General features: G+C 53.5%; 161 protein-coding genes and 4 pseudogenes. 114 read left to right on the plus strand and 51 right to left on the minus strand.

What is annotated here, in order from left to right; translation table 11 throughout:
• Nucleotides 1-315 precede the first annotated feature (315 nt).
• A complete protein-coding gene (locus PAE68_RS05130) occupies nt 316-1,209 on the plus strand; it encodes a hypothetical protein (RefSeq protein ID WP_281884746.1) in 894 nt (297 codons plus the stop codon).
• A gap of 47 nt (nt 1,210-1,256) precedes the next feature.
• On the opposite strand, the gene PAE68_RS05135 is transcribed toward PAE68_RS05130, so the two are convergent.
• Nucleotides 1,257-1,490 (minus strand): hypothetical protein, encoded by a 234-nt coding sequence (locus PAE68_RS05135; protein WP_281884748.1) that lies wholly within the window; start codon nt 1,488-1,490, stop codon nt 1,257-1,259.
• A gap of 131 nt (nt 1,491-1,621) precedes the next feature.
• Between PAE68_RS05135 and PAE68_RS05140 the strand changes: the two genes are divergently transcribed.
• The 5 genes from PAE68_RS05140 (at nt 1,622) to PAE68_RS05160 (ending at nt 4,741) form a co-directional block, all read left to right on the plus strand.
• Nucleotides 1,622-1,759, plus strand: coding sequence for a hypothetical protein (locus PAE68_RS05140; RefSeq protein WP_281884750.1), 138 nt, complete (start codon nt 1,622-1,624; stop codon nt 1,757-1,759).
• Entirely contained in the window at nt 1,756-2,613 is an 858-nt protein-coding gene (locus tag PAE68_RS05145; RefSeq protein ID WP_281884752.1) for a stalk domain-containing protein, read from the plus strand. Before PAE68_RS05140 ends, PAE68_RS05145 begins: the two co-directional genes overlap by 4 nt.
• 148 nt (nt 2,614-2,761) lie before the next feature.
• A complete protein-coding gene (locus PAE68_RS05150; protein WP_281884754.1) occupies nt 2,762-3,586 on the plus strand; it encodes a transposase in 825 nt (274 codons plus the stop codon).
• A 31-nt stretch (nt 3,587-3,617) separates the two neighbouring features.
• Nucleotides 3,618-4,202: a hypothetical protein gene (locus PAE68_RS05155; protein ID WP_281884756.1), complete on the plus strand. Its 585-nt coding sequence runs from the start codon at nt 3,618-3,620 to the stop codon at nt 4,200-4,202.
• A 125-nt stretch (nt 4,203-4,327) separates the two neighbouring features.
• On the plus strand, nt 4,328-4,741 hold the full coding sequence (locus PAE68_RS05160; RefSeq protein ID WP_281884758.1) for a hypothetical protein: 414 nt from the start codon (nt 4,328-4,330) through the stop codon (nt 4,739-4,741).
• Nucleotides 4,742-4,935: 194 nt separating this feature from the next.
• Here the strand turns inward: PAE68_RS05160 and PAE68_RS05165 are convergent, their stop codons facing one another.
• The 4 genes from PAE68_RS05165 to PAE68_RS05180 all read right to left on the minus strand — a co-directional run bounded on the left by PAE68_RS05165 (nt 4,936) and on the right by PAE68_RS05180 (nt 9,338).
• A complete protein-coding gene (locus PAE68_RS05165; protein ID WP_281884760.1) occupies nt 4,936-6,396 on the minus strand; it encodes an MDR family MFS transporter in 1,461 nt (486 codons plus the stop codon).
• 79 nt (nt 6,397-6,475) lie between these two features.
• Nucleotides 6,476-6,988: an RrF2 family transcriptional regulator gene (locus tag PAE68_RS05170; RefSeq protein WP_281884761.1), complete on the minus strand. Its 513-nt coding sequence runs from the start codon at nt 6,986-6,988 to the stop codon at nt 6,476-6,478.
• A 189-nt stretch (nt 6,989-7,177) separates the two neighbouring features.
• Complete coding sequence (locus PAE68_RS05175) at nt 7,178-8,035, minus strand: WYL domain-containing protein (protein ID WP_281884763.1); 858 nt, start codon at nt 8,033-8,035, stop codon at nt 7,178-7,180.
• Nucleotides 8,022-9,338 (minus strand): helix-turn-helix transcriptional regulator, encoded by a 1,317-nt coding sequence (locus PAE68_RS05180; protein ID WP_281884765.1) that lies wholly within the window; start codon nt 9,336-9,338, stop codon nt 8,022-8,024. Before PAE68_RS05180 ends, PAE68_RS05175 begins: the two co-directional genes overlap by 14 nt.
• A gap of 601 nt (nt 9,339-9,939) precedes the next feature.
• On the opposite strand from PAE68_RS05180, the gene PAE68_RS05185 reads away from it, so the two are divergent.
• Nucleotides 9,940-11,055, plus strand: a complete 1,116-nt coding sequence (locus PAE68_RS05185) for a slipin family protein (protein WP_281890902.1) — start codon at nt 9,940-9,942, stop codon at nt 11,053-11,055.
• A 207-nt stretch (nt 11,056-11,262) separates the two neighbouring features.
• Here the strand turns inward: PAE68_RS05185 and PAE68_RS05190 are convergent, their stop codons facing one another.
• On the minus strand, nt 11,263-12,291 hold the full coding sequence (locus PAE68_RS05190) for a DUF4885 family protein (protein ID WP_281884767.1): 1,029 nt from the start codon (nt 12,289-12,291) through the stop codon (nt 11,263-11,265).
• Between the two features lie 218 nt (nt 12,292-12,509).
• Between PAE68_RS05190 and PAE68_RS05195 the strand changes: the two genes are divergently transcribed.
• From PAE68_RS05195 to PAE68_RS05205, 3 genes and pseudogenes are all read left to right on the plus strand, one after another.
• Nucleotides 12,510-13,370, plus strand: coding sequence for a hypothetical protein (locus PAE68_RS05195; protein WP_281884769.1), 861 nt, complete (start codon nt 12,510-12,512; stop codon nt 13,368-13,370).
• Between the two features lie 156 nt (nt 13,371-13,526).
• Nucleotides 13,527-13,715 (plus strand): annotated as a pseudogene (locus PAE68_RS05200) (glycoside hydrolase family 11 protein); the annotation flags it as partial.
• A 222-nt stretch (nt 13,716-13,937) separates the two neighbouring features.
• Nucleotides 13,938-14,442 (plus strand): annotated as a pseudogene (locus PAE68_RS05205) (SUMF1/EgtB/PvdO family nonheme iron enzyme).
• A 40-nt stretch (nt 14,443-14,482) separates the two neighbouring features.
• On the opposite strand, the gene hxlB reads toward PAE68_RS05205, so the two are convergent.
• The 3 genes from hxlB to PAE68_RS05220 all read right to left on the minus strand — a co-directional run bounded on the left by hxlB (nt 14,483) and on the right by PAE68_RS05220 (nt 16,161).
• Nucleotides 14,483-15,034, minus strand: a complete 552-nt coding sequence (hxlB, locus tag PAE68_RS05210; RefSeq protein WP_281884771.1) for a 6-phospho-3-hexuloisomerase — start codon at nt 15,032-15,034, stop codon at nt 14,483-14,485.
• The gene (gene hxlA, locus PAE68_RS05215; protein WP_281884773.1) at nt 15,034-15,675 is read right to left on the minus strand and encodes a 3-hexulose-6-phosphate synthase; all 642 of its coding nucleotides are present in this window, start codon (nt 15,673-15,675) and stop codon (nt 15,034-15,036) included. The genes hxlB and hxlA overlap by 1 nt, the downstream gene beginning before the upstream one ends.
• A gap of 129 nt (nt 15,676-15,804) precedes the next feature.
• Nucleotides 15,805-16,161, minus strand: coding sequence for a winged helix-turn-helix transcriptional regulator (locus PAE68_RS05220; protein ID WP_281884775.1), 357 nt, complete (start codon nt 16,159-16,161; stop codon nt 15,805-15,807).
• 121 nt (nt 16,162-16,282) lie between these two features.
• Here PAE68_RS05220 and PAE68_RS05225 point away from each other — a divergent pair, with 121 nt between their 5' ends.
• Nucleotides 16,283-16,480, plus strand: a complete 198-nt coding sequence (locus PAE68_RS05225) for a hypothetical protein (protein WP_281884777.1) — start codon at nt 16,283-16,285, stop codon at nt 16,478-16,480.
• 114 nt (nt 16,481-16,594) lie between these two features.
• On the opposite strand, the gene cntE is transcribed toward PAE68_RS05225, so the two are convergent.
• The 4 genes from cntE to PAE68_RS05245 form a co-directional block, all read right to left on the minus strand.
• Nucleotides 16,595-17,809, minus strand: a complete 1,215-nt coding sequence (gene cntE, locus PAE68_RS05230) for a staphylopine family metallophore export MFS transporter CntE (RefSeq protein WP_281890904.1) — start codon at nt 17,807-17,809, stop codon at nt 16,595-16,597.
• A 91-nt stretch (nt 17,810-17,900) separates the two neighbouring features.
• Complete coding sequence (locus PAE68_RS05235) at nt 17,901-19,214, minus strand: opine metallophore biosynthesis dehydrogenase (protein ID WP_281884780.1); 1,314 nt, start codon at nt 19,212-19,214, stop codon at nt 17,901-17,903.
• Nucleotides 19,215-19,261: 47 nt separating this feature from the next.
• Nucleotides 19,262-20,122 (minus strand): class I SAM-dependent methyltransferase, encoded by an 861-nt coding sequence (locus PAE68_RS05240; protein WP_281884782.1) that lies wholly within the window; start codon nt 20,120-20,122, stop codon nt 19,262-19,264.
• 147 nt (nt 20,123-20,269) lie between these two features.
• Nucleotides 20,270-20,809, minus strand: a complete 540-nt coding sequence (locus PAE68_RS05245; RefSeq protein WP_281884784.1) for a tubby C-terminal domain-like protein — start codon at nt 20,807-20,809, stop codon at nt 20,270-20,272.
• A 249-nt stretch (nt 20,810-21,058) separates the two neighbouring features.
• Here PAE68_RS05245 and PAE68_RS05250 point away from each other — a divergent pair, with 249 nt between their 5' ends.
• Nucleotides 21,059-21,763 carry an ABC transporter ATP-binding protein gene (locus PAE68_RS05250; protein WP_281884786.1) on the plus strand — a complete coding sequence of 235 codons (705 nt, stop codon included), beginning with the start codon at nt 21,059-21,061 and terminating at the stop codon, nt 21,761-21,763.
• Between the two features lie 32 nt (nt 21,764-21,795).
• On the plus strand, nt 21,796-24,087 hold the full coding sequence (locus PAE68_RS05255) for an ABC transporter permease (protein WP_281890906.1): 2,292 nt from the start codon (nt 21,796-21,798) through the stop codon (nt 24,085-24,087).
• A gap of 70 nt (nt 24,088-24,157) precedes the next feature.
• Here the strand turns inward: PAE68_RS05255 and PAE68_RS05260 are convergent, their stop codons facing one another.
• A complete protein-coding gene (locus PAE68_RS05260) occupies nt 24,158-25,165 on the minus strand; it encodes a S8 family peptidase (protein ID WP_281884788.1) in 1,008 nt (335 codons plus the stop codon).
• Nucleotides 25,166-25,187: 22 nt separating this feature from the next.
• Nucleotides 25,188-26,126 carry an endonuclease gene (locus tag PAE68_RS05265; RefSeq protein ID WP_281884791.1) on the minus strand — a complete coding sequence of 313 codons (939 nt, stop codon included), beginning with the start codon at nt 26,124-26,126 and terminating at the stop codon, nt 25,188-25,190.
• Nucleotides 26,127-26,335: 209 nt separating this feature from the next.
• On the opposite strand from PAE68_RS05265, the gene PAE68_RS05270 reads away from it, so the two are divergent.
• From PAE68_RS05270 to PAE68_RS05285, 4 genes are all read left to right on the plus strand, one after another.
• Nucleotides 26,336-26,740, plus strand: a complete 405-nt coding sequence (locus tag PAE68_RS05270) for a hypothetical protein (RefSeq protein ID WP_281884793.1) — start codon at nt 26,336-26,338, stop codon at nt 26,738-26,740.
• A gap of 78 nt (nt 26,741-26,818) precedes the next feature.
• Nucleotides 26,819-27,148 carry a nucleoside triphosphate pyrophosphohydrolase gene (locus PAE68_RS05275; protein ID WP_281884795.1) on the plus strand — a complete coding sequence of 110 codons (330 nt, stop codon included), beginning with the start codon at nt 26,819-26,821 and terminating at the stop codon, nt 27,146-27,148.
• A complete protein-coding gene (locus PAE68_RS05280) occupies nt 27,129-29,579 on the plus strand; it encodes a DEAD/DEAH box helicase family protein (RefSeq protein ID WP_281884797.1) in 2,451 nt (816 codons plus the stop codon). Before PAE68_RS05275 ends, PAE68_RS05280 begins: the two co-directional genes overlap by 20 nt.
• A 48-nt stretch (nt 29,580-29,627) precedes the next feature.
• On the plus strand, nt 29,628-32,786 hold the full coding sequence (locus PAE68_RS05285; protein ID WP_281884800.1) for a DEAD/DEAH box helicase: 3,159 nt from the start codon (nt 29,628-29,630) through the stop codon (nt 32,784-32,786).
• A gap of 79 nt (nt 32,787-32,865) precedes the next feature.
• On the opposite strand, the gene mutT is transcribed toward PAE68_RS05285, so the two are convergent.
• Nucleotides 32,866-33,267, minus strand: a complete 402-nt coding sequence (mutT, locus tag PAE68_RS05290; RefSeq protein ID WP_281884802.1) for an 8-oxo-dGTP diphosphatase MutT — start codon at nt 33,265-33,267, stop codon at nt 32,866-32,868.
• 44 nt (nt 33,268-33,311) lie between these two features.
• On the opposite strand from mutT, the gene PAE68_RS05295 reads away from it, so the two are divergent.
• Complete coding sequence (locus tag PAE68_RS05295; protein ID WP_281890908.1) at nt 33,312-34,148, plus strand: Rpn family recombination-promoting nuclease/putative transposase; 837 nt, start codon at nt 33,312-33,314, stop codon at nt 34,146-34,148.
• A 176-nt stretch (nt 34,149-34,324) separates the two neighbouring features.
• On the opposite strand, the gene PAE68_RS05300 is transcribed toward PAE68_RS05295, so the two are convergent.
• Entirely contained in the window at nt 34,325-35,593 is a 1,269-nt protein-coding gene (locus PAE68_RS05300; protein ID WP_281884804.1) for a molybdopterin-dependent oxidoreductase, read from the minus strand.
• The gene (locus tag PAE68_RS05305) at nt 35,590-36,174 is read right to left on the minus strand and encodes a DM13 domain-containing protein (protein WP_281884806.1); all 585 of its coding nucleotides are present in this window, start codon (nt 36,172-36,174) and stop codon (nt 35,590-35,592) included. The genes PAE68_RS05300 and PAE68_RS05305 overlap by 4 nt, the downstream gene beginning before the upstream one ends.
• A gap of 141 nt (nt 36,175-36,315) precedes the next feature.
• Between PAE68_RS05305 and PAE68_RS05310 the strand changes: the two genes are divergently transcribed.
• Nucleotides 36,316-36,681: a Uma2 family endonuclease gene (locus tag PAE68_RS05310; protein ID WP_281890910.1), complete on the plus strand. Its 366-nt coding sequence runs from the start codon at nt 36,316-36,318 to the stop codon at nt 36,679-36,681.
• 215 nt (nt 36,682-36,896) lie between these two features.
• On the plus strand, nt 36,897-37,040 hold the full coding sequence (locus PAE68_RS05315) for a hypothetical protein (protein ID WP_281884808.1): 144 nt from the start codon (nt 36,897-36,899) through the stop codon (nt 37,038-37,040).
• A gap of 4 nt (nt 37,041-37,044) precedes the next feature.
• Here PAE68_RS05315 and PAE68_RS05320 read toward each other — a convergent pair whose 3' ends face one another.
• Nucleotides 37,045-37,677, minus strand: a complete 633-nt coding sequence (locus PAE68_RS05320; protein ID WP_281884810.1) for a hypothetical protein — start codon at nt 37,675-37,677, stop codon at nt 37,045-37,047.
• 371 nt (nt 37,678-38,048) lie between these two features.
• Between PAE68_RS05320 and PAE68_RS05325 the strand changes: the two genes are divergently transcribed.
• On the plus strand, nt 38,049-38,843 hold the full coding sequence (locus PAE68_RS05325; protein WP_281884812.1) for a DUF817 domain-containing protein: 795 nt from the start codon (nt 38,049-38,051) through the stop codon (nt 38,841-38,843).
• Between the two features lie 277 nt (nt 38,844-39,120).
• Here PAE68_RS05325 and PAE68_RS05330 read toward each other — a convergent pair whose 3' ends face one another.
• Both PAE68_RS05330 and PAE68_RS05335 read right to left on the minus strand, forming a co-directional pair.
• Nucleotides 39,121-40,152 (minus strand): GGDEF domain-containing protein, encoded by a 1,032-nt coding sequence (locus tag PAE68_RS05330; protein WP_281884814.1) that lies wholly within the window; start codon nt 40,150-40,152, stop codon nt 39,121-39,123.
• A 162-nt stretch (nt 40,153-40,314) separates the two neighbouring features.
• Nucleotides 40,315-40,473 carry a hypothetical protein gene (locus PAE68_RS05335; RefSeq protein ID WP_281884816.1) on the minus strand — a complete coding sequence of 53 codons (159 nt, stop codon included), beginning with the start codon at nt 40,471-40,473 and terminating at the stop codon, nt 40,315-40,317.
• Between the two features lie 259 nt (nt 40,474-40,732).
• Here PAE68_RS05335 and rocD point away from each other — a divergent pair, with 259 nt between their 5' ends.
• The 10 genes from rocD to PAE68_RS05385 all read left to right on the plus strand — a co-directional run bounded on the left by rocD (nt 40,733) and on the right by PAE68_RS05385 (nt 61,261).
• Nucleotides 40,733-41,932 carry an ornithine--oxo-acid transaminase gene (gene rocD / locus PAE68_RS05340; protein ID WP_281884818.1) on the plus strand — a complete coding sequence of 400 codons (1,200 nt, stop codon included), beginning with the start codon at nt 40,733-40,735 and terminating at the stop codon, nt 41,930-41,932.
• 50 nt (nt 41,933-41,982) lie between these two features.
• Nucleotides 41,983-42,897 carry an arginase gene (rocF, locus tag PAE68_RS05345; protein ID WP_281884820.1) on the plus strand — a complete coding sequence of 305 codons (915 nt, stop codon included), beginning with the start codon at nt 41,983-41,985 and terminating at the stop codon, nt 42,895-42,897.
• Between the two features lie 135 nt (nt 42,898-43,032).
• A complete protein-coding gene (locus tag PAE68_RS05350) occupies nt 43,033-43,131 on the plus strand; it encodes a YjcZ family sporulation protein (RefSeq protein ID WP_281884822.1) in 99 nt (32 codons plus the stop codon).
• A 226-nt stretch (nt 43,132-43,357) separates the two neighbouring features.
• Nucleotides 43,358-47,293 (plus strand): fibronectin type III domain-containing protein, encoded by a 3,936-nt coding sequence (locus PAE68_RS05355; protein ID WP_281884824.1) that lies wholly within the window; start codon nt 43,358-43,360, stop codon nt 47,291-47,293.
• Between the two features lie 53 nt (nt 47,294-47,346).
• Nucleotides 47,347-49,362, plus strand: coding sequence for a CBM96 family carbohydrate-binding protein (locus PAE68_RS05360; protein ID WP_281884826.1), 2,016 nt, complete (start codon nt 47,347-47,349; stop codon nt 49,360-49,362).
• Nucleotides 49,363-49,376: 14 nt separating this feature from the next.
• Nucleotides 49,377-51,296, plus strand: a complete 1,920-nt coding sequence (locus tag PAE68_RS05365; RefSeq protein ID WP_281884828.1) for an S-layer homology domain-containing protein — start codon at nt 49,377-49,379, stop codon at nt 51,294-51,296.
• A 29-nt stretch (nt 51,297-51,325) separates the two neighbouring features.
• Complete coding sequence (locus PAE68_RS05370; protein WP_281884832.1) at nt 51,326-53,434, plus strand: chondroitinase-B domain-containing protein; 2,109 nt, start codon at nt 51,326-51,328, stop codon at nt 53,432-53,434.
• Nucleotides 53,435-53,671: 237 nt separating this feature from the next.
• Nucleotides 53,672-58,918: a chondroitinase-B domain-containing protein gene (locus PAE68_RS05375; RefSeq protein ID WP_281884835.1), complete on the plus strand. Its 5,247-nt coding sequence runs from the start codon at nt 53,672-53,674 to the stop codon at nt 58,916-58,918.
• Nucleotides 58,919-59,032: 114 nt separating this feature from the next.
• Complete coding sequence (locus PAE68_RS05380) at nt 59,033-60,154, plus strand: type I phosphomannose isomerase catalytic subunit (protein WP_281884839.1); 1,122 nt, start codon at nt 59,033-59,035, stop codon at nt 60,152-60,154.
• Between the two features lie 135 nt (nt 60,155-60,289).
• Nucleotides 60,290-61,261, plus strand: a complete 972-nt coding sequence (locus PAE68_RS05385) for a hypothetical protein (protein WP_281884842.1) — start codon at nt 60,290-60,292, stop codon at nt 61,259-61,261.
• Nucleotides 61,262-61,363: 102 nt separating this feature from the next.
• On the opposite strand, the gene PAE68_RS05390 is transcribed toward PAE68_RS05385, so the two are convergent.
• From PAE68_RS05390 to PAE68_RS05410, 5 genes are all read right to left on the minus strand, one after another.
• Nucleotides 61,364-62,005, minus strand: a complete 642-nt coding sequence (locus tag PAE68_RS05390; RefSeq protein WP_281884846.1) for an ABC transporter ATP-binding protein — start codon at nt 62,003-62,005, stop codon at nt 61,364-61,366.
• Between the two features lie 2,464 nt (nt 62,006-64,469).
• Nucleotides 64,470-64,868 carry a hypothetical protein gene (locus PAE68_RS05395; protein ID WP_281884849.1) on the minus strand — a complete coding sequence of 133 codons (399 nt, stop codon included), beginning with the start codon at nt 64,866-64,868 and terminating at the stop codon, nt 64,470-64,472.
• Nucleotides 64,869-65,114: 246 nt separating this feature from the next.
• Entirely contained in the window at nt 65,115-66,149 is a 1,035-nt protein-coding gene (locus PAE68_RS05400) for a DUF5050 domain-containing protein (protein ID WP_281884852.1), read from the minus strand.
• Nucleotides 66,150-66,324: 175 nt separating this feature from the next.
• Nucleotides 66,325-67,461 (minus strand): electron transfer flavoprotein subunit alpha/FixB family protein, encoded by a 1,137-nt coding sequence (locus PAE68_RS05405; protein WP_281884855.1) that lies wholly within the window; start codon nt 67,459-67,461, stop codon nt 66,325-66,327.
• A gap of 33 nt (nt 67,462-67,494) precedes the next feature.
• Nucleotides 67,495-68,256, minus strand: coding sequence for an electron transfer flavoprotein subunit beta/FixA family protein (locus tag PAE68_RS05410; protein ID WP_281884858.1), 762 nt, complete (start codon nt 68,254-68,256; stop codon nt 67,495-67,497).
• A 252-nt stretch (nt 68,257-68,508) separates the two neighbouring features.
• Here PAE68_RS05410 and PAE68_RS05415 point away from each other — a divergent pair, with 252 nt between their 5' ends.
• The 15 genes from PAE68_RS05415 to PAE68_RS05485 all read left to right on the plus strand — a co-directional run bounded on the left by PAE68_RS05415 (nt 68,509) and on the right by PAE68_RS05485 (nt 90,631).
• Nucleotides 68,509-70,794, plus strand: a complete 2,286-nt coding sequence (locus PAE68_RS05415; protein ID WP_281884861.1) for a (Fe-S)-binding protein — start codon at nt 68,509-68,511, stop codon at nt 70,792-70,794.
• A gap of 133 nt (nt 70,795-70,927) precedes the next feature.
• The gene (locus tag PAE68_RS05420; protein ID WP_281884863.1) at nt 70,928-73,333 is read left to right on the plus strand and encodes a 3-hydroxyacyl-CoA dehydrogenase/enoyl-CoA hydratase family protein; all 2,406 of its coding nucleotides are present in this window, start codon (nt 70,928-70,930) and stop codon (nt 73,331-73,333) included.
• A 72-nt stretch (nt 73,334-73,405) separates the two neighbouring features.
• Complete coding sequence (locus tag PAE68_RS05425; protein WP_281884866.1) at nt 73,406-74,599, plus strand: acetyl-CoA C-acyltransferase; 1,194 nt, start codon at nt 73,406-73,408, stop codon at nt 74,597-74,599.
• A gap of 187 nt (nt 74,600-74,786) precedes the next feature.
• Nucleotides 74,787-76,556 (plus strand): acyl-CoA dehydrogenase family protein, encoded by a 1,770-nt coding sequence (locus PAE68_RS05430; protein WP_281884868.1) that lies wholly within the window; start codon nt 74,787-74,789, stop codon nt 76,554-76,556.
• 105 nt (nt 76,557-76,661) lie between these two features.
• A complete protein-coding gene (locus tag PAE68_RS05435) occupies nt 76,662-78,467 on the plus strand; it encodes a long-chain-fatty-acid--CoA ligase (protein ID WP_281884870.1) in 1,806 nt (601 codons plus the stop codon).
• A gap of 97 nt (nt 78,468-78,564) precedes the next feature.
• Nucleotides 78,565-78,987: a PaaI family thioesterase gene (locus tag PAE68_RS05440; protein ID WP_281884872.1), complete on the plus strand. Its 423-nt coding sequence runs from the start codon at nt 78,565-78,567 to the stop codon at nt 78,985-78,987.
• A gap of 307 nt (nt 78,988-79,294) precedes the next feature.
• Nucleotides 79,295-80,212 carry a helix-turn-helix transcriptional regulator gene (locus PAE68_RS05445; RefSeq protein ID WP_281884874.1) on the plus strand — a complete coding sequence of 306 codons (918 nt, stop codon included), beginning with the start codon at nt 79,295-79,297 and terminating at the stop codon, nt 80,210-80,212.
• A 6-nt stretch (nt 80,213-80,218) separates the two neighbouring features.
• The gene (locus PAE68_RS05450) at nt 80,219-81,550 is read left to right on the plus strand and encodes a dynamin family protein (protein ID WP_281884876.1); all 1,332 of its coding nucleotides are present in this window, start codon (nt 80,219-80,221) and stop codon (nt 81,548-81,550) included.
• Nucleotides 81,547-83,847, plus strand: a complete 2,301-nt coding sequence (locus PAE68_RS05455; protein WP_281884878.1) for a dynamin family protein — start codon at nt 81,547-81,549, stop codon at nt 83,845-83,847. The genes PAE68_RS05450 and PAE68_RS05455 overlap by 4 nt, the downstream gene beginning before the upstream one ends.
• A 13-nt stretch (nt 83,848-83,860) precedes the next feature.
• Complete coding sequence (locus tag PAE68_RS05460) at nt 83,861-84,457, plus strand: hypothetical protein (protein WP_281884880.1); 597 nt, start codon at nt 83,861-83,863, stop codon at nt 84,455-84,457.
• 4 nt (nt 84,458-84,461) lie between these two features.
• Nucleotides 84,462-87,788: an ATP-binding protein gene (locus tag PAE68_RS05465; protein ID WP_281884882.1), complete on the plus strand. Its 3,327-nt coding sequence runs from the start codon at nt 84,462-84,464 to the stop codon at nt 87,786-87,788.
• Nucleotides 87,785-88,393, plus strand: coding sequence for an HNH endonuclease (locus tag PAE68_RS05470; protein ID WP_281884885.1), 609 nt, complete (start codon nt 87,785-87,787; stop codon nt 88,391-88,393). Before PAE68_RS05465 ends, PAE68_RS05470 begins: the two co-directional genes overlap by 4 nt.
• The gene (locus tag PAE68_RS05475) at nt 88,393-88,770 is read left to right on the plus strand and encodes a hypothetical protein (RefSeq protein WP_281884887.1); all 378 of its coding nucleotides are present in this window, start codon (nt 88,393-88,395) and stop codon (nt 88,768-88,770) included. Before PAE68_RS05470 ends, PAE68_RS05475 begins: the two co-directional genes overlap by 1 nt.
• Nucleotides 88,771-88,918: 148 nt before the next feature.
• On the plus strand, nt 88,919-89,275 hold the full coding sequence (locus PAE68_RS05480) for a nucleotide excision repair endonuclease (RefSeq protein ID WP_281884889.1): 357 nt from the start codon (nt 88,919-88,921) through the stop codon (nt 89,273-89,275).
• Nucleotides 89,276-89,665: 390 nt separating this feature from the next.
• Complete coding sequence (locus PAE68_RS05485) at nt 89,666-90,631, plus strand: DMT family transporter (protein ID WP_281884891.1); 966 nt, start codon at nt 89,666-89,668, stop codon at nt 90,629-90,631.
• A gap of 213 nt (nt 90,632-90,844) precedes the next feature.
• Here the strand turns inward: PAE68_RS05485 and PAE68_RS05490 are convergent, their stop codons facing one another.
• Both PAE68_RS05490 and PAE68_RS05495 read right to left on the minus strand, forming a co-directional pair.
• Nucleotides 90,845-91,099 carry a DUF6953 family protein gene (locus tag PAE68_RS05490; protein ID WP_281884893.1) on the minus strand — a complete coding sequence of 85 codons (255 nt, stop codon included), beginning with the start codon at nt 91,097-91,099 and terminating at the stop codon, nt 90,845-90,847.
• Nucleotides 91,100-91,254: 155 nt separating this feature from the next.
• Nucleotides 91,255-92,010 (minus strand): hypothetical protein, encoded by a 756-nt coding sequence (locus PAE68_RS05495; RefSeq protein ID WP_281884895.1) that lies wholly within the window; start codon nt 92,008-92,010, stop codon nt 91,255-91,257.
• 389 nt (nt 92,011-92,399) lie between these two features.
• Between PAE68_RS05495 and PAE68_RS05500 the strand changes: the two genes are divergently transcribed.
• The 3 genes from PAE68_RS05500 to PAE68_RS05510 all read left to right on the plus strand — a co-directional run bounded on the left by PAE68_RS05500 (nt 92,400) and on the right by PAE68_RS05510 (nt 100,100).
• Nucleotides 92,400-95,951: a PD-(D/E)XK nuclease family protein gene (locus PAE68_RS05500; RefSeq protein ID WP_281884897.1), complete on the plus strand. Its 3,552-nt coding sequence runs from the start codon at nt 92,400-92,402 to the stop codon at nt 95,949-95,951.
• Entirely contained in the window at nt 95,944-99,492 is a 3,549-nt protein-coding gene (locus PAE68_RS05505) for a UvrD-helicase domain-containing protein (RefSeq protein WP_281884899.1), read from the plus strand. The genes PAE68_RS05500 and PAE68_RS05505 overlap by 8 nt, the downstream gene beginning before the upstream one ends.
• A gap of 191 nt (nt 99,493-99,683) precedes the next feature.
• The gene (locus PAE68_RS05510) at nt 99,684-100,100 is read left to right on the plus strand and encodes a zinc ribbon domain-containing protein (protein ID WP_281884901.1); all 417 of its coding nucleotides are present in this window, start codon (nt 99,684-99,686) and stop codon (nt 100,098-100,100) included.
• 69 nt (nt 100,101-100,169) lie between these two features.
• Here PAE68_RS05510 and PAE68_RS05515 read toward each other — a convergent pair whose 3' ends face one another.
• Nucleotides 100,170-101,285: an IS4 family transposase gene (locus PAE68_RS05515; protein WP_281884902.1), complete on the minus strand. Its 1,116-nt coding sequence runs from the start codon at nt 101,283-101,285 to the stop codon at nt 100,170-100,172.
• Between the two features lie 79 nt (nt 101,286-101,364).
• Nucleotides 101,365-101,547, minus strand: coding sequence for a hypothetical protein (locus PAE68_RS05520; protein ID WP_309299353.1), 183 nt, complete (start codon nt 101,545-101,547; stop codon nt 101,365-101,367).
• 451 nt (nt 101,548-101,998) lie between these two features.
• Between PAE68_RS05520 and PAE68_RS05525 the strand changes: the two genes are divergently transcribed.
• Nucleotides 101,999-103,390: a DUF5050 domain-containing protein gene (locus PAE68_RS05525; protein ID WP_281890914.1), complete on the plus strand. Its 1,392-nt coding sequence runs from the start codon at nt 101,999-102,001 to the stop codon at nt 103,388-103,390.
• Between the two features lie 80 nt (nt 103,391-103,470).
• On the opposite strand, the gene PAE68_RS05530 is transcribed toward PAE68_RS05525, so the two are convergent.
• Nucleotides 103,471-104,118: a hypothetical protein gene (locus PAE68_RS05530; protein WP_281884904.1), complete on the minus strand. Its 648-nt coding sequence runs from the start codon at nt 104,116-104,118 to the stop codon at nt 103,471-103,473.
• A 419-nt stretch (nt 104,119-104,537) separates the two neighbouring features.
• Here PAE68_RS05530 and PAE68_RS05535 point away from each other — a divergent pair, with 419 nt between their 5' ends.
• A complete protein-coding gene (locus PAE68_RS05535) occupies nt 104,538-106,100 on the plus strand; it encodes an IS3 family transposase (protein WP_281884906.1) in 1,563 nt (520 codons plus the stop codon).
• A gap of 105 nt (nt 106,101-106,205) precedes the next feature.
• Here the strand turns inward: PAE68_RS05535 and PAE68_RS05540 are convergent, their stop codons facing one another.
• Both PAE68_RS05540 and PAE68_RS05545 read right to left on the minus strand, forming a co-directional pair.
• Entirely contained in the window at nt 106,206-106,643 is a 438-nt protein-coding gene (locus tag PAE68_RS05540) for a transposase (RefSeq protein WP_397378218.1), read from the minus strand.
• Nucleotides 106,644-107,037: 394 nt separating this feature from the next.
• Complete coding sequence (locus PAE68_RS05545) at nt 107,038-107,706, minus strand: 3'-5' exonuclease (protein WP_281884908.1); 669 nt, start codon at nt 107,704-107,706, stop codon at nt 107,038-107,040.
• A 225-nt stretch (nt 107,707-107,931) separates the two neighbouring features.
• On the opposite strand from PAE68_RS05545, the gene PAE68_RS05550 reads away from it, so the two are divergent.
• From PAE68_RS05550 to PAE68_RS05600, 11 genes are all read left to right on the plus strand, one after another.
• A complete protein-coding gene (locus PAE68_RS05550; protein WP_281884910.1) occupies nt 107,932-109,908 on the plus strand; it encodes a 3'-5' exonuclease in 1,977 nt (658 codons plus the stop codon).
• Between the two features lie 22 nt (nt 109,909-109,930).
• Nucleotides 109,931-110,209 carry a hypothetical protein gene (locus PAE68_RS05555; RefSeq protein ID WP_281884912.1) on the plus strand — a complete coding sequence of 93 codons (279 nt, stop codon included), beginning with the start codon at nt 109,931-109,933 and terminating at the stop codon, nt 110,207-110,209.
• 30 nt (nt 110,210-110,239) lie between these two features.
• Nucleotides 110,240-110,752, plus strand: coding sequence for a hypothetical protein (locus PAE68_RS05560; protein WP_281884914.1), 513 nt, complete (start codon nt 110,240-110,242; stop codon nt 110,750-110,752).
• Between the two features lie 114 nt (nt 110,753-110,866).
• The gene (locus tag PAE68_RS05565; RefSeq protein ID WP_281884916.1) at nt 110,867-111,421 is read left to right on the plus strand and encodes a biotin transporter BioY; all 555 of its coding nucleotides are present in this window, start codon (nt 110,867-110,869) and stop codon (nt 111,419-111,421) included.
• Between the two features lie 108 nt (nt 111,422-111,529).
• The gene (locus tag PAE68_RS05570) at nt 111,530-112,495 is read left to right on the plus strand and encodes an ATP-binding cassette domain-containing protein (protein WP_281884918.1); all 966 of its coding nucleotides are present in this window, start codon (nt 111,530-111,532) and stop codon (nt 112,493-112,495) included.
• Nucleotides 112,471-113,343, plus strand: a complete 873-nt coding sequence (locus PAE68_RS05575; RefSeq protein WP_281884921.1) for an ATP-binding cassette domain-containing protein — start codon at nt 112,471-112,473, stop codon at nt 113,341-113,343. The genes PAE68_RS05570 and PAE68_RS05575 overlap by 25 nt, the downstream gene beginning before the upstream one ends.
• Nucleotides 113,340-114,137, plus strand: a complete 798-nt coding sequence (locus PAE68_RS05580) for an energy-coupling factor transporter transmembrane component T family protein (protein ID WP_281884923.1) — start codon at nt 113,340-113,342, stop codon at nt 114,135-114,137. Before PAE68_RS05575 ends, PAE68_RS05580 begins: the two co-directional genes overlap by 4 nt.
• Nucleotides 114,138-114,375: 238 nt before the next feature.
• Nucleotides 114,376-115,689, plus strand: a complete 1,314-nt coding sequence (locus PAE68_RS05585; protein WP_281884926.1) for a methyl-accepting chemotaxis protein — start codon at nt 114,376-114,378, stop codon at nt 115,687-115,689.
• A 61-nt stretch (nt 115,690-115,750) separates the two neighbouring features.
• On the plus strand, nt 115,751-116,308 hold the full coding sequence (locus PAE68_RS05590) for a DICT sensory domain-containing protein (RefSeq protein WP_281884928.1): 558 nt from the start codon (nt 115,751-115,753) through the stop codon (nt 116,306-116,308).
• Nucleotides 116,309-116,334: 26 nt separating this feature from the next.
• The gene (locus PAE68_RS05595) at nt 116,335-117,273 is read left to right on the plus strand and encodes a DMT family transporter (RefSeq protein ID WP_281884930.1); all 939 of its coding nucleotides are present in this window, start codon (nt 116,335-116,337) and stop codon (nt 117,271-117,273) included.
• Nucleotides 117,274-117,599: 326 nt separating this feature from the next.
• A complete protein-coding gene (locus PAE68_RS05600; RefSeq protein WP_281884932.1) occupies nt 117,600-118,826 on the plus strand; it encodes an RtcB family protein in 1,227 nt (408 codons plus the stop codon).
• A 60-nt stretch (nt 118,827-118,886) separates the two neighbouring features.
• On the opposite strand, the gene PAE68_RS05605 is transcribed toward PAE68_RS05600, so the two are convergent.
• On the minus strand, nt 118,887-119,108 hold the full coding sequence (locus PAE68_RS05605) for a DUF2905 domain-containing protein (RefSeq protein WP_281884934.1): 222 nt from the start codon (nt 119,106-119,108) through the stop codon (nt 118,887-118,889).
• A 244-nt stretch (nt 119,109-119,352) separates the two neighbouring features.
• Between PAE68_RS05605 and PAE68_RS22765 the strand changes: the two genes are divergently transcribed.
• From PAE68_RS22765 to PAE68_RS05665, 13 genes and pseudogenes are all read left to right on the plus strand, one after another.
• On the plus strand, nt 119,353-119,580 hold the full coding sequence (locus PAE68_RS22765; protein ID WP_397379395.1) for an SMI1/KNR4 family protein: 228 nt from the start codon (nt 119,353-119,355) through the stop codon (nt 119,578-119,580).
• Nucleotides 119,581-119,672: 92 nt separating this feature from the next.
• Nucleotides 119,673-120,815 (plus strand): IS4 family transposase, encoded by a 1,143-nt coding sequence (locus tag PAE68_RS05610; protein WP_281884162.1) that lies wholly within the window; start codon nt 119,673-119,675, stop codon nt 120,813-120,815.
• Nucleotides 120,816-121,092: 277 nt separating this feature from the next.
• Entirely contained in the window at nt 121,093-121,275 is a 183-nt protein-coding gene (locus PAE68_RS05615) for a hypothetical protein (RefSeq protein WP_281884936.1), read from the plus strand.
• A gap of 300 nt (nt 121,276-121,575) precedes the next feature.
• Nucleotides 121,576-121,683, plus strand: coding sequence for a stalk domain-containing protein (locus PAE68_RS22770; protein ID WP_397378225.1), 108 nt, complete (start codon nt 121,576-121,578; stop codon nt 121,681-121,683).
• 48 nt (nt 121,684-121,731) lie between these two features.
• A complete protein-coding gene (locus PAE68_RS05625; protein WP_281884938.1) occupies nt 121,732-122,772 on the plus strand; it encodes a hypothetical protein in 1,041 nt (346 codons plus the stop codon).
• Between the two features lie 95 nt (nt 122,773-122,867).
• Nucleotides 122,868-125,012 carry an ATP-binding cassette domain-containing protein gene (locus PAE68_RS05630; protein WP_281884941.1) on the plus strand — a complete coding sequence of 715 codons (2,145 nt, stop codon included), beginning with the start codon at nt 122,868-122,870 and terminating at the stop codon, nt 125,010-125,012.
• Nucleotides 125,012-125,575 carry a hypothetical protein gene (locus PAE68_RS05635; RefSeq protein WP_281884943.1) on the plus strand — a complete coding sequence of 188 codons (564 nt, stop codon included), beginning with the start codon at nt 125,012-125,014 and terminating at the stop codon, nt 125,573-125,575. Before PAE68_RS05630 ends, PAE68_RS05635 begins: the two co-directional genes overlap by 1 nt.
• Before the next feature lie 359 nt (nt 125,576-125,934).
• Nucleotides 125,935-126,447, plus strand: a complete 513-nt coding sequence (locus PAE68_RS05640; protein ID WP_281884945.1) for a hypothetical protein — start codon at nt 125,935-125,937, stop codon at nt 126,445-126,447.
• 128 nt (nt 126,448-126,575) lie between these two features.
• Nucleotides 126,576-127,640 (plus strand): Delta(5) desaturase DesA, encoded by a 1,065-nt coding sequence (gene desA, locus PAE68_RS05645; protein ID WP_281884947.1) that lies wholly within the window; start codon nt 126,576-126,578, stop codon nt 127,638-127,640.
• A gap of 71 nt (nt 127,641-127,711) precedes the next feature.
• A complete protein-coding gene (locus PAE68_RS05650) occupies nt 127,712-128,848 on the plus strand; it encodes a sensor histidine kinase (RefSeq protein WP_281884950.1) in 1,137 nt (378 codons plus the stop codon).
• Nucleotides 128,845-129,447, plus strand: coding sequence for a response regulator transcription factor (locus PAE68_RS05655; RefSeq protein WP_281884952.1), 603 nt, complete (start codon nt 128,845-128,847; stop codon nt 129,445-129,447). The genes PAE68_RS05650 and PAE68_RS05655 overlap by 4 nt, the downstream gene beginning before the upstream one ends.
• 159 nt (nt 129,448-129,606) lie before the next feature.
• Nucleotides 129,607-130,116 (plus strand): annotated as a pseudogene (locus PAE68_RS05660) (Rpn family recombination-promoting nuclease/putative transposase); the annotation flags it as partial.
• Between the two features lie 73 nt (nt 130,117-130,189).
• Nucleotides 130,190-130,981 (plus strand): TIM barrel protein, encoded by a 792-nt coding sequence (locus tag PAE68_RS05665; RefSeq protein WP_281884953.1) that lies wholly within the window; start codon nt 130,190-130,192, stop codon nt 130,979-130,981.
• A gap of 200 nt (nt 130,982-131,181) precedes the next feature.
• Here PAE68_RS05665 and PAE68_RS05670 read toward each other — a convergent pair whose 3' ends face one another.
• Nucleotides 131,182-132,003: a peptidoglycan-binding domain-containing protein gene (locus PAE68_RS05670; protein ID WP_281884954.1), complete on the minus strand. Its 822-nt coding sequence runs from the start codon at nt 132,001-132,003 to the stop codon at nt 131,182-131,184.
• Between the two features lie 339 nt (nt 132,004-132,342).
• Here PAE68_RS05670 and PAE68_RS05675 point away from each other — a divergent pair, with 339 nt between their 5' ends.
• From PAE68_RS05675 to PAE68_RS05695, 5 genes are all read left to right on the plus strand, one after another.
• Entirely contained in the window at nt 132,343-133,479 is a 1,137-nt protein-coding gene (locus PAE68_RS05675; protein ID WP_281884955.1) for a YecA family protein, read from the plus strand.
• A 74-nt stretch (nt 133,480-133,553) separates the two neighbouring features.
• Nucleotides 133,554-134,459 carry an SDR family oxidoreductase gene (locus PAE68_RS05680; RefSeq protein ID WP_281884956.1) on the plus strand — a complete coding sequence of 302 codons (906 nt, stop codon included), beginning with the start codon at nt 133,554-133,556 and terminating at the stop codon, nt 134,457-134,459.
• 174 nt (nt 134,460-134,633) lie between these two features.
• Nucleotides 134,634-135,377 (plus strand): futalosine hydrolase, encoded by a 744-nt coding sequence (locus PAE68_RS05685; RefSeq protein WP_397378232.1) that lies wholly within the window; start codon nt 134,634-134,636, stop codon nt 135,375-135,377.
• On the plus strand, nt 135,374-136,210 hold the full coding sequence (locus PAE68_RS05690) for a 1,4-dihydroxy-6-naphtoate synthase (RefSeq protein WP_281884957.1): 837 nt from the start codon (nt 135,374-135,376) through the stop codon (nt 136,208-136,210). The genes PAE68_RS05685 and PAE68_RS05690 overlap by 4 nt, the downstream gene beginning before the upstream one ends.
• A 33-nt stretch (nt 136,211-136,243) precedes the next feature.
• Complete coding sequence (locus PAE68_RS05695; protein ID WP_281884958.1) at nt 136,244-136,708, plus strand: RidA family protein; 465 nt, start codon at nt 136,244-136,246, stop codon at nt 136,706-136,708.
• A 113-nt stretch (nt 136,709-136,821) separates the two neighbouring features.
• Here the strand turns inward: PAE68_RS05695 and PAE68_RS05700 are convergent, their stop codons facing one another.
• Together PAE68_RS05700 and PAE68_RS05705 are read right to left on the minus strand one after the other, a co-directional pair.
• The gene (locus PAE68_RS05700; RefSeq protein WP_281884959.1) at nt 136,822-140,070 is read right to left on the minus strand and encodes an ATP-binding protein; all 3,249 of its coding nucleotides are present in this window, start codon (nt 140,068-140,070) and stop codon (nt 136,822-136,824) included.
• On the minus strand, nt 140,067-140,729 hold the full coding sequence (locus PAE68_RS05705) for a response regulator transcription factor (RefSeq protein WP_281884960.1): 663 nt from the start codon (nt 140,727-140,729) through the stop codon (nt 140,067-140,069). The genes PAE68_RS05700 and PAE68_RS05705 overlap by 4 nt, the downstream gene beginning before the upstream one ends.
• 223 nt (nt 140,730-140,952) lie before the next feature.
• On the opposite strand from PAE68_RS05705, the gene PAE68_RS05710 reads away from it, so the two are divergent.
• The 4 genes from PAE68_RS05710 (at nt 140,953) to PAE68_RS05725 (ending at nt 147,319) form a co-directional block, all read left to right on the plus strand.
• Complete coding sequence (locus tag PAE68_RS05710; protein ID WP_281884962.1) at nt 140,953-144,618, plus strand: glycoside hydrolase family 44 protein; 3,666 nt, start codon at nt 140,953-140,955, stop codon at nt 144,616-144,618.
• A gap of 147 nt (nt 144,619-144,765) precedes the next feature.
• Complete coding sequence (locus PAE68_RS05715) at nt 144,766-145,164, plus strand: RrF2 family transcriptional regulator (protein ID WP_281884964.1); 399 nt, start codon at nt 144,766-144,768, stop codon at nt 145,162-145,164.
• Between the two features lie 88 nt (nt 145,165-145,252).
• Nucleotides 145,253-146,167: an NAD(P)/FAD-dependent oxidoreductase gene (locus PAE68_RS05720; RefSeq protein ID WP_281884966.1), complete on the plus strand. Its 915-nt coding sequence runs from the start codon at nt 145,253-145,255 to the stop codon at nt 146,165-146,167.
• Between the two features lie 171 nt (nt 146,168-146,338).
• Nucleotides 146,339-147,319, plus strand: coding sequence for a Gfo/Idh/MocA family protein (locus PAE68_RS05725; protein ID WP_281884968.1), 981 nt, complete (start codon nt 146,339-146,341; stop codon nt 147,317-147,319).
• A gap of 117 nt (nt 147,320-147,436) precedes the next feature.
• On the opposite strand, the gene trxB is transcribed toward PAE68_RS05725, so the two are convergent.
• Nucleotides 147,437-148,390 (minus strand): thioredoxin-disulfide reductase, encoded by a 954-nt coding sequence (gene trxB / locus PAE68_RS05730; RefSeq protein ID WP_281884970.1) that lies wholly within the window; start codon nt 148,388-148,390, stop codon nt 147,437-147,439.
• A gap of 281 nt (nt 148,391-148,671) precedes the next feature.
• On the opposite strand from trxB, the gene PAE68_RS05735 reads away from it, so the two are divergent.
• The 16 genes from PAE68_RS05735 (at nt 148,672) to PAE68_RS05810 (ending at nt 167,233) form a co-directional block, all read left to right on the plus strand.
• Nucleotides 148,672-150,327, plus strand: coding sequence for a response regulator (locus PAE68_RS05735; protein ID WP_281884972.1), 1,656 nt, complete (start codon nt 148,672-148,674; stop codon nt 150,325-150,327).
• Nucleotides 150,324-152,144 carry a cache domain-containing sensor histidine kinase gene (locus PAE68_RS05740; RefSeq protein WP_281884974.1) on the plus strand — a complete coding sequence of 607 codons (1,821 nt, stop codon included), beginning with the start codon at nt 150,324-150,326 and terminating at the stop codon, nt 152,142-152,144. Before PAE68_RS05735 ends, PAE68_RS05740 begins: the two co-directional genes overlap by 4 nt.
• Nucleotides 152,135-153,193, plus strand: a complete 1,059-nt coding sequence (locus PAE68_RS05745) for a substrate-binding domain-containing protein (protein WP_281884976.1) — start codon at nt 152,135-152,137, stop codon at nt 153,191-153,193. The genes PAE68_RS05740 and PAE68_RS05745 overlap by 10 nt, the downstream gene beginning before the upstream one ends.
• A 236-nt stretch (nt 153,194-153,429) precedes the next feature.
• Entirely contained in the window at nt 153,430-153,498 is a 69-nt protein-coding gene (locus PAE68_RS05750; protein ID WP_281890919.1) for a putative holin-like toxin, read from the plus strand.
• A gap of 756 nt (nt 153,499-154,254) precedes the next feature.
• Entirely contained in the window at nt 154,255-155,307 is a 1,053-nt protein-coding gene (locus PAE68_RS05755) for a galactose ABC transporter substrate-binding protein (RefSeq protein ID WP_281884978.1), read from the plus strand.
• A 127-nt stretch (nt 155,308-155,434) separates the two neighbouring features.
• Nucleotides 155,435-156,952, plus strand: coding sequence for a sugar ABC transporter ATP-binding protein (locus PAE68_RS05760; RefSeq protein WP_281884980.1), 1,518 nt, complete (start codon nt 155,435-155,437; stop codon nt 156,950-156,952).
• A 16-nt stretch (nt 156,953-156,968) separates the two neighbouring features.
• A complete protein-coding gene (gene mglC / locus PAE68_RS05765; protein WP_281884982.1) occupies nt 156,969-157,979 on the plus strand; it encodes a galactose/methyl galactoside ABC transporter permease MglC in 1,011 nt (336 codons plus the stop codon).
• Nucleotides 157,980-158,192: 213 nt separating this feature from the next.
• The gene (locus tag PAE68_RS05770) at nt 158,193-159,005 is read left to right on the plus strand and encodes a LuxR C-terminal-related transcriptional regulator (RefSeq protein WP_281884984.1); all 813 of its coding nucleotides are present in this window, start codon (nt 158,193-158,195) and stop codon (nt 159,003-159,005) included.
• A 104-nt stretch (nt 159,006-159,109) separates the two neighbouring features.
• Entirely contained in the window at nt 159,110-159,748 is a 639-nt protein-coding gene (locus PAE68_RS05775) for an O-methyltransferase (protein WP_281884986.1), read from the plus strand.
• A gap of 44 nt (nt 159,749-159,792) precedes the next feature.
• A complete protein-coding gene (locus PAE68_RS05780) occupies nt 159,793-160,680 on the plus strand; it encodes a sugar phosphate isomerase/epimerase family protein (RefSeq protein ID WP_281884988.1) in 888 nt (295 codons plus the stop codon).
• Nucleotides 160,673-161,371 carry a cupin domain-containing protein gene (locus tag PAE68_RS05785; RefSeq protein WP_281884990.1) on the plus strand — a complete coding sequence of 233 codons (699 nt, stop codon included), beginning with the start codon at nt 160,673-160,675 and terminating at the stop codon, nt 161,369-161,371. The genes PAE68_RS05780 and PAE68_RS05785 overlap by 8 nt, the downstream gene beginning before the upstream one ends.
• A gap of 11 nt (nt 161,372-161,382) precedes the next feature.
• Entirely contained in the window at nt 161,383-162,531 is a 1,149-nt protein-coding gene (locus PAE68_RS05790) for an FAD-dependent monooxygenase (RefSeq protein WP_281884992.1), read from the plus strand.
• On the plus strand, nt 162,531-164,279 hold the full coding sequence (locus PAE68_RS05795) for an FAD-dependent oxidoreductase (RefSeq protein ID WP_281884994.1): 1,749 nt from the start codon (nt 162,531-162,533) through the stop codon (nt 164,277-164,279). The genes PAE68_RS05790 and PAE68_RS05795 overlap by 1 nt, the downstream gene beginning before the upstream one ends.
• The gene (locus tag PAE68_RS05800; protein WP_281884996.1) at nt 164,276-165,493 is read left to right on the plus strand and encodes an MFS transporter; all 1,218 of its coding nucleotides are present in this window, start codon (nt 164,276-164,278) and stop codon (nt 165,491-165,493) included. The genes PAE68_RS05795 and PAE68_RS05800 overlap by 4 nt, the downstream gene beginning before the upstream one ends.
• 253 nt (nt 165,494-165,746) lie before the next feature.
• Nucleotides 165,747-166,139: a GntR family transcriptional regulator gene (locus PAE68_RS05805; protein WP_281884998.1), complete on the plus strand. Its 393-nt coding sequence runs from the start codon at nt 165,747-165,749 to the stop codon at nt 166,137-166,139.
• Between the two features lie 5 nt (nt 166,140-166,144).
• On the plus strand, nt 166,145-167,233 hold the full coding sequence (locus tag PAE68_RS05810; RefSeq protein ID WP_281885000.1) for a DUF1648 domain-containing protein: 1,089 nt from the start codon (nt 166,145-166,147) through the stop codon (nt 167,231-167,233).
• 100 nt (nt 167,234-167,333) lie between these two features.
• Here PAE68_RS05810 and PAE68_RS05815 read toward each other — a convergent pair whose 3' ends face one another.
• Entirely contained in the window at nt 167,334-168,296 is a 963-nt protein-coding gene (locus PAE68_RS05815; protein WP_281885002.1) for a M15 family metallopeptidase, read from the minus strand.
• Nucleotides 168,297-168,413: 117 nt separating this feature from the next.
• On the opposite strand from PAE68_RS05815, the gene PAE68_RS05820 reads away from it, so the two are divergent.
• Entirely contained in the window at nt 168,414-169,163 is a 750-nt protein-coding gene (locus PAE68_RS05820; RefSeq protein WP_281885004.1) for a DNA alkylation repair protein, read from the plus strand.
• 51 nt (nt 169,164-169,214) lie between these two features.
• On the opposite strand, the gene nfsA is transcribed toward PAE68_RS05820, so the two are convergent.
• Entirely contained in the window at nt 169,215-169,952 is a 738-nt protein-coding gene (gene nfsA, locus PAE68_RS05825) for an oxygen-insensitive NADPH nitroreductase (RefSeq protein ID WP_281885006.1), read from the minus strand.
• A 172-nt stretch (nt 169,953-170,124) separates the two neighbouring features.
• Between nfsA and queF the strand changes: the two genes are divergently transcribed.
• Nucleotides 170,125-170,619 (plus strand): preQ(1) synthase, encoded by a 495-nt coding sequence (gene queF / locus PAE68_RS05830; RefSeq protein WP_281885008.1) that lies wholly within the window; start codon nt 170,125-170,127, stop codon nt 170,617-170,619.
• 140 nt (nt 170,620-170,759) lie between these two features.
• The gene (locus PAE68_RS05835) at nt 170,760-171,587 is read left to right on the plus strand and encodes a DUF2935 domain-containing protein (protein ID WP_281885010.1); all 828 of its coding nucleotides are present in this window, start codon (nt 170,760-170,762) and stop codon (nt 171,585-171,587) included.
• Between the two features lie 14 nt (nt 171,588-171,601).
• Here PAE68_RS05835 and PAE68_RS05840 read toward each other — a convergent pair whose 3' ends face one another.
• Nucleotides 171,602-172,465, minus strand: a complete 864-nt coding sequence (locus tag PAE68_RS05840) for a polysaccharide deacetylase family protein (RefSeq protein WP_281885012.1) — start codon at nt 172,463-172,465, stop codon at nt 171,602-171,604.
• Nucleotides 172,466-172,666: 201 nt separating this feature from the next.
• Nucleotides 172,667-173,140 carry a ribonuclease H-like YkuK family protein gene (locus PAE68_RS05845; protein WP_281890921.1) on the minus strand — a complete coding sequence of 158 codons (474 nt, stop codon included), beginning with the start codon at nt 173,138-173,140 and terminating at the stop codon, nt 172,667-172,669.
• A gap of 224 nt (nt 173,141-173,364) precedes the next feature.
• Here PAE68_RS05845 and PAE68_RS05850 point away from each other — a divergent pair, with 224 nt between their 5' ends.
• From PAE68_RS05850 to PAE68_RS05875, 6 genes are all read left to right on the plus strand, one after another.
• On the plus strand, nt 173,365-173,496 hold the full coding sequence (locus tag PAE68_RS05850; protein ID WP_281885015.1) for a hypothetical protein: 132 nt from the start codon (nt 173,365-173,367) through the stop codon (nt 173,494-173,496).
• A 162-nt stretch (nt 173,497-173,658) separates the two neighbouring features.
• Nucleotides 173,659-174,531 carry a sulfite exporter TauE/SafE family protein gene (locus tag PAE68_RS05855; RefSeq protein WP_281885016.1) on the plus strand — a complete coding sequence of 291 codons (873 nt, stop codon included), beginning with the start codon at nt 173,659-173,661 and terminating at the stop codon, nt 174,529-174,531.
• Nucleotides 174,532-174,621: 90 nt separating this feature from the next.
• Nucleotides 174,622-175,125: an SH3 domain-containing protein gene (locus PAE68_RS05860; protein WP_281885019.1), complete on the plus strand. Its 504-nt coding sequence runs from the start codon at nt 174,622-174,624 to the stop codon at nt 175,123-175,125.
• Nucleotides 175,122-175,871 carry an AIM24 family protein gene (locus PAE68_RS05865; protein WP_281885021.1) on the plus strand — a complete coding sequence of 250 codons (750 nt, stop codon included), beginning with the start codon at nt 175,122-175,124 and terminating at the stop codon, nt 175,869-175,871. Before PAE68_RS05860 ends, PAE68_RS05865 begins: the two co-directional genes overlap by 4 nt.
• A 150-nt stretch (nt 175,872-176,021) precedes the next feature.
• Nucleotides 176,022-177,905, plus strand: coding sequence for an MHYT domain-containing protein (locus PAE68_RS05870; protein WP_281885023.1), 1,884 nt, complete (start codon nt 176,022-176,024; stop codon nt 177,903-177,905).
• A gap of 44 nt (nt 177,906-177,949) precedes the next feature.
• Nucleotides 177,950-178,837, plus strand: coding sequence for a metal-dependent hydrolase (locus PAE68_RS05875; RefSeq protein ID WP_281885025.1), 888 nt, complete (start codon nt 177,950-177,952; stop codon nt 178,835-178,837).
• 91 nt (nt 178,838-178,928) lie between these two features.
• Here PAE68_RS05875 and PAE68_RS05880 read toward each other — a convergent pair whose 3' ends face one another.
• Nucleotides 178,929-180,425 carry a CAP-associated domain-containing protein gene (locus tag PAE68_RS05880; protein WP_281885027.1) on the minus strand — a complete coding sequence of 499 codons (1,497 nt, stop codon included), beginning with the start codon at nt 180,423-180,425 and terminating at the stop codon, nt 178,929-178,931.
• A gap of 1,121 nt (nt 180,426-181,546) precedes the next feature.
• On the opposite strand from PAE68_RS05880, the gene PAE68_RS05885 reads away from it, so the two are divergent.
• The gene (locus PAE68_RS05885; protein ID WP_281885029.1) at nt 181,547-181,858 is read left to right on the plus strand and encodes a hypothetical protein; all 312 of its coding nucleotides are present in this window, start codon (nt 181,547-181,549) and stop codon (nt 181,856-181,858) included.
• Between the two features lie 17 nt (nt 181,859-181,875).
• On the opposite strand, the pseudogene PAE68_RS22775 reads toward PAE68_RS05885, so the two are convergent.
• Nucleotides 181,876-182,271: pseudogene (locus PAE68_RS22775) on the minus strand (IS4 family transposase); the annotation flags it as partial.
• Between the two features lie 92 nt (nt 182,272-182,363).
• On the minus strand, nt 182,364-182,501 hold the full coding sequence (locus tag PAE68_RS05895; protein ID WP_281885031.1) for a hypothetical protein: 138 nt from the start codon (nt 182,499-182,501) through the stop codon (nt 182,364-182,366).
• A 128-nt stretch (nt 182,502-182,629) separates the two neighbouring features.
• Between PAE68_RS05895 and PAE68_RS05900 the strand changes: the two genes are divergently transcribed.
• Nucleotides 182,630-183,019, plus strand: coding sequence for a hypothetical protein (locus PAE68_RS05900; RefSeq protein WP_281885033.1), 390 nt, complete (start codon nt 182,630-182,632; stop codon nt 183,017-183,019).
• A gap of 135 nt (nt 183,020-183,154) precedes the next feature.
• Here the strand turns inward: PAE68_RS05900 and PAE68_RS05905 are convergent, their stop codons facing one another.
• From PAE68_RS05905 to PAE68_RS05920, 4 genes are all read right to left on the minus strand, one after another.
• Entirely contained in the window at nt 183,155-184,144 is a 990-nt protein-coding gene (locus PAE68_RS05905; protein ID WP_281885035.1) for an ABC transporter permease, read from the minus strand.
• Nucleotides 184,141-185,655 (minus strand): sugar ABC transporter ATP-binding protein, encoded by a 1,515-nt coding sequence (locus PAE68_RS05910; protein ID WP_281885037.1) that lies wholly within the window; start codon nt 185,653-185,655, stop codon nt 184,141-184,143. Before PAE68_RS05910 ends, PAE68_RS05905 begins: the two co-directional genes overlap by 4 nt.
• 88 nt (nt 185,656-185,743) lie before the next feature.
• Nucleotides 185,744-186,826 carry a sugar ABC transporter substrate-binding protein gene (locus tag PAE68_RS05915; protein WP_281885039.1) on the minus strand — a complete coding sequence of 361 codons (1,083 nt, stop codon included), beginning with the start codon at nt 186,824-186,826 and terminating at the stop codon, nt 185,744-185,746.
• Between the two features lie 293 nt (nt 186,827-187,119).
• Nucleotides 187,120-187,278 (minus strand): hypothetical protein, encoded by a 159-nt coding sequence (locus PAE68_RS05920; protein ID WP_281885041.1) that lies wholly within the window; start codon nt 187,276-187,278, stop codon nt 187,120-187,122.
• 201 nt (nt 187,279-187,479) lie between these two features.
• Here PAE68_RS05920 and PAE68_RS05925 point away from each other — a divergent pair, with 201 nt between their 5' ends.
• From PAE68_RS05925 to PAE68_RS05935, 3 genes are all read left to right on the plus strand, one after another.
• On the plus strand, nt 187,480-188,385 hold the full coding sequence (locus PAE68_RS05925) for a protease complex subunit PrcB family protein (RefSeq protein ID WP_281885043.1): 906 nt from the start codon (nt 187,480-187,482) through the stop codon (nt 188,383-188,385).
• A gap of 27 nt (nt 188,386-188,412) precedes the next feature.
• Entirely contained in the window at nt 188,413-189,228 is an 816-nt protein-coding gene (locus tag PAE68_RS05930) for an alpha/beta fold hydrolase (protein ID WP_281885045.1), read from the plus strand.
• A gap of 63 nt (nt 189,229-189,291) precedes the next feature.
• The gene (locus tag PAE68_RS05935) at nt 189,292-189,729 is read left to right on the plus strand and encodes a thiol-disulfide oxidoreductase DCC family protein (protein WP_281885047.1); all 438 of its coding nucleotides are present in this window, start codon (nt 189,292-189,294) and stop codon (nt 189,727-189,729) included.
• A gap of 69 nt (nt 189,730-189,798) precedes the next feature.
• Here the strand turns inward: PAE68_RS05935 and PAE68_RS05940 are convergent, their stop codons facing one another.
• Together PAE68_RS05940 and PAE68_RS05945 are read right to left on the minus strand one after the other, a co-directional pair.
• Nucleotides 189,799-191,049: an ABC transporter permease gene (locus PAE68_RS05940; RefSeq protein ID WP_281885049.1), complete on the minus strand. Its 1,251-nt coding sequence runs from the start codon at nt 191,047-191,049 to the stop codon at nt 189,799-189,801.
• Nucleotides 191,046-191,795 carry an ABC transporter ATP-binding protein gene (locus PAE68_RS05945; RefSeq protein ID WP_281885051.1) on the minus strand — a complete coding sequence of 250 codons (750 nt, stop codon included), beginning with the start codon at nt 191,793-191,795 and terminating at the stop codon, nt 191,046-191,048. Before PAE68_RS05945 ends, PAE68_RS05940 begins: the two co-directional genes overlap by 4 nt.
• Between the last annotated feature and the right edge of the window lie 363 nt (nt 191,796-192,158).

Below are 192,158 nucleotides of genomic sequence, written 5' to 3' on the forward strand. Positions count from 1 at the left end.
AGATCCATTGCTCGTGCTATTATTGCAGGGAAAAGACGAGGGAGATAGGTTTTCCGAAAACTGAGATTGTAAAAATGACACGGATCGATGACCTGGATGTTATGGACTAGTGGATTCCGGATGAAGGATGGTTCTTGAGGAGAATAGAGTATCTGTCTTAGAGCGGTCAACCTATATGGCAGTGGGTTGAACGCTTTTTTTCATATGTTATTCTCCAAGCCCAAATTCAGTCTGTATGCCACACGGAGCATTTAAAGTATGTGATTGGAGAGCTGATACAATGAAGATCGAAATAGGCGAATCATTACTATTATCATGGCTGAGGCATATGAAGGAGTGCCAGCTTGTTCAGTTGAATTGGAAGCCTTTAAATCGGTCGATCAGCTTCTCGGTCAAGCGGAGATTGATGTCGTTGGGATTAGCTACGGAGACCAGACTCCCCATGTATACGGTATAGATGTCGCTTTGCACGAGGCGGGACTTCAATATGGATCGAAGGACGAGACGGTCGCAAGGGTCATCAAAAAGCTTCTTAGAACGGCGATGTGCCTCCATGGGTACTTTGGATTTGAATCGGGAACGGTTATCTTCACATCACCGAAAATTAATTCTGCAGTATATGTAGATCTGATGAGATGCATGGATGATATGAGGCACGTACTTGCTAGATCGGGCATGCCGTATGAGGTTCGCGTAATAGGGAATGAAGATTTTGCGGATATCGTACTCGATCCGGTCATGAGCGTTCTTGATGAAGTGGCGGATACCTCTGAGCTGTTTATGCGCAGCATGCAAATGTACAATCTGTTCTCTGCAAGGGAATCTCGTCATGCCGCGGCGCCAAGGACAAGAATGATTAGAGCAATTCTAGAATCAGCGCTCAATGAGCCGGCCAACATAGACGTTCTCAAGGAAATGAAAATCGGGGCCATCGTTAGAACCATACTGAGAAGAATGCTAGAAGAAGGTAAAGTACCTAAAGAAGAGATTGAGAGATTGCAGAGTAAGCAGTATTCAAGGGAGACGTTCCATATTCAATATCCGCTCCTTCTCAAGAGAACTCTGACTGATGGAAGAAGTCCGCTAAGGTACTATTCGGCACCATTGCGGATATATGGAGAAGAGTATTATTTCTGCTCGGAGTGGTATGAAGTACCAGCAAATAATGATCGGCCCTATTTAATGAAGTGGCTGGGATTACACATGTGATATGGATCAATGGGGGGGGGGCAGTAAATATCCGGAGTGGTTGTGGATCACTTTCCCCAGCCCTCCCGTGACTCCTGAATATGGTCTAACAATTCTTGTGCTTCCCCGGGCTTCAGAATTCCAGCCACACTTAAAATGTCATCGACTGAGTAATCATCAAAGCCCTCGATAGTTTCCGCTTCAAGATCTATGACAAGCTTCTTGGTGGAAATATTGTTCTCAGATAAAAACTTCCTCAGGTCTTGTGCGATATGAGGATGGAGTTTGCGTACCATTGACATGGAGAACAGCTCCTTTATCACTTTACTTATAATCAATTATACCCGATAGAGGCAGGAATGGATACGGACACGGCACACAGAACGAGCTATGTTGAAGACTTTCACCCACACCTAACAAGGAGCTGACCTCATTGAACAAAGCATTCCTTCTAATCGTATTCACCATCTGCCTATTCGCATTCACTAACGGAACAACGTACGCCGAGGAAGCAAGTATCCATGACCCCGTCACGAATCCGGATGCGGCCTTGGAATTAGCAAGCTCGTGAACTTAAGGACGTTAAGTATCCAGCATTCCCAGATCGATGATCTGGAATTTATTCGACCGCTAGATCAGCTTAGAGAGCTGATGCTGACCCATACTGAGATCCAGGACATCCGTCCGATCTCGCATAAGCCGCATCTATTCTTAGTGCTGTTAAATAACAACCAAGTTAAGGACATCTCACCCTTGTCGACGTTGAAGCAGCTGACCTATCTACTCCTGGATCATAACAAGGTCCAAGATTTGCAGCCATTATCTTCACTGTATCAACTCAGTCAACTGGAGGTCGCCTTCAATCAGATCGAGACGCTTAAGCCGATACAGCATCTACAAGAGCTGTCTGTACTGAATGTGAATGATAACCGAATCCGCGATATGTCGGTTCTACGTCAATTACCAGATTTGAGCACAATTACGGTTCGCAATAATCCGTTAGACCAAGCCTCCATCGATATCATCGCTTCATTGAAGAAAACAACATCGATCAGAGTGGATGCGGATGCAATCTCTGTTCATATGAACGGTCAGTATCGCTACTTCCCAGTATCGCCGCTAATCATGAACGGGAGCACGGTTGTTCCGATGAGGACGATCTTTGAGGAGCTGGGCGCACGTATTGAATGGAACGAAGAGACGAGAACGGTAACTGCTACCGACGGGGACAGGGAGATTCAGATCGTGATCGGGACGAAGCAGGCCTTCATCGATGGGGAGGAAGTCGCCCTGCCGACGGAGGCTGTAATCATCAACGATACGACGATGGTGCCGGTCCGATTCGTGAGCGAAGCATTAGGGGCGAAGGTCGTATGGGAAGAGGCTGTGAAGACGATTCACATTACGAAATATTCATCACATTAGAATAACTTGACAGTGAAAAGTTCTCGATAGAAAAATAACCCAACCTAGCGATTTTACGGTATCCTTAAGGTCTCACTCTAAAAGGATAGAATCGCTGGATGGGTTATAGACACCAGTCTAACCCATTTGCGGGCGATTGACCAGACCTATGCTCCCATACATCGATAAAATCATAAATGAATTTCGTTCCTGCTTCTCCAGGCAAGCCGCCTTTCACTGGTTTGTCATTACGGTGATCGGCCTGATGGTGCGCTCCGACCAGTTAGGGGTGACCTCCATTGTACGAGACCTTACGCTGCATCCGCGCTGCTACGAGACGCTGATCCATTTCTTTCGTTCTTCGGCCTGGTCGCTGGAATCCCTTCGATTAACTTGGCTCCAAGTCGTCCGCAAGGCGGCTCCTTTGATGACCGTTGGTGATCGCGTAGTCCTGGTGGGCGATGGCATGAAGCAGTCCAAGGAAGGCCGTCGAATGCCCGGCGTGAAGAAAATGCATCAGGAATCAGAAAATTCGTCCAAAGGTGAATATATCTTTGGCCATCTCTTTGGAGCCGTCGGTGTGTTGGTCGGAGCGTCGGCCAAATGGTTCTGCTTGCCCCTCTTTATGAATTTGCAAGACGGCGTGAAAACGATTTGGAACTGGGGAGCGTCCGCTCCAGCCGAGCCGAAATCAGATTCCCATGTGGTGCAAATGATCGGGCAGGGCTTTGCCGCCGCGAAGGTGCTTGGTGACGCCTTGTTCCTGCTGGATCGCTATTTTCTGTCCGTTCCGGCGCTGATCCGGTGGAAGCAGGAGCAGGCTGCGAGCGGAGTCCGACTGGACCTCATCACGAAGGCCAAAGTCAACACCACAGCCTATGAATTCCCCGCTGCCAAAAACCAGGCCGGGGCCGTCCGCCGAAGAAAGGTGCGAAAGTCAAGCTCAAGGAGCTTTTTCAAACCCGGGCAGCATCGTTTCAAACGGCCGAGGTGATGCTGTATGGCAAGGAAGAAACGGTTTCCTTTTGTGCCTGGACCTGTTGTGGGGGCAAAAGCTGTATCAGCCTTTGCGATTTGTCCTGGTGCTGCGTGGAGACCAGACCTCTATTTTGGTGAGTACGGACCTGACGCTTGCCGGCCCCGAGATCATTTCCTTGTACGGATACCGGTTCAAGATCGAATGTACGTTTCGGGAAATGAAACAAGTCATCGGCGCCTTCGGCTATCGCTTCTGGAGCAAATCCATGCCGAAGCTCAAGCGGTATCTACGCAAGACCGAGAGCCATCCACTGGAACAAGTAAAGAACGAACAGGATCAAAAGCGAATACGACAAACACTTGAAGCCATCGAAGGATTCGTCATGTGCAGTTGCATCGCAACCGGCTTAATTCAGATGGTCGCGTTGACGTTTTCGGCGCGTACGCCGGGCTTGTTCTCGCGCTATTTGCGAACACCATCGAAAGCCATCGTCTCTGAGGCTACCGTGGCGGTTTATTTGCGCAGATCCATTTTTCGCATGGTTGCCCAGCACCCGGATTTACCCATAACCGAAATAATTCGTTCCAAGCAGGAAAAAAACACGAACAACGTGGATTTGCTGGCTTCTTAAGCGTTAGAACTTTTCACTGTCCAGAGAATAAGATGGTATACTGATGGTAATAAGGAATGGAGTGAGATGCACATGTTCGAGCTGCTGGATCCGCGAGTTGATGTGATCTTTAAGAGGTGCTGACGATGAAGGAGCCAATGCTGAAAAAGGCGATGGATACGCTCGAGTTTCTGAGTCAGAATGAGGCAGCCCGAATGGCATATGATGCCCGAATGAAGGCGCTCAGTGATGAGAAGTCGCGGATCGAAGGAGCGATGGAGGCTGGGAGAGCTGCTGGAATAGCTGCTGGAATAGCTGCTGGAAAAGCTGAAGGAAAAGCTGAAACAGCGGTCAAAATGCTGGAGCTCGGCATCGATGTCGAAACGATCTCAAAGGCCACTGGATTTTCCGTCGAGGAGATCAAGGCTATGCGTCCTCGTAATCCGAACATCTATCCAGATCGTGTGTTCAAGCACATGGCCGGAGAGGTGATGCTGTTCGACCGAATTACGGTACTGTATGGCAATCCGAAGTGCGCCCCTCCCGTGCCAGTCTACTGACCGGCATGCATGCGTGGCAGCTGGAGGAGGCCTGCAATCACTTCGGACTATTCTCCAGTCGATTCGCGGTGTACCCGGACCTGCTCGAGCAAGCAGGCTGAAAAAAGGTATCTTCACAGTCGTCAATTGATGACCGTGAAGATACCTTTTTTACATCTGGGTGAGCGTCAACGAGCTGACATGGCCTCCATTCGTTACAGAATTTCTCGTTGAGTAGCCTCGTAACCGAGAGCTTGCTCCTGCTCGGGCGCCTTACCCTTGCGGAGGAACAGACCGAGGAACAGCGCAACCGATGCAGCGATCACACCGAACCAGAACGCATCGTTAATGCCGGCGGCCAGAGCCTTTGTCATTTCGATCGCCGATTGTGGATCACTCACTGTACTCAAGTATTGCTTCTGCCCGCGTGACATTATACTAATATAGAGGGCAATTCCGATTGCGCCAGATACTTGCTGCAATGTATTCAAGATCGCTGTCCCGTGTGGATGCAGATGACGAGGCAGCTCGTTAAGCCCTGCGGTCTGTATAGGCATCATCACAAGTGCGATACCTACCATGAGTGTGATGTGCGCCGCAATGAGAAGGCCGGTCGAGGTCGTTTCGCCGAATCGGGTAAATAGCCACAAGGAGATGACAGCTAGGGTCAGACCGGGGATGACTAGCACGCGAGGTCCGAATTGATCAAAGAGCTTGCCTGAAATGGGAGCCATAAGTCCGTTCAAGATTCCTCCAGGCAGCAGCACCAAGCCTGACTTGAAGGCTGTCATCATCAGCACACCCTGCATAAACATCGGAAGCATGATCGCCGATGAGAAGAACGTCATCAGCAGTACGAACATCAATACGGATGCGAGTGCAAAGGTGGGATAGCGGAACGCGCGCATATCCATGACAGGCTCCTCAAGCACCAACTGCCGCCATATAAATAACACGAGAGCAACACCACCTGCGACGATCATCCAGATGACGAACGGCTCCGCCCAGCCCTTCTCCCCAGCACTGCTGAAGCCATAGACGATTCCGCCAAAGCCGATAGTTGACATAAGGATGGACAGAATGTCTACTCGCGGTCTGGTTACTTCCGACACGTTCCTCAGAACAGCGGCCCCTACCACAATGGAGAGCAGGGCAAGGGGCAGTACGAGATAGAACAACCAGCGCCAGGACAGCGCATCCACAATCAAGCCTGACAGCGTAGGACCGATCGCCGGCGCGAACATGACAACGAGGCCTAGCATCCCCATTGCACCTCCCCTTTTGTCTGGCGGGTAGATGGTCATAATAATGTTCATGATGAGCGGAAGCAGCATCCCGGTGCCAGCCGCTTGTAGAATCCGTCCTGCTAGCAGCAGCCCGAATACCGGCGATACCGCTGAAATAAGCGTGCCGACGAAAAACAGACTCATAGCTGTCAGAAACATTTGCCGGGTCGTGAACCATTGCTGTAAGACAGCCGTCACGGGAACAAGCACGCCAACGACAAGTAAATAGGCGGTTGTGAGCCACTGAACCTTCGTGGCAGATGCGCCGAAGGCTTCCATTAATGCAGGGAAGGCATTTCCCATTAACGTTTCGTTCAAAGCGGCAACAAACATGCCGACGATGAGTGCGACCATAATGGGGCCGCGTTTTAAGCTGGTTAAATCGATCATATCGTTCTCCTCCAATAGTAAGTGTCTAATATAATAAATATAGATCTATTATATCCACAATTAGAGCGCAAGAAGTGCATTACTTCTTGTCTGTCTCACTGTCTTCTGCCTCACGGTCTGTCTCACGACTGCAGCGCTTGAAGGTCTCATCCAGTACAGACTGGAGCGTGTGCTCTCGTAAATATTGATGCAGCTGCTGCTCCGCACCGAACATGACCTTCTCAACGAGACAATCCTTCTTGTCCGAACGCTTCTGTTCTTGCGGCTCAGCTGCCTGACCGGCCAATAGCTGATGCTGCTGCGAGCTCGAATTCGAGCATTCGAACAGCTGTTGTCTTCCTTCAATCACTTGAATCACATCCAGAAACGAAATCTCGTCAGCGGGTCTGGCAAGCTCATAGCCGCCATTCACTCCTGGCACAGCACGCACAAGTCCGTCCTGTCTGAGCTTAGACATGATTTTGGACAAATAGCTTTCGGATACACCAAGCGCTCCGGACAATTCCTTGATCCCGACATTGTGGCAGCGCTGTGAAAGTCCTAAATGAATTAATGCGTGCAGAGCGTAATCGGTGCTTTTGGAGAACTGCACAGGGCCTCCTCCCTTCAATGAATAAAAAATATTATTATAGATCTTTAATATCCATAATAGATGATCCAGTAACAAAATGCAAGGATGATCTTCAATGAACTCCACCTTATGCTAGCGGACATTCAGTGAGTGGGCTATATGCACTCGCCGATAGGGCGAAAGCAGGGAGGAGGCATGAGTTCGTCCACCCTACGAGGACAACTCCGCCTCCTCCTTCACCACCCCATATCGCTCCAGTGCCTTCCCCGACGTCTCCAGCATGCGCCGCTTCAAGAAGTCACCTTCGACCACCCGCACCCTCATCCCAAGAAAACGAAGCTTGGACAGCAGATACTCCCGCTCACTCTCCTGCATAACGACGCGGACGCGATACAGGTCCGTCTCCTCCTCGTATTCCACCGTCTTCTCAAAGCTCGAGAAGGCGTACAGGATGCGCGACAGCTCCGCGTTATAAGCGCGAACAATCTCAATGACCGCCTCGCTTCGCTGCGAGTGCAGCAGCTGTTCGATCTCCTGCCTCACACGCTCGGCCTTAGAGGGCTCAATCGATTCAGGCGTGACCGTACGAATCATACTTAGCCTGGTGCTCATGAAGGCGTGCGCAGGACGCTGACGACTCGAGTGCTGATCATCGCCATCCATGCGATACCACAGCAGGTACCACTCCCGCTTCACCATCGAATACTCCAGCTTATACGGCAAGCCCGCATGCTCGCTGTTCACTCGTCCGCTCTTCGTTTCGTATGTGATACGGATGCCTGTGTTATTCATCAAGTGCCTGCGCAATGAGCGCAGGAGCGGGTGGTACACCTGCTTCTCCTGCGAGCGGGCTTTCTCCGTCAAGTGACCGGACAGGTCCATGACCTCATCCGTCTCGAGCAGCGAGCGCAGCTTCGCTAGCGTATCCGTCGTGAACGCCTCGTCCGCCGCGGGATGCGCGAGCATCGTCTTCAGCCACGCCCGCTCGTGAGAGGTGACCATGAAGGTGCCGGAGTCGCCCAGCCGGGAGAGGATCTGGTAGTTGAATATTTTCTCAAATAAATTCATAGTACGACTGCAGCTCCTTCCATTCCGCAATGAATTCGTCGCGTAGCTGCACCGGCTCCAGCACCTCGCAGCTCGATCCGAAGCTCCGCAGCCACGGCTTGATCTCCGTCGTCCCGTTCACGGTAATCTCGAATACGAACGAGACCTCATCCTCCTGTACAATATTGCCCCATTGCCCCTGCTGCAGGACGCGTTCTCGGATGAAGCTCGGCTCTGGGCCTTCCGGATGATAGAAGCGGGCACGCACCGTCACCGATCGTCCGGTATCGACCAGCCAGCTGAATCGGATATGGTCAGCGAGCTTGCTCCGCTTCTGCTCCAGCCACGCCATATCTACCGCTTCATCCTCATCGATCTCGAGCTGCGTCATGCCCTCCATGCGGTACTTCCGAATGCCCTCCCGACCATGCGACAGCAAGTACCATCGGCCATATTGATGATCGTACACGATCTGAAGCGGAAGCGTCGTGTGGGCTTTTCCCCCCGGCTCGCGCTCGAACAATGGATTCGTATTCTGGGACGAGTAGCTTCGGTCGGACTTCGGGGAGAAGTAGAGGAAGCGTACCTTCCTGCCGCAGCGGATCGCATGGAGGAGTGTGAATAGATGAGCCTCATCGAGAATCCGTGAATGATAATGATATTTATATAGCATAGCCTCCAGCGACTGCGGCTCGACTCCCTTGCGCAGCAGCAGCTTCTTCAGGCCGTCGCGCAGCAGGTAGCCTTGTACGGAAGGAACCTGCGTGTTCGCCATTACATCGACATAGTCATACAGATCGAGCAGTTCCTCCTGGGATAAGTCTCGAACCAGATCGTCCTGGATGCGATACCGATATGGGCGAGGTCCCGCTTCCCGCTGAATGACGCCGACCTGCTCCAAGTACTTCAGATCCGAGCGGATCGTCTTCTCATCAGGCAGAGGAAGCTCGGGAGGCAGACTGCCGCAGCATCGGTCGAGCAGCTCCATCACCGTCGAGGGCTGTTCATGCATCGCCGCTAGCAGCAGCGAGATGCGCTGGCTCTCGGATTCCTTCACAGACTTCGCGCGATACAGGAACAGCAAGAGCGGGTCGGTGGAGTCGTAATACCGATAGCGGATCGTCTCGGATAGCTCCTTGCTACGCTCCTCGGGCAGCTGCTGGTGGATGGAGCTCACGATGTCCTTGAGCCGACGGATCGTCTTGTCGAAGGTATGGACGGAGATGCCGAGACGCTCTGCGAACTGCTGTCGATTGAAGGCACCGCTCGTCAGCGCTAGCATACGCAGGAATTGAATTTCTTTATCGAAGCTTTCCTTAGCCAATACGTATCCCCCGTTCAGAGTAAGCATCTTCTACCATTGTAGCAGGGCGCGGAATTGGATGAAATGGAAAAGTTTCGTACGTGTCGCCATACTTCCGCCATGTTCGAATACGCCATCATGAGCGATGATAGACCCTGTAACACATTGGTTCTTAGGCGGACGGTCGTAGCGAGGCGTGGATATCGGTGATCCCGCAGTGCCGCATCGATTCGATGACGGTATCCTGTACGCTCGGACCGATAAGAATCCTCCATAGGGGTTCAATTCCCCGATCGCCTGCTAAGCGAAATTGGTCATATGCTCGAGCGTAAGCTCGAACAAGAGAGTAAGAGTATGTAAAGGGCCAACGAATCTCAGAATCCCGGGCGGCTAGTGTGAGCGCACTGCAGTCTGGCTATGCAATCCGTGGATACCGATCGAGCGCATGCTTCAGGAGTCGTCCAGGATCGAAGAGGAGGAGGGCTGGCCGCAGTCGGGTCAGCTTCATCCGAATCGGATGTCTTGGCGCAGCTCCAGCAGCACGCAGGTCTTAAGCGCGATTCCGCCAAGGCTGCAGCTGGGCTTCTCAGATGATGGTCGAACAATGAAAGGGGTACACCATATGTTTACTACAGTAACGATCCAAGCCGACCAACGCGGCCTGCTCTTCCATAAAGGAAGCTATGTGAGAACGCTTCAACCCGGAGCTTACCGCTATATCAAATGGTCCCAGCACACCGTAGTCGTGATGAATGTGACGAAGCCGTTCGTCGTCGAAGGCAAGGACGTGCAGCTGTTCCTGCACGATGTAGACCTGAGGCGCGAGCTCGACCTCGTCCGGGTAGCGGACCACGAGTACGTGCTGCACTACGAGGACGGCCAATTCGTACAGCTATTGAAGCCAGGTGTCTACGCGTACTGGAACGTGCTGAGGAAGCATACGTTCGTGCATCTCGACATCCGTAAGCCGGAGCTGCCTCCCGAGGTTGACCGTTCGATCGTACCGAAGCTGGCGGTCTATGTGCAGAGCTGTGAGATTGCGAGTCACGAGACGGGCTTCCTGTTCTACGATCATGTGCTGCAGCGCGAGCTGTCTCCGGGCAAGTACTATTATTGGAAGAGCTCGGTCTCGATTATGGTCAAGACGATCGATCTCAGACAGCAGCAGATGGACCTGATCGGTCAGGAGATGATGACGGAGGACAAGGTGACGCTGCGACTGAATTTTGTATGCCAATACAAGATCGTCGAGCCGCTGCGGGTGCTGGAGCGCAAGTCGTTCGATGAGCAGATCCATATTCAGCTGCAGCTTATGCTTCGGGAATATGTGGGCACGCTGAAGCTAGACGACCTGTTGAAGCGCAAGGAGGATATCGCCCAGTTCGTGCTGTCCCGCATGCGTGAGAAGGGGGGCGAGCTCGGCGTGCAGTTCCTGAACGCGGGGGTGAAGGACGTCATCCTGCCGGGGGAGATGAAGGACATATTGAACACCGTCCTGCTCGCGGAGAAGAAGGCTCAAGCGAATCTGATCACGCGCCGCGAGGAGACGGCCTCCACCCGGAGCCTGCTCAATACGGCGAAGCTGATGGATGAGAATGAGACGCTGTTCCGATTGAAGGAGCTCGAGTTTCTGGAGAAAATATGCGAGAAGATCGGCTCCATCTCGGTGACGGGCGGGGGAGACCTGCTCGCGCGGCTAGGCTCACTCCTCGGGGAGAGGAAGGCGGCAGATAAGTAGGAGCGGGTAGCGGGGCAGTGGGTTTGGGTTGGATCGCGAGTTTTTCATGGGAAAAAGACATCTCCCTTAACAGCAAGGATTACATATGGCTCGAACGTTCAGGCACGAGGATTCACCACCCTAGAAGAAGCAAGAAGAAGCCGTAGGAGCATCCGACGGCTTCTTCTGCTCGGACTAGATTAGATGTACGAACCACGCTGGCCTTATTCAGCTGACACCCAGCTGTTCCTTTAACTCGTCGATCCAGCTCGTTCGCCCTGTGCCATAATTCAAGCTCTGCCCGATGTCATATAGAGAGCCGTTCTCATAGTTCACGGACAGAATGAGGTCGGGTATAGCATCGAAGCCTCTTCTTGCAAGTGAATCCAGGATCGGTCCATAATAGGCGGCGGCATGGGCAGCATCTTGTTTCGAAGTATACGGATGATTGCCGTACGATTTTACGAAAATGTCAAAAATATCGCTTCCATCCTCCGTAACGAACTTTCCATTAACAACGGACAAATCTTTAAGGTGATAGCCGGTAACCGTCTGAATGTTGCGAACGAGGTTGAATTTCTCATACTTCTCCTGTGTAAATTGCTCTGAATCTGGCGCGCGACTTCCTATAATATGGAAAAATAACTCCTTGGAATTCCGACCGGAATTTAGTACTAGCTCCAATTGACTGCGAAGGTCTTCATCCTCCGTCCCGCTGACCATAAGCCGATAGTTATTGGGATCAATAGTGAACGTCAGCTTCACACCATCAGGTATGTGAACGCTGTTCTTGTCCAGTAGCTGCTTCAGCTGCCCATTCACTTGTTGCCGATTGTAAGCCTTATCTATCTCAGACTCTACGATCACGTTGATGGGTCGTTCTTCACGTAAGATGTAATCCCCCATGTCGTATGTGTTTAACTTGCCGTGCTTGAGATATGCAAATTCATTACTGGCGGCAATACGTCTTTCTTGCTCGGTCATGTTCTTCTTGAAGAAGGGAGATAGTGGATTCTGGTATTTATCCGCTATATGATTAGCCGGATTCGAGAAGCTCATATTTTGCTGATTCATCCTTTGGTAGTGCTCATCCATTTTTTGCGTTATTCGGTCCTGATCGCTGTAGCGCTTGTTACGACTTTGAACGACCGTATCGTTAGTAGATTCTGTGCGAGCGGAGGGACCTGGTTGTTTTGATAATGAGGTGCTGCTTACATGTAGTGAGGCGAAAGATGAGTGGGTGGATGGAATCGTCATATCATGCTCCTCCTTGAATATAGAACTAACAATATCCAACGTTTAAGGTTAATATCGGAAAATAACACCCTAGAATGAAGGGGGTAAGAAAGTATCCTTTAGCAGCAAACTTCGACAAAGGTTAACTAGTAAAATAGGTATCGAAGCATTTTAAATATATTCCATATATGTGTATGATTTGAATAAATACGATTAATAGTTAATAGGAGGAATTGATTATGGTGCATGTATGGAAGCAACGATTTCTGTCGGTGTTCGTACTGTTGATGACAGTAGTGATCACTTTATCATCGGCTACACCTGCGCTGGCAAGCATTACAGGTAACAATACCTTTGGAACAGCCTACAACATGGGATATTGGAAGACAAGCACCTCAGATGTCAACATCTTGCCAGCGGGCATTGCGGAAGCCTATTTCAAATTTACAGCGAATGCCGGGGAGCGTGTCTATGCGAAGAGCACTTATAACACTAACTATACAGGGATGACAATAGAGGTGCTTAATAGTAGCGGGATGCAAGTAAGTTATGGAACGACAGTTATTAATCCGGACTCGTTACCGTTCATTTACGCTAACGCTAATGCGACTTCCAACTCTCAAACATTCTATATACGAGTCTCGAGAGGGAGCTATGACGGAGACATGTATTTTACTGTATCCGTGCTTGATCGAATCAAGTCGGGTAGCGGAACATTTAGCTTTACGGGGAAAGCAGTGAATAGTGGAAACTCGGGGTTAAACCCGTCGGGTGTAGATTCATCCGTCATCTCCATGGACCTGACGAATAATACGTCCATTCCTCGCAATGCAATCGTGAAGTCTGTGACGACATCTGGTTCGCAATCGCCAAGCCAAGGGAATGTGACGCATAAGATCATGCCGAACCAAACCATGGTGTGGTATACTTCCACGGTTAGCAGTTCCTCAAGTGGTTCCTACACGATTAATGTTGCAAATGGACTACACGTAGCTAAAATGTGGAGCTTTAAGTATAATGCTAAAGCAACAGCATCATCCACCATGTCGAATGTGAAAGCAACCTTCAATTACGAGTATGATGTGACGGATCAATTCTAACGCTTTCCGCCCTCCCTCTTATCAGGTAGGGCGGTTTTTATTGTTATGCGACAAAATAGGGCAGGTCACAATCAACAAATAAACAATTTCGGGAAAACCCTTTAAATTGTCAAGTTGTTGTGTATGCGCTTATATTCTGTAGTTTACCTGTAGTCCAATACGGGTAACTTCGTCGTCGGTAAGAACTGGAACAACGATACACCGAACCGTGTAGATAATTACAACGCAGGCGTCTGGGCTCCGCAAGGGAACGGCTACTTGACGTTCAACGGCTGGACGCGCAACTCGCTCATCGAATATTACATCGTAGACAACTGGGGGACGTATCGTCCGACGGACACGCACGGTCAACCTGCAGCGACGAGTAAGAACGACCAGACTCATATCGACTCCCATTTTGTACACGTTAAAGGCGGGGCATTCACGAATAAAAACTTGAGCTACTATCCAAACAACGTTACGGTCGCGAGCTTCTACATCGGTAAGTATGAGGTTACGCAGCAGGAATGAATGGACGTGATGGGCAGCAATCCGTCCACCTTCAAGGGCGACAAGCTGCCTGTCGAGATGGTGAGCTGGTATGACGTGATCGAATATTGCAACAAGCGAAGCCTGAAGGAAGGCTTGCAGCCGTATTACACCATCAATAAGACGCAGAAAGATCCCGTGAACCAAAACGAGAATGACTCGAGCAAGTGGATCGTCACGGTTGATGAAGACGCGAACGGCAACCGGCTGCCGACCGACTCCGAATGGGAGTATGCGGAACGCGGGGGAGCAATATTTGACCGGAGACTGGATGTGGCCGAAGCTGGAGAATAACAAGAACCGAACGAAGTCGGTCGGACTCCAGAAGCCGAATGAGCTCGGGTTGTACGATATGTCCGGCAACGTGCGGGAATGGTGCTCGGATTGGTACAACGGCGACGACTATCCGACAGGAATGCTCCGGGTCGTGAAGGGTGGCGGCTGGATTGGCGACGTCAGCAACAACGTCGTGTCGTTCCGGGGCAAGTTCGATCCGAACGGCTTCGGTCCGGATCAAGGCTTCCGCTTGGTGCGAGGGGAGTGAGGAGCTTCGCGGGTCTCGCGAAGCTCCTCTACTTCACAAGCTACTCCAAATTAGCATGACGACTCATCATATCCTGTGCATGAACGGATCTTAGCTCCATGATTCGCAGGACGACAGCGTCGAGGAACAGCAGCAACGCTTGCTCGAACAGCGAGCCCATCGGCTGGATGGAAGGGCTGTCCAGCTGCTCCTTAGACGCTCCAGGCAGCACGACGGTCGTGCCCGCTAACGAGCCGATCGTAGAGTGGGGCGCGGTGGTGATCGCTGCGACGTCAGCCTGCAAGCTGTGCGCCCGCTGCGCGATTGGAATTAAGCTGCGGGTCTCGCCGGAGCCTGTCGCAATGAGCAGCAGGTCGCCTTCGCGTAGGGCGGGCGTGACCGCTTCGCCGACGACGTAGGCGCATAGGCCCAGATGCACGAGGCGCATCGCGAAGGAGCGCGCCATGAGGCCGGAGCGACCGGCCCCCGCTACATAGATGCTGCGGGCATCGAGCAGCTGCGCGATGAGCGCCTCCGCCTCGGCATCCGATACGGCCTCCGTGAGCCGAGTCAGCTCGCTCTGAATGTGGGTAAGATAGGCGACCGTCGGCATTATACCGCGCAGCCTTCTTGAATGAGCTGCTGCATCTGGGCGGCTACGGCTGCCCTGTCCGCTGCCCCTGTAATGCCGCCGCCGACGATGATGAGATCCGGCGCGCACTTGATGACATCAGGCAGCGTCTCCAGCTTGATGCCACCAGCGACCGCTGTCTTCGCGTGTCGGACGACGCGCTTGATTGTCTGGAGGTCGTCGAAGGAGTTCCTCCCGACCGCCTGCAGGTCATAGCCAGTATGGACGCATATGTAGTCGACGCCGAACGCGTCGAGCTCACGGGCGCGTTGCTCTATATGTTTCACCCCGATCATATCGACGAGAATGGATGCTCCCCGCTTCCTTGCTTCCTCGACCGCCCCTTGGATCGTGACATCCTCGGCAACACCCAATATTGTGACGATGTCTGCACCCGCCTCGGACGCCTTCATCACCTCGTAGCCCGCTGCATCCATCACCTTCAGATCGGCCAGCACCTGCAGATGAGGGAAGGCCGCCTTGATCTCCTTCACAGCGCGCAAGCCCTCGTTAATGACAACCGGCGTGCCGATCTCGACAATGTCAATGTACGCCTCTACCTCTGCCACGACCTCCTTAGCCTCGGGAATATTAACAAGATCGAGCGCTAATTGAAGCTTCATACCAAGATCACTCCTTAGAATTAGTGGTTCAACGTTCCACTTTATTCTAAATCCAAGTATATTATTGGGGAAGTACGCACAATTTAGGAACATAGTACCTCGCAGGGAACTACCCCGTGGCGCGAGAGCTTAGTCGATCGTTGAGGTGCTGTCCGATGCCTTGGGGCTGGAGCCAGACTCCATATGCTGGGTGCCCCACCTCGCCATCACCTCGAGCACTCCCTTGAGGGAACGGCCGTATTCCGTCATCGTATATTCAACCTTCGGCGGCACCTGCGGGTACACGTCCCGATGAATGATGCCGTCCTGCTCGAGCTCTCTCAGCTGCTGAGTGAGCATTTTGTGCGTAATCGCCGGCATCTCCCGCCGCAACTCGCCGAACCGCATCGCACCGTCCGTCAGCAGGCACAGAATGACCGGCTTCCACTTGCCGCCGATGACCTTCAGCGTAGTCTCGACCGCACTCTTGAATTGTTGATCGCCCAATCTACATGCTCCTTACGTCGGTAATCGTCATACATAGGTGTCTTGCCTGACGAATGTTGCACAGACAAGCTCGCACTTATTGAATCCAGTATACACTGCGCTGGAGCGGGCTGTCATACCGATGAGAGGTACGAGATTGTGTATTCTGTCCATTGCCGCTTTCTTCATCTGCTGGTGGTTGTTTAGACGCTTCGACCCACCTGAAGCGAGCATCGAGGTGGGGCAGAGGGCGGAAGTGCTCCGGCTCCGTCACGCGGGCTGGCTCGTTCCCCTTGTATTGTCCGTCGTCGTATTCTTCTTGAAGCTCCTATTCTTGTAATGTGAAAAAAAGACGCCTCCGCCGCTGCTGCACAGAACAGCAGTTCGGTAGGCGTCTTTCTTTCTCACAGCGATATACGTTGCTCCCCGCCTCGTTACCGCCACAACTCGGCAGTCACCCTGCCTCAGCAGTACGCTGACGGCCCTGAATGGCGAACACCGTCATGCTGACCGCGACTATCGCGCATATCATGTACATCACCGAGTACGACGACATGTCTGCGATCGGTCCCATAATAACCCCACCCAGCGAAGAGCCGAGGTCGGCTGTCGCGATGAACAGGCCGAGCAGCACATTGCGGTTGTCCTTAGGCAGGACGAACGTCAAGTACGTCGTCAGCGTCGGATACAGCAGCGCTTGTGCGGCTCCCATCATGATGGCGCCGATATAGAGGAAGCCCACTCCTCCCCAGATGGAGACGCTGACGGCTTGTGCGGCTGCAGCAATCGTCAGCACAATCATGATGATGTAGCCCGTATGCCACTTGCCGTCTGAGGGAATCCGCTTCCGGAGGAGGAAGCGCGCCGCCACGACCGTCGCCGCCTGGAGCATTAAGTAAATGCCGGCATTCCCCCCTTGAATCTGCATGGCATACAGCGGAATGAAGGCCGTCACGGCACCGAAGACGAGGGAGGCTGTCAGCATGAGCACGCTGCACTTGAACAGGTGCGGGTTGCGCACCATCTCGCGATACGACTTCAGGATGATCGCTCCTTGCATCGAGGTACCGCCAGCTGGCTTCGCAGCCTCGACGCCCACGGCCGCCTCGGCGCTATGCGAGTCGACCCGGGCGCTGTAGCCTACAACTCCAGTCATAATAGCAATCGCAAGCATGACGTAGGTGAAGGTCTGCATATCCCCAGACTGCCACATCCCTAGCGCGAGCAGCGGACCGAGTATGCCCGGCATGAAGGCGCACAGCGAGTACAGCGAGATGCCCTGCGAGCGGTCCTCCTCCGGCAGCGCGTCGATGATGCCTAGCTGCAGCGCCATCGAGAAGCACGCCGTACATACCCCTTGCATCACACGCGCGAAGAAATATCCTTCCAGACCGGTGAACGAGTAGAGCAATAGAGCCGATCCGTTAATGACAAGAATAGTACGCAGCACCTTCAACGCTCCGTATCGCTGAATCAACAGTCCCGCCCACGGACGAAGAAGCATCGAGGTGAATAAATAAGCACCCATAATAATGCCGATCGCTGTATTCGAGGCGCCCAGCGAGTCGCCCTTCAGCGGAATGATTACATTCAGCATGGAATTGGCACTGAAGTACAACAGTGTCAACATATATAGCCGTACAAATGGCCAGGCTAAAGCTCCCTTCAACACGTTAGCGACTTCCTCTCATTATCCTTAATTAGCTGGCTCCGTAGACACTAGCCTCAAGCCTCTATTGTGGAGCATCGACCGATCAGAATCAAGCCTTAATTCCAGCGATATCCTTGCATATCCGTTCAATATCATCGGCGAAGCTGTGTGCCTCGAACGCATCAGACATTGGCTGTCCCTGCAGCTGTCGTGCCGCTTCCTCAAGTCGATGCTCGTAGACCGCGATGAACCGATCGATTGTCGGACAGCTGGAGCGAAGATGTCTGGCGATGCCTTGGATGATTTTGATCCGGTAATAGTCCTCCTTCGGCATTCGTGGGATGTCCCAGCGGCCGTCTGTACCGATGAACATGGGGCGAATCGGAACAGCGGAGAAATCGAAATAGCGTCCATGCTCATCCGGCTCCGAGAACGGGTCGATCAGCAGGGAGGTGTAGCGCACATAGAGCAAATATTCCTGGTGTATCGCATCCAGCTGCTCGAAGCGCTCCATATCATCCCGCTGCAGGCTCTCCGGCCTTACCGGATAATTGTCGTCTGCCATGAACTTCAGAAGGTTCACACCCTTCAGGCTCATTCGCTCCAGCAGCGCTGAGATCTCGTTCCACGCCGTACGCATATCTCGAATCGCCTGCTGCGTTATCGGTCCTTCGGGATACAGCTTGTAGACGTACTTTTTGACCGTAGCGGGGCTAGAGCTCTCACTGAAGACGACATCCAGCGTGAATTCATTCATGAACAGTGGCGGATGCACGTAGAGCGATATGTTGCGCGCCTCGGCCTCGAACGGCGAGCTCATCGTCTCGATCTGAATACCGACGGCTTCATATACTTGCCGCAGCTGCTCGAGATAGGAGGAGGAAGTATGCGTCGAGCCGAAGTATACCTTGCGCTTCACAGCTGTCGTGAGCACACGATGAGACGGACCGACCGGCGTCCACCGCGTCGCGCCGAGGTACGTCGAGCAGCTGATGATCTCGGCATCGGAACGCCGATCCTGCATGTATTGACGGACGAGCGACCCCGAGCCGAGCGTCGGTGAGAGCAGAAGTACGCATTGTAGCTGCCGCAGTACGTCATCGTGTAGCTGACTCAGCACCTCAATATAGGCGTCCGCCGTCACAGCGAGTACGAGTGTATCCCAAGACCCTGCAACCGTATTATATGTGTAAAAAAGCTCATCCACGCGGCACTCACCCTGGACCGCCTGATGCTTCTCATTCTGTATCTCTACATATACGTAGTGCTCGTGCTGCCTGAGTGATTCGAAGAACGGAGCGGAGCGAGACGACGGCCTTCCGGCGATGCCGACGTAAGCCTGAAGGCGTTGCTTCAGCAGCACAGCCATCTGGATCGAAACAGGGCCAGTGCCTGCGATGAGGATGTGTGAGTTCGGATTCATAGGGCCTCCTTATGTACGAATAGATGTAGATGGATCATGCCCAGCGCCTATGCTTGCTGGTACAATGCCAGATCGAAGACACGACCGGAACGGCTTACGTGCTCAGCAAGACGCCACTTGCGCTCGTCAACAGCTGCCATCGGGTAATTGAACAGCGACTTCAGTCCATTGCCGTACCGGACCGCTGCTACGATCTGTCTGCCGGTACAGGCATGCAGCTGGTCTAACAGCTCGAATTTCTCAGGGACGGTCGAGCTGAAGATGAGATGGGTCGCCTTGCCGATCTCTGGCAGCTGCTCCGCAGGGGCGAGCTCAAGTCGGATGTCGAGCCCCGCGCCGAGCCGCTCCACGACCTTCCGCCCTAGCGAGATCGCTTCGGCATCAATATCGATGCCAATGATTGTCGCTCCGGTCTGTCGGGCAAGGAATAGTGCGGTCATCGGGAAGGCGCCAGAGCCGATCCAGATGACGGTCGAGTCGGAGGTGAGCGGGAAGCTGCCGAACGGCTCACCTATACTCGCTTCGACGTGGTGGAAGTAGTCACTGCCTTCCGTATGGCCGCTGAGCAGCTTCAGGGCGCGGTACTTCTCCGCGATCCCTACGCACAGCGAGGAGGAGGCGCGCAGCTCCGCCGCAAGCTTCGTCAGCTCCTCGGCCACGGACGAAGGCTGCATCAGCTCGGTCCACAGCAGCTCATGGTCCGTGTTGGTGACGAAGGCAGTATACGCATCGATGACAGCATCGAGCTCCATGCTGTGCTGTGCGGATGTCGGGTAGCGATTGAGCAATTGCGCGAATTGGTCTCGGAACTGCATTAAGCTGCGGCGAAAGTGTACCGCTCGGTCGTCGTGAGCCGCTTCCGTCCATGCTGGAAGCTCATACGGTATGACTTCCGCTTGTGAGTTCATGAATGTCTCCCCTTTGAATCGATTAGGCTAGTAAACGTTTAACGAGATTAATCGTAAACTTTACTATTTAAAGCCTTTGTTAATCATATCCAAAGCTGGGTAAGGCGTCAAGGAGGGATTTGGGGTTCGGTTGTAGGTTTTGATGGATCATTGGATAGATAAATCCAAAATATAGTACACACAGATGGCTTCATAGGGAGATAAGGAGGAATCCTCCTTCAATTCGAGAGTCATCCTTGTTATTTGGATGGGTAGCATTGATTCATAGTAGATCACCGCGACAGCTACTCCTGAATCATCATCCAATATCGTCACTTGCCTGTTTGCAAACTTTTTTTTCACGCTATAACTCTTACCCCGAAGCTGAAACACAAAGTGTGGATTCATTCTAACCATCGAATGATCTTCAAGCTGAAACGAAACATGTTGTTGCTGGTCCTGAATGTGAATCGTCCATTTATTTCGTAGCCATGAACTGATTCGTTTAGACTGAATACGGATTACACGATCCTTGCTCTCTACCACTACATCTATAGCCCAGCGGTCGATGAACAAACTCATGATCTGATCAACTCGATGATAATAAAGACGTCTCACCTTACCGATCTCGACCTGGTTATTGTCTCTAATGATAATGGGCGATGTGGAAAGCCTAAAATATGGCTTCTGGAAATGAAAGGTGTTCATAGTATCACAACCCCTATATGATTATATTTATAGTATATTATATCATTAATTACCACTAAGGATTGCCATGGTGTCTAACCTAACCAATATGTTGAATACGTTAAACAAAGGGAGAGAACGATCTCATGAACTCGACCTTGGTCCAGTGTCAACGTGGACTCCGGTTGGTTGTTCATGCTCCGGTCCCTTCGTATAATCAAGTTGATTATAGGGATTTTAATCCATAACTGGGATGAGGGGCTGTGCGGAGTGAACACGTTAATCGAGTTCAGTAAGGTGACGAAGGAGTATCAGATCGGAGAAGTGCGAATTAAGGCCCTCCAAGGTGTAGACTTTACGATATCGGAGGGGGAATTCGTCGTCATTCTAGGGGCAAGCGGTGCGGGGAAGAGCACCATATTGAACATTCTCGGCGGCATGGACACGGCTTCGTCCGGCCAGGTGCTTGTCCGTGGTCAAGACATTACGCGCTACAATGAGAAGCAATTAACGGAATATCGGGCGGAGAAGGTCGGCTTTGTGTTTCAATTTTATAACCTGATCCCGAATCTGACTGCATTGGAGAACGTCGAATTCGCGACTGAAGTATGCCGCAACTACTTGGATGCCAAGGATATTATGTCGAGAGTCGGATTGAAGGAGCGTACCCGGAACTTTCCCTCGCAGCTGTCGGGAGGGGAGCAGCAACGGGTGGCGATCGCTCGGGCTGTTGCCAAAAACCCGCTCCTGCTGCTCTGTGACGAGCCGACCGGAGCCCTGGATTACAGGACGGGCAAGTCTGTGCTTAAGCTTCTTCAAGACTTGAATCGAGAGACGAACAAGTGTGTTGTAGTGGTTACACATAACACGGCGATCGCGCCTATGGCCGATAAGATTATTAAGGTGAAAAGCGGGATGATCGAAAGCGTCACGATCAATACGAGCAAGCAAAGCGTGGAAGGGATTGAGTGGTAATCGTGAAGCTATTCGTGAAGCTCGTAAGGGATATGAGGCAGCAGGTGGGTCAGTTTATCGCCCTAGTGCTGGTTGTTGCTGTGGGCGCTTTTTTCTATGCCGGGCTCGTTACGTACAGTGATCATCTGAGCGCCTATACGAAGACGTACTTCGAGACCTATAACTTGAGTGACCTGAATGTGTATTACGAGCAGGTGTCCAGCTCAGAAGTGACTGCTCTAGGCCTAGTTGAAGGGGTCGGCAAGGCGGAGGGGCGTTATACGGTGGAGGCTGCACAGTCCCTAGACGGCGATAAGTCGACAATCAACCTTCATTCGATTCCCGAGAATAATGAGATCAACGTGCCAGTCCTGCTGGCAGGCCGCCTCCCGGCCCATAAGCACGAGCTCCTGCTCGATTCCCGTTATGCGAAGGAGCATCAGCTGCAGGCTGGGGATCACATCCAGCTAACCGTGAATGACACGGTTGTTCCGTTTGTAATTATCGGCTTAGGTGAAAATGTAGAGTATGCCAAGAAGAACGACACCCAGAACCACCGCGCCTTCGGTGTTGCGTATATGGCGGAGGAGATGATCCCTGTTCTCGCAGGGCATGTTCATTACAATGAGGTCATGATTGATGCCAATGAAGGGGCCGACATCGAGCAGGTGGGCAAGGCGATTGAAGCGCGGTCCCAGTCTCTTCCTTATATAGACCAATTGAGTAAAGAGCGCTCCTTCAACTATTCTAAGGTCAGTGAGACGATCTACAATAACAGCATGATGAGCAAGGTAATCCCGCTCGTATTGTTCATGATTGAGGCGGTCATTCTGTTTCTGACGATGTCGAGAGTGATCGATTCCCAGCGGTATCAGGTCGGGATTATGAAGGCGCTCGGGGTTAGAGATCGAAGCATCATGCTTCATTATATGGGTTACCCGGTGCTGGTCGCTGTGGTAGGGGCTATTGTCGGCTGCATCCTGGCGTCGCTCGTGTTCGTTCCCTTCGTCACGGCCTCGAATGCAAGATCATACTCGCTGCCTGACATTCAATTCTCGCTCTCCATCTACTCCGTCCTGCCACCGATTCTGATCTCCAGTGCGTTCGGCAGCTTAGCCTGCTACTTAAGCGGCAGAGCCATCCTGCAGGAGCGTGCGGCGCAAGCGCTGCGGCCGAAGCCGCCGAAGCGGATGAAGCAGCTGCTGCTCGAAAGAACGGTCCTATGGAGCCGCCTGTCCTACAGCTTCAAGCTCATCATTCGTAATCTATGGCTGAACCGACGTAAAGCATTAGCCAGCTCGGTCGGGGTCGTTGTCAGCACCGTTCTGCTCATTACAGCCTTCGGCACGCAGTCAGCTCTACTGCAGGTGGCGAGCCAGATTGAAGACGTGAATCTGTATGATCTGCGGATCGATTATGCGAAGGGAACGACACCCGAGCTGACTCAGCTGCCTGAGGGAATTGCATACCCATATGTACTATCTGCCATTCCGACCCAATTGTTGAAGGCGGATGAGAAGGAGAACGCCACGCTCATTGTTACGGATCAAGATAATTCGCTTATTCGGTTCTTCGATGCGGAGGGCAAGCAGCTGTCGTTACAGCACGGCGGGGTGCTTGTGCCCCAGTCCTATGCGAATCAATATGGTATTGTAGAAGGGGATACGATTCGAATCAAGCTTACCGCACCAGAGTACAAGGATCGGATCGTGGAGATGAACGTGCTCGGACTATCCACGCAATATTCGGATCCGGCGTTCTATGGCACGCCAGAGTATATCAGGAGCCTCGGTATTGATTACCGTCCAGCCTCGCTTATCGTTCAAGCGGCGAGTGAGGAGGACCTGGAGAGCGCACGCATCTTCTTCGAACAAGACCCATCCGTGGAGCGGATTACCGACCAGAGCGACCTGCAGCAATCGGCGCAGTTCATACTGAAGCAGAACAGCTTCTTATTCATCATGTTCATCATCTGTGCCGTTGTTCTATCGTTCGGCGCCATCTACACGATCTCCTCGATCAACATCTATGAACGCAGCCGTGAGCTGGCAACACTGATGGTGCTGGGCTATCAGAAGTCGAGGATCAACAGGCTCCTATTGATGGAAAATACGGTAGTGACGGCGTTCGCCGTACTGGCCGCCTTGCCGCTCAGCGGGTATATGTTCGGCTTCATCGTCAAGGCGCTGTCCAGTGCCCATCAGCAAATCCCCGCGCAATTGAATATGGGCGTCCTGGTGCTTGCTGTTGCGCTCGCCTTCTTCCTCACAGCGCTATCGAGCTTGCTGCTGAGGCGTAACGTTGCGAGGATTCATATGATCGAAGCGTTGAAAAGCGTGGAGTAATGGATATAGTACAAAATAACCCCTCACAGCATCGTGAGGGGTTGCATCTTAAGACGGAACGATACAACGATCAAGCCAGAATCGGATGATTGCGAACACGAACAGAGTCCGCTGTTACCGTAATGACATGATTCAGTTGTAGTAAGCCGCAGCCCTCAAGTCTAGGGTCTTCCCCAAGAGATACAGTCCGTTTAATGAGCTGAGCGTAGATCTCAGGCTCGGTGAACGTTCGATTATACTTCGACTCTAGCCAGTTGATCAACAGCGCTGCAGCACCTGCAACATGAGGGGCAGCCATCGAAGTTCCTTTTAACTTGGCATAAGATGGCTTGGTATAGGTGGACCAGATGTCATCTCCCGGTGCTACGAGATCAACCTGATCGTTAGTGTTGGTGAACGGCGGGAAGGTGCCGTCAAGACTTATGGCTCCTACACATACCGCCTCAGGATAGGCGCCTGGATACATAATCTCGTCATTGGCTGCACCAGAGCCTCTTCCCTCATTACCAGCGGCGCATACAACCAGAATGTCGTTCGCGACGGCCTCTTGAACCGCCTTATGGAGCTTCGGATCGTTGAATTCTCCGCCTAATGACATGTTTATCACTCGTACGCGCTGCTTACCATCTGCACCACCACGCCATTCCATGCAGTAGCGTATGGCGTCGATAATGCAGCTATTCGAGGCTCCGTAGCTAACATCCCCATTGGCATCTTTATACTCCTGCATCACTTTAACGATGAGTAGCTTGACCTTAGGCGCTACACCGACGACGCCTGCGCCGTTCTCTACTGCTGCAATAGTACCGGCTACATGGGTTCCATGCCCGTTCCTATCAGTTACATCTTGGGCACCGCCCTCCGTAGTAACAAAGTTGCGAGTATCGATAATGTTCGATTTCAAGTCGGTATGGTTCACGTCGCACCCGCTATCGATGACAGCTACTACAACGTCTTCGCCCTTGCGGCTCTGCGGCCATACCTCTTCAGCCTGGATCATCCGAACGCCGGCAGGCTTCTCATAGACGGATTGTTCTTGTGCAAGAACCTCAAAGCGTGGAATACGGTAATTGAGCATAGATTGAAGTCCCCCTTGTATGTTAGTGTAATTTCGAAAAAGCTGAGAAGTCGATCTGCTCGGCCAGCTCGGGCTTATCAATCAATGGATTGCGATTTCCTTGTATGCGGAATATCGTCTGGTTCCGGTGCTTCTCATAGAGCAGGTTGGGCGGGTGTTGGTTATGCCAGTCTAATAGTACCTGGACGTTAAACATGGTCTTATATTGCGAGAGAAGCTTGTCACCGTGTCGGAGCAAAAAGTAGAGCGTCGCTCTCGCGACGAGACCTTTACCATACTCCGGTTCAAACTCGCCCCCGGCAAGAGCATCGTTCCCAGTTTCTTTCCCACAATCGTGGCGAATGGTATCTCTCTGTAATGTACGCTCCGGATTATAGTCCGGATAGTCTTCATAACTCTTGTTCCCGCGATGAGTATTGCACGGTATTTCGCAGTAAAACAGGTGATGTAAATCGCCTCTCATCGGTTCTTGCTTGCCGTAATAAGACTGTGGAACTACGTGCTCGATATTGAGCGGATAATTCTCGATACCACTTGTGAGCTCTTGCATCGAGATTTGTTGCATGAACGCTTGATCACTCTTTAGCACTGTAAGGGGGTCTGCCTCCTTACCAGAGTACAAGCTGCGGAATGTACCATCCGGGTGTAGGTCGACCAAGGATTTGAGATGCTTGTCGCTTTCTCTACGGTAGCGTATCTCCGTATGGTGGGTTTCGGTTAATAGCCCCTTTAATGCTTGAAACAATTGCTTTGGGTTCTGGCTCGTCAGGTCAATGTTTCTGTAATAGTGAACAATATCGGATTCATCCTGCTTCGCATCGTAATAATCGAGGTCATTATCACGAAACCGCTGCAGATTAACCTCCAATGTGCTCTGGCTGTCGTTCATTGTGGCCATTAGGGTGCTTAGCTCTTCATTTTGAACGTGAGATGAATCTGTAGGTAACAATTCTCGGTCCATACTACTGTTCTAACCTCCTGAAAATGTGATTATTTGTCTCTGACGGTCATAATTTCTCCTTAACCTTCAAGGATATGCATGAGATACAATACTATTTTTACAAATATTGAAATTATTGTATTAACTGTCCGCTAGAACATACATTCCCTGACAACCATCTGTCCAAACCACAAGGTAATATAAGGGTATATATGGACATAGAGGAAAGGGTGTTACGTATGTTAGTCGAGCTGCTGCCGCTGCTGTTTCCAGCCTACCTGCTCACTGGAGCGTGGTATGGCTATACTAGAGTCTCTTATTACAAGCGTGTACTGGCGGAGAACCCGCAGCAACAGATTGAGGAGGAGATCGCTCGGCTAGAGCGCAGCCTATCCCGTATGAAAGAAAGTCCCCATCGGCATACGAAGCCTGTGCAGAGCTTGATCAAGCGATGCGAGCACAATCTGCAGGAGCTGAAGCAGCTGAAGCCAAGCTTCATGACAGGGCGCATCGAGCTCGTAGTGCTCATTCAACAGGGAATCCAGTTACTAGGCGAGCAATTCTGGGTCCGCACGTTTATCTATGAGCTGCTGTTCTGGCTGCCGTATAAGCTTTTTTTGTCCAAAGAGGAGTAAAGGTGTAAGTCAGTCTAGCAACGATATGATACAATTCCAATAGAATTCACTACTAGCTGCCAAAGGATGAACGAACTGATGCCCGTCTATAACAAGCTGGTCCGAGATCGAATACCCGAGGTCATCGAGGCAAGCGGCAAGCAATGCCGCACTCGGCTGCTCGAGGAAGCAGAGTACAAGCGCGAGCTGATCGCCAAGCTCCATGAGGAGCTTCAGGAATATACATCCGCACAGGAGTCGGAGCATGCGCTGGAGGAGCTGGCCGATCTCCTCGAGGTCATACGCGCGCTGTCTGAGGTACATGGCTCCACCTGGGAGCAGCTCGACGCGTTAAGACAACGAAAGGCGGACGCCCGTGGCGGCTTCCGGGACCGGGTGTACCTTATTGATGTCGAAGACCGCGCTTAACATTAAGCTCATCACCGAGAATCTGGCCGATGAGCTCATCAGCGGCATGCAGCATGCCTCCGGCATCTACATCATGACCTCGTTCGTCATGCAGTCGGGCGTACGTCTGCTGGCGCCTCACCTGAAGCGTGCAATCGAGCGCGGAGCCGAGGTCAAGGTGCTCGCTGGAGACTACCTGTTCGTCACCCAGCCCGAGGGGCTGCGTGCTCTATGTGCGATCGATGCACGGCTCGAGGCGAGGCTGTGGCGCAGCATGGGCACGTCGTTCCACCCGAAGGCGTACCTGTTCGACTACGACAATGGGGAAGGGCTGCTCATCGTCGGCTCGTCTAATTTTTCCATGTCGGCGATGCGGATGGGGATGGAATGGAACCTCGCAATGAATGCGAGGGCGGAGCCGTATACGTTCCAGGTCGCGCTGGAGAAGTTCATGCATAACTTCTACCACGAGTCGACGCTGCCGCTCAACGAGCACACGATCGCAAGCTACGAAGAGGAATATCGGACCTGTCATCGCCACAATCCCGAGCTCACCCGCATGATCACCGAGCTCGAGGAGGAGGAATACCAGACGGAGCGCGAAGGAGGCACGGTTGACGACACAGCTGACGCTACCGATACCGCCCCGATTGCGCCTCGCTTCGCCCAGATCGATGCGCTGGAGGCGCTCGAGCGAACGCTTGAGGAGGAATATGACAAGGCGATGGTCGTCATGGCGACCGGTCTTGGCAAGACGTACTTGGCTGGCTTCTTCGCCGAGCGGTTCGAGCGGGTGCTGTTCGTCGCGCATCGGGAGGAGATTCTGCACCAGGCGAAGCGGTCGTTCCAGCGTATTATGCCGGATCGCAGCCTCGGTCTCTATAACGGGACGGTCAAGGAGGGGGATGCCGACTGTGTGTTCGCTTCGATCTATACGCTCGGGATGAAAAAGCACCGCGAGTCGTTCGCCCCCGATCGGTTCGATCTGATCGTCGTCGACGAGTTCCATCATGCGGCTGCCTCGTCGTATCAATCGGTCATACGATACTTCCAGCCGACGTTCCTGCTCGGCATTACCGCGACACCCGATCGGATGGATGGCAAAGATGTGTACGCCCTCTGCGACGGCAATGTAGCGTACCAGATTCACTTCATCGAGGCGATTCGTCGCGGCTGGCTGTCGCCGTTCCACTATTACGGCGTGTACGACGATACCGATTATTCGTCGATCCGCTGGCTCGGCTCGCATTACGATGACGAGCAGCTCACCGCCGCCCAGCTGAAGCAGTCGCTGGCGGACAAGATCTATGGCGCATGGAGCGAGCATAAGCAGACACGGACGATTAGCTTCTGCTCGTCGATTCGGCAGGCGGATTTTTTGGCGGAATATTATGAAGAGAGAGGCGTTCGAGCCGTCAGTCTTCACTCCAGTACAGTCGGTGTAACGCGGGAGGAGGCGATCCAGCGGCTGACGAGCGGGGAGCTCGACGTCATCTTCACGGTCGATCTGTTCAATGAAGGAGTAGACATCCCGAGTGTCGATACGCTGCTGTTCGTTCGTCCGACCGAATCACTCACCGTGTTCACGCAGCAGGTCGGACGGGGACTTCGCTTGTTCGAGCAGAAGACGCACTGCACGATTATTGACCTGATCGGCAACTACCGAAATGCGGATGTGAAGCTGAGCTTGTTCTCGAGCGGCGCGGAGGCGAAGGGGAAGGCGGCCAAGGAGGCGGTGCTGCCTTCTGTACCGGCGGGCTGTGAGCTGAACCTGGAGACGGCGGTGATCAGTCTGCTGGACGAGCTTAGCCGCAAGAAGCTGCCGCACCGCGACAAGCTGCATCGGTCGTTCCTCGATGTGAAGCACGAGCTAGGACGTATTCCGACGTATCTGGAGCTGCATCTGTACGGCAGGTCGAACAGCTGGGAATACCGCAGCGAGTTCGGCTCGTATGCTGGTTTCCTTCACTGGGCGGAATGCTTAACCGAGGACGAGCAGGAGGCGTACTACGAGCACGAAGCTTGGCTGCGCGACGTCGAGAAGACGGTCATGACGAAGAGCTACAAGATGATCGTGCTCCTCTACATGGTGGAGCGGGGTCCGGAGCAGTGGTGGAGGCCGGTTACTCCGCTGGAGGTCGCGCCGTTCTTCCATCGCTATCTGACGGAGAAGGAGCATCGCAGACGGATCGATTTCTCCGATCAAGATTCGAGGAAGCTGTGGGACTATAACGAGGCTACCGTCAGCAAGCTCATCGCGCGCATGCCGATGACGAAGTGGGCCGAAGCCCGCGGAAGCATGTCGACCTTCGAGGATGGGGTATTCGGTCTGCGGCTTGAGCTGGCGCCTGAGCATCGTGCCATCGTGTACCAATGGACGAGGGACATCTGCCTATACCGGCTGCACGTGCATTACGAGCGCAAGGAGCAGAAGCAGGGGCTGCTGCAGTGACATGCAACGAATGAGCCCTGTTACGATTCGAGTAAAATGAGGTGTTCTATGAAGCAAGGATTGTACGAACAGATCATCAATACGGTGACGCGCAGTCAGCTGGCTGCGCTCGACCCAGCCCAGTACGACATCGGCATCGAGCCGCTCGATGCGGAGGAGGCGCGGAAGCAGCTGTCGAGATATCTCGCGTCAGTGACTCGAAGGGCGCTGAAGCTCATTCGTGAGCAGCACGGCGACGATGCGGATGCGCTGCTGCTGCAGGTGCGCGCGTGCAACGATATTATCGCGGTGCTGCGAAGTGCGCTAGGCTCGGAGGAGCTGCAGGAATGGCAGCTCGATGAGCGGGGCGAGGTGCTCACCTACATCTACGCGAAGCTGAACCATATACGCAGCGTCAAGGAGACGAAGGTGCTGCGGCCGGTGACGCCGCTGTCCCAGAGCTCGTTGTTCACCGGCTCGCAGGCGGAGCCGAACATGATGAGCGAGCTCAAGGCGGAGATTATGACGGCCGATCAGGTGGAGCTGCTCGTGTCGTTCATCAAGTGGAGCGGGCTGCGTTGTCTGATGGAGCAGCTGGACCATTTTACTTCACGTGGGGGAAGATTGCGGGTCATTACGACGACGTACATGGAGGCGACCGACTACAAGGCGGTCATGGAGCTGTGCCAGCTGCCGAACACCGAGGTGAAAATCTCGTACGACACGAACCGGACGCGGCTGCATGCGAAGGCGTACGTGTTCAAGCGGGATACCGGCTTCACGACGGCGTACGTCGGCTCCTCGAATCTGTCGAATCCGGCGCTGACGAGCGGGCTCGAATGGAACCTGAAGGTGACGGAGAAGGATGCCTACGATGTGCTGAAGAAGATCGAAGCGACGTTCGAGAGCTATTGGAACGACCGTGAGTTCAAGAGCTTCTCGGCTGCGGACGAGGAGCATCAGCAGCTGCTGAAGCAAGCGCTCGGCAAGAAGAAGGCGCAGGAGTCAGAGTCAGGCAAGCTCATCTTCTCGTTCAATCTGACGCCGTACGATTACCAGAAAGAAATTCTTGAGAAACTGGAGGCGGAGCGAGTTCTCTACGGCCGAACGCGCAACCTGCTGGTGGCGGCGACGGGCGTCGGCAAGACGGTCATCTCGGCGTTCGACTACAAGCGCTTCGCCGGGCGTCAGCAGAGGGCCCGTCTGCTGTTCGTTGCCCATCGCGAGGAGATTCTGAAGCAGAGTCTCGATACGTTCCGCTTCATTCTGAAGGATCTGAACTTCGGGGAGCTTCACGTCGGCAGTCATGAGGCAGATTCACTGGACCATCTGTTCATCAGCATCCAGAGCTTCAACACGCTCAGGCTGGCCGAGCGCACGACCGCGGATTATTATGACTACATCGTTGTCGATGAATTTCACCATGCCGCGGCGCCCTCGTACCAGAGGCTGCTGTCCCACTATGAGCCGCGCATTCTGCTCGGACTGACGGCGACGCCGGAGCGGATGGACGGCAAGAGCATTCTGCATCACTTCGACGATACGATCGCTGCGGAGATTCGGCTGACCGATGCGATCGATCGGAAGCTGCTCTGTCCGTTCCAATATTTCGGCGTGACGGACAGCGTCGATCTGACTCAGGTGAAGTGGTCGCGGCGAGGCTACGATCTGCAGGAGCTCGAGAACTTGTACACGCACAACAAAATTCGCGCCAGCCAAATCTTGAACAGTCTGAAGAAATATGTGACGGACCTCGACGAGGTGAAGGCGCTAGGCTTCTGCGTCAGCGTCGAGCATGCGCTCTATATGGCGAAGGTGTTCCAGGACGCAGGGATTGCGGCGATGGCGCTGCATGGCAAGTCGAGCGACGAGGAGCGCAGCACGGCGAAGGCTCGTCTTGTGATGGGTGAGATCAAGGTGATCTTCGTCGTCGATCTGTACAACGAAGGGGTCGACATTCCCGAGATCAACACGGTGCTGTTCCTGCGGCCTACGGAGAGCTTGACCGTGTTTCTGCAGCAGCTGGGGCGCGGGCTTCGATTGGCCGACGGCAAGGAATGCTTGACGGTGCTGGATTTCATCGGACAGGCGCATAAGGAGTACAGCTTCCAGGAGAAATTCCGGGCGCTGCTCGGCAAGACGAAGCATTCGGTGCAGCATTACGTCGAGCACGGATTCTCCAGTCTGCCGCGCGGCAGCTTCATCCAGCTGGAGAAGCAGGCGCAGGACTACATTCTGCGCAACCTGAAGCAGACGACGATCAACCGCAAGAGTCTCGTTAGCAAGCTGAAATATTTCGCTGACGACACAGGCCTAAGTGTCACACTGGATCACTTCACGCGGTACTACGGCATGAGTGTGCATGAGCTGTACGGCGGGCGTACGGGCAACCGGACGCTGCGCGGCCTGATGGCGGAGGCGGGCTTAATCGAGCCGTTCCACTTCGAGCATATGGATACGCTCGTGAAGCGGATGCCGGCCTTGCTGAGCATCAACTCGCGGAGATGGCTGCAATTTCTGATCGCGTATCTGGAGGAAGGGAGGCCGGTGCAGACCGAGGAGGAGCGTCTGATGCTGAACATGTTCTACTACACGTTCTACCGGTCCGAGCCGCACAAGCAAGGGTTCCGGGACGTGCAGCAGGCGGTGCAGACTATTACAGCATGTAAACCTTTCAGGGAAGAAATGATTGAGGTGCTTAAGTATAATGAAGCTCATCTTCGCTTCGTCGATCGCCGTAATGAGCTGCCATACGCCTGTCCGCTGGATCTACACTGCACGTATTCGACTGATCAGGTGCTCGCGGCGTTCGGCTATTGGAACGAGGAGAAGGCGCCGGCGTTCCGCGAGGGCGTGAAATATTTCGAGGACAAGGGGACCGACATCTTCTTCATCACGCTGCAGAAGTCGGACAAGGACTTCTCGCCGTCGACGCTGTACGAGGATTATGCGATCAATGAGCGACTGTTTCATTGGCAGACGCAGAGCCGCATCTCCGAGGAGACGAATACGGCGAGGCGGTACATCCGCCACAAGGAGACAGGCAACCGGATTCTGTTGTTCGTGAGGGAGTACAAGGAGGAGCACAGCTTCACGTCGCCGTTCACCTTCTTAGGAGAAGCGGAGTATGTGAGGCACTCGGGTAGCAAGCCGATGAGCTTCGTATGGAGGTTGAAGGAAGAGATGCCACCGGAGCTCGTGCCGGTGGCGAATAAGGCGATTGGGTAGATGGGGCTGGGCTGTGGCTGGCGCTGGCGCGTTGCTAGAAGCGGAAAGACGGCAGCTCAGACATTAACCCCTCATCCCTCTACCCGCCTGCTCGCTTCCTCAGCTCTTCGATCGTTGGCAGGTCGGCTGGCGCCCATTCCAAGGCGTCGAGCTCGTTGATCGAGAGCCAGACGAGCTTCTCATGCTCCTTCGGGATCGGCTCGCCGTTGATGATCGCAGCCTCGTAGGTGATGAGCCTGACGCGGACGGTCGGGTAATCGTGCGTAATGTCGGCGATGAGTGCCCCGACCTCGATGGTGCAATCGAGCTCCTCCTCGATTTCGCGGACGAGGCTTTGCTCCGGCGCTTCGCCGGGCTCGATCTTGCCTCCAGGGAATTCCCATAGTCCTGGAAGGGACATCTTATGCGAGCGAAGTGCGCAGAGCACTTCGTTCTTTGCGTTGTATATAACTGCTCCGACGACGTCGACTTGCTTCAGCATGGGGAGGCTCCTTTGGTATAAGAGTTGAAGGGTGTAGCTTGGAAGTGTATGTCAATCAGGATAGCAGCGGGGACGGGACAGGTCAAGCTGTTCCAGGAGCGCTCCGCTCTGAAATGTATCCATTCTATAATGGTGAATATGGTATAATGGTCTTGTTCGTGAATATACACGCCAAGACGGCGGACGGTAAGCTGGTAAATATCGAAATCCAGCTCTTCAACCGCTACGATATGGAGAAACGAACGCTCTATTACTGGAGCAAAATGTTCACCGCGCAGCTAACCGAGGGCAAGCCATACCGAGACCTGCGTAAGACGATTGCGATTAATATCGTGAACTTTGATTATATCGATAATGAACGATTCCATAACGTATTTCATTTGCGCGAAGACGAGACCGACGTCGTCCTGACCGACTTGATCGAGATTCATTTTTTGGAGCTGCCCAAGCTGGAGCAGGAGAGAGAAACGCTGAACAATAAGCTGGTGAAGTGGTTGCTTTTTCTCAAGGGAGTCCAAAAAGAACGATGGGGGGAATTGTCGATGAATGAACCGACACTGCGCAAAGCGATGGATACACTGGAATTTCTCAGTCAAGACCGAGAAGCGCGCCAGCTCTATGAAATGCGTCAGAAGGCACTGCATGACGAAGTGTCTATGATCCTAGGGGCAAAAGAAGAAGGCAGGGCACAAGGCAGAGCAGAAGGCAGAGCAGAAGGTAAGGAAGAAGGTAGGGAAGAGGGTAAGGAAGAAGGTAGTCGGGAACGAGCATTATCGGTTGCGAAAAACCTGTTGAGCATGGGCTTAAGTACGGAAATGATTATGCAGGCGACAGGCTTAACAAGACAGGAGATCGAGAAGTTAAACGATCAAGTTCATTGAGTTGCCACGTGCGTGTGAGCTACGTCGCTTTCACGAAAGAATTGGAGTGGAGGAGGTTATTTCCACCGCAGTGCTTATGCTGCGCGCTCTATGGCCACATACTCGGATACGGCAAGTGTATCTGAGTATGTGGTATTTCTTTATGCTTAGTAACATAGTGATAGCGAACATGTGTTCTAAATATTCTTCAATCGCTCTGGCACCCACGCATCCTTCTCGTAGCCGCGCTTTTGCCAGTAGCCGACGTGGTCGTGGTCGAGTAGCTCGATCGTATCGAGCCACTTGACGGACTTGTACGCATACATGTCCGGTACGATGAGGCGCACGGGACCGCCGAGCTGGTTCGGCAGCGGCTGACCGTCGAGCAGGAAGGCAGCCATGACGCCATCGGCCTGGGCCTGCTCCAGCGTCAGAGAGTCGGTATAGACGCCATCGCCGGAGTAGAACTTGACGAACTGTGTCTCCGGCTTCACACCGGCCAGCTCCAACAGCCGCGTCAGCGGAATGCCCTCCCACGTGCAGTCGAGCACCGACCATCCGGTGACGCAGTGGAAGTCGATCACACGTACTTCTCGTTGCAGCTGCAGGAAGTCGTCCCAGCCCAGCGACAGCTCCTTGTCGACCAGTCCCGTGACCCGGAACCGCCAATCCGTCGATTGGAAGGAGGGGATGGACGTTACCGTATAGACACGGAATTGTCCCCGATAGCCGCCGCCGATCGGCGGGCTCGACTCGGGTAGAGGGAGCGGCGCAGGCAGCATCTGGTTGGCGTCGATCATCATGTCCTGAATCGGGACGGTCGCTCCGCCGAATAGACTCGGACTGGACTTGACCCAGCGCCAGAACGGGGGACCTACGAGCAGCAGCAGACCAGCACCGAGCACGCCGCGCACGAACGATCGACGCGTGTAGAACGGAGGAGCCTCGGAGGGGGCTGGACGAGTACGTAAAGAAGCTTCTTGCGATGGCGCCTTGCTCGCATCCTTGAGCCGCTTCAGCATGCGGCTACGGGAGAACGAATGATACACAATTAATGGAATGCCGATCCACGTCAGCACGTCGTGCAGCAACAGGGAAGCGGATGTCCATTCCGGGGGCAGGCTCCGCACCGCTGTAAGTCCATAGCCGCTGACCGTCCAGCCGATGAGAAGTGCCAGTACGAGCATCAGATTGAGCAGCTGAGGCTTGCTGGTGCGCAGCTGCTTGATATGCCTGAGCATATAAGGCATATAGAGCAGGAGCAGGAGGGTGGAGAGGATGCCTGCTCCGATATGAGCGGCCTTCACTATCGGCCGCACGCTTATTCCCGCGAGGTCACCGCGCAGGCCGGGAACGAACAGCAGTATGCCTGTAACCGCGAGCACGAGGACGGTCCAGCCGTTCCACGCGTGCAAGAGCCGCAGCTTGCGTCCGAGCTTCAGCTCCTTCCAGGGCTGCAGCTTCATGCAGCCTCACCCTTTGCTGCAGGCTTCAAGGCCGCATAGCCAAAATCGACATGAAACGCACGGCAATAGATGACCACGGTGTCGTTCTGAGTAAGATCAAGTCCATCCGGCAGCTCGTAATTGTGACTGCCTGTATTGCCCTTCAGCTGACCGAGGCTAATCCCTTCGCTAGTCTTCTGATCGCCCTTCTTCACATAGACGAACAGATCGGGACCATTCGTAGCATCAAGCGACTCGAGTCGAAGATAGCTTTTCCCGTCCGCGACTACTGTGTACACTTTGCCTTGGGCATAATGTCCGGGATCGCCGTCCACGAAGCTTCCTTCATAACGCGTCGGTACGTCCTCACTTGCTGCAGCTGGTGTCGCATCTGGCTTCGGGACGACGGCAGCCGCTTCCTCCTTCGTAGCCGATGGAGGCTGCTGACCGGGCTGTTCCGAGGCGTTGCTGGATACTCTCGTACTTGATGAGGCCGGCAGCGCTTCTTCAACATGCTTACTGATTAAGAGAGGGGAGCCGAGCCACCAGCCGATCCCGATGACGACAATGAGGCTGATGATGCCTATTGTTTTTTTGACCATACTCACTTCTACCTCCTGACAGCTATTGTAGTGTGTGCGACATGGATAAGTTCTCCTCATCTCATTGTATCAGCTGAGGTGGTTTGGAGGAAATGGAAGAGCAAACCTAGCCGTGTTATTATGAGGGCAGAGGTGATACACATGCTTGATGAGCTGGAGACCGATGAGCGGTATGAGCTTTGGGGTGGTGTGAAGCAGATGATGACACCTAGAGGGACGGAACATGCGTACATTTTGTCCAACTTGAACGGATTGATCTATTCCTTCGTCAAGATAAGAGGGTTAGGCAAGTTGTTCGCTAACAACACCGCACTCTATCTTCATGGGGATGTCACCTGTAAGGACTATCGATTAGCGGACCTTTCCTTTGTTAGCAAGGAGAGGCTTGATCGAGTGCAGGCACGAGGCATCTATGGTCCTCCCGATCTGGTCGTCGAGATTGTGTCCCCTGGACGACGGAATGCAGAGCGTGATCTAGTGGAGAAATTCTCGATCTATGAGCGGTAGGGGGTTCAAGAGTATTGGATCATTACTCCATACATTGAGGATATTAAGCTGTACGGACTTCATGATCAGAAGTATCGTCTATTGAATGCTTCAGAGGTGCTGCATGGTATTGTCTTGAAGCATGAGGATGTATTCGAATAATGTTGTAACTAACCCGCTAGCATCCACATAGGAAGCAGGCGGGTTATTGCTGTAATGAGGAGGCTGATATCTTTATGAAGCAGCGGGTGTGGCTCATGGCAGCAGCATTCTTGTTCTGTATCGTGCTGATCCTTTTCATTGACTTGTTCACTATTCTGTCCACGACATTGCTGCAGCAGTTATATGCCATCATGTCATACAACTCTAAGAATCGCTAATGAGCTAAGGCAATTGGATTAATATTCCCTTAACGTACCTGTAATGTACCGAAGTGTCCGTCAGAAAGTCACCAGCTTGAATGACAGGCTGATCGTTCTCCAGCATAAGTCGGGTGTAAGGTATGCCTGTTCTTCCGCTTTGCGAATTCATGTTGCTCACCTCAAGCTGTTCATTCGTCGATCGAAAAATGGCTAGATCTGGTGGGTTGTTGTGTACACCTTCAAATACGGCAACGAGCTCAGTCAGACCGTCTCCATCCAGATCGAGGAGCCTGGGACGACCGATCACTTGCCAAGTCAGTAGCTTACCGTCAGCCTCGTCATATCCAATCAGGTGCCAGGTCGTGAACGAAGTCCCCAGACCTGCTATAATCCTAACATCGTTGACTCCCGAAGTATACGGAGGCTTCAAGAGCTCTACAGCAACCTCGTCAAGACCATAGGACGCTGCAACATCCCCGAGCTCGTACAGTCGTCCCTTGTGCTCCAGATAAACATACGCTTCACCTGCACGCCCGACATTGCCTTTCTCAACAAAGAAATGAGCCTCAATAGGCGCGTCAGCGGCATCGCTTAACACGACAGATTTCACGTGGTCCCAGTCTGGCTTCGGCTGGCCTTCCGTAAGAGCTTGCATGGTGACAGGCTGAAAGGTTAACGAAATCGCTTCTTCCGCGCGCTCGCTTGGAGCTTCTGGATGCGGAGCGGGGAGGACATGGTGACGTTCTTGCGGTTCAGGAGAAGGTGAGTGCGAGACTGCACAGGCGCCAAGGATGGCTGCCATGGACCACACCGTGAGGGTAGCCAGGCAGGAGGTTCTGATCAACAGGTTCATGGGATAACCGTCCCTTATACGAGTATGTTACCTCTAATACATAGAAATAATGATCAGCACTTACATCTCTTATCATTGTAAATGGTTGTCATGCTATTGTTCAATCCTATATGCTATACCTACGAACATGATATATATAGAATAATCCCTCTTACATAGAAAGGAAGTCGAAGATGAACGTCATACGTCAGCTCGTTCGGTTCGGCATGGCGCAGGCACTCTCCTGCGTATTCCCTGTCGTCATCTTCGGGGCGCTCGCCGTCACGAAGCTGCTGCCGCTGCCGTGGCTGCCGCGGTACGACTGGCTGCTGCTGATCTGCCTCGCGATGCAGGTGTGGATGGTGCGCTCGGGACTTGAGACGCGGGATGAGCTGAAGGTCATCACCGTATTCCATATCATTGGCCTTGCGCTTGAGTGGTTCAAGGTGCACATGGGCTCCTGGTCGTATCCGGAGGAAGGCTTCACCAAGGTGCTCGGCGTTCCGCTCTACAGCGGCTTCATGTACGCGAGCGTGGCGAGCTACTTGTGTCAGGCGTGGCGCAGGTTGAACGTAGAGCTCATCAGGTGGCCCACGCTGTGGCTGGTCGTGCCGCTGGCCGCTGCGATTTACATGAATTTCTTCACCCATCATTACTGGCTCGATCTGCGCTGGTGGCTGTCCGCCCTCGTGGTGGTCGTGTTCTGGCGAACGTGGGTTACGTATGAGGTGGGCACGACGAGATACCGCATGCCGCTCGTGCTGTCCTACGTCTTGATTGGCTTCTTCATCTGGATCGCGGAAAATATCGCCACCTTCTTCGGCGCTTGGCAGTACCCTGACCAGCAGGCCGCCTGGCGTCTCGTTCACCTCGGTAAGCTCAGCTCGTGGCTGCTGCTCGTCATCGTCAGCTTCCTGATCGTAGCGTCGCTGAAGCTCGTGAAGCAGCGTGGCAATGAACAGGAACAAGGTCATTCTTTACCTTATTAATCGTTCATGCTGTGAATAGCTAATGAGCTGAATCAAGGAGAAGAACGGCAAGATGCGTCTTGACGGTACGGACCGACAATATATCCATCAATAATCTTACTTATAATGTAAAAAAGAGCCTCTGACACTCAGGTCAGAGGCTCTTGAGCTTGCTCGAAGCTCGGATCGATGTCAGAGGTGTCAGAGCTGTCAGTGGCTAGACTTCGCGATGCCGCGCCGTCTGCCAGGACGATAAGACAAGGCGGGCTGGGATGCTCGATTCCTGCTCTCACAGCCTCTATGCCAGCTGCACCCGGTTGCGTCCCAGATGCTTCGCCTCGTACAGCGCTTCGTCAGCTTGGTGGAGCAGCTCTTCCTTCGACTGGCCGCGGTACGGACAGACGCCGAAGCTCATCGTCACCGAGAAGGGCTGGCCGTCCGCATCGAAGCGAAGCTGCGCGATGCGCTCCCTCAGCTCCTCGAGCCGAGCGGCCACCTTGGCGGTGTCTTGATCATAGACGAGCAACGCGAATTCTTCACCGCCGTAGCGGTACGCGCTGCCGATCGGCGGGCAGAAGTGCGTATCGAGCGTCGCAGCGACCTCCTTCAATACGAGATCGCCAGTCTGATGCCCGTAGCGGTCATTGACCGACTTGAAGTAATCGATATCGGCCATGACGACAACGAGCCGCTTCGACTTGTGCAAGGAATCCGATAATGATTCCTGGAAGCAGCGGTGGTTGTACAGGCCGGTGAGGTAGTCCTTCTTCGCGAGCTGCTCATAGAAGCTTTTCTCGCTCAAGTGCTTCCGCTCCCGCGCTACGATGACCCCGCCTAATCCACCGACGAACAACAGGTAGATGTAGTTCATTACATGATACGGAAGCGGATGTACAGGCAGAAGTGCTCCCGATATGGCGAGGATGCCGGTGTAGCCAGCTGCGAGCAGCACAGCCAAATAAAGACCGCCCCGCACGCCCCAATAGACAGAAGCATGCAGCACGATTAGATAGCTGATCGGGAACAGCGGGCTGCCCGCCCAGCCGGTCAAGCTCATGATCGACAAGACCGCAACGAGGTCGAACACAATTCCAAGACGGGTGATGACATAGTAGGTGCGGCTATGGAGAGGCGACCGCCATAGGACGAGCTGGGCAGTGGCCATATAGGCAAGCCCGAACCCGGCCAGAGCCCAGAAGTAAGGCAGGGTCTCCACCGTTTCGTAATATGCTAAGTACATCCAGATGCAAGCGAATAGAAAGAACCAGCGAAGCAACGAGAACAGTGCCTCAAGGAACTGGTCACTCTTAGGTGTAGCGTTCATTTTCATAGTAGGACCCCCTAGTTGGCAGGGAAGAATTGGACTTTAATTTCATTATACAACATAGGGACATTTATACCACGGTTAATTTTTGAGGTGGAGAAGGACAGCTCGAATGACAAGAATGGCCGACCGATTGTCGGTCGACCATGTCCTTGTATCATATGCGGATTAACGAAGGAAGTACCACCAGTATGCCATTTCACACGTTTCAGCCATTCCTTTAGGCACATAGCCGTAATACATGGCATCGGCCTCTGCCGGAGTGAGTATACCCGAGCCTACCGCGACGACTGCTGCGACTGCACCGATCATCATTAGCTTTTTCATGAAACAAACATCCTCCTTAAGGTTCTGTAGTTATCGATTGCTTCGTGTGGCTTTCGATGAAGTTATTATCGCACGGATGAATGATACATTCTGTATCACATAACACGAAGTAACGGTGAAGTTTGACACGTTCGGAACAGCTTGCACCAACAGAAGCGGACAGGAATATATTACATGTATAATAGTCGAAAAAATCAGAAAATTATCGCTATTTGCGAATCGTTTCTTGATATAATGGAGGCAAAGGGAGGCTGATCCGATGAAAACATCCAATGAGCTGATCCAACTAACGAATCAGTACGGTGCTGCCAATTATTATCCGCTTCCGATCGTGATCGTGAAGGGGGAAGGTGTGTGGGTGGAGGATGTGGATGGCAAGCGTTACATCGACATGCTTAGCTCCTATTCAGCGCTTAATCATGGACATCGGCATCCTGCGATCCTGCAGGCATTGCTCGAGCAGGCCGGCAAGGTCACGCTGACCTCAAGAGCGTTTCACCATGAGCATCTGGGTGAGCTGTACGAATGTCTTCATCGACTCACGGGTAAAAGCCGCTTCCTCCCGATGAACACAGGAGCGGAGGCGGTGGAGACCGCGATCAAGGCGGCGCGGCGGTGGGCGTACCGGGTGAAGGGCGTGCCGAGCAATGAGGCGGAGATTATCGTATGCTCGAACAATTTTCACGGACGGACGACGACGATCACGTCATTCTCGACAAGCGCTGCGTACAAGGACGGCTTCGGTCCGTTCACGCCGGGGTTCACCGTCATTCCGTTCGGCGATGCCGAGGCGCTGCGCCAGGCGATCACGCCGAATACGGCAGCGTTCCTGGTGGAGCCGATCCAGGGGGAAGCGGGCATCGTGCTGCCGCCGGACGGCTACCTGCAGCAGGCGGCGCGCATCTGCAAGGACAACCGCGTGCTGCTGCTGGCCGATGAGATTCAGACAGGGCTTGGTCGTACCGGTGCACCGTTCGCCTGCGATCATGAGGGCGTCGTGCCCGATATGTATATCTTGGGCAAATCGCTCGGTGGCGGCGTCATGCCTGTGTCGATGGTCGCCGCAGACGACGAGGTGATGCAGGTGTTCGATCCGGGCTCCCACGGCTCGACGTTCGGGGGGAATCCGCTTGCGAGCGCGGTCGCTATTGCCGCGTTGAAGGTGTACGAGAATGAGCGGCTGGCTGACCGTTCCCGCACGCTCGGTGAGTATTTGATGGAGCGGCTGCAGGTGCTGACGAGTGTGGAGCGGGTGAAGGACATCCGCGGTCGCGGGCTGTTCGTCGGCATCGAGCTGACCTGCAAGGCGAGGCCTTACTGCGAGCGGCTAATGGAGCTGGGTCTGCTGTGCAAGGAGACACACGACACGACGATTCGTCTTGCGCCTCCATTGACGATCACGCAGGAGGAGCTGGACTACGCGATTGAACGAATCGTGAAGGTGCTTCGTGAGGAATAACGTTGTCATGCAATCATAAGGCTGTGCCTACAACAAGGAGGATGAGGACGATGAATCCAAGCCGTAACCGACATATCAGCGTACTCGGCGTACCGATGGATCTGGGCGCTGACCGACGCGGCGTTGACATGGGACCGAGCGCCATTCGTTGCGCAGGTCTCGAGCAGCGGCTGGAGGCGCTTGGCTACACGGTGCACGATGAAGGCGACTTGACGGTGCGCCGAGCCCGCATCCTGCCGACTCCCGGTACGAACCTGAAATATTTATACGAGATTGCCCGCGTGAACGGCGAGCTGTGTGAGCAGGTGTCTGGCATCGTGACGGCCGGACGGTTCCCGCTCATCATCGGCGGTGATCACAGCATCGCGGTCGGCACGCTCGCCGGTCTGACGTCACATTACGGGAAGCTAGGCGTCATCTGGTACGATACGCACGGTGACGTCAACACGGCCGAGACGTCGCCTTCCGGCAACATCCACGGGATGGCGCTCGCCATCGCACTCGGCTGCGGGCACGAGCTGCTCACGTCAATCGGCGGACCGGATCGCTCGCGCATTCACCCCGAGAATGTCGTCATTATCGGGGCGCGGTCGCTCGACGAGGGCGAGAAGCTGTTCCTGCGCAAGCTGGGCATACGGGTATTCACCATGCATGAGATCGACCGCATCGGCATGGCGAGCGTCATGGAGCAGGCGCTGCGCATTGTGACCAGCGGGACGGACGGTGTGCATCTGAGCCTTGATCTTGACGCGCTCGATCCGTCGTTCGCTCCGGGCGTCGGCACGCCGGTGCCAGGCGGGCTCAGCTTCCGCGAGAGCCAGCTTGCGATGGAGATGATCGCCGAGGCGAACGTGCTCGTTGGCGCCGAATTCGTCGAGGTGAATCCGATCCTCGACCATCTGAATTCGACAGCCAAGGTTGCGGTCGAGCTGGCCGGCTCGCTGTTCGGCGAGACGATATTGTGAGGAGCGCTTATTTACCGCTCACCTGGGCCACTGACCATTTTGCAAGCTGACGTGACGCTCGCCCATCCCACTTGCGTCCTTCCGACATAAGATATAGCGTAAGACAACAAAACAACTTCGAGGAGGACGATATTCATGGCATACGCAGCGGGCGCAGGTGTTTGGACTTCCACAGGTGCAATTCTGGTTCTCTTCATCCTGCTTGTCATCATCAGCCGTTCGTTCCTGTACTAATTGCAACGAGGCAGCCTGATGGCTGCCTTACTTACATATATTTGCATTTTACAGCTAACACCTAGTCCTTGTGTATGGAGGATTGGGTGTTTTTTTGTATGCAAAAGTGAACAAATCTTGAATTAACACAACCTCTCATGTATTTAGCCCATCCCACCTTTATTTATGACTGCGCTATCATTATAGGATGTAAAGCGCTTTCAATAATGAGGCTGGGGGAGTGAGCATGATCTACAAGCAAGTCAAGAAAGGTTGGAGCATCGTCTTGTGCACGGTGTTGGCAGCTACAGTCGCGACACCTACGGCTCTTGCGGTCGATTACAAGAGCTATCAAGGGTTCACAACGGATACCACTCCGGTAATGCCCGCACAAGAGCAGCATCCGAGTTTATGGTTCCGTTCGAACGAACAGGCGGCCGTGTATGCTAAGCGAACAGCAGATGACTATGCAGCTTCGCTATGGAGCTCAATTAACTCGAGTAAATATTTAACCGCAGATTTGCCAGCGGTACCAGGCTGTACGTTCAGTAGCTCTATCCATTCGTATTATGGGGATATGGCACGTATCGCCAAGTACAACGCCTTCATGTACACAATGGAAGGCAGTTTGGTACATAAGCAGCGTGCGGTAGATGCATTGAAGCGTGCGTATGACGGTCCGATCTATACCTGTGCTGAGATTGAGCCTACGATATCAAGCTCTCCGATCGATGAGACATATCGCGCGAACTGGGCGCAGAACTTCGCTGCGGCCTACGACTGGATGCAGCCGCATCTCGATCCGGCGGACGACGCGATGATCCGGGATAGACTCGCATTCGAAGCACAGACGCTCTATGAGAATATCTGGATTCGCGTAGACGGTGTGAACGACCGCGGCTGGGGCCCGCGTCCGCACAATCATCGCTCGAAGCCAGCTTGGGGTCTCGGCTCGCTCGCGCTCGTGCTGTCCGATTACAGCAAGTCGGGCATGAACACGCCGAAGGATTGGCTGAAGGAGGCGCTGGAGGCAGCGAACTCGAACCTGAGCTACTTCTTCAGTAAGGACGGCATTTATCGGGAAGGGTCGCAATATTATATCTACTCGCATATTAACTTCTTGCCGTTCATGTACCACTACAAGAACGTCTCGGGCGTGGACCAGTTCCGCACCTACAAGCCGGCGTTCATCTGGGAGTTCAATATCGCGAACAACAAGGGCTGGCTGCCGAACTTCGCAGACTCCTACATTCGCCATAACTTCCTTCAGATGGTCGCAGGCCAGTACATGACCAATGAGGACACGACTCCGCTGCATAGCTCGGCTAAGTGGGGCAATCTGTTCCAGTGGCGCTATGCGACGACCGATAAGACGCCTTGGGGCGGCGAATTCGGTAACAATACCGGCGCCAGCTACGACGACACGATGGACCTGGATAAATATTTGACGTACGCGCCCAATGTAGCTCCGATTGCGCCTGAAGGCTCGGGTACCCAGTTCTTCAACGAGGGCGGACAGACGATCTTCCGGAACAACTGGAACGTGAACGATCCATCGAGCCGTTATCTGCTATTCCATGGCGTAGCCGAAGCGGATAACCATAACAACTTTGACCATCTCAGCTATATCATCCACGCGGAAAATCAGATGATGGCGAGCGACTCCGGCTATTCTCGCTCTGCTTATGGAGATGCGGTGCGCAGATCGTGGTACCGGACGAGCGACGCGCACAACACGGCGACACTCGACGGGAAGTGGCCGGTTGATTTTGCGGAGAGCCAGACGCCGCCTTCGACCTACAGCATCGATACGGACTTCTTCGACTTCCAGCAGAAGTCGGCGCGGTTCATTAACATTCAGAACGATACGACCAAGGGCGAGAATCCACTGCTGTATCCTCCGGACAGCGAGAGCCTCGGGTATATCGATCGCTCGATTGCGTTCCCAGCTCAAGAATACTTCGTCGTGGCGGATCAGCTGCGCAGCAAGGACGGCACTCCGCGTGATTTCAAGGTGAACATTCACGGCGGTAAGGGCACGATGAGCGGCGAAGGAAACTCGCGGGTATGGGTGTATCCGAACAGCGTGTACGGCTCGGCCTCCAAGTTTGCTGCATGGGTACTTGGCGATCAAGTAACCTTGACCGATCATGAAGGCGAGATTTCGTACGTGAAGGACGATTACACGGTGCACGGCTATGTGAAGGCAGGCAAGCAAGCAGCCGAGGCGAGCCTCCTGCAAATTCTTGTTCCGCTTTCTATAACGGAAGAGCTTCCGGAAGTTACCAACCTGAGTGATGCACAGCGTGCTGGAGGTACAGTTCAGAAGGATGGACACCTCGATACGTACTTGCTGCAGCAGCAATCCGCTTCTGTACAGGTTGGACATGTGACGAGCGATGCGACGTTCGCCTATGTGCGCGATGCTGGTCCAGTGGAGCAGTACATGATTCGTGAGGCGACGGGATTGACGTACCGCGGCACACAGCTGGCGCAAGCCTCGTCTCCAGTGACGCTGACGATGAATGTAAACGATCGTTCGCGCCACAACGGTCATGTGTTCGTGCCGGCAGGTGGCTCGGAGCTGAGTCTGCGAGTGCCATTCGGTAAGAAAGCACAGCAGCTGACCGTGAACGGTGCTCCGGCTACTTTCACCGAGACTGGCGGTTACGTGCGCGTGCAGCTTGCACAAGGTGAGACCACGATCGAGGTGCAGTATACGGATGCAGCGATCGTCGATACGACAGCGCCAGGCGCTATTCAAGATGTAGCAGCAGCCTCCATCTCCTCCAGTCAGGCTGAGCTTAGCTGGACAGCTCCGGGCAATGATGGCAATGTGGGGAAAGCAGACTATTACGACGTGCGCTACGATACGAAGCCGATTACAGCAGACAGCTGGAATGAAGCGAAACGCGCATCGGGAGAGCCAACACCGGCTGTACCGGGCACGAATCAAGCGATGACGCTCAGTGGCTTGTATCCGAATACAACCTATTATGTAGCGATGAAGGCAGGAGACGAATCCGGCAATGTAGCGGCCTTGTCGAATGTGGTCACGGTTGTGATGCCGCAGGTGGCGGATACGATTGCGCCAGCAGGCATTACGGATATGGTTGCGACGGCTGTCAGTCCATATTCAATCAAGCTGGATTGGACCTCGACCGGCGATGACGGTTATGTAGGCACAGCGACTTCGTATGAGATTCGCTACAGCACAAGTCCGATGACAGAGGACAGCTTCGAATCGGCTCTGCTTGTGAATAACAGCATTACGCCTCAAGCCGTCGGTCATGCCGAAACGCACACGATCGAGGGGCTGCTGCCGGGACGTACCTATTTTGTAGGGATGAAATCGGAGGATGAGGCTGGCAATCGCTCGAAGCTGTCGAATCAGAAGCTTGTTACGATGCCAGATGATGCATCTACAGAGAAGCTCACCATTGTCTCGGTGACAGCTGATGAGCATGACGGCAACGTGCCGGCGAATGTAGCGGACGGCGACCTGTCGACGCGCTGGTCGTCACAAAGCCAAGGTGCCCTCGGCAGCCGCACCGCGCAGCGGCTGGATCTTGATCTAGGCTCCATCCGCAGTCTGAGTCATATGAAGATCGCTTACCATAGCGGTAACGTTCGTAAGTCCTACTTCAGTGTAGAAGTGTCCTCGGATGGTCAAGTGTGGAGTCCGGTGCTGACACAGGTAGAGACGAGCGGGATGACCTTGGGCTTCGAGACTTATGAGCTGCAATCGACGAATGCCAGATACGTGCGCTTGCTCGGCTATGGTAACTCGTCCAGTGGCTGGAACAGTATCGGAGAGATTGAAGTATACGGTACATCCGCAGCCAACTTGCCGCCAGTAACGGTCGGAGAGCTGTCGATTGTGGATAAGGATGGGAAGACAGTGACGCAATGGACGTCTTCCAGCGAAGTGAAAGCACATTATACCATCACGAACAACAGCGAGGACTCGAAGCCTGTGACGGCCATTGTCGTGCTCCAGGATCAGAATGGACGTACGGTGCATCTGTCTGCGGTGAAGAGTGAGCTGCAGGGATGGGAGACTCATGATTACACAGCAAGCTTGAGACTGCCGGAAGCTGTTGAAGGCTTGCAGCTGAAGGTGCTCGTATGGAATGATCTGAAAAGCATGCAGCCGTTAGCAGAGGCGATGGTGCGCCCATGAGCTCGAAGCAACGGAGAAGCTGGCTGAAGCAGCCAGGAGAAAGGAGCGGGACGATGAAAAGGCTTATAGCAGCTGGAATGAGCTTCCTGCTGGCGGCGGGTATCGGAACGGGCGGACTATGGTCCGCTTCCCCCGCGTCGGCAGCAGAGGAAGCTGTCGCTTATACACTGAACTCGACGAAGGATACTTGGGTACAGGGCGGCGCGAATGCCAATACCGTGTATGGCACAAGCGATAAGATGAAAGTAAAGCGCACATCTACGGAGAACCGGGATGCGTTCCTTCAATTCGATGCTTCGACGGTAACCGGTCAAGTGTATGCCGCTGAGCTGAGATTGTACGTCGTATCAATGGAGTCAGCTACGATTACTGGTGGCGGACAGTACAACCTGGAGATTCGCGGGATGACGGACGATAACTGGTCCGAGGACACTATGACCTATGCGACGACACCTGCTGATGAAGGTCAGATCATCGGTACACTTACCGTCAAGGCGGACCATGTCGGTTCTTATATCGGCATCGATGTGTCAGAGTATGTGACTGCACAGTCCGACTCCAAGCTTAGCTTCCGTATTCGAGGCGTAGAGTCGAGCAAGGGAGCGGATTATGGAGCTAAGGAAGGCCAGAACGCGCCACAGCTCGTCTTGATGGCACGTCCGGCATCGACAACAGATACACAGCCTCCTACAGTTCCGGGCTCCGTTACAGCCCAGCAGCTGTCAAGCGGCAGTGTACAGGTGTCTTGGAATGCTTCCTCCGATAATTCCGGAACCGTCACTTATGTGGTGTACCGTAACGATGCGGTGCGAGGTCAGACACAGGAGCTGGTATATACCGAAGAAGGTCTTACACCTGGAACGACCTATACGTATCGGGTACACGCTGTAGATCCGAGCGGCAATATGTCGACCGCCAGCGAGAACGCTACGGTGACGACGGCTGGACAGCAGCTCGTGTCCACTGCGTCAGACGATTCGTATACGAGAACCGGCAGCGGTCCGTTCGGTTCGGCTACGACGATGAACGTTAAGAGCAACTCCTCCGGTACAGATATTCGCAGAGCGTATCTGAAGTTCTCGGTACCGACGTACTCTGGCAATCTGGAGTCGGCTGTCGTCAAGCTGTACGTCACAGGACTTGAGAGCAGCACGCCTGCAGACGGCTATGATGTTACGCTGTACGGGATTCAAGCGGATGCTTGGTCGGAAGCGGACTTGACTGATGTCAATCGTCCTCAAGAGGTTGGTGTCGAGATCGGGCAGGTCAGAGTGAACTCGGATAAGGCTGGCTCTTACATCGAGTTCGACGCTGCTGAGTTCGTACGCGGCCAGAGCGACGGTGTCGCGAGCTTCTATCTGGAATCGACGTCGAGAGTAAGCCGTGGAGCGAACTATGCGACGAAGGAAAATTCCATTAATCAGCCGCCAGTGCTCGTGCTTGGCGTTGTACCGCTGGCTACTCCTTCTGTTCCGGCAGATGTAACCGTAGCGGCTGCAAGTAAGCGTGTGGAGCTTAGCTGGAGCAAGTCCACGCATGCCTCGATCTATCGTGTGTATCGCAGCGAAGGCAACGACTTCGTACTGCTTGGTGAGACCACTGGACAGACGTATACGGATACAACTGTTCTGAACGATCAGACGTATTCTTACAAGATTAAGGCAGCTAACGACGCGTTCGAAAGCGACTGGTCCGAGGCTGTAACAACTACGCCTAAGTATCCGCTTGTCGTGCGTGAGGTTCAGTTCCAGAACCTGGATGGAGATGCGATTACAGCGCTGAACGGTCACGCGTTCGTTACAATGAGCGGTGAGCTTGCCAGCCTCTCGGCAGATACACATATGGTGCTGCTGCGACTTCGTCTTATGAAGATTGCCAATGGATCTGACGTGCAGGTAGCTGCTACAACGATGCAGAGCAAGGTGAAGCCTGACGCCTCCGTATCGTTCGAGTGGAGCATACAGGAAGGGACTCTAGAGAACGGTCATTACTTCGAGCTGTCGGTTCTGGATGCTCAAGGGGATGGCACTCAAGAGCTGTATCATACGAGACAATATGGGAATGAGTAATGAGGAGGATGACAATGAGAACGAGAAAAGTTGCAGCATTCATGCTATCTGTCATGCTGCTAAGCTCGGCTGCGCTGCCTGTTTCGGCAAGCGTAGCCCAACTATCGGTACAGGTGTCGTCGAATGCGAGCAGTCCAGTCATTACAATCTCCGGTGCGCTGGCGGCTGGGGCCGGCAAGCAAGTGACGGTTCGCGTTACGGCGCCGAATGGCAAGGTCGATTATATTAACCAGACGACAACAGGAGACGGCGGTGCGTATTCGTTTACGTATACGTTGAACTCTAGCGTGCAGGGCACGTATCAGGTCGCCGTTGGCGGTACGGGTGTGAGCCAGACGCAGACGACGTCGTTCCAGTATCCGGGTGAGGGAACTGGATCAAGTGGAGGCGGTCAGCCGAGTAACGGCGGCGGAGAAGGCAACGGCGGCAGTAACGGCGGTGGCGAAGGCAACGGCGGCAGTAACGGCGGCGGCGAAGGCAACAGCGGCGGTAACGGCGGCGGCGAAGGCAACGGCAGTGGTAACGGCGGCGGCGAAGGCAACGGCAGTGGTAACGGCGGCGGCGAAGGCAACGGCAGTGGTAACGGCGGCGGCGAAGGCAATGGCGGTGGTAACGGCGGCGGCGAAGGTAATGGCGGTGGTAACGGCGGCGGCGAAGGCAATGGCGGTGACACAAACACAGGCAATGGTCAGTCGGGTACAACAACCGGTAACACCCAGAATCCTACCAGCGAGACAACAGTTCCTGTGAAGCCAGCAGCTCAGGAGCAGGTGAAGCGCGCCGACGGAACAGTGGTGACGAAGGCTACGCTATCTGGCGCAGAGCTGACTCAGGCGATCAGTAAGGTAACAGCCACTGGTGGCAAGCCGGTCGTATCCATTGACATGACCACTCACAAGGACGTTCGACTGGAGCTTCCTGCCAGCCAGGTGTCTCAGCTCGTGAAGACGAACGCTAACGCCGTATTGTCCGTCGCTGTGAAGGGCGGCAGCTACAGCATCCCGGCAGCAGCATTGGCAGGTAAGCTCGGCGATTCCGGTCAGCTGTCGATTACTGTAGAGCAAGCTCCTAAAGCGGTACAGGATAGCCTGACACAAAAGCTCGGTAACACAATGCTCGTCGCACCGGTTGAATATTCGGTACAGGTGACGAACGGTAGTTCGACTGTAGAGCTTACCGATTTCGGTTCGACCTACGTATCGAGAACAGTGGAGCTTCCACAATCGGTCAACACTTCCGTAGCAACAGGTGTGCTGTACGATCCAGCTTCGGGTGAGATCCAGTTCGTACCGACTACTTTCGAGCAGGCCGATGGGAAGACATTGGCTGTACTGAAGCGGAACGGTAATAGTATCTACACCGTGATGGAGAAGCAAGTGACGTTCGGCGATGTGCAAGGAAGCTGGGCGAAGAGCGATATTGAGCAGCTTGCCTCCAAGTGGGTACTCAATGGCACGTCCGAAGGTCAATTCACACCGAACGGTCAAGTAACACGCGCTGAGCTTGCCGCGATGCTCGTCCGCGCATTAGGTCTTCGTGCATCGATAGGCACAGCATCGTTCTCCGATGTAAGCAAGGAGCAGTGGTTCGCATCAACGGTGAGCACTGCATCGCAAGTAGGTCTCATTAACGGATATGAGGATGGCTCGTTCCGTCCGGATCGTCTGGTTACTCGTGAAGAGGCAGCTGTCATGATGATGAGAGCGGCGAGCTTTGCAGGCGGGAAGGTAACTGCTGATCCTGCATCTATCACATTCGCAGACGCTGGCTCGATCTCGTCGTGGGCGAAATCCGATGTCGCTGCTGCGGTACAGGCGAAGCTGGTGAATGGCATGACGAGTGATACATTCGTACCAGGCCAGACGGCAACACGCGCAGAGGCTGCAGCGATGCTGAAGCGTATGCTCGTTCACCTGCAGTTCATTAATCCTTAAGCAGTAACCATATTCAAGGGAGGTTTACAATGAATCGCGTCAAACGACTCTTGTTGCTGGTACTTGTCGGTGTATTTGCCTTAAGCGTAATTCAGTTGCCGCTAGGTACGGATGTACAGGCGGAGCAGAATGGTGGTATTGTTCTGCTAGAGGATGATTTCAATGCCTACTCGCAAAGTCCGGTTGGCTCCACATGGAGCAACGGGACGAACAACGGGAGCTGGGTTCTCGAAGCTCATGGTTCCCAGATGCTGAAGCAAGCTGCAACAGGATCTACCTATGTGGCAGCACGAGGGGATACGACTTGGACAGATTACGAGGTATCGGCTAAGGTCAGGTTGACGGGTACACCTACCACTGGTTCTGCTCGTGTCGGTGTTGCCGCACGCTACACCGACAAGAACAACTACTACACATTGCTCATTCGTCGTAGCCAGACTAAGGATGAAGTGTTGCTGACCAAAAGAGTAAGCAACAGCGAGTCGACGCTAAAGACGGTAACCGTTAGCAGCACAATTAATACATCCAAGCTGTATACGCTGCGACTGGTCGTAACAGGAACTTCTCTGGAAGGCTATGTAGACGGTCAGTTGCTCGTGTCGGCAACGGACACTGCGCTTACTCAAGGCTCCATCGCGCTCTACGTGAATAATGGATCGGGCTATGCAGGAAAGTCGACGCTGTTTGATGATGTCATTGTGAAGGGTCAGGGTTCAACTGACCCGAATCCGAACGACCCAGGACCTGTAGGTCCGGAAGAACCGCAGTATCCGACAGATCGCTTGGTTCCAGTATCCAACAGCTCGCAGTTGTCTGCTGCTATCACAGGTGCGAAGCCGGGAGATCTCATTGAATTGAATGATGGCAACTATACGTTCCCATCGATCTCGAAGCTGCACGGCACAGCGGAGAAGCCTATTCGAATCAAAGCGAAGAATACCGGATTGGCTGTTGTAACGGGCAGTACCGTGTACATCAAGGAGTCGTCCCATCTGGTGCTCGACGGACTGACGTTCAAGAACACCGGCAGCTATTCTGTTCGCATGACGAATAACAACTATATTCGTCTGACTGCAAGCAAGTTCAATAATCCGCCGCACACGGGCTCATCTACCTGGGTGATGATTGATGGACCGTTAAGCTCCCATAATCGGGTAGACCACAGTGTGTTCGAGAACAAGAAGGATACAGGAAAGTTCATTGTCATTGGTGGAGATAACCCGGGCTTCACTGGTATTTCCCGCTATGATCGAATTGATCATAACACCTTCCGTAACACGCTGCCGAGACAGGTGAACGAATCCGAACCGATCCGAATCGGTGAGAGCAAGCTTTCTTTGTATGACTCGTTCACGCTAGTGGAGCACAACGTCTTTGAGCGTACAGATTCAGATCCGGAGATTATTTCGGTGAAGAGCGGCAAAAATGTGATTCGCTACAATACCTTCAAGGAATCTCTGGGTACGGTATCGTTGCGTCACGGGAATGGAACGCTCGTATACGGCAATCGCTTCCTTGGTAACTTGAGAACTGGACTTGATCAGACGGGCAAATTCCTTGGAACGGGCGGCATTCGTGTATACGGTGACGATCACAAAATTTTCAATAACTACTTTGAAGGTCTGACTGGCACGACGTGGGATGCGCCGATTACGATTACGAACGGGGATGCCGATTACAGCTCATCTACCGACTTGACGAAGCATTACCTTCCGCGTAACGTCGTTATTGCTCACAATACGCTGATCAATAACGTGCATAACATTGAACTGGGCTATACGAACAATAACAATTACACGAAGCCGCCTCAGCAGATTACGTTCGCTAACAACGTTGTGGTTGGAAGCGAGAATCCGCTGGTTGAGTTCAAGACAGAGGATAGCGCGTTGAAAGCTGGCTTCATCTGGCAAGGCAACATCATGTTCCCTACCGGAACCGCAACACTGGGGATCACGGCGACCGCTAGTCAGATCAAGGTCGTAGACCCGCTGCTTGTGAAGTGGAACGGAGAATACCGACCAGCTTCGAACAGTCCAGCTTTGAATGCGGCCACGGGCTCATATGATTTTGTGTATACAGAGGACAGTCAGCGCGCTTCGGCTTATCATGTGGGTGCGCATGAGGTACCAGCTCCTTAGATCGGCACATCAACGACGCTACTAACAAACGAAATGGTTGTACCATCCTTCAGGAGCAACTGCGTAGAAATACGCAGTTGCTTCCATAGCAGCGAATGGAGAAGCTGGTCGCATCGTGATTAGATGGTAGCAAGGCGCGGTGGCATGTGCAGATGCAGCCGTGTTGCTGTAAGGCATGCACATTCACATGTAGTGTATTAATTCTTACGCAGTAACCGTATACAAAGGAGGCTTACCATGAACCGCATCAAACGAATGTTGCTGATCATGCTCGTTGGTATATTCGCGTTAAGCGCGATTCAGCTGCCGATGAGCACGGCGGTACAGGCGGAGCAGAACGACTTGGTCGTTCTGCTCGAGGATGATTTCAATTCATACTCGGCAAGTCCGGTTGGCTCTACATGGACCAACGGCACGAATAATGGCAACTGGGTGCTCGAGACTCAAGGCTCCCAGATGCTGAAGCAGGCTGCAACAGGCACCACGTACGTGGCAGCACGCGGAGATCTATCTTGGACCGATTATGAGGTATCGGCTAAGGCGACGATGACGGGCATACCGACTTCCAGCTCTGCTCGTGTCGGCGTTGCCGCGCGCTATACAGACAAGAACAACTATTACGGACTGATTATTCGCCGTAGCCAGACGAAGGATGATGTGTTGCTGACCAGGCGTGTGAGCAACAGTGAGACGACTCTGCAGACGGTTATGATGACCGACGCGATTGATACATCGAAGGTGTATGAGCTGCGTCTAGTCGTCAAGGGCACGTCTCTTGAGGGCTATGTCGATGGTCAATTAGTTGTGTCCGCAACGGACAGTGAGCTTACACAAGGCTCCATCGGTCTTTACGTGAATAACAACGCAGCAGGCTACGCAGGTCAGTCGGCGCTGTTCGACGATGTTATTGTTAAGGCTCCAGCTCCAATAACGGGTCCAACAGATCCAGGTCCGACAGATCCAGGTCCGACAGATCCAGGTCCAACAGATCCAGGTCCGACAGATCCAGGTCCGACAGATCCAGGTCCGACAGATCCAGGTCCAACAGATCCAGGTCCAACAGATCCAGGCCCGACAGATCCGGGCAACAACCCAGGAACTGGCCAGCCGGACGATCCACAGTATCCGACAGATCGACTGGTTTCAGTATCCAGCAGCTCGCAGCTGTCTACTGCTATTACAGGTGCGAAGCCGGGAGATCTTATTGAATTGAGTGATGGCAACTACACGTTCCCATCCATCTCGAAGCTTCACGGTACAGCGGAGAAGCCTATTCGGATCAAAGCGAAGAATAAGGGAATGGCTACCATAACGGGCAACACCTTGTACATCAAGGAATCGTCCCATCTCGTGCTGGACGGACTGACGTTCAAGAACACGGGCAGCTATTCGATTCGTATGACGAACAACAACTATGTTCGTTTGACCGGAATGACGTTCAACAATCCGCCGCACACCGGCTCCTCTACTTGGGTGATGATTGATGGACCGTTAAGCTCGCACAATCGGGTAGACCATAGTGTGTTCGAGAACAAGCAGGACACAGGGAAGTTCATCGTCATTGGCGGAGATAACCCAGGCTTCACAGGAATCTCCAAGTATGACCGGATTGACCATAACATCTTCCGCAACACGCTGCCAAGACAGGTGAACGAATCCGAGCCGATTCGTGTCGGTGAGAGCGGACTTTCGCTGTATGACTCGTTCACTCTCATTGAGCATAACGTATTTGAGCGTGCGGATTCAGATCCGGAGATCATTTCGATTAAGAGTGGTAAAAATGTCATTCGCTACAATACGTTCAAGGAGTCTCTCGGTACGGTATCGTTGCGTCATGGCAATGGAACACTCGTATACGGCAATCGCTTCCTTGGTAACATGAGAACAGGACTTGATGCAAGTAACAAGGTTCTCGGAACAGGCGGCGTTCGTGTATACGGCGACGATCACAAAATCTTCAACAACTACTTCGAAGGCTTGACTGGTACGACGTGGGATGCGCCGATTACGATTACGAATGGTGACGCGGATTACAGCTCGTCGACGAACTTGACGAAGCACTTCCGCCCACGCAACATCGTCATTGCCCACAATACGCTGGTCAATAACGTGCATAACATTGAGCTTGGCTACACGAATAACAACAACTACACGAAGCCGCCTCAGCAGATTACGTTCGCTAACAACATTGTTGTCGGTAACGAAAATCCGCTGGTCGAGTTCAAGACAGATAGCAGCAGTCTGAAGTCTGGCTTCAGCTGGCAAGGCAACATCATGTTCCCTAAGGGAACGGCTACGATGGGCATTACGGCAACAGACGATCAGATCAAGGTCATCGATCCGCTTCTCGTGCAGTGGGAAGGCGAATACCGCCCAGCTGCGAACAGCCCGGCTTTGAATGCGGCAACAGGCTCTTATGATTTCGTGCATACTGAGGATAGCCAGCGTGCATCGGCTCTACATGTAGGCGCCCATGAGACACCGGCTCCTCAGAACGGCACACCTACGACACCGCCGCCAACGGAGACGCCGACCGATCCTCCAGCTGGAGCGATCGCTCAGAAGTATACCGTTGAATCGGTAGCCGCGAGCGGACATGACGGTAACTTCCCAGACAACGTGCTTGACGACAGTCTCACTACGCGTTGGTCTGCGCAGAGTGCTGTTGTAGACGGGATTCGCGAGCCACAGTGGCTGCTGCTGGATCTGGGCGCGTCGAAGACGATCAGCTATATCGGCGCCGCGTTCCATAGCGGACATGTACGCAAGACGATCTTCAATCTCGAAGTATCGACGGATGCTCAGAACTGGACGCAGGTGTACTCAGGTGAGAGCAGTGGAACGACGCTGGAGATGGAAGCTTTTGATTTTGCAGATACGCAGGCTCGTTACGTACGACTTAACGGTCTCGGTAACTCGGTGAATGCGTGGAACAGTGTGACCGTCGTTCACATCTATGGGCCTTCCTCTGATGGCTCGAATGTGTTGCTGCCTCTCATTCCGCCACCGCCAGAGGTGAAGGAGGATGTGCCGCCATATACGGTAGCAGGTATGTATAAGGCAGACGGCACACCATATCCGATGCATACGCCGAATCCGGTAACAGGCGCGACGCTGAACGTTCAGCAATACGGCGCAGTGCCGAATGACGGACTCGACGATGCACAGGCGATTCAAGCGGCGATCAACGCGGCGCAAGCTGGTGATGAAGTGTATGTGCCTAACGGCGTCTATGACTTGATTACAACGCTGCCTACAGATGGTACATCGCACTTGAGCTTGAAGAACAATGTCAACCTTCGTGGAGAAAGTCAGGATGGAGCGGTGCTTCGCTCACACTTCGATAATACGTCCTCCAACACGAAGATTATGAGCGGCTACAACAAGCATGATATTGTGATCTCGAATATGACGTTGACTTCGACGTTCAACGGTAACTACTCGACTGATCACACGGTGAACAATCCGGAGAGCGGCGGTCCGTTCTACGGCATCGTGCTCGAGGATAAGCTGGGTCAGCCTTCGTACAACGTTACGATCGATCAAGTGACGATTGAGAAGATCCAGAAGATGGGTGTGCGTATTAGTAAGAGCCGTGATACCGTCGTGAAAAACTCGAAGTTCCAGAACCTCACTGACGTCGGCGGCGGCGGTGCAGGTTATGCGGTCTCGATTCAAGGTATTGCGAAGACAGATCGACTTGGCTATGCCAACGATACGCGCCATAACGTCGTAGAGAACAGCACATTCGTTGGTCCTTACATTCGTCATGGTATTATTTTGCAGTACTATGCGCATAACAATGAAATTCGGAACAACGTCTTCACGGGCATGAGATTGGATGCGATCGATCTTCATGGTGAAGATGAGTACCTGAACAAGATTGACAGCAACAACATTTCTGGCGTCTTGACAGGTGCGGGTATTGCACTGGGTAACACGGGCGGTACGGCGCCAAGCAATCATGATGCAGCGGGTCCTTATAACCATATCGTGAACAATACGATTACGAACTCGCGTGAAGGTATCAAGGTTCACATGGGTTCGCCGGATACGCTGATTGAGAACAACACCATTACAGGAACGACGGAGCCATCGAGCTCCCGCGGTATTCTCATTCAGAACGGTCCTCGTACCCTTATTCGCAATAACACGATTACAGGTAACACGGCGTCGGGCTTCTGGGGGATTTTGCTAGAGCGTGACCCGGGGGATACGAATGCGAATGCGGTAGGTGCAGGCGATCCGGTTGATGTTCGAATCGAGAACAACACCATTACTGGTAACACGAACGGCTTGAAGCTTGATGCCGGAACTGGAACTGTGATGCAAGGTAATGTGATTAAAGACAACTTGGAAGTCGACGTTCAGGGAGAGGTGCAGCAGCCTGGCAATGGCGGTGGCAACGGTGGCGGCGGTGAAGTACCTCCTCCTGTCGAAGTGCCGGAGGAGACGATTCTCCCATCCGATGACGCCAAGATCGATATCGAGAAGCCGGGTACGAACTATGGTGTTGAGGATGTTGAGAAGACAACTGCAGGTGCTTCCGACCGCAATTGGTTCAAATATTTCAATGTGAAGCGTTCCGCAGACGGTCTGAAGGGACGTATGGCGTATCTCAAGTTCCCTGTTGCTGGTCTTGACAACGCGCAGTCTGCTGTACTAGAGCTGCACGGCAAGATTGGCAGCAGCACAACGTCGGTTAAGTTCGATGTGTATGGCCTGCAGTCTGACGACTGGAACGAGTCGACACTGACATGGAACAATGCGACGAACCGTGCGGATAGTATTGCTGATGTAGTAGGAGTAGGTACGACAGCGGTATGGCTCGGAACGTTTACGATCGACAGTGCAGACGTGATGAAGTATAGTGTCGATGTGACTGATTTCGTCCGTGCGCAAGCAGACGGTCAAGCGACATTCCTGATTGCAGATACGCTCGGACAAAACGGCAACGTGACGATCTACTCGAAGGAAGAGACGAATGTAGACCGAGTTCCTACGCTCAAGGTTGTCCGTGCGACGACAGGCGGCGAGCAGCCGCAAGAGCCAGGCGAGCCGGGTGACCCAGGCGATCCAGGCAATCCACAAGAGCCTGAACAGCCGCAAGAGCCAGAAGAGCCACAGCCGGACCTGCAGTTCGCCTTCCAGGTGTCGGATGTGACAGCGACGAACATGTCCGGTCAACCTGTGACTGCACTGACAGGTGGCGGCTTCCTCAACGTATCGGCGAAGCTGAAGAATGTGACACAGACCGAGTCTCATGCAGCGTTCATCATCGCGCTGTACGGACCGGATCAAGCGGTGAAGCGTATCGCATATGTGGAGCAGCAGGTGGCAGGTCAAGCGACGATTACAGTCGGAGCAGGCTTCGACTTGCCGGAGGCAGCAGGTGCTGGCTATACGGTGAAGGCGTTCGTGTGGGATAGTATGAACGGCATGCAGCCATTAGCGATGCCAGTCGCGCTGTTTGACTCGAATTAAGTAGACGAATGCGCCGCTAACGCGGCAGCTTCAGCAACTCGAAGTGCCGGGGATATTCCTCGGCACTTCAGGCTGTTATAATACACGGATAGATAGAAGATGGAGGATGAAACGATGTCTACTGTAAACAACATGGAAGCTTTGAGCGGTCAGCCGCTCAAGCTCAAGAGCAATCGGGTATGGAGAACGTATACGGGTGGCAAGCTGATCGAGAGCTGGCAGCACAAGCCCGAGCCGGTCGATTCGGAGTTTCCCGAGGAGTGGGTGGCATCTACCGTTAAGGCCAAGAATGCAGGTCGAGAGCACATCCATGAGGGCTGGAGCCAGGTGGACTTGATAGGCAGCGACGAAGTGATTACGCTGAAGAGCTTGGTCGATTCCAACCCTGCAGCGTACTTGGGCGCCGCGCACACTGCCCATTACAACGAGCAGATGGCCGTTCTGGTGAAGGTGCTCGATTCGAGCGAGCGTCTCACGATTCAGGTGCACCCGAGTCCGCAGGATGCCAGAGAGAAGTTCCAGTCCGAATTCGGCAAGACCGAGGCGTGGTACATCCTAGGCGGACGTGAGATCAACGGTGAGCAGCCATGCCTGTACATGGGCTTCAAGCCGGGCATTACGAAGGAGATCTGGAAGGACATATTCGACAGACAAGCGATTGACGAGATGCTCGATGCGCTCCATCGCATACCGATTAACAAGGGCGATGTGTACCTCGTCGAAGGCGGCGTGCCGCACGCGATCGGCGCAGGCTGCTTCCTCATTGAGATTCAGGAGCCGACCGATCTGACGCTGCGCGTCGAGCGAACGACGCCTCGTGGTATCAAGGTTCCCGATGAGGCGTGCCATCAGAACATCGGCTTCGAGGGGATGCTCGACTGCTTCACGTACGAAGCAAGAGGGCTGGAGGAGACGCTTGACCGATTTAAGAAAAAGAAGCGCACCGTCGTCTCCACCTCGGAGAGCAGCGAATATGAGCTGATCGGCGTCGAGGACACGGATCGTTTCCTAATGAATGTGCTGGAGGTATCTGGATCTCACAAGAAGACGCAAGAGGATGGCTTCCATATTGCCATCGTCGTGCAAGGGTCCGGGGAGCTGCGCTGGGATGATCAGAGCATTCAGGTGCAGCAGGGCGATCAATTGTTCCTGCCAGCCGGAGTGAAGGAGATGACCTGGGTCCGTCAAGGAGAGGAAGAGCTGCAGGTGGTGCTCTGCTACCCGCCGCGGACGTAGCCGTGTGAATAATGATAATGGAGAGGGCAGCGGATTCCGCTGTCTTTTCTCATCGTAAAAAGCTACTTGCGGTCAAGGACTATGCGTTGATACACTATATAAATCGACATTAACATAAAGCAGGTGCTGACGAACATGCCAGTCAAGAAGATGACAGCCGCTCAGCTGAAGCGCAAGCTGAAGGAGCGCACCAAGGACGAGCTGCTGGAGCTGCTGCTCGAAGCGGTCACAGACCATAAGCAGCTGCACAGCTATCTTGCAGTGAAGCTGCAGGGCGAGGATTATGCGTTGGAGCTGCTCGAGAGCTGCAAGGAAGAGATTCGCAAGCAATTTTATCCAAGCCGGGGGATGCCGAAGCTGAAGGTGGACAAGGTCGAGCAGACGCTGTCGGAGATGAGAGCGGCGGGAGCAGGCACAGCGTGGCCATTCGAGCTGCTCGTCTACTTCTGCGAGACCGCGGCGCAGTTCATTGAGGATTATGCCGATATATTCGAGAATATGGGCGATCTGCTGACGGATTCCTTCGAGACGGTTATCCAGGAGCTGAACAAGGACGAGAGCGCCGAGCGCTACGAGGCGTATAAGGATCGGCTTAAGGTCATCATGATGAGGGACAATCTGTTCTGCTGGGGCATTCACGATTCGCTCATCGGGTCCTACTTCGAGCTGAAGTGGCTCGGGGAAGACGAGAAGACGGAGGTGCTGAAGAAGACGAAGCTCAGCTCGGATTGGGCGAATGAGTGGGATGATCTCGATGACGACGACGACGAGGAAGACGACGAGGATGGCGAGGTAGACGACGATGATATCGAGCTGTGGATGACGCGTCAGATCGATACGCTCGTAGAGAAGATGGGAATGCCGAAGGAAGCGACATCGCCACAGGAATCGATGAAGAGCACCGTTGTATCTTACGAGGCGATGAGACGTTGGCTGAGCATTCCAGCTGAAGTGAGGCAGAAGCTGCTGCATAGCGTCTGGTGCTCGGCCTGCAGCAAGGGGACAAGCTTGAGCGATTACTCCGTATCGCAGGACAAGCACGGGATTGTGCTGAACGGACACTGCGCCGTGTGCGGGGGCAAGGCAGTTCAGTTGATTGAGGTGTAGCTCCCACCACTGAATGTTAGGGCGTTGTGCAGCTAACGCGGCTATGTTGCACAATGCCCTTCACATGGAGTGGTGGGAGTCTTTTGACGGAGCTAAATAGTATCATGACAGTTCTGAAATCGTCCCTGCATTAACTTTATATACCTGTTGACATAGCGTTTCAATATCTATCTTATGATGAGAACTTATCAAAATGGTGGCACCTCTCTGATTTTCCTCTCTAATAATGTTATACATCTGTTCCACCGAATCCTCATCTAACCCGTTCATTGGCTCATCAAGCAAGATAAGTTCTGGCTGCTCCATAATCGCTTGAGCGATCGCGAGTTTTTGTTTCATGCCCAGCGAGTACGTTTTTACGGGCTTACGATCCTCAGGATCCAGGCCTACCCGCTTGATCGTGTTCCCGATTTGCTCTGAGTTAATCTTCCGCTTAATATCTGCTAGAAACTTTAGATTGTCAAAGCCTGAATATTGCTCTAAAAAACCAGGCTTCTCTAGAATGAAACTAGTATTACTAGCAAATGAAGCCTTCTTGTGCAGCGTTTCTCCGTGTACAATGATCTCTCCGATAGTGGGCTTTACTAACCCTGAAATCAGTCGAAATAAGATGGATTTTCCTGAACCATTGTGTCCAACGATTCCGACTACCTTCCCGTAGTCTATTGTTAAATTAATATCACTAAGAATTTTTCTGTTCTTTATCGTCTTTGTAACTTTATTAAGTTGAACTGCTGGTACCATCCTTGTACTCCCTCTCTTCATATTTTTGTTAGTAATCCACACGATTGGCTCTATACACTATCCAGAATCCAATAAACGCAATGACAATAAACTCAGCCATGAGTATCTGAGGGTGCATCGATGAAACATGATCGATCATACTATAATAGAGTGGTAGGTAGGGATGATCTAGCCGTACCCCCATATAAAATAACGAAACTATTGTAATATTAGCGATCTCCACATAGTAAAGCTCCTTAATAAGCAGCCAAATACATGCATGCACATACAAATTTAAGGTAAGACTTATGAAAATCTTTATCCAATAAATATCCGCATGGAAAGGGGCTCCTGAGTAACTGCTCATGATTAGGATTGAGCATAAATAGCAGAATATATAATAAAGAGTAAATATGAACCCTATCATCATTTTTAGTATCCAGTACCATCTCGCTGAACCGAATCGAATCAACTGGTATAACTCAAAGGTGTGTACTTGTCGCTTCCATACGAGTTGAAGAAGCACAATATAACCAATGCACATGATGATCCAATATATCCAGTTTATATATTCATTCGATACAGAACCAAATAGGTTTCTTAGAATAATCTCGGCTGATGCATATGATGTGACATAACCATTGGAGGCGTAAAGAATAGTAGCTATTCCAGATAAGATTATGGAACCTGCTGCTACATTAAATAAGTCTCTGCTCAGAAGACGCAATTCTGAAGCAATCTGCACGTTCTTCAGCCCTCCTTGCTCCAATAATCAACCTTACTGGTTCGATACCGAGAGAAAGCTATAAACAGTAAATTGAGGATTACCGCTCCGAAACCAATTAGGATAATTGAGACAAGTTGCAAGTTCCGTAAGGGGACGTTCAAGATCGTGGGAATGAAAGAAAATATCATTCGATCAAGAACTACAATTGAAATAACAATTGCTGCAGCTATGAACGTGTTAGATAAGTACGTTTTCGCAAGTTGAAACAGCAGCCCAACGGTTAAGAGAGTCATATAGAATAGAAATAGAAACAAAATCGATGAAGGATGCCCTTCATCATTGGGTATATATTGAAACAAGGAGTTATAGGAGGAATCTGGGAATACTTTATATTTTGCTATACTTGATATGACGTAGGACGAGACAGAAGAGACGATGGTGAATATGCCAGTTGTAATGACGATCATATAGGTCTCAAAATCAGACACAGCTGTTCGTTTTCGGTACCTTCTAATAATTACCCATTCCCTAGAATCAAGTAAGATTCCTAGTATGAGCAATAATATTGGTGTATAGACGAACTCAAACTTAAAAGAGAGTAGGAAGTCTTGCCAAAATGACCAGGTTGAATAGGTTACCTTAAAAAAAGGTAGAACAATGATCGTGTATAGTAGTGGCAACGTTAGCATCAAGAATGTAATTTCTTTCTTACACAAAAAGTATTGTTGTACCACATACCTTAGCAGTCTATTCGAAAACATCACGAAGTTTTCTCGCTCCCTGGATATAAAGAGTGGTAACAATTAATAAAAGTAATAAATAATCGATAAGGAATGGCCAGTATGTTAAGTCTGTTACAGGCTGTCTTGGGTCTTTGAAATTAAAGGGATCCCACGATAATAAACCTAATATTGTAAATAGAATCCACGTTCCTAGCTGTAAGCACATAGGCACAAATAAAATAACATAACGGTTCTTTAGATAAAACGAGACGGCTAATCCAAAACAAACATAGAGTGCCATATACATGCTGTTGATGGTTAAGTACACAAGGAAGTACAAATAGGGAGAGGTTACTACTAATTGTGAGAATAATTCTTTTTTGTAAGAGATGAAGGGACTATTAGCAGGTTGAAATGTACCTTCGACGATCTTATGATACGATTCCGAATAAGACGAGTAGTCCCAAATTCCAGTCCAAGTATTTATAACAATGACCCCGATTGCTAATGGAGTTGAAAACAAAAAGAACGAGACACAATATGTAAATAAAAATCTATTCCAATAGTACTTAAGACGCTCCATACGAATGACTTGGTACGAAATGAACCCCGAAGTTCTTTCACTATGTAACGAATCAACAATTGGCAACGAGACTACGAGTGGAGTAATAAAGTAATAGAAAGATGTGAAGAATGCACTTGATATCCCACTGGAATTACCTACCCAATATAAGAAAGGACTGATGACTCCAATAGTATCAGGAAATTCACCGTATAGCCTTGTTGTGAGATCAAATTCTCGATTGTAGTCATCTATGCCTCTCCATGCTCCGATTACAACGATGAGTAAGAGGGTAAAGAAACTAATGTAAAAAAATTTATTTTTAGTTAGCTTATTAAACTCAACAATCATTGGATTTCTTATCTCCTTTGAAGAGTTAGACAATTATATTTATATAAAATCAACTTGTACGATAACGCGCGCCAAAAGTTGGCGCGCGTTATCTCCTAATAACTTGTATGTCAGAACTGACAATTACAATTTATCTGCTCTGAATTTACCCGATACATCGATCGTGACATTATTGAATGTGCTAGACCAGCCTCTAAGCGTTACAGCTTTTTCTTTGGCACTGCTGTCCACAGTAAATTCGGCTGTTGTACCGTCATCAGCGTTGCTATAGGTATTAGAAACTTGAGTACTGCCTTCATAAATGTTTAAGTTCACTTTGTAGTTAGAACCCACGTTACTAATAGCAGCTTCAGCGTTGTTGTTGTTCTCATTCATATCACTTGCCAGTTCAGTCCAGTTCTGCCAGATAGGCAACCTTTTTGAGAAGGGAATCCATTGAGTTCCAGCGTAAGCAACACCGATACTTAATACCGTGGATGCAATGACGCCCACCGACAAAATTCTCTTCAAATTCGCTTTCATGACCGATTATAGCCTCCTAGAAAAATAAATTTTTATAAGGATTGCTGTTGATCGAATAGAGTACTTAAACATCATCTCTACATACTCATTATTCTATCAATTGCAATTCCTTACAAAAAAAACAATACCAAATTCATCTATATTTGTCTATATTATTTTAAAAAAACTTGATATTACATTTTTGTGTAATGCTATACAAGTGATGAAAAGAACTCAGCCTGCAGGGATTGGTGTTCAATCTCCCATTTAGTGGATTAGTAGGCTTTTTATTTCATTGTTCTCATAGTAATACCATTCATAATACCCCGCGTTAAAGCGAGTGGTATAAAGTCGATCAGCAGCACCGAATATCTTCGTCCCTCCTTGAGAAATGCTTTGTAATTTATCCCCTTGCAAGGACAATTGTGTGAAGTTCCGGTTCCCGCTCATCCCGCCTCCACCTTCACTAACATACAGGTATGGTTCATTTAGATAGAAGGAGAATAATAGATCGGAAGCCGACGTATATACGGTTTGCATTGCAGCTCCGTCTACGTCCACCGAGTATATGGATTTAAAGTCATGATAATAGATTTTGTTACGGTGGATGATCGGAGTTGAATGTTGGTCGGGCGCAAAATCCATAATCTTCGATTCTTGAGGATCGATTACGTTGCTCTTGTAGAGCGCATGGTCTCTTGTGTAATAGATCGTATGATCTTCAAAATCAACGAGGTCGCCTGAGAGTGGCAGTTTTTTCTGTTCAGTGCCGTCTTTTATCATCATATAGAGGTTCATGGAATCATCACTAACGTATAACCATTCTCCAACTAATAGCAGTCGAGCTCCTGTTTCACTTAATGGTTCGGGAACGCCTCCATTCTTATTCAGCCTATACACTCCATTGTCTGTAAAATAAATATAGGCTTCATCCACGTTCAAAGATTGAGCGACATGTGAAGTTAACTTCACGGCCTGGCTTCCATCGGCTTTCATTCTATAGAGACCGTCTTGAGAAGAATGATCCTTGATGTGAGATTGGTAGGACACATACAACCAGTCACTGTCCCCCGTGATCCACCCGCCATTGGCTAGATTGCTCTTGGTATTACCCCTACTGGTATCCGTGGCAGACTGCTGCTCTGCCTCATCCTGGATGAGTACGGTCCTTGTATTCTCAATCCAGCTCACATCTTGAACGAGAGCGTCACTGACAGCGCGGAGAGGGATGTAGGTCGTGCCTACTTGGAATTGAAACGATAGAACGACAAGCGCACTCATACCCCATACTAATGCTTTCACTAAGCCTACCTCCATCTTAAAATGAAAAGTCTGACGCATACGCATCAGACTATCCAAATGCTGTAAAAGTTGCAGTCTTAGCGAAAAGATACGTAGACCGACATCTGTGCAACAAGTGCAACAGAAGCAACACCTGTTGGGGGGGAGGACTGGTAAGCGTGTCAGAGATGCAACGTTACACCGGCCTCTTAAGCTCCTCCGTCAGCAGCGGCACGACCTCGAACAGATCGCCGACGATGCCGTAGTCGGCAATCTTGAAGATCGGCGCCTCGGGGTCCTTGTTAATCGCAATAATGAGGCGTGACTGGCTCATTCCGGCCAAATGCTGGATCGCGCCGCTGATGCCGCAGGCGATATACACATCAGGCGTGACGACCTTGCCGGTCTGGCCGATCTGGAGCGAGTAGTCGCAGTAGCCGGCATCGCACGCGCCGCGGGATGCGCCGACGGCCGCGCCGCCGAGCGCTGCGGCCAGCTCCTCGAGCACGCGGAAGCCTTCCGCGCTCTTCACGCCGCGGCCGCCGGAGACGACGATCTTCGCCTCCGTCAGATCGACCTTGCCTGCCGCCTTCGCCACGACGTCGCGCACAACGGTGCGAAGCGATGCTGCTGGCGGCGGCGACCACGGTACGGCGACAATGGCGGCGGCAGAGCTGTTCGCGGTCGGCAAGGCGTTCGCAGCGACAGCAGAGCTGTCTGCGGCCTGGGAGTCGTTATCAGCGGGGACGTCATTTGCCGCCGCCGCCGCCTCGCCTAGAGCCACGGCTTCGTCCGCCAGTGTGCTCGCGGAGTCATCGTCTGCCTTCACAGGCTGAGCCGCGGGGATATTGTTCGGACGAATCGTCACGACGAACGGCCCCGCGTTGAACCGCTTCGTCTCGAACGCCTTGCCCGCGTAGATCGGGCGCGTGAATAAGAGGCCTTCCCCCGTCCGCTCGATGTCGACGACGTCGGACAGCTGCCCTGCGGCAAGCCGGGCGGCCAGCCTTGGCGCCAGGTCGCGCCCCATAGCTGTATGACCGAGCACGATGCCACTGGGCTGTAGCTCCTCGACGACCGCACACAGCGCACCGTCATACAGCTCCGGGCTGTAATGCTGCAGCACTTCATGCTCCACAACCGCAACCTGATCGAGTCCGTACTCATCGGCCAGCTCTGCGGCAAGTGGACTCACTTCATGACCGATCAGCACCGCTACTAGTCGGTCTCCTTCACTCGCGCACCATCTCGCCGCCTGAATCGCCTCGAACGTCACCTTCCGCAGCGTACCGCCTCGACCTTCCGCTACGATTAATATCGTTTGTCCGCTCATCGGTATGTCCTCCTCTCAGAATGGCCCTGCAAGCTACAGCTTCGCTTCGTCTCTTAGCAGCTGAGCGAGCGAAGCCGCCTGCTGCTGGGCATCTCCAGCTAGAAGCTGGCCGGCCTGCCTCGCAGGCGGCAGCGCCATCGACATCCGCTCCGTACGGGGGGCGACATCCGCTGCAGTCAAGCCGAGGTCATCGAGTGTCACCCGAGCGAACGGCTTCTTCTTAGCCTTCATAATGCCGGGCAGCGTTGGGTAGCGTGGCTCGTTCAGCCCCTGTTGGGCGGTGAATAGGGCAGGAAGCACAAGCTCCAGCGTCTCGGTATCGCCCTCCGCATCGCGCTCGACGACTACGCGTCCGTCCTTCGCCTCTAGCTTCGTCACCGCCGACACATGCGGAAGTCCGAGCAGCTGCGCGACGCGAATCGCGACTTGCCCGGCTCCATGGTCCGAGGAGAAATACCCTCCGAGCACAACATCCACAGAACGGGTCCCGATCGATGTGGCTAGTACTCGCGACACGCCGTATTCGTCCGACAGGCCAGTGGAGTCGATCAGGACTGCTTCATCCGCGCCCATCGCCAGCGCCGTGCGCAGCGCCTCAGCGCATCGCTCTGGTCCGACGGAGACGACCGTCACGCAGCCTCCGTGCTGCTCCTTCAGCCGAATCGCCTCCTCGACCGCATATTCATCGTACGGATTGATAATGAACTTGACGCCTTCCTCCGAGACGCCGCCGTTGGTGAGGACGATTTTCTCCTCCGTATCGAACGTCTGCTTCACCAGCACTACGATGTTCATCTGTGCTCACGCTCCTCCTCTTGTCGATTTGCCCGAACCGCTTGCTCGCTCGCTTGAAGCTTCCTCATGCGGTGTCTTGTGTCGAACAAGCGCTCCTTCATTTTTTTCGAAAAAATGACGTCAACCGCTTATGAATACCATATTTCGCACATACGCTTTTTATGAGGATGACTGCAAGCGCTTCTTTTACCAATTAATGTTGAGTCGCTGGTTGATGTGGGGAGGAGAAGTGAAGAGAAGGGAGGCCACCCTATGTTCATGCAAATGGTTCACGTGCTACTGTTCATCACGGTGACCGGCTACGGGCTGCTGCTGTTCGGCAAGGCGGTGTATCGTCGGTTTCTCTATGTGAGGCTCGGTCAGCCTTATGATTTCAGGCAGGCCGGGCGTGAGAGGCTGGCGGGCTTCCTCGGGGAGGTGTTCGGTCAGCGGAAGCTGCTGAAGGACCGGAGGAGCGGAGTGATGCACATCGTGCTGTTCTACGGGTTCCTCGTTCTGCAGCTCGGGGCGCTTGATTTGATCTATAAGGGTCTGACCAACGGTCAAAAGTTACCTGTTCCCGGCTACGAGGCGTTCAACCTGCTGCAGGAGCTCACCATCGCTGCGGTGCTGGCGGCTGTTGGCTATGCGGCATACAGGCGCTATGTCGAGCGACTGCCCCGGCTGAAGCGGGGCTGGAAGCCGAGTCTGGTCGTCTGGTTCATCGTCGGTCTGCTGCTGTCGGTGCTGCTGTCGCTTGCGTTTGAGCGTATTTGGCTCGGGCACACTGCTGGTCAGCTGGATGCGTATGCGCCAATCTCGTCTGTGCTCGCCTCGCTGATGAGCGGAATGTCGCCGGGTGCTGCGAAGGCTGCGTTCTATGTAAGCTGGTGGGTGCATCTGCTCATTCTGCTCAGCTTCCTCGTCTATGTGCCGCAGTCGAAGCACTTCCATCTCATCACGGCCCCGATCAACCTGTGGCTGCGACGCAAGGAGCCTGTCGGGAGGCTGAGGAAGCTTGAGCTCGAGGATGAGCAGGCGGAATCGTTCGGAGCGGGGCGCGTGGAGGATTTTACGCAAAAGCAGCTGCTCGACCTGTACGCCTGCGTCGAGTGCGGTCGCTGCACGAACGTCTGCCCGGCCTCGAGCACCGGGAAGGCGCTGTCGCCGATGCACCTGATCACGAAGCTGCGCGATCATCTGACCGAGAAGGGGGCGGCGGTGACGTCCCGCTCGCCGTGGGTGCCAGAGCTCGTGTTCGGCTCGTCAGCTGGGAGCGTGCATCGGATGGTGCCGGTCGAGGAGCAAGAGCAGACGCAGGTAGAGGCGCAGGCGCAGGCGAAGGTGCAGACGCAGGTAGAGGCGCAGGCACGGGAGCGGGCGGAGTCGCAGTCACAAGCGCAGACGCAAGCGCAGGCACATGCCGACGACGGCACATCTGCGCCACTAGCAGCCACCGACATCCGCCCGACGCTCGCGTGGCAGCAGGCCGCTTGGCAGGCGCATGCCGACGGGACGGCTGCAGTCGATGTCGAGCTCATCGGAGGCGTCATCCGCGAGGAGGAGCTGTGGTCGTGCACGACGTGCCGCAACTGCGAGGACCAATGCCCGGTCGGCAACGAGCATGTGGACAAAATCATCGACATGCGCCGTCATCTCGTGCTGATGCAGGGCAGTCTGCCGCACGAGGCGCAGCGGGCGATGCAGAGCATTGAGCGACAGGGCAACCCGTGGGGGCTGAGCCGCAGCGACCGCGCCAAGTGGACGGCTGACGTGGCCGGTGTGAAGGTGCCGACGGTGAAGGACAATCCAGACTTCGAGCTGCTGTTCTTCGTCGGCTCGATGGGCTCGTATGATGAGCGCAGCCGCAAGGTGTCCCGGGCGCTCGTCCGGCTGCTGCACGAGGCGGGCGTCAGCTTCGCTATACTCGGCAGCGAAGAGCGGGGATCGGGGGATACGCCGAGGAGGCTTGGGAACGAGCTGCTTTTTCAACAGCTGTGTATGGATAATATTGAGGTGTTCCGCCGTTACGGTGTGAAGCGGATCGTCACCGCCTGTCCGCATACGTACAACACGCTGAAGAACGAGTACTCGGACTTCGGCATGAATGGCGTCGAGGTGCTGCACCATAGCGAGCTGCTCGCTGAGCTCGTCGCGACAGGCCGGCTGAAGCCGACCTACGAGCTGAAGGAGCGAATTACGTACCACGATTCGTGCTATCTCGGACGGTACAACAACGTGTATGACCAGCCTCGCGAGGTGCTGCGGGCGATTCCGGGTGTCGAGCTGGTCGAGCTGGAGCGATCGCGGGACAACGGCATGTGCTGTGGAGCAGGAGGCGGTTTGATGTGGATGGAGGAGACCGCAGGTACAAGAATGAACGTCGCCCGCACGGAGCAGGTACTCGCGGTGCAGCCGACCGTGATCAGCAGCGCCTGTCCGTACTGTCTGACGATGCTCGCGGACGGTACGAAGCTGAAGGAGGCCGACAATCGTGTGAAGACGCGGGACATAGCCGAGCTGCTGGAGCTGTCGGTGTTCGGCAGCGGGAGTGAGTAGGTTGGGAATGAATGGAAGTGGCTGAAAGTGTATGGCGGTTGGAAAACGGCAAGAAGAAGGCAAGAAGAAGGCTGCTCCCAGCAAGCAGTAGTCTTGTCCGTGTCAGCTAGTATTAGGATGGAGGTCATGCTTCATGGATACAAGACCAATTCGTACCGCAGCCGTCATCGGCGCAGGCGTCATGGGCTCAGGCATCGCCGCCCATCTGGCGAACGCAGGCATTCCGTGCCTGCTCCTCGACCTCGTGCCGAAGGCGCTTACGGAGGAGGAGTCGGCACGCGGGCTGACGCTCGCGCAACGTGCCGTGCGCAATCGACACGCGACGCAGGCGGTCGCGAGGCTGCATAAGGCGAAGCCGTCGCCGTTGTATGACGAGGCGTTCGCCTCGCGCATCACACCCGGTAACCTCGACGACGATCTGGCGAAGCTGGCGGACGTCGACTGGATCATCGAGGTCATCGTAGAGCGGCTCGAGCCGAAGCGCGAGCTGCTAAGTCGCATCGAGTCGGTGTGGAAGCCGGGTACAATTGTGAGCTCGAACACGTCGGGCATTTCGATTGAGGCGATGTCGGCGCATTGCGGGGAGGAGCTGCGGCGGCATTTTCTCGGGACACACTTCTTCAACCCACCTCGCTACATGAAGCTGCTGGAGCTCGTGCCGGGCACGCGAACGGACCCGGACATCGTGCAGCAGATGAAGCGGTTCTGCGAGCGGCGTCTGGGCAAGGGCGTCGTCATCGCCAAGGATACGCCGAACTTTATCGCCAATCGGATCGGCACGTACGGCCTGCTCGTCACGCTGCGCGAGATGGCCCGAGGCGGCTTCACCGTTGAAGAGATCGACGCTGTCACAGGCCCGGCCATTGGGCGACCAAAGAGCGCCACGTTCCGCACGCTCGATCTCGTCGGGCTCGATACGTTCGTGCATGTGGCGAGCAATGTGTCGGGCAGCGTCATCGATGAGGTTGAGCGGCAGTCGTTCGCTGTACCGGAGCTGCTGAGTCGTATGGTGGAGCAGGGCTGGCTGGGGGAGAAGGCGGGGCGAGGCTTTTACCGGAAGGAGAAGGGGGCGCAAGGGCAAGGTAGTCAGATCCTGTCTCTACAGCCGGGGACGATGACGTATGAGCCGCAGCGTAAGCCGGCAGGGGCGTCGCTTGAGGCGGCGAAGCTGGCGAAGGGGGCGCGAGGCAAGCTGAAGGCGCTGCTCGGAGGCGGCGACAAGTACGCGGAGCTGGCGTGGACGCTGCTCAAGCATATGCTCGTCTATGCGGCGGAGAAGCTGGGCGAGATCGCGGACACGGTGCAGGAGATCGATGACGCGATGAAATGGGGCTTCAGCTGGGAGCTCGGCCCGTTCGAGACGTGGGATGCGATCGGGCTTGTGCAGTCGGTCGAGCGGATGGAGGCAGAGGGGCTGACTGTTCCGGCGTGGGTGAAGGCGTGGATCGCCGACGGGCATACGTCGTTCTATAAGCAGCAGTCCGGCAGCGTCTTCTATGTGAGCAATGGCGCATACCGACAGGTCGAGGCGCCTGTGGAGCATCTGTCGCTGCGGGCGCTCAAGGAGAGCGGGCAGACGGTGAGCTCGAACGCTGGAGCGAGCTTGATCGACATCGGCGACGGTGTGGCGTGCCTCGAGTTTCATTCGCCCAACAATGCGATAGGGGCAGATATTCTGACGATGATTCAGCAAAGTGTGGAGGAGGTCAGGCGCAATTACGACGGCCTGGTCCTCGCCAATGAAGGGCGCAACTTCTGCGTCGGCGCCAATCTGATGATCTTGCTCATGGAGGCGCAGGATGAGGAGTGGGAGGAGATCGACCGCATCATCCGTCTGTTCCAGAGCACGATGCTGAAGCTGAAGCGGCTCGAGAAGCCCGTCGTGGCGGCTCCGCATCGGATGACGCTCGGAGGCGGCGTCGAGGCGTGCATGCCTGCAGACCGCGTGGTCGCCTCGGCGGAGACGTATTATGGCCTCGTCGAGGCTGGCGTCGGACTCATCCCGGCTGGAGGCGGCTGCAAGGAGCTGGCGCTGCGCGCAAGTAGGCTGGCTCGCCACCCGGAGGCTGATCTGCAGCCGTATGTGAATCAGGCGTTCGAGACGGTCGGGATGGCGAAGGTGTCGTCGAGCGCACACGATGCGTTCCGACTCGGGCTGCTGCAGAGTGGCGATCGCGTCGTCATGAACCAGGATCACCTGCTCTATGAGGCGAAGCAGACGGTGCTCGGGCTAGTGAAGGGCGGCTACGAGCCTCCGCAGGAGGAACGCATTCGCGTCGTCGGCGCGGAGGGCAAGGCGATTATGCAGCTGGGTGCGTACGGGCTGAAGCAGGGGGGCTACATCAGCGACCACGACGTGCGGATTGCGAGCAAGCTGGCGCACGTGCTGGCGGGTGGCGACGTTCCGGCTGGAGCGCTCGTCACCGAGACGTATATGCTCGAGCTGGAGCGGGAAGCCTTCCTCAGCCTATGTGGGGAGCCGAAGACGCAGCAGCGCATGCAGCACATGCTGAGCAAGGGGAAGCCGCTTCGGAATTAGGGTAGTGGTGGTTGAGCTGGAGTTCAGGAAGCGACGGTTCATTTAAGCAGAGGAGAGGAGTCGGATGCCTGTATGAGAGAGGCTGTCATCGTGTCGATCGTCCGCACCCCGGCAGGGAAGGCGAAGAAGGGGACGTTAGCCCGGATGCGGGCCGACGATATGGGGAAGGCCGTGCTGGAGGCGGTCATGGAGCGTACACCTGGATTGTGTAAAAAAGACGTCGACGACGTCATCATTGGCTGCGCGATGCCGGAAGGGGAGCAAGGGCTCAACTTCGCCCGCATCATGTCGCTGTACGCCGGCTTCCCGGTGACCGTCCCGGCGCTGACGATTAATCGGTTCTGCTCCTCCGGTCTGCAGTCGATTGCTTTCGCTGCTGACCGGATTCGGTCGGGCGGTGCCGACGTCATCGTCGCAGGCGGTGTGGAGAGCATGAGTCACGTGCCGATGACGGGCTTCAAGCTGTCGCCGAATCCGAGCATCGTGGAGCAGATGCCGGAGGTGTACATCGGCATGGGGCATACGGCGGAGCTCGTCGCCGATCGGTTCGGCATTAGCCGGGAGGAGCAGGACCGGTTCGCTGCACGGTCGCATGCGAGGGCGGCTGTAGCCGCACGCGAGGGCAAGTTCCGCGACGAGCTCGTGCCGTTGCAGGTCGAGTGGAAGGAGCTCGATGCGACGAGTGGGCGTCTATGCGAACGCATAGCTCGACTCGAGCACGATGAGGGTATACGGGAGGTGACGACTGCAGAGGTGCTCGCTGGACTGCGACCCGCGTTCAAGCAGGGCGGCACCGTGACGGCAGGCAACTCGTCGCAGATGAGCGACGGCGCTGCCGCAGCTGTCGTCATGAGCCGGGAGCGGGCAGAGGCGCTCGGGCTGAAGCCGCTTGCGGTGTTCCGCTCGTTCGCGCTCGCTGGAGTCGAGCCGGAGATTATGGGCGTCGGGCCGGTCGAGGCGATCCCGAAGGCGCTCGCCATGGCCGGACTGTCGCTCGCCGACGTTGACCTGTTCGAGATCAACGAAGCGTTCGCCTCGCAGTGCGTTCATATCATCCGTCAGCTCGGCCTCGACGAGGAGAAGGTGAACGTGAACGGCGGTGCGATTGCGCTCGGTCATCCGCTCGGCTGCACGGGCACGAAGCTTACGGCCACGCTTGTACACGAGCTGCGCCGTCGGGGCGGCGGCATCGGCGTCGTGTCGATGTGCATTGGCGGCGGCATGGGGGCGGCAGGCGTGCTGGAGGTGTACGGGGAGCAGGCGTGAGCGGTTGCGGATGGAGACGCAAGGCTTGCCATAACAGCACCGGATAATAGTCGGAGGCAGTTATTCCAGAGCACAGAAGAGATGTCGAAGAAGGCCCTCAATTTGGCTGCGCCAAATTCGAGGCTTGCCATAACAGCTCCGAGACGACTCGGAGGCAGTTATTCCAGTGGGGGAAGGATTGATTCTCATGGTTAACAAAGCAGGTGGAAGCTTTCTCATCAGTGAAACGCCATTTCATCAGGTGGTAACACCGGAGGATTTCACCGAGGAGCATCGCATGATCGGCCAGACGACGGAGGATTTCGTCGCAGACGACGTAGCTCCGCACGACGAGGAGCTGGAGAAGCTCAACTATGAGCTCTCCGTACAGCTGTTGCGCAAGGCAGGAGAGGTCGGGCTGCTCGGCGCGGACGTACCCGAGGCGTACGGCGGCCTCGGCCTCGACAAGATCAGCTCGACGCTGATCAACGAGAAGCTGAGCGGCGCGTCCTCGTTCGCCCTGACGCTGGGCGCTCACGTCGGCATCGGCACGCTGCCGATCGTCTATTTCGGCAACGAGGAGCAGAAGCAGCGTTACCTCCCGGCACTCGCCTCAGGTGAGCTTATCGCCGCCTACTGCTTAACAGAGCCGTCCTCCGGCTCGGATGCGCTCGGCGCGAAGACGACGGCGGTGCTGTCGGACGACGGGTCACATTACGTGCTGAACGGCGCGAAGCAGTACATCACGAATGCGGCGTTCGCCGACGTGTTCATCGTCTATGCGAAGGTGAACGGCACCGACTTCAGCACGTTCATCGTCGAGCGGACGATGGAGGGCGTGAGCATCGGCCCGGAGGAGAAGAAGATGGGCATCAAGGGCTCGTCCACGTGTCCGCTCATCCTGGAGGATGTGAAGGTGCCTGTTCGCAACCTGCTCGGGGAGGTCGGCAAAGGCCACCTGATCGCCTTCAACATCTTGAACATCGGACGCTTCAAGCTCGCTGCGGGCTGCCTCGGCGCCTGCAAGGATGCGCTCGGCTACTCGGTGACCTACGCCAATGAACGAACACAGTTCGGCCGTCCGATCTCATCGTTCCCACTCATCGGGCGCAAGCTGGCGGAGATGAACGTCCGCACGTATGTGCTGGAGAGCATGGTGTACCGGACGGCAGGCCTGTTCGACGAAGGATTGGCCGAGATCGATGCCGCCAGCGGGCAGGTTGGCTATTCGACGGCGAAGGCGATCGCCGAGTATGCCATCGAGTGCTCGGTGAATAAGGTATTCGGCTCTGAGGCGCTGCAGTTCGTTGCAGACGAAGGGGTGCAAATTCACGGCGGTTACGGCTTCATCCAGGAGTACCGAATCGAGCGCATATACCGCGACTGTCGGATTAATCGCATTTTCGAAGGGACGAATGAAATTAATCGGCTTCTCATTCCCGGCACGCTGATCAAGCGGGCGATGAAGGGCGAGCTGCCGCTCATGCAGAAGGCGTCGGCGCTGCAGTCCGAGCTGCTGTCGCTCGTGCCGGAGCAGTCGTTCGAGGAGACGCTGGGGCAGGAGGCGCAGCTCGTGCAGATGGCGAAGCGCATCTTCCTCATGACCGGAGCGCTCGCCGTGCAGAAGTACCAGCTCCAGCTCGAGGCGCAGCAGGAGGTGCTCGGCATACTGGCCGACATGATCATCGGCATCTATGCGATGGAGAGCGCGCTGCTCCGCACGCAGAAGCGGCTCGCAGCGACTAGCGCGGACCCATGTGCGAACGCCATCGACATGACGACCGTCTTCGTGCACGACACGTTCACGCGCATCGAGGAGTGGGCGAAGGAGGCACTGGCTGCGATGGAGACCGGCGACGTGCTGCGTACGCAGCAGTCCGTTCTGAAGAAGCTGACCCGCCGCACCGCTGTCAATTCGATTGAGCTGAAGCGCCGCATCGCGTCGCGTGTCATACAGAGCGAGGGCTACACGCTGTAATGCATTCATGGATGCGACAACGGCAGCATCACGCCTCAACGTGCTCGACATGAGCTGTCATGTGGCATTCTGGTTATCGACATCATGTGAAGGGTGGTCGACGAGATGACGACGAAGCGCTGGCTTGCGCATTACCCTGTCGAAGTTCCGCCTACTTATGAATATCCCCGCTGCAGCATCGCCCAATTTCTGCTCCAGTCTGCAGCCACGTATCCGCACCATACCGCCATGTATTTTCTTGGTAAAAAAATTCCGTACCATCAGCTCCTCACCGACGCATACCGCTTCGCGCACGCGCTCTCGAGACTCGGTGTACGTAAGGGGGACCGCGTCGCGATCATGCTGCCGAACTGCCCGCAGACGGTCGTCGCCTACTTCGGGACGCTGCTCATCGGAGCGGTCGTCGTCATGACGAATCCGATGTATATGCCTCGCGAGCTGGAGCACCAACTGAACGATTCCGGCGCCAAGGTATTGCTGACACTCGACCTGCTGTTCGAGCGCGTGAGCAAGGTTGTGCCGAGCACCTGCGTTCAGCATGTCGTCGTCACTTCGATTCAGGACAGTCTGCCATGGGTCAAAAGCCTCCTCTATCCCCTCAAGGTGAAACGCGACGGGATGAAGCGGGACGTCGTCTACAGCGACGACGTCTCCTCCTACAAGGCGCTGCTGAAGGCTTCGCCTGCAGCGCCTATCATCGTCGAGGTCGATGCCGAGCACGACCTCGCGCTCATCCAATACACCGGCGGTACGACCGGTGTCGCCAAGGGCGTCATGCTGACGCACTACAACCTCGTCGCTAATACGATTCAGAGCCGGCTCTGGTCGTACCGGTCGCGGGAGGGGAAGGAGTCGTATTTGGCGGCACTGCCTTTTTTTCACGTATTCGGTGTGACGGTGCTGATGAATCAATCGGTGTATCTCGCAGGTACGCTCGTGATGCTTCCGCGCTTCGATCCGGTGCAGGTGCTCGAGGCGATCGACCGGCAGAGGCCGACGATCTTCCCTGGAGCGCCAACGATGTACATTGCGCTACTGCAGCAGCCGAAGGCTGGGAAGGTCGATCTATCATCTATCGACTTCTGCATTAGTGGGGCGGCCTCACTGCCTCGGGAGGTGCAGCATGAGTTCGAACGCTTGACCGGAGGTCGATTAATTGAAGGCTACGGCATGACCGAGGCTTCGCCTGTGACGCATGCCAATAATATCTGGGAGACGCGCAAGCCGGGCTCGGTCGGCATTCCGTTCCCCGACACAGACTGCCGGGTCGTCGATCCGAAGACGGGCGAGGAGCTGCCGGTCGGTGAGGTCGGGGAGCTGATTGTGAGCGGTCCGCAGGTGATGAAGAGGTACTGGGGCAGGCCGGACGAGACGGCGAAGGTGCTGCGAGACGGTTGGTTATATACTGGCGATCTGGGCAGGATGGATGAGGACGGGTTCTTCTACGTCATCGATCGGCTCAAGGATCTGATCATTGCCGGAGGCTTCAACATCTATCCCCGCGAGGTGGAGGAGGTGCTGTATGAGCACCCCGATGTTGCCGAGGCGGTCGTCGCTGGAGTCGTGGACTCGTACAGAGGTGAGACGGTGAAGGCGTACATCGTGCTGCGTCAGGGTGCGACGGTTGATGCAGCTCACGTAAGCGCATGGTGCCGGGAGCGGCTGGCCGCCTACAAGGTGCCGAAGCTGTACGAATTTCGCGAGAGCCTGCCGAAGTCGATGGTCGGCAAGGTGCTGCGCCGTAAGCTCGTGGAGGAGGAGGCGGAGCGACAGCGGAGGGCGGAGCGTGATGTGGTCGTCCGTGATGCCGACGTCTTGGATGAGGAGTCGCAGGGGCAGGAGCAGAAGCAGGAGCGTCAGGCGGGGCCAGAGCGTGACCCAAGCCATCGCGACGATGGGCAGCAGTCGTAGGTAATTTGCCCGAACGTGCTCATGCACGTTAATATGGAAGAAAATGATGAAGAGCGATGCGTTGCGCACGGCGGGGCTCGGAAAGGAGGTACAGTCGATGGATGCAGATCAATTGGAATTTCTGGAGAGGCTAAGGCGGGGCGCTCAAGGTACGTTCTGGGACTACGTCGGGGCGGAGCTAGTGGCGATTACGCCCGAGCGCGTCATCGTCACGCTGCAGCTTCAGCCGCATCACCTCAATCAGATGGGCATCGTCCACGGCGGAGTCACCGCGACACTGCTCGACTCCACGATGGGACTCGCAGCGATGGTGGCAAGACCAGACGACGACGTCGTGACGACGAATCTGAACGTCCACTACTTGACCCCTGCGAAGACCGGGCAGCTCAAGATTACAGCAGAGCTCGTCCACAGCTCGCGCAAGCTGATCACGACGCAAGGGCATGTGTACAGCGAGACAGGCGAACTGTGCGCGATGGCGACCGGCACGTTTCGGGTGATGGAGCGGAGACGGGAGTGACGGTGAGGACGGCTGAGTTGGGTGATAGGATGAAACCTCTGGCCTTGGCGGCAGAGGTTTTTTTGTGCATTTGTTAAAACTTGATCAATCACACTTTTGAGATTATCCCTATATTTAAAATGCGAGCGTTCTTGTTACATGTTTCTACAGCATTCGACATTTAAATTAGTGTAATATTAGGGAATGTGACATGTACTTACATAATGCTAACGAATCAATAAAAATCTAAATGTAATCCGAAAAACCCAGTATGTGTCCATCTGGTTGTGGTATAGTTCAAGCAAGACATGAAAGAGGGTGCTCATATTTGAATCTTGATTTTAACGGTAATAAGGGGTTTCGTATGTTGGATATATACGAACTCCTCAATAAGGGTGAACTTATTATTAAGGCAGAACTTTCTAAACGATATGGAGTTACAGAAAAAACTATTCAACGTGACATTGATGAATTAAGAGTCTATCTGGGTGATACACGCTTTTCAGAGAGGGAGACTTCGATAATATATGATAGATCGCGTTCGGGATACTATCTTTCTCGTATGGATCGTGAATGGATTACCAATGAAGAGGTTTTAGCTGTCTGTAAGATCCTTCTTGAGAGTCGGGCGTTTTGCAAGGAGGAGTTAGACTCACTTATTGTAAAATTATTAATGCAAGTAACGAAAAATGACCGTAAACAGGTCGAGAACATGATTCGTAACGAGCAATTTTATTTCGTTCCATTAAAGCATGGCAAGAAGCTTCTCGGAAGAATTTGGGAGCTCTCGCAGTACATATCGCACAACGAAGTAGTCCGGATTCGTTATGTCCGCAAAGATGGTATGGAGCGGGAACATGAAGTGAAGCCGGTAGCTATAATGTTCTCAGAATACTATTTTTATTTAGTTGCATTTATGTCCGATGATCGCCATGACTTTCCTACGGTGTTTCGTGTTGATAGGATTGGACAGTTCCAAGGTCTGGGAACCAAATTTAAAGTGCCATATAAAGACAAGTTTAACGACGGGGAGTTTCGCAAAAGGGTACAGTTTATGTACACAGGTGAATTGCGCAGGGTGAAGTTTAAGTTCAGTGGAACTTCCATCGATGCTGTGCTAGACAGGTTGCCAACGTCAGAGATTTTGTCCGAAAATGAAGGGATTTATCTTATCTCGGTTGAGGTATACGGTAATGGAATCGATATGTGGTTACGAAGCCAAGGAGCGAAGGTTGAGGTGGTATAGCTACGCATGGAAAATAATTTACGGAATAATTTTATAACCTCCCACAGTTTGGTAGGCCATCCATTAAAGTGGGCGAAGAAAAAAACTAGGATACAATATTATGTCATTCTCGAATACTTTGTGAACCAATGTGCAGGTATTACCAAATACGCTAATGCAAGACTGTTGCAATATCATACAATGCTAGTTGGTGATGAGACTGCAGATGTCTTAACGGATAGGGATCGTGATCTCAACATGCGTTCAATGGTAAATGACAGGTTAAGACCATGGATGTGGAAATATCGTTTTTGGCTTATTAATGATATTGCGCTTATCGTAGCAGATAAAACCGCAGTTGAAAAAGCACAGGAGATCATGCAGAGATACTTGAGCAAACGACAGTCCACTGCTCTGGCAATGCTGGTTTCGACTCTTTATTCCGATGAGGTGGTCTCGCATAAGCTGCATTTTACCGAGGATATGATTCACCAATATCGCTTAAATCGCAAATTTACAGAGCAACAGGAATTGCGAGTCTTAATTACGGCTAATATGAGCGCGGGCAAGTCTACATTAATCAATGCTCTAGTAGGCAAGCAAGTTGCCCGCACATCACAAGAAGCTTGCACAGCGAACTTATGTCACTTTTTAAATAAGCCGGTAGAAGATGGATCCATTCATTTACTAGGATCGGAGATCAATCTGTATGCAGAATATGACGATCTGATGAGTGCAGATAACGTAGATGGGAGTGATATCGCCTCTTATTTCCGCACTTTCATTCATTTGGAAATGCCACGTCGAATTTGTTTGATAGACACTCCTGGTGTAAATTCAGCGATCAATCAAGAGCATGGCAAACGGGCTCGTAGGGCACTACGGGAAGAGCACTACGATAAGCTTATCTATGTATTAAATGCTAATCAGCTTGGAACAGACGACGAGATACGTTACTTGAAATACGTTTCCGAACATGTGCCTAAGGATAAAATCATTTTTGTATTAAATAAGCTTGATAACTTCAAAAGTACTGACGATTCCATTGCTGCCAGCATCGAGGGTGTCCGAAATGATCTTGTCCATCTCGGGTATGAAGATCCTGTTGTATGCCCGTTGTCAGCGTACTTCGCATTATTGTTGAAAATGAAGATGAATGGTGAGGCCATGACGGAGGATGAGCAAGATGCATATGACTACTACGTGAAAAAATTCAGCAGGTCGGAGTATGACCTGTCTGTCTACATTCCTAACCCAAACACATTAGTGCCGGCTGCTGAAGACAAACAATCGGCGCTAGCAGTGAGAAGCGGACTTTACGGTCTGGAGAAAATAGTATACGGAGGAATTAATCGATGAAAAAGGTTTTTGTGAAGTACAACCCATATAAGCTTGAAACGGAGATCACTGTTGATGGGAAAAGTTTGGCGCAAAACAGCAAGCTTGGCGAGAAGGCTGCCAAAGACTCTCGTTTGCAGGATTGGGTGGAGGAACTACCCCGCATCCTCATCGACGAGTACAATGACACGGAGTTTGAAGTTACGTTCCACGGCACGATGCTCGACTACGAGGACTTGGTCGATGTATTCACAAAAGCATATGAGAAGAATGAGTTAAAAGCAACGATTAAGCGAAAAGCGGCCAAAGAAACTACGGATAAGGAAGCTCTCATCGATGATGTGTTCAAACAAGTCCAGCAAGGTCCGTTCGATGAGTTGAAGGATGTCGAGATCTTGAGCGCATTCGAGCATGCGAAGAGTAGCGATTTTGAGGTGTGTGTGGTCGCAACGATGAGCGCCGGCAAATCCACGTTGATCAACTCGGTGCTCGGTGCAAAGCTGATGCCCTCCAAGCAAGAAGCCTGTACTGCTATTATTACACGTATTAAGGATATCACCGAAGACACTGTGCCATTCAAAGCGGAAGTTTATAATAAAGAGGATGAGCTAGCCGAGACTCATGCCAAATTAACATATCCGATCATGGAACGTTTGAATGCCAGCGAAAATGTATCCGCCATTCATGTCTCAGGGAATATTCCGTTTGTTTCGTCGGAGGATGTTTCACTTGTACTCATAGATACGCCGGGGCCAAACAATTCACGTGACCTCAGACATAAGAAGGTACAGAGCGAACTTCTTGGCAAGTCATCCAAAGCGCTAGTTCTTTACATAATGACAGGCGAATTCGGTACGGATGATGACAATGCACTGTTGAGTCGGGTCGCTGAGAGTATGAGTGTGGGGGGCAAGCAGTCAAAAGATAGATTTATCTTCGTTGTAAATAAACTCGATGACCGCAAGAAAGAGGATGGCGATACAAGCCATACGTTAGAGCGTGTACGTGCTTACTTGAAAAACCATGGTATAGAGAATCCGAATTTATTCCCTGCCTCCGCCTTGCCTGCGCTGAACATCAGGCTCATTACAAGCGGAGTGGACGTGGACGTGGACACGATCGATGAGACTGAGATGAAGATCAAGAAGTTGAACCGCAACGAAACCTTGCATTTTGAATCGTATGCCGCGCTCCCCCTAAGCATTCGCGGTGAGATTAACGAACAGCTTTCGGCTACGCGAGCAGCATGGAACGGCAGAACTAATGGAAATCCGGAGGAAGCATTAATTCATACCGGCGTCGTTTCTATCGAAGCGGCCATTCGTCAGTATGTGCAGAAATACGCTAAAACGGCAAAAGTTAAAAATATTGTGGATACTTTTTTACACAAATTGGACGAGGTCGGCGCTTTCGAAGAAACAAAGCGCCAGCTTACTCAAAATCGTGAAGAAAGTAAGCGGATTGTAAACTTGATCGAATCGATCAGAAAGAAGATAGACGATGCACAAGATGCCAAAAACTTCAAGGATACGGTCGATGATGCGGTTATTGCGGTTAATGATTCTTCCAGAGATGTGGTGGAAGACATCCTTCAGAAGTTCAACGATCGGATCTTGAGTCGTATCGATAGCCTGCGCCATAAGGAGCTTTCTCTCCATGATGCTGAAGATGAAGTAGAACGGCTGCATAAGTTTTCGCAGAAGTTGGAGCCTGACTTTGAAGTAGAGTTGGATGAACTTATCCGAAATAACATTGTAAATACCGCCGTTGCATTGATTGAAGCCTATAAGAAAAAACTTTCCTCGTTCTCAGAAGAATTGGATTACAAGAATCTAACTGGAGTAGCAATTGATCCGTTAAAACTAATGGGCGGCAGCTTTGGTCATTTTGTAGTTCGAAACATAGCTAAAGAGAAGGAGGTTGAGGATGGTGAAGAGTGGATTGAGAATTCGAGTAAAAGATGGTATAAGCCATGGACGTGGCTTGAAGAGAGTGGGTACTACCGCACCAAATACAAGACGATTCAGTACGTTCCCGGAGAAGAGATGGCTCAACTATACTTTGTGACTGTACAGAAAAACTTACGCTTAAACGGTCAAGAAGCTTGCAAATATGCTCTTCAACAGTCGAAACGTATTGCAGAACGCTTCAACGAAGAATTCACGCGGCTCGACGATGTTCTCAAGGCCAAGCTAGCAGAGTTGGAGGACTATGTCACCGATAGGGATAAAGCCGATCAACGGATTCGTGAATCTGAGGACAAGCTGAATTGGTTGGAGCAAATCAAAGCTAGAGTAGAGTCGATTCTAGAAATATAAGGGGGATAATATAGTGACGATAACGAGTGCTTTCAGGAATGCCGTAGCATCGGGTGATGTCTTAAGCATCCGCATTATGATGAAGGACAGCTTACTTGTTGATCCTACATTTACTGAATTCAACGAAATGGAGCGTTATACTCAAGCTGTGAACGGACTTTACGATGAACATGACGGCCGAACGCTTGAAGATGATCCATCTGCTTGGAACGACGATTACATGAGTAGAATGATGGTTCAGATAATCGGGAACTTTTCTCGTAAGAGAATCGGACACCTCCAAAAGATAGTCAGACATCTACGTCCAGTTGATGCCCGTCAACAAACAAGAGTGTCAATTGACAGTACTGCTGGTAATAGCAGTGGACATTCCACGTACCGCCAACCTTATAGCGGATCATCTCAGACTATTCCGAACTATCATCAACAGAAATGGCTGGACTCTCGCAACAATCGAATTCGCACCACCAGAGTCACAACAGGAGTTGTCGGGGGGGGATTAGTTGTCGGCACGGCGACCGCTATTGCCGGTGGGTCGATTGTTGCAGGTGCTGCTGTTGGAGCGATCGTCGTTGGAGCAGTTGTATATATTGCAACGAACAGGAGGTAGTCGTATGAGTGATTTTGTGGATTTGACCGGTAGGAAGGGGCCTATATCGGTGAGCGAACAGTTGGAGCCAACGTTTCCTCCATCGCCTAAAAGCAATGTTCCAAGTTATGAAGCACTGAAAGGTCAACTTACCGAAGCAAGCATACTTGTTGATGACATCGTGCTCAAAAACTATTTAACCAAGCTGACTGATCTTGAAATTCTTCCGCTACCGGATAGTCTGAAACAAATTAGTGATATTCGTTTGTTTAAAATAACGGAAATGGTTTACCAAAATAATGAATATTCCACCTACAAGTTCGCCTCGGTTTTCAATGCGGTTCAAAGCCTGAACTGCGGTTTGTTCGTTATTGCAGACAGCAACGGACAGAAAACCGACTTTTATATGGGCGTTCGCGCACTTGATGATAAAAGGACAACAAAATCACTCAAAGATACGTTAAGAAATGCGTTGCGTGGTCAGTTTCCCGGAGTTAAGACGGAAGATCTTCTCGACTCCGCCGCGGAGGACTTTCTTGCAGGGATTCAATCTGGAAATATTGCATCGGTCTCATGCGTCGCCAACAATAAAGATGCTGAATTCACTGACAACGACAGGTTTATTCAAGGGCTCGACAAGTTAGTACTGGCCATGCAGGGTCAGCGTTATACAGCCGTTGTGTTAGCCAAGAGTACGCCGACCGCTCAGTTAGCAGAAACCCGCCGTGCTTATGAAAATATGTACACACAGCTTTCGCCGTTTGCTAATATGCAACTGAGCTATGGAACGAATACCGCAATGAATGTCTCAAATGCCTTTTCTCAAGGAACGACAACAGGTACTTCGCATTCGACAAACCGCTCGACCCAAACCGGTACTAGTCGTTCAACCAGTCTAACGATAAACGAATCGGAAACAAAGACGGATACAGCTACCATGGTAATAAAAGGGGCCGGTGCAGCATTGCTTGGCGCAGCTAGTATTGTTACCGCTCCGCTAACCGGAGGCGCAAGTCTTGTTGCAGCAGGAGCGATTATGGCAGGCCATGTTGGTCTTAGTGCGATTAATTCAAAGTCAACAACGAAAGGTACATCCACGAACGAAAGTTATTCTAGTAGTTCATCGGAGACGTTTGGGGAATCAAATACGACGAATGAAAGTACGAGCGAAAACAGCACGATGACCATGGGACTAGCGTCCGGAACATCTGATAATATGCAGCTTACGATGCAAAATAAAACGCTTATTAACACGCTTGAGCGGATTGACCAGCAGTTAAAGCGTATTGATGAGTGCGAAAGTCTTGGTATGTGGGAATGCGCTACTTATTTCTTGTCAGATAGCCAAGAGACGGCGGAGATGGCGGCAAGCACATATCGAGCCTTGATGAAGGGCGAGAAGTCTGGTGTTGAAACATCGGCAATTAACTTTTGGGGGCGGCAGCATACAAAACAGATTCCTATGCTTCGCGAGTACATTACGAACTTTATTCACCCCGTCTTTACATATCAATCGCATTCGACGAGGTTACCCGTGACAGCTTCGTCGCTGGTTAGCGGCAACGAACTTGCGATTCAGATGGGTCTTCCCCGTAAATCGGTATGTGGTTTTCCTGTCATTGAACACGCCGATTTCGGTCGAGAAGTAGTCAAATATAATCAGCGTCGTAATCGCGAGAGTAGCTTTATTCTTGGTAATGTTTTCTCAATGGGGAGCGAGACGAATACCGAGGTGCGACTTGATCGCGATTCTATGACCATGCATACGTTTGTGACAGGCTCGACTGGTTCCGGTAAAAGCAATACTGTGTACGAACTACTCAAGCAATTAAGGAATGTGTACGATATACCGTTCTTGGTAGTTGAGCCAGCTAAGGGTGAGTACAAAAACATATTTGGGCAATTTGCAGATGTATCTGTCTATGGGACTAATCCTAAGAAGAATGATTTGCTTCGGATTAATCCTTTTCGGTTTCCGTCTGATATTCATGTATTGGAGCATTTAGACCGGCTTGTTGAATTATTTAATGTATGCTGGCCGATGTATGCCGCAATGCCTGCCATACTAAAGGAAGCAATGGAGCGTTCCTATACCTGTGTCGGCTGGAATTTAAGCGCTTCTGAGAATCCTAAGGGTGATCTATACCCAAACTTTGCAGATGTATTGGAGCAGATTGAGAACGTAATAAATGAATCTCAATACTCGTCTGACAGCAAGGGAGATTACTCTGGTGCACTGTGTACCCGTGTGCGATCGCTGACGAATGGGTTGAATGGTCTCATTTTCACAAGTGATGATTTAACAGACACCGAGTTGTTCGACAAGAGAGTGATTGTGGATTTGAGCCGTGTTGGATCAACTGAAACAAAGTCGCTCATCATGGGGCTACTCGTTATGAAACTCAACGAATACCGGATGACTACAGGTCAAACGAACAGTCCGCTTAAACATATTACTGTGCTTGAGGAAGCACATGTCTTATTAAAGCGAACATCATCAGAACAGTCTGCTGAGAGTTCCAATCTCCTCGGTAAATCGGTAGAAATGCTTTCCAATTCAATTGCTGAGATGAGAACATACGGGGAAGGCTTTATTATCGCTGACCAGTCACCAGGATTATTAGATATGTCGGTCATTCGCAACACGAATACCAAAATTATTTTGAGGTTGCCGGAACGAAGTGACCGTGAGCTTGTAGGGTATGCTGCAAATTTGGATGAAGAACAGATTGCCGAACTGTCAAAGTTGGAGCGTGGTGTAGCGGCTATTTACCAGAATGATTGGGCAGAGCCAGTTTTAGTTAAGGTGAATAAATGTGGTATTGATGAAAAGCAGTACAACAGCAAGGTAATTGATACGTTGGCAGATGCCCGTAAAGTTTGGACACAACTCCTGTCGTTGCTCATTCAGGGTAGAGTAAGTGAGCGATTGGACTTCAATTTATGTGAAATTGAAAGTGGTTTGACTTTGCTTCACTTATCTTCCCAGAACAGAGAATTTGTTGAGGAGCAGATTATTGAGTATCAAACAGAGGGGCAATTGTCCTTGTGGAGTCCTACCGAATTTATTAAGCTTTCCCGCCGTATTACAGGATTGCTGGGTGTTCGTGTGCAGGTCGAAAGTTTTGTGACAACTTCCGTTAACAACACTGAACTGACTAGGAGGCTTGCCACACTTGTAGAACAATTCGTATCTCCTGCTTCCGAAGAAGTAATCCTTGCAATAAGTCAGTGCTTGATGAAGGATATTAGTGCACAGCAAGAGGAATCGGAGATTCGTGAACGGATTTACATGCAGTGGATCGATGATGTAAAGGTAAGCTTTGCGAAAAACGGTGGGGTGAATATATGAGTATTGCATCGTTTAATGAAATAACGGAGATATCAGAGAAGCGGGTTTCCGACAGTCCGCTTGGCAAGATGTCGGAGGGAAAAACATTCGAAAAACCGATGAGCGATTATGATAAGCCATTAGGTATAGTGATTGAAAATTTCAGAAATTGTCCTATTGAAGGTAATAATGGACATTGGGACGGCGAACGTGGTGACTCCAAATGGATTCCCGACCAAAACTACGTCCCCGCTGAAGTGAAAGGAAGAACCCGTTCCAACCCGGATGGATTAACCATGGGGGAGTTGCTCGACAAATACGATATTGACGGTGGCATAGTTTATAAGGACGGTGAGCCTGATTTTCACGACGTCAGTAAAGGTACTGTTGAGATTGAGCCGTTTTCTACAGAACGAACGGATAATTTCGATAGGGCCGATATTGCGCTAGCCCAACAAAAAGGCTGCACTCCCGAAGAAGTTGCACAATGGCGTAAAGATAATAACTACACGTGGCACGAATGTAGGGACATGAGAACGATGCAGAAAGTCCCCAACGAAATCCATGCTAATTTTCCGCATAGTGGTGGAATTGCTGAAGCTAAGAAAGGGCAAGGTGAATTATAATGAATAGTCCAGTTTTTGGCGAGCTTTTCTTTAACGTTGGATGGAAGACAGAAATTGAGTTACCGCTTTTTGACAAGTACTATAAAGTAATTATTAAGGCGGCAGCATACTTTGAAAAAGATGGTATTACTGCAGAACAGGAAGCGGCGATCGTTGATTTTTGCAAATTTAAGAATGAACGATTGAAAATTGTAGAAAAGTTGCTAACAGATTTTTCTGAAGAAAAAGCTTCTCAGCAGTTTATCCCACGTACTTTATTGTTCAAACGCAATGGCGACTATGCTTTACTACTAGATGATAAAGAGGTCGAAGATGAAGGCATCGCAGCTTGTCTCCATCCAGAAGTGAAAATTGTTTCACTGGATGATTATCTTTAACTGATTCAAAAGTTAATATAAAAGTTTAGGGAATAAATCCATACGAACCCTTCAGCTCGCGCGAGAAGCTTCATGCATCATGTCATAGTCGTCACAGCCCTCGATATGCTACAATAGAGCTCTACACGCAGACAAGGAAGTGTTCCCTATGATTACCATTACGATACCAGAGCCCGAAGTGACGATCTATAAGCAGCAGGACCCTCAGCTGAGCCATATTTACGGCTTCACCGACTTCCACCTCATTACGAGGGAGAAGGGTGGCATCTTCATGTTCTACAACGACAAGGACGAGCTGCTCTATGTGGGCAAGGCGCGGAAGCTGCGTCAGCGCATTAAGAAGCATTTCGAGGATACCGTTTCGCCGATCAAGAACAATCGGGAAGACGTGGTCAAGATCGCGGTATGCCTCGTCGAGGACCCGGTCGAGCGCGCGATCTATGAGATCTATATAGCGAATACGCATCAAGCGCGGTTTAACACGGACGTGCTGGTAAGCGGTTAGGTCGGCCGCGGTAAGCTTTAAGGACGCTTCTCCTGTATAAGGGGAAGCGTTTCGTATATGTTGGTTATTTGAGGAGTAGCCGTGAGGTGAAGGGCTACTCCATTCTTGTAAGTTATACTTTACGATTCGTGTCAATTACAGTAGGCTTTAGTTACATATGGAGGTGGGAACTAGTGGACATCACACAAGCGACGCTGGACGACGGACGGATCTCCTTCATTCAGCAGCCAAAAATGTTCTTCGTCGCAGCTGCACGAATGGGCGGTCAAGATGGACGGAATGGGCAGACTTGATGACTATATCGCGAAGCACCGCTAATTCAGCACAAGCAGGAGCAGTATGCCCGCTGACAACTCAGTTGGGGCATGCTGCTTTGCTATGGGAGGTATCATGAACAGTTCAATAAAGGCATTGGTTCAGCTAGGGGTAGCGATGATCATCATCGGCAGCTTCGTTCCTGTCAATAAGGTGATCGTCGAGCATTTGCCTGTTTTTCTCGCATCGGAGCTCAGGCTTGTCATCGGGGCTGTCGTTCTCATCCCGCTACTGCTGCTGCAGCAAGGCAGATTTCAGCATGTGACGAAGCGGGACCTTGGCGTGCTGTTCATCCAAGCATTCATCGGCGTATTTGTATTCAGCATATGTATGCTCCAAGGCGTGAAGCTGACCTCAGGTGTGGAGAGCGGAATTATGACGAGTACGACCCCGGTCATCGTCGCGATCATCGCGTACTTCTTATTCAAAGAGAGGCTGAGCCGCGTGCAGCTGCTTGGCATCGTGCTGGCGATGCTGGGTACATTATCGATCCAGGCGCTCGGAGCAGCGGGAGGATCGGCAAGAGATAGCGGAGCGCTGCTTGGTAACCTGCTCGTTCTGGCTGCTATCGGTTGTGAAGCCGTCTTTCTGACATTCGGCAGGCTGGCGTCGAAGGGAATTCGTCCTGTGTTCATGTCGACGATGATGAGTGTATATGGCGCGGTGCTGTTTTTGCCTTGGGCGTGGCGAGATCTTCAACAGGTGGAGCTGGCTCATATACCGTTGGAGGTATGGGGGCTCGTCCTCTATTCGGGTCTTGTCGTGACGGTCGGTGCGATTATACTTCTGCATCGAAGCACCTCGCACGTCGATTCGAACACAATCGGTGTATTCTCGGCGCTCATGCCGGTGAGTGCGATATGGTTCTCGGCTATCGGGCTTGGCGAGAGCTTCACGTGGACGCATGCGCTCGGCACGATGCTCGTGCTGGCAGGCGTAGGGCTGCTGACGGTTCAGTTCGGTCGTAAGACGGTAGCCAAGACAACTGCCAAGACAACAGCACCAGCTCAAGCAGCCGTACCAGCGGCACCTGAAGGCTAGGAACGCCCCGAAGAAGAACAGGTAAGGCCGTTAATTATTAATATGATGAATAAAAAACAGCCTGCAGCAGAGAGCATGAAGCTCCTGAGCAGGCTATTCGTCATGCTGAAAGTGAGGCGATGCGTAGTGGTGCGATGTGATGCGCGGTGCTGTACAAGCTGCGCATGTACACACGCAGCATGGGCCGATGCAGAAGTGCCTTCCGGCCGGACTTCAGCGGGACGTCCAGCCCCAGAAGAAGCCGTCGCGATCCCAGGCGGCCTTGCCACCGTGGAGCTTCTTGAATCGCTTCTTCACTTCCTTGTCGATCGACTCGTTGCCATTCTCATTCGTGTACAAAAATTGCTCGCCGAAGTTGTGTAGAATATATTCCACAGCCTCGGTCTGCTTCAATATACTGGCCGATCGAAGCTGGTTCAGCATCCAGTCCGCGACGTCCTCGGCTGTAGGTGCCTTGTCCTCTTGCATGTGCATTCGCTCCCTTGTTGTGATGGGACAAGTATAGCGGATTGGATGGACGTCAACAAGCGTCAACAAGACAAGATTCGGATAGTATGACGGGCATCATAGAGCTCGTACATATTGTGATATATAGGAATGCTACCCCAAGTAAGGTGCATTCGCTAGACGACGCGGTTGCTCGTCTTGATCTCAAGCTTCACGCAGCGTCGAAGTATAGGAGACAAGAGGCGCGGCTTCGTCAACAGACATTGCAGGAACACACGTCGAGTCAGCGGCAGCAGTCCGGGTATGGCAGCGATGATAGCAGCGACGTTGGCGGCTGCGAGCAGCGGAGCGAGTGCTGCATGCGCGGAGCGCTTGGCACGATACAGCCCTTCGTACAACGTTTTTTGCAGCTTCGGCTTCAAGCAGCGAGGGAACGTTACCTTAATATATACGCGAAACTCTCTCTGCTGAGACGGATTAGCAGTTGTCGGAGCAGCGTAGCGGAAGGAGCCGATCGTCTTCGTTACTTCGATCGTATCGCCTAGCTGAGCGGCAGTCAGATCCATCGACATGCCTCCGGCTGTTGCGTCTGTCATTGTGCTGCCATTCGGCTTGGACCATCCGACGCCTCCGGCTTGTGTACCTTCAGTACTTGGGGCCTCTCTGTTACGAACTTTGCGCTTGACGACGGTGGCTGTTCGCTTGCTGATGCTCTTCAGCTTTTTGCGCTTGAGCTTGTGAATCGGCTTCAGCTTCGAGCGCTTAGCAGTGTGCTTCGGCTTCCAGCAGCACTTGCTGTTGTTTGCTGGATCGATATGTGGTAGCCGCTTGCAGCAGCAAGGCGAAGGGACGGGCTTGCAGCAGCGTTTTGCTCCGAGCCGGTTGCCTAGCTTGCGGCTGAGTCCGCGATTACGGTTGTGCTTCATTCTCATCGATTGGATCACTCCTTATTTCGTGATGCTATAGCATATTCAAGCTTGGCTGAGATTCTTGGACGTATTGCTAGCTTCGTGAAAAATGGTTACGAGGTTGCTAGACAAATACGGAGCATACACGAGTGTGCAGCTGGAGAGGCAGCTGATCCGAATGATGCGAACAGATGCTTCATGACACACTGCTGTCGCAGTCGCATGTTAGGCTAAAGCTGTGGGCGAGGAAGGAAATGCATACCATATAGGCGAATTTACTATATTATTGAAATTAAGGATGCTGTATGCGGCTCGCTTCTACAGCTGTTACGCAATGACTGGTGTCGTGTGTGCGCATCGTCGTAGTAGTGGGATAGGTAATATGAAGATGAACGATGAGGAGATGGGTCATCATGAGTGCCAAGCTGGAGCAGGTGGAGCGACTGCTGCAATCCGTTCCACTGCAACGTAAGATACTGCTTACAGGCAGCCTGTCAGACGGGCATCAATGGCTGGAGCGAATGGCCCGTGCTTCTGGCGCGGTATTGAATACAGAGGTGAAATCACTGCGCAGCTGGGCGCTGGAGCGCTGCAGGCTGGCTCTTGCTAAGCGTAAGCTCACCTATATATCTCCGGATGAAGGAAGATGGCTCGTATGCCGACTGCTGCAGCAGCTGATCGAGTCCGGCTCGTCCTATGTGACGGCAGAATCGTTCACCCCGGGGCTGGCGGATGCTTTCTATGAAGCGATTGTGGAGCTGAGGGAGGCGCTAGTGACGGCGGCGCAGCTGGATGCGAGGCATTTTTGCCATATCGAAAAAGGCCAGTTCCTACAGCAGCTACTGAGGCGCTATGAGGAGGAGCTTGTGCGGGGCAGCCTCGTCGATGGAGCCGGTCTGCTTCTCCATGCGAGCGTGAGCGGGCACGGCTCGGAGCTAGTAATCGTGGATCAGAGTGCGGTGCGCTCCGCTGCCGATCAGCAGTTGCTGGAGCGCCTCACAGACGGACGCTATGTCATGCTGGAAGAGGACGTCTCGTTCACAGCGTCGAACTCGACGTTCCCAGCAGGTGATGCGATGCTGTTCGGTGCAGCCGGTGTGCTGGCGGAGGTGCGTGAGGTCGTGAGGCGTGTGCTGGAGGGCGGCATGCGCTGGGATGAGGTCGAGCTTGTATGCTCGGATCGCGATGCGGATATGCGCGCTGTTCATACGACAGCTGCTGCTTACGGCATTTCGTGCACCTATGCGGAAGGCTTGCCGATCCATATAACGGCGGCCGGTCAAGCAGCGCTGCTGTTCATCGATTGGCTGGAGTCGGATTTCCGGGCGGACCTGCTGCTGGCAGGGCTGAAGCAAGGCTTCCTGCGCCTACATGCGGGGGACGATTCAGGGCTAGTAACAACAGGCCGTCTCATCCGAGAGCTGGAGCGGTCTGGCATAGGCTGGGGCAGGGAGCGGTATAAGCTGCTGCGGTCGAGGTCTGAGGGTGCGCGAGCTGTCGGGGAGGCGCAGGCTGATCGTGGTGCGCAGGTCGATGAGAGTGTGCGAGTCGAAGGTGGTACGCAGGTCGATGAGAGTGTGCGAGTCGAAAGTGGTACGCAGGTTGATGAGAGTGCGCGAGTTGATGGTGGTGCGCAGGTCGATGAGAGTGCGCGAGTCTATGGTGGTGTGCAGGTCGATGGGGATGCGCGAGCTGATGGTGGTGCGCGAGTCGACGGTGGTGTGCGGGGCGATGTGGGTGCGCAAGTCGATGAGGCTGTAGCGGTACGAGAGCTGCTGGCTGACGTATTCGATCGGCTGCTAGGTCCGCTGGATGATGTAGAGCTCGCGTCACCCTCCAGACTGATGGAGGCGCTGGTTATGTTCGTTGAGGCGTGCGGGGTGATGAGGAATGAAGCAGATTATGAGGTGCTGTCCAGCTTGAAGCGGCTTGCCCGTTCGATGCAGTTAGCTTCTGGCTTCACGCTGGATGCAACGCTTGCGTTAAGGCATGTGGGGGATGCGGTCCAGCGGCTGCGCGTGCGGGCTGCAGGCACTCCGTCTCCGGGTAGCCTCTGGGTGACCTCGCTGTCATCGGGCGGACAGTCGGGGCGGCCGTATACGTTCATCGTCGGAATGACGGAGGCGGCATGGTCGCAGGCCGCACGCCAGCATCCAGTGCTGCTCGACGACGAGCGCACCCGTATTAGCCCGGCGCTGCCGCTGAGCCTAGCGCGCGCCAGACGTGCTGCTGCCGAGCGCAACAGCCGGCTCGGCATGATTCAAGGCGGCTGCACGCTGAGCTGCAGCACGCTGGAGCTTGCGGCCGGCAAGGAGCAGCTGCCGGCCTATGAGCTGCTGCAGCTGTACCGGCAGCAGCGCGGGCAGGCAGACGCCGATTACGAGGCGCTGCTGGAGCACTTGGGCGCGGCCGTCCGCTACTACGGCCGCGCGAATTCGTCGGTCAGCATCGCACTCGATGCGACCGAGCAATGGCTGTGCGCGCTGCAGTCTGGCAGCGCGCAGCTGAAGGGCGGCCGCGAGGCGGTGAGCGGCCGGTACAGCTGGCTCGGCAGCGGCGCAGCTGCCGAGCAGGCGAGGCTCGCGCCGGAGCTGTCCGGCTGCGACGGCTTGCTCGACACGACGGTGCACCCCGTCGTGCTGCCTGGCGATGCGCCGCGGCTAGCGCCATCGCTGAGCATGGGGGCGGCGGCTAAGGGCACGCCTGCCTCTGGGCATGGCGCAGCCCCCGCGTCGCCAGCTGACGCGCGGGCAAGCGTAGCCTCGCCCGCCGCTGCGCCGCCAGAAGTTGCTCCGCCCGCCGCTGGTACGCTAAGCGCAGCTCCACCAGCCGCAGCAGCGCTAACCGCTGCGACGCCAGAAATTGCTCCGCCCGCCACTGGTACGCCAAGCGCTGCACTGCCCGCCGCTACGCCGCCAGCAGGTGCTCCACCAGCCACCGCACCACCCGCCGCCAGCACCGCCGCCTACAGCGCGAGCAAGCTAGAGCTGTACGGCAAGTGTCCGAAGCGCTACCTGTATCAGGAGGTGCTCGGGGTGCGGCCGAAGGAGACGGCGGTGTTCGACCGTACGCGGTGGCTCGATGCGGCGCAGCGAGGCAGCCTGCTGCATGATATCTTTAGCCGCTACTTGATGGCCGTGAAGGACCAGCTGGACGATCGTGGCTTCTTAACAAGTGCGCCAGGTCAGCAAGACACCGTGCAGGTGGAAGCACAAGAAGGTAACACGGTCTGCCCTGCCGACCGCACAGCCATCGCTTCCAACCGACACCTGCTCCAAGACATTACCGAGCAGGTGCTCGCTCAGTATGCAGCCGAGGTGCCAGCGCCGAGCGTACATATTTATAGGAAGGAAGCAGACAGCATTCGTCGGGACGTCGATATGTTTTACCAGAGCGAGAGAGGTCGAACGGGTGTTCCGATGTTCGCGGAGCTACCGCTGCACGAGGATGACGCGCCGTTCGATCTCGAGCTGAGCGAGGAGCTGACGCTTCCGCTGCGAGGCTACGTCGATCGGATCGACCGAATCGGGCCGCATCAATATAAGATCTATGATTACAAGACTGGCAGTCCGCGCAGCTACAAGCACAATGCGTGCTTCTCGGGCGGAGCGCAGCTGCAGCTGCCGCTGTACGGCCTCGCGGTCGAACAGTGGATGCGGCGGAGCGGCTTCGATCCGAAGGCGGAGGTGACGGAGTCTTCGTATTATTTTCCAACCGAGCGTGGGCTTGGGGAGGAGGTCGTTCGTCCGCAGAGCCGCAGAGGAGAGCTGGCTGCATTGCTGAAGGCGATGACCGACTCGATGCGAAGCGGGCTGTTCCCTCCAGCGGAGGACCCGAAGGGGTGCACGTGGTGCGATTACAGCGCCGTGTGCGGCTCCCATGCCGAGCAGTTCGCGGCGAAGCGAAGCGCACCCGATGCGGAAGCGAGATTGCACACATTGCAGGAGGTGAGCCGCTATGTATAGCGATGACGTGCTGCAGGCCGATGAGGCAGCGAGGCAGCGAATCTTGATGGACTTGGACACGACGTTCCTCGTTGAAGCGGGTGCAGGCTCCGGCAAAACAACGTCCATCGTCGGCCGCATGCTGTCACTCGTACGTTCGGGCAAGGCGGAGGCGCGCGAGATTGCGGCGATTACGTTCACGAATAAAGCGGCGTCTGAGCTGATGGGGCGGTTCCGCATGAAGCTGGAGCAGGAGCTGGCGATCGCGACGGCGGGCGATGAGCGGGATCGGCTGGCGCAGGCGCTGGAGCAGCTGCCCGAATGCTTCATCGGCACGATCCATGCCTTCTGCGGCAGACTGCTGCGCGAGCGTCCGATCGAAGCGGGCGTGGACCCGGCGTTCACAGAGATGGAGGAGCAGGAAGAGAAGCTGCTTCGTCACCGCAGCTGGGATCTGTATCTGGAGGCGCTGCGGGCCGAGGGGCGTGACCAGTCGATCGAGGAGCTCGCCCGCTTGCAGGTTAGCGTCGAGGACCTTCGGGAGGTGTACGAACGGGTATGCGAGTATGAGGATGTGTGCATTGCGACAGAGGAGACGGAGCGTCCGCTCTTCGACACGCTGCGGGATACGCTGCTACCGCTGCTGGAGGAGGCGGTACGCTGGATCCCTACGGTGCAGCCGGAGAAAGATTGGGACGATCTGCAGAAGACGGTTCGCACCGCTGTCCGCCACGTCGCCGCTAAGGATATGACCGATGATCTGAGCATGCTCGCTGTGGCGAAGCTGTTTGACCGTTCGCTGAACGTGACGCAGAATCGGTGGACCGATCCGAAGCTCGGGAAGCAGCTGAAGGAGCAGTTTCATGATTGGCAGACGGAGGTGCTTCGGCCGTTCCTTGAGCGGTGGCGGCAGCATCTGCATCCGCAGCTGATCGGCTTCGTTCTTCCTGCGCTTGAGTTCGGCAGGCAGCAGCGTGTTGCGGCGGGGAGGCTGAGCTTCCAGGACTTGCTGATGAAGGCGACGGAGCTGCTGCGACGGTTCCCGGAGGTGCGGAGCTATTTTGCCCGGCGCTATACACGGCTGTTCGTCGACGAGTTCCAGGACACGGACCCGATCCAGGCCGAGATGATGCTGCTATTGACCGGAGCCGACCTGACGCATGCGAATTGGCGCGAGCAGCTGCCGCGTCCGGGCTCACTGTTCGTCGTGGGCGATCCGAAGCAGACGATATACCGATTCCGCCGAGCTGATATTTCGACCTATAATTTGGTGAAAAAACGAATCGCAGCAAGCGGCGACGTGCTGCAGCTGACGCGCAACTTCCGCTCGGTGAAGTCGATTGGCGATTATGTGAACTATGCGTTCGAGAGCAAATTCACGATGCCGGGGCAGTCGTCGGAGCAGCAGGCGCCTTACGTGCGCATGCTGACGCAGCTGCCGAGCCCGAAGGGGAAGGCGTCGCTGCACGGCGTCTACACGATGACAGTGCCGAAGCAGGAGCGGGATCGGCAGGCGGATATTGCGTGGTACGATGCGCAGCGGATGGCACAGTTCATCGCATGGGCGTGCGCGGGGAACATGACGATTCAGGAGAAGGCATTGGCAGGAGCCCCGGCTTCGGGAGTAGGTACGCTAGCTGCATCGGGCTCTGTGTCGGTTCCTGCTTCGGCAGCTGCACTGGCTTCTGCGTCTGGAGCTCCATCCGCTACAGTTAGACCTGCCCGTCCGGGAGACTTCATGATCCTGCACCCGTATCGCAAGTTCATTCAGCTGTATGCCGAGGCGCTGGAGCGTTACGGCATCGCCTCCGACACGTCGGGAGGCAAGGGCGTGTTCCCCGAGCTGCGGGCGCTCGTGCAGCTCGCCTCGGCGCTCGCTGACTATACGGATCAGGTGCCGCTTCTCGCGGTGCTAACGGGCAGCCTGTTCGGGCTGAGCGAGGATGAGCTGTACCATTACCGCAGCGAGGGCGGCCGTATTCATCTGTACAGCGCTGTGGATGAGGCGGCGCTGTCGGCCAAGGGTGCGCGGGTACAGCGTGCACTCGACCAGCTGCGATTGTATGCAGGCTGGACGAGGACGCTGTCACCGCTTGCGGCCTTGACGCGCATCATCGATGAGCTTGGCCTTGTGCCGTGGGCTGCAGTGAGCGAAGCGGGAGCGTTGCGGAGCGGAACGCTGCTGAAGCTGCTGGAGGCGCTACAGGCAGACGCGGGCTCTGCGGTGAGCTGGCAGTCGCTGACCGAGCGGCTGCGGAATTGGGCGGAGGAGTCGAGTCTCGAGCCTGCGAGCTTGTATGCGGGCAGCGGCGATGCAGTACGGATTATGAATCTGCACAAGGCCAAGGGGCTGGAGGCTCCTGTCGTCCTGCTCGCGTGTCCATGCGGATATACGGATCATGATGCGGAGGAGCACATCGACCGTTCGACGGACCCGGCTCTAGGCTACTTCGTCATCAAGAAGCAGCGGGATACGTTCACGAAGGAGATCGTGGCGCAGCCTGTGGGCTGGACGGAGCGCGCGGAGAAGGAGCGCACGTTCATGCACGCTGAGGCCGACCGGCTGCTGTATGTCGCCGTCACCCGGGCGAAGCAGCTGCTGATCGTCAGCCAATACCCGTCGAAGCCGGCCATAGATCCGTGGAGCTCGCTCGCGAGCTCACTCGAGAAGCAGCCGGAGCTGGAGCTGACGCCGATGCCGCCTGTACAGGCGGAGGAGCTGGCGCCTGATGAGGCGCCGTCTGAGCTGGACCGGGCTGAGGCACTAGCAGCAGCGCTGCAGCGAGGCGGCGCGCCGAGCTACAGGACGGCGAGCGTGACGGCGCTAGCGAAGGCAGGACGGCAGGCGGTGGGCCGTGATGCAGCTGCCGTCGCCGTTGAAGTTATTGACGCGGTAGACGGTGATACCGCAAGCGTCGATGCAGCTGCTGCAGACGTCGTGGGCGTTGACGCCTCTGCGGCCATAGATGGAGCGATAGCTGCGGACAACGGCGTTGCCGAGAGCAGGGCTGCCGCAGGCTCCGCCATTGTCGATCCACTACCTGGGCGCAGCGCCGGAGGCAAAGGGATGGCCTACGGCACGCTCGTACACCGCTGTCTGCAGGCGCTAGGCGAAGGGCTGTCGCCAGACGAACTGCCTGACTTTTGCCGCATGGCTGCGGAAGAGGAAGAGGTCGAGGAGAAATGGCTGGCGTTAGCGGAGCAGGCGGTGCGGCTCGTGGCCGAGTCTGAGCTGTGGCAACGGATGAAGCGGGCGAGGAACGCGTATCATGAGTTTTCATTTATCACATCGACTGACGGGGTGGAGGGCTACGGGCTTGAACAGGCTCAGCTGTTACTCCTACGCGGTGTCATCGATCTGGTGTTCGAGGAGGAGGACGGCGGCTGGGTGATCGTCGACTTCAAGACCGACCGACACGAGATAGAGCAGGAAGGTACGCTCGTTCAGCACTATAAGTCGCAGGTGGTCGCCTATGCGAACGAATGGGAACGGCTGACAGGTGGGCGCGTGAAGGAGACGGGGCTGTACTTCATGGATACGAACAGGTATGTGCAGGTGTAGCGAGGGCATAAGCTTACAGGTGAGTATGACGGTCACGAAGCGCGGAGCGTGCAGGCTCAGGATAGCATCTGTTCCGCGCTCTTGACTTGACAGATAGCCTATGTCAGAGGTGCGTGCATGCAATCATATTGGGTTTATAGCTGCTGAGTGGAGTCTGAAGCACTTACACTTTGGAAAGAGGGGGTTCGAGCATGCGGAGTATCAAACCAGGCCGTGGTCCATCTGCGATGGGGGCGGTCGCAAGCTTAGCAATGGGTGTGTTTGGAATGATATGGACCATTGGCGTAGCAAGTATGGGTGCTCCTATATTTTTTGTGCTTTTTGGCTTTGTCTTTATAGGAATAGCGGTTGTACAGGGCATCTATCATTTCACGAATGCAACAAGTAGAAATCGGATGTCTATGTATGAGATTACAGATCGCAATGAAGAACCAGACCCGTTGAATCGTTATGTTGCTGGTCGAACGAGAGGGACCGGTGAACATCGAGAGCCATACGCAACCGTACCTCTTAAGCGAGACATGAATTTCTGCCCGTATTGCGGGAGTCAATTGTCTGATGCGACCTTCAACTATTGTCCGAAGTGCGGTAAAGAATTAAGAGGCTAGTGGTAACGGTTCCTGTACGACTTAAAGTTAGGGGTAGACTCAGGCCTGTTGATTAACCAAGATATGTAATTAACTCGGACTGGAAAAACACAACATAAACCGATGTATTCGAATAAGCCATTCTGCGGACAAGTCGTTCAAGAGCAGCAAGCGAGCGAACCGAACGAGACTAAGGTTAGCATGACGAGGAACTTCTTGACGGGTCCCATCAAACAACCATTTGAGCAGCACAAAGACGATCAATGCGCAGAACAATTGGCCATAAACGGCATTTTCTGTCGTGCCAAATAACGTCGGAATATTGAGATGTTGCTTGATCCAGCGAAAGAATACCTCAATCTGCCAGCGGGCTTTATAGATTAAAGCAATCTGTTCCGCACTTATACTCATCAAGTCAGTAACGACGCGAATCTCTCTTCCTTCGAAATCCCTAAAGATGACTACACGATGACGTTGTGTAGAGCGACACTGAGGCGTGCCGAGTTGACAGGTGAAATCACCAATCACTGAAGAATCGGACGGGGATTGACGCCGCAAGGTGTAGGGCTTCTCAATATGAACATTGTCACGAAGACGGATGACGAAGGATTGCCCCTCTTGTTTATAACGATCCAACCGCTCCAACTTGCCGTAGGCTCGGTCCATAACCATAATAAAATCAAGGTTCTCCAGCGTTTCGCACACAGGACTATCGTGCTTTGAACCAATGGTTTCTGTGACGCTAAGCGGTTGCCCGTTGAGGGCACGTAATACCACATGCAATTTAACCGCCGCTCGTTCTGCATGATAAGGTGCCCACGGCAACCGAGTTTTCCCCACTGTGGTCGTGGTCGAATCAATGAGTAGCAGTTCTTTAGGGAGGGCGAGCTTTCGCTGTGTTTCACGGTTACATTTACGGACAAGTAGATGAAACAGCTCTTTGAATATTTTAAATGGAACCTCTGCTGCTTTACCCGAGAAACAGGAATAATGAACAGGGCTTAAGCCGCTACGGGCGGCGCGATCTGCAGCAGAGCGATACCCTGACCATTCCTCACTAGCTGCGGTGCACCAATATTGAAGCAAATGATGAACCGTGAACTTTCGTGCTTTGTCCACATAACCGATCGCCTGGACGATATGATCGACTTCTTCAGCCGTAAGGAGTGTTTGTAGAATGGGAAGAATCGTGTTAGAATTTTTCATGGAGTCGTCACCTTCCCAATTGTTTGTAGGGGTACAAACATTTTATCGGGTTGACGGCTCTTTTTCTGCCATTTAGTGGTTAATCAACAAGCCTGATTTTAAAATAATGCTTTGGCTTGTTTAGGGCCCATGGAACATTTACCCGCGTCATCCGATTGCAATTGCAGAAGTTCGTGAAGGGAAGTTCAACATGAATATAACAGGGATACTCGAAGAAATTCAGGTGTCGACACGTTCGGTCTCGATCTACAATGTCCTTAATCGGTTTATCCGTAGAACCGCATTCCGAGCAGGTAAATCAGCGACCTTACGGAATTTTTAATTTTACATAATACGTCTAGCTGCTTCGACTCAAGACTAAAGTTGACCTGATCGAAATACCATGGTTCCGGAATGTGAAGAAGTTCTTTAAGTTGCCCTTCATTGAATGTGACTGCAAACAAATGAAAACATCTCTCGTCTATTGGTCTTTTAAAAAGATTGTAAGGTGTTTTAATCGCTAACAGCAAAGAAGCATATTTTGTTAAACCAGGCCTTCGCTGCAATGAACTTTATATGTGTTATGTGGGTCACGTGCGATGGAATAAGTATGGAAGATAAAGGGAATTAATGGTATACTGGTGTTAACGATCATCTATTTCATTACTTGATATTACAGGATCTCCAATATGTAAGCAGAAACTATGTAGAGGGGGAAAAGTTTTTTGAATAGGATGAAATTGTTTGTGGCTTCAATAATGTTCGCTCTACTGCTTTATTGGCCAACTTATGTTTCTCAGGCTGCAGCAATTGAAGTGTTCCAAGTATCATTTCCTAGCTTTCCAGTTTCGATAAATGGAACTGTTATGGACATGAAACATAGTGAATATCCTTTACTGGTATATAACGATATTACTTATATCCCTATGACATGGAACAATGCTGCTGCCCTTGGACTATCGATTGAATGGGGTAGTGATAATGGGTTATCTTTGAAAAAGTTGGATGCCTGTTTGCCATTAAAACAAGATCTTATTTCGGATAGAACTCCCATTGATTATTCACTTAACGCGATGCAAGCTCCATTTCCAATCAGTATCAATGAACAGCGAATTAATACAATGGATCCTTACCCACTATTAGTTTACAGGAATGTAACGTATTTCCCTATGACTTGGCGTTTTACTAATGACGAATTTGGTTGGCAAACCAGTTGGGACGAAGATGAAGGATATAGTATTACTACTTGTGACGGTGGTTCCAACACTCAATTGCAGCAATTGGATGACCTAAATAAAGTTAACCTTGGTCAACTTGCAGTACAAGAAGATTGGATCTACATGAGTTCAGCTGGAAATGAGTTAGTAAAAGTAAAAAAAGACGGAACTGAGGAAATCGTTCTTTCGAATGATAACGCAAGAAATATTAATGTAGTTGGTAAATGGATATATTATACTGTTTCTGAAATATCAAACAACAAGACTGGTGTTTTTAAAATAAGAACCGACGGCACAAATCGTATGCAGATCTCATCGACAATGAGTGTTCAGATGTGGGTACATGACGACTGGATTTATTATACTAGCCTTTCTGATAAGAATGTGCCAAACGGTTTACGGAAAATGAAACTGGATGGTTCGGAAGATCAACTGCTCATTTCTGGCGAACAAGTTTATCGATTCTTTATAACTTCGGATTCTATATTTATTACTATGAGGGAAGTTGGAGTAGATAACACTAACTTGTATTCAATAGGCTTCAATGGTTCGAATTTAAAGAAGCTCCGAGATGACGTCTCATATTTTGTCCTCATTGACGGATGGGTTTATTATGTTACTTCAGGAAGCCATTTAAAGAAAATGAATACTAATGGCACAGTTGATATTTCACTTTATAGATCCAATTTCCAAATATCGGCCCTTCATTATCATAAGGGGTGGATTTTTATGTTAAACGGAACTGTTGGTATCCAAAGATCACCCTACATTGATAAATTGCGGTTAGACGGCACATCATTGTCTGGTTTAGGTATGGCACGTACACTTGCAATTTACATCGCTGATCATTCACTCTATTATCCTGAAATAGGGGATATAAATATTTTTAAAACAATGGACCTGGAATAAGAGGAATTAGAGTAGCTTATTGATGACAGGGAATGAGTTACTATAAAGCGAGAAGGAGGGAAATCCCCTCCTTCTTCGTATTATTTTTGCAGATAAGCAGATAGCGGATTTCGAGTGTAGATGCCATACGGTTCAGCTCTTTTGTCCTCAACCGCATACCCCCAACCATAACTCCAATCCACCCAACTACCATTATTCAGGAACTGTACTTGGGAGAAGGTCGCTGTGCTGTGAGAACAATACCCGTAAAAATCCTCGCATCCCATCGTATATCCAACCGCAGCATTAAACTGTTTGTGATAGTTGGGAAGAGTGAATGACTTACCGTTTACTTTAAAGGTCGTACTAGATCCTGTTGGAAGTAACTCTAGGCTAATGGTGCTTCCTAAACCGAAGTTTAATCCTACCTCTTCAATAAATTTGGTCATCCAATGTGGATTATCATAATCACCATGTCCTAAACCAGTATCCGCAGTATAATAAAATGCTCCTGTATTCATGAATACTCGCCAGTGAGGACTCGTTGTATTTTTGTACGAATAGGATACTCCGCATTCAACGTAGGCATTATGAATGAGGTAAAAGTTCACGTAATCCGTATTTTTTTGCATTCCAAAGTAATCGTCGCCAATTTCAATGGCATTAGGTAAATTAAGATTACAACGAATACCACTAAAATTTTGTAACGAAGTAACCCCACATAATCTATCGTTCGAGAAATCTGGCATAATTAAATCAACTCTCCTTCAAATTAGTTTTGATAGGTGTTGTAATTATATCTGCATTTGTAATCCGAAAGGGATTTAGCTTATTCAGTCAATCCCTAACTGTTTAAGCTGTTTCGTCATACATCTTATAAGGAGTTTCACTCAGGATAAATACAACCTCATTTATTGAAATGTTGTTCGAATCATGCAGTGTCCGATATTTCACACGTTAGATTGAATTTCCGATTTTCAGAGTACAGTTCTCTATTTAAAGGTAAGCGTCAAATAGCCCCCACCTTGTTTTTAAGATGAGGGCTATTTGACACTTACGAATAACTGAAAGGGTTGTGAAACTTGACTATATCCCCCCTGTGTCACAATAGTTGTCGTACCCCTCGATAAAAAGTATAGTAGAACCAGAGAGGCAGAGGTGACGGACGATGGCTAGATACAGTGAGGAATTGAAACGCAACATACAACTACGAATGATCCCCCCGCATAATGAATCTGTGAGTCAGATTGCAAGAGACAGCGGCCTGTCCGAAGGGACGCTGTACAAGTGGCAAAAAGAAGCCCGAGCGAACGGCGCTGTCGTTCCAGGTGGCGGAGCAGAGCCCGAGAAATGGAGTAGTCGGGATAAGTTTTCGATTGTGCTGGAAACCGCTACGTTGAGCGAAGTCGAACTGGCCGAATACTGTCGTGCCAAAGGACTCTACGCAGAACAGATTGAAGCTTGGCGGGATGCTTGTATGCAAGCCAATGGTGGACTCGCCCAACAGGCATCCCAGCTGCAAAAAGAACTCCGAACTAAAGAGCGAGAAATGAAGACGCTCACTCGGGAGTTAAAACGAAAGGAAGCTGCTCTAGCCGAAACGGCAGCGCTTCTCGTGCTGCGAAAAAGGCACAGTCGATCTGGGGGACCAAGAGGACGCATGATCAGTGCCTCAGATCGACGAATGGCCATGGAACTGATCCAAGAAGCAGTAGATGCTGGAGCCAAAGAAGAGGCGGCATGCCAAGAGATCGGATTAACGCAGCGGACCTTGCAGCGGTGGCGCAAAGAGGGCGCACCGCAAGAGGATCAACGGCCGCATGCGGTAAGGCCTGCCCCATCCCACAAGCTAAGTGAAGTGGAACGACAACAGATTATCGAGGTCGTGAATCAGCCGGCATACAAGAGCCTTCCACCTAGCCAAATCGTACCACGACTGGCTGATGAGGGTGTCTACATGGCGTCCGAATCGACATTCTATCGCGTAATGCATGCTCATGGACAGCAGCACCATCGAGGTCGCAGTAAGAAGCCTGTTTCGAAGCCGTTAACGAGCCATTGTGCTGTGGCGGCCAACCAAGTGTGGATGTGGGACATCACCTGGCTGCCTGGTCCTGTGAAGGGTTTATTCTACTACCTCTATCTCATCCTGGATCTATTCAGCCGAAAAATCGTAGGCTGGGAGGTATGGAATGAAGAATCCGCGGAGCATGCGAGCACATTGGTTCGTCGAACGGTCCTGAGCGAACAGTGTGTTGTGCGTAAGGAGCCGCTGGTCCTGCATTCGGATAACGGGAGTCCGATGAAGGGTGCCACTCTACTTGAAACGTTATACAGCCTAGGAATCACGCCCTCCAAAAGCAGGCCGCGTGTCAGCAACGATAACCCTTACGCCGAGTCGGTGTTTCGCACCTGCAAATACCGCCCCAGCTACCCGTTACATGGATTTAAGTCGACGACAGAAGCCCGTGAATGGGTACGGAAGTTCGTCCATTGGTATAACACTGAGCATCACCACAGCGGGCTTAATTTCCTGACCCCTAACCAAAGGCATAAGGGACTTGCTGAACAGATTTTTGAGAAGAGAAAGCGAGTGTACGAACAAGCTAGACAGGACAACCCAAGGCGGTGGTCCGGGAAGATAAGGAACTGGAGTCTAGACGAACGAGTGTATCTTAATCCCGAGAAAGTCCAGCACTCCATAGCTACAACAACGGCGACACAAGCCTGATTGACTCTATTTAATTTTCAAAGATTCACGACAACTATATTGACAAACACCGTATCTGAAAAGATAAGGTTTAGAGCAGGTCTTTTGATTTACCAAGATATGTAATTAACTCGGACTAAAAAAACACGACATCAACCGATGTATTCGAATAAGCCACTCTGCGGACAAGTCGTTCAAGAGCAGCAAGCGAGCGAACCGAACGAAACTAAGGTTAGCATGACGAGGAACTCCTTGACGGGTCCCATCAAACAACCATTTGAGCAACACAAAGACGATCAGCGCGGAGAACAGTTGGCCATAAACGGCATTTTTTGTCGTGCCAAATAGCGTGGGGATGTTAAGATGTTGCTTAATCCAGCGAAAGAATACCTCGATCTGCCAACGAGCTTTATAGATTAAGGCAATCTGTTCTGCACTTACGCCCATCAAGCCCGTGACGACGCGAATCTCTCTTCCTTCGAAATCCCGAAAGATATCTACACGATGATGTTGTGTTGAGCGACACTGAGGCGTTCCGAGTTGACAGGTGAAATCACCAATCACTGAAGAATCTGAATCGGCTACACTTAGTTGGACAGATTGTGTGTCGAAGGGTTACTTTCGTATTGCCTTTTTTAGGCGTTCTTACGAAACGATATTCTCAGGATAAACGCCCCTGCCGCTAATGCGGCAGGGGCGTCTAAGACTTTACTTTCCGTAGACATCGGGAAGATATAATATTAGGTGTTACAGGAGGAAATATAGAACACACTAGAAATGAAGTGTGTTCTATATTTCCTTATCTACGTAGATCAGTTAATCATTTCATGCTACGAAAGAATTAAGTTTCTTCTAATTCTGTCCGATCGACTTGTAATCCGTTATCAAGTCGTCCCATATTCAAAGGTATTTCATCGAAAAAATGTTTCATCTCATATGCTTTATTCGGTCGCCTTCTCTACATCGCCGTATCCAACAGACCCGCCAGACGAGCGAACGGACTGTCTGACGCATCGGCCGCCGAGTCGGTCGAATAGACGACCGTCGACGTATACAGCTGCTCGTCCGCAGCGTTGTTCTCCTCCAGCTGCAGCTGCGGGAATGCGCGCAGGAACAGCTTCGCTGTGTTGAAGGCGTCGTCGAGCGCATGATGGTGACTGCCGAAGAACGGGAGCTGCGCTGCCTCGAGCGCTCGCGCGAGACCGAGTCTGCCGCCTTGGTCGCCGCCCTGCAGTCGCGTATATTGCAGCTGGATGTCGTTATAGTTGCGAATCCAGTCGAGCTTCAGCATATGCTCTCGGCAGCCTCGGACGAGCTGCTGCTTGTCATCAGGGCCCCATGCACATAAGTAGTACGGAGCTTCGCCGAGCCAATCCTGGAACTGATGCATGGCCTCAGTGAATGAAGGCGCTGCATCGACCTGCTCCTGCGTTATGCCCGTGAATTGGGTCGTCATCGCATTAATCGTTTTATAATGAACCGGCTGCACGTACGTATGGAACAGGTCCACCATGCCCAGCACGCCGTCGTCATCATTGAGCTTAATTGCGCCGATTTCCAGTATGTCTGCCAGGTGCTGCCGCTTCCGCAATACGGTGAACTCCATGTCGAATACGATATAATTCATATGTAGAGGCTCCCTTCGGCTGTACTGCTGCTTCTATCATACCACAACAAAGTGTCAGCATGCTGTCAGGGAATGGATGTTCGGGGGTAGATTTTACAGCTGCTGTATACTCAATCCATGCCATTCGTACTATAATAACTCTATTGGGCGCAAGCCTCTCCTCTAGCACGAATGCGTAGGTGCCCGCCCCACCTGAATTGTAATGAAGGAGTTCGAGTAACCATCATGGCATACACCGTTCCAGATATTATTCCAAGAAGCGCGACGGCCGGTGAGCGGGTCTTGTTCCAGACGCTGAGAGATCATCTGCCGAGCGATTATATTGTATATTACGAGCCGGAGATTCGCGGCAGACGACCGGACTTCGTCATCATCGGACCGGACTTAGGTCTTGTCGTGCTTGAGGTGAAGGATTATACTGTCAATTCACTGTACCAGCTGAATCATGATGAGTGGACGATCCACAGCAAGTCCGGCGAGAGGGTTCAGACGAAGAGTCCGCTGAAGCAGGCGCGGGATAATGCGAGAATCATCCACGATCAGCTCAAGAAGGACAAGAATCTCGTACAAGAAGACAGCACTCATCTGAAGTTTCCGTACGGCTACGGAACCGTGTTCACCCGTCTGAAGCAGGAGGATTTCATTAGGCTTGACCTGTACCAGGTTATGGAGCCGCAATTTGTGCTGAGCCGCGATGAGATCGACCCGGATGAAGACGGCTTCGATGCTGAGGTGCTGCGCGACAAGCTGTTCGGCATGTTCACGATCTGGCATCCGCGGCGGACGCTGCTCTCCGACGAGGACGTGCAGGCGATCCGATTCCACCTGTTCCCCGAGGTGCGGATCAGCGCAGACTTCAAGTCGCCGCTCCGCCATCAGGACCAGTTGCTGCTGTCGCTTCATAATATTAAGACGATGGATCTCCATCAGGAAAATATGGCGAAGCAGCTCGGAGACAAGCACCGTCTCATTCGCGGAGTGGCAGGCAGCGGCAAGACGCTCGTGCTCGCAAGTCGGGCGAAGCTGCTGGCGAAGGAGCATCCTGATTGGCGCATCCTCATTCTATGCTACGGCATTCCGCTGTCCCGCAGCCTGAAGCAGATGGTGCAGCGGATGATGAGCGAGCCGGAGGATCTGCTGGACCTGATCCAGCAGGCCGAGGACGCAGGATCAGGCTCTAGCAACAGTGTTAACGGTAGTAAGGCAGGTGGAGCAGGAAGCGGCTCAAGCACAGGTAACGTCGAGGTGTACAACTTCCACGAGTGGCTGCGCAACAGTCTGCGGATGAAGGACACCGACATCCCGGCGCTGCTTGCTAAGCTTGAGCGGGAGGAAGCGATCGTGCCGATGTACGACGCGATCATGATCGACGAGGGACAAGACTTCGAGGCCGACTGGCTGAAGCTGCTCAGCCGCTGTCTGAATCCGGATACGCAGTCGCTGCTGCTGGTGGAGGATCGGGCGCAGTCGATCTTCAAGCGCAAGACGAGCCTCGCGCAGCATGTGGGGTTAGATTTTCGCGGGCGGTCCAAGATACTGTCGATCAACTACCGCAACACGTCGCAGATCGTCACGTTCGCCTGGGACTTCTACCGGGCGCACTCTCAGCTCCAGCATAAGGTGCAGCAGGGCACCGTGGACGGGGTGGACATCATACCGCCGCAGGCGACGAAGCGCAAGGGACCTGAGCCGATCATCCGCAGCTTCCGCAGCCTCGAGGAGGAGATGAACTTCGTGTCGAAGTCCATTCTGTTCCTCCATCGGGAGAAGGGCATTCCGCTGCAGGACATCGCGATACTGTATCGGGTGAAGAACAGTCACCGGTATTCGTACATCGACGACATTCGGCGCAGTCTCAGGCAGCACGACCTGTCCTACACGTGGATTACGGAAAATGCCGACGCGAAGCGCAGCTTCCTCCGCGAGGAGCCGACGATCAAGATTACGACGATTGACAGCGCCAAGGGGCTCGACTTCCGAGCGGTGTTCATTGTCAACGTCGAGAACATGCCGTTCCCTCTCGAGGAGCAGGAGGAGCGCGAGGTGGCGCTGCTGTACATCGCGATGACGCGGGCGCTGGAGTGGCTGTTCCTGACGTACAGCGGACAGTCGAAGTATACGCAGTATCTCGATGGCGTGCTGAAGCAGCGGAGCGAGCAGAGGATGGAGTCGAAGTCGAAGCCGGGTAGTCAATCCGGGTGAGTATGGAAGGGAGTGCAGACGTATGAAGCGTACGTTGAAGCAGGCGGTTATTTTTTCTACCGTGATGGTCGTGTTGTACTACGCTGCTGTCATAGGCTGGAGCTATTACACCACGAGGCAATACGTTCCCGATATTGTGAATGCCTACGAATCGGTCGATCATATGCAGCAGAAGGTCGCATTCGGTGTTGTAGGCCGCCCACTCGATTCATTGGTTCTCGTGCTGCTGCAGCTGGCGGGTGGCATGTTCGTGTTTATCGCGGGCAAGCTGCTCGTGCTGAAGCTGAGGAGCCGCAGGTAGCCTTAATTATCTCTGAAGGAGCATCCACTAATGTTTTTATTAAAAATGAAATCCCGCCACCTGCAGCTCGTCTTCATCTCTCTGCTGCTGCTTACGTTCGCGGTCTGTATGCTGCTCGGGCTTGCGCTCGATGTAGCGGTCAAAATGACGTTTATTGTGCAATTTGAAGCTATGCTTCTGTACTTATTGACGCTCGGTCATTATTTGTACCTGAGACTCGCGAAGCAGCGGCATTCGATCAGCCTGTTGCAGAGGCTGGCATTCATTCAAGGTGTGCTGGCTGCGGGTGTGTATGTACCATATTTCGTCTTTCACGTCGAGGAGATTGCTCAGCTGTTGCCGCTTCATCTGCTGTGTATGCTGCTTATGGGCATTACGATACTGCAGCTGTTCCAGTTCATACACGCAGCGGAGAGCGGGAAGTGGCTGACGTATCGTCAGCTCATCGGACTCGTGATGCAGCCTATGCGAGATAACAAGGGCAACAAGGTGTGGTCTACCAGCCATTTTCAGTCCAGAATCAACCGAATATTCGAGCAGTAATGATGTACAAGTCCTCTATTGACACATCAGCAGGCCGGCTGTAAAGTTAGACGTTGACTGTGCATCGGCTTCACTCAGCGCTGTCGATATTGAACGAACGGGGGTTCTATGGTCGTGAACATCAAAGATATGGTTTACGCGGCGATTATGGCCGCAGTTGTAGCTGTGCTCGGACTTATTCCTGCTATTCCGATTCCTTACATACCTGTGCCCATTACGGTGCAGACGCTTGGGGTTATGCTTGCTGGGAGCTTGATTGGCGCGCGGCTAGGCGGTATCAGCATGCTGCTGGTCGTCATTCTCGTCGCCTTCGGAGCGCCGATCTTGTCCGGTGGCCGCGGTGGGATGGGTATTATTACTGGGGCGACAGGCGGATACTTGTTAAGCTGGCCGCTGGCAGCATTCGTGATTGGTGTGCTCGTCCATCGCTATGCTCGGGATTTGAAGGTGTGGAAGCTCATACTTATCAACATCGTCGGTGGCATTCTGGTTGTGTATGCGATCGGTATTCCTTATTCGGCGCTCATTACGAAGGCTCCGCTGGCGAAGCTTATGCTCGGCAACCTGACGTTCATTCCTGGCGATCTGATCAAGGCCGTTGTTGCCTCATTGCTCGCTGCTCGCATTCATCGTGCGATGCCGCAGCTGCTGCGGCGGTCAGGCAAGTAAGATGAATGGTATACATAGCCCCTCGTAGAGGGGGAGGCTTGCCCGTGTTGTGAGACGGGCAGGCCTTTTTTCGAAGATAGGATGGAGACTGGGTAAGGAGGACGACAGTTGATCCAATTCGACAACGTGACTTACAGTTATATCCCGCACGCGCAGCCTGTGCTGCAAGCGGTATCGTTCACGATACCTCGAGGACAGCTCACGGCGATCATAGGCGCTAATGGCTCGGGCAAGTCGACTGCTGCCCAATTAATCGCGGGATTGCTGCAGCCGGACGAAGGCTCGGTCCGCTTGTTGGGTAAGGCGGATGACAGGACTCGAGGGACGTTGCTGGGTCAAGCTGAAGCCCCGATGCATAGCCTAGACCAGGAGAAGAACCATCTGCATGCCCATTCCCAGGTACGGCTGCAAGGCGCGGAGCCAAGTAACGTCCGCAGACCACGCGTCGGTATCGTATTCCAGAACCCTGACGACCAGATCGTAGCGCCGACGGTCGCTGAGGATGTTGCTTTCGGACTTGAAAACTTGGCGTACCCGAGCGCACTGATGATGGACCGTGTGCTGGAGGCGTTGGAGCAGGTCGGCATGGCTTCGCATGCCGAAGCGGAGATCGAGCGGCTGTCTGGAGGGCAGAAGCAGCGCGTCGCCATCGCAGGGGTACTCGCCCTGCAGCCGGACGTCATCGTGTTCGATGAGGCATCGTCGATGCTGGATCCTGTAGGCCGGGAGCAATTGCTCCGCATACAGAAGCAGCTGCGTGACCAAGGGCTGACGATCGTCACCATTACTCATCATATGGACGAAGCGATACTGGCTGACCATGTCATCGTGCTGCACGAGGGTAAGCTAATTCGATGCGGGTCACCGCGGCAGCTGTTCTGTACGGATGCCGCTGCCGATGCGAATGCCAATGCGGTTGCCGCTGTCGATGTCGCCGCCGAGCTTGACCTGCCGCTGCCCTTCGCTGTAGAAGCTCGGGAGGAGCTGATTCGGCGGGGGGTCCCGATCCCACGTACCATACTGACAGAGGGAGAATTGGTGGAGTATCTATGCACATTCGATTGGAGCAAGTAGCCTATACGTATGACGCAGGGTCGCCGTTCGAGCGGCCTGTGCTGCGTGATGTGACGCTCGAGCTACCGTCTGGTCGCATCATCGGACTTGTCGGTCGGACCGGATCGGGCAAGTCGACGCTGGTGCAGCTAGTGAAAGGTCTCTTGCAGCCGACGAGCGGCTCGATTCAGGCAGGCGATGACGATCTGACCTCAGCAAGCGGGCGGCGGCCATCCTGGCAGGAGTCGGTTGGATTGGTCTTCCAGCAGCCGGAGCATCAGCTATTCGAGGATATGGTATATAGCGATATCGCCTTCGGCCCGCGCAATCTCGGCTGGACGGAGGAGAAGGTGAGGGCAACCGTGCTAGACGCCCTGCATCAGGTCGGCTTAAGCGACGGTGTGCTCGAACAACCGCCGCTGACGCTGAGCGGCGGTCAGAAGCGGCGGGTGGCGATCGCGGGAGTGCTCGCGATGCAGCCGAGGGTGCTCATACTGGATGAGCCGACAGCTGGACTCGACCCGCGGGGTCAGCAGCTTGTGCTGACGCTGATCCAGCAGTGGCAGCAGTCGTCCCCCGAGCGCACGGTCATATGGATTACACACGAGATGGAGCATATCGCGGAGCTGTGCACGGATGTGATGGTGCTGGACGGAGGCACGGTACGGTACCAGACGACGCCTCTGCAGCTTTTTACCACGCATAGACAGGAGCTGGAGGAGCTCGGGCTGGCGCTGCCGCCTGCTGTTCGGTTGTTGGAAGCGATTCAGACGAGGCTGGGACTTACGCTTGAGGTGCGTTCGGTGCGCAAGGCGGACATCCTCGCGACGATCGCAGCTTCTTATCTGCAGAAGGCAGGTCGGATATGAGTAGAGGTCGTTCCATCCTTGTGGGGCAGTATGTTCCCCGGGAGTCACTGCTGCACAAGCTCGATCCGCGCACGAAGCTGCTCGCGGTGCTCGTATTCATCGCCGTCGTGATTCGTATCGATAGCCTCGTAGCTTACGGCCTGTGCAGCAGCTTCATCGCGGCGGCCTTGGCACTCTCCAACCTGCCGCTTCTCCATGTGGCGAGGGGGATGCTGCCGATCCTGCTCATTCTGTCGGTCACCTCGGCGTATCACGTCTTCTTCTCGGCTGGAGAGGTGAAGCTGCTGGAATGGGGCGCAGTCGTGGTGTACCGTGAAGGTGTGCTGCTCGCGGTGACGACGGCGGCGCGGGTGCTGCTCATGGTGACCGCCGCCTCGCTGGTTACGCTGACGACGAAGACGACCGAGCTGACGGCAGGTCTTGAGCGTCTGCTGCGTCCGCTGCAGGTCGTCGGCATCTCGTCGCACCAACTGGCGCTCATGCTGTCGATTACATTGCGGTTCATTCCCGTCATTCTTCAAGAGGCGGACAAGATTCGCAAGGCGCAGCTCGCTAGAGGGGCACAGCTTCATTCCGGAACATGGAGGGGGCGCCTTCGTGCGGTCAGCTCGATGATCGTGCCGTTGTTCGTCTTCGTCTTCAGCCGGGCGGATAGCCTGGCGCTCGCCATCGAGGCTCGCGGGTATAACCCGAGAGCACCGCGTACGCTGCTGCAGGAGCTCGTTTTTGCGCGTCTGGATGTGGTGGCAGGTATGGTGATCATTCTATGGGCGGTTGCTGCCGTGTTCATATAGCGAATCTCGCTCCAATGGTCAACGTGCTACGGGCGATATTCATGTTTATAACACCTTCGAATTGGTTACGAATAAGAGCCGTCATGATGAGTAGCCTCAGCTGCTTGTCATGACGGCTCTTCGCTTTCCTCGGGTGAAAAATAAGTATTGCCAAACGTTAAAAAACTATATACTATAGTTATACAAACATTATACAAATCTTTATTCAAACTTTGTTTGGAAAGAATTGAGGTGCAACATGCTAGGTGTATGGAATAAGCATCGGGTGCCGATCACCTTGTGGACGTCTGGCGCTGTGCTCATGCTGCTAGTTTCTAACGTGTCAGGCTTCCTGATCTATGTCGTGAGCTCATCCGCCCTTGCTCTGCATGCGTACAAGGGACGCGAGGGTGATTCGCACTCCCACCGTATCGTAATGGAGAGTGGGGAGACTGCACAGATGCAGCTTGCTGCTTGGGAGCAGTCAAGAGGCGAGGCGCATGGGCAATCTGCTGTAGGTACGGCTGCAGATACGGCTGCAGATACGGCTGCAGATACGGCTGCAGATACGGCTGCAGGTACGGCTTCTACCAGAGGAGAGGCGGAGCTGTTCCGCAAGCTGTCCTCGATTATTCGTCACGCCGATACGGTTGCGGAGTCGATTACCGGCAATACGGTCGAGGTCGAGTCGAGAGCCGAGCACATCGCTCAAGTGTCGACCGAGATCATGCAGTCACTGGAGGTGCAGGTGCAGCAGGCCCGAGAGACGCTGCACAACTCCGCGCAACTGGAGCAGCAATTCGCCGAGACGAAGTCCGATGTACATCGCACGGTTGAGCAGACGAACCGGTTGACGAGCCAGATGCACGATGGCAGTCAGACGATCGATCGGCTGCTCGGGAGCATGGAGCAGATTGAGCTGGCGTCGAAGCTTACCTACGAGCAGTACAACGAGTTCTTCAGCTCCCTTCGTACGATCCAGACGATGCTGCATTCGATTAAGGAAATCGCTGACCAGACGCAGCTGCTGTCGCTCAATGCGGCGATTGAGGCTGCACACGCGGGAGCAGCTGGGGCAGGCTTCCAGATCGTCGCTCAAGAAATACGGAAGCTGTCCGTCCAGTCCAAGCGGCTGTCCACGGAGCTGGATGGACTTACCCGTAAGCTCATGCAGCAATCGTCCCGCACATCGACCGAGCTGCAGAAGCAGCTTGACATCATTGCCGGCAGCTCGGTCATGACGGGCTCGGTGAAGCAGCTGCTCGCGGACATTGGCGTCTCCGCTTCCGATGTGCTTGCGGTGGAGGCTCGCATGGAGCAGCATGTGAGCGGTCTTGAGCATATGTATGAGCAGCTATCGGCGCAGCTGCAGGAGCTGACCTCTCTGTCTGAGGACGTCGTGTCTAGGGTAGATGGCTCTGCGGAAGCCTCACAGATTCAATTGATGGCCGTGATGGAGCTGACGACCTCCATCGACGTGCTGAAGAGCTTGAATGCCCAGTTCCATGAGCAATTCGCAGCCTCTGGTGTCGAGCTGGAGCAAGTCGAGTGGACGCGAGCGTACTCCATTTAACCTGAAGCTTAGCCTGAGATCACAGAACTCGATACATAATTCAATTGAAAAGAGGATGAAGATGATGACAATGCTCACGAAGGACGTATCCTTGTACCGTGACGTGTTTCAGCAGACGGAGGGTGACGTGCAGCGCGTAACCGGCATGCTGAGCCGACAGGAGCTCGATACAGCGAGCCTGAAGTATGAGACGAAGGTGCCGCAGCTGGAGTACATGTGCCTCATCATGGAGAACATGGTCATCACGAAGAAGCCACGGGCACGTATATATGCGGGCTTCCAGAAGCTATCGCGATGCGTGGAGCCTGTGCTGGAGCGTTTTTGCGCAATGGCGGACCATGCGGAGAAGGTCTACATATTCGGGGAGAACGATAAGGAGATGCCGCACCATCCGAATATTGAATATGTGTCGCTCCCAGCCGATCATCCGCTTATTCGGGAATGGTTCCTCGTCATCCAGGCGCCTGTGATGAAAATGATGATGACCGCCTACGATCTCGACGGCTTCGGCACCCATGATATTGAGGAGAACCGCAACTTCATAGGCATCAAGTCGAACCAGCCGAAGGTCGTAGATCAAGCTGCACAGCTGCTGCAATCCGCCATCGATTCGAACTAATCCTACAGAAACGAGATGATTACGCGATGAATCGTACTTCGATCGGACTTACACTCGTCGGCTTCGGCGCTGCGCTCTGGGGAACCGACGCCATCCTGCGCACCCCGCTGCTTCAATCGATGACTTCGACGGAGATTGTATTAACTGAGCATCTGCTGCTATGCCTGATCGCCGTGCCATTCCTGCTCATGCGACGCACAGCGCTCTCCCGTCTTAGCCGCAAGGATTGGGTGCTGCTCCTGCTGATCTCATGGGGAAGCTCCGGCCTCGCGACATGGCTGTTCACTGAGGCGTTCCGACATGGCAACCCGAGCGTTGTCATTTTGCTGCAAAAGTTTCAGCCGCTGTTCGCCATAACGACCGCGAGGCTCATGCTCAGCGAGCGGCTGCCGAGGCTGTATCTGCTGCTGCTTCCTCTAGCTTTGCTCGGGGCGTACCTGCTCTCCTTCGGCCTGAAGGCTCCGTTCCTGTCTGTCCCTTACGAGGACTGGATCGGCTCCTTGCTCGCGATCGGAGCTGCGCTGCTATGGGGCTGCGGGACGGCGTTCGGACGCAGCCTGCTCGGCAAGCTCTCGTTCACGGAGCTGGCGGCTGCCCGCTTCGTCTTCGCGGTTCCGTTCCTGCTCGGGCTGCTGATCGTGCAGGGCGGGGAGCTGCTGCAGGCGGCGTCGCTGTCTGCTTCTTCATGGATGTACATGGTGCTGCTGACGTTCGTGCCCGGCATGATGGCAATGCTGCTCTATTACCGGGGCTTGCGTGAGACGAAGGCGTCCTACGCGACGGTCGCGGAGCTGTTCTTCCCTGCTACAGCGGTGTTCCTCAATTGGGTGTTCTTGAACAAAGGCATCACGCCGATTCAGCTGTGCGGAGCAGCGATGATCTACACGTCGGTGTTGCTCCTAGCCTGGCGTAGCGAGCCAGTGCAGCGGGCGGGCAAGCTTCAGCTGCCTTTGCAGCCTCAATAAATTCATTGACAGTAATTGGTTCGTCGTGTAAGATCTGAATATCTCAGTTTTTCCAAGGAAAGGAGTCCGATGACGTTGCTATTCACACAACTCAACAAAACAACACAAGACGAACGTTCCTACTTCGCAACTGAATATATCAGCTCATACGGATTTGTCTCGGACCTTGGGAGAAGCCTGACACGGGCAGCTGGCTTACGTCTTAGCATGGTGTAAGTACAGGTGTGCGTTTCTCAGCATATATGAAATTATGGTCATGGACACTTAGGTCCATGGCTTTTTTTGTTGTTATCTATACCAGCTACTAGTTAAGGAGTGTAATCAACATGTCTTACCAAATCATCAACGGTGTCCGGGTATGGGGCTCACCGGATGCGGGAGCGCTGGCACAGGCGGTGATGTGCCAAGAGCACGGCCGCGTCGTGCAGACGCTCCTCATGGCCGACCATCATAAGGGCTATAGCCAGCCGATCGGGGGAGTTGTCGCCTACGACGGGCAGATCTCCCCGTCAGGGGTCGGCTACGATATCGGCTGCGGCAACAAGGCGGTTCGCACGAACCTCATGGCCGATGAGGTGAAGCCTCAGCTCGCTCGGATCATGGATGAGCTCGCGCGTAAGGTGTCGTTCGGGGTCGGACGCGTCAATAAGGAGCGAATCGACCACGAGCTATTCGACGACCCGGATTGGTCGGTCTACAAGTCGATTGGACGACAGGAGCACGATAAGCTGAAGGCGTTAGCCCGCGAGCAGCTAGGAACGGTTGGAAGCGGTAATCATTATGTGGATTTGTTCGAGGAGCAGGCGACAGGGCGACTGTGGGTCGGTAATCACTTCGGCAGCCGTGGCTTCGGACATAAGACGGCGAGCGGCTTCATGAATATGGCGGCGGGCCGCGAGTTTCTCGGGAAGGCACCAGGGGAGACGATGGACCAGCCGCCTGTGCTGCTGGAGCTGGCGAGCGAGCTGGGCGACATGTACTACCGGGCGATGAAGCTGGCCGGACGGTATGCGTATGCAGGGCGGGATGTCGTCATGGAGCAGGTGCTGTCCATACTCGGTGCTCAGGCGGATATGGAGGTGCACAACCATCATAACTACGCGTGGCAGGAGCAGCATCATGGTCGTGACACGGTCGTCGTGCGCAAGGGAGCGACACCATCTGCGCCGGGACAGCTTGGCTTCATCGGCGGCAGCATGGGCGACATATCGGTCATCGTGAGGGGCAAGGCTACGGCGGAGAATGAGGACGCCTTCTACAGCACGGTACACGGCGCAGGACGCATCATGAGCCGCACGCAGGCGGCGGGCAAGATGAACTGGAAGACCCGCACCCGTTCGGGCGGCGCCATCACCGCCGCTCAGATGTATGAGGCCGTCCGCGGCTTCGGCGTCGAGCTACGAGGAGCTGGCACCGATGAGAGCCCATTCGTCTACCGCAGGCTGCAGGAGGTGCTGGACGCGCATGCGGAGACGATCGAGGTGCTGCATGTGCTGAAGCCGATCGGCGTCTGTATGGCGGGCGCGGATGAATTTGACCCGTACAAGGACTAATTCAGCTCGAACGAACAGCTGCAGGTCATGTCGCGAGTGATTGTGTTATATCATAGCGGTCTACTTCGTAAACAGCCGAATGATGTACATCACAAGCGACAGCCCGACACTGAGCACGATGCACGTCACGATCGGGAAGTACAGCTTGAAATTCTCCTTTTCGACGACAATATCGCCTGGCAGTCGTCCGAGGTTTATGAATTTACCGACAACGGACCACAGCAAGCCAGCAACGATCAGGATGGCTCCGGTGATGATCAGTATTTTGGGGAACGAGCTCATGGGAGGCAACTCCTTTATGTAAGAATGTACGATACTATTATCGCCGAAAAACGGATGCGATGCATCCTCGATTCCTCTTTTTTACCAAATTATAGTTGAAGGTTGGTGGCTATACTCTTAAAATAAAGAAGAGGACAGTCTGTTCTTCTGTTGTCCTCGACTTTTCTTTTGAAAGGAGTAATGGTTACTCATGAGCAAAACTATAGAAGGTCTTAAGAAAAGATTAGAAGTTACTAATAATCTCATGTATATACAGAATAAGAATGGTGAGATAGACACCTATTCATGTACGTTTCACCCGCCTGCAAGTAAAAGTGACATAGAACGATTAGAATCTGAGATAGGTATAAACATACCACTTGATTATCGGAATTTTCTCGAAACTTGCAATGGTTGCAGTTTATTTGATCACACTTTGTACGGTGGAGAAAATATCACTAGCGTTGCATTAATGTTCTCAGAATCATCATAATATTCACTCTAATTGTTCCGCAGACATGAAAAAATCCTTTACAATGGAATGGCAGGTAGTACCTGTCCATAATCCACTGAAAAGGATCAGCCATGGACAAGGATACCCTATTTTCTTCATTTGGTAAATGGATTTCTCCAATTTGTGCGAAGACGTTCACAGATCGTGTTCGTGAAATGGAACAAGATAAATATGTGAAGAAGCTTACAACATTGTCGTACCTTAAATTGTTCTTGCATGCGCAAATTCAGCAGCGAGACGGGCTTCGTGAAATAGCTGCCGATGTGCTTTGTGAAAACTTTCAAAGGGAACTCGGAATCCAATCAATCTCCGCCTCCCAGTTAAGCCGGAAGCATAATCAAGTCGACTCTTCCTTGCTGGAACAAGTATTCCAGTCGCTGGTGCAGCACATTCGCCGAAGCGAAGCTCCTCCTTCCCTGCGAAAAGATTTTAAGATCATCGACTCTACGACCATCGGACTTTGCCTGCAGAAATACAAATGGGCTGAGTTTCGGAAAACGAAAGCTGGAATCAAGCTACACTTTCGCCTGGCGTATATGGATGATGAAACTGCTGTTCCCGAGAAGGTCAAGATGACACCCGCCAAGCAGAGTGATCGCAGTCAGTTGGATGACGTGGTTGATGAAGTGGGTTGCACCTACGTGTTTGATCGCGGCTATATCGACTACGCCAAGTTTGACGACTACTGCGACCGTGGCATTTTCTTTGTGACTCGGACGAAAAAGAATACCGCCATCCGTCAGATTGAGTCGTTTAAACTGCCAGCTGATGCTCGTGTGAAATCGGATGAAATGGTGTACATCGGAACACCGCAGAAGCGAATGGAAAACGTCTTGCGATTGATCCAAACGGAAGATACCGAAGGCAATCCGATTACCATTCTCACGAACCGCTTCGACTTAGAGGCGGATGAAATCGGACAAATCTACCGGGAACGCTGGGCGATTGAAACATTCTTCAAATGGATGAAGCAGCACGTACGCATCAAGACATTTTATGGAACCAGTGAGCAAGCCGTTATGAATCAGGTGTGGATGGCACTCATCGCCTTTTGTCTGCTCGTGCTGGTGAAGATGGAAACGGGCACCAAACACAGTCTGCTGGATCTATACCGGTGGCTAAAGGTCTTGCTATGGAATTCAGCAGAAATCTGGATGGAACGTATTCATTACAAACCCAGTCGAACATCTGCAGGTAGGCGAAAGAGAGTTTAGTGCAATTGACAAAACATTGATCATATTACATATAATTACCAAATGGACAGGTTACCTTTATATGGGGGTCGACCTTTTGGCTGATTGACCCAGAATAAATGACTGAATTTTTTGTTATTAGTGATGATGAGTTTTATGCAACGCTAGTGAGAAAATATAATATACTCAATAACTGAGGTTATTCATTTACATCATATTAGAGATGACGATAAGAATTTACTAAAAGTAGCTTGTATTTTGCAAGACCACATTGTTATTGATTTAGAAAGATTAACTAATGGGGAAAACGATTATATATTTGTTAAAGAATTTGCTTCAATGCATAGACCTTGTGGGAATTTACATTGCAATTTTGAAACTTGGCTGTATCGATTCATTTCCACCAATGGAACAAAATACTGGAGTTGGAAAATGGATTAAACAGAACCCAAGGAAGGGTTTAAAGGAAAGGTGGAATTAATTGTGGGTATGGGTTATCTGAATCTTGTGAGCCTCGTGCTTGGACTAATTGCTTGGATCCTTCCTGTTGTTAATCTCATGCGATATCAAAAGCAAGGTCATAAGAATTGGACCATTCTAGCTTTTATAAGCATCAGTTGTTCTGCTTTTTCGCTATTGTTCCAGATTTTCTACAATCGTCATATGGTAAAGATGGAGGATTGGTCTGCACTTATGGATGTAACGGGTGCTGTGGCGGTTGTCTCATCGTTATTACTCATCGTTACCATCATTTTAAATGTAATCACTGTGATTGTATACCGTGATAGAATATCAAAGTAGGTTGCTAAATATACGCTTCGTCAGCGAAGCGCTCGGAGCGAAGGTGCAGTGGGACGATGAGAGCCGTATTGTGATTTTTACACCGTAGGTGATGCTTGATCCCGCTACAGGTGGTACCTAGAATTGAGGTTTTAGTATGAATTCAATGGCTAAATTCATGGTATGTTCTTTTACAATGCTACTTTTCTTATTGACCATTATGGGTTGTGCCAAGGAGAATGCTGAAGGAATCTATGGATTTCAGAGAACAAGCGAGGGATTAGAGCTCAAATCGGTCTCAGGTTCCCATTCTATGATTACGATCCCATCCGCACGATCGTCGAATATCACGATGGATCAGGATAATGTGATTTGGGTACCTATTATTGCGGAAGAAAAATCCGGTAAGCGAGATAACGTAAGTCTAATTAAAGATGGAAAAATTATAAAAACGTTAAATTCAGAATACAATCGACCCATTAAAGTTATAGAAGGCGAAAATGGGACGAATGCAATCGTTTATTTGGATACAGGAGATTCAGGTAAAATCGTTATCATCAATAAATCGACTTATCACGTTGAACAAGTCGTTGAATTAACTGGGTATCTGACAGATGCAGTCATGGATGGACAGTATTTGTACGTCACCGCCGGTGATCCGTATGAACAGGAAGGGGACGCAAAGTCCTTCCTATACCAAATCGATTGGACAACATATTCCGTATCTAAGCTGGTGTTACATCATGCCGTAAGATTAAACGCTCTACAGGAACACGGTGAATATCTATATGCTGCTCCTGTGCTATTAATAGGTAAATCTCAAACTATGACTGAATTGTATAAAATCAATAAGAAAACCTTGCAGATAGAAGCTAGCTTGGAAATTCCGAAATCGCCTATTTCCATGTTGAGAATTAATGAAAGACTCTTTATTTTGCATATGTCCTATGTGGATACTCCTATGTGGGGTGGGAAGCTCTCGATTGTAAATTTGATCGATTTCACAGTAGAAGGCCTTGAACTCCCTACCATCGTAGATAAGATGTCTGCAGATAACGGGAAAATTCTGTTCACAAGTAGTGTCGCCGACGGTGGACGAATTCCACCTCAAATAGTTGAGCTGAAGCTAGATGATTTAAGTCTGAAGAGCTTAGTAGGAGACTACTTTTACTCAAACCTAATTCGAATATCGAAGTAGACCTTAGCAACAATCTCCTCATATAGACGAACCGCTACAAACGGACTATGATGGTGGAATAGTCATATTCACCCATATGGAGGAGGGGTTCGGGCATGTACGTCATCAAGGCGGTAGAGCGGCAATGTAGGCCGTATCTTCCGATGCTTGTGCTTCTGGTGCTTGTCATAGCCATCGAGATCGCGTATACGTCATTGTCTCCGCTGAGCTTCAAGTACCTTATAGATGATGCGTTCCTTCCGGAAAATGTAGACATGTTCGTTCTGGTGCTGGCTGTCTTGATCATCGGAGGTCTGATCTATCTTGGTGCTGGCTTGGCTGGGGATTATATATTGTCACGGATGAGCGAGAGCGTGCTCCATGACTTGCGTAACAAGCTGCTCGCACATCTGACTCGCCAGTCGCTGGACTTCTACGCGAGGTTCGAGCAGGGGGCGCTGCTGACGAGGCTGACGTCGGACGTGGCGGCAGTTGATCGCACGCTGACCGGAGCGCTGCCTCGTGCGCTGAAGGAGCTGCTGGGCTTGTCGATCGGTCTGTGCCTGCTGCTACAGCTCGAATGGAAGCTGGCGCTTGCGATGCTCGGAGGCTTCGTCGTGCTGTTCCTAAGTCCCGGTCTGCTGCGCACCAAAGCGGCCGCTAGCTCTGAGCATTACCGCGCGGTACAAGATTCGTATATGAGCGGAATCGACGAGCTGCTGAAAGGTCATCGGGTGACGAAGGGGCTTCACCTTCATCGATATGTGATGGACCGGATGTCCCGCCATCTACGAGCGATGCTGGAGTCAGGCTTCAGAATAACGTACACGTACGCGCTGATGGATCGTATTCCGCTCACCGCCTTCCTGCTGCTGAATGCAGGTGTCATCGGACTCGGCGGCTACTTCATCATGCAAGACGACCTGACGGTCGGAGCCTTCATCGCATTCTATACAATCTTCCTGAGTGTCGGCCAGTCGGTTAGTGCGCTGTCGCAGGTGATTCCAAGCCTCATACAAGCGGAGGTAAGCTTCAGACGCATTGACGAGGTGCTCGACTACCGTTCAAGGCTTGTGACACCTGCTCAGCCTCTGCCACTTCAGAGCATACGGGAGGGCATTCGCTTCGAGGCGGTGTCGTTCGGATATGACCCGCAGCATAGAGAGCGTCTTGCTCTTCGGCGTATTACGCTCGAGCTCCCAACAGGAGGCATGACCGCCTTCGTCGGGCCTAGCGGCTCGGGCAAGAGCACCGCCCTGCAGCTGCTCCTGCGGTTCTATGATCCAGATGAAGGCAGCATCACCGTTGACGGTAACGATCTTCGTCAGCTTGACGAGGAGCAATTTCGCACATTGACCGGAGTCGTGCTTCAGGACTCGTTCCTGTTCCATGCGACGATTCGAGATAATATTCGGCTGGACCGCACCGAAGCGACGGAGCAAGAAGTGATCGAGGCGGCCAAGGCTGCTCAGGTTCACGAATTCGTCATGCAGCTGCCTCAAGGATATGACACGGTGGTTAAGGATTACGGGGCTAATCTGTCAGGCGGACAGCGGCAGCGTATTGCTATCGCTCGTGTGCTCATAAGGAAGCCGCAGCTGCTCGTGCTGGATGAGATCACCTCCGCGCTCGATCCTGTGGCAGAGGCTGAGATTCATGCTCTGATTGAGAGCCTTAAGGGTGCATCGACGATCGTCACCGTCACGCACCGTCTTGCATCGGTCAAGCACGCAGATCAGATTGTCGTGTTCCGGGAGGGGCAAGCCGTCGAAGCCGGTACACATGCCGAATTGTTGGAGCTGGGCGGCACGTACAGGCAGATGTGGGAGAAGCAGCACGGCTTCCATCTCTCAAGCGACGGCTTCTCTGCCACTGTCGAGGTGGAGCGATTGTCGCAGCTTCCATTCTTCCATGGTATTCCTCACGCGCACTTAGCTTCGATCTCGGCTCTATTCGTGACCGAACGCTACGAGGCTGGGCAGTTCGTCTTCCATGAGCAGGCGAGCGGAGATAAGCTGTATATTATTGTGCGCGGACGTGTCGGTGTCATGAAGGGAACGGACCGTGTAGCTGTCCTTGAGGATGGCGACCACTTCGGCGAAATTGCACTGCTCCGTCACATTCCACGTACAGCCGGTATCGTCACCTTGTCGCAGACGATTCTGCTGTCGCTCAGGCGGGAGCAGCTGACAGAGCTCACAGCGACGTACCCCATCATCGGCGTGACGCTGGAGAAGTCGTTGAAGGAGCGGATGAAATAATGGCTGCCTATCGAGGCTGTGAATGTACAGCGGATCAAGACTATGCACGCACCGTATGCTTCCTGCTCGAAGCCAGACGAACGGCTGACCCGCAGCTCGGCACCGTTACTCTCTATGCGATGCTGCTTCGTGTAGTGGATCATGGCAGGCTGTTTCGAGTAGAGGACGAGACGGGAGCGATCGTCGCCGCTGCTTGCTATACGATCGGGACTCCGAAGGAGAGCTATGAGGATCGTCATGTCGCATACATTGAATATTGCTTGGCCGAAGCATCCAGACACGGGTCGCGTCTGTTTCTGCTCGGGTTGAAGCTGCTCATGAAGCACATTCATCTTGGTCACCCCGAGGTGAGTGAGATCATGCTGATGGCAGACGCGCAGCACAAGCCTAACAACAGGCTGTACAGCAAGTTCACGGAGCAGGTCGAGCAGCTGGAAGAGGATGGAATCCACTTCCTTGTATATCGAACAAGTATGAACGATCTCCTAGCCTATTTGGACCATTTTCCCGGTAAAGCATTAACAAATAAGGAGATACCATATATAATTTGGGAACAGGGCTGAGTATTTATTCGCATATTTTATATGACTCCCAGGAAGTTCGCTCGGCCTAATGTGCCAGACAGATGAAGGGAGGTTATGTCAGATGAATATTCGTCAAGCTTTAAAGCCTGTCTCATTTGAAAAAAAAGAAGGCTCGCGTATCATGCTCGGTTCCGCTACCAAGAACGACGATAAGCGCGCTTAATGCGTACGAAGTGAACGGATAGTGCTCAGATGCTGGTGCCCAGACGGGCTGCTGTCTAGAGCTTGGAGCGAGGCTGCCTCTAGTCCCATGGACTTGCCGGGCGGCCTTGTTCGTTATAGAGAGTAGCTCGAATTCCGCTAGTCGCAAGGCATCGTTATTAAGGGGGATTGATCCGATGAGCATCGAATGGAAGCTGTGTAATCAGGATGAGGGCTGCTGGGATGAATACCTGCTGCTGCTGCTGCACCACTACGAGGAGCTGAGCTTTCCTTACGGCTTCGAGATGGCTCTTAGCTTCATCGGCAACCCGATGGTAGCTGGCAATGCTCTTATCGCACAAGAGAGGGAGAGCGGGCGTACAGTCGCCGCGCTTGGCTTCGTGTTCGGGACAGGCCAAGATTATTACGAGAACGAGCGGGTCTGTCAGCTTGAGGCACTATACATAGCCAGTGTCCACCGCGGGTCGGCACTTTATCTCACCATGCTGCGACAGCTCGTCACTACATTGCAGGAACGGTATACACAGACAGAGACGATTCAATTCTGGGCACCTTCAGACCGTGAGGACCTGCGGCGGCTCTTCGGCGCTTGCTTCGAGCTTGTGAAGACGAATGAGAAGGACTTCGGTCGTATCGATTTATTTACTTCCACCGTCGACCGGCTGGCAGCATTCTGTAAGCGCATATGACATTTGTCATGTTGTCCAACTGACGTTTATGACTAAAATACTCGGCGACTTCTGGTTATAATAACAGTATAATCTGCCGAACCTGTCGGGAGTAGCTCCCGCATCAGAACCAAGGAGGACAACATGTTATGACTCAAGCGAAGTTAGCTGATCTGAAAAAAGATGTAGCCCCTTACGAAAAAACGAGCCTGAAGGCGAGTCTGTTCCAAATGGCCAATACGATATTGCCGCTGTTTGTGCTGTGGTATGCGGCGTATGCCAGTCTTGAGATATCGTATGGGCTGACGCTGCTGTTCGCCGCGCTTGCTGGCGGCTTCACCGTGCGTACGTTCATCATCTTCCATGACTGCTGTCACCAGTCATTCTTCAAGAGCCGCAGAGCGAATGACATCGTGGGCACGATTACCGGAATCTTGACGATGGTGCCGTACAGCCAGTGGAAAGCAAGCCATTCGATCCATCACGCTACGAGCAGCAACCTCGACAAGCGCGGAGTGGGCGATGTGTGGGTGCTGACAGTGGATGAATATTTGGCAGCGCCGCTGTGGCGTCGTCTGGCTTACCGCATGTACCGTCATCCGCTTGTGATGTTCGGGATTGGACCGGCCTTCATCTTCCTGATTGATTACCGCTTCAATCGTGCTGGAGCAAGATGGCCGGAGCGGTTGAACACGTACTTGACGAACGTATCGATAGTAGGTCTGTTCGCTGTACTCATCTGGGCGATCGGTTGGCAGGCGTTCCTGCTTGTGCAGGGACCTGTATTTATCGTATCGGCTACGCTTGGCGTCTGGCTGTTCTACGTTCAGCATCAGTTCGAGGAGACGTACTTCGAGCATGAGGATGAGTGGAGCTATGTGAAGGCAGCCGTTGAAGGCAGCTCGTACTACAAGCTTCCGAAGCTGCTGCAATGGATTACGGGTAACATCGGCTTCCATCATGTGCATCACTTGAGCCCGAAGGTGCCGAACTACAATCTGGAGGCGGCGCACGAGGCGTCTGAGCCTCTGCAGAAGGCGACGACAATTACGATCGGCACTAGCTTGAAGTCGCTTCGTTACCGTCTGTGGGATGAGAAGGCGAAGGAATTCGTCAGCTTCAGAGACATCAAGCATATGCTACGCAAGGCGAAGTCTGCTTCTGAGCAATCGATGGCCGCGGCAGCAGCGAAGCCGAATTTTCAACGGAAATAATCCGTGTTACGCGTGAATTGTGATATACTTGTATAAACTGACAGCACGTGATAAAGGTGGGAGAAGCACCCATGCATAAGTGGCATCAAATCTTTCATAAAAACACCGGGCTAAGTCCTTATGTATGGGTCGTCTTCTACATCCTGCCGTTCTACTTCATCTTCCATGCTTCATCGCCGTATCAGGTTGCGTCGGGCATCGCGATGATCATCATGTTCTTCGTCTGCTACGTGCTCGCCTTCATCTCGAAGGGCTGGCAGGTCTACTTCTGGACAAGCGTGCAGATTATGATCTCCATTGCGATGACGCTGCTGTTCGGGTACGTGTACTTCTCGCTGTTCCTCGCGTTCTTCATCGGCAACATACAGAATCGGATCGGCTTCTTCACCTTGTATACGATTCATCTGCTCAGCACGTTCGCAACGATCAATTATGGCTTCGCTACGCAAAATCCGGTGTTCATCACGCAGCTGCCGTTCGTCATGCTCAGCATGATCGGCGTCATTCTGCTTCCTGTTAACACGTACAACAAGAACAAGAGTGACAAGCTGCAGGGTCAGCTGGAGGATGCGAACAAGCGTATATCCGAGCTGGTGAAGCTCGAGGAGCGCCAGCGAATTGCTCGGGACCTGCACGATACGCTCGGCCAGAAGCTGTCGCTGATCGGACTGAAGAGCGATCTGGCGAGCAAGCTGATTCATAAGAATCCCGAGCAGGCAGCTGCGGAGATGAGCGACGTCAGGCAGACGGCTCGTCATGCGCTCAAGGAAGTGCGGGAGCTGGTGACCCAGATGCGGGGCACGCGGCTGGAGGACGAAATCTATCGAGTACAGCAGATCTGCAAGGCGGCGGACATCGATTTCTCGCTGGAGGGTAGCCTGGAGAAGCTGAATATTTCGCTCATTACCGAGAACGTCGTTAGCATGTGCTTGAAGGAAGCGGTAACGAACGTGGTTAAGCATAGCGGTGCCTCGACTTGTTCGGTAGTCATTGAGCCGGAACGCGGCGAGCTGCTCATTCGCGTGAAGGACAACGGCATTGGCATAGGGGAGCCTGAGAGCTATATGAAGGGGAACGGACTGCGCGGCATACAAGAACGTCTAGAATTTGTAAACGGCAGCTTGGAGATTGTGTCCGAGCAAGGCACTACGCTGCTGATGAAGGTGCCCGCCATGCTGAAGCAGCCGCTTAAGGAGGCAGACGTATGATTAGAATTGTAATCGCCGAGGATCAGCGGATGCTGCTCGGTGCGCTTGCCTCGCTGCTTGATCTGGAAGAGGATATGACCGTCGTCGGTCGTGCAGGCAACGGGGAAGAGGCGGTCAAGCTTGTGCACGAGCATAAGCCGGATATTTGCATCATGGATATCGAGATGCCGCTGAAGAGCGGACTGGAGGCAGCTGAGGAGCTGAAGGGTCAAGGCTGCAAGGTTATTATATTGACGACCTTCGCAAGGCCTGGCTACTTCGAGCGTGCGGTCAAGGCAGGCGTACATGGCTATCTCCTGAAGGACAGCCCGAGCGAGGAGCTCGCGACGACGATCCGCAGCGTCATGGCCGGACGGCGCATCTATGCTGCAGATCTCGTGGATGAGGCTTACACGCAGGACAACAATCCGCTAACGGAGCGGGAGAAGGAAGTGCTGTCGCTTATGGCAGACGGCAAGAATACGAAGGAAATTGCTAGTCAGCTGTATTTGACAACCGGGACGGTACGCAATTATATATCTGTCATACTCGATAAGCTCGATGTGAGCAACCGGATCGAGGCGATCATGAGGTTCAAGGAGAAGGGCTGGTTCAAGTGAATCAGCTCGTTATAGGTAGCTAATAACAGCCGCGGGCTAGAGCTTCGCGGCTGTGTTTGGTGTACCGTCGTAACAGCGGCCTTACAGCCTATTATGTCTGCCATGAAGATGACCCTTATGGTATAATGGAAGAAAGTAGGATGGAGCGGACGGTCTGAACGATATCATAACGTGTTCCATTTAAGAGAAGACCAGACGGGCCTCGTGCTGACGGACTTGATCGAGATACATTTTCTGGAGCTGCCTAAGCTGGAGCAGCAGCGTACTGTATTGAACAATAAGCTGGTGAAATGGCTACTGTTTCTCAAAGGTGTGAGAAGAGATAAATGGGAGGAATTGGCGATGAACGAACCAACCTTGCGTAAGGCGATGGACACGCTGGAATTTTTAAGCCAGGACCGGGAGGCTAGGCAGCTGTATGAAATGAGGCAGAAGGCGCTTCGCGATGAGATCTCGATGATTGCAGGGGCGAAGGAAGCGGGCAGAGAAGAAGGCAGAGAAGAAGGCAGAGAAGAAGGCAGAGAAGAAGGCAGAGAAGAAGGCAGCCAAGCACGTGCGCTCTTAGTAGCTAAAAATATGCTGGATAAAGGATTAAGCGACGCATTAATTATTGAACTGACAGGCCTTACAGATGCAGAATTAACGCAGCTCAAGGAAGGGCTTCATTAACTCGGAAACGTGCTTGCGGCAGAGGTCGCAGGCTTTTTTTGCGCGAGATTAAAGCGAAGGAGGAACAGGCCAGATGAACGATATTCGATTGAAAACGAACTTGAAGCCAAGCAACATCGCCGATCGGCTGCAATATAACCCGTCCATTATAGAGTTCTATCTTGGGGAAACCGACCTGCTGCAGCCTGAGCTGATCCGTGAGCGTATACGTGAGCTGCAGAGTAAAGGGATTCGCGTCTATCTGCATCACCCTCCGAAGGTTCAGGGGAAGCGGCTTGACATCTTGTCCCGTGATGAGGAGGTGCGCACGTTCTATCACCGATCGTCTGAGCAGCTGGCCATGCTGTGTCACGAGGAAGATGTTAGATGCGTCATTCACGCACATTACAGTCACACAGAAAGCTCGGGACGAGTTGGTCCGTCGGAGACGCGTAGGATGCGGGACGAGATTCGGTCGATTCTGGAGTACGGACGTGACGTTTTCCTATGGGAGGATACGATTGAGGGGTTATTCGCATATGCGAATCCGTATTTAATGGAGGAGCTGGTCGTACCGCTGAACCTGCCGCTGAATGTCGATGTAAGTCATACGTTCATCAGCTTCCGCGGTGATAATGATAAGCTGAGGCAGACGCTGGAGCAGACGCATCCGTATGCGCAATATTACCACCTCGTCGATAGCTTTGGACTTGTCCACGATTCGTTGCCTCTTGGCGAAGGCCTCATAGATTGGGCAATGGTGAAGCCGTATGTAGCGGACCGTGACTTCATCTTCGAGGTTGGGCTCGCGGGCGATCACAGCGATTGTACACCGATGATACGAAGCGCTGAGTTTTTTAGGAGCATACAGCCTATCTATAGGTAACAGATCGGACTGGAGGGTTTGACCGGAGCTTTAGCTGATGGCTGAATGCGAGGTCAGGCGGCCTCGGGCAGTGGCGATGGCGGTACTCGTAATAGACTGATAACGTGTGAAGGCCCTGGTGAAAAAAACAAGGCTGTCCCGGCGCTCGCTCGTCATAGCTCCGAGCTTGCTTAGAGACAGCCTTGCTGTATCATTACGAATTAGTTAGTCATACCCAGGTGGAAGTGGTCCGCATGGTCCGCGCGAACGAGAATCTTGGAGCTGACTACGCCATGTGTCGTGTAGAAGATTACTTGCTTCACGTTGGAGTTCGCAACAGCAAGCTCAATCACCTTCTTCTCTTGAGCAGCAGTCATGCCGGCGTTACGGATGTCGACCGTTTTGCCGTCCATATGCGTGCTGTGCTCAGGTGTGTCTGCGCCATCGATCAAGCTTGCGTCGTTGATCTCAAGCTTTTTGTAGTACGTGTTGTAGAAGCCTTGAGCGATTTGACCAAGGGTCGTCAATGTGGAAGATGTCACATAGCTATGGTCCAGCTTGTACGTGCTGTCGCCAGCCAAGCCGCTTGCCGTATCGTTGTAGTTCGTGTAGATGGACGTGTTGCCAACGCGTACGTAGCCCTTCGGCGAGAAGCCGAGCGAAGCGTGCATCGCGTTGCGGCTTGCTGCGCCGTAGATACCGTCAGCTGTCAAGCCCTTCAAGCTTTGGAACTTCTTCAGGTTGTCTCTTGTCGCTGTGTCGAAGTAGTTGTCCGTGCTTGTAATTTTGGGTATGCCTGTGAAGTAAGACTCATTGTACGATCTCCACGTCTTCAGGTTGCTCTTCAGGACGCCGATCTGCGTGTGAGTCTGGCCATAAGAGTAGGTAGATTGGTAGCTTACACCATAGAAGCTGTTGGAGCTGGCTGTGCCGACGGCTGCAACATTGGCGTGACCGGCAACGGCCAGGGCGCTGGATGCGATCGAGACCGCAGCTGTGCAGGAAATGGCTAAAGCGACGATTAACTTCTTACTCTTGTTCATTAAATTCACCCTCCAACAATAATAGATTGTGGCTGCCATTAGGCGGCAGAGCTAATGACAACGCCCTTGATAATGGTAACTATTAAATGATCTGCCACAACTAGGATTCTATCACAATGGATAATAGGGTGAAATAGAATTCATTGTAAGAATTTGTTAAGTTATCGTGGAGAAAATGTGTAGATATGAACTCGCTTTCACTCAATATTGTCATTTTTTGTCGCAGATTCATGGAGGAAAATCATACATTAAGGCGAATACTAGCTGAGAACGATAGTTTCGGAAATTGACTTAAAGGGTGAAGGCATGGACAGGCTGAACGAAGATGTGAACGTTAGGATGAAGAAAGCGGATGAGAAGCTGTGGATGGAGCTGAAGCAGCCGCTCATCCTCGAGGAGCAGCTAGTCAAGCTGACCAAACAAGAGCTGCTCTCGATTCGAGATAATCTTGGCTTGAAGGGCTCGAGCGCTCTGAAGAAGCAGGAGCTCGTCGATACGATTGCGGCACAGCTGCCTGAGCAGCTGCCAAGACTGCTGGACAAGCTGGATGCTGTCCAGTACCACATTCTGAAGAAGGCGGCGACGCAGGACGGTCTCTTGGAGCAGCAGCTAGACTATCAGCATATCTATTACTTTAAGGACCGGGGGCTGTTGTTTCCCGGCACGATCGAAGGCAAGCGGCTAGCAGCGATGCCAAAGGCGGTGCTGGATTCCTTCGACGAGCATGACAGCGAGGCATACCAGGCGATCGTGCAAGCGAATACGAGGCTGGTCAAGCTGTCACACGGCATGCTGTACTATTACGGTACATTGAGTCTATTCGAGCTTGAAGAGCTTCTTCAGCAATATGATGGGCTTCGCGGCGTGGGTGCCGACTGGATATCGGTCTTGTTCGAAGCGGAGGAGTATGGTCAGCAGATCGAGCTTGGCGCATACGGCTTCTCGCATGCTCTTGTCCAAGACCCGGGTATTGTGAAGGAGGAGCACCGGCTGAGAGCCGAGCTTCCGTTCTACCCGTTCACGGAGGAGCAGCTGCTGGAGGCCGGCGAGCGAGGTTATGTCCAGCGTAACGGGCAGTTCGATGCATTCACCGCGTTCATCCGTTCGCGGTATGCGCTATCGGATGGCGATGCGGATTCGCTCGTGGCAGAGTGCTTGAACTCGATCCAGAATGGAGAGCTGCCAGGCAATCTGGTACTCCATCTGCAGCAGCAGCTGGAGATGACGGATGTTGCGACCGTGCAAGCCTTCATGGGACATCTCATTGCTCTCCATAACTCCTGTAGACACTGGGGCTTGAAGGGCTACTCCCCAGATGAAATGAATCCCGCGCGTATGGTGAAGGAGTCTTCCACGAAGGTACGCGGAGCTGAGAGCTCTGATACGTCCTCCTCGAAGGTCGCCGTGCGTCCCGGCCGCAACGAGCCGTGTCCTTGCGGCAGCGGCAAGAAGTATAAGAAGTGCTGCGGGAGCTAGTCCACAGCGAATGAGTGAAGCTGTGTGCGAATACACTGCGAGTGATGTACAAAACGCAGTGGAGGTTCGCGCACATGAACAGTTACCCGGAATATCCGTACTACAGCAAGAAGACGGAATGTGAGGAACAGCCGGTCGCTTTTCCACCGCAAAAGCAAGATTGGCAGCCCGGACTTGAATATGTGATGACCCCAAGGCCGATCTACGACAATCCGGCCTATGTCGGGAGCGGAAAGCTGAAGGGCAAGATCGCGCTCATTACGGGCGGCGACAGCGGAATCGGACGTGCGGTAGCTGTCGCCTTCGCGAAGGAAGGTGCTGATGTTGCGTTCACCTACCTCTATGAGCATCAAGATGCGGAGGAGACGGCACGTGTGGTGGAGTCATATGGCAGCAGATGCTTGCCGATGAGCCTCGACATGCGGACGAAGGCGGTGTGCACGGACGCTGTAGAGCGGACGGAGAAGCAGCTCGGCGGCTTGAATATCGTCGTGAACAACCAAGCCGTGCAGTTCGAGCAGATGAGTCTTCTCGATATTAGTGAGGAGCAGCTCGAGCTGACGTTTCGCACGAATGTGTTCGCATACTTCTATGTCACGCAGGCAGCCCTTCCTTACTTGAAGGAGGGCGATGCGATCATTAACACAGCCTCCATTACCGCCTATCGCGGATCGCCAACGCTGCTCGATTACTCGGCGACGAAGGGGGCAACGGTGACGTTCAGCCGATCGCTGTCGATGTCGCTTGTGGATCAGGGTATTCGTGTCAACACCGTAGCGCCAGGGCCGTTCTGGACCCCGCTTACGCCTGCTACCTATAAGGCGGAGAAGGTATCGACCTTCGGCACGAGCACGCCGATGAAGCGGGCCGGTCAGCCGTTCGAGGCGGCCCCGGCCTATGTGTATTTGGCAAGCGATGATTCGCGCTATGTGACAGGGGAGACGATGCATGTGAATGGCGGCGACTTCATCGGAGCCTAGTATGGCGCATCATTAGTCTCTCATCATTAGGCTCGCACCAGGATCGAGTTGACTTCAGAGCGGGGCCCTTGCGCAAGCAAGGGCTCTTCGGCATGCGGACGCAGATGAAACTACCTACATGAACGTGGTATGATCTTGAATAACAGTTTAAGCATGCGAGTTCGAGGTGAACCTATGAAGAAGCAAGAAGGTATGAAGTCGGGAAGCGAGACGAGCTCCGCTGATCAGAGAGAATCGGCGCCGAGCAGAGGCGGCGTGCTCATCATGACAGCCGTCGAGGCGGAGCGTGAGGCGGTGCTTCGGGGACTGTCCGGCCTCGACGGCGTGGACGTGCTGCTCGCGGGCGTCGGTCCGGCGGCATCGGCGGCAAGCACAGCGGTGGCGCTGGCTCGCAGCGGCAAGCCGTATCGGCTCGTCGTGAGCATGGGCATCGGCGGCGGCTTTCCCGGTGTTGCGGACATCGGCTCGCTGGTCATCGCGAATAAGATCATAGCGGCTGATCTCGGTGTTGAGACGGCAGACGGCTTTCTCAGCGTGGACGAGCTCGGCTTCGGCGCGTCACAGGTGGCTGTAGCTATGGAGCTAGTCCAGAGGTTGGCCGAAGCTATGCGGAGCAGCAGTGCACAGAGCACGGAGACACTTACCGCGGTGCATGTCGGTCCGGTGCTGACGGTGACGACGGCTACAGGCACGGCCCAGACAGCCGCGAGGCTTGCTAAGCGTGTGCCCGGCGCAGCTGCCGAGGCGATGGAGGGCTACGGGGTGGCCGTCGCCGCACAGGCCGCAGGCATTCCCGTGCTGGAGCTGCGTGCGATCTCGAACGCAGTCGGTCCTCGTGACAGGTCTGCATGGCGCATCCCGGAGGCGCTGCGCACGCTGGAGGCCGCCGCGGCAGCATTGAAGGAGGTATTGATATGAAGATTGCATTCTCCCCTTGTCCGAATGACACGTTCGTCTTTCACGCGCTCGTACACGGACTTATTCCAGGCGCACCGCGCTTTCAGGTCACCTATGCCGATATCGACAAGACGAACGGCTGGGTGGCGTCGGGAGAAGGTCCCGATGTGTTGAAAATATCGTACGCCGCCTTGCCCTGGGCGCTCGAGCATTACACGCTGCTACCGTGCGGCGGAGCGCTCGGCCGCGGCTGCGGACCGCTCATCTTGTCGGGCGCCGCTCTAGGGGGTACGACGGAGGCTGCCGCGCTAGCAGGTCGGAGGGTGGCGGTGCCGAGCGAGCGCTCGACCGCCTATCTGCTGTTCCGGTTATGGGCGGCCCGGCATGTGCCCGGAGGAGTCGGCGACATCGTCGTCATGCCGTTCCATGAGATTATGCCTGCCGTTCGTGATGGCTCTATCGACGCTGGGCTTGTCATTCATGAAGCACGCTTCACCTATGCGTCATATGGGCTGACAATGATGACGGATCTTGGCAGCTGGTGGGAGACCGATACGGGACTGCCCATTCCGCTCGGTGCCATCGTGGCAAGACGCTCGCTGGATCAGGAAGCGATCGCGCAATGGATTCGCGCATCCGTGGAGTATGCATGGGCGCATCCGACGGAGTCTGAGGCTTATGTGCTGCAGCATGCACAGGAGATGTCGCCGGAGGTGGCGAAGGCGCATATCGAGCTGTATGTGAATGCGTATACGGCCGACCTCGGTCGTAGCGGGCTCGAGGCGGTTCAGGCTCTGCTGGGGCGCGCAGCTGAGGAAGGACTTGTACCTGCTGTCGATGTACAGAGGCTGTGACAACTACTATTTTATCGCAAAGGGGTGATCCCGATGTCCGAACAAACTGTAGCTAGTCGTCTGGAGAAGCTTGGCATCGTGCTGCCGAAGGCGAGCGGACCAGCGGCGAAGTACGCGAATTATGTGCTGGTGAACGACCTGCTGTTCCTCGCAGGCAAGGGACCATCAGGCGGTCCGAAGGGTAAGCTTGGCAAGGACTATACGACCGAGGAGGGCTATGCCTTCGCCCGTCAGGCGGGGCTGGAGGTGCTGGCAGTTGTACAGGACGCTCTCGGCTCGCTTGACCGGGTGAAGCGGGTTGTCAAGGTTCAAGGCTTCATCCATGCTGCCGACCATTATGAGGAGATTCATAAGGTGCTCAATGGCTTCTCCGATCTCATGTTCGAGGTGTTCGGCGAAGAGAAGGGCGCTCATACCCGCTCGGTGCTCGGCGCCGCTGCGCTTCGGGACCAGCTGCCGGTCGTCGTTGATACGATTTTTCAGGTGGAGCCAGAGTAGGTGTACAGGCTAGTGAGCATGCGCAGATAAAAGAAGAGCCCGTCAACCCGCAAGGAGCTCAGCTCGTTGCAGGTGACGGGTTCTTGCGTATGTCGGTCGCTCACGGCACCACTCTACTCTTCTTGCGCACTCACATCGTGTTGCAGCGGTAGACAGATCGCAAGCTCGCACGTATAGGAACGCTTGCTATCGCCGGATAACTCCCGCTCGGTCCTCCGTCCTGAGAATGGACCGATGGAGACGGTACCGCCTAGCAGGTGCACCCGCTCCATCATCGTGGACAGCCCGAAGCCCAGCTTCGCAGATGTATACGCCCTCCCGTCGTTCGCTAGACTGAAGTGAAGCTCACGGCCATCGGCGTGTATACGCAGCAGGAAGCGGCGGCATTCGCCGTGCCTGATGCCATTGGTAATTCCCTCCATTAGTGCGTGGTACAGCACCTGCTGCATCAGGCTGCTCATGCTCATGGGCGGGAGGTCGATATCTGTCTCGATGATGACGCCGGTATGCTCTGTCGTCTCAGCGAGCAGCTCATTGACGGCCTGCTGGAGGTCGAATGCTTGGGCATCGTCTGCCAGCAATCGGACGGAGCGCCGAATGTCGTCCAGACCCTTGCGCACAAGCGACTGCACATCGTTAATCTGCTGCAGACTGAGACCTATGTCGCGTTCGGCAATCTTCTTGACCGCCTCCAGCTGCACGACAGCTGCGGTCAGCGTATGACCGACGACATCATGCATCTCGTGTGCGATTCGGCTGCGCTCTTCGAGCACCGACACCTCGACCATAGCCTCGGCAGCTTCACGGATGGAGCCAACAAGTGCCTCACTCGTCTCCTTCAGCTCAGCGGTTCGCTGATCGACCAACGCCTCCAGCAGGTGATGGAAGCGGGATAGCTCCAGATGCGTCTGGACACGAGCCAGAAGCTCACCGCGGGAGAACGGCTTCGGAATATAATCGTTCGCACCGGCCTCGAAGCCAAGTGTTAAGTCCTCTACCGTGCTGCGGGCCGACAGCATGATAATCGGCAGCTCGCTGGCATTCCATCGCTCCCGGATACGTCTGCATACCTCGTAGCCGTTCATTCGCGGCATCATCACATCAAGCAGCACAAGGGCCGGAGGGGACATGCTCGATTCGAGCAGTGCTAGCGCCTCGACTCCGTCTTGGCAGGACTTGAGCAGGAGACTTCCATTTCCAAGGAAATTATACAGTACTTGCACATTCACCGGCTCATCGTCGACGATCAGAACTACGGGCAGTTGCTGGTGTGTGTTGCCATCTGAATAGGCAAGGGGAGCATTCACGTGCTCGCTCCAGTCATGGGAAGCTTCCAAGATGCTCGCAGCTGGGGTCGGGGATGCTCCTGCTGGCAGCTCCGTGACAGGAAGTGTGAATATGACCTGTGTACCCGAGGGAGCAGCTTCATTCGGCTTCACGATCAGCGTACCGCTGTGCAGCTCGATGAGCCGCTTCGAGATCGACAGACCAAGACCCGTACCGCGCATCCCGTCCGAGGAGGAGAAGGGCTCGAACAGCAGCTCCGCCTTATCGGGCGTAATGCCTTCGCCTGTGTCCGCGACAATAAACTCCACGTACCGTTGCTCCGGCAGCTCGCGAATCATGACCTTCACGCTGCCATGCTCGGTATATTTGATCGCATTGCCGATGAGGTTGTACAGCACCTGCTCGAGACGACCTTCGTCTGCCACAATAAGCGGACAGCCTGGGCGGATGGAGAGCTCGGTGGACAGTCCTTTTTTATCCGCGAGAGGCTTCAGCATCGTCATGACGACGTTAGCGGCATGGGCCGCATCGACAGGGGCGAGCTTCAGCTCCACATCCTTGTGCTTCAGCCTGTTGAAGTCTAAGATTTCTCCGACAAGTCGGAGCAGCCGATCGGAGCTATGGTGTATCATGCGCAGGCTCTCGCGCGTTCTAGCGCTTAGTGCCCCGGTATCATCAGCCAGCAGCGACTCGGCCAGACCGGCAATACCGTGCAGCGGCGTCCGCAGCTCATGGGAGGTGTTGCGCAGGAAGTCATCCTTCAGCTTATCGAATTGCGCGAGCGCGGCATTTTTGACTGCTAATTCTTCTGCATACTGGGCAAGACGCTTATGAATGTCTGAGAACCGTCGAAACATCATGACCGCAAGACAGAACAGGAAGACGATGAAGCCTCTGGGCAGCAGATCCTGCGTAAATAGGTAGAAAACGAATAAGGATCCGTCCAGGTCACGGAGAGAATCAGTTATGTAGTTTTTGGTTAAATGGCCGGAGGCGGACACGAGCAGGACGACGAAGCCGACCGTAAGCCATCGCACATCTTGATTCCACTTCGATTGTGCTCCAAACCGAATGAGCGTGTAAGCTACCGTAAGCAGTACAGGTACGAACAGGTACGGCAGCCCATAGGACAGCATCGCGAAATACCATCGATCACTTATCACTCCGACCACTGCTGATAATAGTGTGTATGCTGCAAAGCTGCTGATCAACCAGCGATAGATACGTCCAAATGTATTGCCCAACGCTTCGCCGTAGAAGCCGATGAACGCGAGAATGCCAAGCGGCAGTAACACATCACGCCAGTAGTAAGCAGCGCCGAAGTCTCCAAAGAATTGCCAGCTCGTCATGAGAGACAAAAAACCGAAGCCTGCTGACAGGCACAGCAAGGAGAACCAAGCGTACAGCCGTTCTTGCCGACGTCTAAGGAACAGTCCAAGCGCAACAAGGCCCGGAAGAATGCACAGCACGGCATACACGAGAAGGGAAGTATCCTGCTTAACAAAATGAAGCACCATCGCATCTCGGCTCATCACTGAATTCCAGTTTGGCAGCAGTGGGCCTCGATTCCACTTCAGCCGCAGCTGCAGCAGCTTGCCGGTATATTCCTTCTTCAGCTGCATGGGGTGAAAAAGGCTGAAGCTATTCACATACATGTTCTGCTGCTTCATATTGAATTCATACGTGAGCTGGCGGTCCACGTACACCTCCGCATACTTCATACCGTACAGAAAAAGGAACGGATCTCGATATCTCAGCTCCGGCAGCTCACGTCTAAGCCAGAGCATGCCTTCATAGGATGTCAGCCGAGATTGTGCCGCCTCATCGAATGGCTCCCAGCGCTTCTCGTCAGCTGGGCCGGGATGATCGCCCCAGAACACCTCCCAGCTTCGACCTAGATGAATGGGCTTCGACTCACTCTCCTCCAGATAAGGCGAGCTGCTTCCCGCAAGGACAGTTGTTGTCATTAGAGACAGCAGTATGCAGGTGAGGAGCATGAAGACGGCAGCCTGTAAACAAGGCGCAAGCGGCCTGCTTCTATGCTTTTTGATCGGGTCCATACGTCTAGGCTTCATGTCAGCAGCAGCTCCTTCAGCCTGAGGACGGCTGCTTGTCGGTCATTAAGACCGATCTTATTGTAGATGACGCTGATGTAATTGCGCACCGTACCCTCGCCCATGAACAGCGCCGACGCAATTTGTTTATTCGAATAGCCTTCAACCATGTGCAGAATAATCTTCCGCTCACGCTCCGTGAACACGAGACCTTCCTGCTTCAGTAGCCCCTCATTGAATAGATCAGCCTTCAGCTGGCTCGTTCGGATTAGCTGTGAGGCAAGCCTTGCTGCGATCGCAGCAGGCAGAATCAGCTCTCCGTCCACAACGTCGCGAACCGTCTGAATGACTCGGTCGGCCGGCATATCCTTGAGCAGGAAGCCATCTGCACCGCAAGACATTGCCTTCACAATAAACTTATCCTCAGGAAACGTCGTCAGCATGATGACCTTGACTTGAGGCTGACGCTGCTTTATCCGCTGCATCGCTTCGATGCCGTCCATGACGGGCATCTTGATATCCATGAGCACGACGCCTGGCTGCAGCAGCTCCGTCATCTCCAGCGCTTGTGCGCCATTCTCGGCTACTCCGACGACCTCAAGATCGTCCTCGAGATTCAAGATCGTCTGCAGCCCATCCCGCAGCAGTCTCTGATCATCCACTATAAGTACACGCGGCATATATGAAGCTCCTTTAATAGAAGTCGTTATTCGATTACAACCTCTTCCTAGTATAACGGATGAGAGCAGTCTCGGTTAAGTGAATAATGACACATTGTGACAAAAGCGATGACAACCGATCACTATTCAAGGCCGCCTCCGACCGATACGATAGCACCATAGCTAGTTCGTTTTCGGTGTTCCGAACGATGAACGGCGATGTATGGAAGGAGATGTTCATAAGATGAGAAAATCATTCAGGAGCAAGGGAACGAGGAATAAAGCAATCGCACTTATTCTAGGACTTGCCATGTCTACCTCGATGCTGGGAGGAGCGCAGCCTGATGCAAGAGCTGAGCAGTCCGGCGTACTCACGGTGTATGACGACCTGCTGTCACCGGAGTTTATCAACTATGGCTGGGCTGAGATGGATCTGGAGGAGTCGACGATCGTTCACGGAGGAAGTCGCTCTGTGCGGCTGAACCCCGATCATGACAAGGCGCTGTACTTCTACAAGGACCGTATTATGGTAGCGGACGATTACGACTCCCTGCGCTTCTGGGTGCACGGCGGCACGACCGGCGGACAGAAGGTGAAGCTTGTGCTTTCTCTCGGCGGTCAAGGTATGGCAGAACGATATGTGGATGAGCTTCTTCCTGGAGGCATTCCTGCTGGTCAATGGGCTGAGGTTAACGTCCGCTTGTCTGAGCTCGGTGTGCAGGGGCTCCTCGACGGCATCTGGCTGTGGGGGGAAGGAGAGCAGGAGTCGATCTATATCGACGATATGCGCTTCATGCCTAAGGATGTAGGCGGCTCGACCTCTGGCGGCTCGACAAGCGGCAATGGCACCTCGACAGGAGGAAGCACATCTGGCGGCGGTACGACAGGCGGCTCTCACGGTCCGAGCGAGCAGCCGATTACCGGCCTTGCCTTCGCCGAGGCGCCACTTGTGCTGCGTACCGGTCAGCTGCAGGCAGCTCGTGTATCAGCTGTGCGAGCAGACGGCTCGGCGCAGGAGCTGACAGAGGGCGTAGCATGGAGCTCGGATGATACGTCCATCGCGACCATATCACAAGGCTTAGTCAGCGCCATGAGCGAGGGTGAGACTATCATTCGTGCGGTGTATAGCGGACGTGAGGCCGTGCTTCCGGTGCGGGTGCTGAAGCCTGCACCTACTCAGCCCGTCGAGCCGGTGGATGGCATCTATATGTTCAGCGATGAGCTTCATGCTTCCATCACAAGCTATAGCTGGGGCGATTACGCGTTGAACGACAGCTCCAACGCTCGCACCGGGGAGAAATCGATTCGGCTCGCCCCTTCCAGCAACAGCGCACTGTACCTCTACAGCAGCTTGCCGATCACGAGCAAGGAATACGAGAAGCTTAGACTATGGGTTCATGGAGGAGCCTCTGGGGGCCAGCAGCTGAAGCTCGTATTGACCTCAGGCGGTCAGCCGGTCAAGGAGCTTCGTCTCGACGAGCTGATCCCAGGCGGTCTGCAAGCCGATACGTGGAGTCCGGTAGAGCTGCAGCTGGCAGAGCACCTTCCGAATGGCTTGTTTGACGGCGTTATCGTCGCTGGTGCCGTCGATGGCGAGCAGCCTCCTGTCTATCTGGATGATCTGGCATTGGTACGTAAATATGTAGCACCGCCTGAGATCGTCGAGGTTCGGATGAATATGCATCAGCTCGTGCTGCTTCCAGGTGAGAGCCAGTCGCTTGCAGCTGAATCGTTCCTGAGCAATGGAGAGACGAAGGTGCTCACGGCTGAAGCCGACTGGCTGAGCGACCGTCCTGATGTCGTGCAGGTTAACGACGGCACCTTAACGGCTCTTCGTCCCGGCATTGCCCTGATTACAGCAACAACCTCAGGGCACACCGCTGAAGCATATGTACAGGTCACCGAGGCTGCAGCAGAGGCGATGTACACCGATGCATTCGAGCCCGGCTTCCACAACCTGAGCTGGCATGAGAAGGATATAGCGAATCACGAGCAGGCGCACAGCGGTGAGCTCTCCATTAAGTTCGAGCCGGATGGCTGGGACGGTGTGTGGCTAGCGGCGAGCGATAAGCGCAGCATCAGTGACTACTACGGCTTCGAGCTATGGCTGCACGGAGGCGCTACGGGCGGTCAGCAGCTGCTCCTTCACGCCTACAACGGCTACACTGGACTCGGAGCGATTCAGGTGAACGAGCTGCTTCCGAGCGGCCTGCCAGCGGGCGAGTGGACGAAGCTGACGGTTAATTTTGCAGAGCTGGGCTTAAGTGCGGGTGAGTTCGACGGCATCATCGTGCAGGCGGCAACGGAGGCGAATCAGAGCGCGGTCTACATCGACGATGTGAGCCTGCTGCGCAACGTGAACGCCGGACAGCTTCCGATGCCAAGGCTGCCGTCCGTGACGATCACGGTAGACCCGAATGCGGAGCGCCGACCGATTAATCCTGACATTTACGGCATTAACTTCAATGATATGCATGTGAATGACTCGGAGCTGGACTTCCCTGTTCAGCGCTGGGGTGGCAACAATACGACTCGCTACAACTGGGAGCTCGATGTTGCGAACCGCGCATCTGACTGGTTCTTCATCAACTACCCGTATGAGCACGAGCAGCCAGAGCAGCTGCCGCACGGCTCGATGGCCGACCGCTTCATGGACGAGACGCACGCACATAACGGCAAGGTGCTGCTGACTGTTCCGACGATCGGCTGGACGCCGAAGGACCGCACCGTAACGTATGGCTTCTCCCAGGCGAAATACGGCCAGCAGCAGGATTCTGCAACCGAGCTTCGAGATGCAGGCAACGGCGTTCGGCCGAATGGCGAGCTGATCACCGGCAACGACCCATTGGATACGTCGAAGCCGATCGGCCCTGAGTTCGTCACACGCTGGATGGAGCATATCTCTGAACGGACAGGAGACCAGGTGAACTTCTATGCGCTGGATAATGAGCCAGAGATCTGGCACGTGACGCATCGCGATGTGCATCCGGAGGCTCCTACCTACGATGAGATCTGGGAGTTCACAGAGCGCTACGGTACGGCGATCAAGGAACAGGACGCGGACGCACAGGTGTTCGGTCCGACATCTTGGGGCTGGTGTGCTTACTTCTACTCGTCAGCGGACAATTGTGCAGACGGACCAGACCGTCAAGCGCACGGCGGCAAGCCGTTCCTGGAATGGTACCTGGAGCAGGTAGCCGCTCATAAAGAGGAGACCGGCGTTCAGCTGGTCGATTATCTCGATATTCACTTCTACCCGCAGGAGCACGTAGTAACCTCCGGTGAGGAAGGCCCACAAGCTGTCAAGCGCCGCTTCCAGTCGTTAAAATCGCTCTACGACCCTTCCTTCGTTGACGAGTCATGGATTCAAGAGCCGATTCGTCTCATCCCACGCATGAAGGAGATGATGCAGGAGAAGCTGCCGGAAGCGAAGCTTGCGATTACCGAGTATAACTTCGGGAACGGAGAAGGCATTAGCGCTGGACTCGCTCAGGCCGAGGCGCTCGCTATATTCGGACGCGAGGGCGTCGACCTCGCCACCCGCTTCGGCGCGATGAAGGCCGGAACGTTCATCGAGGATGCGTTCAAGCTGTACCTCGATTATGATGGTCACGGCTCCAAGGTGACCGGTACGAGCGTGAGTGCGAGGAGCTCGAACGCTGATGCGGTCGGTACGTATTCGATCGAGGGCGAGGACGGCAAGCTGTTCGTCCTGCTGTTCAACAAGGACTCCGTACCGCGCACGGCGAATACGTCGACGCAGGCGGAAGGAGGCTCTGCCGCATCGCTGTATCGATTCGATGCCAAGTCGCACGTTGCGGCAGCAGGCACACTAGCCGTACAAGAGGGAGGCTTGCTGTCCGTGGAGCTTCCAGCACGCTCGGCCACTCTTGTTGTGATCGAGCCGTAATATAGGCTGGGACGTTGCCGCTTGAACATAGAGGCTGCCTGCGGGCGGCCTCTATGTTTATTTATGGGAACGCAAGTCCAGCACTTGACAGACAGCTTGTATGAACGCTATCATAGATATATTAAGTCTATGATTGGAGCGGTGAGCATGAAATACTCCAAGGCGACCAACTACGCCCTCCACACCATGATGTATCTGATAGCTTATGCTACTGACAAGCCGATAGGGGTACAGCAGCTGGCTGAGCTGCAGAGCGTCTCACCAACGTATTTGTCCAAAATATTGACGAAGCTTGTGAAGGCGGGGCTGATCGAATCGGCTTCGGGAGCGAACGGTGGATATCGGGTGAGAGGGGCTAGAGAAGACATCTCTTTCCTTGATATTATTCGCGCGATAGAGGGCAACGTCTCGCTGTTTGAATGCTGTGGCGATGACAACTCTCCATGCTTGATTCACCAGGTCATGCTGGCCTCGGAGGAAGCGATGGAGCAGCATTTGAAGAACACTCGTCTGGTGGATATTGCGAATCAAATTCCACGAGTTTGAAGCTTGCTGAGCAAGCTTCAAGTCTATTGTAATTACGGATATTGAATGTCTTCGAAGTCTATTATAATGATGTGGAGGGATTACAAGTATGATCTACGATTGCGCCATTATTGGCGGCGGACCAGCTGGCTTGAATGCAGCTCTAGTGCTCGGCCGGGCTAGACGGACGGTTGCACTATTTGACGATCATCGCCCAAGGAATGCGGTCACCCATGCCTCGCACGGCTTCATCACGCGAGATGGTATACATCCGTCCGAGTTTCGACGTATTGCTTATGAGGAGGTGCTCGGTTATCCGACCGTCTATCATTGGCAGGCCGAGGCGATAGACATACGCAGGACGGGGCATGGATTTGTCGTTCGGATGGCATCGGGTGAAGCTGTAGAAGCACGCAGAATTATACTGGCTGCAGGGCTGAAGGAGACGTTTCCACAGATCGAGGGCTTGAGCGATTATTATGGTAAAAGCTTATTCGCCTGCCCGTTCTGCGACGGCTGGGAGCTGCGGGATCGTCCGCTGGTCGTCATCTCCGAGTTTCCTGCCTTGATGCACAAGGTGAAGCTGCTGCTGAACTGGAGCGCTGACCTTGTCGTGTGCACGAATGGCAGTAGCGTGCTGAGCATCGAGCAGCGGCAGCAGCTCGCAGACCGTCATATTCGTGTTGTCGACAGTCGAGTCGTCTCCCTGACGGGTAGCAATGGAATGCTGGAGCGGGTTCACTTTGCTGACGGAACCTCGCTCGCCCGCAGTGGCGGCTTCATCGACCCGACCTTGACGTCGAAGGCGGTATTCCATCAACCTCTTGGCTACCATCTCACCGAGCACGGTGGCATCGTCATCGATGAGATGGGGCGAAGTACCGCAGAAGGCGTGTACGCGGCCGGAGATTCGGCCTATCTCATGCCGTCGCAGCTCATCTATGCCGCAGCCTCCGGCAGCAAGGCGGCGATGGCTGTCTTCGCGGATTATATCGAGGAGAGCTGGCAGCTGAGCGGTCATTAATGGGGCGAACCAGTTGCGGTGTTTATGTTCAACCTAGTGAAAGGTTAGGGTAGTGAATCACCTTGTCGGATTTTCCACAGCTCTCCATACATTCTGCGTCTTGCAAACGATCGATACCTAGGTCTATGATGGAAGAAAGGATGTTGTACGATCGCAGAGGAGGCTATCGGAATGAATAAAGTACGATGGGGAATGATCGGCTGTGGCAATGTGACCGAGGTGAAGAGCGGTCCGGCCTTCAAGCTCGTCCCGCATTCGGAGCTCGTGGCCGTCATGAGGCGGGATGCTGCGCTTGCAGCGGATTACGCACGCCGTCATCAGGTGCCGCGCTGGTACTGTGACGCAGAGGAGCTGATTCACGATCCGGAGGTCGATGCGATCTATATCGCGACACCTCCTTCTACGCATATGGCGTATACGCTGGCTGCTGCGAAGGCGGGCAAGCCTGTATATGTCGAGAAGCCGATGGCTGTGAATGCGATCGAGGCTCAAGCGATGATCGACGCTTGCCGTGCGGCGAACGTTCCGCTGTATGTAGCGTTCTACCGCAGGGCGCTGCCGCGCTTCCAGAAGGTGAAGGAGCTGCTGGCCGAAGGAGCGGTCGGCGAGCTTCGTTATGTGACGACGGTGCAGTACCAGACAGCGTTGAACGTAGCTGATGGGGGAGCACTGCCGTGGCGCGTGCAGCCAGAGCTGTCAGGCGGCGGTCTCTTCTATGATCTGGCGAGCCATACGCTCGACCTGCTCGATCACTTGCTCGGCCCGATCGCCGAGGTGCAAGGCTTTGCCTCGAATCAGGCTGGCCTGTATCGTGCCGAAGACATCGTCACGGGCACGTACCGATTCGAGTCAGGCGTTCATGCGGTCGGGACGTGGTGCTTCTCCGCGTATGCACGCGAGGACCGTAACGAGCTCGTCGGCAGCAAGGGAAAGCTCGTCTTCTCCACGTTCGGTCACGAGCCGATTCGACTCGAGACGGCTGAAGGTGTGCAGGAGTGGGCGTTCGAGGCGCCGAAGCATATTCAGCAGCCGCTCATCGAGACGGTCGTGCAGGACATTCTAGGTCTTGGCACCTGTTCGAGCACAGGCGCATCGGCCATCCGCACGAACCGGGTGATGGACCAGATGGCAGGCAGCTACTATTCCCGATAAGTCGAATGAATAACAACGAAGCCCCAAGAGATCCGCATCGTCAGCATAGCTCGACTAGCGGATTGTCTCTTGGGGCTTTTCGTTGTTCCTTACGGATTAGCATGCACCTGCGAACCCTTACTTGCTCAGGCTGACGCTCCAGTCGTGTACCATATGGCCCTCAAGGAACTTCTCGCACTCGAGCGCTGCCATACAGCCGCTGCCTGCTGCTGTGATCGCTTGGCGGTACTTGCTGTCCTGCACGTCGCCGCAGGCGAACACGCCCTCGACATTCGTCATCGCTGAGCCTGGCTTCACGAGAATGTAGCCGGTCTCATCCGTCTCGATCTGACCGCCGAGGAAGGCGGTGTTCGGGCGGTGTCCGATGGCGACGAATATTCCATCTGTTTCCAGAACTTCCTCTTCGCCGGTCTCGTTATTTTTTACCTTCAGTCCCGTGACACCCTTGTCGCCAGACAGCACCTCCAGCGGTGTCCGGTTCAGGCCCCATTTGACCTTCTCATTCTCGCGGGCACGGTCCTGCATAATCTTGGAGGCGCGCAGCTCCTCGCGGCGGTGCACGAGCGTCACCTCGGAGGCGAAGCGGGTCAGGAAGTTCGCTTCCTCCATCGCGGAGTCGCCACCGCCGACGACGATAATTTTTTTGCCGCGGAAGAAGAAGCCGTCACAGGTCGCACAGGTGCTCACGCCGCGTCCGATGCTCTCCTTCTCATTCGGGATGCCGAGCAGCTTGGCCGATGCGCCTGTAGAGATGATCAGCGACTCGGCGACGAGCTCGCCGATGCCCTCAACCTGCAGCTTGAACGGGCGCTCGGACAGGTCGACGCTGTTCACCCAGCCGGTGCGGAATTCCGCGCCGAACCGCTCGGCTTGCTTGCGCATATTGGCCATAAGCTCAGGACCCATGATTCCTTCCGGGAAGCCAGGGAAGTTCTCCACCTCAGTCGTGGTCGTCAGCTGGCCGCCTGGCTCCGGTCCTTCGATGACGAGCGGGTTCAGGTTAGCGCGTGCGAGGTAGATGGCGGCAGTCAGGCCGGACGGTCCTGTGCCGATGACGATGCTTTTGTACATAGTAATACCCTCCATGTGTATAAGTGGTTTGTTATGTATTATATCAATCGGTGGTGCGAGCGCGCATGATCGGATTATGATGGTTTGATGAAGATCCGATGAAGACGCGCTGGCGATCGTTCCACTCGAAGGCCGAGATGGAAGCAGCCCCCTATATGTAGTATAGCGATATATGGCTCTTTGCACTACCCAACCTCAACCGATTTTGATACATTGTAGACACGATTGGACAATCAGCTCTCAGCTGCATAGCATGAGCCAATATAACGGGGGGATGAACCATGTATAAGCTCCTATTGGTAGAGGATGAAGAGGACGTACGCGAGGGCATCGTTCAAGAGATCGATTGGGCGGCGTACGGCTTCGAGATTGTCGACACGGCGGAGAATGGCAAGGAGGCGATGGAGCTTGTCGAGCGGTGGGCGCCAGATGTGGTCGTCACCGACATTCGGATGCCATTCATGGATGGACTTGCGCTGTCCGCGTGGCTGCGGGAGCAATATCCGGCGATCCGAATCATCATTCTGACAGGCTTCGACGAGTTCGAATATGCGCAGAAGGCGATTCGGCTCCATATTGATGAATACGTGCTTAAGCCTTTTTCCGCGCAGGAATTGATTGATGTGCTACTCCGTATCAAGCTTAAGATCGATGAGGATACAGACCGGATGAAGAATTTGCATACCTTGGAGGAGCATTACCGCCAAAGCTTGCCTGTTCTCCGCGAAGTATTCTTGTCTTCCCTTGTCACTCATAAGCTGCCTCGCCAGCAGGTGACGGATAAGGCGGCCAGCTACGAATTGGATCTGGACGCTCAGTCGTACGCCGTGTCTGTCATTAGTATCGACAAGCCCGATGAGAACGGGAACGAGCGCGCCGACATAATCGGTCGGAATTCGCTTAAATACTCGCAGAATATGGAATTGAAGGCGTTCGCAGCGCTAAATATTTCCGGGGAAATTGTCACAAAGCATCAGCTAGGTCTCATCTTCGTCCATCACAGTGAGCTCGTGGTCCTCTCGATGTGCAGGTCAGGCAGCCCCGAGCAGCTGCTCCCAAGCACACTTGCTGTACTAGAGGAAATTCGACAGAGTATTGAAAAGTATTTGAAGCTTACGGTCACGATCGGCGTCGGAACGGTACGCTATGATGTGACTGAGCTGTCCTATTCGTATAAGGACGCCGTCCGTGCGCTCGATTATCGTCTTGTACTGGGCGGTAATCGACTTATCTACATCGGAGATGTGGAGTCGCGTCATGTCGACAAGCTCGTCTTCGATGAGCTGAAGGAGCAATCGCTCATTCGCTGCTTGAAGGTGGGGACCTTGCAGGAGATTCAATCTACCGTCCATAGCTTGTTCGACGAGCTTACGGATGCGCACGTGTCCGTCAAGGATTGTCACATCTACCTGCTGGAGCTGCTGACGGCGGTGCTGAAGGCGGCGAAGGACGCCCGTGCGGATCTCGATGCGATCTTCGGCGCGGACTTCAGTCCGCTCGCGGAGCTGCATCGGCTGGCGAATTTGCAGGAGGCGAGAGGCTGGATGCTCGGCTTATGCACGCGGCTGACGCAGAGCATCGCGTCGGATCGGCAATCGTCATACAGCTCACTTGTCGAGCAGGCGAAGGCGTTCACACTCACTCATTACCACGACAGCGACATCTCGATCCATAAGGTGTGCGGACATTTGCACATTAGTGCGGGGTACTTCAGCAGCATTTTCAAGAAAGAAACAAAGCTGACGTTCGGCGCGTACCTGATGCACATTCGGATGGAGGCGGCGAAGGAGCTGCTGCGGACGACAGATATGAAAGCGTTTGAAATCGCTGAGAAGGTCGGCTACACAGAGCCGAACTACTTCAGCTTCTGCTTCCGCAAGCATGTCGGCATCTCGCCGAAGGAATACCGCGCTGCCGTAGAGGGCGGCTCGTCATGAGTGCTCGTCGAGGGGCTGCAGAGCGGCTGACACGTCTTGTGCAGCGTATCGTCGACACGTGGCGCGGGAAAAGTATCCAGTTCCTCTTGACCGCTTCCTTCACCTTCATCACGCTGCTGGCGATCGTCATTGTCAGCGGGATGTTGTACAACAAATTTGCCCGTACGGCCGAGGACAACGCCTTCATCAGCAACGAGCAAATTGTCGAGCAGGTGAAGTACAATCTGGAGATCTACCTGCACAATATGGCGCAGCTGTTCACGGCTGTCGATCGGAGGCTGCAGTCGGCGGACGGCAAGTCGGAGGAGCGGGTGCTGGAGCAGGTCGAGGCGTTATTCGAATCGCGGAGCGATGTTGTGTCGATGGGACTGTTCCGCTCGAACGGGACGCTGCTTGGGAGCCTCCCCGACGTTCCGATGCGCCGTAATACGGGGCTGACCGAGCAGAGCTGGTTCCGGGGAGCGCTGGAGGCGCCGGATCACCTCACCTTCTCGCTGCCTCACGTGCAGAATCTGTACAAGGGCGAGTATAAGTGGGTCGTGTCGATGAGCAAGGCGATGACGATTACGCGGCAAGGCAAGCCCGAGCAGGTCGTGCTGCTGATCGATGTTAATTTCAAGACGATCGACGATCTGCTGCGGCGAGTCAGTCTTGGCAAGAAGGGCTACGTCTACATTATCGACGAGTCGGCGGGCAATATGGTGTACCATCCGCAGCAGCAGCTCATCTATGCAGGCTTGAAGTATGAGAATGTCGAGCAGGCGCTGAAGTACACGTATGGTCGTTATGTCGACGAGTCTAGCGGAGAGAAGCGGCTGATTACGATCAAGACGGTGAACAATATCGGCTGGAAAATAATCGGCGTCTCGTACATGGACGAGCTCGTGACGACGCGTCGGGAGGTCGGAGCGTTCCTCGTGTGGCTGCTGCTGTTCGTCATCGTGCTCGTGCTGCTCATCTCGATGTTCATGTCGGCTCGCATCTCGATGCCGATCAAGCGGCTAGAGCGGTCGATGCGCAAGGTTGAGCAGGGCGACTTCGACATTCATCTCGAGGTGCAAGGGGATGATGAGGTCGGGCGGCTGTCGCGCCGCTTCAACTTGACCGTCGTGCGCATCCGTGAGCTGATGAGCCAGATTATCGTCGAGCAGGAGGCGAAGCGCAAGGGAGAGCTTGAGGTGCTGCAGGCGCAGATCAATCCGCATTTTCTATACAATACGTTGAACTCTGTTGTACGGATGGTGGGCAGCGGCAAGAGCGAGGACGTCGTGACGATGATTACGTCGCTGTCGAAGTTTTTCCGTATCAGTCTCAGCAAGGGGAAGCCAGTTATTACGGTGCAGGAGGAGCTCGAGCATGTGCGTCATTACTTGACGATTCAGAAAATGCGCTACAAGCGCAAGTTCGACTTCGCGATCCGTGCGGACGACGAGGTGCTCGCTTGCCGAACGCTGAAGCTCGTGCTGCAGCCTGCTGTGGAGAACGCGATCTACCACGCGATCGAGATGATGGTCGATGAAGGCTTCATCGACGTGACGGCCCAGCGCGTCGGCAGCCGGGTCCGTCTGCAGGTGCAGGACAACGGGCCCGGCATTGCGCCTGACAAGCTGCCGCAGCTACTGCAAGGCAACGTGACAAGCGTCGAAGGCTCCGGCGTCGGTCTGCGCAACGTGCATGAGCGGCTGCGACTGCAGTTCGGGGAGCCGTATGGGGTAGAGCTCGATAGCGAGCTGGAGGTCGGAACGACCGTTACGCTGTGGCTGCCGTATGAGCTGGAGGCGAGTGCTACGAGAGAAGGGGAGTCGGGATGCGTATAGGTGGTGCGACAGAGGTGCTAGTGCGGCTCGGGGTTACTGGGGAGGTAAAGCATACAAGCCATCGCCGCCTTACTTCGCGGCTAGCTGTATTCCTGCTAGCGGCAGGGCTACTGCTCACGCTCTCCGGCTGCAACGGGTCGGACTATGATACGAAGCCGCACCGGAGTCAGGAGCAGCGTCAGATCGCGCTCGTGCTGAAGAGTCAGACGAGCGACTTCTGGAAGACGGTTCGGACTGGAGCGGAGGCGGCGGCCAAGGAGTTCAACGTCGAGCTGTTCGTCGAGGCCGCATCGGGCGAGGAGGACGTGCAGGAGCAGCTGCAGCTTGTCGAGCAGGCTGTACACTACAAGCGGGATGCGATCGTGCTTGCGGCCAACGACGGGATGGCGCTCGCCGCGCCGGTGAACCGGGCAGCTGCTGCAGGCATACCGGTCATCTCCATCGACACCGAGCTGCACGAAGCGAAGACGGCCGCCTTCATCGGCATCGACCACTACGACGCCGGGCGCAAGGCAGGGGAGAAGCTGGCCGCGCTGCTCGGCGGTGCAGGACGCGTCGCCATCGTCAGCTTCAGACCGGAGCTGCGCCATACGGCAGAGCGCGAGCGCGGCGTATTGGAGGCGCTGCAGCGTCATCCGGGCATCCGCGTCATCGCCAAGGCGCACTGCACCTCCAGCGAGACGCTGTGCGTCGAACAGGCGCGGGAGCTGCTGGAGGACGATGAGCCTGTGAATGGCATCGCAGCGCTGCATGCGGTATCGTCGCTCGGCGTCGCCCGCGAGCTCGAGCGTCTCGGTCTGCAGGGCCAGGTGCAGGTCGTCACCTTCGACAGCACGCAGGAGGACATCGAATATTTACAGGAGGGTGTGATCCAAGCGACCGTCGTTCAGAATCCGTTCACCATGGGCTACCTCGGCGTGAAGTACGCCGTCGACGCCCTGCAGGGTGCGAAGCTGCCTGAGCGCTACGACACTGGTACGACGGTGATTGATCAGCACAATATGTTCTGGACGGATAATCAGAAGCGGCTGTTTCCGTTTGTGAAGTGAGTGGAGTGGGTTTCATACCAATTAGCACATTTCAAGGTGCCTTGGGGGGTTGATCCTGGGGCTGAGGGTGATCAGATATAGGGATAGCCTTCAGGGATAAAGATCGATACGAACAAACATTCTATCAACTATTGGAATGATGTGGTAGAATAATAGAGTACAATTGAATCTTGGGTGGGCATGGTTTCCCTTCGGAAGGAGGTGAAGCCATGGAAGTTAAAGATGCATTACAACTCATGTTCCAATTTGGAATGTTTGTCCTTGCACTTTTAACGTACATCGTGATGATCATCAAGAGAAAGTAAAAACCCACCCCAAGGTTGACATGCCGAAGGTGGGTTTTTGTCCTTTTGACTAGAGGGGATAACCCCATCCAAGCCAACTGTATAGCCGAGTGTTCGCTGCACTCGGTTTTTCTTATAAAGATCATATCATAATTAAAAGACGATGAAAACCCGAGAATACGAAGTAATGAATAAAGACCTGAATAAAGACCTATTTAACCTTGTCAAGGAATTTTTCGAGTAGCTCGAAGAAGGCCGGATCATCCTATAACACCGTATTCACGCTGCGGCTCCTGTGGAGTCTTGGTCTGCCCGAAGCTAACTCGGAGAAGCGGAATCAGGCAGACAACCCTGCGAGGCTAAGTGGCGGAGCCACTGGATGATCCTTTAGAGGTGTTAAGATCAACTGCACCAATAGATCGATAGATGAGGCGTATGGCCTGATCTTCAATTGGATGAAGGAGAATGGGTATGCTCAGAAATTTCTGGACAATTCGTTCCCTATAGAGATTTATTATCTGGAAGATCATGTGGACGAAGAATATGTAGAGATTCTAATTCCAGTCAGAGCTTGATGAATGCTTCTCGAAAAGCCTGCGGCCCGCGTCGCAGGCTTTTCATGTTCCATAATGCCCTCTATCGCGAACATATGAGAATTTCAATAGAACAGATGAGGATATTGCATGTGCTTTGGACCGAAAATCCCACATAATGAAAGACGTAAGCAGCACCACGAGCCGACACACCCACTACAAAGACAAACGGAGGTCTTGATCAATGAATAAGAAACTCATCTCGATGATGGCAGCAGCATCTCTCGCGGTATCGGTGACCGCATGCGGTGGCGGCGGAGCGACGACTCAGCCCGGCACAGGCGGCAATGCCAGCGGTGGAGCGGCAACGCCTACGCTTGGCGTCGCGATCTATAAGTTCGACGATACGTTCATGACGGGCGTACGCAACGCGATTCAGACAGCAGCCGAGGGGAAGGCCAAGGTTGAGATCGTGGACAGTCAGAACTCGCAGCCGACGCAGAACGATAAGGTGGACTTGTTCATTACGAAGAAGGTGAACGGTCTTGCGGTCAATCCGGTTGACCGTACGGCGGCGAGCGTCATGATCGACAAGGCGAAGAACGCGAGCATCCCGATCGTCTTCTTCAACCGAGAGCCGCTGGCGGACGACATGAAGAAGTGGGATAAGGTGTACTACGTCGGCGCGAAGGCGGAGCAGTCCGGTACGATGGCCGGTCAGCTCGTCGTCGACTACTTCAAGTCGAAGCCGGAGGCGGATAAGAACAAGGATGGCGTGCTGCAGTACGTCATGCTGAAGGGTGAGCCGGGGCACCAGGACGCGGAGCTGCGCACGAAGTTCTCCGTTAAGGCGGTCGAGGATGCAGGTGTTAAGGTCGAGAAGCTGGCAGAGGATACTGCGATGTGGGATCGTGTCAAGGGTCAGGAGAAAATGGCCGCCTTCCTCGCATCCCACGGCGATAAGATCGAAGCTGTATTCGCGAACAACGACGATATGGCGCTCGGCGCGATCGAGGCGCTTAAGGCGAAGGGTTACTTCAAGGACAACAAGTACATTCCGGTTGTCGGCGTAGACGCTACAGCACCTGCGGTCAAGGCGCTCGAGGAAGGCACGCTGCTCGGTACCGTGCTGAACGATGCGAAGAACCAAGGCAAGGCGACGCTCATGCTGGCTCATGTGCTCGCTTCCGGTCAAGCGCCGACGAAGGAGAATGTAGGCTACGACATCACAGACGGCAAGTACGTATGGGTGCCGTACAAGAAGATTACGAAGGCGAACATGAACGACGCGAAGTAAGACGAGCGGCGCGATGCATCGCATAAGTGGTGCAAGCGTTGCAAGAGGCATACGCAGCACAAGCGGGCAGGGCTGATGAAGGTGCGAGCGGCCCTGCCTTTTTTCGTACGCAAGGAGGCGTGAAGAGATGACGGAACCCCGTTACTTGCTGGAGATGAACGCAATTACGAAGGAATTCCCCGGTGTGAAGGCGCTGGACGGCGTCACCCTGAAGGTGCGTCCGGGCACCGTGCACGCGCTGATGGGTGAGAACGGAGCAGGCAAGTCGACGCTCATGAAATGCTTGTTCGGCATCTACAAGCCGGACGGCGGAGAGATCATACTCGATGGCCGCAAGGTCGAAATGAACCATTCCAAGGATGCGCTGGATCTAGGCGTCTCGATGATTCATCAGGAGCTGCATCCGATTCCGTTCCGCAATGTGATGGAAAACATCTGGCTCGGCCGCTTCCCTGAGAAAGGCTTCGGGCCGTTCAAAATAGTCGATCACCGTAAAATGCTCGAGGATACGCAGCGGCTGCTGGACGACCTCGATATGGACATCGACCCGCACACGATCGTCCGTTCGTTGTCGGTATCGAAAATTCAGTCGCTCGAAATCGCGAAGGCGGTCTCCTTCAACTCGAAGGTGATCGTCATGGACGAGCCGACGTCCTCGCTGACCGGCAACGAGGTCGAGCAGCTATTCCGCATTATTGACCAGCTGCGCAGCCGGGGCGTTGCAATCATATACATCTCACATAAGATGGAAGAAATATTGCGCATCTCCGACGACGTCACGATTATGCGCGACGGGAAGCTGATCGGCACGTGGCCGGCAGCGGAGCTGACGACTGATCTGATCATTACCCGCATGGTCGGCCGCGACCTGAGCCAGCGGTTCCCGGAGCGCCACAATGTGCCGGGCGACGTGCTGATGAAGGTGGACAGCCTGACGTCCATTCATCCGAAGTCGTTCCGCGGCGTCTCGTTCGAGCTGCGCAAGGGCGAGGTGCTCGGCGTCGGCGGGCTCGTCGGCTCGCAGCGGACGGAGCTGATCGAGGCGATATTCGGGATGAGAGCCTTATCGGCTGGCGACATTACGATTCACGGCAAGAAGGTGAGGATCAAGTCGCCGATCGACGCGAAGAAGCACAAGATCGCGCTGCTCACCGAGGAGCGGCGTGTGACTGGTATTTTCCCAGTACTGAACATTAAGGAAAATACGATCATCGCGAATCTGGATCGGTACTTGAACCCGCTACGGCTCATCAACGACCAGAAGGCGCGAGAGGATGCAGAGCTGAACGTAGAGAAGCTGCGCGTCAAGACGCCGAATATTCAGGCGCTCATCAAGAACTTGTCCGGCGGCAACCAGCAGAAGGTGCTGCTCGCTCGCTGGCTGCTCACCGAGCCGGACATTCTCATGCTCGACGAGCCGACGCGAGGCATTGACGTGGGTGCGAAGTTCGAAATTTACTCGATTATCGCGGACCTGGCCAAGCAAGGCAAAAGCATCATCATGATTTCTTCAGAAATGCCGGAGCTGCTGGGAATGTCTGACCGGATCATGGTCATGTCCGACGGGATGCTGTCCGGTGTCATCGATGGCAAGCAAGCGACGGAGGAAGAAATTATGCGCCTGGCTGCGAAGCATCTGGGCTAACGAAGGAGGCATAGTGATGGATACGAAACGTATTACAGGGTTTATTACCCAGAACGCCATCTATATTGTATTGATATTGCTCGTGGTCGGCATTGCGCTGAAGGACCCGCGATTTCTACAAGTCGATATTCTGAGAGACATCCTGCTGCAGAACTCGACCCGCGCCATCATCGCACTCGGCGCTGCCTTCATTCTGATCACTGGCGGTACAGACTTGTCCTCGGGCCGCGTCGTCGGCTTGTCGGCAGTGTTGTCCGCCTCGATGCTGCAGATCAGCGACTACCCGCGGCGCTTCTTCCCAGACTTGCCGGAGCTGTGGGTCGGCATCCCGATCATTCTCGGCATACTCGCCGGTCTTGTCGTCGGCTTAATTAACGGCTACGTCGTCGCCAAGCTCAACGTCCCGCCGTTCATCGCCACGCTCGGCACGATGGTGATCGTCTACGGCGTCAACTCGATCTACTTCGATATGAAGCCGAACGAGTCCCAGCCGATCGCGGGCCTGCGCAAGGACTTCACGGAGCTCGGCTCCGGCTTCATCGGACCGAACGGTCCGTACTCGATCCCGTACATTGTCATTATCGCGCTCGTCGTCGCTTTTATCGTATGGATCATCTTCAACAAGACGCGTCTAGGTAAAAATATGTACGCCATCGGCGGTAACGTCCAGGCGGCGACCGTATCAGGCATCAACGTCGCACGCAACCTGATCTACATCTACGCCATCGCAGGCGCGCTGTACGGCCTCGGCGGGGTGCTGGAGGCGGCGCGTACAGGCGGCGCCACGAACAACTATGGCAACATGTACGAGCTCGATGCGATCGCGGCGTGCGTCGTCGGCGGCGTCTCGACCGCAGGCGGCATCGGTACGGTGCCGGGCGTGCTGGCCGGCGTCCTGATCTTCGGCGTCATCAACTACGGCCTGACGTTCATCGGGGTGAGCCCGTATTGGCAGCTCATTATTAAAGGTCTGATTATCGTCGCGGCGGTCGCGTTCGATATTCGTAAATATTTGGCGAAGAAATAATCGCACACGTGTGGTGTATCATGAGGAAGAGAGAAGTCGTCGGCGGATGGGCCGACGGCTTTTTTTGGTGCTAGGTAGAGTGGGGTATTGTTAAGTGAAATATATAGTTAAATATAAATTATGTATGTGTATAAACACGTAACTGTTTATGGTATAATCTGGATAATGTAAATGTAGAAGTGAACGTAAACTACCAACTTATTGGAGGTATGCATGTTAAATCCATTTGAAGTCACAGATGTATTAGCCAAAACTTGGGTAACATTAATGGATGTTGATATCAATATCATAAATAGTTGGAAAAGCACATTTTTTTCCAGAGGATTCAACCAACATTCATTCAAATTAAAAAAACGTGTAGTTCTAAACTCAATGGATGAAATACAAAAATTGATTGACATCGTTAAAGATGAGTTGAAGAATGTTGCGAAAAATATAAGCATCCCCCACGTTTTTTTCCTAACAAACCATCACGGGGTGGTCTATGATTTGAGTGCCCCAAGTCATGTTATTCAATCTCTTGAATCTTATAATATCGGAGTTGGGACATCCTTTTCTCTCGAAGCAGCAGGAATAAATGCAGTATCCGTTGCGATGAAATTAAAAGATAAATCGATTGTGCAAGGAATAGAGCACAGTATGGATATTTTTAAGTCTTGGTCATGTATTTGTTTTCCAATCCGAAACCAACAAGATATAGTAGGTTACCTTGATTTATCTTTTCATAATGAGAATGACGTAGCATTTGCCGGGGCCCTAATGGAGCGAATCGTACATAACATAGAGCTTAAATTAATTGAAGCTTCCGAATCAGAGTCTAATGTTAGATTTGAGGAAAACTGTGACAAATACAAGTTAACCAATAAAGAAAAACAGGTTGCTCATTATTGGATTTGTGGGGAAACACAATCAGAGATTGCAAGCTTGCTAGGAATATCCAAAGAAACGGTAAAGTCACACCTGCGAAATATTTCTAAAAAAGTAGATGCCCATAATAAAATTACTTTTCTGAAAAAATTCGTTTAATCTCACCCTTTTGGGTGATTTTTTTTCACACTTATCGATGTTATATTCTAGAAGTTAATAGAAAATTGTGTAAGTCCTCAAGAGAAAAGGAGTGATCTGTTGCTATGGTGATTAATGCGGAAGAATACGTAGAGTCCTTGTATGGTAAGGATGAACAGTTAGAAAAAGCAAGCCAACGTATCCGTGATCAAGGTATGCCTGAAATCTCCGTTGCGCCGGGTTATGGACGCTTATTGACGCTGCTCGTCTCCATGATAAAAGCTCAAACGGTGTTGGAAATAGGTACGCTAGGCGGATATAGCGGGATCTGCTTAGCTCGCGGACTGGAAGGGAATGGTAGACTTGTATCTTTGGAGTTGAGTTCTGAACACGCAGAAGTAGCCAGAGGAAATCTAGCAGAAGCGGGGCTTTCTGATCGGGTGGAGATTCGCGTAGGCCAAGCACTTGATTTGCTTCAACAATTGGATGAGGAAGGGAAGCGCTTCGATCTTGTCTTTATAGACGCGGACAAAGAGAATTATTTGAACTACTTAGATTGGGCCTTGCAGCTGGGGAATTCGAATGCTGTCATCGTCGCTGATAATTCTTTGATGATGAAGTATGGGTCTGTCATGGATGCTGCTGCGCAAGGAAGCAATGTACAAAAAATTCGTGAGTTTAATCATCGTATTGTTTCTGATCCGCGTCTCGCAAGCACGATTTTGCCTGCATACGATGGTCTGGCCATTGCTCGTGTGAAATAAGCAAGGTTGTTCTTAAGTAACAATCGAGATGGGATGGTTCTTGTATGAAGTTTAATTTGTGCACGATATCATTCAGGCATGATCTTGTGTCATTTAGGGATTTAATTCATTATGCACACGAGGCAGGCTTCAGCGGAATTGAATTGTGGGCTGTACATGCGAGGGCGCTGGTCAACTATGCCCCTGATGTGTTCTCACAGCTAATGAAAGAAGCTCAGATGCTAAACTTAACTATTTCTATGATCAGCGATTATCTGGACTTGATGACAAGTGATTCGAAATATGAAGCTCAACTTGTTAAATTCAATCAGCTAATACATATGGCTCACGCATTTGGGACGAATAAAATCCGTATATTTGCAGGTCATAAAGGCAGCTCTGAGATTACATCTCATGAATGGGAAATTTGTACCTTGCGTTTACGAGAATTGGCTATTCGGGCACATGCGAATGATGTATTACTGGTGATTGAAACTCATCCTGACACATTGGCAGATACCTTGGAATCTACACTGGCGCTCATCCACGATGTTGATCACAAGCAACTTAGAATTAATTTGGATTATCTTCATCTCTGGGAATCGGGCACAGCGCCTTTTGATGCTTTTCGTGCACTACGCTCGTGGGTCGAAATTGTGCATTTGAAGAATGTGACCAGTAGAGAGCGATTAACTGTCTTTAATTCATCTAATGTATTCTCGCCTAATGGTTCAAGAGACGGAATGGTTTCCTTAGCTGAAGGAATCATTGACTATAAGGAGATTATGAAATTTTCGATGATTGATGGTGGTTCTTTGTCAGCCTCCTTGGAATGGTTTGGACATTCGCCATTTCAAGTGCTGAAGCAAGACATGGATTGGTTAAAACAAATTCATGAATCAGATATGAACGTAAACCAGTACTTACGGAAGGAGGCTCTACTCAATGAATAGCATACAAGACAAGGGAAAACCCTTAATTACGGGCGACTATCAGCCTTTTGATTTTCCGGAATTACCGAATAATGCGAACGAGCCATTAGTTCTCGGTCCGGCAGGAGAGACGTTTCAGTTTATACAGACGGGAAAAACAACGTGTGGCAGCTATTTATTTGCCAAGCTAGTTGTACCGCCACATGTAGGGCCACCGCCTCACGTACATCACTGGATAGATGAATGGTTCTACGCGCCGCATGGGGGCTTCTCCATCTTTGTAGGTAAGAATAGATACTTCGATTTGGAGCAAGCACCAGGTGAAGGTGCACCGAAGGATACCTTGCAAATAGCACATATGCGACCTAAGGAGTTATTTTATGTCGAACGAAATATCGTTCACGGATTTGCTAATGTGACAGAGGAGCCTCAAGAAATCTATTTAATATGGACTCCTGATACAGCGGACGTTTCGATCCTTCCGTACTTCTTGAACGCAGGCACCATTCGCGATCCCCATAATCCGAATCAAAAGCCGGATTTCATGTCAAAGATCAGGCTTGTGAACATGGCGCAGACATACGGAAAAAATCAAAGCGACAGTTTCTGGCAATATGTGGACAAGGTCGAGGAGATTGATCACATCCCCAATATGATCGATCATCGTGATAAGCTACTAGAACTGTTACTTGGCAAATACGAATCCCAATGAAGGAGGGCAACGTGAAACGCATTGCCGTTGTTGGCTGTGGTCTTGGAGGGGCTGCAATCACTGTAATGCTTCAAAGATTGGGGTTCTCGGTTACCGTGTACGAGAGAGAGAAGGGCTTATCAAGAATGGGTGCCGGTATTCATCTCACACCTAACGTGGTCAAAGCACTCGAATGGATGGGACTCACAGAGCAGCTCATCAACATGTCATGTAAGCCCAAGACATTCACGAGTCAAGATGCACACACAGGAGATGTGATGGCCGAGTTGATCCTGGGCGATGCAGGTATTGAGAAGTTCGGCGCACCTTACCTTACGGTTCATCGTGGCGATTTTCATGCAGTAATGGTCCAGGCTATTAGGCCTGGGACGCTCAGCTTTGGTAAGCGTCTGAAGATGCTTGCTGATGATGGCAACGGGGTTAGCTTGTATTTCGAAGATGGTAGCGAGGAATACGCTGATTTGGTGATAGGTGCAGACGGATTGAGGTCCGTGGTTCGAAATGCCGTATGCCTCAACTCCCCGCCTTATTACGCCAAGCAGGCGGCCTTTCGTGCTTTTGTTGATTTGACGAAACTCGGAAATAATCAATATCTCTTGAATGATCTAACCAAATGGTGGGGCGATGACCGCTTCGTCATCGCTTACTACTTGAATGAGAAGCGTGATCAGCTCTACTTTGTTGCTGGATTTACGCAAAAAGAATGGCCGCACCATGTTCAATCTTTAGCCGCGGATCGTGAAGAAATGCTGGATATGTTTTCTGATTTTCATCCTGTACCGCGTAGTGTGCTAGAGGCTGCACAGGAGATTAGAAAATGGCCGCTATATGAGCGTCCAACGGATCTAGCTTGGAGTAAAGGTCGTATCGTTCTCATTGGTGATGCTTGTCATCCCATGCGGCCTCACATGGCACAGGGCGCGGCTATGGCCATTGAGGACGGTGCAGTGCTCGTCAGATGCTTGATCGCTGCTGGTTTAGACAACTGGGCGCTTGCGTGTGAGTGGTACCAGAACACTCGGCACGAGCGAGTGGCGAAGGTTCAGCGAATTTCAAGTGAAAACAGCTGGATGAGAACACCCACCGATCCGGCGTGGTTATTTTCTTATGATGCGTGGAGCTGTCCATTAGTAGTAAAAACGCATGCGGAGGAGATATGATGTTGGAGATTGATGTTGTGATTATTGGGAGTGGACCTGCCGGTTCATCAGCAGCCTTGATGCTGAGCACTTACGGTATCAACAATATGATCGTTACCAAGCACAGATGGTTAGCGAACTCTCCACGCGCTCATTATTTGAGTCAGCGAACGATGGAGGTGATCCGAGATCTTGGCATTTCCGATGAAGTGATTGCGAAGGCTTCCCCAAAGGAAATAATGGGTGATGTCGTGTTCTGCACCTCTGTCTCAGGAGATGAGCTCGGCCGATTCCCATATGGAATGAACAGTCCGCAACGGACCACGGATTATTTAGAAGCCAGTCCGTGCGAACAATGTGATCTGCCTCAGCATCTCCTTGAACCGATTCTGCTTTCGAACGCTGCATCACGCGGGTCACATGTCCGCTTTGATACAGAATACCTTTCTCATCAACAAGATGAGAATGGTGTTACAGTAGATTTATTTGATCATCTTACGGGGACGACGTTTCAAATTCGTTGTAAATATTTAATAGGCGCTGACGGAGCAGGTAGTCGCGTCGCTAGCCAATTAGGCTTGCCCATGGTGGGTGAAATGGGGAAAAGCGGCAGTATTAGCATCATCTTTGATGCTGACCTGACTAAGTACATGGCCCATCGCCCCGGGTATTTGTGGTGGATTATACAACCCGGTGCCAATATAGGCGGAATCGGCTTAGGCTTGCTGCGTATGGTAAGAGCTTGGAATGAGTGGCAGATTGTTTGGGGCTATGACATTACGCAGTCTGCACCAGAACTAACAACAGAAGAAGCTATCTCAATTTGCCATCAACTGATCGGCGATTCTGAAATTCAGATTCGGATAAAAAGTACATCCACTTGGACGGTTAATGAGATGTACGCAACGCAATATTCCCATGGTAGAGTGTTTTGTATGGGGGATGCGGTGCATCGTCACCCACCATCTAATGGGCTTGGATTAAATACATCCATTCAAGATGCTCACAACTTGTGTTGGAAGCTTGCGTTCGTGCTAAAAGGAAAAGCAGGGTCAGCTTTACTCGACAGCTATAGTGACGAACGTGCCCCTGTTGGAGAAAGAATAGTCAAGCGTTCGAATAAAAGCGTTCGGGAATTCAGACCCATCTTTGAAGCGCTTAACCTTGATGGGCGGTACAGCACAGAAGATATGCAGGCAGGTATCGAATCATTGAAAGGGGCGAGTCGTTTGGCTGCTGAAACGCGGGCAAGGCTTAGGGATGCCATTAGGTTCAAAGCGTATGAATTTGCGGCTCTCGGAGTGGAAACGAATATTTGTTATCGTTCAACGGCGATTGTTGGTGAAGGCATCCTCCAAAATGCTCCAAATCGCGACGAGGATTTATATTATTTCCCTTCATGCATTCCGGGTCACAAGCTGCCGCACGGCTGGATGGTTCGCGACGGTCATAAGGTCTCAACGTTGGATCTGGTAGGTGGAGGTCTATTTACCCTGTTGTGTTGGCTTCAAGGGGAGGCCTGGGTTCAGGCAGCTAGGAAGCTGACGACTGATACTGGTATCGAAATCAAGATTGTCCAGATTGGTCCAGGGTTGAGTGTGCAGGACGCTTATGGCGACTTGGCACGTCTATGGGAGAGCGACGAGCAAGAATGCCTCTTGATTCGACCGGATGGATATATCGCTTGGGCGGGGAATAACACAGCTAATGCAGACGACTGCTTACGTGAACATGTCCTGCGTGTGTTAACTAAGGAGAGGGTTCAGTGATTAATAAAACCAAAATCGTTGATGCTCCAGACGCCCTCACGACACAGATTTCAGCATGGCTCACTCTATTGTTCGCCTGTGCATGCGGGTTAACTGCTGCTAATATTTACTACGCTCAACCGATTATTGGACCCATTAGCACGGAGCTGAACCTGTCCGAAGCGACCGCAGGTCTGATTGTGACCTTGACTCAAATTGGTTATGGGCTGGGACTGTTGCTCGTTGTCCCGTTAGGTGACATGTTCGAGAACCGTCGACTTGCGGTTTCGATCCTCGGCATTGGAGCGATTGGGCTCTTGATCTCTGCTATATCGAACTCAGCGGTGTTATTTCTGGCTGCTTCCTTTTTGGTGGGGCTTGGCTCTGTGACGGTTCAAATTCTTGTGCCCTTCGCGGCGAGCCTGTCTCCTGAGGCGACACGCGGACGAGTAGTTGGTAACGTCATGAGTGGTCTTCTGCTTGGGATCATGTTGGCTAGGCCAGTGTCAAGCCTGATCACCAGTTTTTCGACATGGCGGACGGTTTTTTATTTGTCTTTCTTCGTGATGCTCGGGTTAGCGCTCTTGCTTCGCATCGTGTTGCCGAAGCGGGAAATGAAAGTGAACATACCGTATGCTCAGATGCTGGCATCCATGGCAAGGCTAGTTCGAAACACGCCTGCGCTGCGTCGAAGGGCGCTTTATCATGCCTGCATGTTTGGTGCATTTAGTCTATTTTGGACCACCATTCCTCTCGTATTGGCCGGGCCTGATTTTGGAATGAACCAGCAAGGAATTGCGTTGTTCGCCTTATTAGGTGCAGCGGGAGCAATTGCAGCCCCATTGGCAGGTCGGGTTGCGGATCGTGGCTGGATCAGACCTGCAACTGCGGTTGCGTTAATCATGGAGATAATAGCGTTTGCGATCACCCATGTCGTTCCATTAGGTTCAAAAATTTCGCTAACGATACTCGTGCTGTCCGGTATTCTACTGGATTTCGCGGTCTCGACTAACTTGGTACTGGGGCAGCGTGTCATCTTCGTGCTGTCGCCTGAGTACCGAAGTCGCCTGAACGGATTGTATATGACTACATTTTTTTGTGGTGGCGCAATCGGTTCGGCTTTAGGGACGTGGGTATACGCGTATTACGGATGGATTGGAGCATCGACGATAGGAATCGCCTTTGGGGTTATCGCCTTGGTGTACTTCCTGACAGAGCGTAACCATCAACAATAAGAATATACGATTTGGTGTGGTGGCGATCTCGTTCGATATTCGTAAATATTTGGCGAAGAAATAATCGCATACGTGTGGTGTATCATGAGGAAGAGAGAAGTCGTCGGCGGATGGGCCGACGGCTTTTTTTGGCGTTGCCTGAAAATGGGTGAGAGAGTTCGAGCAGTACGTATTGTATATGAAGAGTAGTTGTTATATAATATATATAACAGATGCACAATTGACTTGAGTAAGCGTGAGGAGGCGGCTGGACATGATGCTGCACATTGACCTACAGTCGGAAACACCGATATACACCCAGCTGACCGAGCAAATTATGGAGGGGATCGCCAGCGGCCAGCTTCAGCCCGGAGAGGCGCTACCGTCGATCCGCAGTCTGGCCGGTGACCTAGGTATTAATCTGCATACGGTGAATAAAGCTTATACATTGCTGAAGCAGGAGGGCTACATTCAGATTCATCGGTACAAGGGGGTCATCGTGCAGCCTGACGGGATGCCGGAGGCAACCCCGGCGTTCCGCGAACGTCAGAAGCAGCAGCTGAAGCCGATCATCGCCGAAGCGATCTGCAGAGGCATTACACTGGAGGAACTGCAGGTGGTCGTACGTGACATTTACGAAGGACTTCACACATTGAAGGGAGAGTAACAATCATGATGTCATCCATCATCGTTCTAGGTATTGCGTGGATCATTCTGACGCTCGTGTCAGCAGTCGTTCCTTATTGGTCGCGTTCGAGCGTACCGTTCGGTATTCGGGTGCCTGCCGAGCATGCGGAGCATCCGTCGATCGAGGCGGTGAAGCGGAGCTATGCACTAGGCACCGTAGTGGTGTCGATCGTCTTGTTCGGCCTGTCAGCGGGACTGCTTCGTCTGAATCTCGTCTACGAGGAGCTGACGATTGCGTTCGCGCTCACCTTATTCGTAGCGTCGAGTGTTGTCCTGCATATGCGGGCGCACCGTCAAGTGCTGCAGCTCAAGGCTGCGAACGGCTGGAGCGTGGAGCCGCCGAAGCAGGCTGTGGCCCAGCTGTCGGCTCGCGGTCGGCGCACCGTCTCGCGCTTGTGGAACGTGCTGCCGTTCATCTATATTGGCTGCAATGTGCTGGCGATTGCACTGTATTACGACCAGATACCAGACGTGCTTCCACTCCACTATGATGCAACAGGAACGGTAGATCGTTACGGGGATAAATCGTGGGGAACGGTTCTCATGCCCAACATGGTACAGCTGTTTCTTGCGCTGATGATGCTATTCGTGCAGGAGTCGATCGTGCGAAGCAAGCAGCAGCTCGACCCTGACGCGCCTGAAGCGTCTAGTCAGCACAACCGTACGTTTCGCCGCGTGCATGCGATCGTGCTTCACGCTTCCACCCTGCTGCTGCTCATCATGATGACGTGTATTCAGCTTGCAATTGTGAACGCGCTGGAGCCGGGCTACATGTTCCCATACGTTCTAATTCTGCCTCTCCTGTCTGTCGTCGGCTTGATCATCGCATCTGCGGTGACCGGTCAAGGGGGAAGTAAGCTGGGGCCGTCTGGAGGCTACGACAATGCGGATGATCGGTACTGGAGATGGGGCATCTTCTATGTGAACCCGCAGGACCCGTCCATCTTCGTGGAGAAAAGAGTCGGCGTCGGCTGGACGCTCAATCTCGGCCGAACGGCCGGCTGGATCGTCCTCGTGGCGACGTTGGCAGGCCCGCTGCTGCTGGTTGTGCTGCTTGCGAGCCTCACGGATTAGAGAAAGGGGGAAGAAAGCGGCATGATGGATGAGGTGGCAGTTCAGCGTGAGTGGGGAGACCGCCTTGCCATGTGCAAGGTCAGTCTCCCTGTCGCTGCCATTAACGCTTCGGCTGACTGACCGGAACGCCTTGGTTCATATACTCCTCAAGCGTAAGTCCGTCCTGAACGAGCGTCTTGGCCGTGTCTACGCCGACGTAGCGCAGGTGCCACGGCTCATATTGGTAGCCGGTTATCGACTCCTTGCCCTTCGGGTATCGGATGATGAAGCCGTACTCATGGGCGTGCTCGTCCAGCCACTTCGCTTCCTTCATCACGCCGAAGCAGTTCTGGGCGGCACACTTGCCGTTGCTGGCCGTCACGTCAACCGCAAGACCGGTCTCATGCTCGCTGTGGCCGGGCTTCGCGCTGTACTTGCTCGCTGCGGCCTCGCCGTCGCGCTTCACGTAGCTCGCATACAGCGCCGCCTGCGTCTCGCGCGAGCGGTAGGCCGACACGCCTGCCAGCGGCAGACCGTCCTGCTTCGCTGCGGCGAACAGCTTCTCCAGCGCCTCGGCCGCTTCCTTGCGCATGTATCGCTTCTCGAGCTTCTCCTTGAAAGTAAACGGCACGTCCGGGTCCACCAGATCGTCCGGCTTGTAGCTGTCCGGCAGCTTGTTCGTCTTGTTGACGAGCGCGCTGATCGCTTCGGGCTTCGCTACGACGCGGATGGCATCAGCCTCAGCCGCGTCTTGCGCTGGCTTGCCGCTGCTGCCCGCAGCGCCGCCGTCACCGTTGCCTGCGGCTTGGCCGCCGCCTGCACCAGACTGGCCTGTCGCTGAGCCGGTCTTGCCTGGCTCAGCATGAGCGCCGCTTGCGCCCGTCTGCGCCTCGGGCTTGCTCGGCGCAGGCTCGGCGGCGCCGCCTTGCGGCTGGCCGATCGCCTCGCCGCCGCCGGGCTGCACCTGCGCATCCGCTTCAGCGGGCGGTCTAGCTTCGTCGTGACCCGACTGCGTCCCGCAGCCTGTCAGCAGAGCTCCTGCCAGCAGCAGCGGTCCGAGCATCCATCTACCTTTATGCAACATGCGGTCATACCTTCCTTTCACTTTCACTGCAGTCTCTCCCTTCTAACGTTGAACGCGAAGGAAATGTTACGAGTACCGTTCATCCCTAACCATACCAAAGGCAAAGGAGCTCGACAAATGATGTCTGAACAACAGTCCAGCAAGCCGTCCACATCGACCTCGAAGGCACTCGCTTCACAGCCGGCTCCTTATGTGAGCCAGCTCGAGGCATTGCTTCGAGAGCAGCGAGATGCGGCGAATGCCGTTAAGATGGAAGCGTATATGAAGAACCAGTTTCCGTTTCTCGGGGTCCGCACACCGGAGCGTAACGCTCTGCTGCGAGCCTTCTTCAAGGAGTACGGCATACCGGAAGGTCCGGCGCTGACAGTTACTGTGAAGCAGCTGTGGAGCTTACCAGAGAGGGAGTTCCAATATGTCGCGATGATTATGCTCGATAAAAGGCTGAAGTCGTTGTCGGCGACTGATCTGCCACTTCTGGAGGAGCTAATCGTTACGAAGGGGTGGTGGGACACCGTCGATCTGTTGGCGAGCCATCAGGTCGGTGCCGTGCTGGCCAGACACCTTGAGCTTAGGGAGGAGATGACGTCCAAGTGGATCCAGTCGGACTCGATGTGGCTCCAACGGACCGCCATCTTGTTTCAGCTGGGCTACAAGGCTCGGACCGATACAGCACTCTTGTTCAGCCTGTGCAGGCAGCTAGGGAGCGACGAGCGGTTCTTCATCCGCAAGGCGATCGGGTGGGCGCTGCGTGAGTACGGCAAGACCGATGAAGCCGCCGTCCGCCAGTTCGTGGCGGAGGCAGGCACCGGTCTTGCGCCGCTCAGCGTGCGAGAGGCGCTCAAGTATATGGATCGCAGTCGCAAGTGACCGACCGCTGAGCTCAGGCCTTGTCGCTTCACCCGAAGCGACGCCGCAGCACTACCGATCCAGCCTGAAGCCTTGCGCCTCAAGGTAAGGCTTCACCCGCACTCGCATGGGCTTGCCGTACTTGTCGGCGATGCCGCGCGACCAGTTGGTCATCGTCTTCCCGCGCGTCCGCTCGAGGTAATACGCCTGCATCGTCTGATCGTACGCGTCGATGCCGTCCTCTACCGCCGCCTTGTCGTAGCGGTTGCGATGCAGCACGCTCGCCATCGGCAGGCGGGGTCGCCGCTCAGGCTGCTGGTCTGGCTCGCCGATGCACAGTCCGAACACCGGATAGACGAGCGGAGGAAGCGCGAGGAGCTCGCTGACCTCCTCCATGGCATTGCGGATGCCGCCGATGTAGCAGATGCCTAGGCCGAGAGCTTCGGCGGCAATTGCTGCATTCTGAGCGGCGAGCGAGGCGTCGACCGTAGCGACGATGAAGCTCTCCGTGTTGGCGTACAGCTGCTCGCCATTCCGCTGTGCGGCCTTGTCCAGTCGGCTCAGGTCGGCGCAGAAGACGAGGAACAGGCCGCATTCCGCGACGTATGCCTGATTGCCTGCGAGCTCGGACAGCGCCTGCTTCAGCGCCGAATCATCGACGGCCATGATCGTATAAGCTTGAACATTCGAGGACGTTGACGCCATTTGCGCACTCATGACAATCGCCTCGACCTGCTCGGTGGTGAGCGGTGTATGCTTGAATTTGCGAATCGAGCGATGTTGTTGAAGAAGTTGAATCGTTTCGTTCATCGTAACAGCCTCCGTGTTGCAGCATTGCTACCATCTTACTTAAGGCGGACAAGCCGAGTCAAACATCGCCGCCGCGTTGCCGACACTGCAGCCTTACGTCGAGCCGCACAATCCGATATAATGGAGGAGATGGCGGACTGACGAGCCGCCGCATTGAAGGGAGATTAACCGTATGGCAGGAAGACCACAGAACGAGCTCGATTTGACGCTGCTCGGCAATGAGAAGACGAAGTATCCGATGGAGTATGCGCCGCAGATGCTCGAGTCTTTTGACAATAAGCACCCGTATCGGGATTACTTCGTGAAGTTCAACTGTCCGGAGTTCACCAGTCTGTGTCCGATTACCGGACAGCCCGACTTCGCGACGATCTACATCAGCTACATTCCAGATCATAAGATGGTGGAGAGCAAGTCGCTCAAGCTGTACTTGTTCAGCTTCCGCAATCATGGCGACTTCCACGAGGACTGCATGAACATTATTATGAACGATCTGATCAAGCTGATGGACCCGAAATATATTGAGGTGTGGGGCAAATTCACGCCGCGTGGCGGCATCTCCATCGATCCGTACTGCAATTACGGGCGTCCAGGCACGAAGTATGAGCAGATGGCCGAGCATCGGCTGCTCAATCATGACCTGTACCCCGAGAAGGTCGATAACCGCTAGCTCCCTGCCCTAAGCCCATATCTGCGCCTGCGCTCACCCCTCATAGGTTGTATACGACAGGCTACGCGCATATACATGCTTCAGAAGCCGCCGCACTTCATCGCTATAGCGATACAGGGCGGCTGAAGGAGGAGAGCGCAATGCACGATTCATCGGAGCTGTCCGTATGGGAGGAGCATCTGTTCTGGCTTGGCATCCTGCAGGATCATGCCATCTTCGTCAGAGACTGGCTTCCCACCACGCAGACGTCGTATGTACAAGCGGCTGCCCATTATGTCGACGCGTTTGAGCAACACTTGCAGCAGCTAGGCCAGCTGGATTCATCGCTATCGTTTCAAGACGAGCAGATGATCAGGCTGGCCCGTTCCATTTGGAGCACGGCTTACGGGTATTTTCAATTCGAGGGAACGATTCAGCGGCTGCGTATTGAGAATGTGCTGACGATTAATTTGAGCCCGACATATTTCAATGGAACGTTGAACGAGAATGAGGAGTATCTAAGGCTGCTGCGGGCGTATGTGCAGGGGGCTGCTCCCGAGCCGCTTCCGCTGTGGTCGCTGCTTGATCTGTGGCTCGAGGACCAGCTCGGACATGCGGCGCTGCTGCGCAACATCTCCGATCCGATTGAACTAGGCATCATCAAGCAGGCGGAGCGGTACATCAGCATATTCCAAGCCTTCATTGTGCAAAATCACCACATCCGCGGCTACCTGCGGTTCGCGGCTCCCGGCATGCCTCGTCAGCGCCTGCTTGCCGTAGAGGTGGGGCGTGCAGCGCTGGAGATGAACGCGTTCATTGTAGAGGTCATCGGTCAATACAAGGAGTCCGAGTACTTGTCACGCACGACGCTGCGCTTCCTGCAGCACCACCTGCCGGAGACGTGCTACTTCGTGCGCAAGCTCAGCGCCTATGCGCCGGAGCTTGCACAGACGGCTGCGACATGCTCAGTGCAGCGGCCCCCTGTGTGAGCGCTGCCGCGTAGCTAGCGCATCCACGCCGCCCGCTCGACGCGCAGCTGGATCTGCTTGTCCAGATGCTCCGGCAGCACATCAGGATGGCCGGCGTTGATGCGCGGAATTTCGAGCGGTAGGCTGTTCCGCGTAGCCATGCCGCTCACGATCGTGAACGCGTAGTCGAAGCCCTCCTGCTGGATGATCGACTGGGCGAGCTCGGAATGGATGCCGAACGGATAGGCGAACGTATTGGTGCGCGAGACGTCGCCATCGTACAGCTCGGCTAGCGAGCGTGCGCATGCTTCGCTGTCACGCTCCACACGCTGCTTGTACTCCGCTTCATTCTCAGGGTGTCCGTGTATGAGCAGCCGACCGGTCAGCGCGCCCTCGTCGCCGACCTTATAATGAAGCGCATGGGAGTGACATTGCAGATCGAACATGCCCGGCTTATAGCCGACGATGTCCAGCGCCTCCTCGCGGGTCAGCGTCGGGATCGGCTTCACCCCTGGCGCATCCAGGTCCTCGGTCACGATGAAGTTCACCGCAGGGACGTCAAGCTCCTTCAAGATTGGCAACGCGTGCTCGTGGAAGCTCGTGTACCCATCGTCGAACGTGACGAGCACCGCCTTATCCGGTACAGGCTCTCCTTCGTAGAAGCGCTTGAACGCATCCAGCGTAATGAACTGATACCCGTTAGCCTTCAGGAAGGCCAGCTGCTCGCGGAATAAGTCCGGGCTGATCGTGCTGGAGCTGCGATCGGTCGGATGAACATGGTGATACATGAGAACGGCAACTTGATTACGGTACGTATGATCGGGATTGACGCTCCACAGCCCGAGCAGGCTGAAGGCGATTATAGCGGTAAGCATACAGATTAGCAGCGTTCGGGTCATCTTATCGTCTCCTCTATATTCAGGTGAGGCCTATAGTCAGTTATATCCATTCCCGTCCGTAATTTCAAGCGGAATACATACAGCCTCTGTGTCGCGATATAGAAAAAGACATTCGATCGAGGTCACGCAAGTACACGTGACCCCGTTTCGAATGTCTTTTTTGGCGTGTAAGCAACAGGTGGAGATAAACAAGTATAGCCGTTATTCTGCGAATCGGTCGGCCACAGAGCTGGCCCCGAAGCTAAGCGGCTTGATACGTGCCTCGTAGCCGACCGAGGTGACCCAGCCGCATATTTCTTGAATGAGCGCCTTCGTCTCGCCCTGCTGTCCGATGTCAATATGGATCTCGAGCGGCCAGCGGGCCAGCAGGTCGTCCATCCCTTTACGATTCAGCACGTCAACAAGCTCCAGGCTGAGCTCTGTTTCCTTATAAATCCGCGTGCGCAGATCGAACAGCGGACGGTTATTTTTTTTACGGTAAAAAAATCGGGCCCCTCGACCAATACGGTGTATGACAACAGCGGTAATGAGTGTCGTTGTACGGCGGGTTGTGTGGGAATCGGTACCGATCACAATCTTGTACAGGGAATTGGGATCTTGGCCGACATAATCATGCAGTTCGAGCACCATCTCTTCAAGAGTGACCGAGCCAATACTTGGGCTAATGAACATGATCGAGCAACTCCTTCCAACACCTTGATGGGGTTCTTCCTATAGTTTACGCGATCTTACATGTAAATAGTGTAAAGATCGCCATATTACCAAAAAAATATAGCGTAATATCTAAAAATTCAGAAAACGTACTGTAAAATAGAGCGCTTTCATATATAATATAAACAACTTCATAAATTTGGTACGGACGTCTTCGCGGACGTTCACGAAGAAGGAGGCATGTACTCATGGAAGGTCGGATGTCTGTAGGAATGCTCGTTGGAGTCATGCTTAGTATCCCGCTATGGCTGTCGATGATCGGATGGCTGTGGCTCGCTCAATCGCTCTTAAGCTCCGCATCAAAGCTAATCTACCCTTAGTATTTCCAATAAATTGGAATGTATAACATGTGATGAAGACCGTAGCTGCTGCTGCGGTCTTTTCTGCATGCGAGCGATCAAGAAAATAATGGTTTACACTTCTAAATTCATAACATATAATGCATATAAGATTACTCGGAATTAAATGGAGGATGACTAATTATGAAGCAGCTTATTGTTTTTTCAATCATCGGCTTTATCGCACAGCTTATCGATGGCGCTATGGGAATGGGCTACGGTGCAACCTCGGCGACATTGCTGCTCATGTTCGGCGTCGCCCCGGCCGTCGCCTCCGCCTCCATCCATATGGCCGAGATTGCGACGACGGCAGCGTCTGGCGCCTCGCACCTGTGGTTCAAGAACGTAGACCGCAACATCATGTGGAAGCTCGTCGTACCGGGCTCGATCAGCGCCTTCCTCGGAGCTGCCTTCTTGAGCAGCATACCGGGGCAGCATGTGAAGCCGGTCGTCTCGATTTTACTGCTATTACTCGGTGCGTACATTATGCTCCGGTTCTTATTCCCTCAGGGCAGCGGCACGAATGCGAATGGCGCACGTCCGCGGCGGTCGTTCCTCATCCCGGTAGGTATTGTCGGCGGCTTCTTCGACGCAGTCGGCGGCGGCGGCTGGGGCCCGATTGCGACCCCTATGCTGCTCACGCAGAAGGGAATATCTCCGCGTAAGGCGATCGGTACGGTCGATACGAGCGAGTTCGCGATTGCTGTCTCCGCTACGCTAGGCTTTATCATCTTCCTCGGATGGGATCAATTTCATTGGCCGTGGGTGTTCGCCTTCATGATCGGCGGCGTCATCGCAGCCCCGCTAGCAGCCTGGCTAGTCAAGATATTGCCCGCCTATATGCTCGGCGTCATCGTCGGTGGCTTCATTATATTAACGAACTCGATGACGATTGTGAAAGCCGCTGCGCTGCCTGCCTCATGGGCAACGGTCGTGTATGCGACGGTCATTCTGGTGTGGGTATCCGCCATTCTGTATCAGCTTAAAAATCGCAAGCAGCTGGTACCGGTTCACTAATGTTCACCCGTTCCCTTTTGGCCCATGAACCATTACAATGAAACGTATGGGGCCCGTGTGCGTACACGTTGACCAAAGGGGGATGAGCATATGCAGCACAAGCGATCAACGTTCAGCCGGTTTCAACTCGCTGTATTTCGAGCAGCCGCAGTCTGTATCGTGCTGCTCGCTCTACTTCCAGCGGAAGGCGTCAAGGCCGGGATTATTGAACGGATACAGCAAATATACGAAATGCCGGAGCATGTCGATCGTCTCCAGCAGTCCTACGACGAGACGAAGCAGCAGCTCGACGCGAGCAGAGCGCAGCTGGAGAGAGCGCTGGCCGAGTCCGCGGCGAACGCACAGCGGCTCGCAGAGGCCGAGGCGCGTATGGCCGAGGAGAACAGGCAGCTGCGTCAGAACAATGAAGCGCTGCAGACGATGGTCCGGCAGCTGGAGCAGGAGCGCCAGAGGCAGGCGATCCGCAACCGACAGATCGCCTCAACCGCACTGACCGCTGCCGCCCTGGCGCTGCTATACTTCGCGATTACACGTATCGTCCGCTACATGATGTGGCGGCGCGGACAGCGCGGGCTGCGGGGAGGCGTGAAATGAACATACAGACAGAGACCCGCACACGGACGCTTATTCCTTCGCTCGCGCCGCAAGCCTCGGCAGCGGAAGCTGGAGCAGAGGGTCAGGCCGCTGTCGTCGAGCTCGCCGAGGGAGAGACGGCGCATGTTCTCCATCCGAGCCGCATTATCGCCTTTGAGGGAGAGTCTCGGGCGAGAGAGGATCGCTTTTTGAACCTGTCAGGCATGTATCGGAAGAAGAGCTGGGTGGAGTCGCGTATTACGGGTGAGGCGCGATTCGTGCTCGGACTGCCAGCTGGCGTCTGGTTCAAGGCGCTGGAGCTGCCGGATCACAGCAATCTGCTCTTCGATATTAGGCACGTGCTGCTATATGATGGAAGTATGAAGCTGGAGAGTCGGCTGCAGAAGGCGAAGCAGGCGCTCGTCACCCGGGATTGGGTGCGGATGAAGTTCTCAGGCGGCGGCCTGCTCGGGCTGGCTGCATCTGGACCGCTGTATGAGCTGTCGCTCGACACTGCCCGTCCGGTCTATGTGGATGCGGGGTGTCTCGTCGCCTTCCCGGAGGATGCGAGCATGCGGCTTAGCGTGTATGGGAACACGCTCGCCAGTCAGCGAATGAACTACCAGTGGGAGATGACAGGTAAGGGCAAGGTGCTCATCCAGCCGTCACCGCACGATCGGGTATTTACAGAGGGGATGCGACAGGACTCCTTGCTGCGCCGAATGCTGCGAGAGGTGCTGCCGTTCGGTGGCGTATTTATTAAATAAAGCACACTGTGGTCACCATGACTGCAGCGTGCTTTTTTGGGCTTCCAGATGAGGGCGATGGATGAAAAAGCAGGAATTTTCAAGCTCGCAATCGAATTACTATATAATGAAGAACTTGATGTTTCATGAATAAGCGGATGAGGTGAACGTATGGAACATGTGCATGGAACGTACAGTGTTCCTCTTGTAATGCTTTCTGTACTGATTTCCATGTTCACAGCTTACTGTGGGATCGACCTGTGCCAGCGCGTGTTAACGCTGCAGGGACGGAGGAAGGGAGCGTGGCTTGCCTTCAGCTCTGTCCTGCTCGGACTTGGCTTATGGGCGATGCACTTTGTCGGGATGCTGGCGTTCCATCTCCCGGTGGAGGTTCGCTACGATACGAATTGGCTCGTGCTGTCGATGCTGCTGCCGATGGTTGCGGCATGGGCTGGACTTCAACTGATCACAGCACGCCACGTACCACGGATGAACTGGATCGCAGGCGGCTTCTTCATAGCGATTGCTGTGGGCGGCATGCATTATACGGGGATGGCAGCGATGCGCTCGGCCGCTAAGATGACGTTCGATCCGTACTGGGTGGCGGTATCGGTGCTTATGGCACTCGCGATCTCGTTCACTGCGCTAGGGCTGCCGTTCCTACACCGGGTCGCGGTGAAGAAGCCGTCGACGCTGAAGCTTAAGGTGGTCGCCTCCGGCATGATGGGCGTTGCGATCGCAGGCATGCATTACACCGGCATGTTTGCTGCGGACTTTACGCTGCCGGCCGGAGCAGAGCTATCGCACGAGCATCATGATGAGGAAGTGGATGAGCTATTGCTCGCCTCCTGGATCGGAGCGGCGGCATTAGTGGTTCTGCTTTTTTTTGCGGTTACGCAATCGATGGAGCGTATCTACACACAGCGACTGGCGAATCTGACACAGCAGCGGTATGATGCGATCTTCGAGCATAATCCCGATATCGTCTGCCTGTTCGATCATGACGGACGACTGCTCAGGTGCAATCCGGCTGCGGAGCGTATTACAGGGTATCAGGTGCATAGCTATGTCGGACGATATTACCCACAGTTTCTGAACCGGCGAGACAGCTTCCGCATCCGTACTGCCTTCGCCAAGGCGCTGCAGGGAACGCCCCAGACGATCGAGTGCTCGATTCGGCATAAGGCCGGTCATGAGCTTGTGCTGAGTACGACGATTGTACCGATGAAGGCGGACGGCATGATTATCGACATCTATACGATTTCGAAGGATATTACGGACCAGAAGCGTGCCGAGAAGAAGCTGCTGCAGGCGAAGCTGGAGGCTGAGCAGGCAGCTCGGGTGAAGAGTGAATTTCTTGCTATTATGACACATGAGATTCGAACGCCGCTCAACGGTGTGATCGGGATGAGTGAGCTGCTGCTGGAGACGCCGCTGTCGGAGGAGCAGGAGGAATACGCTAAGATTATCGTCAAGAGCAGCAAGGGGCTATTGACCGTCATACACGAGGTGCTCGACTTCTCCAAGATGGAATCCGGCAAGCTTGTTCTGAACCGAGAGGTGTTCAGTCTGCATGCCGCACTGGAGGAGACGCTGCAGCTTCTATGTCCGCAATGTCAGCGACGGAGGCTAGACGTACGCTTGGCTATTGACGAGCGGGTGCCTGAGCTGCTGCTCGGCGATGAAGGCCGCTTGAGGCAGGTGCTCCTGAACGTCATCGGCAATGCGGTAAAGTTTACGGAGGAGGGCATGATCGACATCAAGGTTCGGCATCATGTCCGCGAGGGAGATCGGCTGCAGCTCGAGTTCGTCGTTCAAGATACGGGCGTAGGTATTCCGGAGTCCTACGTTCCACATCTGTTTCAGCCGTTCTACCAGCTGGAATCGTCTGCACGCAAGTATGGAGGCACGGGCCTCGGTCTTGCGATCTGCAAGCGGCTTGTGGAGCTGATGGGCGGCACGATCAGCGTGGAATCGAAGCAAGGTGCGGGCACTCGTCTGACGTTTACCATAATGGCTGACGTTTATGAGGATCAGCGTGTCGCGGCACAATAATAGGGAACAAGCAAGTCACACGAGTAAGGAGCGGAGCTGCTGCAGTGGATACGATCACACACACACTATTCGGACTTACGCTATACGGAGCTGTGAATAAGGAAGGGATGACGCGGAGGGAGAAGCAGGCGCTGCTGTTCACGAGTCTTGCTGGGTCGCAGATCCCAGATATCGACGTCATCTCCTCTTGGTGGGACACGGCCGGCCGTTACCAGATGTGGCATCGCGGGTTGACGCATTCCGTGCTGCTCGTGCCCGTATGGGCGGGGGTACTGGCACTGCTTGCCCGGGCGATATGGAGAACACGAGGCTGGCTCTTGTTCCTCGTTGGGCTTGTCGCGGTGTTCATTCATAATACGAGCGACCTGTTCAACGCTTGGGGGACCGGCTACTTCGAGCCGGTATCGACGATGCGCATTACGTTCGGTACGATCCCGATCGTCGACCTGACGTTCTGGGCGATCATGCTGGCAGGCTGGCTGTTCGCTCTCATACGGGCGCGCAGAGGCAGTCCCAAGCCGACCTATCCGGTATACCGATTCGTCTGGGGGCTGCTGGTGCTGCACGTGGCCATCCAGTCCGCTCAAGGCTATATGCTGTATGAGCAAGCAGCTCCGCGCTATGAGCAGGTGGCACTGGCGGCCGATTTCGTTCCGGGTGTATTCACGGTGATCGGCAAATCCGGCACGACAGTCGAGCTGTCGAAGGGGACGCTGTGGAGCGGCTTGAAGCTTGAGCAGCAGCTGATCTCGGCAGAGGAGGCGGACCTGGAGCAGCTGTTCACCGCTAATCCGAAGGCACGCACACTGTACGAATGGTCGCCGTTTGTCGTCGTAGTCGATGACGGGAAGCAGCTAGGGATATACGACCCGAGGTTTTACCGCAACGGTCAGTCATTCTTGTTCGAGTTCATGGAGAAGAAGGGCTTGTAGAGTTAAGTTTGATAGAAAATGACCCGAGGCAACTCGCTTCTTTGCTGGAAGCGACCTGTCTCGGGTTTTTCATTTCTCATGTGGAGGCCGATTAAGGTGTATAGAACTTCTGCGTGTAATAAATGTGCATGTCGCCGCCGAAGGCGACGCCGACACCGAGTCGCTCGATCGAGCTGAGCAGATTCTTGCGGTGACCTGCCGAGTTCATCCAGCCGTGATGGGCATAGATCGCGCTCGTCTGACCGGCGGCGATGTTCTCCGCGGCAGCCCGGAACTGGATGCCGTCACGCTCCATTCGCTCGAACGGATCGAGTCCGCTCGGATTCGTATGATCGAAGAAGTCGCGGGCGGCCATGTCCTGGCTATGCTTGCGCGCGGTGACAGAAGCCTCGTCCGACCAGACGAACGGACTGTAGCCGAGCTTCGCACGAGCCGCATTCGCGAGGTCCAGCGTCTGCCGCTCGTAGGCCGTAATGAGCGCGGCGCTGGACTTCGGATAGAAGGCGGCGAGCGCCGTCTCGGTCTGGGCGCCGATCACCTGTACGCCAGTCACCACGTCGCTGCGGTGCACATCATAGAAGAACGTCACGTAGCTGCCGTCGATGCTGTAGGTGCCGTATTCGCCGTCCCCGTAGTTCATGAGGAAGCGGGTGTTGCCTTTCAGAATATGAGCAAGAGGATTGCTGTACAGCTTGAGTACCGTACTCTTCGCCGCGCCGTCCTGAATACCCCGGTCGGTATGCCAGTTGTCCGATTGCGAATAGAGCGCGACCACCTTACCTTCGCTGATGCCGATCTGTGCGTAGTTCGCGTAATCGTGGTTATACACGTACCAGAGGAAGCCGTACTCGGACACGTCCTTGCGGCCCGGCTGACCGAGTAGGGCAAGCACGTGCTCCTCGGCATCTCCGATTGCGATGCCTCGTACAGAGACAGCCGCCTTCGTGCGGGACTGGGCTGTGCCATCACCGACCGCAGGCTTCTCATTCGCCTTGGTCGAGGACGGAGCGGGCGCCGCAGTGAGCTGACTCACCTTCGATCTCATATTCATGAGGAACTGCACAGCTTCAGCTCGTGACAGCGGGTCGGCAGACCGATAGCCGTCGACGGTGGCCGCCGTCTTGCCGTTCGACAGTCCAGTATCGAGCAAATATTGCACCGAGCCCGTCAGATCAAGCGTGCCACGCTGTGTCGAGGCGATGAGCCGTGCGACGTGACCTCGGTTATATGAGGTGCGAGTGGTGCTGTTCAGCATCGTCCAGTTGCGCTTCGCGGCCAGCTCATAGTACGGCTCGTACCATTGTTGTCCGGAAGCAGCGACCCGCAGCTCGGAGGACGGATAGGCGCGAAGCAGCATCGCGATGAATTCCGGCTCCGATACGGTCGCATCCGGCTTGAAGGTGCCGTCCTCGTAGCCGTTGACGATCTTGCTCGTAACCGCCCAATCGATCGCCTTGGACGCCCAGTGGCGGGACGTATCCTTGAAGCTCGCCGCAGCTGTAGCCTGCGGAGGCGGTGAGGCTGAGGTCAGTAGGGCAGCAGTAAGTAGTGCAGACCAGCTATATTTCGTCCATCGCGTCCAATTCAAGCGAACGACCTCCTTTGTGATGCTACATATTTCGACAGCAATGCTCGGAATCAGTGGGTGAATCGGCTTACAGGCGGCATGCATACCGCTCTATGTATCATCATAATCGCTGGGCGCGTCAGGTTCAATTCTCAATGTGGAAAATGAACTTTTGGATTACGTATGCAGAGATCGCGAGAATAGCTGAACTGTTCAATTCAGGTCGTATTACTATCTTGAATATAAGATCACAGATCGGCTCCAACTTGGCGGAAGTACGGATGCTCTGCGGCTTTAAGTTGGCACGGAGATATGATGTTTTCGAATATGAACTATAGAAGATTTTTTCATGACTCTATCATTTCAGATTGTGTTCAGTGTGTTCAGTCTTATCTTGCTTTTTTACTAAATATTTACAAATGTAAAAGAGGTTTAGTTAAGTATTTGTTAATTCGCTCCAGTTACTCAATTATCTAATAGCTGGCGGTGGCGTAGGCGCTATTCAGGCATATATTATTAGTGTAGGAAAAAAAGAAGCTGCCAGAATCTTTACTGCAACAGTAACAAGTAAGTTAATTGCATGGGCTGCTCCTAAATTGGCTATTTTTGTAGGGACAGCGGTGACATTCGCTATGGATTATCTTGATATCGGTGCGAAAATTGCTGAGTATCTTGATTCTAGAGACTCTAATCCTAATAACGGATGGATTAATTTCTAAAAAAACGGATTGGATTGATACCAGTTGAGAAATTTTTTAAAGTATACAACATTCGTAATTTGGTTGTTCTTAGTTATTTACTTTGGTAATATGCTGGGAGTTCCTAAAAACTTGTATTATTACATCATATCTTTTTCTATATCTATTGCTGGAATTCTATTCATTTATAATTGGTTTGACCGAAAAGATCGTAAACGATAGAATGCAAGAAAGAGCCTTCAATCCCACAATTGTTACTATGGTTGAAGGCTCTTTTTTGTTAAAGTACTCTGGTACTGACGTAACTCTTTCGCTTAAGCAAGTAAACAAAACAGCGGCGAACTAATATGCTATAACTACGAATTGGGAATTAAAGAAGTATCCCCTTATAATGAATGAGGGGGCTTCTTTTGTTTAACAAATAATTAAACTGGGGTGATTGAAATGCCAATGGAAGCGGAGGTGTCCATATATCTTATCCTTGGCTTTAGCGCTGTAATAATTACTGTTCTAGCTTTCGTCGTTGGCTGGTGGATAAGATATAAGAATCAGGCTTATGGCTGGTTAACTCTCCACCTTCTTTTATTTATCGCTAGTGTAAGTCGGTGGCTAAAAGCGATCCAAGTGAGGCCTGATGAACCGATGGCTTCAGAGTTAAACTCAATAGTAATTGCTCAAGCCGGTGGATTATGGGCGCTGAGTATGCTGTTTTTTATGTTTGGACTGTATAAACTAAAAAACACAACAAAAAATTGAAATTACAAGTTGTTACACCAGTGTATAGATATAACCGTGGTGGACTCAGTGTGGTGGGCTCCCGTTTTCAGATGCTGATCTGTACTTTGACGATGCTGCCATGCGAGCATTATGTAGCGGGTGAACACAATGGTTGTATGGCTGACAAGTAAGTCATAAGAGCGTCCTTGTAACTCTTTTTGCAGGCGCAGCAAGAATTTGGTGCACGTGGAGAGAATGGCAAGCCATTCGTTCTTCTTGGAACGATGATGAACAAACACGACCATGACCGGAAGGTTCGGAACGAGGTGGGTTCGGATACAACGAAGGATGGTGTGATGATCTCCTTCTACCTGTGGTGCTACGGCATACAGCGCCTTAAGGTCTAGTCGCTCTCCATCCACAAGATACCGCTTGTTGTCGGTTTTCACCATAACTCTTTCGCTTAAGCAAGTAAACAAAAACAGCGGCAATCTAAGAACGTGCTCTCACGTCTTAGTTCGCCGCTGTCTTCATTTGTAATCCCCTACTTCCGGTCCGTATCGCATGCTTCGCGCGTCTCGCGGGATACCGTTTCGTCGGCGAGCTTGTCCCCGAATTGCTCCAGACGCGAAGGGCTCGATGCTGGGCCGTTGTTCTTTGGCTTGCTGTTTCGTCCTGACATGGCGTATCACCTCCGAATCGTAGCTTGTCTTGTTGCGGCCTGTTTTATGTTTCGGCTAAAAGAGGGGAAAGCTGGGCATAAGTAAGACAGACACGCTACACACATCAGGCTGGAAAGGATGAATGCACATGAGCAAGCACCTTCAAGCGTACTTTCATACGGAGAATGAGGCGGAGGACGTCCGCATCCTGCTCCAGACCTATGCCGTCGAGCAGATCGAAGTCGGACAGCTGCAGTCGACGAGCGGGGACGATGCGAACTTCATGCCGTATTCGCCATCGCTTGGCTCGGCTAACGTCGCGGTCGGCGTACCTGCATTAGGCGCAGGGAACAATACGAATGGAGCGCCGGGATTTATGCCCGTCTTTTTTAACCTGGATGACGAGGTAGGCGAGGACGGCGGAGGCTTCCGCGGCTTCAGCTACGTGCTCAGCGCACTTGTCGAGGACCGTGACTTCGAGAAGGTCGTAGACGTCGTTCATTCCAATGGCGGGCGAGTGCTGAAGCTGGAGGAGTAGGGTAGTAGCATCTCGTTATTGCAAAAAAAGAGCCTTGTCCTGTCATCCGCAGCCCCCCCAATTGGGAGTGCCGTTGACGATGGACAAGGCTCTTCAGCGTAAGCTTGAAGCGTCCAGGCGAACGTAGCGCTAGCGCTACGAGCTGCGCCGACGGGACAGATGAATGAACGTGACGGCCAGCGCCAGCACGAGCACCGATCCCTTGACGATGTCGAAGGCATAATACGGCATGTTGAGCATCGTGAGGCCGTTCAGCAGCACCCCGATCAGCACCGCGCCGAAGAACGTGCCGATCACATTCGGCTTGCCCGCGCCAAGCACGGAGTAGCCGACGAAGACCGCTGCGACGGCTTCCATCAAGAGCGGTGCGCCCGCATCGATCTGGCCGGAGCCGACGCGCGCGGCGAACAGAATACCGCCGACCGCTGCGAAGATGCCGGACAAGATGTACGCGAACGTACGGATGCGGTTCACCGAGATGCCCGACAGACGGGCCGCCTCACGGTTGCCGCCAGTCACGTACATTTGCCGTCCCCAGCGGGTGTAGGTCAAGAAGATGTGTACCGCAATGACTGCCACAATCATCAGAATGACCGGCACCGGCATGCCGAGCAGCTTGCCTTGACCGATCCACAGGAACGAAGGATCGAACTTGCCCGGAGCCTTCGTCCCGTCCGTCATCTGCATGTTGTTGTAGATCGAGAAGCCCTTCGTATACGTCTTGTGGACGCCGCCGATGATGTACATGATCGCGAGCGTGGCGAGCAGGTCAGGGATACGCACCTTCACGATCAGGAGCGCATTCAGTAGACCGATCACGATACCGATCAAGAGCGGTACGGTCAGCACGACGACGAGCGGCAGCTCATACCAGACCATTAGCGTAGCAACGACGACAGTCGTCAGAGAGACGGTGGCGCCGACTGATAAGTCGAAGCCGTCTACAATTTGCGAGAACGTCACGCCGATCGCGACGAACGTCACGATGGAGATGGAGCGCAGAATGTCCGCCATGTTGTCATAGGACAAGAAGTGTTCGTTGACGGCCGAGAACCCTGCGATGACGAGGGCGATGACCGCCAGCGCTCCGTATTTATAAGTGAAGTCTAGCCACTTTTCTTTCATTCCGATTTGGCCTCCCCGCTGCTAGCGTAGTACAATACGTTCTCCTGTGTCGCTTCCTCTCTCGTCAGCTCCTTCACGATGCGCCCGTAGCTCATGACGAGTATGCGGTCCGCGATGCCGAGAATTTCGGCGATTTCACATGAGAAATAGACGATCCCCTTGCCTTCCTGCGCCAGCTTGCCGATTAAGCGGAAAATGTCGCTCTTCGCTCCCACATCGACGCCCTTCGTAGGCTCGTCGAACAGGTAGACGTCAGCGCCCGTCGGCAGCCACTTCCCGACGGCGACCTTCTGCTGGTTGCCGCCGCTCAAATATTGGACTCGCCGCTCCTTGATCGGCGGCTGAATGCCCAGCTCGCCGATGCGGGCATCGGCGTTCGCTTCCTCGAGGCCGCGCCGGACGAAGCCGAGGCGGCCGAGTTGCTTCAAGATCGGCAGGGCGAGATTCGCCATGACCGGCAGCTCGACGAGGACGCCCTGCTTGCGGCGCTCCTCCGGGATCAGTGCGAGCCCGGCGCGCACCGCGTCCGCGGGCTCGGTCAGCCGCAGCGGGCGGCCGCGCAGCACGAGCTCGCCCGCATCCAGCTTGTCCGCGCCGAACAGGAGGCGGGACAGCTCGGTCTTGCCGGCGCCGACGAGACCGACGACGCCGACGATCTCGCCCTCGCGTACGGTCAGGCTGACGTCGCGCACCTTCGTGCCGAAGCGCAAGGCTCGCGCTTCGAGCAGCGTCTCCCCGATGGCCGTCTTCACCTTCGGGAACTCCTCCTCGAACGGCTTGCCGAGCATTTCTTCAATAACAGCACGGGTGCTCGTCTCCGAGGACGCCTTCGTGGAGATGCGCCTGCCGTCTCGCATGACGGTGACGCGGTCGCTGATGCGGAACACCTCGTCAAGGCGATGCGAGATGAAGATGCAGCCGACGCCTTCTTGCTTGAGGCGCTGCATCAGTCCGAACAGTCGATCCGCCTCCTCGCTGCTGAGCGGCGCTGTCGGCTCATCGAAGATGATGAACTTCGCTGATTGCGCCAGTGCCCGGCCGATCAATACGAGCTGCTTCTCGGCAATCGTCAGCTCGCCCGCCTGCTTGCGCACGTCCAGCTCCGGCATGCCGAGCTCTGCGAGCAAGCGCTTCGCCTCACGCTCGAGGCCGCCCCGGTCAATCCACAGCGCACCCGACGTCAGCCGGTCGAGCATCATGTTCTCGGCTACCGTCAGCTGAGGGACTAGCGCAGTGTCGACCTCCTGGTAGACGCAGGTGATCCCTTGATGGATCGCATCGAGCGGCCGGCGCACATGGAGCGGCTGTCCATCAATGCTCACAGTTCCTGAATCGGCGATATAGGCGCCGGACAATACTTTCATCAACGTGCTCTTGCCTGCGCCGTTCGCGCCGAGCAACGCATGAATTTCGCCGCCGCGCACCTCGAAGTCGACCTGCTGCAGCGCCTTAACACCCGGGAACGACTTCGTTATGCTTGACATGGCGAGTAGATGGGGGGACTTGGCCATCGCTTAGGCTCACGCTCCTTCGAATGGGAAAATCCCACCGTGCCTCAATTCGAAGGCCGATGGGATTATCGATATGCAACCTGTATGCTTACTTCTGCTCCGCTTTCTTCATCCACTCCGTATAGCCTTGCTCGCTGCCGCCCCAGCCCTTCACGTGCTGGCTAAGCTGCGCTGTGGAGATCTGCTCCTTCGGAAGCTGATCGCGGGATACGAATACTGGCTCCAGTACGACCTTGTCCGGCGTCTGGTCGCCGTGCAGCTTCTGGTACAGGTAGCGAACTTGAATACGTCCGATATCCTTCGGATCAACAGCAGCGGAAGCAACCCAAGGGCTGTTCGGATCTTGGATCATCTGCAGATCCTCATCGCTCATGTCGATGCCGTATACTTTAATCTCCGTACGTCCTGCTTGCTGAATCGCGCGGGCTGCACCCTTGGCGAACTCATCCCAGGATGCCCACACTGCTGCGATGTCGCCCTTGTTCGGGTATTTCTTCAGGATCGCTTCCATCTGTGCTTGTGTGTCAAGTGCTGTATTCTGAGTCGCTGCACCGAATGCCGCAACTTCCTTAATGTCTGGATATTTCGCCTGGAAAGCCTGGTAAGCGACTTGACGACGCTCCATCGGAGCGAAGCCAGCTACCCAGATCTTCACGATGTTACCCTTGCCGCCGATATCCTTGCTCAGCTGCTCGAGCGTCTGCTCAGCCATCTTCGCATCGCCTTGCTCCAGTACCGTTACGCCTGGAACCTTCAGGTCTGCGTCGAACGCTACGACCGGAATGTTCTTCTCCAGCGCACGCTTCACGCCGTTCTCGAGCGCTTCCGCTGTGCCGTGGTCGATCAGAATACCGTCTACCTTCTGGTTGATGGCAGCATCCAGATTGGAGGCCATCTTGGCAAGGTCGCCGTCAGCAGGGCTTACGGTAACAGTGCCGCCGAGCTTCGTAACCTGCTCCTTCACACCTTCAATATATTGCGCGGAGAACGTGCCCAGGTTGATTTGCATAATGAGAGCAATTTTTTTGCCGGCGAGCGGGTTCACGCTCGAAGCGGCGGAGCCGTTGTCCGCAGGCTTGGCAGCCTCCGGTGGCTTGCTTCCGCAAGCGGCCAATGAGATCGACAGGATGAATACGAGAACCAATAGGAACGGTTTGTTGAGCAGCTTCATAGTACGTCATTCTCTCCATTCTACTAATATGTATAATTCCAATGGAATTACTAGGTGATTAAACTTTATCATAAGCGGCAACCAAGGGTCAATATAGGAATAAGGCTATAATCAACTATAAATTCATGAAATTCGACATAAATATACACGATTCCTCCTTAATTTGCACAAATCTAGCGATACAACACCCTATAGTACCATAGAAGTTAGTCGCCGAACAGCACAAAAAAGAGCGCGCCGTACCAATGTCGGGCGTGCTCTTTTTACAAAAACCTACATACTATGTGTTCAAGCTAGCTAGCAAGTAAAAACGCGGCTGCAGCAACAGCGACCGCTGCCGAATAGGCAATCTCCAGCCATTGCTTCTTCGGACGCTGGGACAAGCTGAACATCATATAGACCGAACGGACAATAATAATGATAAGGGCAATCTGGAATAACGATTCAGGCATACGCATGACCTCCTTAGGAATCACATCGGGTACTACCTAACTTATGCGCTCGCAGGCGAGTCATGACGGAATCGTGCGTTAATATTCACAGCTCTGTAGGAAAATCAAGACAAAAACTGCAACATCTCCACGCCTCTGTTCGTTCAAAGGAATAAGCGTCGTCGTTACGCTGTATACCGAATTTAGAAAGGATGATCAATGATGAAGCAATGTAAATGGACGAAGCTGGCGGTAGTAACCAGCTTGATCATGAGTATAGCGGCCGCTCCGGCTGCAGCGTTCGAGGATCTGGAGGCTGGTCAGCGCGAGTCGGTGCTGTCACTGAAGGAGCGAGGCATCGTGAATGGTGTGGACAGCAAGCACTTTGCACCGCGCAGCAAGACGAGCTACGCCGAGGCGGTACATTTGCTCGTGAAGGCGTTCGACCTGAACATTGACCATATGAAGTTTATTAAGAAACCGGAGGCTTCCGACTACTTCACGCAAGTGCCGAACGATGCGTGGTATTCGGAGTCGTTCGTCATCGCGCATCTGAACGGCATACCGCTTCCCAAGGATATCAGTCCAGATGGAATCGTCACTCGTGAGCGATTTGCCGATATGATCATTCATGCGATCGATACGAAGGGAACGTTTCCTGTGATCAAAATGCTGATCATCTTCGAGGACGAGGCGGACATCGACCCGGCGCTCAGCTACAGCGTCCAGCGGCTCGTGTTGCACGGCATTGTGAAGCAGCAGGAGGATCGCAGGTTTAATCCTAAGAGCGAGCTGACTCGCGGCGAGGCTGCCGTATGGGTGTATCAAGCGGTTCAATTCGTGAACTCGCATACGAAGCCGCAGCAGCAGGAGAAGGTAACCGTTAAGGTGGAGAAGGTCAACGCGGATGTGAACAAGGTGATTTTGTCCCGCGGGGAGAAGCCAACGGCTGGTTATGCGATTCGAATTACGGGTATTCTCTTTGAGGAGGATGGACGTGCGATCATTACGTATAAGGTGACGGACCCTGCTCCTGATAGTATGAACGCGATGGTGATCACCGAGCCAACGGCTGAGACTTATGTAGCCAGCGGCTACGAGATTACAGCACAGCTTGATCGGGAATAGGTTATGAGTAGATAGGAGGTTATCGAGATGGAGCAATCGTACTTGATTCTGGAGGACAGGAAGCTTGCGTATTGTGTGCATGGAGAAGGGCTGCCGCTGGTGCTGCTGCACGGCTTTTGCGGAAGCGGCGCTTATTGGGATGACGTCGTGTCGCGACTTGCTGAGAGCTACAAGGTAATCGTGCCTGATCTGCGCGGCCACGGAGCGTCCGATACGCCAAGCGGTCCCTACACGATGGAGGAGCTCGCCGCAGACATTGCGGAGCTCATCAAACGCCTTGACCTGGGGCGTGCGGTTGTGCTCGGACATTCGCTCGGCGGGTACGTGACGCTCGCGCTTGCGGAGCAGCATGCGGAGCTGCTGAGCGGCTTCGGCCTTATTCATTCGACGGCGTATCCAGACGATGAGCAAGGGAAGCTGAATCGGATGAAGGCGAAGCAGACAATTGAAGAGAAGGGGATAGGTGCATTCGCAGAAGGGCTCGTGCCGAAGCTGTTCGCACCTGGCCATCTCGAGACGATGCGAGCAGCAGTCGATAAGGCAATGACGATCGCCCGTGGAACAAGCGCGGACGGTGCCGCCAGCACCATCGTCGCGATGAAGGAACGCCCTGATCGGCGTGCCGTGCTGCAGAACACCGAACTTCCGGTGCTGCTCGTAGCCGGAGCCTTGGATCAGATTATACCGAAGGAGAAGACGTTCACAGCATCGGGAGACCATGTGGTGCACCGATTGATCGACAGCGCTGGACATATGAGCATGATGGAGGCTCCCGAGGAGCTGACTCGTATTGTGCTCGAATTTATGAGCAGTAAGCTGGAGCAGAAGCAGGAACAGGTCTAAGCGGTCAACACGTTCCTTAGGATGGACATTTAAGAAGGTGATGAGCCTCAGGAGGTGCAGGCGATGCCCTTGGACAAGCGGCTGCAGGACATTGCGGACAACCATGCGATCGTATGCTACGATGGGGTGTGCGGCTTTTGTCAGAGAGTTGTACAGTTCTTGCTCCCGCGAGATCGGCATGGAGCATTCTATTATACCGCACTGCAATCGCCAACCGGTCAAGCATTATTGAAGGAGCACGGCTTGGACCCGAGTTCATTGAGCACCTTCGTCCTCATTGATGCAGGACGTGCATACGTCCGTTCAACAGCAGGGCTGCGTGTCTTGCTTAGACTCGGCGGCTGGTGGCGGCTGCTATATGCGGCAATTATCGTGCCCGTACCGATCCGTGATGCGGTGTACTCGCTTATTGCGCGTAATCGGTACCGTTTTTTCGGAAAGACGGACGCATGTATGCTCCCTGTACCTGAGGCTAGAGGCAGATTTCTCGATCGACTGTAGAACTCTCTTCATGTGAATCGAATAAAGACTATACCAAGGGACAAGGACATGTCCGGGCAATCGCTCGGATCATGTCCTTGTTTGGCGTCGAAGTCGTCTGAGCAGGACGATACCTAATCCTGCCGCAGTGACGAGTAGTCCATTGGTGAAGTGGTTCATCACCAAGAGGAGCGGGACGCTGAGCGCTGCTGTCAGCAGCATGTGGATGGTCCGAATCAGCCTCTGAACTGATACAGCTCGCAGCTCGGCGGGCAGCGGATAGATGTACGACCAGTCGGAGTGCAGGTACGCCTTAGGCAGCTCCTGAAGCTGTACGCCGACCAGCCATACGAATAGGAGATACAGAGCAGACGGCACCCAGTCGCCTGACGAAGAGAGCAACAGCCCGGCTCCAATCGACCACAGTCTGATCGTGATGCCGAACAGCTCCGAGCGAAGCCACACGCGCACATACAAGTAGCGGTACGTATCTGTGGAACGGAATCGAAGGCCCGCGAGCACAGCTAGCAGTCGTCGAGGGAATCGTCTGTTTCGTGGACGGCTCTGGACATGACCGACATCTACGAATTGATTCAATAGTCTGAAGATGAAGGACCGATGCGCTAGCTCCGTGTCTGCCAGTCGGTTCCAGTTCATGCTTGCTCGCGCAGTACTTCTAATTACGAATAAATATGCGAAGCCTACAGCCGCTACCAGCAGGCTCCCCAAGCCCGGCTTCAGGACGAGCAGGCCGTACACGCCGCCGAGTGCCGCCGCCCAGCGTGCTGCACGCCACATGACAAGCTCGTATATGTCGCTATATTGCAGCTCCGCCCACTTCGCCTGCAGCAGCAATCGCTTCATGGCGATGAGCACGAGCAGCACGTGCCAGAAGCCGGGCTTCGCTCCTTCGATCTGTATGTACGCTGGCCATACTGCCAGCCACAGGAGCAGCAGCAGTGCGCTTTGAGCCAGGAAGGCCCGATGTACGGCATGCTTCATGTAAGTGGCCTTGAGCTCATTTTCCAACGGGATCAGGAAGACAAGGTCAGCAGCTCGAACGTATGTACGAATCGGAGTGATTGCCATAACAGGAACGAGAATCGCGGTAATCAGCTCAGCGAATGGGAAGCCGGGCGGCGCCTCGGGCAATATGCGGTCGTACGTGTACATCAAGCCAAGGAATGCGACAACGATGATGAGAGACAGCGACTGCAGCGCGTATACCAGATAGGGACGTATTTCCTGGGAAAAGGCGGTCGAGCGTCGACGCCATAAGGTGAGCGGCTCAACAGCTGGGCTGTCCGGTTGGTGTGAACGGCTCATGGAAGAACGGCTCATGGATGACCACCATCCTGTGTAACAAGCGTGCAGAATACGTCATCGAGCGAGCCGCCAGGCAGCTTCGCTTGAAGCCGAAGGGCGTCTACGTCACCGTAAGCCTTCAGGCGCCCGTTATGCAGCACAACGTACCGGTCCCCATACCGTTCGATGGTAGATAAGATGTGCGAGCTGATCAGTATGGCGGCGCCGCTTCTTTTTACACTCGCCATCAGCTCCAGCAGAGAACGAATCCCGAGAGGATCAAGGCCGAGGAACGGCTCATCGATAATGTACAGGCTCGGCTGAACGAGGAAGGCGCTCATAATCATGACCTTCTGCTTCATCCCCTTGGATAAGTGCGCGGAGAGTCGGTTCGCATAGGCGGTCATCTGAAATTGCTCGAGCAGCTGCGGTGCCCTTCCCTCGAAGTCGGTCGGTGAGAGGCCGTAAGCCATTGCCGCCATCTCCAGATGCTCCTTCACGGTCAGCTCCTCGTACAGCAGGGGGGTCTCCGGTACGTACGCATACGTTCTGCGGTAAGCGCCGGCGTTGTCCTCGAGCTGGATACCGGACAATCGCACGGTACCCGAGTGTGGCTTCATTAGTCCAAGGATGTGCTTGATCGTGGTGCTCTTGCCTGCGCCATTCAGACCGATGAGACCGATCATCTCGCCGGGATGGACGGTGAAGCTTATGTCATGCAGTACCGGCTTTTGACGGCTATAGCCTCCTGTGAGCTGCTCTACTTCTAATAATGGATTCATGGTTTCACCTCAATTTCCATTTTACCTTGTTTTTGTGCAGAGGAGAAATATGTCTGTAATTCGAGCTTGCGTATTCATAATGGTTGTGCTATATTATGTTCCTCGGCCGACGAGGTCGAATGATGTTGAGAAAAGTAAAAATAACACTTGCATTCTTACACGGAAGTGTGGTACATTACTTTTCGCTGTCCGATACAAACGAGTTCGAAATAAAACGAACCGAATGTTGAGAAAAAATAGTGCTTGCAATGACGGTCGCGAATGTGGTATAGTAATTCTCGCTGTCACGCAAGACAAGCTATTGAGAAGCGGACAAGCAGTCAATATAATTGCCCTTTGAAAACTGAACAATGAGTGAGTGCT

It is taken from the genome of Paenibacillus sp. YYML68, from assembly GCF_027923405.1.
Classification (GTDB): domain Bacteria; phylum Bacillota; class Bacilli; order Paenibacillales; family NBRC-103111; genus Paenibacillus_G.

Excerpts from the sequence above, each read along its gene's own strand:
- PAE68_RS05425 (WP_281884866.1), top strand. The coding sequence starts at position 73,406 with ATGAGAGAGGCTGTCATCGTGTCGATCGTCCGCACCCCGGCAGGGAAG.
- PAE68_RS05355 (WP_281884824.1), top strand. The coding sequence starts at position 43,358 with ATGATCTACAAGCAAGTCAAGAAAGGTTGGAGCATCGTCTTGTGCACG.
- PAE68_RS05935 (WP_281885047.1), top strand. The coding sequence starts at position 189,292 with ATGCCCTTGGACAAGCGGCTGCAGGACATTGCGGACAACCATGCGATC.
- PAE68_RS05275 (WP_281884795.1), top strand. The coding sequence starts at position 26,819 with ATGCCCGTCTATAACAAGCTGGTCCGAGATCGAATACCCGAGGTCATC.
- hxlA (WP_281884773.1), bottom strand. The coding sequence starts at position 15,675 with ATGAAGCTTCAATTAGCGCTCGATCTTGTTAATATTCCCGAGGCTAAG.
- PAE68_RS05370 (WP_281884832.1), top strand. The coding sequence starts at position 51,326 with ATGAATCGCGTCAAACGACTCTTGTTGCTGGTACTTGTCGGTGTATTT.
- PAE68_RS05710 (WP_281884962.1), top strand. The coding sequence starts at position 140,953 with ATGAGAAAATCATTCAGGAGCAAGGGAACGAGGAATAAAGCAATCGCA.
- PAE68_RS05555 (WP_281884912.1), top strand. The coding sequence starts at position 109,931 with ATGAAGCGTACGTTGAAGCAGGCGGTTATTTTTTCTACCGTGATGGTC.
- PAE68_RS05225 (WP_281884777.1), top strand. The coding sequence starts at position 16,283 with ATGAGAGGTACGAGATTGTGTATTCTGTCCATTGCCGCTTTCTTCATC.
- PAE68_RS05780 (WP_281884988.1), top strand. The coding sequence starts at position 159,793 with ATGAAGTTTAATTTGTGCACGATATCATTCAGGCATGATCTTGTGTCA.
- PAE68_RS05280 (WP_281884797.1), top strand. The coding sequence starts at position 27,129 with ATGTCGAAGACCGCGCTTAACATTAAGCTCATCACCGAGAATCTGGCC.
- PAE68_RS05430 (WP_281884868.1), top strand. The coding sequence starts at position 74,787 with ATGGTTAACAAAGCAGGTGGAAGCTTTCTCATCAGTGAAACGCCATTT.
- PAE68_RS05895 (WP_281885031.1), bottom strand. The coding sequence starts at position 182,501 with ATGTCAGGACGAAACAGCAAGCCAAAGAACAACGGCCCAGCATCGAGC.
- PAE68_RS05470 (WP_281884885.1), top strand. The coding sequence starts at position 87,785 with ATGAGTATTGCATCGTTTAATGAAATAACGGAGATATCAGAGAAGCGG.
- PAE68_RS05435 (WP_281884870.1), top strand. The coding sequence starts at position 76,662 with ATGACGACGAAGCGCTGGCTTGCGCATTACCCTGTCGAAGTTCCGCCT.
- PAE68_RS05185 (WP_281890902.1), top strand. The coding sequence starts at position 9,940 with ATGTTTACTACAGTAACGATCCAAGCCGACCAACGCGGCCTGCTCTTC.
- trxB (WP_281884970.1), bottom strand. The coding sequence starts at position 148,390 with ATGTACAAAAGCATCGTCATCGGCACAGGACCGTCCGGCCTGACTGCC.
- PAE68_RS05705 (WP_281884960.1), bottom strand. The coding sequence starts at position 140,729 with ATGCCGCGTGTACTTATAGTGGATGATCAGAGACTGCTGCGGGATGGG.
- PAE68_RS05680 (WP_281884956.1), top strand. The coding sequence starts at position 133,554 with ATGAACAGTTACCCGGAATATCCGTACTACAGCAAGAAGACGGAATGT.
- PAE68_RS05740 (WP_281884974.1), top strand. The coding sequence starts at position 150,324 with ATGAGTGCTCGTCGAGGGGCTGCAGAGCGGCTGACACGTCTTGTGCAG.
- PAE68_RS05175 (WP_281884763.1), bottom strand. The coding sequence starts at position 8,035 with ATGAATTTATTTGAGAAAATATTCAACTACCAGATCCTCTCCCGGCTG.
- PAE68_RS05865 (WP_281885021.1), top strand. The coding sequence starts at position 175,122 with ATGAACATACAGACAGAGACCCGCACACGGACGCTTATTCCTTCGCTC.
- PAE68_RS05375 (WP_281884835.1), top strand. The coding sequence starts at position 53,672 with ATGAACCGCATCAAACGAATGTTGCTGATCATGCTCGTTGGTATATTC.
- PAE68_RS05415 (WP_281884861.1), top strand. The coding sequence starts at position 68,509 with ATGTTCATGCAAATGGTTCACGTGCTACTGTTCATCACGGTGACCGGC.
- PAE68_RS05610 (WP_281884162.1), top strand. The coding sequence starts at position 119,673 with ATGGACAAGGATACCCTATTTTCTTCATTTGGTAAATGGATTTCTCCA.
- PAE68_RS05590 (WP_281884928.1), top strand. The coding sequence starts at position 115,751 with ATGATGACAATGCTCACGAAGGACGTATCCTTGTACCGTGACGTGTTT.
- PAE68_RS05245 (WP_281884784.1), bottom strand. The coding sequence starts at position 20,809 with ATGAACACCTTTCATTTCCAGAAGCCATATTTTAGGCTTTCCACATCG.
- PAE68_RS05350 (WP_281884822.1), top strand. The coding sequence starts at position 43,033 with ATGGCATACGCAGCGGGCGCAGGTGTTTGGACTTCCACAGGTGCAATT.
- mutT (WP_281884802.1), bottom strand. The coding sequence starts at position 33,267 with ATGCTGAAGCAAGTCGACGTCGTCGGAGCAGTTATATACAACGCAAAG.
- PAE68_RS05190 (WP_281884767.1), bottom strand. The coding sequence starts at position 12,291 with ATGACGATTCCATCCACCCACTCATCTTTCGCCTCACTACATGTAAGC.
- PAE68_RS05195 (WP_281884769.1), top strand. The coding sequence starts at position 12,510 with ATGGTGCATGTATGGAAGCAACGATTTCTGTCGGTGTTCGTACTGTTG.
- PAE68_RS05550 (WP_281884910.1), top strand. The coding sequence starts at position 107,932 with ATGGCATACACCGTTCCAGATATTATTCCAAGAAGCGCGACGGCCGGT.
- PAE68_RS05320 (WP_281884810.1), bottom strand. The coding sequence starts at position 37,677 with ATGCAAGCTCTTACGGAAGGCCAGCCGAAGCCAGACTGGGACCACGTG.
- hxlB (WP_281884771.1), bottom strand. The coding sequence starts at position 15,034 with ATGCCGACGGTCGCCTATCTTACCCACATTCAGAGCGAGCTGACTCGG.
- desA (WP_281884947.1), top strand. The coding sequence starts at position 126,576 with ATGACTCAAGCGAAGTTAGCTGATCTGAAAAAAGATGTAGCCCCTTAC.
- PAE68_RS05840 (WP_281885012.1), bottom strand. The coding sequence starts at position 172,465 with ATGACCCGAACGCTGCTAATCTGTATGCTTACCGCTATAATCGCCTTC.
- PAE68_RS05410 (WP_281884858.1), bottom strand. The coding sequence starts at position 68,256 with ATGAACATCGTAGTGCTGGTGAAGCAGACGTTCGATACGGAGGAGAAA.
- PAE68_RS05440 (WP_281884872.1), top strand. The coding sequence starts at position 78,565 with ATGGATGCAGATCAATTGGAATTTCTGGAGAGGCTAAGGCGGGGCGCT.
- queF (WP_281885008.1), top strand. The coding sequence starts at position 170,125 with ATGGCAGGAAGACCACAGAACGAGCTCGATTTGACGCTGCTCGGCAAT.
- PAE68_RS05805 (WP_281884998.1), top strand. The coding sequence starts at position 165,747 with ATGATGCTGCACATTGACCTACAGTCGGAAACACCGATATACACCCAG.
- PAE68_RS05365 (WP_281884828.1), top strand. The coding sequence starts at position 49,377 with ATGAGAACGAGAAAAGTTGCAGCATTCATGCTATCTGTCATGCTGCTA.
- PAE68_RS05685 (WP_397378232.1), top strand. The coding sequence starts at position 134,634 with ATGAAGAAGCAAGAAGGTATGAAGTCGGGAAGCGAGACGAGCTCCGCT.
- PAE68_RS05390 (WP_281884846.1), bottom strand. The coding sequence starts at position 62,005 with ATGGTACCAGCAGTTCAACTTAATAAAGTTACAAAGACGATAAAGAAC.
- PAE68_RS05240 (WP_281884782.1), bottom strand. The coding sequence starts at position 20,122 with ATGAACTCACAAGCGGAAGTCATACCGTATGAGCTTCCAGCATGGACG.
- PAE68_RS05695 (WP_281884958.1), top strand. The coding sequence starts at position 136,244 with ATGTCCGAACAAACTGTAGCTAGTCGTCTGGAGAAGCTTGGCATCGTG.
- PAE68_RS05135 (WP_281884748.1), bottom strand. The coding sequence starts at position 1,490 with ATGTCAATGGTACGCAAACTCCATCCTCATATCGCACAAGACCTGAGG.
- PAE68_RS05855 (WP_281885016.1), top strand. The coding sequence starts at position 173,659 with ATGAAGCAGCTTATTGTTTTTTCAATCATCGGCTTTATCGCACAGCTT.
- PAE68_RS05700 (WP_281884959.1), bottom strand. The coding sequence starts at position 140,070 with ATGAAGCCTAGACGTATGGACCCGATCAAAAAGCATAGAAGCAGGCCG.
- PAE68_RS05630 (WP_281884941.1), top strand. The coding sequence starts at position 122,868 with ATGTACGTCATCAAGGCGGTAGAGCGGCAATGTAGGCCGTATCTTCCG.
- PAE68_RS05860 (WP_281885019.1), top strand. The coding sequence starts at position 174,622 with ATGCAGCACAAGCGATCAACGTTCAGCCGGTTTCAACTCGCTGTATTT.
- PAE68_RS05735 (WP_281884972.1), top strand. The coding sequence starts at position 148,672 with ATGTATAAGCTCCTATTGGTAGAGGATGAAGAGGACGTACGCGAGGGC.
- PAE68_RS05625 (WP_281884938.1), top strand. The coding sequence starts at position 121,732 with ATGAATTCAATGGCTAAATTCATGGTATGTTCTTTTACAATGCTACTT.
- PAE68_RS05525 (WP_281890914.1), top strand. The coding sequence starts at position 101,999 with ATGAAATTGTTTGTGGCTTCAATAATGTTCGCTCTACTGCTTTATTGG.
- PAE68_RS05150 (WP_281884754.1), top strand. The coding sequence starts at position 2,762 with ATGCTCCCATACATCGATAAAATCATAAATGAATTTCGTTCCTGCTTC.
- PAE68_RS05640 (WP_281884945.1), top strand. The coding sequence starts at position 125,935 with ATGAGCATCGAATGGAAGCTGTGTAATCAGGATGAGGGCTGCTGGGAT.
- PAE68_RS05675 (WP_281884955.1), top strand. The coding sequence starts at position 132,343 with ATGAAGAAAGCGGATGAGAAGCTGTGGATGGAGCTGAAGCAGCCGCTC.
- PAE68_RS05330 (WP_281884814.1), bottom strand. The coding sequence starts at position 40,152 with ATGAAAATGAACGCTACACCTAAGAGTGACCAGTTCCTTGAGGCACTG.
- PAE68_RS05595 (WP_281884930.1), top strand. The coding sequence starts at position 116,335 with ATGAATCGTACTTCGATCGGACTTACACTCGTCGGCTTCGGCGCTGCG.
- PAE68_RS05395 (WP_281884849.1), bottom strand. The coding sequence starts at position 64,868 with ATGAAAGCGAATTTGAAGAGAATTTTGTCGGTGGGCGTCATTGCATCC.
- PAE68_RS05500 (WP_281884897.1), top strand. The coding sequence starts at position 92,400 with ATGAGTGCCAAGCTGGAGCAGGTGGAGCGACTGCTGCAATCCGTTCCA.
- PAE68_RS05605 (WP_281884934.1), bottom strand. The coding sequence starts at position 119,108 with ATGAGCTCGTTCCCCAAAATACTGATCATCACCGGAGCCATCCTGATC.
- PAE68_RS05260 (WP_281884788.1), bottom strand. The coding sequence starts at position 25,165 with ATGCTCAATTACCGTATTCCACGCTTTGAGGTTCTTGCACAAGAACAA.
- PAE68_RS05405 (WP_281884855.1), bottom strand. The coding sequence starts at position 67,461 with ATGAGCGGACAAACGATATTAATCGTAGCGGAAGGTCGAGGCGGTACG.
- PAE68_RS05755 (WP_281884978.1), top strand. The coding sequence starts at position 154,255 with ATGAATAAGAAACTCATCTCGATGATGGCAGCAGCATCTCTCGCGGTA.
- PAE68_RS05600 (WP_281884932.1), top strand. The coding sequence starts at position 117,600 with ATGTCTTACCAAATCATCAACGGTGTCCGGGTATGGGGCTCACCGGAT.
- PAE68_RS05920 (WP_281885041.1), bottom strand. The coding sequence starts at position 187,278 with ATGCCTGAATCGTTATTCCAGATTGCCCTTATCATTATTATTGTCCGT.
- PAE68_RS05505 (WP_281884899.1), top strand. The coding sequence starts at position 95,944 with ATGTATAGCGATGACGTGCTGCAGGCCGATGAGGCAGCGAGGCAGCGA.
- PAE68_RS05670 (WP_281884954.1), bottom strand. The coding sequence starts at position 132,003 with ATGAACAAGAGTAAGAAGTTAATCGTCGCTTTAGCCATTTCCTGCACA.
- PAE68_RS05930 (WP_281885045.1), top strand. The coding sequence starts at position 188,413 with ATGGAGCAATCGTACTTGATTCTGGAGGACAGGAAGCTTGCGTATTGT.
- PAE68_RS05810 (WP_281885000.1), top strand. The coding sequence starts at position 166,145 with ATGATGTCATCCATCATCGTTCTAGGTATTGCGTGGATCATTCTGACG.
- PAE68_RS05465 (WP_281884882.1), top strand. The coding sequence starts at position 84,462 with ATGAGTGATTTTGTGGATTTGACCGGTAGGAAGGGGCCTATATCGGTG.
- PAE68_RS05835 (WP_281885010.1), top strand. The coding sequence starts at position 170,760 with ATGCACGATTCATCGGAGCTGTCCGTATGGGAGGAGCATCTGTTCTGG.
- PAE68_RS05165 (WP_281884760.1), bottom strand. The coding sequence starts at position 6,396 with ATGATCGATTTAACCAGCTTAAAACGCGGCCCCATTATGGTCGCACTC.
- PAE68_RS05905 (WP_281885035.1), bottom strand. The coding sequence starts at position 184,144 with ATGAAAGAAAAGTGGCTAGACTTCACTTATAAATACGGAGCGCTGGCG.
- nfsA (WP_281885006.1), bottom strand. The coding sequence starts at position 169,952 with ATGAACGAAACGATTCAACTTCTTCAACAACATCGCTCGATTCGCAAA.
- PAE68_RS05775 (WP_281884986.1), top strand. The coding sequence starts at position 159,110 with ATGGTGATTAATGCGGAAGAATACGTAGAGTCCTTGTATGGTAAGGAT.
- PAE68_RS05455 (WP_281884878.1), top strand. The coding sequence starts at position 81,547 with ATGAAAAAGGTTTTTGTGAAGTACAACCCATATAAGCTTGAAACGGAG.
- PAE68_RS05305 (WP_281884806.1), bottom strand. The coding sequence starts at position 36,174 with ATGGTCAAAAAAACAATAGGCATCATCAGCCTCATTGTCGTCATCGGG.
- PAE68_RS05785 (WP_281884990.1), top strand. The coding sequence starts at position 160,673 with ATGAATAGCATACAAGACAAGGGAAAACCCTTAATTACGGGCGACTAT.
- rocD (WP_281884818.1), top strand. The coding sequence starts at position 40,733 with ATGAAAACATCCAATGAGCTGATCCAACTAACGAATCAGTACGGTGCT.
- PAE68_RS05615 (WP_281884936.1), top strand. The coding sequence starts at position 121,093 with ATGGGGAAAACGATTATATATTTGTTAAAGAATTTGCTTCAATGCATA.
- PAE68_RS05870 (WP_281885023.1), top strand. The coding sequence starts at position 176,022 with ATGGAACATGTGCATGGAACGTACAGTGTTCCTCTTGTAATGCTTTCT.
- PAE68_RS05495 (WP_281884895.1), bottom strand. The coding sequence starts at position 92,010 with ATGAGAATGAAGCACAACCGTAATCGCGGACTCAGCCGCAAGCTAGGC.
- PAE68_RS05130 (WP_281884746.1), top strand. The coding sequence starts at position 316 with ATGGCTGAGGCATATGAAGGAGTGCCAGCTTGTTCAGTTGAATTGGAA.
- PAE68_RS05910 (WP_281885037.1), bottom strand. The coding sequence starts at position 185,655 with ATGGCCAAGTCCCCCCATCTACTCGCCATGTCAAGCATAACGAAGTCG.
- PAE68_RS05720 (WP_281884966.1), top strand. The coding sequence starts at position 145,253 with ATGATCTACGATTGCGCCATTATTGGCGGCGGACCAGCTGGCTTGAAT.
- PAE68_RS05380 (WP_281884839.1), top strand. The coding sequence starts at position 59,033 with ATGTCTACTGTAAACAACATGGAAGCTTTGAGCGGTCAGCCGCTCAAG.
- PAE68_RS05530 (WP_281884904.1), bottom strand. The coding sequence starts at position 104,118 with ATGCCAGATTTCTCGAACGATAGATTATGTGGGGTTACTTCGTTACAA.
- PAE68_RS05885 (WP_281885029.1), top strand. The coding sequence starts at position 181,547 with ATGCCAATGGAAGCGGAGGTGTCCATATATCTTATCCTTGGCTTTAGC.
- PAE68_RS05160 (WP_281884758.1), top strand. The coding sequence starts at position 4,328 with ATGAAGGAGCCAATGCTGAAAAAGGCGATGGATACGCTCGAGTTTCTG.
- PAE68_RS05915 (WP_281885039.1), bottom strand. The coding sequence starts at position 186,826 with ATGAAGCTGCTCAACAAACCGTTCCTATTGGTTCTCGTATTCATCCTG.
- PAE68_RS05690 (WP_281884957.1), top strand. The coding sequence starts at position 135,374 with ATGAAGATTGCATTCTCCCCTTGTCCGAATGACACGTTCGTCTTTCAC.
- PAE68_RS05560 (WP_281884914.1), top strand. The coding sequence starts at position 110,240 with ATGTTTTTATTAAAAATGAAATCCCGCCACCTGCAGCTCGTCTTCATC.
- PAE68_RS05820 (WP_281885004.1), top strand. The coding sequence starts at position 168,414 with ATGATGTCTGAACAACAGTCCAGCAAGCCGTCCACATCGACCTCGAAG.
- PAE68_RS05850 (WP_281885015.1), top strand. The coding sequence starts at position 173,365 with ATGGAAGGTCGGATGTCTGTAGGAATGCTCGTTGGAGTCATGCTTAGT.
- PAE68_RS05515 (WP_281884902.1), bottom strand. The coding sequence starts at position 101,285 with ATGAAAAATTCTAACACGATTCTTCCCATTCTACAAACACTCCTTACG.
- PAE68_RS05285 (WP_281884800.1), top strand. The coding sequence starts at position 29,628 with ATGAAGCAAGGATTGTACGAACAGATCATCAATACGGTGACGCGCAGT.
- PAE68_RS05650 (WP_281884950.1), top strand. The coding sequence starts at position 127,712 with ATGCATAAGTGGCATCAAATCTTTCATAAAAACACCGGGCTAAGTCCT.
- PAE68_RS05360 (WP_281884826.1), top strand. The coding sequence starts at position 47,347 with ATGAAAAGGCTTATAGCAGCTGGAATGAGCTTCCTGCTGGCGGCGGGT.
- PAE68_RS05265 (WP_281884791.1), bottom strand. The coding sequence starts at position 26,126 with ATGGACCGAGAATTGTTACCTACAGATTCATCTCACGTTCAAAATGAA.
- PAE68_RS05450 (WP_281884876.1), top strand. The coding sequence starts at position 80,219 with ATGGAAAATAATTTACGGAATAATTTTATAACCTCCCACAGTTTGGTA.
- PAE68_RS05310 (WP_281890910.1), top strand. The coding sequence starts at position 36,316 with ATGCTTGATGAGCTGGAGACCGATGAGCGGTATGAGCTTTGGGGTGGT.
- PAE68_RS05325 (WP_281884812.1), top strand. The coding sequence starts at position 38,049 with ATGAACGTCATACGTCAGCTCGTTCGGTTCGGCATGGCGCAGGCACTC.
- PAE68_RS05900 (WP_281885033.1), top strand. The coding sequence starts at position 182,630 with ATGAGCAAGCACCTTCAAGCGTACTTTCATACGGAGAATGAGGCGGAG.
- PAE68_RS05535 (WP_281884906.1), top strand. The coding sequence starts at position 104,538 with ATGGCTAGATACAGTGAGGAATTGAAACGCAACATACAACTACGAATG.
- PAE68_RS05665 (WP_281884953.1), top strand. The coding sequence starts at position 130,190 with ATGAACGATATTCGATTGAAAACGAACTTGAAGCCAAGCAACATCGCC.
- PAE68_RS05725 (WP_281884968.1), top strand. The coding sequence starts at position 146,339 with ATGAATAAAGTACGATGGGGAATGATCGGCTGTGGCAATGTGACCGAG.
- PAE68_RS05575 (WP_281884921.1), top strand. The coding sequence starts at position 112,471 with ATGCACATTCGATTGGAGCAAGTAGCCTATACGTATGACGCAGGGTCG.
- PAE68_RS05480 (WP_281884889.1), top strand. The coding sequence starts at position 88,919 with ATGATTACCATTACGATACCAGAGCCCGAAGTGACGATCTATAAGCAG.
- PAE68_RS22765 (WP_397379395.1), top strand. The coding sequence starts at position 119,353 with ATGTATATACAGAATAAGAATGGTGAGATAGACACCTATTCATGTACG.
- PAE68_RS05655 (WP_281884952.1), top strand. The coding sequence starts at position 128,845 with ATGATTAGAATTGTAATCGCCGAGGATCAGCGGATGCTGCTCGGTGCG.
- PAE68_RS05745 (WP_281884976.1), top strand. The coding sequence starts at position 152,135 with ATGCGTATAGGTGGTGCGACAGAGGTGCTAGTGCGGCTCGGGGTTACT.
- PAE68_RS05815 (WP_281885002.1), bottom strand. The coding sequence starts at position 168,296 with ATGTTGCATAAAGGTAGATGGATGCTCGGACCGCTGCTGCTGGCAGGA.
- PAE68_RS05585 (WP_281884926.1), top strand. The coding sequence starts at position 114,376 with ATGCTAGGTGTATGGAATAAGCATCGGGTGCCGATCACCTTGTGGACG.
- PAE68_RS05545 (WP_281884908.1), bottom strand. The coding sequence starts at position 107,706 with ATGAATTATATCGTATTCGACATGGAGTTCACCGTATTGCGGAAGCGG.
- PAE68_RS05760 (WP_281884980.1), top strand. The coding sequence starts at position 155,435 with ATGACGGAACCCCGTTACTTGCTGGAGATGAACGCAATTACGAAGGAA.
- PAE68_RS05770 (WP_281884984.1), top strand. The coding sequence starts at position 158,193 with ATGTTAAATCCATTTGAAGTCACAGATGTATTAGCCAAAACTTGGGTA.
- PAE68_RS05490 (WP_281884893.1), bottom strand. The coding sequence starts at position 91,099 with ATGCAAGAGGACAAGGCACCTACAGCCGAGGACGTCGCGGACTGGATG.
- PAE68_RS05300 (WP_281884804.1), bottom strand. The coding sequence starts at position 35,593 with ATGAAGCTGCAGCCCTGGAAGGAGCTGAAGCTCGGACGCAAGCTGCGG.
- PAE68_RS05635 (WP_281884943.1), top strand. The coding sequence starts at position 125,012 with ATGGCTGCCTATCGAGGCTGTGAATGTACAGCGGATCAAGACTATGCA.
- PAE68_RS05715 (WP_281884964.1), top strand. The coding sequence starts at position 144,766 with ATGAAATACTCCAAGGCGACCAACTACGCCCTCCACACCATGATGTAT.
- rocF (WP_281884820.1), top strand. The coding sequence starts at position 41,983 with ATGAATCCAAGCCGTAACCGACATATCAGCGTACTCGGCGTACCGATG.
- PAE68_RS05580 (WP_281884923.1), top strand. The coding sequence starts at position 113,340 with ATGAGTAGAGGTCGTTCCATCCTTGTGGGGCAGTATGTTCCCCGGGAG.
- PAE68_RS05485 (WP_281884891.1), top strand. The coding sequence starts at position 89,666 with ATGAACAGTTCAATAAAGGCATTGGTTCAGCTAGGGGTAGCGATGATC.
- PAE68_RS05945 (WP_281885051.1), bottom strand. The coding sequence starts at position 191,795 with ATGAATCCATTATTAGAAGTAGAGCAGCTCACAGGAGGCTATAGCCGT.
- PAE68_RS05925 (WP_281885043.1), top strand. The coding sequence starts at position 187,480 with ATGAAGCAATGTAAATGGACGAAGCTGGCGGTAGTAACCAGCTTGATC.
- PAE68_RS05335 (WP_281884816.1), bottom strand. The coding sequence starts at position 40,473 with ATGAAAAAGCTAATGATGATCGGTGCAGTCGCAGCAGTCGTCGCGGTA.
- PAE68_RS05940 (WP_281885049.1), bottom strand. The coding sequence starts at position 191,049 with ATGAGCCGTTCTTCCATGAGCCGTTCACACCAACCGGACAGCCCAGCT.
- PAE68_RS05420 (WP_281884863.1), top strand. The coding sequence starts at position 70,928 with ATGGATACAAGACCAATTCGTACCGCAGCCGTCATCGGCGCAGGCGTC.
- mglC (WP_281884982.1), top strand. The coding sequence starts at position 156,969 with ATGGATACGAAACGTATTACAGGGTTTATTACCCAGAACGCCATCTAT.
- PAE68_RS05255 (WP_281890906.1), top strand. The coding sequence starts at position 21,796 with ATGAGGCAGCAGGTGGGTCAGTTTATCGCCCTAGTGCTGGTTGTTGCT.
- PAE68_RS05510 (WP_281884901.1), top strand. The coding sequence starts at position 99,684 with ATGCGGAGTATCAAACCAGGCCGTGGTCCATCTGCGATGGGGGCGGTC.
- PAE68_RS05475 (WP_281884887.1), top strand. The coding sequence starts at position 88,393 with ATGAATAGTCCAGTTTTTGGCGAGCTTTTCTTTAACGTTGGATGGAAG.
- PAE68_RS05385 (WP_281884842.1), top strand. The coding sequence starts at position 60,290 with ATGCCAGTCAAGAAGATGACAGCCGCTCAGCTGAAGCGCAAGCTGAAG.
- PAE68_RS05315 (WP_281884808.1), top strand. The coding sequence starts at position 36,897 with ATGAAGCAGCGGGTGTGGCTCATGGCAGCAGCATTCTTGTTCTGTATC.
- PAE68_RS05235 (WP_281884780.1), bottom strand. The coding sequence starts at position 19,214 with ATGAATCCGAACTCACACATCCTCATCGCAGGCACTGGCCCTGTTTCG.
- PAE68_RS05795 (WP_281884994.1), top strand. The coding sequence starts at position 162,531 with ATGTTGGAGATTGATGTTGTGATTATTGGGAGTGGACCTGCCGGTTCA.